Below are 230,686 nucleotides of genomic sequence, written 5' to 3' on the forward strand. Positions count from 1 at the left end.
TCGATGACGTTGCGCTCGACACGCGAGCCTGCCGCGCCGTGAACGTAGATGCCGAACAGGTTCCCTTCGAGGCGGTTGTTCTCGATGATCGCACGCTCCGCAGTCTTCTCGAGAAAGATCCCTGAATTCATGGCCTGGAGATCGCGACCGGATTCCCTAATGGTGAGGCCGCGGATGGTGACCCCCGGCGCGGTCACGGTAATGACATTGCCGGACCTGCCACCGCTGAGCACCGCGCCGGGCTCCCCGGCCAGGATAAGGCGCCGGTCAATCCTGACCCGCCCCTCGTAAACGCCGGGTCCCAGCTTGACGACGTCGCCTTCCTGTGCACGGTCCAGTACTGCTTGGAGCGGCTGATCCGCAAAGGCCCTCAGCTCCGCCGCGGTGGCGGAGCCAAAGGCCCCGGCGGCGCAGATCGCCGCCGGGATGAGTCGTGGCAAAACACGCACGTGCTGTTCTCGCTCAGACCATCTTCGGTTCGACGAACATGCGGCCCTTCATCTCCATATGCATGGCATGACAGAACCACGAGCAGTAATACCAGTAGACGCCGGGCTTATCCGCCGTGAACGACACCGAGGCGGTCGCCATTGGCGCAACCTCCATCTGGATGCCATAGTTCACGATGCAGAAACCGTGGGTCAGGTCCTCTACGGCGTCGATGTTCGTGACGTAGACGGTCACCTGATCGCCCTGCTTGACCTGGAATTGGTCGAGGCCGAACGCCGGCGCCGTCGACGTCATGTAGACGCGGACCGTGTTGCCGTCGCGGATGACCTTGGAGTCGGCTTCGAGATTGATCCCGTCGGCTTTCGCCTGCTTCACTGCGTCCGCGAACATCGGGTCGGCCCGGTCCCAGATCGAGATCGGGTTGATCTTGGAGCGATGGACGATGGTGGCGTCGTGCGGCTCGGCAAAGCTCGGACCGTCATGGATGAGAACCATCTTGTCGCCTGATATGTCGATCAACTGATCATTCTCCGGCTTCAGCGGACCGACATTGAGGAAGCGGTCCTTGGAGAACTTATTCAGGGAGATCAGCCACTTTCCGTCGGCCTCCTTGGTCTGGCCCATGGAAGAATGGTTGTGACCGGGCTGATAGTGAACGTCGAGCTTCTGGATGATGGGATCGACCTTTTCCCCCTTGAAGGCGCGTTTTGCGAGCTCGATGTTCCACTTGCAGACCTGGCTGTCGAGGAACAGTGTCGTATAGGCGTTGCCTTTGCCGTCGTAGGCGGTATGCAGCGGCCCGAGACCGAGTTCGGGTTCGGCTACGACCACGTCGCGCGGCTTGATCTTGTCGTCGAACAACTGGTCGAACAGCCTGACATCCATGACCGTGACGGTCGGCGACAGCTTCCCGGCCGCGACGATGTGGATTCCGTCGGGTGCGGTGTTCATGCCGTGCGGATTATTCGAGACCGGAACGTAGCGCGTGTAAGGCGAACCCTTCCGGCCGTCGATCACTGGCACGCCGTTCATTTCCTTGAAGTCGCCCTTTTTGACCGCCTCCTCGATCCGCTTAAGGTTGAAGATCACGACCCAATCCTGTTCGTTGGCGGTCATCTCGGCCAAGGTGACACCTTCCTCCGCGTTGTAGCAGGTAGAGAACGCGTATTTGCCCTGATAGTCGGCATCGACGTTGTCGAGATTGCCGTCGACGATCACCTGCCACGCAACCTTCATGGTGTCACTGTCCAGCGCCGTGAAGATCGCACGATAATCTTTCGGCTTGTCGAGCACCTTGCCGTCGTTCGGGAGCGGCACGCCATCCTCGCCGTTACAGAACACGTATCCGGTGCGGGGATATTTTTGCAGCCGCAGGCCATGGACCGTATGCTGGTTCGGCAGCTCGATGATCTTGTCGCACTTCATGACGTCGAGGCGCACGCGTGCGACCCGGGTGTTGGCCTTGTCGTTCATGAACGCGTATCGGCCGTCATAGGTACCGTCGGTGAACGTGATGTGCGGATGATGCAGATCGCCGTTCATGAACGTGCCGCCGCGGCTCTTGAGCAATTCGCGCGTCGCAGGCTGCAGCCCTTCGGTCAGCACCTTAAGGCTCTCGTTGGTCTGTCCCCATCCGGTGGCACTACAGCGGTTGAAGACGGGAACGCGCATCAGTTCGCGCATCGAGGGCAAACCGACGATGCGCATTTCGCCGGACTGGCCGCTGGAGAAGAACACGTAATATTCGTCGAGTTCGCCCGGAGCCACCTCGGCCTTCTGCACCGCCGGACGCGCCGCCGGCGCCTTTGGTGCCGACTTGGTCTGAGCGTCCGCCGCCGTGACGAGGCCGAGGCCGTCGCTCGACAGGCCAACTCCGCCCGCAATACCGACGCCAGCGGCCGCAGCCGTTGTCCCTAGCAAAGTGCGCCGGCTGACGGGTTTTCCATTTTCGTTGTCGCTCATGGTGGCCTCCTGGGCTTCAGTTTGGTGGTGGGGTAATGGCTTCTGCGCGCGGCAGCCCGACCGGCTTGCCGCCCGCAGTGATTATGGTTTGCGGTCCCTTGCCGCCGCTGCGCATCGACGACGACGACAGCGCTTCACGCTTCTCGCGCTTCAGCCGCACCTGAATCATGTGCGGGCAGCGGTGATCGTCGAAGTAGAGCTCCTGGCAATGCATGCAGTAGATGCATTCATTGACGTTGATGTGCCCCTCAGGATGGATCGCCTGCACCGGGCATTCGTTGGCGCAGCGCTGGCAGGGCGAGCCGCATTCCGGCCAGCGGCGCAGCCATTCGAACATGCGGATACGCCCCGGAATCGCCAGCGCAGCGCCAAGCGGGCACATGTAGCGACAGAAAAATCGCTCGACGAACAATCCGGCCGACAGAAGCGTCAGCGCATAGACGGCGAACGGCCATTCGCGCGCGAACTTCAGGACGATCGCCGTCTTGAAGGGCTCGACTTCCGCGAGCTGTTCGGCAAACGCGGTCGAGTACAGCGACATCCCGAACAGGCCCAGGAAGATGATGTATTTGAGTGGCCATAGCCGCTCGTGAAGACCCCATGGCAATCGATATTGCGGAATCTTGACCGCCTGCGCGACGTTGTTGAGCAGCTCCTGCAACGCACCGAACGGACAGAGCCAGCCGCAGAACGGACCGCGCCCCCAGAACAGAAGCCCGGCGGCGATCGAGCACCACAGCAGGAAGATCAGCGGCACGGACAGGAAGTATTCCCAGCTGAACCCGGTCAACAATGAATTGGCGAACGTCAGGACGTTGACGACCGAAAGCTGCGCATTCGCGTACCAGCCGAGCCACACGAGAATGAACGCCAGGTAGACCCGGCGTACCCAGGTATAGACTTTCGGGCGGCGCACCAGCTGATTCTGGAAGAAGAAGATGAGCGTGAGCGCACCAAGCGCGAAGGCCGCCATGGCGACCTTGACGATGTTGCCTCGCCAGATCTTCATCCACAGCGGCTCGTCTTCGGTTGAAGCTGGTCCTGCTGTCTCGCGCCGTTCGGTCGCCGATGCGGGCGTTCGGTCCGGCGAGGCGCCTTGGCCTTGCGCCGCCGGCTCGCGCTTCACGTAAGCATCAGGCAATGCATATCCCAGCTCGAAGGTCACCCATGCCTTGTCGCGTGCGCCCACGACGCGCTGCACGAGCAGTTGCAATATCCATTGTTCGGTCGGATCGAAACTGAACTCAGCCGGCACGACAAAAAGCGCGATCTCGGGAAAATCGGGCGCGCCCTCGGCCTCGAGGCTTCCCAGCCGGGTGTGGTCGCGATCGCGGAAACGGATGCTGTTGGTATCCTGGATCAATTCGATCCGGTCGAAGATCCCGCCGCGAACGTAAGCGGCGCCCTTGAAGGAATAACGGCCCGCCCCCGCGACGACGAGCGCCTGCTGGCCCGGCTTGAGCCTTCCGGTCAGGCGATTGTATCCGTCGTTCCCGAGCAGGCTGCGGCCGATGGTCGGCACCGCAACGTCGGCGACATAAAGATCGATGAACGTGTCGCTGGGGTCGCCTTCCTCCGGATGGGCCGCCGCGGCCGCGTTGCCGGACTTCTCGAAAGCCTGATTGATATCGGCAAGAGAGAGGGTCAGGCGGCGAACGGAGCCGTCACCGACCAGGCTCTGCCAATCGCGGATCTCGCTCTTGCCGGGATCAATCGCCCTGATGACTTGAGGCGCGGGGCCGGCCGGCGCAAGGCCCTGGGCACCGAGACGACCGCTCTTGATGATCTTCGTTGCGGATCGGAGGATGCTGTCCCCCATCACCAGAACGGTGACCGTCGCGCCACTGACGATGTCCACCTGCGGCGCGGTCGCCGCTCCGCGGACGACGGGCTCCATATCGGTACCGATCAATTTCTTGACCGCTTCCAGGATGCGTCTTTCCGGAATACCCACGAGAACGATGGGCTCCTTGTGCTCGACCAGCTTCAGGCCGGTGAGCACGCCCTTCGGGTTGATTCCGACCAGGATCTGGATCGGCTTGCCCGAATAGCCAGTTGCGTTGGCGAAATCCGAATTCAGGTAGACGAACCCAAGGAGCTGGTCGTCCTTGTAGGCTGGAGCAATCGCTGGATCGCCTTGCGGCACTCCGAGCCGGTTCGCACCGGGAATCAGTTCTCCCGGCTCCGCCTTCGGCAGGTAGTCATTCAATCTGCCAGTAGCATCGGCCGGACAGCCGAAGCCGATCCAGCCGAGAACGGCCAGGGCCAGCACCAGGAACAGTCTGATACCAAAGAGTTTTAGCAAGCGCGCCGCTTTCAGTTAGCAGAACGCCGTTGTTCTGAATCGCTCCTCTTGTAACAGCGCGAGCGGGTCCACCTTTGCGCTACCTCAAACAGACGCGGCGCGGACAAGGCCATGCTCCACGGTGTGATTGGAACCCAAGATGCGCAGTGAACCCCTGTTGGCAGCAGAGCCGCCCGCTTCTGTCCGGAACGTCGGCGAGCTCTATGCGATTGCGTTTACTCAGGCCGAAGAGGCTGCGCAGCGTTATGGCAAGCTTGCCGCAACCGGTGACGAGGGCTTCGAACCAGTCCGCTGCGTTTTCGAAGTCCTGAATCAAAGGGAGTTAGAACGCGCCGAAACAATCGAGAAAGCCTGCATCGCAGCCATCGGGCGCGGGCCTGCCAGGGCTGATCTCAGGTGGCCACCGATGGATTTGGTTCCCGCGGAAGAGCTGTCCGAGCTTGAGGGCTCGCTGCTCGCGACCGCTTATGGCGCATGGGCGCTCGCCGTCCGGCACCGCGAACGAGCCTTCATATTCTGGACATATATCGCAGCGCGCGCCGAAAGCGGGCTTGTGCGGGCAGCCGCTGAGAGTTTGGCGCGCGAGGCGCTGCGTGACGGCAATCTGCTTCGCCGCGAGCGCCGGCTGGCGTGGCGGGCCGGCCGAAGGCAGTCTCTTGCGGCACAGGAGACGGCAGTCACTGAGTTCTCATCGGCCGCGTTGCTCGAAAGCCTCCTTCTCAGGGGCATCTTTCGATGGTCCCAGGATGCGCCCGCGCCGCAGCGAAGGCGCCTGCTGTCCCTGATTGGAGACGGCTTACAGATTCCGATCGGGGACACCAACGATACTTTTCCGCATTCTGAAACGCTCGACGACATCAAGCGCCGTGTGCTGCGTCTCGCGGAACAATTGTCCTCGATCTATCTCGATGAAGCCGACAATGCCGTCGACCAGTCGCGATTGGAGCTGGCTCAGCAGCTCGCGGCCCGCTCCATCGCCCGGCTGGCAGATCTTCGCACCATTGCATCCCTTCCTGGATGATGGGTAACGAGCGCCTCCCTGGTTTGCGCAGCGACAAAGACAGATCCGGCATCCGGGGCGATGTTGGGTCCATGAAGCAGCAAATCACCGATCAGTTGACCGCCCCGGAGACGACGATCGACGTTCGAAGCATTCCGCGGACGATGCGCCATCCGTTGATCTTCGACACGTTTGATCAGTTGGCTCCCGGGCAGTTCTTCCATGTCGTGAGTGACCACGACCCGCGTCCGTTGCGCTACCTGTTCGACGTCAGGTATTTCAACATCTTCACTTGGGATTATGTCGAGACGGGTCCGGATATCTGGCGTGTCCGCGTCGGCCGCCCCGGCTGAATGACTCGCGGGGTTGACGGCGAGCATCAGGTCGATCTGGATTTCAGGCGCTTCTGAAAGAATGCAAGAATCTCGTCCCGGGCTGCGAGAGTGAACTGACCCGACTCATCGACAAGATGAACTGTGACGACGCTATGAGGCGTCTTGACGAACTGCTCGAAGAACGGTGGCTTGGGCCCAGTATTCGCGGCCGTGTCAGGCAAAACGCGACCAACGAAGCGATCGCCGAGCGCGGCCTGGTAGGCGGCAAACCGTTCGGCGCGGCAAAATGAATCGCCCGCAAACCGGTAAGCAAGGACGGTCAGATCTTCGCGTTCCAGCCTTGAACGGACTTGCGCCAGTTCGTCAGCGGAGCTCTCGATGCCGGCGGGATTGTCCAACGGGAGCGACGGCTGGGACAAGACAGGAGCCAGCAGTACCGGCTCCAGCATCATGTTCAGCGCGAAGTTGCCGGTAAAGCACATGCCGATAGCGCCGACGCCCGGCCCGCCGCTCTCGCCATGGGCCAGCCTCGCGAGCGCCCGCAACCAGTTGGATACAGGGCTCGATGATCCGCCCCCGAGCGCTCGAAATTCAGCGCTGACGCACGCGCGCCGAAAAACACCGGCTGCAGTTTCCGCGTCGGGAACATCGCCATCCTTTCCGAAAAGCGACGGCATGTAGACGCGAAAGCCGGCGTCGCGCACCCAGCGAGCGAAACGCGCGACGTGCGGGCTAATGCCTGGCATCTCGGTCATGACGATGACAGCGGGTCCCTGGCCCGCAACGTAGACCGGTTTTGCCGTGCCCTCCAACGCGAGGAGCCGCTGCTCGAAATCGGATAGATCGTCAGGCTTCAGCAGCGCATCGCTCATGTTGTCCTCCGGAAAAGGTTGCGCAAACGGTATTTCCCGGGCATTCATTTCGACAAGTGTCAAAAGTGACATTATTCGGGGCTATTTTGCCATGCCGCTCATTGACGTTCTGGTCCTGGAAGGAGCTTCTGCGGCCAGTGTCGCCATCACCACCGAATTGATCGATGTGGCCAACGGCATTCGTGCAAGGGCCGGACGACTGCCCTGCTTTGACGTCAGAATTTCCGGCTCCGGGGCAAGATGGACAACGCAGCTCGCAAGGCTGCCCGCGAAGGGCGGCGCCAATAGACCCGCAGACGTGGTGATCGTGCCTGGGCTGGCCTGGACGGATGAGCAACTCGTTCGCGAAGGATTGCAGCGACGGGATGCCGAAATGGCCAGGAAGGCTCTACATGCGGCCTTTCAATCCGGAGCTGAAATCGCCAGCTCCTGCTCGGCCGTATTTCTGGTTGCGAGCGCCGGGCTGCTGGATGCCCGCCGCGCAACCACGACCTGGTGGCTCGCACCCTTGTTTCGACAGCTGTTTCCAAGGGTGACTCTCGACACGGATGCGATGGTGTTGACCGACGGGCGCCTAACAACGGCCGGTGCGGCGATGGCTCAATTGGACCTGATGCTTTCGATCATTGCCCGCCATGCAGGACCTGACCTCGCGGACAGCTGCGCGCGGTTTCTCTTGCTGGACCGGAGGCAATCGCAATCCCGCTATATGGCGCTATCCTTCCTCACCGCCGCGGACGAACGCGTTTCACGCGCGGAGCGCTGGGCACGGGCGCGACTGCATCGGACCTTTTCAATCTCCGAACTTGCAAAGGCCGCGGGACTGGGTGCGCGCACCTTTGCGCGCCGATGCGAGCGCGCCACCGGGCTTTCGCCGGTGAAATTTGTCCAGAGGTTGCGCGTCGATAAGGCAATGGACCTGCTGGAAACCACTCGGCTCAGCCTCGATGACATCGCCGAGAAGGTTGGGTACGCCGACCCCTCTACGCTTCGCAAGCTTTTGCACCGGGAGAAGACACCCGGCGCGCGTGCCGCGCGCAAGCGGCACAATGGCGCTGCGCCCTCCAGGACGCGTGGAGCCCGACGACCTGACCGACCGGCGGCGCCCAAACGCAAGCGAGCGCTGGATGTATCATGATGACCGCCGCCGTCACGCTCTGCGCTGAGAGCCCCCGTTAGCGCGGCTTGAGGAGTTCGCGCGCGACGATCAGCTTCTGAACCTCGGTCGCCCCTTCGTAGATGCGAAGCGCGCGGACTTCGCGATACAGGCTCTCGACGATCTCGCCCTTGCGCACACCGCGACCGCCGAACATCTGCACCGCGCGGTCGACTACCCGTTGGGCGGTTTCGGTGGCGGCCAGTTTTGCCATTGCCGCTTCACGCGTGGTGGGAAGCTTCTGAACGTCGCGGCGCCACGCGGCGCGATAGGTCAGCAGCGCCGCGGCATCCGTTTCAGTGGCCATGTCGCCGAGTGCGGCCTGGGTCAGCTGCAGTTCCGACAGCGTCGTCCCGAACATGCGCCGTGTCTGCGCGTGCAGTCGTGCCTCCTCCAGCGCGCGTCTGGCAAAACCCAGCGCCGCTGCGGCAACCGAGGACCGGAAGATATCGAGGGTCTGCATCGCAATCTTGAATCCGCCGCCGGACGGCCCGATGCGTCGGCTGATCGGGATGCGGCAATTGTCCAGACGCAGCGTTGCGAGCGGATGCGGCGCGATGATGTCGATGCGCTCGGCCACGCTGAAGCCGGGATCATCGGGAAACACTGCGAAGGCGGAGATGCCGCGCGCGCCAGGCGCCTCCCCGGTTCGCGCGAACAGCGTGTAGACGTCGGCGATCCCGCCATTCGAGATCCAGGTCTTCTCGCCTTCCAGAACGTAGCTGTCGCCGTCCTCGCGCGCCGTGCACGTCATGGCCGCCACATCCGAGCCCGCCGCCTGCTCCGAAAGCGCAAAGGCAGCCAGCCATTCGCCGGAACGGACTTTCGGCAGCACGGCGTTTCGCAGCTCCGCCGAGCCGGCAAGCGCGATGGCGCCGGATCCGAGGCCTTGCATTGCAAAGGCGAAATCGGCGAGACCATCGGCATAGGCCAGCGTCTCGCGCGACAGGCAGATCGAGCGGGAATCGATGCTCGCCACGTCACCGTCCGGCGCCGCAACCGCGCAGTCGAGCAGTCCCGCCGCGCCGAGCGCGCGAACGAGCTTGCGGCAGGCGCCATCGACGTCGCTGTGGTCGGCCGCCTGAAGACCACCCTGCGTGACGAAGCGGTCGAGCGCCTCGCAAATTGCGCGATGACGCGGCTCGAAGAACGGCCAGTCCAGCCAGTCGCGGGAGATCGTCTTTGCCAATGAGCTCATCTGTCGCTCCACAAGGTCGATTGCCTGCCGGACGGCCGGCATGTTCTGAGGCGTGCTTGCGATCAAATCCGCCAATGCAGCCGGCGCCCTCGAATTGTTTTAAGCATAAACTATTTCCTTCCCTGAAGACGTTGTCAAGGCGCCGGTGCACAGACGATGTTCCGGCGCTTTGCCTAGCGGCGTCGACGGGAAACACGGACCAAATCCGCCCCGGATCAGGGGACGCCCTGCTCTTCCGGTCCCTGCCTTGAATTTAGTTTTGGCACGAACTATTCTGTTGCGCATCGAATGGAATTGCATTCGCCTTCAACGCGCCATGAGGCTCAGGAGATCGATTTGGCACTCGCAAAGGAGTCCTCGCCGGCGTCCAGCAGGAATGCGGCCGATGCGGAGGCCGAGTACAGGGCTCAGACGCGGCTCTGGCTCCGGCTGCTGGCCTGCACGACCCTGATCGAGGGGGAGTTGCGGCGCCGATTTCGCGAAGAATACGACTTTACGATGCCACGCTTCGACGTTCTCGCTCAACTCGATCGGGAGCCGAGCGGATTGGTGCTGGGGGAACTGCCCAAGCGCCTGATGGTTTCGGCCGGCAACCTGACGCCGATCGTCGATCGCCTGGTCGAGGATGGATATATCACGCGGACGCCGTCAAATCTGGACCGGCGCGTGCAGATCGTCTGCATGACGGTCGAGGGCCGAAAGACCTTCAGGCGGATGGCGAAGAGTCACGGCGCCTGGCTCGCCGAATTGCTGGCCGAATTCCCGATCGACCGTCTCGACGGGCTCGTCGGCGCGCTCGACGACGTGAAGAGCGCCGTGAGGGACGCTCTGCAGCATCGCGAGCGGACGTGATGCTCAGCGCCGGACTCGAATGCCGGCGGCTTCGCGGTCCCAGGTATCCGTCGTCACACCGGCCTGTTGCAGCGCGCCCTTCTTGATCTTGCCGTTCTCCGTCAGCGGCATCTCGCTCACGATGCGGACATAGCGCGGGATTGCGAAATAGGCGATCTGCCCCTCGCAATGCCTGATGATGTCGGCGGGCTCCAGCGACTGCCCCTGCTCCAGCAAGATCGCGGCCGCAACCTCATCCTCGCCCAGTTCGGACGGCAGCGGGTAGATCGCGCACGCAGCGACCGCCGGATGGGCAAGGATGATCTGCTCGACCTCCCAGGAGGACACGTTCTCGCCGCGCCGGCGGATCGAATCCTTCATGCGATCAACGAAGCGATAATGTCCATCCGCGTCGCGGACGACGCGATCGCCGGAATGAAACCAGAGATTTCGCCACGCTTCGACCGTCTTCTCCGGCATGCCGAAATATCCGGTGGCGAACGCAAACGGCTCCTTGGCGCGCAGGACGAGTTCCCCCGCCTGTCCGTCAGGCAGCTCTGAATCGTTTTCGTCGACGATGCGGGCCTCGAAGCCTCCGGCCAGATATCCCATGGTCCCCGGACGGTCGGAGGGGATGGCGCCAGCGAACACGAAATTCGTCTCCGTCGACCCATAGCCGTCAACCAGCGGCACGCCGAACCGCTCGAGAAACGGCCGATGGATCTGCGGCGGCACGCCCCCACCCAAGGCGACGCGAACGCGATGAGCAGTATCGTCCTCCCTCCGAGGCTGGGCCAGGAGCATGGACGCCATGGCACCGAGCAGGTAACCCACGCTCGCATTGTGGGCTCGCGCGGCGGCCCAGAAGCCTGAAGCGGAAAATTTCTGCTCGAGCACGTAAGTGCATCCGTTCAATACGGCCTGATAGAATGCATTGAGCGCGTTGGTGTGGAACAACGGCAAGGTCGTGAACAACACGTCGCCCTCGCGAATGCCGAGTGCCCGCGCCGAGCAGATGCCCCACCAGAACAGCTGAGCTTGTGGACAGCACACGCCCTTGGCCGGCCCCGTGGTGCCGGAGGTGTAGAGGATGGCAACGGTATCCCCCGGCCGCACGGCACCAGCCGGCGCCATGGATGCGGGCGCGGGCAACGGCACCGCTGCGATCCGTGGCGCCTCCGCGATCTGATCGATCGTCCATACGAGCGGCGGCAGATCGGCCTCGGTGCCAACGGTCTCGAGCGCGGCCAGAAACCCGGCCTCGGCGACGAGGAGCGCAGGATGCGAGTTGCGGAAGATATGGGCGAGCTGGCGCCCCCGCAGCGCCGTGTTGATCGGCACCGTGATAGCGCCGAGCCAGGCGCAGCCGAGATAGACTTGAAGAAACTGCGGTCGGTTCGAGCACATCAACGCGACCCGGTCTCCCGGTTCGATGCCGGCCTCGATCAACGTCTGCGCCGATGCAGCCGCTATCGCCGCGGTCTGCGCATAGGTCCAGCGCGTCTGCCCAGCAACCAGCAGAACGCGATCGCCATAGCGCTCCGCCTGCCGGGCGAGGATGGTCGCGAGCACGCGGTCGCAAGGTGGAAACAGCTCGACCGCACGCGCCCAGGCCGGCGCTTCCTGCTGCCGCCCGGCGTCATCCCGCATGCAATGCTCCGTCAAATCCCGGCTCGACCAGACCCGCCCGACGTCAAGGCAGGAGCTTGTACTTCCCGTCCTCGATCTGAACGAGGACGCGCGAACGTGCATCGACGCCGTGCCGATCCGCCGGCGTGAAATTGTAGATTGCCTGCGTGCCGACGACTTCCTTGGTGGTGAACAAGGCCTGGCGCAGCGCGCTGCGGAATTCCGGCGAGCCCGGCTTGGCACCGGTTGCCAATGCGCGCTTGGCAGCGTCGACGAAGACCATCCAGCCATCGAACGAGTAGGAGGAGAACCCGTCGGTCGGCTGCTCGCCGTTCGCCTTCTCGTAAGCCGCCCGGTAGGCCAAGGCGACCTTCTGAATCGGATTGCTCGACGGAAGCTGTTCGGCCGCGATCACCGGCCCGGTGGGGCAGATGATGCCGTTGGCGGTCTTGCCGGCGAGGCGAAGGAAATCGGCGCTAATCATCCCGTTGTTGCCGTAGAGCGGCCCCTTGTATCCGCGCTCGGACAAGGCGATGGCGGGCAGCGCACCCGGCGTTCCGGTGCCGCCGAGCATGATGGCGTCGGGGCGGGCCGCAAGCGCGCGCAGCACCTGCGCAGTCACCGACGAGTCGGATCTGGCGTAGCGTTCGTTGGCAATGACCTTGATCTCCGCCGCCTTGGCGCTCTGCGACAGCGAGTTCATACAGGAGATCGCCGAGCGCATCCGAAAACCCGATGAACGCGACTGTCTTCAAGCCGCGCGCCTTCATGTGATCAACGACGCCCTGGACCAGGAGCGGCATCGGCTGCGGGGTCTGCACGACCCAGGGGCCGCCCTCGCCAGCCGGAACCGATGCGATCGGAGAGACAGCGATCATCGGCACTTTCATCTCGATCGCGGCGGTCGCCATCGCCAACGTCTGCGGCGCCCCCGACGTCCCCATCAGGATGTCGACCTTCTCCTGCTCAACGAGCTTGCGCGCGTTGCGCGCCGAGGCGGTGGCATCGGAGGCGTCATCGAGCTGAATGAGGCGCACCTTCTCGCCGCCGACCTCGCCGACATACGTCTCTCCCGCGGCAATCCCCTTCGCGTTCGGAATGCCGATCGAGGATACCGGCCCGCTGAGACCGGTGACAAAGCCGACGAGGATGTCGGCTTGCACTCCTTGAGGGACAGCCAGAAGCAGCAGCGCGGAGCCGAGCAGTGATTTCATCGAGATCATGGCACCTGTCTTTCGTTTCGTGTGTATCGATGTCGGGCAGGCGCCATGCGCGCGTTTCACGTCGAGGAGACCAGCGCGATCACGCGCAGCGGACTGCCCGAACCGTTTTTGATCTTCAGCGGAGAGGCCACGATGATCGCCCCAGTGGCGGGGAGCTGATCCAGATTACACAGGCACTGCAGGCCGTAGCGGCCCGCGCCGTGGAGAAAGTGATGCGCGGGATAAGGGGGATCGAAATGTCCGGCCTGTCCTGCATCGGTGCCGATCGTCTCGGTGCCGAAACCGATAATGCCGCGCTCCTCCACCAGCCATTTCATCACGGCCGCGTTCGGGCCCGGCGTGTGAGCGCCGTCATCTCGGAGGTTGGAATAGTCGCGCCACCCCTTCTTCGACCAGTCGGTCCGCAGCAGCACCCAGTGCCGGTAAGGAATCCGTCCGTGCTGGGCCTCCCAGGCCTCGACGATCGGCACCGTGAGCACGAAGTCCGGATTCTGCGCCGCCTGCGCGGAGCAGTCGATGACGCAGGCGGGCGCGATCATATCTTTGGCCGGCATGGTATCGACCGCATTGTTGGCGAGATCCTTGCCGGTGAACCAGTGAATCGGCGCGTCGAAATGCGTGCCGGTATGCTCACCGAAGGTCACATTATTCCAGTACCAGGCCGGACCACGCGCGTCATAACGTGAAATCTCCTGGATGCGCACCGGCGCCGCCTGGCCGAATTCGGGCGGCAACACGATCACCGGAAAGTCGGGGCTGAGCGTGAAGCTCAGATCAATGACGCGCACCGCGTCCGAAGCGATCGCATCCGCCAGTTCCAGAAGAGCCCTGCCTTGCATCGTCGCGTCCTCCAGCTTGATCGAATTGGCCGTTCAGCGGTCGAGCTCGCGCTCGAGTGCTTTTGGATTGGCCGCAAGGCGCTGCCGGATCTCCTCGGCGACGTCTCCGACATACATCTCTTCAAGTCCGCCCCTGAGCCCGGCGACGACCGCCTGCGCGACGGCGCGCGGCGCCACCTTCGGTGGAGGCACGGTCTGAAACCACTCGGTGTCGACTGGCCCCGTGAAGACGTTCATCAACTTGATGCCGCCCGGCCGGAGTTCGGCGCGAAGACAATGCGAAAGCGACAGGCACGCGGCCTGCGAGGCGGAGTAAGCGCCGAAGGCGGGCCAGTTCGCCAACGCATGGACGGAGAGGATGTTGACCCAGGCGACGCTGTTGTTGATGCCGTCCGCGCCCCGCATCCGCATGACGGGCCCGAAGGCCTGCGCGAGATTGATGAAGCCGAGATAGGCCTGGTCGATCTCGTCACGTGCAATGCCGGTGCCCTTGCGGTCCAATAGGCCACCGGGCCTCACATACTCCGTCGTATTCACGAGGATGTCGACCTTGCCGCCGATGTCGGCGGCGAGATCGCCGGCTGACTTTTCATCGGCGGCGTCGAGGGTCACGAGCTCGATGCCGTCCTGCCCTCGCAACAGCTCTTCGCCGGCAAACGGCCGCCACGGCTCCGCGATGCCGACGAACACCGTCTTGGTCCCCGCGGCCTTCAACGCCAAGGCAGCTTCCCGGCCGATAGCGCTGCGGCCGTTGGTCACGAGCACGCGTCGAAACTTGGGATCGGCGGTCATTTCACGCCACTGCCTGTCATCAGCCATGTTGGGGGTCTCCCCTTCGGGTCGGGCAAAGGCCACCGCCTGACCACTCTTGTCGAGCTGGAACGACATGCGGACAGCGGCGCCTTCGATACAGTCGGCATGCAGATGCGCCACGATGGTCGGCCCGCAATCCATCTTGACGAGCCCGACGCGCCAGGGCGCCCGCTCGCGGAAATAGACGTCACTCGGCACGCGCGCCGTGGTCTCGGCAAGCAGCAAGCCGCGAGCCGGCGCGTCGACGAAAGCGAGCGCAGCCGACAGGCATGAGGGGCACGCCTCTCGCGCCGGATAGGTGAAGGTGCCGCAGCCCTGGCAGCGCTGCAGCATGAAGCGCCCTTCGGCGGCGGCGCGCGTGAAGCCGTGCGACGTCCTGCTGCGCGCGCGCGGCGGCGCGGTCGGCAGGCGCGTCCGCAGCAGCGGATTCTTGCGCCGTGGCGGTTCAATCGGATCGATCATCGCGAAGGCCCGGCAAAGATCGCGGCGCCGGAGGCAAGTCCGCGATCATAGTTGATCATACCGAAGCCCGAGGCCAGGCCGAGGCTTGCATCCCTGACCTGTGTCGGGCCCGCAACTCCCAGAACCTGCCGCAGCCCTTCGACGAGACCGAGATAGGCGCCGGCTGCTCCGGCCTGTCCGACCGAGAGTTGTCCGCCGGATGTGTTGTGCGGAAAGTCCCCGTCGATGGTGAGATCGTGCTGGCGCACGAACTCGGCTCCCTCGCCCTTCCCGCAGAAGCCGAGATCCTCGAACTGCATCATCGAGATGACGGGATAATCGTCGTAGGTCTGGACGATGTCCAGATCGTTGGGCCTGACGCCGGCCATCGCATAGAGCTCACTGACATCCATCGCCCAACCGCCACGAACCTGCATCGGATCGTCGGCGAAGGCATTGTGCCGCTCGATCGTCGACAGCAGCCTTGCCGCCGGCAGCCGCAGCGAGGCGGCCGTATCCTCCCGCATCACGAGGAAGGCCTCGGCGCCGGCGCAAGGCATCACGCAGTCGAACAGATGGATGGGATCGGAGATGGGGCGCGCCGCCAAATACTGCTCGATCGACAATGGCGTCTTCATCAGCGCGTGCGGATTGCGCAAGGCGTTGGCGCGTTGGGCGACCGCGATCCTGCCGACGTCCTCACGCGTGACTCCGAAACTCCGCATGTAGTTGCGCGCAATGAGACCGAAGCTCGAATTCGCGCCGCCCGCACCGTAAGGATAGACCGCGTCCTGATTGAAGCGTGAGAAATTCTCGAGCGTCAAGCGGAAGGAATCGACGTGGTTGGTATCGCCGGCAATGCACGCCACGATGTCGGCATCGCGCGCCTGAACCGCGCGCGCCGCCTTTCGCAGCGCGGCGATGGCGCTGGCGCCACCGAGCGGAATCGTATCCAACCATCGCACGCAGAGCCCGAAATGCTGGGTCAGGCCGATACCGCTGTCCGTACCCATGGTGAAACTGGAGACGCACAGACCATCGATATCGGCGACCTTGATGCCGGACTCGACGACGAGCGAGCGCAAGGCGCGACCTATCCACCACTGCGCGCTTTCGATGGAGTAGCGCACATAGGGTATCGTGACGGGAGCTACCATCACGATGCCGTCATAGGATACGCGCAGCGAATTCGTCACCGGCCGCCTGTCCTGTCCATCCGCCTCAGACCACCGTCAGCTTCACATCGATATTGCCGCGCGTCGCGTTCGAATAGGGGCAGCGTTCGTGGGCACCGGCAACAATGCCTTCCGCCACTGTCGTCTCGACACCGGGCAGCCTGACCTTCAGTTCGACGGCGAGCGCATAACCGACGGGCACGGGCCCCATCACAACCTTCGCGGTCACCGAAGGCTCCGCGACCGGCACGACCTTCCTGGTGCGCGCCACGAGCTTGACCGCTCCAAGAAAGCACGCGGCATAGCCGGCCGCAAAGAGCTGCTCCGGATTCGTGCCCTCGCCTCCGGGGCCACCCAGCGATTGCGGCAGCGACAGCGACACCGATAGCGATCCGTCGGAGCTCGCTGCCTTGCCGTCGCGGCCCCCCGTGGCCGTGACTTCGGTTTCGTATAGGATCTTCTCAGGCGTCATCATGTCGTCTTCTCCAAACGCTGCAACGGGCCCTAGCGTCGGTTGCGCGCGAGCATCGCGCGGAAATCGTCACGAGCAAGCACGCTGGCGCGCTTGAAGCTCGGCCCGCGGCTCGGCTCGGTACCATTGAGGCGCCTGAGCTGCACCCACATCTCGGCGCTCTTCAGCGCCACCGCGGCGCAGTTGACCACCGGAGCATGCCCAACCTTGAGACCATGCTCCCGGCCGATCAGCAGGCCCGGCAGCACGCCGGCGGGAATCACGACATCGGCACCGCGCTCGACGAGCGGCAGCGCGCAGGCGACGAAATCCTCAATCATGCGCCGGTGCGCGGCTTGATCGCCCGCGAAGGCATCTGCGAAATCCTCGGGCTTGCAGTCCAGGCCCGTCACGTGAACGACGCGATCGCCAAGGCCATAACGCTCGGCCTGCTCGTAGTGCCAGACCTCGAAGACGGTATCGAGCGTAACGAGGCCGAGCCGCCGACCAAGCTGCGAGGCGGCAAGCAGCGTCGCCTCACCGGTCCCGATCACGGGAATATCGAGCGTCGCGCGAAGCTCGTACAGACCGGGATCCTGGAAGTGACCCATGACGAATGCATCGAAGCCTTGCTCCTCCGCCGCGATACCATTGTCGATCGCCTGCACGGCGCAGCGCAGTTCAGCAAGACGTCCGAACTCCCGGTCCGGCGGCGAAATTCCCTCGACATGGACCGTCGTGCCCGGCGCAGCGATGTTGTTGAGATACTCGGACAGCAGCGCCATGTACGGCGCGTTCAGGCTCGCATCAACGAAGCTCTGCCAGAAGATGCGCATCGTCCTTCTCCTCGAACGGGTATGGGAGGATCGGTCGCGGGACTGTCGACGCGAATATTTCAACCATAAACTAATTGGCGCGTCAAATGTGTGCGGCGCATCGAAGATTATGGTCCGAGGCGCCACGGCCGCCGCGCCCATTTCGCGCGAACAGGAAGCGCGAGTTTTGGCTGCCGGTGCCGGAATTGTATGCAACAGCATTTTTTTGAAGACAGCCGCCCCATGCTGTTGACGCCTCCTCGGAATATACTTTAGGCTTTAAGTAATACTTCGCCGGCCGGCTCTGGCGGCGGGACAATGAGTTGCAGGGCACCGTTCTTGAGAGACTCGATTGTGTGGACAGTCTTCGAACTTGAACGACGCGCGACAGAGCGCGGCTGCGCTAACCTGCAGCGGCAAGCCCGGGCATGATTGCGCTGCCCGCAAGACAAGGTCTTTTCAGTCGCGCCGACATTCGGCGCTGCAGCATCGCTTTCGATCCATTCGTTCGAAGTTCGGGCTCAGGCCCGGCAGCATCCAGTCACTCACATTCCCATCGAAGCAGGAGAAGGCAATGCGCAAGACCGTGAGCTTACTTGCACTTGTGGCTGGAATCGTCGTCGCACCGGCCGCGCAGGCCGACATCACCATCGGCTTTGTCACCTCGCTGAGTGGCAACGGCTCCTCGATCGGGATCCCCTACGGGCGCGGCATCAACGCGGCCTACGAATACAGGAAGTCGGTCAATGGCGAGACCATTCGCCTGATCCAGCTCGACGACGGCTCCGATCCGTCGGCTGCGACGCGCAACGCCCGCAAGCTGGTGGAAGAAGAGAAGGTGGACCTGCTGATCGGCACCGCAACCGCGCCATCGACGATCGCCATGGCGGCAGTGGCGAGCGAATTGAAGGTGCCGATGATCGCGGTCTCGCCGATCGTCAAGCTGCCCGATACGCCGGAGCAGTGGGTGGTCTCGGTACCGCAGCCGGCTTCGCTGCTCGTCAAGATCATCGCCGATCGCATGAAGCGCGATGGCAAGAAGAATATCGGCTATATCGGCTTCTCGGATGCATGGGGCGACCTCGTCTACAACGGCGCCAAGGCGGCCGAGGCGACCGACGACCTCAAGATCCAGACCAACGAGCGCTATGCCCGCACCGACACTTCGGTCACCGCGCAGATCCTCAAGGTGATGGCCGCACGGCCCGACGCCGTGCTGATCGGAGGCTCCGGCACGCAAGGTGCGCTCCCCCTTCTCAGCCTTGCCGAGCGCGGCTTCAAGGGCAACACCTACGGCACGGTGGCGCTGGTCAATCCGGACTTCGTCAACGTGGGCGGCAAGGCGGCGGACGGAATTCAAGTCTCGGCCGGGCCCGTGATCGTCGCCGAACAGCTGCCCGACGAGCACTTCGCCAAGAAGATCGCGCTGGATTTTCGCAGCGTCTACCAGAAGACCCACAACATTCCGACCACGGACGGTTTCTCGGCCTATTCCTTCGACGCCTGGCTGATCTTCGCCAACGCGGCCGAGCGGGCGCTCAAGACCGCGAAACCCGGCACGGCCGAATTCCGCGCTGCCCTGCGCGATGCGATCCTCAGCACCAAAGAGCTTCCGGGCGTGCATGCCGTCTACAACTTCAAGCCGGGCGCTGTGACTGGTGTCGACGAGCGCTCCCTCGTCGTCGTTCGCCTCACCGGCGGCGCCTGGAAGTACGCGCCGTAAAGAAAGACCAAGGGGCGGCAATCAGAAGGGGGATAGCGTCTCAATGACGAGCGATATCGCAGCCATACTTGCGATCGACGGTATCGCCACCGGCGCGGTCTATGCGCTCGTGGCGATCGGGACCGTGCTCATATTCACCGTGACGCGGGTCATCTTCGTCCCCTTTGGCGACATCGCGGCGTTCACGGCGCTGACGCTGGCGGCGCTCGATGCGAAGCGCTTTCCGGGGACGGGCGCGCTGGTCGTGGTGCTGGCCTGCCTCGCAACCTTCATTGAGATCGTTTCGTTGACGCGCTCTGGCGAGCTTCGTCTCGCTCCGCGCGCCCTGCTCTTCTATCTCGTACTCCCCTTGGCTGTGGTCGGTAGCGCCTGGCTTGCCACGCGCCTCGACCCGCCCCTCGCCGTCAGGCTCGTGCTCGCGCTGATGCTGATCACGCCGATCTCGCCGCTGCTCGACCGCATCGTGTTCCGCCCGATCGCGGACGGCACGGTGCTGCTGCTGCTGACGGTGTCGGTGGCCCTGCATTTTGCGCTGGTGGGACTGGGCCTGTTGTTCTTCGGCCCCGAAGGTGTCCGCACCGAGCCGCTGACCTCGCTCTCGATGGAGCTCGCCGGCGTCCTGATCTCGGGCCAGACCATGCTGATCGTCATCGCGGCGCTCGTGTTCAGTGGCCTGCTCTATCTCTTCTTCGACTTCACACTGGTCGGCAAATCCCTCCGCGCCACCGCCGTGAACCGGACCGGCTCGCGACTGATGGGAATACGACCGGCGCGCGCCGGCACGATCGCCTATCTCCTCGGCTCTCTCATGGCCGGCGTATCGGGCATCCTGATCGCGCCCGTCAACACGGTGTTCTACGATTCCGGCTTCCTGATCGGCCTCAAGGCGTTCGTCGGCGCCATCATCGGCAGCATGACGAGCTATCCGGGCGCGGCGATCGGCGCCGTCGGCGTCGGCATCCTCGAAAGCTTCGCATCCTTCGAGAGCAGCGCACTGAAGGACGTCATCGTGTTCTCGCTGCTGATCCCGGTCCTGATCTGGCGATCCCTCGCATCGCTGCATTCCGAGGAGGAGATCGAGGAATGACGCGCCTTCACGTTCAGATCGCCGCTGGCGCCGCCGTCCTGTGCCTCGCTACGGCTCCCTTCGTCCTCGGCCCGTTCAGCATCACCTTAATGAACTACATCGGCATCTATTCGCTGGTCGCCATCGGGCTCGCGCTCCTCACCGGCGTCGGCGGCATTGTGTCGTTCGGACAAGCGGCCTTCGTCGGGGTCGCGGCCTATGCCACCGCCTGGGTCTCGGCATTGACTGGCCATTCGCCCTGGCTCGGCCTGCTGTTCGGCGTGGCCTTGACCTGCGGCGTTGCGACCATTCTCGGCCTCGTCACGCTGCGGCTTCAGGGTCACTTCCTTTCGCTCAGCACCATGGCCTGGGGTCTGGCGATCGGCTTCCTGTTCGGCAATGTCGAGGGGCTCGGCCGGTTCAACGGCATCTCGTCGATCCCGCCGATCAGCTTCGGATCGTTCGCCCTCGTCTCCAGCGCGCAGATCTATTTCCTGATCTGGGGCATCGTGACCGCCATCCTCTTCTTCGGCTACAACCTGCTGGACTCCCGGCTCGGCCGCGCCATGCGCGCCCTGCGCGGCGGCAACACGCTGGTCGAAAGCCTCGGCATCAACGCGTTCCGGATCAAGCTCGTGACTTTCGTGATCGCGGCCTTCCTGGCCTCGCTCTCGGGATGGCTGTACGCCCATATGAGCCGTTTCATCAGCCCGGGTCCGTTCGATGCCGGCATGGGCATCGAATACCTGATGATGTCGATGGTCGGAGGTGCCGGCAGCCTTCTCGGCGGCGTCGTCGGCGCCGCCATCGTGACGCTGCTGAAGAACAGCGTGCAGGACTATCTGCCCTTGATCGCCAAGGGCGCCTCCGGACAGCTCGAGATCGTCGCCTTCTCGGCGCTGTTCATCCTGTTCCTGCAGTGGGCGCGACAGGGCATCGTGCCGTTCATCGCGCGCTACCTGCCGAAACTGCAGCACGAACGGCCGCGGCCGGCATCGCCCCTGCCCCGCCGTTCGCAACCGAAGCCCGGTGAGCTGCTCTTGAAGGTGGACGGCGCCGAGCGCCGGTTCGGCGGCCTGGTCGCCGTCAACAATGTCAGCTTCGAAGTACGCTCGGGTGAAATCCTCGCCGTGATCGGTCCGAACGGAGCCGGCAAGAGCACAATGTTCAATTGCCTGACCGGCGCGCTGCGGGTCAACAAGGGCGAGATCGTCTTTGCCGGACGCCCGATCACACGTGACGAGCAGTCCCGTATCGCCAAGGCCGGAATCGCGCGCACGTTCCAGCACGTCAAGCTGCGGCCGCGCATGAGCCTTTTGGAGAACGTGATGCTTGGCACCTATGGCCGCACCGGCGCGGGGCTGTTCGCCGGAGCCTTCCGGCTCAATCGGCGTGAGGAAGCGAGCGCCCGTCATGAGGCGCTGACGCAGCTCGAACGCGTCGGTCTCGGCGAGAAGCCGTTCGAACTCGCCGGCAACCTGCCGCTCGGAAATCAGCGCATCCTGGAGATCGCGCGCGCGCTTGCCGCAGACCCGACCCTCTTGGTGCTGGACGAGCCCGCCGCGGGCCTGCGCCGCCAGGAGAAGCTCAGGCTGGCCGAGCTGCTGCGCTCGCTCCGGGCCGACCACCTGACCATCCTGATCGTCGAGCACGACATGGAGTTCGTGATGTCGCTGGTCGACCGCATCGTCGTGCTGGATTTCGGCTCGAAGCTCTGCGAGGGCGCGCCGGCTGCAATCCGCAGCGACGCACGAGTGCAAGAGGCATATCTCGGAGGCGTCGCGTGAGCTCGATGTTTTCCCTGTCGAACGTCACGGTCTGCTATGACAATGTCGAAGCGGTCCGCAACGTCTCGCTGTCGGTCGAGGAAGGGCAAATCGTCACCGTCATCGGCCCGAACGGCGCCGGCAAGACCACGCTGCTGATGGCCGCGATCGGACTGCTCTCCTCGAGGGGACGCATGGTCTTTCAGGGCAGCGACATCGGCAGGATGTCGGTCGAGGATCGCGTCGAACGCAGATTGTGCCTGGTACCGGAGAAGCGTGAGCTGTTCTCCGACATGTCGGTGGCCGACAATCTCCTGCTGGGATCCTACAGCCTGCGCGACCGCTCAGGCGTCCAGAAGACGCTCGACGAGGTTTATGACCGCTTTCCCCGGCTGAAGGAGCGGCAGCGCCAGGCCGCCGGCACGCTCTCCGGCGGCGAGCGCCAGATGCTCGCACTCGGACGCGCGCTGATGGCGAGGCCGAAGCTGCTCATGCTCGACGAGCCGAGCCTCGGCCTTGCGCCCCTGATCGTGCGCGAGATCTTCCGCACCATCGCATCGCTGCGCGATCTCGGCGTGTCGATCCTGCTGGTCGAGCAGAACGCCCGCGCCGCGCTTGAGACGGCCGATTACGGCTACGTTCTGGAGACCGGCGAGATCGTGCAGTCAGGACCCGCCAAGGATCTCATCCACGATCCCCGGCTGATCACGGCCTATTTCGGCGGACATTAGCGGCGGCCGCGATCAGGCGCGGCGGAGCTTCGGGGGGCCGCACAACAAAAAGTCGAAAAACAACCCCATGCACAGTAGCCGGTGATCACGATATCAATGGCTTAGCAGACCGACGCAGCAACTTCTGATTTTTCGAATACAAGGTTGACGCGTCGGGCAAAACAGTGGCATGATGTCATCGTTGCCGGGCCTAGCGAATAGTCTTCAATCGGCGCCATGGAACACTCTGGTTTGAGGCAACCGTTAAGCGGATGTGCCACGCCAATAGGCGACATCAAAATGAGATGCCGCCAACTGAGACGGCCTAAAAAGCTCCCCGCCCACCGTGGAATTGGAATGGACGGGGAGTGCGAGCGCGACGGGCGGCCGTCGCTATCTCATGCTAAGACTGGTGTGTGACAGTCATGCAAATGCACTCTCGTCACTCGCGGATCGCCTTAATGGAGGGTTGAATCGTAAGACGGTAGGCGACAAGCGCACTACCATCAAACCTCTCTAAAACCTCGCCGCAAGCAGGGCAACGATATTCCCCTTTTGTGCCAGGCGCGGTCGCTAACTCAAGACGCCGAAAACCCGCCCCGCACTCAGAGCACGTCACATCGCCCTTTTTCATAAACTCCCCCGTAAACCCCGGTGCGGCTTCATAACATGAGTCAAGGCAGAACTGAGGACGACTTACCCGCCAAGCAACAGCACGATCGCCGCCAAAACAATTGCTAATCCGATCGCTGGGACGATAATGGCTTGGCGCCTCATAGGGCCGGAACTTAGCAGCCATCGTGGTGCTTCGATAGCTAAGGATGCGAAGGCGTTCTGGACTCGTTCCGAGCATCAAATTCCTTGATCTGTCGCCCAAAAGGTCGCTTGCGGAAATTATTGGGACTCCGCGGGATTCACATTAGGACACAAGAGCTTGAATACGGGCACGAGCGGCAGTCGATTGGCGTACTATTCAAATCCAGCGTGTTACCGCCCTTCGCTCTGTCGGTCCTCCCAGTCCTCCCACTCGACGTCACTGTTGATCTCCAGATAGCTGGAAACGGCAGCGCCAATTGTCGGAAAGAAGTATTTCTCCCCCAGCTGCGCGTACAATCCAAATCTCTTCAGCTTGTCCTTTACGGGGTCCTTGAGCTCGGCAAAGCAAAGCTCGATGCCCTCGGCGTGCAAGGCCTCGTCGAGCTCGGCGACGGTATCGCCAGCGGTGACGTCCACGCTGGTGACCGGCTCGGCCGCAACGACCAGCCAGCGTACGGGCGTCGGCGATTTCGCCACGGCATCCAAAGCGCGCTCCTTGAAGAATTCAGCATTGGCAAAGAACAGAGGCGCATCCCACCGAAACAGAACCAGCCCGGGAATCCGACGTGCATCCGGATATCTCGTGATGTCGTGGTAACCCTTGACGCCGTGGGCGCGGCCAAGCACGGCGGAGTGCGGGCGCCAACCGTCCCATAAGAACTCGGCGATGGCGATGGCGATTGCGAGACCGATCCCCGGGATCACGCCAAGCACCGCCACACCGCCGAAGCAGACGATCGACAGCCAGAACTCCCACTGCTGAATGCGATAGATCCGTTTGAGGTCGGTGATCTCAATCAGACCGATTGCGGCGGCTATAACGACGGCGGCTAGGGCAGCGTTGGGCAAATGCTGAAGGAGGTTCGGCGCGGCCAACAGAAGGAAGGCGATGGCAAGCGCGCCGACGACGCCGGTGAGTTGGGTGCGGGCACCGGCGGCTTCTGCAACGGGAGTACGCGAACCGCTGCTGCTGATCGGAAAACCTTGGAAAAAGCCGGCTACGAGGTTGGCCGCGCCGAGCCCCACCAACTCCTGGTTGGGATCGACGTGAGTCCCCAATCTTGCGGCATAGGTCCGCGAAAGCACGCTGGTATCGGCAAACGCCACCAACGCGGTTGCGCACCCGCCGATCAGCACTGGGACGAGGTCGCTGTATCCGATCCAGGGAACGGCGAACCCCGGCAGACCTTCTGGAAGAGGTCCCAAGAGCTGCACCGCGTAGCGATCTCCAAGGTCAAGCACACCGACCGCGGCGGTCGCGCCGACGACCGCAATCAGAATGTTGGGAAGCCGCTTGTATTTCTGGAGCAACAGAATGGTCGCCAGCGTGCCGAGCCCAATGGCAAGTGCGACCCAGTTTGTCCGTCCCTCCACCACTGCGCTACCGATCGCCCATAGGCTCCGCAAGGGCCCTTCGCTCTCGATCGAGAAGCCGAAGAGCTTTGGCAGTTGGCTGATCAACACGGTCAACGCAATTCCGTTCATGTAGCCATAGCGTATCGGCTTGGAGAGGAGCTCGGTCACAAAACCCAGGCCCGCGATGCCAGCCAGAATGAATACGGCTCCCGAAACGAGTGCCATCATCCCGGCCAGGGTCACGGCGCGAAGAGGGTCACCGCCAGACAACGGAACGACGACGCCGAGAATGATGGCCGCTAAGGCCGAGTCTGGTCCCAGGACGAGAATGCGGCTCGGACCGAACAATGCATAGGCCAACAGCGGTGTGATCGTTGCGTAGAGACCGTAGACGCCGGGCAAGCCGGATGCCTCCGCGTAGGCAATTCCAGCCGGGGCCAGCATCGTCGCGAGCACAAGCCCAGCGAAGATATCGTGCGGAAGGTGGGCCGCCTTATATTGACGGAAGGTGTCCAGCCCTGGCAGCCAATGAATCCAATGCTTCATGTGGGCGGCCACTTTCGAACCGGATTGAGCGCGCGAGGCCTCATGCGCTGGCTCCCATTGGCCCAGCTCGAATTCAGTCTAGGCTGTTACGCCCCCGACCACCAGAGCAATGAGGCGACCTCATCGCTGGACCAACCTATCCGTCGTCGGCGCCGCAGCACGCCTGCTGTCTACAACGCCCTCAGCCGGCTCACCCTTTTCCGGGCTGCTCGCAAGAGCGGTCTTGCAGCCTGATCCTCCCGACCAACGAGGACGCCCGAGGCAAAAGCGCGAGCGCGTCGGTTGTGAGGCGGTGCATTGAGGGCCGCATCGAGCGCCATCTCTCGGTGCGCAAGATAGTCATTGACTGCTCCCAATGCGTCCTGGAGCCTCTTCGAATGTTTCTCGAGTTGCGCAAGCCGCTTGCGCTGACCCCTGGAATTGAACAAGCTTTCGAAGAACCTCGCCGCATATCTGACCTTCTTGATCCTGATGCGCAGCCTGTGCCGCGCGCGAGCCGATAAATCCTCAAGCTGCTTGCCATCCTTCTGTATCTTTTGAATGCGGCGAACAAGAAGTTTGGCGGCGAATTTGCGGATCGGGGTGTGGCCGCTGGAGCCATGATGCGCCATCTCCACCCATTCCAGTACGTCCAGCAACAACGTTCGAAAGCGCCTTGAGTTCGAGGGCACTTGATGCCTGCTCGAAGGCCTCGGCGCGTCGCCTCGTGAACTCCTGCTTGACAGCCGCGATGCCGCGCCGTGGAATGACGTCACGAGCCGCGGGACGAATTGTCTGGTTGAGAAAGACGTCGAGCTCGCGGGCCGCCGCAAGCTCGCCCGTCAGCCACTTCAGCTCGCGCTTGATGTTTGCTGTGCTCGATTTCGGCAAGAGCTTGGAGAAGAGCGAAATCGCTGCGCGCAAGCGCCGCAATCCAACTCTCATTTCGTGGACGCCTTCGGGATTGTGGTCCCGCACGGCATCGGCATTTCCCACGAAGTGCCGGATCGCGGAGCGAGCGACGATCCGGAAAGCGTCGCTTGCGTCCATGCGCTTGTCCAACTTGATCGGCGCGGCGAAACTGACAGGATTGACTTGTCCGTCAGCGAGGTCATAGCCCCGTTCGGCCTTTGATCGCAGATACAGCTCGGCTTCCGTCCTTCGCGCCAGCGCATCCGCTGTCTCAAAGAGATCCTGCGGCTTGCCGCGCCTGAGTTCAATCTCCACTTCGTCGATCGGCTCCGAACGATGCCCCACCATGATCTTGCCGCGGTCGATCGCGAGCTCGATCTGACTGCCTTTTCTCTCGATCGGCAGAGTGACGCGGTGCACGGAGGTCTTGAAGATCGGCTCGAGTTTCTGTCTCAGCTTTTTTGAGGAAAGCGCCTCAAGCGGGGAACCGTTGAGCTTTGTGAGATCGGGTGTACCGCTTTCAAGCAACGTTTCCCATTCTCCGCGGCCGAACTGCCCATCCGTTTCCGATTTTACGGTTTGGATGTACGTCTCCTTGTCCTGGCGGACGCGAAGAGAGAGACCATGCTTCTTTAGCTTGTGTCTTGGCGTATCAAAATATGTCGAAAGCAGGTCGGCTTCTGCCGGACATCCCCGCTTCGTGCCCGGAAGTCGTCCATGCTCCACTTGCTTCAAGCCACGATGTGGAACGTGAAATTTCAACTCGGCCTCGAGTTCCATGTGCCAGATCTCCGGCTTGCTCACGGAACCAGTAACGGATCGCGAAAGTCGACGAACAGATCGGCGACAAAGGCGCCTTTACTAATCCGGTTACGGACGCCTCTGTTCCATCCTTCCCAAGGCGCGGCATCCCTGTAAACAAAAAGGCCGCTCCTGACCGGGCGGCCTCAAGACTACTTCCTGCGCGGCAACGCGATCGGAATATGCGGCGCGGTGCTTATCACGATGAGCGGCTTATCATCGGACGCGTGGCTTCTCAGCGTCTCCAATACTAGAAAAAGAACTTTCCGCAAGCATGGCAGTCAACCTCGCTGACGAATGTATCTCCGCATCGCAACGAGTCGGATTGGCGAAAAGTCAACCACTCGCGCCGGCTCAGAACGCCGATTTTGACCCATAGCGTCCCCCGTCCCACATTTCAGAACACGTCGATAGTCGGGAACCGAGCATCCCCTGTGATGCAATCCCAAAGGTAGATTGCAAGACCGATGTCACCGGTCCAAAGCGAATACCGACCGCGGCCGGCAACCATCTGAGCGCCGCGATACTGGAAGATGGCAGTCATAGCGAACTGGCGCGCGCGATCCAGCCAAATGGGGGCATTCGTGCGTCGGTAGAGCTTGAGGAATGCGTAGCCATTTCCACCGGTACCGTGGCAAAGGTTCGATCCCTTTGGGATGCCCACCCAACCCGATGTCGGTTATTGAGCCTATAGCTGGCCTTTGCCGTCGGCACATCCCAGGCCGGCGAATGACCTGTTGCAGATCTTCGACACGCCGATCAAGATGATGGACTTTTTCAGCTTTAGCAGGGCGCTCGATGGCACTCGCAATCAATCTTCGGGCCGATAACGCTTCCGCTTTCGAAATCGAACGGCTGTGGGACCAAGTTGCTGCCTTTGAGGACAAGCCGTCGATGCGTACCTTGGCGTACCGACCACATCTGACATTCGCGATCTATGACTCACCTGAAATCGAAGAGAAGACGGCGTGGAATGCGATGCTGTCCGCGAGCGCAGGCGGAGTGCAATTGCCTATCGCATTCAGACGAATTAAATGGTTCGTAGGCCCACCACTTGTGTTGTGGGCCGAGCCCGAAGCAAACGAGATCATTGGAAGGTGGCACGCTTCAATCAGCGCCGCCATCGACCCGGCCCATTGTCGGCCACATTATCGGCCAGGCGCCTGGACCCCGCATTGTACACTCGGCACACGTATCGCCGATGCAAAGACCAAGGACGCCATTGCCTTCGCGAAGTCCTTCGACCGACGTATCGAAGTGATTTTCGATGTGGTGGATTGCGTCGTCTTCCCACCCGTACGGGTCATTGCGCAACGGGAGCTGCCGAAGGGTATTCCCTAAGTTCACGACTGCACCGTCAACCTGAGGGTCGGCGCTCAAAAATAATCTTGCAACGTGCCGCACCGCCGGATGTCGAGGGTGGCGCAATGGAAGGCTCCGCCAAATGCGGCATAGTGCAAGAACTCGCAGGGAATGGGCTCGAGTTCCCAATTCTCCAACGCACGCATCGTTGCGGTATGATGCGGATCAGCGATAACTCGCTTCTCGTCCAGCATCAGCACGTTCATGTTCAGCCATTTCCCACATAGCGAGGTAATCCTGAGCATAGGATCGGTTATCGGCTCGGGCTCCGGAGCCACGAGGATGTCCCATTTTTTCAAGATGGCCGGAAGTTGGTCGGCGTCAATGTATTCGGGATTGATCAGAATCTTGCCGGGCCCAAGCGGCAAAATGGTCGTGTCAATGTGCATCGGACTGGGACAGCGGCTCTTGATTTCATGAATGCGATAACCGTCGCCAAGATGCCGACGCAGCCATTCAATGCCGGACGCATTGGTTACGTTGCTGCGGGTCACGAACAGGTCGCGCCCGCAGCGAAAGAAATCGGCGGCGTCAAAGACCGGTTCAAATTCGGTGAGTATGTATGAAATCGGCTCGCCTTTCCCCGGCACGTGAAACTCTGGATCGAACAGCTCGTTCGTCAGCTGCGGCCTGGGCGCGGCGGTCCAGCGCGCGCCACGTCGGAAATATTGCTTCAGGATCGGACGATAGGAGTGCGTTTCGAAGTAGCGACATGGCCAAACCATCGGCGTCTCGATGATCTCCCCGCCAACCACAAGCATGCTGTCGCGCGGGCAGGAATTGCAGAAGCCCTGCGAGGACCATTCCGGCGTGCCGAAGCGCTTCTTGTGGTCGATCGCTTCCGGCCGCTTTACTACGATGCCCAGCGATCGTAGCAGAGCGACAAAATCGTCGAGTTCGCGCTGCGCGGGTTCAATCATGATCTTCGGGTAATGGAAGCCTGCGAACAGCGACTGGGCCCGCGCAGCCATGCCCGGAATGTTGCAGGTGACAACCGGGTGGTCGGAGGGGATTACCGCGCCCTCGAGCCTTCCGACTATCACTTCCTCCAGCGGGTCCCACTCGTTGTGTGAGTTCACCGGAGAAGCGCGGCTCGGTGGGTCGGCTTCCGCACTGTCAGCGCGCGTGACCATGTCCATGCATCAGGCCCTCGTGCGCTACAACAGCCGCTGGCCCCAGAGGTTCCGAAGTCGGGCCACCGTGTGCCGGTCAACGGCAAAATCCCGGGTGTCGGCTATGGCCCGCAGCTGACTTATTCCTTGCCTTTGAGCTAGGACCGCCTTTGGACCCCAAGCCGAACAACGCTGAAGCTATTGTGATGTCGGCTGTCGACGGTAAACGGGACGCGGGGCCGCGGTTACCTCGACAGCCGCTCGTGACACCACCGAGACTTCGGCGCGGAGCTTTTGTCCCGCATCTTGCGTTTAGGACCGCGGCGGCTCTTCGCTCGGCCCGGCTGCCTCGTCATGGATCGTGACACCTGCCGATCGCAAGCCGGTCAGCAGTACAGTTCTTACAAAGGCAGGATCGAATCCAATATCCTTGGCGTTTGGTGGATGCGCCTCGCTGCCCTTCAATCGGAGCGCCAAGTGCAATTGGTCGCAAAGGTGCTGAACGACGAGATTGACCTGATCCTCAGTCATGATCTGCTTTTCCCGCTACCATTTTGCTACCCAACTAGATAGCACACATGGAAGCGGTACGCGATTGGACCGTCCCAAGGATCAACCCCCATAAGACTGCCCATGGCCGGGCTCCAAAACCGTTCGCCGATCGGCGCAGACCGGAAGTGACTAGCGGGCAGCTAGAACGATGCTTTTGACCCAGAGCAGGCCTTTGACAGAGAGCCCACCTTCTGCGGGTTACGGCCCATGGCCCAGCTACGGCTCATGGCTCTCGATCCTGCAGTTATCTTCGGGATCGACGCCGCACTGCCCCCACACGTGGGAACTCTTGAACGTTTGCCGTTGGTTCTTTCCAACGCCTTTTGCACCCGAGCGCTAAGGGATCGAAGCTCTGCAAGCTGAGAATTGAGCGACCAGACACGTTGGTGCAGAATGACCATGCGGTCGCAGACCCGATCACGACTACTCATTTACGAGCCCCTAGAACTACAATTGCCAAAAAAATGCTGACGTTGGGCCGGAAATAAACGGGACTTTCAGGCCAACGGTAGCATCGTTTCACGTACAAGATGTGAAACGGTACACACACGGCAGAAAATGTATTCCACGCTCGGATACCGACCGATATGGCCCCTTTCTTCTGCCAAGTGTTCAATTCGCATGGGGGATGAGATGGATCGACATCCCACCGTCATAAATCCGTAATCCTTGAACAGCGCAGCGCACGCAGACGTCCGGCTACTTCTTTTTTGGTGTCAACCAATCCTCGTCTTCCAGGGACGGTGCTTGCTTCTGCTGCTCCAGGATTTTCCTGTACTCCTCGGGGATGACCTGACTGCGCGACGTCTCGTGCAGCGTCTGCGGGAACCAGGTCGCAATGCCGGGGAAAGCGATCATAAGCGCAACGCATAACACCTGCAGAATCATGAACTGGAACATGCCGGCATAAATCGTCGCGAGACTCCAGCCCTTGACCACCTGCTTGAGATAGTACGCCGACATGGCGACCGGCGGCGACAGAAAGGCGGTCTGCAGCACCACCGCAACCAACGCTCCGAACCATATGAGGTCGATGCCCATGCCCTTCACAACGGGATAGAAGATCGGCAGGAACACCAGGATGATGGCTGGCCACTCAAACGGCCAACCCAGCAAAAAAATGAGAAAGAGCACGACAATCAGCATGAAGCTCGGCGGCAACTGCAGGCCGAGCATCGTCTCGGTGATCCAGTTCGCCGAGCCGAGGCGAGCGAACACCGCACCGAAGATGTTCGATGTGACCGCCAGCAGCAGGACCATGCTCGACGTCGCCATCGTCGAGGTCAGCGCGCGCTGCAGTCCGGCGAACGAGAACCTGCCATATGCGATGGCCAGCACCAGAGCGCCGACGCTGCCGATGCCAGCGGCCTCCGTCGGCGTCGCAAGGCCCCCGATGATCGAGCCGAGCGTCGCCGTGATGAGCCCGAGCAGCGGCAGCGTGCCGACGATCACCTCGCGCGCGATGTAGCGAACGGAGTAGATCCGCTCATCCTTTGGCACCGGCGGCCCAAGTTTGGGGTTCAGGAAGGCGCGGCCCATCAGATAGACGATGTAGATGCCGGCCAGCAGGAAGCCCGGCCCGAAGGCTGCAGCATAGAGATCGGCGACCGATACCCCGAGCACCGGGCCCATCACGATCAGCATGACCGACGGGGGAATGAGAATGCCGAGCGTGCCGCCCGCCGTGATGGTGCCCGCTGAAAGCTTGGCGTCATAACCCGCCTTCGTCATGATCGGCGAGGCCATGATGCCAAGAACGGTGACGGCTGCGCCGACGATGCCTGTCGCCATCGCGAACACAGTCGAGGTCAGGATGACGACGAGGAAGAGTGCGCCGCGCACCGGCGCAAGCATCATGCGGAACGCCGTAAAAAGGCGTTCCATGAGTCCCGCCTGCTCGGTGATGAAGCCCATGAAGATGAACAGCGGCACGGCGGCGAGGAGTTCTTCCTTCATCATGCCGATAGTCTGGAAGTAGCCGAGCTCGAAGACCGTCGCTCCCATGCCCCAGTAGCCGAACGAAAAGGCGAGAAACAGCAACGTGAACGAGATCGGCACACCGATGAAGATCGCGCCGAGCAGCACCAGCAGCATGACGACGCCGATGAGCGCTTCTGCGGTCATATCTCGACCTTCTCCTTGTGCTCGAGCTCGACGCCGGTGCGCGCCATGTAGATGCTCTTGATCAGTTCGGACACGCCCTGGATCAGCAGCAGGAGGCAGGCGAACGGCACGATGAACTTGAACGGCCACAGCACGGGCCGCCACGGCGTCTGGTCCGAAGTCTCGTTGATCAGCCAGGCGTAGTGAAATTCGTTCCAGCTGATCAGGAACAGCATGATCAGGCTCGGGAAGAAGAAGACGACATAGGAGATCGTATCGATCCAGCCCCTCCTGCGGATCGAGAACTTCTCCCAGAAGAAGTCGGTGCGGATATGAGCGCCCTTGTGCAGCGCGTAGGCGGCGCCGAGCATGAATAGCGAGCCGTAGAGCATGTAGGTTGCGTCATAGACCCATATAGTCGGCGCGTTGAACAGGTAACGCGCCCCAACCTCGTAAGCGACGGCCAGGACCAGCGGCACCGACAGCCACGAGATGATCGTGCCGGTCCGGTCCGTGAAGCCGTCGATGATCCTGATTATGGCCAGCAGTGCCGGCGGCTGCCTGCCTGTTATCTCAGCCATCCCTCGCCCCTTCCCTTGACTGTCCGGGCGGCGCATTTGCGGCGCGACGCAGAGCGGGCGCATGAGCCGCATCAATGGGGGGCGGCCTGAGCGGCCGCCCTCGGAGGAAGTCCTATTTCTCGAGAGGGAAGTAGTAGTTCGCCATGAAGGAGTACGGCGGGAAATAGGACCGCTTGTACGGCACCACGGCGCTGGCATAGGCCTTCTGCGACTCGTGCACCTTCTTGAAGAACGGGTTCTTGGCGCTCTCGGCCGCCGCGATCTCGTCCCACTTCTTGATGAAGGCCAGCAGGATCTCCGTCGGCGTGCGCAGGATCTGCACGCCGTGCTTCTGCTGCATCTCGATCAGTGCATCGGCGTTCTGGCGCTGCCACTTGGTCCACCAGACCAGGAATGTCTCGTTGGCCGCCGACTTGATGATCTCCTGATGCTGCGGGCTGAGCTCCTTCCACACATCGCCGTTGATGACGATTTCGCCGATCGTCACGTTCTCATGCAAGCCGGGCGAATAATGGTACTTCCAGACGTTGTGGAAGCCGAGCTGCAGGTCCTCGATGCCGCCGACCCATTCTGCGCAATCAATCACGCCGCGTTGCGCAGAGGGAATGATTTCTCCGCCCGGCATGTTGACCACCGTGAAGCCGAGGGCCTGCCACACTTCGCCGGCTATGCCGGTCTGGCGGCATTTCATGCCCTTCATGTCCTCAACCGTCTGGATTGGCTTCTTGAACCAGCCGAACGCCTGCGGCCCCGCAGGCAGGATGGGGAACACGACGAGGTTGAGCTTGAGCTCCTTCTGATAGAACTCGTTGTATAGGTCGAGGCCGCCGCCGTGATAGAGCCAACCCATCACGTCCATGAAGTCCATGCCAAAGGTGCCGCCGGGACCGCCAGTGAACAGGATCGCGGTCTTGTTCTTGCCGGTCCAGTAGCCGGCCCACGCATGCGCTCCGTCGAGCACCCTCTTGTGGGTTGCGTCCAGCACCTCGAACGCCGGCACGACTTGGCCAGCGGGCATTGCCTCGATCTTCAGCGCTCCAGCCGACAGCTTGTTCACCCGGTCGGCGAAATAGGTGAAGTTGTCATAGAGCGTGAGCGACGCCGGCCATGTGGCCTGCATCTTCAACACTTTCGTCTGCGCCATGACTGCAGTGGTGGATACGACAGACGCCGAAGCGATCAGGGCAACGGCGACTAACCCCAGAAACATGCGTTTCATGAGCCATCTCCTCCCTTGGACGACGTGACCGGGGCGATCGCTTTTTCTTCGTTGTTCTTGGTCGCCTGAACTTCAAACCACGTCTGTCACCATTCTGCCACCATGGCCGCAAGTTGTCATCTTGCTTTCTAGCCGCAGCAAGCGTCAGGTTACCGCAGCGTGGCGCGTTCTTGCGTCGGCCGCGCGGACGGACGTACCGCTGCTTGTTGCACCGTGGCCGATATTCATGCCGACGAAGCCTTGGACGATTATCTCGGCCGCCTCTCGGGCGGAGCTGCCTGCTCCATTTGACGTTGTCCGCCGATGTCCCCTTTGCGGGCGCTCGCGGCTCTAAGATTTAGATGCAACCGTTCGCGTCAGCATCGGAAAATGCTTGTTGCCGCCTGCGAACGGCGGAAACTGAACGAAGTCCGCGCGCATGCGCTTGATCGCGTCGGAGCTTAGCGCGCGCGAGAGCGCAGCCGGGCTATCGAACACCAGCTTGTTTCGCTGCATGTGCTCGACCCGCCGCGACGGCAGCCGGTCGACCCAATCGATCCGGGTATAGATCTCGATCTGGCGGACGTCCGGGAAGGTCCGCATGATCGAGGGGTGATGCTCGAGATAGTGCAGATGCCAGGCGTTGATGTCGTCTGCCGGCCCGGGATAGTGCACGAGGTAGCTGCACGGGGTGGTCGTGCCGGGGGGATGCGCGGCGACATCGACCGGAAAGGAGCGTGTCAGCATCACCTGGTGGGTTACGTCCAATCCGGTGAGGCTAGATAATCCGCCGCCGGTTGCGAGGCTGTCGAGCGCTCCGTCGCGCTCCAGCGCAGCTTCACAAGCGAACAGATCCGGAAACCGCAATTGCAGCGCGAAGGCTGGCCCCGGACCGTCGGCCTTGTAGGGATGATCGACCGATTGCTCCAGCGGCGTGAACAGCAGGCCCTCGGTCATCTCCGTGACCGCCCCGACCAGCGCCGCGGCGGAGTCCAGTGCGTCCGATCCGACGCGCCGTCCGCCCGTCGGGTCGACGAATGTCATGAACAAGGAGATCATGATGGCGCTGCTTCAATTTCCTCATCGACATTCAGATGCGCGACAAGCACTGCGCGGACATCGTCGGGCCACGGAATGGCGTGGTGATCCACGAGCGAGGTTGCGGCAAGGATCTGACGGGCACGCCAGCGCAGGCCATCCGCGCCCGAGACGACATGAGCCAAATGCAGCGATGATCCACCCACCCGGCCGATGCGCAGCTTGAACGTCAAGAGGTCGCCGAACATCGACGGCCGGGAGAAATCGCAGGTCAAATGCACGGTGGGCGTGCCGATCTTCCGGAGCGTGATCAATCCGGGCCAGGGAAATCCGATCGCCTCCCAGAAGTCCTCGACGACTCCGTTGAGCATGTTCAGATAGGCCGGAAAGTAGGCGATTCCGGAGGGATCGCAGTCCGCGAACCGTAGCTTGCGGTCGAACGAGAACGCCGTCATCAGATCGCGACGACCGGGTGCCGGATGACACCGACGCCGTCGACCCCGGCTTCCACGACGTCGCCCGGCCACAGCCATTCCTGCGGAGTCATGCCCGCGCCCACCCCTTCCGGCGTTCCCGTCGCGATGATGTCGCCTGGCTCCAGCGTCATTCCGGACGAAATGTCGGCAATCAAGGCCGGAACGTCGAAGATCATGTACTTGGTGTTGGAATCCTGCTTCGTGACCCCGTTCTTCGTCAGCCACAGCCGCAGGTCATGTGGATCGGCAATCTCGTCCGCCGTCACGATGCAGGGACCGAACGGCGCATAAGTATCCATGCCCTTGGAAAAGATCCACTGGCCGGCGCGGCGGTTGTCGCGCGCGGAAATGTCGATCATCACCGAATAGCCGAACACGTGGTCCATCGCCTTCTCGGCCGTGATGCGGGTCGCGGTCCTGCCGATGATGACGGCAAGCTCGACCTCCCAGTCGAGCTGCTGCGTCATCTTCGCATTGTGCTGGATCGCCGCGCCCGGACCGATCACCGAGGTCGGCGGCTTGGAGAAGACGACCGGCTGTTTCGGCAGATCCTTGTCGGTGTCCAGGCTCTTGGCGGACTCCGCGACATGCGCGCGATAATTGAGCCCGATGCCGAAGATGTTCTTGCGCGGCCGCGGGATCGGCGCCTGGAGCCTCACGTCCTCGAGGGGAACGGCAGCGCCGGCCGGCAGGCGCCCATTGGCGCTTTCGAGGCCGTCCTTGAGCGCCGGCAACAGCGTCGCGTTGTTGTCGATGAACGACAGCATGTCGTTCGGCCATGCCAGACCGGACGATGCGCCGAGGCGCTCGACATCGACGACCAGCCCGTTGACGAGCACTCCAAGGCGGACACCGCCGGAGCCGAAGGTATAGGTCACGAGACGCATGGAAGCTTGATCCGACTCTTTCCGTTGAAATTCGCAGGGAGCAACGTGATGTCAGGCCGCCGGCTGATGGCCGGCATTGTCGCTATAGGCCTCTTCCCGATAGAGGCCGAGACCTTCGATCACAGGCAGGTCGTTGAAGCAGAACAGGCAGGCGTCCTCGCTCGTGGAGGCATTGCCGTGTTCGTGCCAGGCCCAGGACGGAACGCAGAAGATGTCGCGCTCCTGCCATTCGAAGCGCTTGCCTGCGATGACGGAATAGCCGCTGCCCTTGGCGACCTGGTAGATGAAGCTTCCGGTATGCCGGTGCGATGTCGTCTTCTCGCCCGGCCGCAGCATTTGCATGCTCGCGCCGATCGTCTGCATCACGTGCCCGCCGGTGATCGGATTGACATAGTTCATGAGGATGCCGTCGTAAGGCGAGCCGTCGGTCGCAGCCGCATATTTCTGCAAGGCTTCGTAGGTCGGCTCCCACTCATATTTGAACATCGGCGAATAGCCCTTCGACCACGGCGCGTTCACCGGGCGAAGCCCGGGGTTGCCCAGGTCTTGGTCATGTCGTCGACGGGATAGCCGGACTCTTCCTGCTGGATGTTGGGATGCACCACGAAGAAATTGGCTTCGAGCGCGTTGACGAGCGGGATGTCGAGCCCGTCCTGCCAGATGCACACCGAGCCGCCGGCGTCGACCCCATGCTCGTGCCAGGTGCCGTTTGGTGTGAGCACGAAATCGCGGGCCCCTAACGTCATCTTGTGGCCGTCGACGACGGTGTAGGCACCGGAGCCTTCCATGATGAAGCGCAGGGCCGAAGCCGAGTGCGCGTGGGCCGAGGCGACCTCGCCGGGATGCATGACCTGCAAGCCCGAATAGAGCCAGCCGACCGCTGCCGATACGTCGCGACGACCGGGATTGTTGAGATAGATCACCCGACGCCCGGCTTTTTCCGGAGAGACCAGCTCGACCGAGCGCAGCACATGTTCGCGCAGATCGCCGTAGCGCCAGAGCACGGGAACGGACGCCGATTGCGGCTGCCAAGGCTCGATCTTGTTGGCGACCGTCCACAAAGCACCGGCTTCGTATTTCTCGAGATCCTTGTAATAGGCCTTGAGCTCCGGAGTGTCCTCGACATTGGCCCGGCCGATCACGTTGTCGCGCATCTCATCCTCCAAGTCCTGTGCTCCAAGTCCTGCGTGGCGTCTTATGGCGTCGTTGGATCGAAGCGTGCCATCCATTGATGGCCAGGGATCGACCATCCAGTTCCAAACGGAGATGGCCGGGAACATCGTCGCGGCAGGCCAGCGAGACCTGCGCCGGCTTGTCGGCCATTGCGCTCGCGCTAAGATGCCGAGATGAAGCCTGCACGGCGGCAGCCTTGACGCGAGGCAGCTTGAGCATCGGCCCTACCCTGTCGCTTGGTCACGAGCGCTCCCGAACTGGGTTGGCAGCATGTCCGGACGTTGACTTACTTCATATGTAAAATTATGGTAATGCATACTTCTGGAGGACGCAATGGCTGAACGGTCTTTCGCTCGCGAGGTCGAAGATCTCCGGCTCGGCGCGGGCGACACCTTCCGCGGCGAAGGCATCCTCGCCATCACCAAGGCGCTGCTGCAATCCGGTGTGGCCTATGTCGGCGGCTACCAGGGCTCGCCGATCTCGCATCTGATGGACGTGCTGGCCGACGCCAAGGACGTGCTCGACGATCTCGGCGTCGTGTTCCAGAGCTCGGCCAACGAAGCGGCCGCCGCGGCGATGCTCTCGGCATCGGTGATGTATCCGCTGCGGGGCGCGGTGGCCTGGAAGTCCACGGTCGGCACCAATGTCGCCTCCGACGCGCTCGCCAATCTCGCCTCCGGCGGCGTCACCGGCGGCACCATGATCATCGTCGGCGAAGATTACGGCGAAGGCTCCTCCATCATGCAGGAGCGCACCCACGCCTTCGCCATGAAATCGCAGATGTGGCTGCTCGATCCACGGCCCGACCACGACTGCATCGTCAACCTGATCGAGAAGGGTTTCGAGCTATCGGAATGCTCGAACACGCCCGTGATGCTGGAAGTTCGCGTTCGCGCCTGCCACATGCATGGGAGTTTCGCCTGCAAGGACAATGTCAGGCCGGCGCACACGATCAAGGACGCGCTCAATAATCCCAAGCGCGACGTCGGCCGCATCGTACTGCCGCCGGCGGCCTATGAGCATGAGCAGGAGAAGATCAAGACGCGCATGCCAGCGGCGATCGGCTTCATCCGCGACAACAAATTGAACGAATGGATGGGACCGAAGCGCGGCAAGGTCGGCATCATCATGCAGGGCGGCATGTACAACAATGTCATCCGCGCGCTGCAATATCTCGGGCTCTCGGATGCCTACGGCAATACGCAGATCCCGCTTTACGTCATGAACGTCACCTACCCCGTGATCGACACGGAAGTTGCGGAGTTCTGCCTCGACAAGGACGCCGTCCTGATCGTCGAGGAAGGCCAGCCGGAATATCTGGAGCAGGCGATCAATACCGTGCTGCGGCGCAAGGACATCCAGGCGCGCGTCCACGGCAAGGACGTGCTGCCGATGGGCGGCGACTACACCGCGCAGGTCCTGCTCGGCGGTGTCAGGGAATTCCTCGAGAAGACGGAGCCGAGATTGCTCGGCAACAGGCCGCCGGCACCGGATGCTGTTCCCGTGCTCAATCATCCGGCGGTCGAGAAGCTCAAGCAGGTCGTGCCGGCCCGGCCGCCGGGCCTGTGCACCGGCTGCCCGGAACGGCCGATCTTCGCCGCGATGAAGCTGGTGGAAGAAGAACTCGGCGAGCACCACGTCTCGGCCGACATCGGCTGCCATCTGTTCTCGATCCTGCCGCCCTTCAACATCGGTGCGACGACGATGGGCTTCGGCCTCGGTCCGGCCTCGACCTCCGCATTCAACGTCAAGGCCGACAAGCGCTCGATCGCGGTCATGGGCGACGGCGGTTTCTGGCACAACGGGCTGACCAGCGGCATCGGCAACGCCGTCTTCAACAAGCATGACGGCGTATTCGTCATCGTCGACAATTTTTACACCTCGGCAACCGGCGGCCAGGACATCCTGTCGTCCCGCGCGGTCAACAAGCGGCGCAAGACCAACAATTCGATCGTGCAGGCCGTGAAAGGCATCGGTGCCCAGTGGGTGCGGCAGATCGACCGCACCTATGACGTCGGCAGGATGCGCGATACGCTGAAGGAGGCGCTGACGACGAAGGATGAGGGTCCCAAGGTCATCGTCGCCTCGTCCGAATGCATGCTGAACAAACAGCGCCGCGTGAAGCCGCAGACGAGCAAGGCGATCAAGGACGGGCTGCGCATTGTCAAAGAGCGCTTCGGTGTCGATGAAGACGTCTGCACCGGCGACCACGCCTGCATCCGCCTGTCGGGCTGCCCGTCCCTCTCGGTGAAACAGCTCGACGATCCCCTGCGCGACGATCCGGTCGCAGCGATCGACAATTCCTGTGTCGGCTGCGGTAATTGCGGCGAAGTCGCCGAGGCCGCCGTGCTGTGCCCCTCGTTCTACCGCGCCGACGTCATTCACAATCCGACCCGCTGGGACAGGTTCAAGTCGAACGTCGCGATGACGGTGATCGGCTGGCTGCAACAGCGGCGCGAGCGCCGCCGACCGGCGCTCGAGGCCCTGACATGAGAGACGAGACGGTTCGACTTGCGCTTCCCGCGGCCGGCGAAGCGACCGAGCGCCCGATCTCGATCGCGATCCTCGCCATGGGCGGCCAGGGTGGCGGCGTGCTGACCGACTGGATCGTCCAGCTCGCGGAGAATCACGGCTGGGTCGCGCAGTCGACCTCGGTACCCGGCGTCGCGCAGCGGACCGGCGCCACGATCTATTACATCGAGGCGATGCCGCCGCTCGATGGACGCAAGCCGATCCTGTCACTGATGCCGACCCCCGGCGATGTCGACGTCGTGATGGCGGCCGAATTCATGGAAGCTGGACGCTCGATCCTGCGCGGGCTGGTGACGCCGGACCGCACCACCCTGATCGCCTCCAATCACCGGTCCTTTGCCATCGGCGAGAAGATCGCGCCGGGCGACGGCATCGCCGACGACGGCGCCGTGCGAGGGGCGATCGGTGTTGCCGCCAAGAGCGAAATCATCTTCGACATGAACGCCCTGGCCATCGCACATGGCAGCGTCATTTCCGCTGCGATGTTCGGCGCGCTCGCGGCCACCGGCGTGCTGCCGTTCGACCGCGACAGCTATCTCGCGGTAATTCGCGCCGGCGAGAAAGGGGCCAAGGCGAGCGTTGACACCTTCCAAGCCGCTTTTGAACGTGTCCACATCGGGGCGCCCGATGTCGCCGCAGCCCCCCGGCCGGAGAAAAACAAGCGAAGCCCCTCGCCTGCGCCCTTCGATCCCCGGCTGGCCAAACTGCTCGAACGGCTCAAACACGAGCTGCCGCAACCCGCACGCGACCTGGCCCATGCCGGCCTGAAAAAGGTGGTCGACTTCCAGGACATCGCTTACGGCGCCGAATATCTCGACATTCTCGGCGTGGTGCACGCCGCCGATCGCAGCGCCGGTGGCGCGGACAGAGGCTTTGCCTTCACACGGATGGCTGCAAAGTACCTCGCCAATGCCATGACCTATGACGATGTCATTCGCGTTGCCGACCTGAAGACACGCGCGGCGCGCCGCGCGCGGATCGAGGGCGAGCTGGAGCTGGCGCAAGGTCAGGTGCTGCAGACCACCGAATTCATGCATCCCCGCATGGAGGAGGTCATGGGGGTGCTGCCCGCGGGCTTTGGTCGCTGGCTCGAGACCAAGCCGCGCCTCATGGGCTGGCTCGATCGCCGCATCAACAGGGGACGTCGGGTGCGGACCTATTCGCTGCCCTGGTTTCTCACGCTCTATGTCGTGGGCGGGCTCCGGGGCCTGCGCCGCCGCTCACGGCGTCACGCCATCGAGACGGCGCATCGCGACGAATGGCTCAAGGCCGCCACCGCGGCGGTCCGCACCAATTACCAGCTCGGCGTCGAGATCCTGCAATGCCGCCGGCTGGTCAAGGGCTATTCCGATACCCACAGCCGCGGCCTGTCGAAGTTCGACAGGACGCTGGCTGCGATCACGCTGGTTGCGCAGCGCGAGGATGCCGCCGACTGGGCGCGCCGCCTGCGGGAGGCGGCGCTGAAGGACGGCCCGGGCAAGCAGCTCGACGGCGTGATCCAGACCATCAAGAGCTTCGCCTCATGAGATTGACCTTAGCGCCGGATTGCCGTTCAAGCTGACGCGGGTCAAAATCGGGCTGCTTGACTGCGATTCCCGGTGCGCTAATCGGGGCCGACGACCTTCGGAATACCTCCGCCAGACGAACCCGGACCCCTGGTCACGCAATGCCGGCAGCACTGAAAGAGAACACCGTTCCCCTCGGGCAGATCGAGACCCGGCTCTGGCTGCAGCTGCTGTCGCTGCACGGTGACATCTTCGCGTCGCTGAACGCGCTCCTGAACTCGGAGTTCGGCTTGTCGCTGGCGAAGTTCGACGTGCTGGCTCAACTCGACCGCGACAGGAACGGCCTCGCGCTCGGGCAGTTGTCGCAGAACCTGAAGGTTTCCGGCGGCAACGTCTCGGGTTTGGTGCAGCGTCTCCTGGCCGACGATCTCATCAGCAAGGAGATGTCCAGCGAGGATCGCCGGTCCTTCATCGTCCGCCTCACGCCGAAGGGCGAAGCCCTGTTCCGGAAGGCCGCCGACATGCACAAGAGGCATCTCAGCCAAAGGCTCGAGACCATTTCGGCCGGCGAACTGGATAATGCGCTGTCGGTGCTGCGGTCTCTTTCGGCAAAAATTCGTACCCAGAGCAAGAAGCAAAGTCGCAAGAAATAATGGCGAAAGACTCCAAGAGCAAGTGGAAATCCGGACCGCCGCGGTCAAGAGAACAGCTGCAAGCCTACATCCCCTATCTGTTCAATCGGCTGGCAAATCGCTGGAACCTCGACCAGAACCGCGATCTCAGCGAGCACGGCATCAACAACGTCGTGTTCCGGACACTGTCGATCCTGTTCATCTACAAGACTCTCACCGTCAACGAGGTCGCGGTTCTCGCCGTGACTGAGCAGTCGACCGCCAGCAGGATGGTGGAGTCGATGGTGTCCTCGGGTTTCGTCAAGCGCGAGATCGCCGAGGACGACCAGCGCCGCCGGGTGGTGGCGTTGACGCCGGACGGCGAGGCGCTGTTGCGCAAGATCTGGCCCATCATGGAAAAGAACTATGAGCGGCTGACCGCCGGCATCGATCCCGACGAGATCGAGATCTGCGCACGGGTGCTCGCCAGGATGGTCGAAAACATCAAGCAGAACCAGATCTGATCCATCAGGGGCCGAGGCCGACCAGGCTGGTGCCGCCGCAGACATACAGCACCTGCCCCGTCACGAAATCCGAGCGCTCGTCGAGGAAGAATTCGACCGCGTGCGCCACGTCCTCGCGCGCACCGAGCCGGCCGACCGGGACGTTGCGCGCCATTCGCTCCTGCCGCTCGGAATCCTTGGGGATGATGCCCAGAAATTGTCGGTCAGGATCGGGCCCGGCGCGACGACGTTCACCGTGATGCCGCTGGACGCCAGCTCCAGCGCCCATGTCCGCGCCATGCCGTGCACGCCGGCCTTGGTGGCGGAATAGGCCGAGCGGGTCACGGCGCCCATCGCCGCGCGCGAGCTGACGAACACGATGCGGCCGAAACGGCGCGAGATCATGCCATCCAGAGCGGCCTGGGTCAGAAGCATCGGTGCGCCGAGATGCAGCTGCGCAAGCGCCAGGATGTCCTCGGGCTTTGCATCCGGCAACAGGTTCGGCAGGATGATGCCGGCATTGTGCACGAGGCAATCAATCGCGTGGTTGGCGCCAATCTCCTGCGCGATGGCCCGCGCCTCCTCAAGGCTGGTCAGGTCCGCGCAATAGGCCGCGAGCAGATCGTGCGTCCAGCCCGGCTTCTCCAGCCCCACCGAGACCACGCGCTGTCCCTTGTCGACCAGCCTCCTCGCCAGCGCTTCGCCGATCCCGGAATTTCCCCCGGTAATGAGTGTGGTGCGTATCTGGCTCATGATCGGTGTCCTGCGGGCTTTCCGGGTCAGACCTGCCGCCGCTTCATCTCGCGGAGATCGAAGAACGCGCCGTCCTGCATCAGCCTGGCGACGAGATCCTTCAAGCCGCCGCGCTGGATCTTCTCGGTTGCGGTGAGCGGCAGCCGCTCGACGAAGCAGATCCAGCCGGGCGCCTTGTAATAGGCCATCTGCTCCAGGCTCCAGCGCACGATGGTCTCGGCAAGCGCGCGGTCGGCGCCGGCCTTCTCGGCGATGATGACGGCCGCGACCTCGTCGCCGCGCAGCTGATCCGGGGTCGCCGCAATTGCGGCCTGCCGGATCGCGGGATGACGATTGAGGACGGATTCGACCTCGACCGCGGCGATGTTCTCGCCGGAGCGGCGGATGACGTTTTTCTTGCGGTCGACGAAATGCAGGTCGCCATCCGCATCGCGCGCGACGATATCGCCGGTGTGCAGCCAGCCTCCGGCCCAGGCCTCCGCCGTGGCCTCGGGGTTCTTGAGGTATTCCCGGAAGAAGCCATAGCGCGGGTCCGCGCCGGCCCGCCGCACCAGCAGCTCGCCCGGCGTTTGCCCTAGCGTATCGACGCCTCGATCATCGACGATGCGAGTCTCGATCTCCTGTGCCGGACGCCCGAAGCAGCTGGTGCCGACTTTGCGCGGCTCGGCATTGGCGGCGATCACGCCGCCACTGCCGGTCTCGGTCATCGCCCAGGCCTCGATCAGCGGGAAGCCGAAGCGCGCCTCGAAGGGGGCATGAAGCAGCTTGTCGACGCCGGCGCCGAACCCGAAGCGCACATCGTGCTGCCGGTCCTGTTCCGACGGCACGGCGCTCATCAGCATGGACGGCATGACGCCGAGATAGTGCAGGCACGTGGCGCGGCTCTCCCTCACCGAGGCCCACCAGCTGCGCGGGTGAAATCGATCGAGCATGGTCAGGCTGCCACCGACCGAGACCATCGCCATCAGCGAGACCGCCATGGCGTTCATGTGGAACAGCGGCAGCGGCGTGATCATGCGCTCGCCATCTGGCTTCAGGTCGATCAGCCCGCCGGCGTCGCGATACCAGTTTCCGCTGTGCAGGAAATATTCATTGGCTGAGGACGCAGCCTTTCGGCTGCCCGGTTGTGCCGGAGGTGTAAAGCAGCGCGCATTCCGTTGCGCCGCCCGCCGGCCGCAACGGCCGCGCACCGTCGTATGGCGCGGGAACGTCGCCGTCGTCGGTGACGACTGGGATCGGCCGGCAGGCCTGGCGCGCCGCCGTCGCCACCTCGGCGCAGCGCTCGGCGAGAACGAAGGCGGCATTCATCTCGGAATGGGAGATGATGTATTCGAGCTCGCTCATGCGCAGATCGGGGTTAATCGGCACCACGGAAACGCCAAGCGCGTTCAGCGCAAACCACAGCTCGATGAACACCGGCCGGTTCTGGAGCAGAAGCCCGACCCTGTGTCCTTCGCCATATCCGCGGTCCGCGAACGCCTGCCGCCGGGCCTCGATCCGCGCGAACATCGCGCGGTAGGAGATCTCGCCGGCTGCGATGCCGTAGATGCCGGCGGTCTCCGGCAACACGTCGAGGAAGCCGGCCTCGCCGCGGCGTAGCGCGGTGTCGCGAAAGCGGGCGTAGACTGTGGTCGCAGCGGTCAAGATACACTCACATGAAAAGCTGAATATTGCCGAACGGCGCGTCGAAATTGACGAGATCGACGCGCTTGAGCTTGATCTTCAGGCCGTTGCCGACCTGCACGAGATCGTGTGATGCCCATCCCGAATACCGCTCCAGCAAGTTGCCGCGCGTCTCGGTGTAGATGTAGGATGTGCGCGCCCTGAACACGCCGGCCGCAGCATCGCAGGCGATGATACGTGGCGCCTGAAGCAGATGGTGGCACCGGCTCTTCGGCTTCTGACTGAAGGTGCGTTCCCCGGCGAGGCGTTCGACCCGCACCTTGAGCAGCAGCAGATCCTCGTACATCAGGGACGGCTGGAGCACCGGGTCCTGCTGCTGCCATTCGAGCGGCATCCAATAGCGCCCTTCGGGATGAAACAGATCGAGCCAGCTCTGCCACTGCATGGTGTCGAGCAGCTCGGCCTCCCGATAGATGAAATCCGTGACGGCTTTCTCGTCGATCATTCCGCGGCCTCGGGATGCTTGTCCATGTCCATGGTCATGAATTTGGCCCAGGCGTGAAACTGGTTGCGCATCTGCCGCTCGGACGTCCCGTTGATGACGGCGGTGACATCAGGCTGTTCGTCGGGCTCGTAGAGGCGGCGCAGATTGATCCACTGATTGCCGTTGGACTTGAGGCCTTCCTGCGCCCGCTCGTACATTTCGAGGTCGTCGTGCCCGACGATCGAGGTCGGCGCGTTGATGAAGCGGTTATACATCAGGGCACGCTCGTAGAGCTTGTCGGGCGCGCCGACCAGGCGATAGACCCAGCTCTCGACCAGCGTCCTGTCGACCGCGACCGGGATGAAATTGCGGAGGATCTGGACGGCGCCTTTGACCATGACGTTCGGGAAATAGACGGTGTTGTGCCTGACCTCGCCGAGGATCTCGTGAGCCCGCGTCTCGCCATAGGCCGCGACCATCTGTTCGAGATAGCCGTCGACGTCGGAATAATTGGAATGGATCGAATTGGCGACGCCGGTGTGGCCATGGCCGTTGGGCCAGATCCTGATGCCGCTCTGCTCGTAGAATTCGTACGGGCTCATGAACGGGCCGTAGAGCTGCACCGCCATCGGCGTCTCCGTGGAATCGCCCTGCTCGCGTTTCCAGACCTTGACCGCGGTACCCGCCGAGCTCTCGTGCGCGACCATGGGATGACAGGTGTCGGTCTGGTTCTCGACCAGCATCTTCCAATTGCAGGTGTGCATGTAGCGGATCGGCGCGGCCACGACCTCGAGCTTGCCCTGTGGCGAGCGGTCGACCATGTTGTCGATGGTCGAAAGACTCAGACCGAAATAGTCCTCGAAGGACACGCCGGTCTCGCTCAGCCGCGCGAAGATGAAGTCGCGATGGATCGCGACGTTCTTGATTCTCGACAGGCCTTCATTCGCCTGGGTGTCGCCGAAACCGGTGCTCTCATAGCCCTTCTTCAAGGGGATCGCGAGCAGCGAGCCGTCGGTCCTAAACGACCATGCGTGATAGGGACAACGAAAGAACTTTCCGGCATTGCCGCAAGGCTCCGAGGCGATCTTGACGCCCTTATGCGGACAACGGTTGTAGAAGACATGAATGGAGCCGTCAGTATGGCGGCTGGCCATCACCGGCTGCCGGCCGATATTGGCGGTGATGAAATCGCCGGGCTTCGCCAACTGGCTCGCGTGGCCGACATAGACCCAGCTGTTGGGAAACAGATGCGCCATCTCGAGCTCGAAGATCTCAGGATCGACGTAGACGTCGCGATGCACCTCCGCCTCGCGCACCAGCGCTGCGATCGACCGCGCATTTCCACCGTATCCACCCATGACGTTCCTGTCCTCGTCCTAGAGATCCAGCACCAGCCGTTCCGATTTTGCGCGCGATACACAGATCTGCATGACCTTGTTGGACGCCTTCTCGGCGTCGCTCAGGATGACATCGCGATGATCGGGAACGCCTGCGACCACGCCGCACTGGCAGATGCCGCAATCGCCGCGCCGGCAGTCGAAGAGAACCTCGTGCCCCGCCGCTTCCAGCGCCTCGATGATGCTGCGATCGGCCGCGACCGGGATGACCTCGCCCGTCGATCTGAGCTCCACCTCGAACTGGCGGTTCGGCGCACCGGGCGGCTCCGCCTTGAAGAGCTCGTCGTGGATGCGATCGGCGGCAATGCCGCTGGCGAGAGCTGCGGCCTTCACCGCTTCGATCATGCCTGCGGGACCGCAGACATAGACATGGGCGTTCGCAGGCGAGCAGTGCAGCGCCGCTGCGATGTCCAGGCACGAAGCGTCGTTGTCGTAATGGACGGACAGGGTGCTCGCGCACACCGTTTCCAGTTGCGGCAGGAACGCCAGCAGACCCGGCGCCCGTCCGGCGTAGTGAAGATGGTGGGCAACGCCCCTCGCCTTCAGCTCGGCCGCCATGGACAGGATCGGCGTGATGCCGATGCCGCCGGCGAACAGCAGCGCAGGCGCATCGTCCTCATGCAGCGGGAAATTGTTGACGGGCGCCGAAGCCGTCACGACATCGCCGATCTCGAGCGCATGCATGAAGGCCGAGCCGCCGGTCGACGTCAGCTCGCGCAGAACGCCGAGCGCAAGGACTCCCTCGGGCAGGCCCGGCAGGGCCATCAGCGAGTAAGGCCGGTCTCCCCCGCTTGGCAGCGACACGCGGATATGCGCACCCGCCTGCCATCGCGGAACCGCACCGCCCTCCACGCCGAACAGAAGGCCTCGGATCGTCGGCGTCTCCGCCGTGACCGACTGCACCTTGAGCCTCAGCGGATGCGTGTCCATTGGCCGGGTCTTGCAATATATGAATTTGCATATTTTTAGACATATAATAATTTGGATGTCAATCGCTCGCTCGGGTCGACAGGCGTTGGGCCCAACCCGAGGCCTGGCGCCGGCCGCCCCATTCGATCGGTGCCGGCCGCACCAGCTGGAAGAGCTCGCGAGGCCTCGCATACCAACCCGAGCCGTGCATGCGGGCAATGAGGTCGAGGTTGACCGTATCGATATGGCCTCGGCGCGCGTCGATCACGAACTGCTCGGCCACGTGAGCGCAGACGATCTCGCCGATCACGGCGATTTGCCGGGGTCCGGTCTCATGGACCGAGAGGGAGCGACATTCGAACGCAACCGGGCATCCCTTGATGAGCGGAGGCGAAATCATCTGCGCGGGGAGCGTCTCCAGCCCCGCAATCTCAATCTCGTCGATCTCGGAGGGAGCATCGACCGCGGTCGCGTTCATCGCTTCTGCCATCTGGTGCGGCACCAGGTGGACGGCGAACTCACCCATCTCGACGATATTCTGCGCCGTGTCCTTCAAGCCTCGCTGCGGATGACGCAGCAAGCCGAGCACCACCGTCGGCGGCTCATGCCCGAGAACGTTGAAGAAGCTGAAGGGCGCCGCATTGGCGATCCCATCCCGCGACCTCGTCGTCACCCACGCGATGGGTCGCGGCGTAACGGTCGCGGTAAGGATCTTGTAGCGGATATCCGCCGGAAGCTGACCCATATCGAAGAGCATCGGTCCCCCAATTGCGCGCGCGAACGGAGCTGACGGCTGAGAAGTTAGGCCCCGCAGCCAAATGCGAGACGTTTTATTTGGTCATAGACATATGACGAGGTCAAATAAGCGCGCAACGGCATCAGCCGCTGTCGTGATGCCCTGCTGCCGAACTTCACCGCCCTGTCCGCACCGATCTTCGACCAAGCCGGATTCATGATCGCGGCCATCACGATACGAGTTCTTATCTAAATGGTGCGATGATGCTCGATAGATGACAGATCAGGCATTATTCCGAGCCCCGGGTCTTGGTCCAATTCAACGGTGCCTTCCCTCACATTGAGGACCGGGCCGCAAAACAGATCGCGCAATGGATTGTCGTTGGCATCGACTTCCAGCCAGCCATCACCTCCGATAGCGGCGAGGAGATGCGCGGATGCAAGCAAGCCGAGGCCTCCACCGAGATAGTGCGGGCAAAACGTCTTGCCCACCTTCAGAATGTCGCGCGCCAGTGGGGCGCAGACACTGAGGCCGCCCCATTTTGCAATATCGGGCTGAACCACGCCGAGCACGCCTTCGGCCAGAACCTCCTTGAAGCCTTCGGCGCTCGAAATGTTTTCGCCGGCGGCAATCGGCATCTTCGCTGCGGCGCGCAGTCTGCGCCATTCCTCGCGCGGTCGATCGGCGCGAATCGGCTCTTCCAGCCAGCGCAGATCGAACTCGGCAAGCCGCGGCAGCATCTCCATCGCCTGCGTGACTGACCAGCCCTGATTGGCATCGGTGGCAAGCATGCCGGCGCCGACGATCTGACGCAGCGTGGCCAAATTGGCGAGATCGGTCTCGGCGCCGAAGCCAACCTTCAGCTTCAGCGCGCGATGGCCGCGCTTGAGCGCGGCCTCCGCCGTCTGCGCGGCTCCGCCGGGATTGATGCCGCTGGCATAGACCTTGATCTTGCGCGACTGACCGCCGAGAAGCCGCCACAACGGCAAGCGCCGGCGGCGCGCCGAGAGGTCCCACAGCGCGAGATCGATGCCCGAAATCGCCTGCGCGAACGGACCGGGTTCACCGCATTGAAGCGCCAGAACTTCGGTGCCCTTGGTCAGCGCCTCGAAGGCCTGGCCAGGACCGTCGAACTTGCGTCCGACGAGGCCGGGGGCGAGCACCTCGTTGACGAGCCGGGCGCGATGCTCCGCGCCCGGAGCTGGAAAATTGGACCAGGCCTCACCCCATCCCTCGACGCCGTCTTCGTCGACGGCGCGAACGAAAACGGCGGGACGGTTGAGCATCTTGCCGAACGACGTCACCACCGGCGTCGCCAACGGATAGCGATAGCAGAATGCCTCGATCGAGCGGATGGTGAAGCTGTCAGTCATGTTTGCGGATCCTGCGATCGGGATGAACCACGCAGAGCCACTATCTCAATAGGCGCGCGCAAAGTCACCTTCCTGCTTGATGTCAGTGAATACCGGAAAGCGCGCCTTCCACGGCGTGCCCTTGGCCGTGGTCAGCTGGTTGAGCCGCTCCAGCACGCCGAGGCCGTCCTTGCGCAGGCTGGCCGACACCGCTGCACGATCCGGAAAATTCTTCAGGACGGCATCGAGCCAGATGGTGCGGCCCGCGAGGAAGCCGCCCGCTCCCGCCGCATAGGCGAAGTCGAGGACGCGCTCGAACTTTTCCGGTGCAGCGCCGCCCGACAGCAGCACCCAGGGGATGCTGCGCTCACGGCAGATATCGCCGATCGCATCGAACTGCTTCTGTGCGGCCTTCGCTTCCGCGCTGCCGTCGCGGGCCGGCAGGCTGCCCGCCGCAAGCGGGCTCTCCAGCTTGAGGAGATCGACGCCGTATTCGGGCTTGGCAAACTCGCGCACGCTGTCGATGACGAGGCCCGGGAGCTTGCCCGGCGATTCCACGTAGTCGGCGGTGTGATTGGCGCTGCCGAGGAACGGGTAAACCAGCAGCTCGAGGACATAGGGAATGTCGTGACGGGCGCAGTCCTCGCCGATCTCGCGCACGAAACGCTTCTGGTGCTCGTTCACCGCAGCGTCGGCATCCGGCCGGTACCAGGCCAGCACCTTGACGGCGTCGCCGCCCATGGCGCGGATCTTCTCCACGCTCCAATTGGTTATCGCGCGCGACTTGCGGCCGCCCGCGGTTTCCTCGACGCGGTGCTCCTCGAGCGTCATGATCAGGCCGCAGCGCGGCGGCAACAGATCGATCGCGGCGGGCACGGCAAAGTTCGGGTCGAACAGCATCGAGCTGCAATGCGGCGCGAGGTTCTCGACGAGAAGACGCTTGGCCGCCGTGACATCGGAATATTCGACCTGATCCCGCGTGATGCCCTTTGCCTTGGCGATGGCGTCGAACAGTGGCGGCCGCTGGTCCAGCGCGACCATGCGAAAGTGGCCATCCGCGTCAGCCAGCCGTGCCAGGCCGCGGTTCTTTCCAATCGTTCTCATGGCTTCGTCCTCATGAATGCAAGACACTCGTTGATATCGGGGATTCCGTTGCGGCCACCGGCATGGCGGCATTTCATAGCGGCTGTCGCCGCCGAAAACGCCATGGCGGCGCGCACATCGAGGCCGCCGCCGATCGCAAGCGCATAGGCGCCGTGAAAGACGTCGCCGGCGCCCGTGGTGTCGACGACCTCGACGGCATAGGCCGCCTGCCGATGCGACTGGCCGTTCTCGTACCAGCTCACGCCTCCCTCGCCGCGCGTGACGGCGATGACCCGGCAGCCGAAGCGCGCGAGCGCCGCGAGAGAGTCATCCTTGGCCGAGCCGGCAAAAGATGTGAGCGCAGGCTCGGAGAAGATCGCGTGGTCGGTCAGCGGCAGCAGCCGCTCGAACACCTCGGCGTCGGCCATGTCGCCGTCGAGCACAGTCGGAATGCCGCGCGCGCGGGCTTCGCGGAACAGCGTCGCTGCGCCCTCGACCCAGCGCGGATCGGCCAGCACGGAGGATGCGCGCGCGACGGCTTCGAGCGGAAGCCAATCCGCGGCTTCCGGAAAGAGCCCGCGGAAATTGACGATCTGCCGCTCACCGGAACTGTCGACGATGATCCCGGAAACGGACGAGCGGCCGTCGGGAAACAGCCGAAAATTCTCGACATCGATGCCTTCGGCCGTGAAGGCCGATTTCATCTCGTGGCCGGCGGCGTCATTTCCTGCCCGCCCCCAGAACGCGACGGACGCGCCGAGCCTTGCGATCGCGACCGAAGCGTTGGCAGCCATGCCGCCGCCAAGCGTGCCGTAACCGACAGCCTTGACCTTCTCGCTTTGACCCGCGAACAGGCGATCGACGCGCCAGACCTGGTCGAGCGCCGACAGACCCAGGCAGATCACGTGTACGGACCTGGCCTTTGACGCCACGTCCGCCAGCACCGAGAGATCACCGATGTGCGTAGATGCACTCACCGCAGGACCTGTCCGTTGGCCGCATCGAACAAATGCGTCTTGCCTGCTAGCGGACGAAGGCTGAGACGATCGCCAACCTTCGGCCGCAGCGATGGATCGACCCGCGCGATCGCGGAGGCGCCGGCGAGATCGAAATGGATCAGCGTATCCGAGCCGAGCGGTTCGACCAGCTTGACGTTGATGGCAAGTCCGTCGACGGCATCCGCGGCCACGGCGAAATGTTCAGGGCGGACGCCGAGCACGGCGTTGCCGGCCTGACGCAGGCGGCCTGCGGCCTCGCCGTCCAGCGGCACTGCCGTTCCGCCTTGCGAAAGGATCGCGCGCTCTTGCCGCCACTCGACCGGGAAGAAATTCATGGCGGGCGAACCGATGAAGCCGGCGACGAACTGATTGGCGGGACGCTCGTAGACCGTCTCCGGCGTGTCGTATTGCTGGATCGTGCCGCTCTGGAGCACCACGATCCGGTCGGCCATGGTCATGGCTTCGATCTGGTCGTGCGTGACGAAGACCATGGTGGTCTTCAGCTCCTGCGACAGCGCCTTGATCTCGGCCCGCACCTGTCCGCGCAGCTTTGCGTCGAGATTGGACAGCGGCTCGTCGAACAGGAACGCCTTGGGATTGCGCACGATGGCGCGGCCCATGGCGACGCGCTGACGCTGGCCACCCGACAGCTCCTTCGGCTTGCGGTCGAGATAAGGCTCGATGTGCAACAACGCCGCGGCACGCTTGACGCGCGCGTCGATCTCCGCCTTCGGCACGCCACGCAACTCCAGCGCAAACGACATGTTGTCGTAGACCTTCATGTGCGGATAGAGCGCGTAATCTTGGAACACCATCGCGATGTCGCGCTGCGCGGCCTGCACGCCGTTGACGCGCTTGTCGCCGATATAGAGGTCTCCCGACGAAATCGGCTCGAGCCCGGCGATGATGCGCAGCAAGGTCGACTTGCCGCAGCCCGACGGGCCGACGAAGACGACGAATTCATGGTCCGCGATCTCCAGGTTGAGATCGGGGATCACGGTGAAATTGCCGTAGCGCTTGACGAGATTGCGGATCGATATCGAGGCCATGATCGCTCAGTCCAGCGCCAGAACCGGCTTGATCAGCTCACCCTTGGCGAAGCGGGCGAAATTCTCGGGCAGAGCCGACAGGCCGAACTCGCCATCGACGAGGACGCGGTATTCGTCCTTGTACTTGCGCAGCAACTCGACATTCGGCTCGAAATCCGAGACCGGGAAGTAGAAGGTGCGGATCATGTAGAAATCCTTGCGGCGGAATACCTTGCCTTCCTCGATGGTCCAAGGCGCGGCGTTCTCGCCGACCAGCACCACGGCGCCGCGCGGCAGCACCAGCTCGATGCCGAGGTTGCGCGCCGCATGCGCGCCGGAGCATTCCATGATGAGGGCAAAGCGCCTGGAGGTATCGCCGACGGGGTGCGCCTTTGCGCCGAAGGATTGCGCGATCTTGAGCCGCGCGGCATTGGGATCAGCGACATAGACGTTGTCGTAGCCGAGTGCGCGGAGCGCCAGCACGACGCCGAGGCCGACGGGCCCTGCCCCCATCACCAGAACCGGGCCGGCTTCGGCCGGCGGCACGACGCGGCCGACGAAGCGCACGGCGTGGCCGGACGTGCCGATGGTGTCGAGCAGCAACGGCGCAAGGCTGTCCTCGATATCATCGGGCACCGGCAGCAGGCAGTTTTCCGGCACCGGCACATATTCGGCATAGCCGCCCGGCCTGTTCCAGCCGATCAGGCTGGAGACTTCCAGGCACATCTGGGTATCGCCGCGCATGCAGGCCGCGCAGTGATCGCAGTGCAAGGGGATATAGACGGCGCAGCGCCGGCCGTGCAGGCGATGACCGGGCTGCTCGACGACGCCAAAAATCTCGTGGCCCGCGGTGAACTCGGCGCCCTTGTGCCAGAGCTTGAAGTCGGAGCCGCACAGCGCGGTGCGCGAGACGCGCACGAGCACCTCGCCTGTGCCGACATCGGGCATCGCCACACGCTCGATGGTGATGCGGTCGTTGCCGTGAAAGACCGCGGCCTGCATGATCGAATTCGGACGAGGTGACATATTCATCAGATAACTAACCTTTCACCGCACCGAGCGTCAGCCCGGAGACCAGCCAGCGCTGGACGAGGGCTGCCAGCACCAGCGGCGGCAATGCGATCAACGTCGCCGCGGCCATTAGCGCGCCCCATTGCGTCGAGCCTTCGCCGATGAAGTTGAAGGCCGCCGCGATCAGCGTCTTGGTGTCGCCGTTGGAGAGCACCAGCGCAAACAGGAAGTAGTTCCACGAGAACACGAAAGCGAGGATCGCCGCGACGGCGACGCCGGATGCCACCAGTGGCAGCGCGATGCGCCAGAGGATGCGCGTGGCGCTGCATCCATCGACCTGCGCCGCCTCGAACACGCTGCGCGGGATGCCGTCGAACGACGGCAGCAGGACCCAGATCACGATCGGCAGCGTGATCACCGCGTGGCTGAGGATCAGCGCGGTGTAGGAGCCGATCATGCCGACCTGCCGGAACATGACATACCATGGCAGCAGAAACAGCGTGCCGGGTGCCATGCGGGCGGCCAGCGTCAGGATCGCCGGCCACGAAATCCGGGTCCAGGAGACCGCGAAGGCGGCGGGGATTCCGAACAGCAGCCCAAGCGCGGTCGAGCCGACGGTGACGATGAGGCTGTTGAGCGCATAGCTCAGGAACGGCGTGGTCTTGGTCAGCTCGACATAGTTGTCCAAGGTCGGCGTGAAGATCAGCGTCGGCGGATAGGCAGTGACCTCGAAGGACGGCTTGAACGAGGACAGCACCATCCAGACCGTCGGCGCCATGATGATGATCCCGGCAAGCACGAGCTGCACCAGGTTGAGCCAGCGGATCCAGCGGTCGGTGTTGGCAGCGTCGGTCATGATGTCACCAGGCGACTGCGCCGCGCAGGCGGTTGAAGGCGAGCACCGCGCCGAACACGATCGCCGTCAGCGTCAGCATCAAGGCGCTGGCATAGCCGATGTTGAAGAATTCGAAGCCGACCCGGAAGCCGTAGATATTGAGCGTATTCGACGCGTTGCCCGGGCCGCCCTGGGTGGTGATGTAGATGATGTCGAAAAAGCGCAGGAGATCGACGCTGCGCAGGATCGCCGCGGTGACGATGGTGGGCAGCAGCAGCGGCAGCGTGATGCGCTGGAAGGTCCTGAACGGGGATGCACCGTCGATCTGCGCGGCCTCATAGACGCTCGGCGGGAGAGATTGCAGGCCGCCCAGCACGATCAAGGCGACGTAAGGCGTCCACTGCCAGCTGTCGATCAGAGCAACCGTCGGAATGACCAGCGATGGCGAGGCCAGCCACTCCGACGGCGGCAGGCCGAACGCTTGCAGGATGTAGTTGGCCGCCCCCAGCGAGGGATCGAGGATCACCAGCCACATCATGCCCGCCACCACCGGCGGCATCATGAACGGCGAGATGAACAGTGAGCGCACGATCCCCGGCAGGCGCTTGGCGTGAAACAACACCAGTGCGAGCCAGACGCCGAAGACGAGCTGCAGTACCAGCGACAGCACATAGAGCGCGATCGTGACCCACAGCCCGTGCCAGAACTCGTAGTCGGAGACGAGCCTGGAATAATTGGCGAGGCCCGCGAAGGACTGCTTGCCGGTCGAGGAGAAATTCTGGAAGCCGAGCCAGACCGTATAGACGACGGGAAACGCGATCATCGCGACCGTGAAGATCACGGCCGGCGCCGAAAGCGCCGACATTTCCAGCTTCTGCCGGTCCTGCGTGAGTGTCGCAGCCGCATCAGACATGCGTGCGTTTCCTTGAGAATGAGGAGGCGCCGGCTGGCAGCAAGCCAGCCGGCACCGAGCGTTACTTCTGCGCGATCAGCGCATCCAGCGCCTTGTCGGCATCTGCGCAGGCCTGGTCGATCGGCTTCTGCTTCAGGATCAGATCCTGCACCGCCTGGCCGATGAACTCGCGCGATTCCGGGTTCGCCACGATGGGATAGCCGACCTCGGACGAGCCCTTGGTGGCGAGCACGTCGAGCGCGGCCTGCCATTCCTTGCGGACCGGCTCCTCGTCGATCCACTTGCGATAGTCGGGATCCTTGGCGACCGACGGACGCGGCGGGGCAATGCCCTGGAGCGCCATCTTCTTCTGCACCTCGGGGCTGGTCGCCCATTGCACGAAGTACCAGGCCGCCTCTGGCTGCTTGCTGTGCGAGGACACCGCCATGCCCCAGCCGATCGTGGTCGGCACCTGGCCGGCCTCGCCCGCCGGGAACGGCAACAGGCCGGTGTCCTTCAACCGCGCCCCGCCTTCCATCACCGTGCGCAATTCATTTGAGGATTCGAACGCCATCGCGGCGCGCCCGCCGCGATAGAGCGCGGAAATCTGCTGGAAGCTGTAGTTGACGACGCCGGGCGGTCCGAAGTCGCGCAGCAGCCGGCTATAGGTGTCGAGCGCCTCCTTGCCCTTGGCCGAGCACAGGTTCGACTTGCCGCCGGCAATGTAACTGCCGCCGATATTGTGCAGCATGTTGCTGAAGGTGTAGGCGACCGCGGGCTTGAGACCGCGCGAGACGAACGGCGTCACCGCACTGTCGCAGGTCTTGATCTTCGCGGCGGCTGCTTCGACATCCTTGATGGTCTTGGGCGCCTCGAGGCCGCACTTCTTGAAGATGTCGGTGCGGTAATACAAGATCGGACCCTCGATGTTCATCGGCATGCTGGTCAGCTTGCCGCCGAATGTCGCGGCCTTCAGCAGCGCCTGGCTCAGCCCTGCCGGATCGTATTCCTTGGCCACCTCGTTCTTGGCCATCGCGGAGAGATCGCCGTACCAGCCGGCGGCGGCGAACTGCTCGCCCTCGCGCGAGGGTAGCGTCATGAACGTGTCGACCTCGTCGCTGTTCGCGTTCATGACGGTGACCAGGCGCTGGCGCATCTGCTGCTCCTGATAGCCGTCGACCTTCAGGGTCATGCCGGTCAGCTTCTCGAAATCGGCCTTGTAGGTCAGCAGCGCCTGCGCGACCGGATTGTTGTTGGCGAGAAAGGTGACGGTCTTGCCCTTGAACTTCATCCAGTCGAAATCGGCCGCGTGCGCCTGCGCACTGGCCGCCGCAATCGCGAGAACGGGCAACGCGACATGGGTCGCGAGCATCCTAGCCTTCATCGAACTCTCCTCCCGGCTGGCCGCCTTAAGCTGGCGGACCTTTTTGAACACGTTTGAGCACCACTTGAAAACGGTTACAATCTAGACCTCACATCCACGGTGTCAAGCGATGGACAGGCGTCACATTCTGCGGCAGATTTGCATCATCTTTCGTGACTTCACGGCTCACCACGCAGGATGTAACGTTACATTCATGAGACTGACCAACGCCAAGTCCGTGAAACAGGGCATCCGCGCCGTGGCGGCCCGCGCCGGCGTGTCGACGGCGTCGGTCTCGCGCGCTCTCAACAATCCCGATGCGGTGAGCCCATCCCTGCGTGCGCGCATCGAACAGGCCATCGACGCGCTCGGTTACATCCCGCATGCGCCAGCGCGCATCCTGTCGTCGCGGCGCTCGCGCACCCTTGGCGCGATCGTGCCGACGATCGACAACACGATGTTCGCGCGCGGCATCGCCTCGCTCCAGCAGTATCTCTCCTCGGTCGGGTACATGCTGTTTCTCACCACGAGCGGATATGATCTCGATGTCGAATTGCAGCAGGCGCGCAACCTGATCAGCCGCGGCGTCGACGGCCTCGTGCTGCGCGGCGATTGCCATCACGACGGATTGCGCAAGCTGCTGGCCGACAACGCAGTGCCGTTCATCAATGTCGGCATCTATCAGCCTGATCGGCCCTACCCCTGCGTCGGCACGGACAATGAGGCAGCCGCCCATCGCGCCGCCGCGCATGTCATCGAGCTCGGCCATCGCCGCATCGGGATCGTCTCGGCACTCCAGCGCAACAACGACCGCGCCAGCGCCCGCGTCGCCGGCTTTCGCCGTGCGCTGGCCGAGAACGGGCTCGAGCTTCCGTCGCAATGGCATAATGGCATGTCGAGGTGCCCTATACGCTGGACGACGCACGCGAGGCGGCGCGCTATCTCCTCAACCTCAAAGACCGTCCAACGGCCGTGGTGTGCGGCAACGACGTCATCGCCTATGGCGTGTTGCTCGAGGCGGAGCGCGACGGGTTTTCTGTGCCGCGCGATCTGTCGGTGGTCGGCTTCGACGACCTCGACTGGAGCCGCCATTTGCGGCCGAGCCTGACCACGATCCACGTCCCGACCGCAGAAACCTGGCAGCGCGCCGGAGAATATCTGGTGCGCAGCCTCGCCGGCGAGCAGACCATCATGCATCGCGAGATCGACTTCTCGCTGGTGGTCCGCGAATCGACGGCTCCGCCTCCGAAATCCCTGAAGTGAGACACTCCCGATGAATTCGAATTTCTCTCTCGCAGCCGGCTTTCATGCCGTCGTGATCGGCGGCGCCGGCGACATTGGCGCGGCGATCAGCAACCAGTTTTGCGATCTCGGCGCGACAGTGACTGCAACCGGCGCGAACGAGGCCGATCTTGCCCGCACCCTGCTCAAGCCACGCACCGGGCTCACGCTCGCAACGCTGGATGTCACCGATGATGCTGCCGTCACGTCCTTCGCGCGGCAGCACACGCGCGTCGACGCGCTGGTCAACTGCGCCGGCATTCTCGCGCGCGACAAGGAGTTCGAGATCGAGACCTTCATGAAGGTGCTGGACGTCAATCTCACCGGTACGTTCCGGACCTGCATGGCGTTCCACCCGCGGCTCGCGGAGACGAAGGGCTCGATCGTCAACATCGCCTCGATGAACGCGACGCTGGCGCTGCCGCGGATTCCCGCCTATTGCGCCAGCAAAGGCGGCGTCGTGATGCTGACCAAGGCGCTGGCTTTGAAGTGGGCCGAGGAAGGCATCCGCGTCAATGCGGTGGCGCCCGGCTATATCGAAACGGCGATCAATGCCGCCGGCCGCACCGACCGCGCCCATTATCAGCGCATCGCCGACCGGACCGCGTTCAAGCGCTGGGGACAGCCGGAGGACATCGCCGGAGCCGTCGCCTTCCTATGCATGCCGGCTTCGCAATATGCGACCGGCACCGTGGTCGCGGTGGACGGAGGATTCCTCGCGGGATGAACCCGCATCCGCGACCTGTTGCACCGCGAAACCATTTGCGCCGCAACATCCAAAATGAGACTGCCCGTCAAGCCGAACGAGGCGTCCACGCATGCACCGCATGCGACTTCGGCTAGCCTCCCCGTCGAATCCGCGAGCCCTTCGAGCAGCGGGCGCAGCGCCGGTCCGGCGTGGCGACAAATCGACGACACAGGGAGGAGCACAATGTCGAAATGCAGTGTGGGGCTGCTGGCGCTGAGCAGCCTGTTTCTTTCAGGCGCCGCGATCGCGCAGGAAAAGATCAAGGTGGGGGTGACCGCAACGCTCGAAGGCACGTACACGGTGCTCGGCGAGGACGGCATGCGCGGCCATCAGACCGCCCTCAACGTGCTCGGCAAGAAGGTCGGCGACAAGGAACTCGAATTCATCGTCGCCTCGACCGACGCAACGCCAAACTCCGCCGTGCGCGCCGTGCGCAAGCTGATCGAGCAGGACAAGGTGCAGATCCTGCTGTCGCCGCTCTCCGGTGACGAGGGCATCGCGGTGAAGAATTTTGCGAAGACCCACCCTGAGCTGACCTTCATCAATGCGGCCTCCGGCGCTCAGGAAACGACTTACGTCGATCCGGCCCCGAACTTCTTCCGCTACAACATGGACGGCGCGCAGTGGCAGGTCGGCCTCGGCAAATACGCCTATGAGGAAAAGAAATATCGCAAGATCGCAACTGTCGGCGAGGACTACTCCTTCATCTACACCCAGGTGTTCGGGCTGGTGCTCGAGTTCTGCGGCATGGGCGGACAGGTGACCAACCGGCAATGGGTGCCGCTCGGAACGAAGGATTTCGCCTCCGTCATCGCCGCCCTGCCCGACGACGTCGACGCCATCTATCTCGGGCTTGGCGGCGCGGATGCCGTCAACTTCCTCAACCAGTATCAGCAGGCCGGCGGCAAGGCGCATCTGATGGGCGGTTCCATCATGATCGATCAGACCATCCTGTCGTCGAAGGGAAACGCCAAGAATGCGCTGATCGGCACCATCGCCGCGAGCGGCCAGGCCGATACCTGGGAGGATCCGGGCTGGCAGAAGTTCGTGAAGGCCTATCAGGACGCCTTCCCGCCCAACAAGCGCTTCCCAAGCCCATCGCTGCTCGCGACAAACTATTATGGCTCAACCATGGCGCTGATCCTCGCGCTGCGTCAGGTCAACGGCGACCTCTCCAACAACCAGGCGAAGTTCAAGGAAGCACTGGCGAAGATCGAGCTCGATGCGCCGAACGGCAAGATCAAGCTCGAACTCCAACCGCCAGGCGATCGGCACCAACTTCGTCACCGAAGTCGTCGATGACGGCAAGGGCGCGCTGTTCAGCAAGGTCGTGAAGGTGATCCCGAACGTGAACCAGACGCTCGGTTATGATCCGGCCGTGTTCTCCAAGATCGGGTTGCCGGGCCGCACCGTACCGGAATGTAAAAAGTACTGACGCATCACGCCTGCGCAGGCGGAGAGCGACTTGCTGACGCGGTTGCTCTCCGCTCTTGCAATCTCGGCTCTTGCAATCTCGTCGGCGTTGTTGAACGCTGGCCGAAAAGACAAAAACATTCGGGAGGGGAAGGCATGAGCCGTGCGCTCGCCGTCTTCCACGGCCGGTTCGGCCGGGCGACGGTTTATCAGTTGAACCGCCCTTTCAATATTCACGCCCATCGTGAAGGTCATCTGATCTTCCATGTCGGCGGCATGCCGGCATGCATCGATGTCTCCAACGGGCATTACGATCTCACCGAATCCTCCGTGGTCGCCGTCAATCCATGGGAGCCGCATAACTTCCTGCCGGCCGATCTCGACGGCGGCGCGATCTTCTTCGTGCTGTACGTCAATGCCGAATGGTTTGCGCCTGATGCATCCGGCTCCGATCGGCTGCGTTTCGGCCGCACCCAATTCAGGCGCACGCCTGCACTCGACAAGCACATCAGGCGGACCGCCGCGCTCGTTTGCGGCGCACCATCGCTCTCCAGTCTGGATTCCGAGCTGCGGCGGCTGATCGACATCTGCTACGACGAAAGCTGGCAGCAGGCGGAGATCGCGCGCGATGCGCGCGCCAGTGGCGCCGTGACCGACTTCCGTGTGCGCAAATGCATCAGGCTGATGTCGGAGAGTCCCGGGGCCGAGATGGAGCTCGATACGATCGCGCGGGAATCCGGTCTGTCTCGGCCGCATTTCTACCGGCTGTTCCGGGTCCAGACGGGCGTCACGCCGAACCTCTATCTCAACACGCTGATCATGGAACAGGCGCTCGAAGCGCTGGTGGCGAGCGAGGCGCCGATTGCCGATATCGGCTTCGATCTCGGCTTCTCCTCGCAAAGCGGCTTCACCCGCTTCTTCGCCGCCAATGTCGGGATGGCTCCGACCGATTATCGTCGCGCGGCCAAGGTTTTGCGCGCCTGACCTCTGCGCGAAAAGATACTCACGATCAAATGTCCTCCTCGCAGCCCGGCTAGGATGTGGGCAACACGATCCGGCTAGAGGATTGCGAGTCCAGGGAGGACGTTCGCCCATGGCGAGGTACGCAGCCGCTGCGAGGCTGTCTGACCCACACCCGATGAGCCTTCGGCGTGCCGCCTGGGCGAACGGACGGCGCACATGAGCCGCTTTGTCGAACGCCATCCCGCCTGGGCGCTGATCGCAATCATTGCCATTGCCGTCGGGCTCTGGCTGATCTTCGCGGTCTGGCCGCCGGGCCTCGAAGAGGCCATCGGCCGCAAGCGTGTCTTCCTCAACGCCGTCTTCAACGGCATCACGCTCGGAGGGCTCTACTTCCTCGTCGCCAGCGGGTTCACGCTGATCTTCGGCCTGATGCGCAACGTCAACCTCGCGCACGGTTCGCTCTATCTGTTCGGCGGCTATGTCGGCTACGCCATCAGCGCCTCGACCGGCTCCTGGATCCTCAGCTTCATCGTCGCCTTCATCCTGACTGCCCTGGTCGGCGTCCTGCTCCAGGTGATCGTGTTCCGCCGGATGGAGGGACAGGATCTCAGGCAGACCATGGTGACGATCGGCCTTTCGATCGTGTTCGCCGATCTGATGCTATGGGCCTGCGGCGGCGACTTCTATCAGATCCAGACGCCGAACTGGCTGATCGGCCCGGTGGAGCTGCCGCTGATCACTGCGATCAAATCCTCGGGCGAGCCGGTCTATCTCAGATATCCGCTGGTGCGGCTCGTGATCTTCGCCGCTTCCGTGATCATCGGCGTAGCGATGTGGCTCGCGCTCAACCGCACCCGGATCGGCATGATCATCCGCGCCGGTGTCGATGATCGCGATATCCTTGCCGCGACCGGCGTGCGCATCCAACTCGTCTTCGTGCTGGTGTTCGCGTTCGGCGCGGGTCTTGCCGGCATCGCCGGCGTCGTCGGCGGCACCTTCCAGTCATTGTCGCCCGGCGAGGACATCCGCTTCCTGCTGGCTTCCCTCGTCGTCGTGATCGTCGGCGGCATGGGTTCGATCCCCGGCGCCGCGCTCGGCGCACTGATCATCGGCCTCGCCGAACAGCTCGGCTCGGTCTACATCCCGACCTACGCCATCGTCGTGACCTTCCTGATCATGGTGCTGGTGCTGGCCATCCGGCCGCAAGGCCTATTGGCGAGGCGTTGAGATGTCGCTCGCCCACGATGCCCGCGTTGCCGTACGCCCCGCCACGATGGCGCAGCGCCCGTCGCGGACATGGCCGGAGGTCAACAATCCCGCGGCCTGGATCGTCGCGGTCATTCTCCTGATCATGCCGCTGATCGCCAACGGCTTCTTCCTGATCGAGATCTTCGCCTCCAGTTTGATCCTCGGCACCATGGCGCTGAGCCTGATGTTCCTCGCCGGCTATGGCGGCATGGTCAGCCTGATGCAGCTCACCATCGCAGGCTTCGCGGCCTACATGGTCGCCGTGTTCGGCGTCAGCGGCAACGCCAATATCAGCCTGGGCTGGCCGTGGTGGCTCGCGGTCCCGATGGCGCTGGCGCTGGCGACCGCCTTCGGCACGCTCGGCGGCGCGCTCGCGGTCCGCACCGAGGGCATCTACACCATCATGATCACGCTCGCGATCGGCGCTGCCTTCTACTATTTCACCAACCAGAACTGGGCGATCTTCAACGGCCATACCGGCATCAATACCGTGGCCACCCCGCACTTCTGGGGCGTGAACTGGCGCGCCGACATTCCCTTCTATTACGTCGTGCTCGCGGTCGCCGCGCTCTGCTATTTCGCGGTCGAATATCTCTCCCGCGCTCCCTTCGGCCTTGCCCTTCAGGGGGTGCGTGACAACCCGCGGCGCATGGCTGCGCTCGGCTTCAACGTCAATGCGCACCGCGTTGCCGCCTACGCCTTCGCCTCCTTCGTGGCCGCGCTGACCGGCGTGCTCCAGGTCTGGAACTACCGGCAGATCTCGCCGGGCTCGGTCAGCGTCGGGGCGTGCATCGACGTACTGATCATCGCCGTCGTCGGCGGCATCACGCGCCCGATCGGGCCCTTCATCGGCGCGCTGATCTTCGTGCTGCTACGCACCTTCGCACTCGACTTCCTGGTCCGGCTTGGGCTCGATGGCAACCGCTTCCGCCTGCTGATCGGGCTCGGCTTCCTCGCCATCGTGTTTTGGTCCTCGGACGGCGTCATTGGCCTATGGCAGCGCTGGCGCAACCGTCAGCGCCGCAGCGCCGACCGTTCCGGTGGAGGCCGCCGCCATGGATAGCGTCGCCCAGCGCCTCTCCGCCGTCGGTGCCGGCGCTGCGCTGGAGCTGCGCGGCGTGACGCGCCTGTTCGGCGCGCTGGCAGCGCTGACCGACGTCACCATCACCGTGCGCCCTGGCGAGCGGCGCGCGGTGCTCGGTTCGAACGGCGCCGGCAAGACCACGCTGTTCAATTGCATCACCGGTGACTTCCCGCCCTCCTCCGGCACCATCCGCTTCTTCGGCGAGGACGTCACGCACTTCCCACCCTATGAGCGCATCCGGCGCGGGTTGCGGCGGACCTATCAGATCTCGGCGCTGTTCCCGGCCTCACCGTGCAGGACAACGTCTATCTCGCTTGTCGCGGCGTCTCGCGCGGGCGCTTCTCGTTCCTGCGTCCGGGACAGAACGATGCCCTGATGCATGCGGCGGACAATCTCGTACAGGCCGTGCATCTTTCCGCCGTAAAGGACCAGCGCGTAGCCGAGCTCGCGCACGGCCAGCAGCGCCAGCTCGAGATCGCACTCGCGCTCGCTGGCGCGCCGCGCTTCGTCCTGTTCGACGAGCCGGCGGCGGGCCTGTCGCCGACCGAACGGGCCGAGCTGATCGAGATCCTGACCTCGTTGCCGGCGCATATCGGCTACATCATCATCGAGCACGACATGGATGTGGCGCTGCGCGTCGTCGAGAGCGTCACGATGATGCACAACGGCCGCATCTTCAAGGAAGGCCTGCCACAGGAGATCCAGTCCGATCCCGAGGTGCAGGAGCTCTATCTCGGAGGCGGCCATGAATGAGGTCCGCCGCAGCAAGGCCGCGCTCGAGGTCCGCGGCCTCGATGTCGACTATGGCCACTCGCATGCCCTGCAAGGCGTCGACCTCACCCTGGAGAGCGGCGTGTTCTCCGTCGTCGGCCGCAATGGCATGGGCAAGACCACGCTGTGCAAGGCGATCATGGGTCTCGTCGGCGTGAGCGGCGGCTCGATCCGCGTTCGCGGCGAGGACATCACGCGGCGGGCACCGGCGCAGATCGCCCGGCTCGGCGTCGGCTATGTGCCGCAAGGACGCCGTCTCTGGCGCTCGCTCAGCGTCGACGAGCATTTGCGGCTTGCCGGCGGATTGCGGCCCGGCGCCTGGACTGTCGATCGCATCTACGAGACCTTCCCGCGGCTCGCCGAACGCAAGGATCACGGCGGCGGCCAGCTCTCCGGCGGCGAGCAGCAGATGCTGGCCATCTCGCGCGCGCTGCTCACCAACCCGCATCTCCTCATCATGGACGAGCCGACCGAAGGCCTCGCGCCCGTCATCGTGGCGCAGGTCGAGGAGATGCTGCTGCGGTTAGGAGAGGACGGCGACATGTCCGTGCTCGTGATCGAGCAGAATATCGGCGTTGCCACCGCGATCTCGCGCAACGTCGCGATCATGGTCAACGGCCGCATCAACCGCATCATCGACTCCGCCCGCCTCGCCGCCGACCGCGAGCTCCAGCAGCGCCTGCTCGGCGTCGGGCTCCATGCCGAGCTCGAGCCTGATATCGACGTCGCCGCATCCGCTGACGATCCCAAGCCGGCACCGCCGCCACGCCGCGACGGACCAATCCGCATCTACATCTCCAACCCGACGCTCCCGACCCGATGGTCGCAACCGGTGCCGATCGCCCGCATCGAGGCCGCAGCGCGTACGCTCTCGACGCAAGTCGCGCGGCTCGACGAGACGGCACGGCGCAAGCGCGAGCCGGTATCGGCGCAGACGGCAGGGCCACCCGTCGTGCTGGTCGTCGGCACGCTCGACACCAAGGGCCAGGAGCTGCGCTTCATCCGCGACATCATCGCGGGACCCGGACTGCGCACGCGGCTGATCGACGTCTCGACCAGCGGCCGGCATTCCAGTTGCGATATCTCCGCGCAGGAGATTGCCCTGAACCACGGCCGCGGCGGCGCGGCGGTGTTCGGTCCCGATCGCGGGGCCGCCGTGACCGCGATGGCTGATGCCTTCGCCAACTGGCTGCGCCGCCAAGGCAATATCGCAGGTGTAATTTCGGCGGGCGGCTCCGGCGCGGCCTCGCTGGTCGCGCCGGGCATGCGTGCGCTTCCCGTCGGCGTGCCCAAGCTGATCATCTCCTCTATCGCCTCGGGCGATGTCGGGCCCTATGTCGGCCCCGCCGACATCACGATGATGTACTCGGTCACTGATGTGCAGGGGCTGAACTCGATTTCGCGGGCGGTGCTGGCCAACGGTGCCAATGCGCTCGTCGGCATGGTCAAGGCACGACTCGATACGCGCGCCGCAACGGCGCGCGAGGCTGGCGGCCTGCCCTCGGTCGGCATCACCATGTTCGGCGTCACTACGCCCGCGGTGCAGAGGATCGCAGCCGAGCTGCGCGACGATTTCGAATGTCTCGTCTTCCATGCCACCGGAGTCGGCGGACGCTCGATGGAGAAGCTCGTCGACTCCGGGCAGCTCGCCGGCGTCATCGACCTCACAACCACCGAGATCTGCGATCTGCTCATGGGCGGCGTGTTTCCCGCGACGGAAGACCGCTTTGGCGCGATCATCCGCAGCCGGCTGCCCTATGTCGGCTCGGTCGGCGCGCTCGACATGGTCAATTTCGGCGCGCCCGAGACCATTCCCGAACGTTACCGCGGCCGCAAGTTTCACGTCCATAATCCGCAAGTGACGTTGATGCGGACCACTGCCGAAGAGAATGAGCGCATGGGCCGCTGGATCGGCGAGCGGCTCAACCAGATGGACGGTCCTGTACGCTTCTTCCTGCCCGAGGGCGGCGTGTCCGCACTCGATGCGCGCGGCCAGCCATTCTGGGATCCGGACGCCGACGCCGCGCTGTTCCGCACGCTGGAGCGCACGGTGCGGCAGACCGGCAACCGCCAGCTCATTCGCGTGGCCAAGAACATCAACGATCCCGAGTTCGCCGCCATCATAGTCGGTGCGTTCCGGACCCTGTTCGGCCGCGCCGGGGCGCGCCGAAGAGTAGCGAGGTGACCGATGGCGAGGTTTGAACGCGCAGCGCTCCTGAAGACGTTTCGCGACATGGCAAGGCGCGGTGAACCGATCGTCGGCGGCGGCGCCGGCACCGGTCTGTCAGCCAAGTGCGAGGAGGCCGGCGGCGTCGACCTCATCGTCATCTACAATTCCGGCCGCTACCGGATGGCCGGCCGCGGCTCGCTCGCGGGTCTGATGGCTTACGGCGATGCCAACGCCATCGTGCTGGAAATGGCGAACGAAGTGCTGCCCGTGGTCGCCAGGACACCGGTGCTGGCGGGCGTCAACGGCACCGATCCATTCCGCGACATGGACGTGTTTCTCGACCAGTTGAAAGCGCTCGGGTTTGCCGGCGTCCAGAACTTTCCGACCGTCGGCCTGATCGACGGCACGTTCCGCGCCAATCTCGAGGAGACCGGCATGTCCTATGCGCTGGAGATCGACATGATCGCCAAGGCGCACGACAAGGACATGCTGACCACTCCCTATGTGTTCAGCGAGAAGGAGGCCGCCGCGATGGCGATCGCCGGCGCCGACATCATCGTCTGTCACATGGGTCTGACGACCGGCGGCACCATCGGTGCGCAGACCGCGCTGAGGCTCAGGGACTGCCCCGCGCAGATCGACACCTGGGCGTCCGCTGCGCTCAGCGTCAATCCGGACATCCTGGTGCTGGCTCATGGCGGCCCGATCGCAGATCCCGCCGACGTCGATTTCATTATGAAGAACACCCGCCATTGCCACGGCTTCTACGGCGCCTCCTCGATGGAGCGACTGCCCGTGGAACGGGCGCTGACGGAGCAGGTGCGTCAATTCAAGGCGATCGGCGCGCGGTAACGCCGGAGGTACGAGGGAGGGAAAGATGTCGGGGATATTGGTCGGTGAATTGATCCTCTGGCTAATCGTCGCGATCGTCGTGATCGTGGTTGGCGTCTACATCGTGAACTGGCTTTACCATCGCTCCTCCAAGGAGATTTCGTTCGTCCGCACCGGCTTCCTCGGCGAACGCGTGGTGATCAATGGCGGCGCCTTCGTGCTGCCGTTCATCCACGACTACACGCCCGTCAACATGAACGTGCTGCCGATGGGCATCGTCCGCTCCAGGCAGGACGCCGTGATCACCCGCGACCGTATGCGCATCGACATCGAGGCCGACTTCTACGTCCGGGTGCAGCCGACCCGCGAAGCGGTCTCGATTGCGGCTGCGACGCTCGGCCGCCGCACCATGGAGCCCGAGCAGCTCCATGCGCTGCTGGCCGGCAAGTTCATCTCCGCGATCCGCTCGGTCGCCTCCGAAATGACCATGGAGGAGATGCACGAGCGGCGCGGCGACTATGTCGCACGGGTCAAGACCAATGCCGCCGAAGCGCTCGCCCAGAACGGCCTCGAGCTTGAATCGGTCGCGATCACCGATCTCGATCAGACCGACCTGGAGTTCTTCAATCCCTCGAACCGGTTCGACGCCGAAGGCCTGACCCGCCTGATGGAGGATATCGAGGCGAAACGAAAGCTACGCAACGACATCGAGCAGGACTCGATGATCAAGATCCGCTCCCGCAATCTGGAAGCCGAGCGGCAGGCGCTCGAGATCGAGCGCGAGAGCGAGACCGCACGCCTGGAGCAGGAACGCGACATCGAGATGCGCCGCGCACTCCAGCGCACCGAAGTTGCCCGCGAACGCGCGCTGCGCGAGACCGAGGCGGAACAGGCGCAGATTTCCGCCCGCGAGGCCATCGAGCGCGCCCGCATCGCCAATGACCAGGCGATCGCCGAGGCCCGCATCGCCTCCGAGCGCGAGACCCGGCAGAAGGAGATCGAGCGGACCCGCACCATCGAGGAGAAGGAGCTGCTGGCACGCGAAGAGATCGAGAAGACCCGGATCGCCAACCAGCGCTCGATCGACACCAGCCGCATCGCTTCGGAGCGCGAAGTCCGCCAGCGCGAGATCGAGCGGATGCGCACGGTCGAGGAAGCCGAGATCGCCGCGCGTGAAGCGATCGAGAAGGCGCGGATCCAGCAGGACCGCGTCGTCACCGATGCCCGCATCGCCAACGAGGAAGAGACGAGGCGCCGCGAAATCGAGCGCACGCGTGCCGTGGACGAGGCCGAGATCGCCGCGCGCGAGGCGACGGAAAAGGCCCGCATCGCCCAGACCATGACGGTCAATGTCGAGCGCATCTCCTCGGACGAACGCACCCGCGCGCTCGAGATCCAGCAGGTGCGCACCATCCAGGAGGCCGAGATCGAAGCCCAACGCGCTGTCGAGGCCGCCCGCATCGCCCGCGAGCGGACGCTCGCCGCCGAGCGCATCGCCGCCGAACAGAATACGCGACAACTCGAAATCGAGCGCAACCAGGCGCTGGACGTCGCCGGCATCGCCGCCCGCGAGACCACGGAAGCGACGCGGATCGCGCAGGAGGAGCGTGTGCGCTCGCTGGAGATCGCCCGCAACCGCGCCGTCGAGGAAGCCGATATCGCCTCGCGCGAGGCGATCGAGGCGGCCCGCATCGCCCAGGAGAAGGCGGTCGCGGCCGAACGCATCCAGGCCGAGCGCGACACCCGCGCGCTCGAGATCGAACGAACCGGCGTCTCTGGAAGCGGCCGAGCTGAACCGGCGCGACGCCGTCGAACGCCAACGCATCACGGTCGATCTGGCGCTCGAGGCCGAACGCATCAATTCCTCCAAGAAGCGCGAGGTGCTCAATATCGAACAGAAGAAGGCGATCGAGATCGCCGATGAGGACCGCGTCATCGCGCTGTCGACCAAGAAGTCCGAGCGGATCGACGCTGACCGCCAGGTCCGTCAGGCCGAGATCGTCGCGCGCAAGGAGGTCGAGACCACCGACGTCGCGCGCGAGCAGGCGCTGGAAGCCGCCCGCATCGAGCGGCGGCGCGCCATCGAGCAGCTCGAGGTCGCTCGCGTGCAATCCTTGCAGGAAGCCGAAATCGCCTCCCGCGAGGAAGTGGAGCGCGCCCGCATCGCGTCGGATCGCGGCCTCGACGAAGCCCGCATCGGCCGCGAGCGCGAGCTGCGCAAGCTCGAAGTCAATCGCGAAAAGGACGTCGAGACGGTGCTGATGGAGAAGGCCATCGCCATCCATCAGAAGTCGCTGGAGGAGTCGGCGGCACGCGCTGCCGCCGAGGAAGCGCGCATGCGGGCGACTGAAGCCGCCGAGCGCGTGGTCACCGCACGTGAGAGCGAGATCGCAAAACGCCGCAAGACCGTCGAAGTGCTGCTCGCCGAGAAGCAGGCCGAGGAGACGCGGATCGCCGCGGAAGCCGAGCGCGTGCGCGCCGCGGTCGAGGCCGAGGCGCAGCGCATGCTCAACGAGGCCGAGAACGTGCTCACCGACCAAGCGCGCTACTCGCTGTTCCGCCGCAAGCTGCTCGACCGCATCGAGGGCATCGTGCGTGAGAGCGTCAAGCCGATGGAGAAGATCGAGGGCATCCGCATCCTCCAGGTCGACGGCCTCAATGGCAACGGACACGGAAATGGCAATGGCGGCCGCAGCGCCACCGACGAGGTGATCGATTCGGCGCTGCGCTACCGCGTCCAGGCGCCGCTGATCGACTCGATCTTGTCGGACATCGGCGTCGAGGGCGGCAGTCTTGCAAAGATGCCGGGCCTGATCCGCGAGGCCCGCGACATGCAGGGCATCAAGGATTCCGCGCGCAAGAGCGGTGGCGGCGACAAGCCGGCGACCGCCCCGCCTGCGGCCGAAGGCGGTGAGCCGCCGGCCGAGCGCGGGCCGAGAAAGAAGAGCTGAGGTCTGACCCATGGCCCGCGTCTACGTCTCAACCGTCGTCAACGCCCGCAACGACCGCGTCTGGGCGCGGGTGCGCGATTTCAACGGTCTGCCGAACTGGCATCCGGCCATTGCCGAAAGCCGGATCGAGGGCGGCGAGCCCGCCGACAAGATCGGCTGCGTCAGGGATTTCCGCCTGCGCAATGGCGACCGCATCCGCGAGAAGCTCTTGGGCCTCTCCGACTACGACATGTTCTGCACCTACTCGATCCTGGAATCCCCAATGGGTGTGGAGAACTACGTCGCGACCCTGCGGCTGACGCCCGTCACCGACGGCGACCAGACCTTCATGGAATGGACCGCCGAGTTCGACTGCGCGCCGGAGCGCGAGACCGAGCTCGTCAGCAACATCGGCGGCGGCGTGTTCCAGGGCGGCTTCGATGCCCTGAAGCGCGTGTTCGGAGGTTAGCCGTGCCGCATATCGTCAAAAGCACGATCCTGAGCGCACCGACCGATGCGGTGTGGAACGTGCTGCGCGATTTCAACGGGCATGACCGCTGGCATCCGGCGGTTGCGACCTCCTCGATCGAACGCGCTCAGACTTCCGACAAGATCGGCTGCGTCAGGCGATTCAAGCTGAAGGATGGCTCCGAGCTGCGCGAACAGTTGCTGGCTCTGTCAGACCTTGAACAGACCTTCAGCTATTGCCTGCTCGATACCCCGATCCCGATGTTCAATTACGTCGCCCATGTCCGACTGCTGCCGGTGACCGATGGCGACCGCACTTTCTGGCATTGGGAATCGCGCTTCACCACGAAGCCGGAGGACCAGGACCGCATCACCCACATGGTCGCGGAGGATATCTATCAGGCCGGATTCGAGGCGATCCGCCGCCATCTGAAGGAGGGCGCCTAGCCATGGCTGTGACCGTAAAGACCTTTGCCAGCGCCGGCGAAGCGGCCGGGGCAATATCCTCGGATCGCAGCGCGCGCTATCTCGGCGGCGGCACGCTGGTGATGCGGGCGCTCAACGAGGGCGACGTCTCGATTTCGACCATCGTTCGCGCCAGCGACCAGACGCTGACCCGGATCGATGCGTCGGGCCCGCGGATCACGCTGGGCGCCGGCGTCACGTTCGCGAGAATTCTCGGCGAGCGCGACCTCGCTTTCCTGCACGCGCCCGCCCGTTCGATCGGAGGCCCTGCCGTGCGCAACATGGGCACCGTCGGCGGCAATCTGTTCGCGCCCAACCCTTACGGCGATTTCACCGTGGCGCTGCTGGCGCTCGACGCCACCGTCGCCGTGCAAGGCGGCTTCGGCGCCCGCGACATCGCGATCGAGGAGTTCCTGCAATCGCGCGAGCGGCAATCCGGCGCCTTAGTGCTCTCGATCTCCTGCACCCGGCCGGCCAGCGCTGAGGCCTTTCGCTACCGCAAGGTTGCCCGCATCAAGCCGAAAGGCGGCTCGGTCATCACGCTGGCCGCACATCTGCCGGTCAGCGGCGGGCGCATTGCCGGTGCTCGCATTGCGCTGGGTTCGATGGCGCCGACCCAGATCCGCGCCAAGGCTGCGGAGCGTGCCCTCGAAGGACGCACGCTCGATGCCGCGAACATCAATGCAGCCGCCTCTGCCGCAGTCGAAGGAACATCGCCCGCCGACAATGCGCTCGGCAGCGCCTGGTATCGCCGCGAGATCGTCGGCGTCCATCTCCGCCGTTTGCTGTCCGGCCAGGAATAGACTGGGATCACCATGTCCAAGACGCCTCTGCAATTCCGTCACAACGGCCGCGACGTCGCTATCTTCGTCGATGGCGGCACCAACCTGCTGGTCGCCCTACGCGAGCTGGTCGGCGACATGACCCCGAAATTCGGCTGCGGCCAAGGCGGCTGCGGCACCTGCAGCGTGCTGATCGACGGAGAACTCCACCTCTCCTGTCTGACGCTTGCCGAGACCGTCGCCGGCCGCTCCGTCGAGACGCTCGACGGCCTCAAGCAGGGCCCGAACCTGCACCCGCTCCAGCGCGCCTTTGCCGACAATTTTGCCGCTCAATGCGGCTATTGCACGCCGGGCATGCTGATGGCCGCAAAGGCGCTGCTCGACCGCAATCCCTCCCCGAGCCGGGCCGACGTGATCGAGGCGATCTCCGGCAACATCTGCCGCTGCACCGGCTACGAGCCGATCATCAATGCAATCCTCGCCGCCGCAGGCGGCCGGGCCAGCGCCTGAGGTCAGACCATGCTGGAACTACGCAAGGACATCTTCGCCGACGAGCGCGACGACAATCTCAAGGAGATCGGCAAGGGCACGCAGCGCCAGGACATGCTCGGTCACATCACGGGCACGTCGAGCTATTTTGGCGATCATAAGCTCCAGGGCATGCTGAACCTGAAGGTCGTGCGCTCGACCCAGGCCCATGCAAGGCTGCGCCGCATCGATACCACGGACGCAGAACGCTCGGCCGGCGTGCGCCGGATCATTCGCGGCGCAGACGTGCCGGTCAATCTCAACACGCTGCTGAGCCTGATCAATTTCGGCAAGGATGACGAGCCGTCGCTGGCCGTCGACAAGGTCCGCTACAAGGGCGAGCCGATCCTCGCCATCGTCGCCGACAGCGAGCGGGAGGCTTTCGAGGCCATCGCAAAGGTCAGGATCGACTACGAGCCGCTGCCGACCGTGTTCGACGTCGAGGATGCGCTGAAACCGGGCGCGCCCGTCGTCAACGAGACCTATCCGAAGAACGCCTTCATCTATCACGACGTCTACGATCACCAGCGCCTGCGGTTCGGCGATGCCGATGCGGCGCTCGCGAGCGCCGACCACGTGCTCGAACAGCGCTACCAGATGTCGCCGATCGAGCACGCGCCGACCGAGACCAATGGCGCGATTGCGGCGCCCGACACCAACGGCCGCTACGTCGTCTACACCTCGACCCAGGCGCTGTTCTTCTCGGTCGACACCTGCGCCAAGATTTTGGACGTGCCGTCCAACACCTTCCACTTCATCGGCGGCACCGTCGGCGGCGGCTTCGGCGGCAAGGTGGATACCTTGACCGAGCCGCTCGCCATTCTCGGCGCCATGTTGACCGGGCGTCCCGTGCGCTACGTGTTCGGTCGCGAGGAAGAGATGCAATACGGCCCGCCCCGCGGCGCCGAGCGCATCTACATCAAGGACGGCGTCATGCGCGACGGCCGCATCGTCGCGCGCAAGATCCGTGCCTATTTCGACAGCGGCGCCTATACGCGCCTCTCCAGCTACGCCGCGGTGAAGTGCGCCGCGCATCTGCCGGGTCCCTACACCATCCCGAACGTTTATGGCGACGTCTACTGCGTCTTCACCAACCGCACGCCGGCGACTGCCATGCGCGGCTTCGGCGTCACGGCAATGGACTTTGCCATTGAGTGCCAGATGGACAAGCTCGCAAACCTCGTCGGCATGGACCCGATGGAGTTCCGGATTCTGAACGCCTATCGCGACGGCGACATGAAGGCACATCGGCGCGAGGCCAAAAACGCGGCGCTGATCGAATGCGTTCAGGTCGTCGCCGAAAAGGCCAAGTGGCCGATCCGTGACGAGTTCAGGCGCGCCTCCTCCCGCAAGGATGGCGGCGGCAGCCGCGCCGCGATCCCGCCGACGCCGACGGAGCCGCGCGCGCGGCCCGCCGCGCCCGCCCAGCAGCGCACGACCTATGACCGCGCGCCCGTGACCGCGACAAGAGAGCCGCCGCGCGAACCACCTCCGCCAGCACCGCCACCTCCTCCGCCGCGCCCGGCCGCGCCATCGCACGGCGCCACGCGCTTCTCCTCCGTCTTCGGCACCAGGAGGCGCTAATGACCAGGCATCGCGGGCGCGGCATGGCATCGATCAACTATCCCATCGGCATGAACCTCGGCGGCGATCCCAGCCAGGCGCTGGTTCATTCCAATCCCAGCGGAAAGTTCACGGTGGCCCTGTCGTCGATCGATCTCGGTCAGGGCATGAAGTCGGTGACGCGCCAGATCTGCGCCGAGACGCTCGGTGTGCCCGTCGAGGACGTCTATGTCGACACGGCGGACTCCGACACCGGCCCGCATTGCATGGGCTCGTTCGCCTCGCGCGGCACGCATCGCGTCGGCAACGCCGTGATGGCCGCCGCCCGCGAAGCGCGCGGCGTGATGATGGAGGCTGCAGCCGAGGAGTTGGAAGTCAATGCGGCCGACCTCGAGACTGACGGACGCGGCAACATCCACGTCAAAGGCGCGCCGCATCGCTCGATCTCGACCAAGGATGTCGCGATCGCCGCGCAGTTCAAGCAGGGCAAGACCATTTCGGGTCGCGGCATCTTCCTGGTCCCGCTGTCCGACGTCGACCCCGAAACCGGAGAGATGTCACCGGCAACGTGTTATGCCCATGCCTGCCTCGTCGCCGAAGTCGAGGTCGACGACGAGACCGGCGAGGTCGCGATGATCAGGATGGACTCCGCCTATGAGCTCGGCCGCGCGCTCAACCCGCGGCTCGTCGAGCAGCAGCTGGTCGGCGGCGCCTGGATGGGCGTCAGCCACGCGCTCTACGAGACGCCAGAGCCTTACTATCCCGACCCCACTCACGGCCCGCGCGACTTTGTCGAATATCTGATGCCAGGCCCCGGCGATATCTGCCCGCACGATATCGCGGTGCTGGAACGCCCTGCTCCCGATGGTCCCTTCGGCGCCAAGGGCCCCGGCGAGATGTGCGCCAACCCGGTGCTGCCGGCCGTGGCGAATGCGATCTTCAATGCCGTCGGCGTGCGCATCGACGATCTGCCGATCACGCCCGAGAAGGTGCTGCGCGCGATCAAGGCCCAGGGCGGCGCACGGCCGCAGGCGCGGCGCTAGAGGTATCGTCGTGGCGGTTCGCAGCAACATCGTCGGCATCGACAGCCCCGAGGCGCTGGAGAAAGCGCTGCGCGCGGCCTATTACCTCGCCGACGAGGGGCTGGCGACCGCCGCCTATCTTGGCCTCGCCCTTGGCAAGCCGCTTTTGCTGGAAGGAGCGCCGGGCGTCGGCAAGACGGAGGCCGCAAAGGCCATCGCTGCCGTGCTCGGCCGCCGCCTCATCCGCCTGCAATGCTACGAGGGCATCGACGCCTCTGCCGCGCTCTATGAGTGGAACTACCCGCGCCAGATGCTGGCGATCCGCCAGGCCGGCGACGAGAGCATCGACATCTACGGCGAGACGTTCCTGATCGAGCGGCCGATGCTGGCGGCGCTCCGCGCGCCCGATTCCACCGTGCTGCTGATCGACGAAATCGACCGCGCCGATCAGGAGTTCGAGGCCTTCCTGCTCGAATTCCTCTCCGACTTCCAGATCTCGATTCCCGAGCGCGGCACGGTGCGCGCGGCGGAGCGCCCCGTGGTCGTGCTGACATCGAACCGGACCCGCGACCTGCACGAAGCCCTGCGCCGCCGCTGCGTCTATCACTGGATCGACTATCCGACCGCGGAGCGCGAAGCGCGCATCATCATGATGCGCGCCTCCAGCGTTGCCGAGGCCACGGCACGCGCCGTCGTCGCAGCCGTCGAAAGGCTGCGGCGCGAGCCGCTGAGCAAGGCCCCCGGGATCGCCGAAGCCGTGGACTGGGCCGAGGCCGCGACGCTACTTCACAAGGGCGGCGCGCGCTGGCCCGATGCGTTCAAGCGCTCGATCGGCGTCGCGCTGAAGGACGAAGAAGACCTGCATTTCATCTCGCCACGGCTCGACGCCATGCTCGCGGAGGCGACGGTATGAGCACCGATCTGCAGCTTCCGCGCGCCGCACGCGTCTTCGTCGCCTTCGTCCCGCTACTGCGCGCGAACGGCTTTGCCGTGGCACCGGAGCAGACCACGACGTTCCTGGCGGCTATCAAGCTGCTCGGCCCTGATAGCATCGAGGATATCCGACAAGCTGCACTGGCGACGCTGGCTCCGCCGCCCGAACGTCGTGCCACCTTCGACCGGCTGTTCGATCTGCACTTCCGCGGCAGCGAGACGATTGCGCGCGATGACGAGGGCGAGAACGATGAGACGGTCCGGCTCCAGGAAGAGGGCCGCGGCGACGAGGAGCCCCTGCTCTCCGACGAGGCGAGCGAGTCCGGCCTCACCGCGACCCGGACCGAGGCCCTGGTCGAGCGCCGTTTTGGGGCGAGTTCGACCATGGACGCGCTGCGCCGCCTGGCGCGCGAAGCACCGCGACGTCTGCCGCGACGACGTGGTCACCGGCGCATGCGCACTCGCCGCGGACCGTTTGCCGACCTTCGCCGCACGTTGCGCGATACTGTCCGTAGCGACGGCGAGATCTTGCGGCTCGGTCACCTCAAGCGGCGGCAGCGCCCACGCAAAATATTGCTGCTGATCGACGTGTCCGGCTCGATGAAGAGTTCGCACCGAAGAGAACATGAAGCTCGCACATGCGCTGGTGCAGGCGGCGCCCAATGTCGAGGTCTTCACCTTCGGCACGCGGCTGACGCGCGTCACCCGTCCGTTGCGGCTGAAGCGTCGCGAGCAGGCGTTGAACGCGGCCGCTCACCTCGTCAGCGATTGGGACGGCGGCACCCGCATCGGCGACGCACTGCAAGCCTTCCTCGCCGTGCCACGGTTCGGCGGCTATGCGCGCGGCGCCGCCGTCGTGATCGTCTCCGACGGGCTCGAGCGCGGTGACCCCGATGCACTTCGCGACGCCGTCGCAAAATTGTCGCGGCGGGCCTGGCGCTTGAGTTGGCTGACGCCGCTTGCCACGAGCCCGGCCTTTCGCCCGCAGACGGAAGCGCTCATGGCCATCGAGCGCTTCGTCGATGACCTCGTCGATGGCGGTTCGAGCGCGTCGATCGTCGCGCACATTCTGGCATTGGGACGAAGGAGAGCGGCGTGACCGAAATTATCGACGGCCATCATCACATCTGGCGGCAGGCCGACCTGCCCTGGCTGATCGGCCCCATGCAGCCGCGCATCTTCGGCCCCTATGAACCGATCCGGCGCGACTATCCGATCCAGGAATATCTCGACGACCTCAAGGGCAGCGGCGTCACCCGCTCGGTCTATGTTCAGACCAACTGGGCCAACGACCGCTTCGAGGACGAGGCCGCCTGGGTGCAGCAGACCGCCGACGAACACGGCTGGCCACACGCGATCGTCGCCTACGCCAACTTCGCCGTCGAGGACGTCCGTCCCCAGCTCGATCGCCTCAAGCGCTATCCGCTCGTGCGCGGCGTGCGCATGCAGCTGCACTGGCACGAGAACCCCCTTTACCGCTTTGCGGCCCGCGCCGATCTCTGCGCCGATCCAGTGGTCCGCCGCAACGTCGCGCACCTCGCCGACTATGGCTGGAGCTTTGATTTGCAGGTGTTCACGCCCCAGATGCCGGAGGCAGCGGAGCTAGCCAAAGCTTGTCCGGAGGTGACCTTCATCCTTCAGCATGCCGGCATGTTGGAGGATCTCTCGCCGGCAGGCCGCGCCGCCTGGCGCGCCGGCATGGCGCGGCTCGCGACCTGCCCGAACGTGGTCTCAAAGCTCTCCGGCCTCGGCACCTTCATCCATCGCAACGATCCCGCGCACATCGCCGCCGTGCTCGCCGATACCGTTGCGATCTTCGGTGCCGAGCGCTGCCTGTTCGGCTCCAATTTCCCGATCGAGAAGTTGTGGACCAGCTATCGCGAGCTCGTCGATGCGTTTCGCGCGGCGGCCGCGCCGTTGAGACCGGCGCAGCAAGACGCGATCTTCAGGACCACCGCGGCGCGCGTCTATCAGCTTTGACAGACAAGAAACAGATGAGGGAGGGCAACGAATGGCGCTGGAGATCAAGATCCTGGACTATGGCGACATCGAGCTGGAATCGAGCTTCCTGGTGCTCGGCCGCGACTGCGGCCGCACGCGCCGCGTCCTCACCCTGGGCTTTTTGATCCTCGGCGGCAAATATCCGGTCGTGGTCGACACCGGCTATCGCTCCAACCAGATCATGGAGACGCTGGGCATGCGCGGCCTGCAATACCACGAGAACATGATCGAGAACCAGCTCGCGCGCCACGGCGTCCGCATGGGCGACGTCCGCTTCGTCTGCCACACCCATCTGCACATCGATCATGCCGGCAAGGACGATCTGTTCCCGATGAACACGACCGTCGTCCTCAACCGCAAGGAGCTCGAATATTCCGTCTCCGGCCTGATGCATCCGCAATATCCGGCGCCCGACATCAAGCACCTGATCGACCGCCTGCACACCAAGAACGCGCTGCGCTTTCTGGATCTCGAAGTCACCGGCCCGATCGAGTTGATGCCTGGCGTCTATTGCGATGCCGCCAACGCCCATACCGAGGGCTCGATGAACATCATCGTTCACACCGCCGACGGCATCGCCACCATTTGTGGCGACGTGATCTACGACTTCAACGACCAGATCGTCACGCCCTTCAACGAGATCCACGATTGGGAGCCGCGCACCACCGGCAACCACGGCACCAGTAAGCGTGCGGAGAAGGCGGCGATCAAGAAGCTGCTCAGCAATTCGCGCTATCTGCTGCCCGTGCACGATCGCCCCGCCAGGATCGAAGGCGGCAATGTGGTCGGGCGGCTGCACGACCAGGTCCCCGGCCCGATCGTGCAGTCCTTGCCAGCACGCAACTGGTTCCCGGCTTGACGTGACCTGAGGATATCGACCGATGACGCACGTCACCTTGCGCTCCGAATTCGAGAACTCTGATCGACCCGTACGCGCCCGTCGCGCAAGTTGGCACCGGCTTCGACTTCACGGAAGGACCGGTCTGGCATCCGATCGATCATTACCTGCTGTTCTCCGATATGCCGGGCGACGTGCGACGGCGCTGGGATGCGCGGCGCGGTGTCGTGGAGGTCAAGCGTCCCGCGAACAAATGCAACGGCATGACCTATGATGCCGAGCTCAATTTGATCGTCTGCGAGCACGCGACATCGTCGCTGGTTCGCGAGCGGCCGGACGGGTGGCGGGAGGTGCTGGCTTCGCACTTTGGGGGACAGGAGCTCAATAGCCCGAACGACGTCTGCGTCCACTCCTCCGGCGCGATCTATTTCTCCGATCCGTGGTATGGCCGCATGCCGGTCTATGGCGTCGAGCGGCCACGCCAGCTCGGCTTTCAGGGCGTCTATCGCGTCGTGCCCGGCGGCGAGCCGAAGCTCGTCGTCGACCGTAACCTGTTCGATCAGCCGAACGGACTGTGCTTCTCGCCGGACGAGAAGCTGCTCTATGTCAACGACACCGTTCAGGCGCTGATCCGCGTCTTTGATGTCGACAGTGACGGTTCACTGTCGAACGCGCGCGTGTTCGCGAGCGGCATCCGCTCCGAGCTCGAGCCGGGCGTGCCCGACGGCATGAAATGCGACCAGCACGGCAATGTCTGGGTCACCGCGCCCGGCGGCGTCTGGGTCTATTCGTCGCGCGGCGAGCTGCTCGGCAAGATCCGCGTGCCCGAGCTCGTCGCCAACCTCGCTTGGGGCGGTCCAGACTTCCGCACGCTGTATCTGACCTCGACCCATTCGGTCTATGCGATCCCGACCAAGGTCGGCCCGCGGCATGAGCCCTATATGAGCGGCCGGCGAAGCGGCGGCGGCGCGGCGCCAAGCTCCGCGCCAGCGGTACCCATCCTCGCCGAGGGCGAGATGCGGCTCGATCCGCAGCGTTGCGCGATGATCATCCAGGACCTCCAGAACGACGTCATTATGGACGGCGGCGCCTTCGCCGAGTCCGGCGCCCCAGGGCATGCGCGCCAGCAGCACGTGGTGGACAACGTCCGCCGCCTCGCCGAGGCCGCGCGTGCCCGCGGCGTCGCCATCATCCACGTCTGGTTCATCGTCGAACCCGGCGCGCCCGGCGTCACGCTGAATGCGCCATTGTTCGAAGGCCTCGTCGACAGCAAGGCGATGGTGCGCGGAAGCTGGGGGGCGGCGCCAGTGTCCGGCCTCGAGCCGCGGCCCGGCGACTTCGTCGTCGAGAAGATGCGCATGAGCGCGTGGGAGGGCACGCGGCTGGAGACGATCCTGAAAGCGACGGGGCGCGACATGATCATCAATACCGGTGCCTGGACCAACATGTCGGTCGAACACACCGCGCGCACCGGCGCCGACAAGGGTTATTTCATGATCGTGCCCGAGGATTGCTGCTCGACCATGAACGCCGACTGGCACAACGCCTCGATCAACTTTGCCATGCAGAACGTCGCGGTCGTGACCAGGGCGGATACGATCATCAGGGCGCTGGAATGACGCGCGGTGCCGAAGCTCCTGCACCTCTCCTGCTCGCCCCGCCCCGACTCGGAATCGAGTGCCGGCGCGCTGGTCTTCATTGAGCACTTTCGTCAGGCCCATCCCGATTGGGACATCGACGTCATGGATCTCTGGCGCGAGCGGATGCCTGAGTTCGCTGGCCCCATCCTCGAAGCCAAATACGCGCGCATGAACGGCCATCGCTTCAGCGATCCTCAACGCGCCGGCTTTGCCGAGGCCGAGCGCTTGGCGCTGCGCTTTTCACTCGCCGATCGCGTGTTGATCTCGACGCCGATGTGGAACTTCGGCATCCCCTACAGGCTGAAGCAGTTCATCGACATCATCGTCCAGCCCGGGCTCACCTTTCGTTTCGATCCGTCGCAGGGATATGTCCCGCTGCTGAGGGACCGGCCGACACTGGTGATCCTCGCCAGCGGCAGCGATTTTTCCACCGGCATGAACCGCGGCCGCATCGATATGGCGACGCCCTATTTGCGGGAAATCCTGCGCTTCATTGGCATCAACGATGTCCGTTTCGTTGCGATCGGGCCGACCATCGGGCCGCGGCAATCGATTGAAGCAGCCCGAGAACGGGCGTTTAAACGCCTCGGCGCCCTGGCTGCGCATTTCTGACGCTGATGCATGACGCGGGGAACCGTTGCCGCCGCTTCAATGCGGCGGCGGGATCAGGGCGCGCAGGATGCCCGGCTTCCAGGCCTGACGCGCGCTATCGAAGGCCGCAAAATCATGGTCGAATTGCCAATAGGCCCATGACCAGCCAAGCCTGTCGGCGCTTCTCGCCATGAAGGAGAGGTATCGCAAACGACTGTCGGACGGAGCGCGCTCGTACACCCCGAATTCGCCGAGATAGATGGGGCGCTTCTCTGTCCGCCCAGAGACTCATCTTCCTGAAATCGGTGGCGGCTTTCGCCTCGTCATCCGGAGTGCCCGAATCCAGGGGACCGATTTTCGAGAAAGTTGCAGACCATGGTGCCCCTTGGTGCGTGAACCGTATGGGCGCGTAGTAGTGAAACGTGACAATGAGGTTCCTGTCCTCGGCCGGCAGAACCAGCTCGTCGACAGGGATCTCATCCGTGTTGAGAACGGCGGCAATGACCGGCCGCTCTGGGTTGGTGCGGCGGATGATGCCGAGACACTCGTTGAGCAGTGAATTCCAGCTGGCGGACGTCATGTGCCCACCAGGCTCATTCAGGACCTCGAAGACGAGCGTGGGGTACTTCCCGACATAGCGCTCGGATATCTGCCGCCAGAACGACTTGAGCTTCTCAGTGCATCCGGCAACGTCGCTTTGACAAATGTGCGTGTCGTGCTCGTCGACGACAGGAATGAGGCCCCTCGCGAGGACCTCCTCGATGACGGCATCAAGCCGCCTCAGGACGATCTCATCCATGACGTTCTCCGGGCTCATGAACTTGAAGCCGAAGAAATTGATCCTGACGTGCGAGAACCCGGCCTTCTTGATAGCCGTTAAATTGTTCAGGCGAAACGGCGCGTTCTGGCCGCCTTCCCAGATTCCATCGTAGCCGAGAATATTGATACCGCGCCCAGTCTCGGCACGTCGCGGGAATTAGCCCGCTCGGCTCCGTGAACGTCGGAGAAGAGTGATGCAACGAAGAGCGCCGTTGCTGCCAGCATGACGCTCCCCGGCAGCCGAGCGCGCATGACGGTCATCTTGCGTCCATTTGCAAGGACTGGAAGTCGACCTTTGGCATCGGCCTGCAGGTCGCAAAGAAGAATGAGACGAGCAGCACCGACGTGAACATTGTCGAACGGAGGAATGTCGTCTCCGTAAAATTGGTCTGAAAGCTGAGCACGACAAATCCGATGATGAGAGCGCAGTGCGAACGATCGATGGATCTGGTCGAAATCAGATCGAGAATCTTGCTCGAGAACAGAACAACGCTCGCAGCGAAAAGCATGTATCCCAAAAACCCAGTTTCCATCAGGATCGCGATGTAGCCGCTGTGATAATTGTCCAGCACCCAGCCGTGGTTCTGTTCGAAATAATCGTAGATCGATGGGACCGTCCAAAAACCGTTGATCCCGAAGCCGAGCAGCGGCGCATCGTCGAAATGGCTGATGGCGTAGTGCCAGATAAACGTTCGCTCGGTGAAATCGATGGTCGCATCGCCGACATGGATGGCGTCATAGCCCGTGACGTAAAAATAGAGAAACAGGATCCCGGCCAGGATGCACATGACGAAAGGCAGGACTGCATAGACCCTCATGCAGCCCACCGACCACATCGAGGTCACGAGCAATGCACAGGCCGCCAGGGCAACAGCACCGGCACCGCGCGATTCCGACGCAAGGACACAGGTTGAGGCCAGCAGGAACACGACGAGGAACGTCGGCCACCCCTGCCCCTTCATCTTAAGATAACAGGCAAAAAACATCAGATACGCGCCGACGAAGCCGAGCGTCTGCTTCGATTCATAGACGCCCTGCCATTGACCGCTGTGCATCCAGGTTTGGTCTATCCCGATATCGGGCACAGCAAGCGCACAGAAGGCCGATGCTGCGACCAATATGAACAGGCCAAGGGCCGTGGCCTTCACGATCTCGTCCATCTCGAGGCGCGTGACGAGACAGAATGCGCCGAAGGTCGTCATGGCAAGCGCCGCACTCTTCATGAGCGCTGCCGCGCTCAGGCTCGACCAGAACACCGAAATGACTGCGAAGGTGTAGAATGCGAGCAGCGCGATCAAATCGGGATTGAACTGCAAGCGCAGGCGCGGGCGCACGAATGCACTTGCGTAGATGAGGACGCCCCACATCAGGAGCGCCACAGCCTGTTGCACAAAGCTCAGCTCCGGCGGCAGGAGCGCGGCGTTGAAGATGCCCATCGACGCGACCACATTGATGGTGATCGAGCAGCTGATTGCAATTCTGGCAATCTTCTCAACGCCAATACTGCGCGTCTCCCAGAACGCGCTCTCGAGTGCCCCGGAATCCACCTCGGTCTGCAGGCTGGCCATGTACCGACCTTCCTTAAGCGCGGTTAATAATTTGCTAGCGCGGGTCGGCCTCCGGCGCTCCCAGCCCACACGATTCCGGCGTTTAATAGTTTGGTAACGATAAGAGACCCGGCACGGCACATTAATGCAAATCTCACCCCGCCGGTGTCTCGCCCGTAACGACCCTGCTATAAAGCGCGGATCGAGCTCGATCGAATTTCACGAATTATCTGGTTTCCTTGGTTGCGCATGAACAGATCCAGCAGCACGTTCGATATCGCCATCGAGCAGGCGTTCGACTTTCTCTCTCCGGAATACGCAGAACTGTTCGATAATTCCGCCGCCACCGCGTTCCAGCACCCACTCTGGCTGCACAGCCTCTACACCAGGCTGGCGTCACATGCGGGGGCAACCCCTCTGATTGTCGTGGTCCGTCACCGCACGACGCGTGCCCTTGCGATGGTGCTGCCCCTGCTGCGGATCCGGCGTGGTCCGATACGGACAGTGGAATTCGCCGACCTCCGCGTCTCCGACTATTTGGCGCCGGTTTGCAGCCCGACAATATTCTCCCAACTGCTCGCGGACGAGAGCGCATGCGCGGAGCTTCCAGGTCTCCTCCACCCGTTCGACCTGCTCCGCATGACCAAGCTTCCCGACGGACGGCTTCCGATCGAGAACCTGCTGGCTGCACCCCGCCGCGTCTCGATGGACACCAATGCCTACGCGACCGTCCTCATCGCGCCGTTCGAGCAGTGGCGGGCCAGTGCGATGGATCGCTCTTATCAGAAGGAGCTCGCGAAGAAATATCGTCAGCTGCAGAAGAAGGGCGTATTGAGCTTCTCGTGCTGCAACGACACCGCCTCCACCATCAACGCGCTGGAGGTGATGCGGAAATTTCGCGGCCCGCGGTTTCAGTCACAAGGCGACGGCGACCTGCTCCAGCGCCCCGAATATTTCGGCTTCTATTCCGAGGTAGCGCTCCGCGGGCTCGGCTCCTTTGTGCGGCTTTATGCCATGAAGATGGACGGCGACGTGATCGCCGCCGTGCTCGGGTTGTGCCACCGCGACACCTTCCACGTCATCATGAGCGCGTTCGACATTGCCGGATACAAGAGCCAATCCCTGGGGGCGCTGATGTTCGAGCAAGTGGCGAGAGATTGCATCGAGCGCGGGGACCAGATGCTCGACTTCACCATAGGTGACGAGCCGTACAAGAAACTGTTCGGCGGGCAGCCATCGCCGATGTGGGCGGTCACGCAGGCCGGCAGCACCGCAGGCGCCGTCGCGTTGTTCGCGCTGAAGCAGGCTCCCTGGCTCAAACTGGCCGCCAAGCGTATGTCGGAGTTCAGGCTCCTGCCGACCCGCACCTCAACGCCAACACGCTGACGAGCGCGAGGCGCCGACGGCCGCAGCACTCACGCACGAAGTGCGCTGCGGACATGCGCGAGCCAGCCTGGCCGCATTTGATCGACCCGATGGGTGATACTGCGCCGCAGGAAGTGCAGCCGCCGCCGCAGATCCCAGCCGATATCGTCACGCGAAGTCAGGGCCTGGCGGAATCGCGCCATCTTCAGTGACTGCTGGTCTGCCGCGATCTTGTCGCGATCGGCGTAGAATTCGGAGATCTTCTCCCAGTCCATGCCGGGAGTCATGAGCCACCGCGGCGCATATTCGGTGCAAAGACGCTCAACGTCCATCAGCAGGCGCGCGACGCCGGTTCCGGCGGCAGGACAGTTGGTCTGGAACGCATCACCGATGAGCACGACACCGGGCTGAAGGTGCCCCTCGACAACGGAGAGGTCCATCACCCAGTTCCGTATCCGGTCGACCACGCGAAAATCGCCGAGATAGGTCTGCAATCCCGGCAGCAGGCGCAGAACCGTCGCTTCCGTCTCGCGACGCAGATCGCGCATGATCGGATCGGCCGGGTCGCGGAACATGAAGAGATTCGCTCTCATACCCGCACGCACCGGAAACAGGCTGAGGTAGTCGACGCCGTCCGCTGTGCGTTCGCCGTAACAGGTCAGCGCCTTGAAATCGAACGGCGCGCCATCACGGCGGGCGATCGTGAAGCCGAACGAGACCGAGTGACCCGCGGCCAGCACGCGCCGCCTGATACCGAGTTTGTAGCCGAGAACTCCTGCCATGCCCGTGGCCAGAACGACGAGGCGCGCAGTGACGCGCCGTCCGGAGGCAAGCTCGAGATGCTGGACGTCGTCGCTACAGCTGATCGCAGTGACCTCGTCGACGATCAGACTGGATGGATCAGGTAGCTGGCCGCGCGCCATGGCGACGAGATCGGCGTAGGGAAGCCCATAAGCCTGACCTACGCTGACATCGACCACCTTGCCTTCCCTGATGTTGAGCACGCGATCGTATGGACAGGCGGCGCTCTCGAGACCACGGATGAAGCCCAGTCTGCGGAACGCCTCCAGCTGGTGGCCTCCGATTTTTTCGACCCGGAATTCGTCCGGATAGACCGCGCGCTTATCCACCAGAACAACGCGATGCCCTGTCCGCGCAAGAACGGCTGCCGCCAGCGATCCAGCAAGGCCGCCGCCGACGATCGCAATGTCCGTCGCGATCGTCACGCCCCCGGCAGCGGCGATCGGCTCGCTCACGGTTCTGTCCGTCGTCATATCCAGGCTCCCACGGTTAACGTGGCTCCATCTGCAATTTTCTCGCCTGATGTCGCATCGCAGGGCCAAACGCGATCATTTCCGCAGATCGAGGTTAATGAAGGGAGGACCGATCTGGAGCTACGATGTCCCGGCACGAGCTTTGCTCAGGAGACTCTGCAAAGTCCGCGTTTTGGGCAGATCGGCGGCCATTCCGGCGAGCCATTCCGCATTCAAACGGCTGATCGTGCTGTCTTCGGCCGTCGATGCGGCCCTATGCCGCCATTCGGCCGAGCCGGGCTTTGCTCTATGTGGGACAATGGAGACGGCGATGTACCACCGTGAAGCAACTGACCTGGCCGCGACGTCGTCGTGGCCGGCAAGATCCTCGAAGCCGCTCATTAACACTCGCGGTTTTTCGGCATGCTAGGCTGGCGCCGGTATCGGCACGTAGCTCTTCCGGGGAGAGTTGCTCCTTAACGTTCATGATCGAATCCATCATCCAGTTCATGCGGCGCGACGTCACGCGCGGTGTCGTCGGAACCATCCTTCTCAAGGTTGGTAGCGGCGCACTTGCGTTTGCATTGTTCTCGCTTGCGGCACGAACGATGTCGCCCGATGGCTTCGGCATCTTTGCGACCTGGCTTTCAGTCGCCCAGATCGCATCGGTCGTGGGCCTGGTCGGCCAGGAATCGCTCCTCGTACGCTTCCTGAACGAGTATCAGGTGGGAAATCGGCCCGACCTCACCAAGGGCGTGCTGCTGTCGAGCCTGAAGCTTTCCTCCGTCGCGATGCTTGTTGTGATCGGTGCAATCGCGATCGCGGCGAACGTGAAGGGCGACTGGTGGCTGCTGATCCTCGCCGTGTCCGCCTACACCGCCGTGAATGCAGGTGTGATGCTCGGCAGCCAGGTTGCGCGCTCGCTGGTCAGCATCCTCATGGGGGAGGGAAACAGAGAGTTCTTCTGGCGGGTCGGCGTCGTCCTGTTTCTGCTCGCAATCATGTTCGGCCATCGCCAGCTCGACCCCGCCGAATTGTTCGCCGTAATGACGATCGCCATGTCGGTTGGCCTGACCGCGCAGGTCGTTTCGATCGCGCGAGCTCTGCCGGATCTCCGCAGCACGGCCGCACGGTCCGAAACGGGCCGCTGGAGATCGAGCGCGCTTCATTTCTGGATCGCGTCCGTCCTCGAAGCCGCAAACCAGTATTTCGACGTCATTCTGGTTTACTGGATGCTGGATCCCGCGACCGCCGGCATCTACTTCGCCGCCTCGCGCCTTGCCAACATCTTCGCCATGCTGTCGGCCGCGCTGTACAGTTTCGGTGCGCGCCGGCTTCCTTCGCTGCACTTCAGCAAGAACCTACAGGAATTCGAGCGGACGTTGCAGCTGATGGCGGAAGTGACCGCGCTTTGCGTGGTCAGCGGGCTCTTCCTGATCTGGATTGGCGGCCCCCATCTTCTCAACCTATTCGGACCCCACTTCGCCGCGCAACACTCGGTCCTGATCGTGCTCGCGATCGGAACGGCGTTTCAGGCAGCGGGCGGTCCCTCTGCGGCGATATTGCAGCTCACCGGTCATGAGCGCATCTATGTCCCCGTCGTCGCGGCGAACGTGGCGTTGCGGCTGGTCGGATTTCTCGTGCTGATTCCCTGGCTCGGCGTGCTTGGCGCAGCGATCTCGGCCACCGTGTCGCTGGCGCTTGCGACCATCGCGCTCAACGTTCTCTGTCGCAGGCGAACCGGGGTTGATCCTTCAATTCTCGTGCTCTTGCGCTTCGGTGGATCGAAACGCGGCACCTATGCAGTCCGCGGCGCCGACGCGGGCGACTAGGCTCCGTTGCGGAACGACCGTCAACCAGCCAGGCCGAGCGCTTCACCCCGACGTTGAGCCGACGACGGGTCTGCCGGCACACGATTGACGACGATCCCAGTCGGCACGCCGCCAAAGCGAGAGAGCGCGGCCGTCACCCTGCGCATTGCTGCTGAATCGATTGCTTCTTCGCGGGCAACCAGGATGACGAGATCAGCATGGGCGGCCAGCGCCGCCGCCTCCGGCTGCAAGGCCAGAGAGGTGGCATGGACGACGATCAGATCGAACTCTGAACGAATATCGTCTACAGGCGACGACTGAGGCCCCTTGCTGACGTTCAGAAGCTCGTCGATGCTGCGAAAATCCGCCGTGGTCGCGCCATCCGCCGGCCACCTTGGCGAGGCTGGCCCCGGCACCACCGAGATCCGGCTCGACCCGGATCAGGACGCTCAGCTTTCCACTCTTCAGCGCCCACCAATTCAGCGACCGTGCGACGGTGTTGCCGCCGGCCCGTTTCCCCACCGACATCACGAGCGCGACCTTGCCCCGGCCTCCGGCAATTTCTCCAGCATGTCGAGCAGCGGACGCAGATGCGGACCGAGATCGATCTCGCTCGTTGCAGACACCGGGCCTTGCCAGATGTTTCTCGGGACCTCGCCAGGGGTCAGGTCGGGAACGCGGACCCACACGGGCGGACGTGACCACGCCCCGGGCTGGCGCGGAGCCGGATCGGCGGCGCGAACGTCCGGAACGGATTTGTCCGATCTGCGTCCCGTTGCGGCAACGACCGCCGTCGATGTCAGCAGCGAACCGATCGCGAGCGCAGCGAGCAGCAAAGACAGCGGCGGAAGGGTCGAGCGAAGCGGCGGAATGGCGGGCGAGGCGACCTTGGTCTGAGAACTCTGCAACAGGCGCTGTTCATTCGTCGTCTTGGACCGCGAAAGGAACTGCTCGTAGATGTTTCTGTTGGCCTCAGCGTCGCGCTGCAACTCCTGGAGCCGGACCAGGGCCTGCCCGTCGACCAGAAGCTGCAATTCAGCCGCCTTCATCTGGCCTTCCAGAGCCTTCTGCTGATCGCGCTGGGCCTCATATTCCGACTTCGCGGTGTCAATGCCCTTGGTCCGCTCAATCTCGATCTGCCTGTTCAGATCGTTCAGCTGGCCGTACGACATCACGAGGTCGGGATGGCGATCGCCGAGCACCGTCCGCTTCTGCGCGATTTGATCATTGAGGGCCGACCGCTGGGCTCGCAACGCGCTTAGGAGATCCTGCTTTACGGGGCCCTCGATCTTCGCCTTCACGTCGCGCTGCGCCTGCTCGTAACGGGCTTTGGCCTCCTCGGTCCGCGCGCGCGCAGCAGCCACCTGCTGCGACAGCTCGGTCACCCGCAATTGCTGGGTCGTGGCATCCTTGCCGGCGTTGACGATCCTGTGCTCGAGCTTGAATGTGGCAACGGCGTCCTCCGACGCCTTCAACCGGTCGCTCAATGTCTTGAGCCGGCTGCCGAGCCAGTCGGCAGCCTCGTCGGTCGCCTCGGTGCGGATGCGGCTCTGTCTGGCGACGAACGCCTCGGCGATGGCATTGGCATAATAGGCGGCCCGCTCCGGCCGGTTCGAGGTGAAGCGGATGGCGATGACATAGGTCAGCCCGCGACGGGAAATGTCGAGACGGTTGCGGAAGCGCTCGAGCAGGCGCGCGGGGGCGGTGTAGCCGCCGGAAATGTCTTCGTCATCGCGGACCTTGAGCTGCTCGATCAGCGGCTCGAGAAAGCCGTCGGACTTCGCCACTTCGACCAGGCTTTGCAGCGCGGCGCTATCCTGCCCTATGCCCGGCAGAACGTCCTGCTCCGTGGTGACGCGCTGCTCGCGGGGATCGACGACGACCAATGCGGTCGCTGCGAACCGGACCGGAAGCACCAGGAGAACGACGGCGCCAAGCGCGAAGATCGCGAGCGCGAGCGTCAAGATCCGCCGAGCGTTTTCGCGAAGGAAGGAGAGCGCACCGGCGGCAGTGAACACACCGCCAAAGCGTGCAGCGGCACCGGCAGCCTCAGCGCTCGACGAATTCCGGCTCCAAGACGCGGCAATGCCGGTCGATCCGGAACTTGTCGGGTCTGCGCGGCGACCGAACGTCATGGACTCTACTCGGATTCAACTGGCGAACACTGTTCAGTGGCCCGCTCCACCGTAAATATCTATGGTTAATCCGCGGTTACCCGACTCTCGCGCGACCATGACCAATTGGTTAACGCGGTCGCTTCACTTCCTTTGGAAACTGCCAGAATTCTCTCGCGAAGGATGCCCGTTCCGGCAGGCTGCGCATTAACTCCGTTTATTGCTAGTCGGTGTCCGCGCGATGCTCGCATGGTAGGTACGGGGTCAAGAAGGTGAAAACTTCGTTTCTTCAGTGGGTCGGGATCCGTGCTCCATTACCAGCCAAACAAGGAGTTGGGCGAGACGACTGCGACAGCACTCACGCCGTCCAACGGCAACGGACGGAAGCTGCACGTCCTTCTCGTCCAGACCCAGGCCGAAAACGCCGGCGCGCAGGAGATCTCCAGACTGCTCGGTGCCGGCCTTACCGCGCGCGGCTATCGCGTCACCAATCTGTTCTTCTTCCGCAAGTCGGATTCGTTCGACGAGCCGCCCGATACGTTCTACTGCGCCTCGAGCCGGCCGAGCAATCCGCTGGCACTGCTGCGAATGCTGCGGACGCTCGGCCGCCATATCAAGACCAGCAAGCCCGACGCCGTTCTGACCTTTCAGCATTTTGGCAACGTGATCGGCGCCGGCGTGTCGCGCCTCGTCTGCCGCGCGCCTGTCATCGCCAACCAGGTTTCGTCAGCGCTGTCGATGGGCTGGCCCGTTCGCACGGCCGACATCGTCATGGGCAGCCTCGGCTTCTTCGACCGCATCACGCTCAATTCGAAGGACATGCAGCGCGAATATTCGCGCTACCCCGCGGCGTATCGGTCACGCATGGTGCATGTCCCACACGGCTTCGACGACAAGGCCCTCACCTTGTCGAAGGACGCGGCGCGAGCGACATTCAACCTGCCGCCGGATCGCATCCTGCTCGGCTGCGCGGCGAGGCTGCACCCGCACAAGCGGCTTGATGCGGCGATACGCTTGTTGCCGGATCAACCATCCTGGCACCTTGCACTGGCTGGACAGGGAGCTGATGAGGCCCGGCTGAGGCAGCTGGCCGACGAATTGAAGGTATCGGACAGGCTGTATCTGCTCGGCGAAATCCCCCCGCGCCGGATGGCGGACTTCCTCGCCTGTCTGGACGTGTTCGTATTCCCGACACAGGCCGAAACCTTCGGTCTGGCTGCGGTCGAGGCCGCCAACGCCGGTGTTCCCTCCGTCGTCACCGATCTTCCCGTGTTGCGCGAGGTGTTGTCCTTCGAGGGAAAACCGACCGCACTCTTCGTCGACGCCTCCGATCATGCGAAGCTGTCGGCGGCCGTTTCGACAATGCTGACGAATCAAACCCTGAGCGACGAACTGCGACAAAACGCCAAAGGTCTGCGGCTGCGTTATTCGGTAGATGCCATGGTGGAGGAATACGTTCGGCTTCTCAGCCAAGTCATTTGACGGGGCACGCTGGAATAGATGGGCTCGACATGATCATCGAGTTTCGCTGTGAACGTGAGCATGCGCGGCGGTGGATGGACCGCGAGACGCTGTCGATCGACGGCCGGGACGTGCCGCTTCAAATCGCCTGGACGGCAACGACGGAGTCGCGCCCCACGGGCCTCGACGCGCTATTCGAACTCGAACGCATGGTGTTGCACAGGGGCCAACACAGCGGCGCCGGCAAGCTGAAGATCATCCCGGAACGGACGCAGGCTCGCGCCGGCACGGCCGACGTGATCGTCGATTTTACGGTCGCTGCGCGCGACCCCAACTGCGCTGCCCGGCTGTATCTGCGCCCTCTCTTCAATGGCGCCGCAGGCGAAAATGCGGCGCTCGCCGCCATTCTCGCCGGCGACCTGCCGGTGATCGAGATCGTCAACGAGGTCGACAATACAGTGCTCGATCGCGGCCACCCCTCCGGAGAGATCGCCGCCGGCCTGAGTGGCGCGCTCGAAACGGTGATGGCGCGAACCCTGACCATGGTGGCGGCAATCCTGTCGGAACGCCCGCGCATCGTGCCGCAGCTGGCACGCCCCGCCGGAGACCGCATCGGCCGGCAGCCGGCGGCGTACGTTGTGCGCGGCCTCGCCGTATCGATCGCCAAGGAGATCTATCGGCTCTGCTGCTATGCCCCGCATTGGCATATCGGATGGCGCTTCAATGACGGTGCAGGCGTCTGGCAGACCGGAAATCTATCCGGACCAGGCTGGAATGTCCTCGACGATCCGGGCCATCGCTTCTACGCCGATCCGTTTCCCATCACGTGGCAGGGACGGACATTCGTCTTCTTCGAAGATCTCGATCACCGGATTGGAAAGGGGATCATTTCCGCGATCGAGTTCAACGATGCGGGCCCGGTGGGAGACGTCGTGCCGGTGCTAGAGGAGCCCTGGCACCTCTCCTACCCGTTTCTGATCGAGAACGACGGCGCGTTGTGGATGATCCCGGAGAGCTCGGTCCACGGCGACGTTGCGCTCTACAAATGCGTTCGTTTTCCGGACAAATGGGAGCGGCACGCGACGCTGCTTTCCGGCCTCGAACTCGCCGATGTCACGATCACGCAGCACAACGGCTTGCACTATCTGTTTGGGGCCTGGCGCGACGGAACGGGCGGCTATTCGGATTCGCTGGCCATCTATTACGCCGAGCGGCTCTTGGGCCCGTGGTTGCCCCATGCCAGCAATCCGGTCCTGATCGATCGTGCGAGCACGCGACCGGCGGGGAATTTCGTCACCATCGATGACAAATTGTGGCGCCCGATCCAGGATTGTGCCGACGGTTACGGCGCAGCGCTCGCGCTAGCGGAAGTCGTCGAACTGTCGCCGACGACATTCAAGCAGATCGTCCGCCATTCGCTCAAGCCCGGGCCGGCATGGCCCGGCCGGAAGTTGCACACGCTGAACCGCTGCGGCCGGCTCGAGGTAATCGACGGATCGCGCGTTCAACCCAAGACACGTGCCTTCGCAAGCAAATTTCCATCGACCGCTTTGGCTCCGCGAACCAATCCCTCCGCCGCCTGCTAGCGCGGATGATTGAACAGGTCCGTCGTGGCGTCGTCGACTGCGATCTCGACCAGCGCGGGTCCGCTCGACGCCAACGCTTCCGCCAAGATGCGGTCGACATCGCCGGCATCTGTCACGCGCCACCCCACGCAACCCATTCCCTTGGCGAGCGCGACGAAGTCGAGCCCGGGCAAGTCGATTCCGGGAGGGCGATGCGCCTGCATGAGCCGGCTGAAGGCGCGCATCGCGCCATAGCCTGAATTGTTCATGATCACGAAGGCGATCGGCAGTCCGCGCTGGGCAGCAGTCCAGATCGCCTGGACGCAGTACATCGCCGATCCGTCACCGATCAGCGCGACGATGCGGCGGCCGGGCCGCGCCAGTGCCACGCCGATGGAGGCGGGCAGGCTGTAACCGAGTCCACCGCTCGCCATCGTGTAGAAACTGTCCGCGCCGTGCATGGGCAGGAATTGCTGGATCGCGGGACGATGCGACGGCGCCTCCTCCACCACGATCGCATCGCGCGGCATCAGCGCCGACAACCGGCTCAGCGCATAGGCCGGAGGAATTGGATTCTGCGCTGCAGGCGCGGCGGGCCGCGGCCGCGCCGCCGGCAATTCGCGCTCCGCGATGTCGGGCAGCGCCGCCCGAAGCGCAGCGAGCGCCTTGGGGAGCGTGCTGATGATGGTGTCGCCGACGGCCGCCGACGCCGCTTCGGTCGGATCGTCGGTGATCTGCCAGACCGGCGTTCCATCATCGAGCAAATCGCATTGTCCCTCGACATGGAAGGTGAACACGGGCGCACCGACCACGACGATCAGATCGGCGCCGCGCAAAGCGCGGGCGAGCCCTCCCGGCGCGGCCGGAAGAAAGCCTGCGAATTGCGGATGCAATTCCGGAAAGCTCGAACGGCTGGACATCGGGCTCGCCCAAACGGCCGCCCTTGCCTGCTCGGCCACCGCGACCATCGCTTCGACACAGCCGCTGCGATCGATGTCGGGGCCGACAACGAAGGCAGGCCTTTTCGCGGCTCCAATAGCGGCGCCGAGCCGGACGATCGCCGCTGGGTCGGGCGCAAATTCTGTGGCGATGTGGCGGACCGGCGGAGCGACTGCGGGCCGGGCCCAATCATCCGACGGCACGGACACGAAGGTCGGGCCGCGCGGATGCTGCATGGCCGTGAGAAAGGCCTGCGCAATCGCCGCGGGAACATCCTCAGGCCGCGCGGGCTCCGCGCTCCATTTCACGTAAGGCTTTGGAAACTGCTCGGCATCCTCGGCGAACAGATAGGGTCGCATCCTGAGCAGGCTGCGCGCCTGCTGCCCCGATGTCACGACCATCGGCGTCTTGTTGCGAAACGCCGTGAAGAGATTGCCGAGCGCGTGACCGAGGCCGGCCGCCGAATGCAGATTGACGAAGGCCGGCCGTCCCGTGGCCTGCGCATAGCCATCAGCCATGCCGACCACGCAGCCTTCCTGCAAGCCCAGCACGTAGTCGATGTCGTCGGGCCAGTCGCCCAGGAAAGCAAGCTCGGTCGAGCCGGGATTGCCGAAGACGCGATCGACGCCAAAGGAGCGAAGCACACCAAGGGTCGCTTCCCGAACCGTCAGGACTTTTGAGTTCATAGGCAGATTTCCTTGGGGTGCTTCGCTTCTCGAGCCATCAGAACGGATAATGCTGCGGCTGCGTCTCGATGGTGATCCAGCGCAGGTCGGTGAACTCGGCGATGCCGGCCTGGCCGCCGAAGCGGCCGTAGCCCGATCCCTTCACCCCGCCGAACGGCATCTGCGCCTCGTCATGCACGGTCGGGCCGTTGACATGGCAGATGCCGCTTTCGATGCGCTGCGCCACGGTCAGCGCACGTGCGACGTCGCGGCCGAACACCGCGGCCGAGAGGCCGTACTCGGTGTCGTTGGCAAGCCGGACGGCGTCATCCACGCCGCGCGCGCGGATCACCGAGACGACGGGGCCAAAGCTCTCTTCGGTGTAGATGCGCATGCCGGGCACGACACGGTCGAGCACCGTCGCCGGAACGACCGTGCCGGCGCGCTCGCTGCCCGCGAGCTTGACGGCGCCCTTGCCGATGGCGTCGTCGATCAGCGCCATGACGTGCTTGGCCGGCGCTTCGTCGATCATCGAGCCGACGACAACCAGGCCGAAGCGCGGATCGCCGGCCGGAAGCGAACTCGCCTTCTTTGCGAGCTTCTCGACAAAGGACGCGGCCACCGCCTCATCGACGATCACGCGCTCGGTCGACATGCAGACCTGGCCCTGGTTGATGAAGGCACCGAACGCCACGGCGGCGACGGCGGCATCGAGATCGGCATCGTCCAGCACGACCAAAGGCGCCTTGCCGCCAAGCTCGAGCAGCACCGGCTTGAGATGCCTGCCGGCGAGTTCGGCGATGACGCGGCCGACGCGGGTCGAGCCGGTGAAGTTGATCCGCCGCACGGCAGGATTGGCGATGAGACGTTCGACCACGGCTGGCGCATCGGCCGGAGCATTGGTCACGACGTTCACGACACCGGGCGGGAAGCCTGCGTCCCTGAACACCTCGCCCACCAGCCGGTGCGTTCCCGGGCAGATCTCGGACGCCTTGAGGACGACCGTGTTGCCGCACGCCAGCGGCGTCGCCACGGCTCGGACGCCGAGAATGATCGGCGCATTCCACGGCGCGATGCCGAGGCACACGCCGGCCGGCTGGCGAACCGACATGGCGATGCATCCCGGCTTGTCGGACGGAATCACCTCGCCCGCGATCTGCGTGGTCAGCGATGCCGCTTCACGCAGCATGCCGCTCGCGAGCTTGACGTTGAAGGCCGACCAGACCTCCGTCGTGCCGATCTCGGCCATCATGATCTTGATGAAGGCGTCGCGCTTGGCATCGAGCGCATCGGCGGCCTTCAGCAGCAGAGCCCGCCTCGCGTTGGGGCCGAGCGCCGACCATGCGGCCAGTGCGGCGGAGGCCGACGCCACCGCGGCATCGGCGTCAGATACCGTCGCGGCGGCGGCGCGGCTTGCGACCTCCTGCGACAGCGGATCGCGCCGCTCGAACACCTTGCCGTTCGAAGCGGCATGATCCTGCCCATTGATGAGAAGACTGACGTCCATGAGAACCTCCCTGATGTCTTGCTGATGTCGTGCTGATGTCTTGGCCAAGCTCAGCCGAGCAGCCGCGATTTGCTGGTTTCGTGCGCGAAGCCGAGCGCGATCATCGCCGCGAGCGCAAGCGCGACGTAATAGCCGGTGATGGCGTAGATGGAGCCCGTCTGCGCAAACAGGCTGGTGGCAACGAGCGGTGCGATGCCGCCGCCGAGCACCGTGCCGAGCTGTTTGCCGATCGAAACGCCAGTGAAGCGGATGCCGGTCGGAAACAGCTCCGGGAAATAGCTCCCTTCGGTGCTGAACATCAGCGGATGGATCACGCCCGCCGCAAGGATCACCGCACCCGTCACGAGCAGCGTGTCACGGCTCGCGACCACACTGTAGAACGCGAACATCGAGGCAGCCGCGAGCACAACGCCCGCCAGGAATAGACGCTTGCGTCCGATCCGGTCGGACCAGGCGCCGATCAGCGGCATGGCAACGAGCCCGACGAGATTGGCGAGCAGCACGGCCTGCGTGATCACGTCTTTCTGGACGCCGAGCTGGCGCGTCGCGAACGAGATGGTGAAGATGGCCGTCAGGTAGAAATAGGACGTCTGCGCCATCTCGGCGAAGAACACGATGAGGATCGGCCGCCAGTGCTCCCTCACCGCCTCGACCGCCGGCACGGCGTCCCTTTCCCCGGCCTCGCGGAACGTCGCGCTCTCCTCGATGCGCCAGCGCATGTAGACGCCGAGCGCGACCAGCACCGCGCTGATCAGGAACGGAACGCGCCAGCCCCATGACAGCAGGTCCGCTTCCGCTAGCCGCGAGATCGCGAGCGCCGCAAACGAGGCGAGCACGACGCCGACGGGGCCTGCGGCCTGGATCACCGCGGCCGAGAAGCCGCGTCGGTGACCGGGTGCCGTCTCGATTGCCATGAGGATGGCCGCGGTGGAACTCGCCGCCGAGCGCAAAGCCCTGGAGGAAGCGCAGCACGACGAGCGCGATGGTCGCGACCACGCCGGCATTGGCGTAAGTCGGCAACAGCCCGATCGACATGGTTGCAAGCCCCATTAGGAGCAGCGTGCATAAGAGGACTGATTTGCGCCCCAAGCGATCACCGAAATGGCCGAACACGATCCCGCCGAGCGGACGCGCGAGAAATCCGACGGCAAACGTCGCGAACACCGCAATGCTCGCCGTGAGCTGGTCGAACTTCGGAAAGAACAGCTGGTCGAACACGAGCGGTGCGATCAGGCCGTAGATGAAGAAGTCGTACCATTCGATCGCGGTGCCGATGGTGCCGGCGATCAGGATGCGCCGGCGGCTGCTTGCGGTCTGGTCGGCGCCGACCGCGTTGGTGGCGTGATCGTCGAAGTCCTCGAGTGCTCGTGTTGTCACGGGTTTCCTCCTCCGGTGTTGTCGTCGTCTTGTTGTTATTGGCCGTACTGGCGCAGATTGAATGCAGCGGCAGGAATTACTCAGCTTGCCAACCGCGCGCCGTCGCTTGCGCCACGCCCGAGTGCGCGGACAAGGACGCGTCCGATCGTCCCAGCCTGCGATGCGGCACCGCGCCAGGCCACGATCTGATCGGGACGTATCAGGGCAAGGTCCGCCTCGTAGAGATCGCGCAAGGATTTTGGCAGCGTGACGAGCTTCACATCGGCCCCGATCGCGCGGATGGCATCAGTGAATGACGCATGAGAGGACATGACCTCGCCGAACTGAAGCAGCGTCCATTCGAATCCGAACAGATCGTACAAGGACACCCCGTCTTCCAGCCACGCATGCGGCGCGCGGCCGCCGGGACAGGCGCTCGGAACGTAGACGTTCGCAGCGTCGGGGGGCGGCTCGCTGCCATCGGAAATGATAATCGGCGAGCCATCGTAACGTCCTCCGAACGTCACGCCGGGAATGTTGAATTCGGCACGGGCGTGCTGTTCGAGATAGATGCCCGCAATCCGTCGCACCTCGCGACCTTCATCCGTGGCGTCCTCGATCTCCGGTGCGGGCGCGAACAGGCCTAGGGAGTTGGCGAAGCGCCGCGCATAATCGGTGTTGCGAAGCGCGACCGGACGCCGCTCGATCTCATAACTATCAAGCAGCGTCATCGGGCTCACGCCCTTGACGACGCTCGCGAGCTTCCAGCCGAGATTGACCGCATCCTCGATCGCGGTGTTGTAGCCGAGCCCGCCGGTCGGCGTGAACAGGTGCGCTGCATCGCCGCCGAGAAAGACCCTGCCCCGCTGCATTCCATCGGCGACCAGCGCGTGACCCGCGGTCCAGGTCAGGAACGACAACACCTCGCAATCGATCGGTGCGCCACAGGCGCGCTGGAACGCGGCCTTGGCCTCGTTGATCGTGATCGCACTTTCGTCTTCGCCCGGCCGGAGCTGTGTGTGAAACGCAAATTCGTCGCGTCCGTTCACGGAGGCCATGAAGGCGCGGCGGTCGCCGTTGAAGCAATTGTACATCCACGCCTTGGCATGCGGGATGTTCGCGTAGAAATCGGGCGCGCGGAGATAGACCGCCAGCATCCGCCCGCCCATGAAATCGCGCTGCGTCCCGGTCTCGCCGCCATAGACGATCCCGAGCGATTGCCGGACCATTGAGCGCGGCCCGTCGGCGCCGACGAGGAAGTCGGCCCGAACCTGAAAGCGGCTGCCATCATCGAGACATTCTATGTCGCCAACGATGCCGCTATCGCCTTCGACGTAGCCGATGAGCCTGTGGCCATAGTTCAGCTTTATGCCGGCAAGCCGTTCGGCATGGCGGCGCAGCACCGCCTCGACATATTTCTGCGAGACCCGATGCGGCAGCTCCGCGGCGCTCCAGGAGCCCGACATGCCCTTGATAAGCTCACCTGCCCGCGACGATGACGGCAACGCGAACCGCGCCAGCTCGTAACCGGTATAGCGCGTGAAATACGCAACGTCGGTCGGGTAGTCCGCAGGCAGTCCTTCGTGCCTGATCTCGTCGGCGAAACCCAGCCGCCGATAATGCTCCATTGAGCGCGCCTGCGTCGCATTGGCCTGCGGATTGAATGCCGTGCCCGGCTTCTCATCGACCAGGATTGCGGACACGCCGCGCCGGCCGAGCTCGTTGGCCAGCATCAGCCCGCAGGGCCCCCCGCCCACGATGAGCACCTCGGCCGTCAGACGTGTTTCCAAGACGCTTCTCCCTACCAGCAATATCTTGCATGGTAAGGTTGCCTGACGATATCGTCAAGTAGCCTGACTAATCGGCGTCGAGCGTGTCGAACTCCGTGCCGTAGACCGCGAGCCCCTTCCGGATCGCGTCCATCGTGGCCTTGCCCAGCTCGGCGCGCATCTCCTGCTCAGCGATGTCGACGGCATCGCGGAATGCATCCAGCCATTTGCGCCCGGCCGGGGTGAACATGACGATGCGCGCACGCCGGTCGGTCGGATCGGCAACGCGGTCGACGAGGCCGAGCTCGGCGCATTGATCGACCAGCTCGCCCATCGCCTGCTTGCTCATGGATGCGCGGCGGGCGAGCTCGGTGAGCCTCGTCCCCTCGACGTCGAGATTGCGCGTGAGGCCGACATGCGCAATGCGTGTCTCGTTGTGCCCCCACTCGCTCATCAGTTCGAGCACGCGGCCCTCGAAACGCCGCACCGCGTTGTTGAGCAAGCGACCTATGTTGGCATGCCGCCACGCGGTGCCGGATGTCCTGGCTTTCACGAGTTCTGCTTCCGAATCGAGCGATCGAGATTGGGCGAAGCTAACACAAGAGGCAGCCCGCGCGCTCGTACAGCAGATCAACACGTGTATTGGCGACTATGGCGCTACGGGCGGCGTGGTTTCAAAACGCCACCCGTCATTTTCGGTTTATAGAGCGCACCCGGGCAGGGACGGCGTTCTACTGAGAACGATCCGAGGTCCAGCCCTTGTACTCGGCGACATTGTCTCTGGTCACGAGCTTCGAAGGCAACAGCTCGACGGTCGAGGCCGGCTTCTGGCCCTTGAGAATGCCGACACCGACCTGCACGGCCCGCCGCGCCATGAAGAACGGGTCCTGCGAAGCCGACGCCTGGACCTGCGGCGACTGCGGATCCTTCAGCGCGGCCTCGATATCGGGTGCGCCGTCGACCGCCGTGATGACAATGCCGCTGCGGTTCTGCTGGCGCGCGGCCAGATCAGTGCCGATCGCCTGCGGATCGTTGATGGCGAAGATGGCGTCGATCTTGGGGAAACGGGTCAGATAGCCCTGCGCGACGGTGAGCCCACCCTCGCGCGAGCCCTTGCCGTCCTGGTCGCTGGATAACACCTTGATGCCGGCATTCTTTGAGAGGACGTTCTTGCAGCCGACGACACGGTCGATCACGGCGGAGACCTGCGGCCCGTTCTCGATGATGACGTCGCCCTTGCCGCCCAATTTGTCGACGATGTACTGGCAGGAGATCTCGCCGGCCTGCACGTTGTTCGTGGTCACGGTGGCGTCGGCGCCCTCCGCCGCGGTGTCGACCGCAACGACGACGATGCCGGCCGCCTGCGCCTTCTTGATCGCCGGCCCAATCGCCTTGGGATCGCCGGGGTTCGACAGAATCAGGTCGACGCCGGCGGCAATGAAATTGTCGATCTGCGTGACCTGCTTGCCGAGGTCGTATTCGAAGCCGACCGTCGTGATCTTCACATTGGGATTGGTCTTCTTCGCCTCGAACTCGGCGCCCTTCGACAGCGCGACGAAGAACGGGTTACCCATCGATCCCAGCGAGACGCCGATCGACTTGAGCTCCTTGGCAAAGGATGGCGCGGTGCTTAAGGCAAGCGCCATCGCGGCGCCGGCGAGCATGATCGTCTTCAACATGGCTTCCTCCCTGGTCTGTCTTCGTCCCCGGCACGGCAGACCAGTTGCCGCAACGGAACCTCTCATCAAGCCATGCGCACTCCAGGTGCGCGCCGAGCCCTTCAAGTTCTGGCAGAACCCTGCAGCCGGTAACGATCCAGCGCCACGGCGCCGATGATCACCAGGCCCTTGATCACATATTGCCAGATGTCGGAGACACCGATGAGGATGAGGCCATTCGACAAGACGGCGATGATCAGCGCGCCAACCAGCGTGCCCCAGATCGAGCCGATGCCGCCGACGAACGAGGTGCCGCCGAGGATCACGGCGGTGATCGCATCGAGTTCATAGGACTGCCCGAGCTGCAGGCCATTGGCGGCGTAGAGCCGCGCCGCTTGCATGGCGCCGCCGAGCCCGGCGAAAAGTCCGGAGACACCGTAGACGAAGATCAGCACGGCCCAGACCTTGATGCCGGCAAGCCGCGCCGCGCTTTCATTGCCACCCACCGCATAGATGTGCACGCCGAGCACGGTCCGGCGCAGCACCAGCCAGGAGACGAGGATGACGAGCAAGGCGATCACCGAGAGCCACGGGATCGAGGCGACGCCGGGAACGAGCGTCAGCGAGCCATTGCCGATGAAGGCATAGGGAATGGAAGGATTGAAGACGGTGGTATCGGCCCCGAGCAGTCGCGCCAGGCCGCGTACGGCAGTGAGAGAACCGAGCGTGACGATGAAGGGCGGCAGGCGCAGGAGCGCAATCAGCGCGCCATTGATGACGCCGAAGCCAAGACCGGTGAGCAGCGCGGCCGGCAGCCACAGCATCCCGAGCTCCGGCAGCTTGGAGAGCGTCAACCCGGCCATCGCGGAGGCCGCCAAAATCGAGCCGACCGAGAGGTCGATGCCGCCGGTGAGGATGACGAAGGTCATGCCCGCGGCGAGCACGGTATTCACTGCGGCCTGCTGCAACACGATGCCGAGATTTTGTCCGGTGAAGAAGCGCCCCTCGGACAGAAAATGGAAACCGACGCACAGGATCAACAGCACTGGCAGCATGCCGAGCGCGCTGATCAGCACCCTTATGCGTTGACGCTTCGTCTCTTGCGCAGCCGCAAGGACGGCAGCTGTGGCAGTGTCCGCCTTCGGAGAGCCGTCATGCATCGAGTTGCTCCATCCCGGTGGCGAGTGTCATGATGTCTTCCTGGTTCAGGGGAGCCGCAGCTTCGCGCCTGATCTCACCGGCGATGTGTCCGGCGCGCATCACGATGACGCGGTCACAGATGCCGATGATCTCGGGCAGATCGGACGAGATGACGAGGATCGCGGTGCCGGCCTTGGCCAGATTGTCGATGATCGAATAGATCTCGGACTTGGCGCCGACGTCGACGCCACGCGTCGGCTCGTCGAGGATCAGGACCTTCGGCGCAATGGCGAGAAGCCGTGACAGCAGCACCTTCTGCTGGTTGCCGCCGGACAGGCCGCCGGCGGGGACGGCGACATCGGCGGCGCGGATGCTGAGCCCCGCGAAGGCCCGGTCGGCGCGCTCGCGCGCCTTGTCGCGATCCAGAAACCAGCCGAGCTTGGCATCCCGCGCGAGCACCGCGAGATTGATGTTGTCCAGACATGACATGTCGAGAAACAGGCCGAGCGCCTTCCTGTCCTCGGTCAGATAGGCGATGCCGGCCTCGAGTGCCGCGCCGGGGCTACGGATGTCGATCGGACGTCCCTCGAGTTCGAGACGGCCCGATGTTCTCGGTATGGCGCCGATGATGAGATGCGCAAGCTCGGTGCGACCGGCACCGATCAGGCCGGCAAGCCCCACGACCTCACCTGCATGCACAGTCAGTGAGCAACCCTTGACGCGCTGGCCATCGGCCATGTCGATCGCTGCAAGCACGGGATGCCCCCGCCCCGCCTCCGGATCGTGATCCTTCTTGTAAAACGAGGAGACGTCACGCCCGACCATCAGCCGGACGATGGTGTCGGCGCGGATCTCAGGCTTGTCGAGCGACCCGACCAGCCTGCCGTCGCGGAGCACGGTGACGCGGTCGCCGAGGGCGTAGACCTCGTCCATGCGATGCGAGATGTAGATGATGGCAAGCCCCTCGGAGCGAAGCTGGCGGATCAGCGCGAACAGCCGCTCGCTCTCGGCGGCCGACAACGAGGTGGTCGGCTCATCCATGATCAGGATCTTTGATCTGGCGTGCAGCGCACGCGCGATCTCGACCAGTTGCCGCTGGCCCATCGAGAGATGCGCCACCAGCGTCGACGGCAGGAAGTCAGCGCCCAGTCGTTTCAGGATCGGGCCGACACCCTCGCGCATGGCGCCGCGCGCCAGCAAACCTGATCGCGATATCTCCCGCCCCAAATAGATATTCTCGGCAACACTGAGATTGGGAGCGAGCGACAGTTCCTGATAGATGATGGAGATGCCCGCCGTGCGGCCGCCCAGCGGGCCTTCGATCCGCACTGACCGGCCCTCAATGCGGATCTCGCCGCCCGGATCCGGCCGGTAGGCGCCGGACAGGATCTTCATCAGCGTCGACTTGCCGGCGCCGTTCTCGCCCATCAGGGCATGAATTTCGCCGGCATAGACGGTGAGATCGACGGCCCGCAGCGCCTTGATGCCAAAGAAGGATTTTGAGACCCCGCGCATCTCGAGGATCGGATCGTTCATCGTGCCTCCCGCGCACAATGCGTTTCCCACCCGCGTCTCGTTTCTTGCCCAGCGCGGTTTGGTCATTAAACAAAAGCGGGTGACGCAGGGCAATACCGAAGGCGAGTATACCGAGGTATGGGAATCCAGATTGGGCAGGCTAGTGGCGCGGCCGATACAGTTCGCGCCATGCGGGAAGCCGCCCGGCATAGGTATCGACAAGTTCAGCGTCGGGCTCGAACGTCTCGATGCGCTCTGGCCGCGTGCATACGGCAGCGATTGCCTCACCGGTGACAGCAAGCCGCCCAATCTCGCCGCACCGAACGCGGCGCCGGTCTCACCTCCAACGAAGCGATGGACCGGAACATTCAGCACGTTTGCCAGTACCGAGAGCCAGAATGGGGACCGCGAACCACCACCAATGACATCGGCTTCCGCAATCGCAATGCCGGCATCCGCGAGCGCGTCGCGACAATCGGCAAGCGCGAAGGCGACGCCCTCGAGCACCGCCTGCACGATCGTCCCGCGGTCGGTGCCATGGCTCAGACCATCCAGCATGCCGCGCACGGCGGCATCGTCGTGCGGCGTCCGCTCGCCTGCGAGATAAGGCAGGAAGCTCACAGGCGACGGCGCCTGCGGACGCACTCCAAGCGGCGCCAGCAGCTCGGCCTCGCCAACGCCGAACAGGCGCGCGAGCCAAGCGAGGCAAGAGGCGGCCGAGAGGATCGCGCCGGCCTGAATCCACATGGCGGGAATGGCATGGCAGAATGTATGCACCGCGCGGTCGGGGTTAGCGGCGATTCTGCTGGTTGGTGCCATGAGGGCACCGGAGGTTCCCAGCGATATGAACGCGGTTCCCGGCCCGATCGCGCCGATGCCGACGGCGCCGGCCGGATTGTCGCCGGCTCCGCCCGCGATCACCGGCTGCCGGGTCATACCCCAGCGCCGCGCGAGCTCGACGCGCAGGGTCGTTGCGGGCGCGCATCCCTCGACCAGCCGCGGCATGTGATTGCGCGACAGGCCGGTCGCTGCCAATGCTGCATCCGACCAGTCCCGGCGCGCGGCGTCGAGCCACAGCGATCCCGATGCATCGGAGACATCCTCGATGGCCTCGCCGCTCAGCACCAGGCGCAAATAGGCCTTTGGAAGCAGAACGAGCTTGGTCGCCGCAAAGATGTCAGGCTCGTGCGTCGCGATCCAGACCAGCTTCGGCGCGGTGAATCCCGGCATCGCTTTGTTGCCCGACGTCGCACGCAAGGCGGGCCAACGCTGCTCCAGGATAAGGCATTCGGCGGCCGAGCGCCCGTCATTCCAGAGGATGCAGGGCCGCAGGGGCCTTAAGCTCGCATCGAGCAGCGTGGCACCGTGCATCTGGCCGGATAGTCCAATGCCTTCGACCGCCGCCAGCTCGCCGGCATGCGATGCCTTCAGAGCATCCAGCGTGGCAAAGGTCGCATCGATCCACTGCGCGGGATCTTGCTCGTAATAGCCTGATTGCGGCGAGACGGTTGCGAGCGGCCGGCTCTCGCTCGCAATCACCCGCTGCGCACCGTCGACGAGAACGGTCTTGACTGCGGAGGTGCCGAGATCGATGCCGAGATACATGGATGCTCCCGCTCACTTCGCCGCGTCGATCCAGATCCCCGGCTCCGAATGCTCGCGGATGTGGCTGACCAGGAAGTCCGAGAACACCCGGATCTTGGCCGGCAGCCCGGCGCGGTTCTGATAGGCGATGTTCATGGTGAGCAGTGGCAGCTCCCAATCCATCAGCACCGGGACGAGCCGGCCCGCGGCGATATCGCTTTGGACGATGTAGAGCGGCTGGATGAGGATGCCGAGACCTGCCAGTGCGGCGCCGCGGATGACCTGGCCGTCATTGCTGTCGAGCGTCGGCGTGATGCGGACGGTCTGCGCGCCATGGCCCTTGCGCAGGCGCAGCGAATACGGATCGTTGGCGAGATTGTAGATCAGCATGTTGTGACGCGCGAGATCGGCCGGCTGTTCCGGCGCGCCGCAGCTTGCGAGATAGGAGGGTGCGGCCGCGAGCACGCGACGCATCTGGCCGATGCGGCGGACGATGATGTTCGAATCCGGCTCCTGCTCGCGCGTGCGGATCGCCACGTCGATGCCGGCCTCGATGAAATCCGGGTAGCGGTTGGCGGTGGTGATCTGCATGTTGAGCTTCGGATAGCGCGCGCGGAAGGCCGGCAGCATCGGCGCCAGATAGATCACCGCAAAGGATAGCGAGCTCGTGACCCGCAGGGTGCCCTGCGGCGACAGCGCGCGATCGCTGACGATGTCCTCGGCCTCGGCCAGTTCGTTCAAGACCCGGCTGGAACGCTCCAGCAGCTCCTGCCCCGCCTCCGTCAGCCACAGGCGGCGGGTGTTGCGCTCGATCAGCCGGACGGCGAGCCGCTCCTCGAGCGCGCTGAGATGGCGGCTCGCGGCCGCGTTCGACATGCGCAGCGCTTCGGCGGCCTTGGACAGGCTGCCGAGCTCGGCCGTCTTGGAAAAGACCTCCAATTGCGCCAGGCGATCCATTTTTCCACTTTTAGGAAAAGAGAGTTACGATTATTGGCCTTTATTTCCGCCTCCCGCAAGTCAAAATAGCCTCAACACAAGCAAGATAGCAGGCGAGGAAACAGGGAAATGTCGGGCCCGATCAGGCACATCGTGATGTGGCGGCTGCGCGGGGAGACCCCGGCGGAGCGATCCGCCGCCCGGATCAAGGTCAAGACCCTGTTCGAAGGCCTGCGCGGCCGGATCGACGGCCTCACCCATATCGAGGTCGGCATGGATGTCAGCGCGGTCGATTACGCCTGCGACGTCGTCCTGTTCTCCGAGTTCACCAACGAGGCCGCGCTCAGCGCCTACGCCAATCACCCCGAACATTTGCGCGTTCGCGAGGCGCTGGGCGACTTGCGGATCGGACGCTTCCAGGTCGATTATCCCATCAAAGAGACCGGCGCATGATCGGTTCGTTCACCTTTGAAAACCTACCCTGCCGTGTTGTGTTCGGCAGCGGAACGCTTGCCTCCGCCAAGGCTGAAGTCGAGCGGCTCGGCGGCAAGCGCGCGCTGGTGCTGACGACGCCGCAGCAGGAGACGCAGGGCAAGAGTCTCGGTGCGTCGCTCGGGCCGCTCTATGCGGGCCTGTTTTCCGGCGCCATCATGCATACCCCGGTCGAGGTCACGGAGCGCGCGCTCGCCGCCATGAAGGCATGCGAGGCCGACTGCGTCGTCTCGCTCGGCGGCGGATCGACCACCGGCCTTGGCAAGGCGCTCGCCTTGCGCACCGGCGTCAACCAGCTCTGCATCCCCACCACCTATGCCGGCTCGGAGATGACACCGATCGTCGGCCAGACCGAGAACGGCCTGAAGACCACGGTGCGCGATGCCGCCGTGCTGCCGGAGACCGTGATCTACGATGTCGACCTGACCCTGACGCTGCCGGCGAGCTTAGCTGCGACCTCCGGCATCAACGCGATCGCACATGCGGTGGAAGCGCTCTACGCGCGCGACGCCAATCCCGTGACATCGCTGATGGCGGAAGAAGGCATCCGCGCGCTGGCCCGCGCCCTGCCCGCCATCGCCGCGAGGAGCGACGATCGCGACGCGCGCACCGAGGCGCTCTATGGCGCCTGGTTATGCGGCGTCTGCCTCGGCACCGTCGGCATGGCACTGCATCACAAGCTCTGTCACACGCTCGGCGGCACTTTTGATCTGCCGCATGCCGAAACGCACACCATCGTGCTGCCGCATGCGCTGGCCTACAATGCACCGGCGGTGCCAGATGCGATGGCGCGCATCGCGCGCGCGATTGGCGCGGCCGATGCCTCCCAAGGGCTGTACGACCTTGCGAAGCGGCTGGATGCAAAGCTTGCGCTGCGCGACGTCGGCATGCCCGAGAGCGGCATCGACAAGGCGGCCGATCTCGCCGTCACCAACGCCTACTGGAATCCGCGTCCGCTCGAGCGGAGCGCCATCCGCGACCTGATCGCGCGCGCCTGGGCCGGCGAGCCGCCGGGCGCTATCAAACCGGCGGCGTGAAGCGATGCGGCGCACGCTGATCAAATCAGCCACCGTCATCAGCATGGATGACGCGATCGGCGACCTCTCGACCGGCGACGTGCTGGTCGAGGGCAGCCGAATCGCCGATGTGCGGCCATCGATCGACGTCGCGGCCGACACGGAGGTTGTCGACGGCAAGGGACGGATCGTCATCCCGGGCCTGATCAACGCGCATATGCACACCTGGCAGACGGGTTTGCGCGGCTATGCCGCGAACTGGACGCTGCTGGAATATTTCCGCCGCATGCATGCCGGCCTTGCGACCGTGTTCCGACCCGAGGACATCCATATCGCGACGCTGGTCGGCGCGCTGAACCAGATCAATTGCGGCACGACGACACTCGTCGACTGGTGCCACAACAATCCGACGCCAGATCACACCGACGCTGCGGTTCGCGGCCTGATCGAGAGCGGCATCCGCGCCGCCTTCTTTCATGGCTCGCCGAAACCCGAGCCGAAGCCCGGCGAGCCGCATTTCTCGGAAATCCCGCATCCGTGCCGCGAGGTGGAGCGGTTGCTGGCGGGCCCTCTCGCCGACCGCGACGGCCTCGTTACGCTCGGGCTCGCCATTCTCGGCCCGCATTACTCGACGCTCGACGTCGCCATGCATGATTTCCGCCTGGCATGGGAGCTCAAACTGATCGCATCGATGCATCAGGGCGGCGGCCCCGCCAAGACGCCGGGTGGCTGGGAAAGCTGATCGAGGCCGGCCTCGTCGGCGCCGGCGTCAACATCGTTCATGGCAACGATCTGCCCGACGATCTGCTCGACCGGATGATCGATCTCGGCGTGTCCTTTTCGGTCACGCCCGAGAACGAGATGATCCAGGGCCATGGCTTTCCGATCACCGGACGGTTGCTGAAGCGCGGCGTGCGCCCGACCATTGGCATCGATCTGGAATCCGTACTGGCCGGCGATCTCTTCTCCGCCGCCCGCGTCGCACTGTCGATGCAGCGGGCGCTCGACAATGCGGAGACGCGCAAGGCCAGCGGCACCATCCCGGCAACGACCACGGTTCCGGTGCGCGAGGCGCTGCGCTGGATCACGACCGAAGGTGCCCGCATGCTTGGCCGCGAGAACCAGATCGGCTCGCTGACGCCGGGCAAGCTCGCCGACCTCGTCATCATCAACGCCTCCGATCTCAACCTCTTCCCGGTGCACGATCCCGTCGCGACGGTGGTGATGCAGACGAGCCTCGCCAATATCGAAGCTGTCATGATCGGCGGCGCCTGGAAGAAGCGAAACGGCCGGCTGCTGGTCGAAGCGCTCGAGAGCAAAAAAGAGCTGCTGGCGCAATCCGGCCGGCGGCTGGTGCAGGACATCGAACGACAGGGACGCGCCGCCTGAAGGCGCCAATGGACAAGAACAATGAGTGATGCTTCAAGGAATGTCGCTTTCATCGGGATCGGCAAGATGGGCCTGCCGATGTCGGTGCTCGTCGCCAAGGCCGGTTACGCCGTCACCGCGTTCGATCAAAGCGCGGCGCGGATCAACGAGGCACGCGCGCAAGGCACTGCGATTGCCGCTACGCCAGCCGAGGCCGTGAGCGGCAAGACGGCCGTCGTCACATCCCTGCCCGACGATGCCGCCTTGCGCGGCGCGCTGCTCGGTCCTGCCGGCCTCATCGCCGCGATGGCGTCCGGAGCTGTTCTCATCGAGACCAGTACCGTGAGCGTCGAGGCTTCTACCGAGGTTGCAGCCGCCGCGCAGGCGCGCGGCATTGCCTACCTTCGCTCGCCGGTCTCCGGCAATGCCAGCATCGTGCATACGGGCGCGCTGACCTGCTTCGTTTCGGGGCCGAAGGATGCCTTTGACAACGCAAAGCCGCTGTTCGCGGCCTTCACCCGTGCGCAGACCTATCTCGGGCCGGCCGAGGAAGCACGCTACGCAAAACTCTCGGTCAATTTGATGATCGCGGTGTCGGCGGCGATGATGGCGGAGAGCCTGGCGCTGGCGCGCAAGGGCGGCATCGCCTGGCAAGACATCTTGAAGGTGCTCGACGACAGCGCCGTGGCTTCGCCGATGGTGAAGTACAAGACCGCGCCGCTGCGCCACCGCGATTTCGAGTCCACTTTCTCCTGCAAGCAGATGGCCAAGGATCTCGATCTCATCCTCGGCGCCGGCCACGCCGTCGGCGTGCCGCTGCAGCTCGCGGCGCAAGTGCGCGAGACCTATGGCTCGCTGGTCGCGCAAGGCGACGGCGAGACCGACTTCATTGCGACCGTCAAGCATCTCGAACGGTTGTCCGGCCTCGGCGAGCCGAAGCTGTGATCAACGGAGGCACACATGCGTAACTTCAACGAGAACACGATCACGGACGCGGTGCTGGAGCGGATCGCGGGGGCGACCGATCCGCGCATCAAGCAAATCAGCGAGGCGCTGGTCCGTCACCTTCATGCCTTCGTCCGCGAGGTGCGGCCGACCCAGAAGGAATGGGAATACGGCATCGACTTCCTGACCCGCACCGGGCACATGTGCGACGACAAGCGCCAGGAGTTCATCCTGCTGTCGGACACGCTCGGGGTCTCCATGCTGGTCGACGCCATCAACCATCCGGTGCCGGAGGGCGCAACCGAAACCACGGTGCTCGGGCCGTTCTTCGTCCAGGCCGCGCCGGAGAAGGAGAGCGGCGCCGATATCTCGGGTCCGATGGAAGGCGATCCGATGCTGGTCACCGGTTCGGTCTCGACCGTGGACGGAAAGCCGCTGGCGGGCGCCGTGGTCGACGTCTGGCATTCCGACGACGACGGCTATTATGACGTGCAGCAGCTCGACGCCATCGGCGATCTCGCGATGCGTGCCCGCTTCCACACCGACCAGAACGGCCGCTTCCATTTCTGGTCGATCAAGCCGGCCGCCTATCCGATCCCGCATGACGGCCCGGTCGGCGACATGCTGGAGGTCCAGGGCCGCCATCCCTGGCGTCCCGCCCATGTGCATTTCATGATCTCGTCGCCCGGCTTCGAGCAGCTCGTGACGCACGTGTTCGTCGCCGGCGACCAGTATCTCGACAGCGACGTGGTGTTCGGCGTCAAGGATAGCCTGATCCGCGAGTTCGTCCGACATCCCGCCGGCCGTGCGCCGGATGGTCGCATGGTGGACAGCGCGTATTTTCATCTCAACTATGATTTCGGCCTGAAGCAGGTTGCGAGCAACGCGCAAGCCGCCTAATCCGAACGACAACGCAGCGGACCGACAAAGAGTCCGCCACCGGGGCAGAGAGGGAGCAAGGATGGGACCGCGGGTCAGCACGGCAGCATTGGCCGATCGCCTCAATGGCATGATCGGCCCGCGCGCCAGCGTCGCGCGCGGCGTGCTCGATCAGCATGGGCAGAGCGAGTTGCATTACCGCAATCTGCCGCCCGACATCGTCGTCTTCCCTGAAACAACGCAGGAGGTCGCCGAGATCGTGAAACTCTGCGCGAGCGCGGGGATGCCGATCGTCCCGTTCGGCGCCGGCACCTCACTCGAAGGCAACGCGGCCGCCGTCGCCGGTGGCGTCTGCTTCGACTTCGCGCGCATGAACAAGGTGCTTGCCGTGCACGACAGCGACATGGATGTCGTGGTGCAGCCCGGCATCACCCGCAAGCAGCTCAATGCGGAGCTGCGCAACACAGGCCTGTTCTTTCCGATCGACCCCGGCGCGGACGCCTCGATCGGCGGCATGACCTCCACGCGCGCCTCCGGCACCATGGCGGTGCGCTACGGCACCATGAAGGACAATGTCATGGCGCTGGAGGTGGTGCTCGCGGATGGGCGCGTGATCCGCACCGCCAAGCGCGCGCGCAAATCGGCCGCCGGTTATGATCTGACGCGCATGTTCGTTGGCGCCGAAGGCACGCTCGGCGTGATCACCGAGATCACGCTGAAAGTACATCCCGTGCCGCAGGCGATCTCGGCCGCGGTGTGCAGCTTCGATAGCCTGCACAACGCCGTCGACACCGCGATCTCCGTGATCCAGTCGGCAATCCCCGTTGCGCGCATCGAGCTGCTCGACGACGTCATGATGCGCGGCATCAATGCCTACGCAAAGCTCGGCTATCGCGAGGCTCCGACCCTGTTCTTCGAATTCCACGGCTCCGAGGCCTCCGTCGCCGAGCAGGCCGAGGCCGCGCAGGCCATCGCCGCCGACCATGGCGGCCACGGGTTTGCCTGGGCCAAGGCGCCGGAAGACCGCAGCCGGCTCTGGCACGCCCGCGACAACACGCTCTATGCGGGCCTCGGCCTACGACCCGGAGCACGCGCGGTGATCACCGATGTCTGCGTGCCGATCTCGCGGCTGGCCGAATGCCTGACCGAGACGCGGCGCGATGCGGACGAGCATGGGTTTACAGCCCCGATCGTCGGCCATGTCGGCGACGGCAATTTCCACATGCTGATCCTGATCGATCCGGCAAAGTCCGAAGAGACCGAAGGCGCCAAGGCGCTCCAGGCCCGCATGGTCGCGCGCGCCATCGCCATGGACGGCACCTGCACCGGCGAGCACGGCATCGGGCTCGGCAAGATCGATTATCTCACCGACGAGCTCGGCGAGGCCGTCGATGTGATGCGGCAAGTCAAGACTGCACTCGACCCGAATGGTCTCTTGAATCCCGGAAAGATCTTTGCCAGCGGAGCGCAGGCATGAGCAGCGCAGCATTGGCCGTTGAGCCGTCCTCGCCCACACCGCTCTTGGAGCTGCGCGGCATCAGCAAGGAATTTCCAGGCGTCAAGGCGCTGGATGACGTGTCCTTCGCTGTCTATCCCGGCGAAGTCCATATGCTGCTGGGCGAGAACGGCGCCGGCAAGTCGAGCCTGATGAAAGTACTGTGCGGCGCCTACCGCGCCGATGCCGGCGAATTCTTCTACAAGGGCGAGAAGGTCGAGATCAGCTCGACCGCGGATGCGCAGAAGCTCGGCATTGCCGTCATCTTCCAGGAATTCTCGCTGGTCCCCTATCTCGATATCGCCCAGAACATCTTCCTCGGTCGCGAGCCGAAAGGCCGCATTCCCGGAAGCATCGACCGCCGCAAGATCCTGGCTGACGCGCGTCGTGTCCTCAGCACCATCGGTTTCGACATCGATCCTTCCACCACCGTCGACAAGTTAGGGGTGGCACAGCAGCAGATGGTCGAGATCGCCAAGGCGATCAGCCAGAACGCCCGCATCCTCGTGATGGACGAGCCGACGGCCGCGCTGTCCGACCGCGAGACCGAGCTACTGTTCGCGTTGATCGCGCGGCTGAAGGCCGACGGCGTCTCGATCGTCTACATCTCGCACCGCATGGCCGAGGTGTTCGCGCTCGGCGACCGCATCACCGTGCTGCGCGACGGCCGCCGCATCGACGGCGTCCGCCCCGCCGACGTGACGCCGGACCAGTTGGTCCGCATGATGGTCGGCCGCAACGTCGACATGACCTATCCGCGCAACTTTGCCGATAAGCCCGGCGAGATGCTGCTCGAGGTCAAGGGCCTGACCGCGCCGACCGGCATCTCCGACATCAACATCGAGGTGCGCCGGGGCGAGATCGTCGGCCTGTGCGGCCTCGTCGGCTCCGGCCGCAGCGAGGTTGCCCGCGCCATTTTCGGCGCCGATCCCATGACATCGGGCGAGATCGTCTTCGACGGCAAGACCATCTCCGGCGAGCCTGACCTTGCCGCCCGCCGCGGCATCGCGCTGATCCCGGAGAGCCGCAAGAGCGAGGGCCTCGCGCTGCTACGATCAGTCAGCGATAATCTGGTGGTATCGGCGCTGCGAAAGCTGTTCCCGAGCGGCCTGTTCGACCAGCGCAGTGCGCAGCGCACCTCCGACGGCCTGATCCGGCAATTGAGGATCGCGACACCGAGTGCGCGCCAGACCGTTGGCCTGCTCTCGGGCGGCAACCAGCAGAAGGTCGTGATCGGCAAGTGGCTGGCGGCCGGCTCGAAGCTGTTCATCTTCGACGAACCGACGCGCGGCATCGACATCGGCGCCAAGTCGGAGATCTTTGCCCTGATCGACCGACTGGTGGCCGAAGGCGCAGCGGCCCTCATGATCTCGTCCGAACAGGTCGAGATCTGCCATGTCTGCGACCGCGCCTATGTGATGCGCGAGGGGCGCATCGCTGGGCACCTGACACGCAACGAGCTGACCGAGGAGAACATCGTGCGACTGGGGATGCATCATGCGTGAAGCCGCGGTCGTCTCGCAACCCAATCCGCTGCAACGCATTCCCGGCGTTGCCATGGTGCTGGTGCTGCTGATCGCCCTGTTCAGCGCGATCGCGCCCGGCTTCCTGTCGGTCGCCAACCTCTCCAACGTGCTGGTGCAGTCGACCATCCTGACCATGCTCGCGCTGCCGATGACACTGATCATCATGACCGAGGGGCTGGACCTGTCGATGGGCGCGGTGCTGACGCTGACCTCGCTCTGCGTCGCGATCGTGTCGCTCGCGACGAAATCAATGTTGCTGGGCCTCGGCGCCGGCCTGCTGGTCGGCGCCGGGTTCGGCATCGTCAACGGCTGGCTGGTCGCGATCCTGGGCATTCCGCCTTTTGTCGCGACGCTGGGCACGCTCGGCATGGCGCAGGGCCTGTCGCTGATCGTCAGCGACGGCCAGAGCGTGGTCGGCATTCCCCACAGCGTGCGCGACATCTACTCGGCAACACTTCTCGGCATTCCCGTGCCGATCGTGATGGCGCTGGTGACCTATGCGGCCTTTCACGGCCTGCTCTATCACACCCGCTTCGGCACCTATATCTTCGCGCTGGGCGGCAATCGCGAGGCGCTGCGCTATGCCGGACTCTCGCCGAACAAGCTGCTGATCGCAGTCTATGCCATCGGCGGCGCCATGGCGGGAATCGCGGGGCTGTTGATGACCGCTCGGATGAATTCCGGCCATCCCACCGCCGGGCTCGGTCTCGAATTCGACGCCATCGCGGCCGTTGCCGTCGGCGGCACGTCGTTCGAGCGCGGCAATGGCTGGCTGCTCGGCACCGTACTGGGCGTGATTGCGGTCGGCGTGTTGCGCAATGGGCTGAACCTGATCTCGCTGCCGTCCTCGGTGCAGGTCGCAAGCGTCGGCGTGCTCGTCATCGTCGCGCTGTTCCTCGACGGCCTCAGGAGCCGCGCATGACCGACATCACCAAAGATGCCATCGCGCCGCCCCGCTCCTTCCTATCGCAGGACGCGATCCAGCTGTTCTATCGCCTGCTCGCGGCACTGCTGATCTGCGCGGTGCTGGCCGTGCTCAGCGATTCCTTCCTGAGCCTCGGCAACATCCTCAACGTGCTGAGGCAGGCGAGCCTGACCTTCTTCATCGCCTCCGGCCTGACCCTGGTGGTCTTGACCGCCGGCCTCGACCTCTCTGTCGGCGCCAATGTCGCGCTGTCGGCCTGTATCGCCGGCACGGTGATCCACAAGACCGGCTCGCCGGCGCTCGGCATCCTCACCGGGCTTGCCTGCGGCGGCATCGTTGGCCTCCTCAACGGCGTCATGGTCACCGCGCTCCGCATCCCCTCCTTCATCGCCACCTATGGCATGCTATGGGTGCTGAACGGCCTCACTTATTGGTATATGGCGGGCGAGACCCTGCATGGCTTCCCGGCCGGCTTCCGCCAGATCGGCAGCGGCTATCTGTTCGGCCTTCCGATCCCGGTCTGATCTGCTGCTGGTGTTCCTCGGCATCGGGACGCTGTTCGCGCAACGGACGATCTGGGGCCAGGAGATCTATGCGATCGGCGCCAATCCGGTCGCCGCCCGGCTCTCCGGCATCCCCGTCGCGCGCCGCCTGCTGCTGGTCTATGCCGTCTCCGGCACCATGGCGGGACTCGCTTCGATCATCTTCCTGTCGCGCCTGAATTCGGCCGAGGCCGATATCGGCGAAAGCCTGACGTTGCCGGCGATTGCGGCGGTGCTGATCGGCGGCACCTCGTTGTTCGGCGGCGTCGGCACCGTGTTCGGCACCTTCATCGGCGCACTGATCCTAACCTTGGTGCTGAACGGCATGAACCTGCTCTCGGTCAGCGCCAACTGGCAGCCGCTGGTGACAGGCATCATCGTCATTCTCGCGGTCTGGCTCGACATGAAGACCCGCCGCCGCGCGCAATGAGCTTTTAGAAATCCAACAAGCAAAATGAGGGATGGAGGCTACATGAAACTGAAACTTGGCTATCTGACGCTACCGCTGCTGATGGCGGCTGCGTTCACTACGGGGGCGCGCGCCGACGGCGAGACCATCGCCGTCTTCACCAAGAACCAGACCAACCCGTTCTTCCAGACGGTGCGGGTCGGCGCCGACAACATGGCGAAGACGCTGAACGCGAAGACGCTGCAGTACATCCCGACCAAACCCGACAGCATCCCCGAGCAGCTCAGCCAGATCGAGGACGTCGTGGTGAAGAAGCCGAGCGCGATCGTCTTCACGCCGGTCGACTACAAGGCGATGGTGCCCGGCGTCGAGAAGATCAACGAAGCAAAAATCCCCGTCGTCAACATCACCGACCGCTCCGCCGGCGGCAAGTTCCTCTCATTCGTCGGTGCCGACGATTACAGCCTTGGGCTCGAGACCGCGCGCTACCTGCTCAAGACGCTGGGCGGCAAGGGCAACATCGTCATCATCGAGGGCGTCAAGGGCTCGCTGACCAATGTCGACCGCGTCCGCGGCTTCAACGCTGCGCTGAAGGAGGCTCCGGGCGCCAAGCTGCTGGCCTCGCAGCCCGGCAATTACCAGCGGCTGCAGGCGCTTCAAGTGATGGAGAACCTGATGCAGTCGAATTCGCAGATCGACGGCGTGCTCGCCGCCAACGATGCCATGGCGGTCGGCGCGATCGAGGCGCTCGACGGCGCCAACCGCAAAGCCCAGGTGATCGGCATCAACGGCACCAAGGAAGCGATCGACGCGATCAAATCAGGCAAGCTGCTCGCGAGCGGCGACTATAACGGATTTGCTCAAGGGTGCCTCGGCACCATGATGGCGATCCGCTCCTTGCGCAACCAGCCGGTCATCAGCGAGATCGTGCTGAAGCCGACCGTCATCACCAAGGACAATTTTGGGCCGTTCGACGTGCCGCTGGAGCAGCGGACCTGCCCGACCTTCGAGGAAGCGGGCAAGCTCGGCGCCAAGTAGACTAACCGATCACGTCAAGTCTGGACGGCCGCCACTCGCGGCCGTCCCAGGAACTGAAGTAAGAAACGGAGACATCATGCTGTTCGCCATTCACGCCGTCGACCGCGCCGGCGCGCTGCCGACCCGGCTTGCCAATTACGACGCCCACAAGGCTTTCCTGAGCGACACATCGCGCTTCGGCGTCAAGATCGTGATGTCGGGGCCGCTCGTTTCCGACGACGGCGCGACCATGATCGGCAGCTTGTTCCTGATCGAGGCGTCCGGCCGTGGCGAAGTCGAGGCCTTCAACCGCGCTGATCCCTTTGCTGCCGCCGGCATCTGGGAAAAGGTCACGATCACGGGCTTCCTGCGCCGGCAGGGTTGAGGCCGGCCAAATCAAAACGCAAAAACAACCCCATGCACAGTAGAACGGGGCTGTTCTTGCATACAAATTTCCGTCGCGTCGAGCGCGCTTTAGGTCGTCGATCGCAAAGCGCAATGGCTTCAGGTTGAATCGATTCCGGGGCGGCTCGTTCACCTCTCCCGCTCGCGGGAGAGGTCGGCGCGCAGCGCCGGGTGAGGGCTTTCTCCTCTAGGGGCTGTCCCATTGCGGGGAGACACCCTCTCCCCAACCCTCTCCCGCAAGCGGGAGAGGGAGCGCACCTTCGGTGCAGCAAACAAGCCTGATCTCATCACGCTTTAGGCGCTCGTCGCGGCAACGCCCTCTTCGAGATGACAGGCCACCCACTGCTCGGCTCCAATCGCGCGAAGCACCGGCTCCTCGGTCCGGCAGCGGTCGAAGACGAAGGGGCAGCGGGTGTGGAAGCGGCATCCGCGCGGCGGATTGATCGGGCTCGGCACGTCGCCCCTAAGAATGATCGGATTGCGCTGGGCGCCGGGCTCGGGCAGCGGCACCGCGGAGAGCAGCGCCTTGGTGTAGGGATGTCTCGGTGCCGCAAAGATCTCGCGGCGCGGGGCGACCTCGACGATCTTGCCGAGATACATCACCGCGACACGGTGCGTCATGTGCTCGACGATCGCGAGATCATGGCTGATGAACAAGAGCGCGAGGCCGAACTCGCGCTGGAGATCCTGGAGCAGGTTGACGATCTGCGCCTTGACCGAGACGTCGAGCGCGGAGACTGCTTCGTCGCAGACGATCAGCTCGGGCTCGGCCGCCAGCGCCCGCGCGATGCCGATACGCTGGCGCTGGCCGCCGGAGAACTCGTGCGGCCGGCGGTTCAACGCCTCGCGCGGCAGGCGGACGGTATCCATCAGCGCAGTGACGCGCACCTCGAGGTCTTCCGCGGATTTGGCCAGACCGAAATTGCGGATCGGCTCGGCCAGGATGTCGCGCACGCGCATGCGCGGATTGAGGCTCGAGAACGGATCCTGGAACACGACCTGCACGCGGCGGCGCATCTGACGCATCGTGCTCGGCGCAGCGTCGTCGATCCGCTGGCCGTCGAGGATGACCTGTCCCGCAGTGATGTCGAACAGCCGCAGGATGGCGCGGCCGACCGTCGACTTGCCGCAGCCGGACTCGCCGACCAGCGACAGTGTCTCGCCGCGCGCGATCTCGAACGACACGCCGTCGACTGCATAGACGAATTCGGACTTGCGGCCGAACAGGCCGGTCTTGACCGGAAAGTGCTTCTTGAGGTCGTTGACCTGGAGCAGCGGAGGACTCATGCCGCGACAGCTCCCTTGGCCGCATAGTGGCAGGCGGCGATGTGACGGGGTCCCTTCTCTTCGAGCCCCGGCGCATATTGCCGGCAGAGATCGGTCGCAAGCGCACAGCGCCCGGCAAAGACGCAGCCGGTGATGGGCTTGCGGAGATCAGGTACCTGCCCCGGGATCTCGGCGAGCCGCGTTGCCGTCCCGGCGAGCGAGGAGCCAAGCTTCGGCACCGCGCCGAGCAGGCCCTGCGTATAGGGATGGCGCGGCGAGCGAAACAGCTCGGCGACCGGCGCTTCCTCGACCTTGCGGCCGGCATACATCACCATCACACGCTCGGCGATTTCGGCGACGACGCCGAGATCGTGGGTGATCAGGATGATGGCCGCGCCAACGCGGCGCTTGAGGTCCAGCATCAGCTTGAGGATCTGTGCCTGGATGGTCACGTCGAGGGCGGTGGTCGGCTCGTCCGCAATGAGAAGCTTCGGATTGCAGGCGAGCGCGATGGCGATCATGACGCGCTGGCGCATGCCGCCGGAGAGCTGGTGCGGATATTCGCGCACGCGCCGCTTCGGCTCGGGAATGCCGACCAGCGTCAGCATCTCGATCGCGTGCGCCTCGGCAGCCTGTTTGTCCAGGCCCTGATGGATCATCAAGGTCTCGCGGATCTGGCGGCCGACGGTGAGGACCGGGTTCAAGCTCGTCATCGGCTCCTGGAAGATCATCGAGATGTCGTTGCCGCGGATGGCGCGCATCTCGCGATCGGACAGTTGCAGCAGGTCCCTGCCCGCAAAGCGGATGGCGCCGGCAATCCTGCCCGGCGGCTCCGGGACGAGCCGCATCAGCGACATCGAGGTCACCGACTTGCCGCAGCCGGACTCGCCGACGATGGCGAGCGTCTCGCCTTCGTTGACATGGAAGGACACGCCGTCGACGGCGCGGTTGATGCCGCCGGGGGTGCGGAAATGGGTCTGGAGGTTCTCGACTTCGAGCAGCGCCATCGCGATCAGCCTCGATACATCAGAGGCTCTTGGCCATGCGCGGATCGAGCGCATCGCGAAGGCCGTCGCCGAGCAGGTTCACGGCGAGAACGGTGACGGACAGGAATGCCGCCGGGAAGAACACGATGTAGGGCTTGACCTGCCACAGCGCGCGGCCCTCGGCCATGATGTTGCCCCAGGACGGAATGGTCGGCGGCGTCCCGGCGCCAATGAAGGACAGGATCGCCTCCGTGATCATGGCGCTGGCGCAGATATAGGTCGCCTGCACCAGCATCGGTGCCACCGTGTTGGGCAGGATGTGGCGCAAAATGATCATCGGCGTGCGCGTGCCGCAGGCGACGGCTGCGTCCACATAAGGCTGCTCGCGCAGCGATAGCACCACGCTGCGCACGAGGCGTGAGACGCGCGGGATTTCCGCAATGGTGATGGCCAGGATGACGTTGCCGACGCTGCCGCGCGTCAGCGCCATCAGCGCGATGGCGAGCAGGATCGGCGGGATCGACATCAAGCCGTCCATGAAGCGCATCAAAATGCCGTCAGCCCAGCGGATGAAGCCGGAGACCATGCCGATGGCGAGGCCCGCCGCGGACGCGAAGATCGCAACCGATAGCCCGACCGTGAGCGAGACCCGCGCGCCGAACAGCACGCGCGAATAGATGTCGCGGCCGAGCACGTCGGTGCCGAACCAGAAATCGGCCGACGGCGCCCGGGTGCGCTTGGCCGGCGCCAGCGCGGTCGGGTCGACCGTTCCGAGATGGGCTGCGAAAATCGCGATCAGGACCAGCGTCAGCAGCAGCGCGCCACCAATCGCGACGGTGGGATGGCCGCGCAAGAGCCCGATGAAGCCGCGCCGGATCGTGACCGGCCGCAGGATCTCGGGCAGTTGCGGCGCGACGACGAGGCCGGCGGGAAGCGATTGCGAATTGACGGTCGTATCGGTCAATAGCGGATCCTCGGGTCAACGAGCGTATAGATGACGTCGATCATCAGATTGACGAGGACGTAGACGAAGCTGAACAGCAGCACGATGCCCTGGATGACGGGATAATCGCGGCGCAGGATCGCATCGATCGTGAGCCGGCCGAGGCCGGGGATCGCGAACACGCTCTCCGTGACCACCGCGCCGCCGATCAGGAGCGCGATGCCGATCCCAATCACCGTGACGATCGGCACCGCCGCATTCTTCAGCGCGTGAATGAACAGGATGCCGCCCTGCCCGAGGCCCTTGGCGCGCGCGGTGCGGATATAGTCCTGCTGCAACACTTCGAGCATGGCCGCGCGGGTGATGCGCGCGACCAGCGCGATATAGACGCAGCCGAGCGCGATTGCCGGCAGAATCAGGTTCTCGAGCCATGGCCAGAAGCCTGCCGTGAGCGGCGTATAGCCCTGCACCGGAAGCCATTCCAATTCGAGCGCGAAGACGTAGGCGAGCATGTAGCCGACCACGAACACCGGCAGCGAAAAGCCGAACACGGCAAAGCCCATGATGGCGCGGTCGATCAGGCTGCCGGCCTTCCAAGCCGCCACTACACCGAGCGGCACCGCGACCACGATCGTGAGCAGGAGCGTGACGATCATCAGCGACAGCGTCGGTCCGAGACGCTGGCCGATCATCGCCGACACCGGCAGATTGGTGAAGATCGAGGTGCCGAGATCGCCGTGCAGGATGCGCCAGACCCAGCTTCCGAACTGGACCAGGAAGGGACGGTCGAGGCCGAGGCTCTGGCGGATGCGCTCCACATCCTCCGGGCTCGCCTGGTCGCCCGCGATCACCACGGCCGGATCACCCGGCGCGATGTAGAGCAGGCTGAACACGAACAGCGCGACGATCGCCATCACAGGCAAAGTCGCGACGATGCGACGGAGGATGTAAGAGAGCATCTGGCTTCAGCGCACGATCATGCGGACTTCGATACGCCCCAGAAGAACGGCAGCGGCCCCTTGGTGACGCCGGAGACGTTCTTGCGCCACGCCGTATAGGTCAAGAAGAAGCCTGTCGGCGCATAGACAACATCCTCGAGCGCCGCCTTATTGACCCGCCCGATCGCTGCCTTTTCTTCCTCGAGATTCTTGGCCTCGAACCAGGCCGTGATTTCCTTCTCGGTATTCGGGCTATTGGGCCAGCCGAACCAGGCCTTGTCGCCATTGGCGCGAATGGCGGTGTAGGCGGCGGGCGTGATGCAGTCGGCGCCGGCATGCCAGCTGTGGAACATGTTCCAGCCGCCCTGCCCGGGCGGCGTCTTCTGCGCCCGGCGAGAGCCAACCGTGCCCCAATCGGTCGCGACGAAGTCGACATTCATGCCAAGCCGTTTCAGGAGGTCCGCGGTGACGTCGCCTTGCGCCTTCGTGATCGGCTGGTCCTGCGCCACCAAACACGTCACCGGCTGGCCGGAATAGCCGCTCTCGGCGAGCAACTTCTTGGCGCCATCGAAGTCGCGTTTGCCCTTCAGAATTTCGCCGCCCAGTTCGCTGTAGAGCGGCGTGTCTGGCGTGAAGAAGCCCGGCAGCGGCTTCCACAGCGCGGTGTCGTCGCCGACGATGGCGCGCATATAGTCTTCCTGGCTAAGCGCCATCAGCACCGCGCGCCGCGCTCGCACATCGTTGAAGGGCGCGAACAAATGGTTCATGCGGAACGAGCCGATATTGCCAAGGGGATCGCCGATGTCGACGCTGATGTTCTTGTTCTTCTTCAGCACGGGCACGAGATCGGCGATCGGGTTCTCCCACCAGTCGACCTCGCCGTTCTGCAACGCGGCCGCTGCGGTCGCCGGGTCCGGCATCACCACCCATTCCACGCGATCAATCAGGATCTGCTTGCCGCCGGCAAGCCAGGATGCCTTCTCCTGCCGCGGGACGTAGTCGGTGAACTTCTCGAACACGGCCTTGGCGCCCGGCACCCATTCGCCCTTGGCGAATTTCATCGGCCCGGAGCCGACATATTCCGTGATCTGCTTGAAAGGATCGGTCTTCGCGATACGCTCGGGCATGATGAAGGAGCACGGCGCGTTATTCTTGGCCAGCGCATAGAGCATTTTCGGGAAGGGCTGCTTCAAAACCCATTTGAACGTGCGGTCGTCGACAGCGGTCAATTCCTGCTGGATCGCAATGATCATCAACCCCATCGGATCGCGCGCGGCCCAGCGCGACAGGCTCGCAACGACGTCCTTAGCCAACACCGGCTCGCCGTCATGGAACTTGAGGCCAGGCCTTAAGCGGAATGTCCAGATCTTGCCATCGTCGGAGGTCTCCTCGGACTCGACCATCTGCCGCTGGGGCTGGAGCGAGGAATCGATGCCGTAGAGCGTGTCCCAGACCATCGCGGCAGCATTGCGCACGACATATTGAGTGCCCCAGATCGGATCGAAATTGGCGAGATTCGCTTGCGGCACGAAGCGCAACGTGCGCGCCGCCGCGCCTTGCGACAGCGCAGGGGCCGAGAGGCCACCCGTCAACGCCAGGCTGCCCGCGCCAGCCAGTCCCTTCAATACGGTCCTGCGATCCATGAAGTCCTCCCACTATTGCCGTGATGCCGGCCATCATTGGCCAAGGGCAGGTGAAACCTGCCCGTTGGCGTGCAAATGGTATGCCACTAACTGCGCCTTCGCCAGCGGCGATTTGGGGGACTTCGCGCCTCCTTGCAGACGCTGCCGCGATCAAGCGCGGCGCATCGCTGCCACGGCATGTTTTGCCGTAGCTTTTCGTTTCCTTAAGCGCTCGCCAGAAGGATGCAGGCAACGCTGTATGCATCCGCGAAGGGACTTGCGGTGGTGGCGATCACGGCCACCGGCCGCGCGGATGTGCCTTGTCGCTGTCCGCGCGGGCAAAGGATCGCAGCCAGGGCAATCGCGTATGGTATTTTGAGCGGCCTGAGCGCGCGCCTCGTCCTTCGAGACGCCCGCGTTAGGCGGGCTCCTCAGGATGAGGCTAAGCGGCATCGGCGCCTGTTGAATCTGCTGCCGCACACTCCGCCCTCATCCTGAGGAGCCCGCCTCAAACGGGCGTCTCGAAGGATCGCCGCAGGGAAGTCGCCTTCAAATGCGATTGCCTTGGGATCGCAGGGGTTAGCCTTTGCAGACTGCGCCTCGCACAGTCGCAAGGCTAACCCTTACACTATCCTTACGCGCTCGCCTGGGTGACGAACTTCGTATTGAGGTAACCCTCGATCGCCTCGAGGCCGCCTTCGGAGCCGTAACCGGAATCCTTGATGCCGCCGAACGGCACTTCCGGCAGCGCGAGGCCATGGTGGTTGATCGACACCATGCCGCTCTCGATGTCGGAGCCGATCGCCTGCATCGTCTTGGTCGAAGTGGTGTAGGCATAGGCTGCAAGGCCGTAAGGCAGACGGTTCGCTTCCGCCACCACCTCGTCATAACTGCGGAAGGACGTGATGGGCGCGAGCGGTCCGAACGGCTCCTCGTTCATGATGCGCGCATCGCGCGGCACGTCGGTCAGCACGGTCGGCTCGAAGAAGAAGCCTTCATTGCCGATACGCTTGCCGCCGGCCTGCACCTTGGCGCCGCGCTGGACCGCGTCGGAGACCAAGCTCTCCATGGCGTCGACGCGGCGCGGGTTCGCCAGCGGCCCCATGCGGGTGTCCTTGTCGAGACCGTTGCCGACCTTGAGGCTCTTGGCCGCCGCCACGAACTTGTCGACGAAGGGCTGGTAGACGCTTTCATGCACGAGGAAACGCGTCGGCGAGACGCAGACCTGGCCGGCATTACGGAATTTGTTGGCCGACAGGATTTTTGCAGCGTTGTCGAGATCAGCGTCGGCGAACACGATCGCCGGCGCATGGCCACCGAGCTCCATGGTGACGCGCTTCATGTGCAGGCCGGCGAGCGCAGCCAGATGCTTGCCGACCGCAGTCGAGCCGGTGAAGCTGATCTTGCGGATGATCGGATGCGGAATGAGATATTCCGACACTTCCGCCGGCACGCCGAACACCAGTTGGACGACACCGGGGGGAATGCCCGCGTCAGCATAGGCGCGCACCAGCTCCATGCAACTCGCCGGCGTCTCTTCCGGTCCCTTGACGATGATCGAGCAGCCGGCGGCGAGCGCGGCCGAGATCTTGCGCACTGCCTGGTTGATCGGGAAATTCCAGGGCGTGAACGCGGCGACCGGGCCGACCGGCTCCTTGGTCACGAGCTGGGAGACGTTGCCCATCCGCGGCGGCACGATACGGCCATAGGCGCGGCGGGCCTCCTCTGAGAACCAGTCGATGAGGTCGCCGGCCAGCATGGTCTCGCCCTGGGCTTCGACCACCGGCTTGCCCTGCTCCATGGTCATCACCGGCGCGATCTCGGCGGCGCGCGAGCGGATGATGTCGGCCGCTTTCCGCATCAGCTTGTAGCGGTCGAACGGCGAGGTCTTGCGCCAGACCTCGAAGCCGGCCCTGGCCGCCTCCAGCGCGCGGTCGAGGTCCGCACGCGAGGCGTGCGGGGTCTTGCCGATCGGCTGGCCGGTGGCGGGATTGAGGATGTCCTCCGACTTGCCGGACGTGCCGTCGGTCCACTCGCCGGCGATGAACATCTGAACTTTCGGGTACATCCTTGCTGCCTCCTGCATGATTTTCGGTCTTCGACGGGTTGCTGCCGCCGCTTCGAGCGAGCGCAGAGCTACACCGAAAGGCGGCCGGCGAAAAGGCGTCAATGACGATAGGGCAAGGCATTGCTGATCTGCCGACCCGACCGTATCGAGCCGCAGTTGCGCCTTAATTCAGGCTGCCAGCGACGACCGCAAGCGCCGCCAGCCGATGACGATGCCGGTGATGGAGAAGGTCAGCCCGAGCGTGCAGAGGCTGACGATCACCACATCACGCAGCCGCGGGTGGGCCAGCAAGACCGGGAAGTCGAGCGTGTGCAACGCGCTGTAAAGCCAGCGGTAGGCGCGCCGCGACGGATCCAGTCTTTGCAGCACGCCGCCGTCGCCGCCATCGATGTCGAACCAGAGGTCGCCGTCACAGCGCGAGCGGTAGACCGGTGCACCCGGCGTTGTGGATGGCGCGGGGTAGTCGTCGCTATCAGGAAGGACGGACGGTAGGCCGCAGCCGACTGCAAAGCGCCCCGTCAGAGCCTGAATCTCGTGCACATCAAGGAATCCCGCCAGTCCATCGCGCGGCGCATCCCCTCTCCTGCTCAAGGTCTGACGGCCGAGGGCGACCCGATCGCGCCGATAGACTTTGCCGTTGAAGGCGAACCATTCGGCCTCGCGCGCCGCGGGAGATATCGGTTGCCGATCGAGCGATGGGGCCTCCCGCCAATCCGGCGCGGCGTTCATCAGGCCGGCCTCTGCCGGCGTCAACTGGCCGCGCGAGAACAGCCGGCCGTGATCCATCGAGAGCCAGCCGCTGAAGATCCAGGTCAGCACGAAGACCGTCGCTGCGAGGCCAATGAGGTGATGCAGCGCATGCCAGCCACGGTAAGGTGTGGAGATTTGCCTCTTGGAAATCCTGATCCGCGCGATCCCGAGCACGGCGCCCAGCACAGCCGCGATCAGGGCCAGCAGCACCAAGGTCCAGACCACGCGGTCCCACAGGGACCAATTGCTGCGCAGGATGGTCGGATAGATCCAGTGCAGCACGCTGCCGACAAGATTCCAGCCGCGCTCGCTGCGCGTCGTATCAAGCACGATCTCGCCGGTCGGCGACGAGACATAGACCTCCGTCCCGGCGGCATCGCCGAGGGCAACGCGAAACAGCGGTCGATGACGATCGAAGCCGTTCGGCACGCTCCACTGATCGTAATCCGCACGGCCGACAATCGTCGCATGCGAGGCATCGATCTCGCGCTGGCGCGCATGAGCCTGCGCAATAGCCAGTGCGACGTCAGCGGATTTCATCGACGCGTCGTTCCCGTCGGCCGCACGGATCGCGCGCTGACGCGATGGACCCGAGACGATGTAGACCGCGCCGTCACTCCGCTGGATCAGCCGAACGCGCGTGGCATCCGCGATCCCGCTCGTAGCGACCGCATCCGCAACCGTAATCTTCACCTCTCCGCGATTCACCGGCGCGAGTCCGGCAAATCGCTCCGCTTCTGTGAGCGACGGAAACGGAACGAAGTGCATCACGATTCCGCTCGCGAACCACATCGCGAACAGCAGGCAGAACGCGATCCCGAGCCAGCGGTGCAACAGGACGATCGCGCCAATCATGCGGTCACCGCCCTACCATTTGAACGCGGCCGAGATTTCATAGGTCCGCGGTGCGCCGAGCAGGATCTGGTCGGGATAGAACGGGTCGCCCCAGATCGCATAGCGCTTGTCGGTGAAGTTGCGCACCCGAAAGGTCAAGCGAGCCTGGTCGACGGCATTGAAGACCGTCTTGGGGATGTCGACGAAGGCATAGACGTCGGCGACGGTATAGGCCTTCATCGTCACCACGTTGGCATCGGTGTTGTAACGGTCGCCGACATGACGGCCGGTGATGCCGAGCTCCACCGGCCAGGGCGTGAAGAAGCGCCAGGATGCGCCGGCATTGGCCACGATGCGCGGCACGTTCGGCGGCGTATTGCCGGAGAACGAGCCACCGACAAAATTGTAGTCGGCATAGTGCGCATCGACATAGGCGATGTTGCCCCAGAGACGCAGGGGCTCGATCGGGCGAACGGCCGCCGCGAGCTCCACGCCCTTCGACTCCTGCCGCCCGGCGATGTTGAGCTGCATGCCGCCGGCTGCGGCATAGACGTTCTTGCGCACGATGTCGTAGGCGGAAAACGACCACTCCGCCCGGTTGTCCCAGAACAGGTGCTTGAGGCCGGTCTCATAGGTGCGCGCGGTGGTCAGGTCGAGCGGCTGGGTCGGCCCGAGCAGGAAGATGTTGTTGGCGGAGATGTCTGCGCCGGTGGCGTACTGGCTGAAGAAGGTCAGGCCGGGCACGGCCTCCCAAGTGTAGCCGATGCGCCCCGTCACCGGCGCCCAGTCTTTCGTGAACGGGAAGCCGGCTTTCACAAGCCCGGCGGGGTCGGTCGAATTGCGGTCGAGCCCGATGTGCTCGACGCGCAGGCCACCGATTAGCGCGAAAGTCTGCGTCAGCTTCAGCCGGTCCTCGAACGACAGCGCCTCGTTGTCGATGCGCGCGGTCTGCTGCTGGATCGTGAGCGGGCCGTAAAAGCCGCGGTTGGGATCGACGAGCGAAACGGAATCGCCGGGGAAGTTTGCCGCGCCCGGCCTGACGAAGTCGAGATAGCTTGACGAGAGCGTCGTGACCAGCCGGTTGTCGAAGCCTGCGATGTTCGCGTCCCAGATCAGGTCGGTGACGTTGCCCACCAGCCGCTGGCTGTGCGCGACATAGAAGCGTTCACGATCGACCATGTTCGTTGTGGAATTGAACGCCTCGATCTCGTTGTTGAACCAGGTCCGTTCTGCACCATAGCCATAGGCCTGACTCTTCAGCGTCAGGTCAGGCGCCAGCTTGAGCTCGAAGCCGCCGCGCAGCCAGACCTCCTGGGCGACGTTGCGGTTGTCGAGGACGTTGTAATTGGTGTTGAAGGTACGATCATCGATGGTGACGGCACCGAGATTGGTTCCGTTGTAGTTCGAGACGTAATTGCCGGAGACGATGCCGCTCGTCGCATGCGAGCCGCTGAAGGCGATCGGCACCAGCGGCGCGCCCCAATAGGCCTTCGAGCGATCCTCCCGATATTCGATCGCGCCCCAGACCTTGAGGCTGTCGGAGATGCGGTAGTTGAGCTGGCCGGACGTGCCGAACATCTTGACATTGGTATCGTCGGCAAAGCCGTTGAGCGTGGAACGGCTGATGTCAAAGCGATAGTCCAGCCCCTGCACGTTGGTGCTGCCGCCGGAGCCGTAATGGGCGCGGAACGAGTTCAGGGAATCCCAGGAGAAGTCAGCTTCATTCCGGATCGGTCCGGTATGCGGCTGCTTGGTGACGAAGTTGATGGCGCCGCCGGCGGCGCCCTCGCCCGAGATCAGCGAAGCCGGACCCTTCAGGAATTCCACCGCCTCGAGATTGGCGGTATCCGCGATCCGCGAGGTCATGTTCTGCGGACCGATCTTGATGCCGTTGTAGAGCGTGTTGATCTGGCTGTTGGTGAAGCCGCGCATGGAGAAGGCCGAAGGTTCAGCCGGATTGTCGCCGGAGGTGACACCGACTGCGCCCTGCGCCACCTCCGATACGGTGCGATAGCCCTGCTCGCGCATCGTCGCGGCCGAGATCACCTCGACGGTCGCCGGCGTCTCGCGCACGGTGAGGCCGAGTCGCGAGGCGCTTTCGGCCACGGCATTGCTGTTGAGCGGCGTTGGTGCCGCGGCGGTCGGCACGACGGGCTTGGGCGCTGCAGATGCGGCCGCCGGTCTGCGTGCAGCTGCACGGCGAGCGCTCTGCGCCTCCCGGCCCGCCGGCTTGGCCTGCTTGCGGGATTGCGCCGGCGACACCTCGACCGGCGGCAGGGGTTCGCCGGCCTGCTGCGCTAGCGCGGCAGATACATCGGCGGCGGCTAGTGACGTAAGAGCTGCGGAGGCAAGCAGGAAGCGGCGCGGTCGTACAATGCGGGTGGAAGACACAGTTCGAAACCTCGGTATGACGTCAGTGGCACGTCACAGCGAACGAGGTCTCACCCTGGGCCTGTCAGCCGTCCGATGAAGCCGAATGTCTGTACTCCCCGACCGACATCTTCGCGTGTGACCACGGCTGACGGCAGGTCTCCTGGCTCGCGGGTCGTGACCGCTTCGTCGCCTTCCCGGGACCGAGGACCCAGTGGCTTCTGACGAAGGATTCACCGCTTACAGTTGCGGGGGCAGCCGCGGCATTGGGGACAAATTCCCCGCACCGCATTCCCTTTTCATCCCCTCTCGGGGAAACCGTCGAAGCCATCTAGGATTACGATCAAGACAGAGTCAATGTGCAAGCTGCGGCGTTATTGCCACAGCAACCAACTTCCTCGGAGATGAGCATGGAAGGCGAGACCTTCCTCTGGCTGATACGGCATGCGCCAGTCGACGGCGTCGCGGGGACGATCCATGCGGCTGACGCGCCGGCTGATCTCGGCGATCGCGCGCAATTGCAGGTACTGCGGCAGTGCTTGCCGCCAGACGCTGCGAGCTATGCCAGCCCGTCGCGGCGCACGGTCGAGACCGCGCAGGCGCTGGGACTCGCGCCCAAGTTGATGCCTGAATTCAGTGAACAGGATTTTGGCGCATGGACCGGCCGTCGGCATGACGACATCGGCGCGGCTGGCGACGAGGCCTATGCGCAATTCTGGAGCGATCCGGCGCGCGGACGTCCGCCGGGCGGCGAGAGCTTTGAGGATCAGGTCGCGCGCGTCCGGCTGGGGCTCTCGCGGATCGGCGCGGGCTCCGCAGCGCTCGTCGTGCATTCCGGCACGATCCGCGCTGCGCTCTGCATCGCGCTGGATCTGACACCGCAAGCCGCCTTGCGCTTCGTGATCGATCCGCTGTCGCTGACCCGGATCGACCGGCTCGCCACCGGGTGGCGCGTCGTTTCCGTCAATCAGCGGTTGGCCTGAGCCGGATCAGCTAGGGCGATCCGGTACATTGGCCTGCGCAAACGTCGCCATGCCGTTGTGGAGCGCGCAGGCCGACCGCACCAGCGGCAGCGCGATCGCGGCGCCCGATCCCTCCCCAAGCCGGAGATCGAGGCTGATCAGCGGCTGCACGTTCAGCGCACGCAGCACCAGCCGATGCCCCTGCTCTGCCGATTGATGCGACGGCAGCAGGAACGGCCGGCACGACGGGTTGATCCGCACCGCCGCCAGCGCCGCCACCGACACGATGAAGCCGTCGATCAATACAGGGATGCGGCGTTGCGCAGCCGCGATGATCGCGCCTGAGATCGCCGCGATCTCGAGACCGCCGACGGCACACAGGATGTTTTCGGGCGAAGCCCCCGCAATGCCATGGCGCGCAATCGCGGCATCGATCACCCGCGCCTTGTGGGCGCGGCCGGCCGCGTCGACGCCGGTGCCGCTGCCGGCGATCTCCTCGGCACTGATGCCGAGCAGGCTCGCCGCAATCGCCGCCGAGGTCGTGGTATTGCCGATGCCCATCTCGCCGAAAATCAGCAGATCGGGCTGATTGGCTGCTGCGCGCGCAACCGCGCGCTGACCGGCCTCAAACGCGAATGCCAGTTCCGCAGGTTCAAGCGCAGCTTCCACGCTGAAGTCGCGCGTGCCAGAGCGCGGCTTGTCGGTGACGATTCCCGCCATCTCCTCCTGCGCCAACGTGCCGGTGTCGACCACCTCCAGGCTGGAGCCAAGCTCACGCGCCAGCACCGAGATCGCGGCGCCGCCGGAGGCAAAATTCGCCATCATCGCGATCGTCACGGCTTGCGGATAGGCCGACACGCCCTGCGCGACGATGCCGTGATCACCGGCGAAGACGATGATCGGCACGCGCGCGGCACGAGGAGATTCCGTCGCTTGCAGGCCCGCAAGCTCTATCGCCAGTTGCTCGAGCCGGCCGAGCGCGCCGGTCGGCTTTGTCAGTTGCGTCTGCCGCGCGATGGCTGCCTCGCGATGATGCGCGGAGATCTCGGGGCACTCTTGGTAGACCCATTCGGGGAGCATGCTGCCTCGCTTAACGCGTGCGCTTGAGAATGTAGCTGTCCATGATCCAGCCATGCCGCTCGCGCGCCTCTTGCCGCATTGCGACAATACGCGAGCCCACTTCGGCCAGCGCGCCGGACATGACGATCTGATCGGGCATGCCGAGATAGGCGCCCCACCAGATCTGAAGCCCGGCGGGATCGAGCGATTGGAACGCCGTGCCGCCGTCGAGCATCACCGCTACGGTATCGACGCCTTGCGGCCAGCCGCCTTCGCGCAAGCGCCGCCCCGTCGTGACCAGGAACGGCTCGCCGATGTCGTTGAGCGGCAGCGCATGCGCTGCGCACAGCGCCTGAATCGAGGTGATGCCGGGCACGACCTCGATATCAGGCAACGGATTCAATCGCCGCGCAATTCGCAGCGAGGAGTCATAGAGCGAAGGATCGCCCCAGATCAGCAGCGCAACCTTGCCCTCGCCGGCGAGATGATTTGCGATCGTTTGCGACCAGATCGCGGCCACGGCATCGTGCCAATCGTCCACGCCCTTGCGGTAGTCCGCCTCAGCCGCGTCACGCATTGGCAAGTCGAACTCGGCGATGCGGGTGCTCGCGCTGGTGAGCACGTTCGCGCAGATCGTCCGCCGCAGATCCGCAAGATCGGATTTCGCCGTCCCCTTGCGCGGGATCAGGACGAGATCGGCGGCGTTGATGGCTTGGATCGCGGCGCGCGTGAGCTGCCCGGGATCGCCGCAACCGATGCCTATCAGGGAGAGCGTGAGCATCGCGAGTGCGAAGGGCGGCCGCGCCGGCCGCCCTTCGCTCGTCTCTTAAGCGGCGTTATGCAGGCGCGGCGTGACGAGGCCGGGCGCTGTGACGCCACGCAGCGACTTCGCCAGCGCCAGCACGGCGAGATCGGCGAGCGGCTCGATCACGATGACCAGCGCATAGGATGCCGCAAACGTCGCGATGTTGGCGAGATTGGTCGCGCCGAAGCCGGAGCCATACAGCGCCCAGAACGCCACCCAGGCGACGATGCCGGACTGATAGGCGGTCGAGAGCGCCAGCGCCTGGCGGTATTGCAGATCGACGTAAGCCGTGTTGCGCGGAATGATCCGCGTCGCCAGCGCCTGGATCGCGAACAGCGGCACCAGAAGCGTGGTGACGTTCATGCCGTATTGCGGCAGGTCGGTTGGCACGAAGAAGACGCCCTGGAGCAGCAGACCGAACGCAAGGCCGAAGGCGGCGGGCGCAGCACCGAACAGCAGAAACAAGGTCGAGCCCAGGATAAAGTGCACCTCGGAGACGCCGACCGGGAAGTGCGGCAGCACCTGGAAGAAGGTGAAGACGAGGCCGGTGGTGGCGAGCGTGCGCGTCGCGAACGAGCCAATGCCCTGCTCGCGTACGGTCTCGACCGCGAGTTTCAAGGCAACGCCGCCTGCGGCGATGCCGGTTGCGTAACTCAGCACGAGCTTGGCGCCCGTCACGATCCCTGGTTCGATATGCATGGTTCAGATCCTTCCTGCCGTCACACCCGACGGCCTTGGCCTCAAAACGTGCAGGGCCGGTCTCCTGGCTCGCGGTTCACTGGGGTTCTCCGGCCTTCCCGAGCCTTGCGGCCCAGTGGCTGATCGGAGCCCCTCACCGCTTACAGTCGCGGGGGCGGCTGGGGTTTTGAGCGCCGCAATTGGGTCCGCCCATCCCCATTCCCGATTATGCTCCGGCGCTTTGCGCCGCGTCGAGCACCATGCCTCTCCTGTGTGCCCCTTTCGCGAGCCGGGCGTCAAGTGGCGAAGGGCGACGGCGGCCATCATGACGGATCGTCTCCCGCCAGGGCCCCGAACAGGATGACGGCGGCCGTCGAGGCGGCGCCGCCCCGCGCAAGCTGCTCGGCGAGCTCGGCAATCGTGGTGCGGACCAGCCGCTCGTCGGAACGGCCGAGTGATTCCGCAAACAGCGCCGGCGTATCTGCGGCGAGGCCATGGTCGATCAATTTTGCGGCAAGCGCCGGAAAGGTGCGCCGACCCATATAGACCACGGTGGTTGCCTCGGGATCTGCGAGCGCTGCCCAATTCAGGTTTGGCGGCAGTTCGCCTGTGACGTCGGCACCGGTCACGAACTGCACCCGCCGCGAGGTGTGGCGCCGGGTCAGGGGGATGCCGGCTTGCGCGGCAGCAACGCAGGCGGAGGTGACGCCGGGAATGATCTCGTAGCCGATGCCGGCCTCGCGCAGCGTCTCCAGCTCCTCCTCGAGCCGGCCGAAAATGCCGGCGTCGCCCGACTTCAGCCGCACCACCCGCGCGCCGGTTGCGGCATAATCGACGAGCAGGCGATTGACATGGTGCTGCTTGGTCGAGGGCCGCCCTGCCCGTTTCCCCACCGCGACGAGATTGGCGCCGGGACGAGCGAGATCGAGGATCGCGCCGGAGGCAAGATCATCATAGAGCACGACGTCGGCCTCGCGCAGCCGCGCAGTCCCCTTCACCGTGAGGAGTTCTGGATCGCCGGGGCCGGCGGAGACGAAAGAAACAAAACCGCTCACCGGTCCTCCGCGATCAGATGGAAGAACGTGCCGGTAGCTTGGCCGCGCCGCGAGCCGGTCTCGGCAATGACCGTGCCGGTTGCATCGTGAACCACGGCCAGCGGCGTGTCGGGCTGGGCGATGATCGTCGAATAATGGAACTCGTGGCCGCGCAGGCGTGCGCCGACCTGATGCCCCGGCATCGGTGCGGCCAGTTCGGCGAGACGATAGCCGAGATGCATGCGGCGCTTGGCAAAGCTGGTCTCCAGGCCGAGCAACCCCGCCATCTCATGGCGCACGCCGTCGGCGTCGGTCAAAGCGATTCCCAACACCATATAGCCTCCGCATTCGCCGTGCACCGGGCGCGTTTCGGCAAAGGTGCGCAAGCCGCTGCGAAAGCGTGCACTAGCCGCAATCTTGCCGGCATGAAGCTCGGGATAGCCGCCGGGCAGCCAGCAGACATCGGCGCTTGCGTCAGGCGCTTCATCGGCCAACGGCGAGAATGTCGAGATCTCGGCGCCGGCCGCGCGCCAAGCTTCCAGCATATGCGGATAGACGAAAGAGAACGCCGCATCGCGGGCCAGCGCGATGCGTTGGCCAGGCGGCGTCACGTTCAGGCCGCTCGCCGCGGGTTGCGGCGACCAGCTGGCTGCCGCTCGCAGCACCCCCTCGAGATCAACATGCTCGGCAACGAAGCGCGCGGCCTCGTCGATCAGCTTGCCGATCTCGGCCTGCTCCTCGGCCTGCACCAGGCCGAGATGGCGCTTCGGCAGGCTGATCTCGGCATGGCGCGGCAGCGCGCCGAACACGGCGATGCCGGCATCGTTCAGCGCGCGCCGCACGAGATCTTCGTGGCGCGGGCTGGCGACACGATTGAGCACGACGCCGGCAAGATGCACCCCGGCGCGATAGTCACGAAGACCCGCGGCGATCGCCGCCGCGGTCTGCGCTTGGCCAGAGGGATCGATCACCAGCAGCACCGGCCAGCCCAGCATCTCCGCGATGTCGGCGGTCGCACCGGTGCCGGAGGCGCCGCGTGCGGCAACACCATCGAACAGGCCCATCGAACCCTCGGCGAGCACGACATCGGCATTCGCGCCGCGGCTGACGAGATGCGCGATTGCTGCGCTGTCCATCGCCCAGCTATCGATATTGACGGAGGCGCGTCCCGTGGCGGCGGCGTGGAAGGCGGGATCGATGTAGTCGGGCCCGCTCTTGAAGCACTGCACGTTCAATCCGCGATTGCGCCAGGCGCGCGCGAGCGCCAGCGTCAGCGTGGTCTTGCCGACGCCGGAGGCAGGTGCGGAGATGACGAGGCTTGCCGCCATCACGACGCCTCCGGAAAGCGCGGCTCGGCGCCGACCGGCCGATAGCGGCGGTCGTAATCGGCGGCATAGAGGCGGCTCTCGTCAAAATCCGCGGCGCCAAGCGTCCTGCCGACCAGGATCAGCGCGGTCCGCTCCATCTCGCTGCCCACAGCCGCATCGAGCGTGCCGAGCGTCGCGCGCACGATGCGCTGGTCCGGCCAGCTCGCGCGCCAGACGATGGCGACCGGACAGTCCGCGCCGTAATGGGGCGACAGCTCGGCAACGACCTTGTCGAGCAGATGGATCGACAGGTGGATCGCGAGCACCGCGCCGGTCGCGGCGAACGCCGCAAGCTTCTCGCCCTCAGGCATCGCGCTGGCCCGGCCCGGGGTGCGCGTCAGCACCACGGTCTGGGCGACACCAGGTAGCGTCAACTCGGTCTCCAATGCGGCAGCAGCAGCCGAGAAGGACGGAACGCCCGGCGTCACCGAATAGGGAATGCCGAGCGCGCGCAGGCGGCGGAGCTGCTCGCCCATCGCCGACCAGATCGAGAGATCGCCGGAATGCAGCCGCGCGACATCCTTGCCGTCCGCATGCGCGGCGGCGATCTCCGCGATGATCTCGTCAAGCGACAGCGGCGCGGTGTTGACGATGTGCGCGCCAGGCGGGCAATGCGCCAGCACGCCCGCAGGGACAAGGGAACCGGCATAGAGGCAGACCGGACAGGCCGCGATCAGATCGCGTCCACGCAACGTCAGGAGGTCGGCAGCGCCAGGGCCTGCGCCGATGAAATGCACCGTCATGCGCCGTCTCCTTCAGCGATCGCCGCGGTCGCGGTGCGATCCTGCGAGACCGCCCGCGTCGCAATCAGCCGCGCGCGAGGGCCGGCCGCTGCGAGCGCCGCCGCTTCAGCGATCGATCCCGTCGCGAACTTTTCCGCAATAAGCTTCGACTGCGTCGGGGTGTCGATGCCGGCCAGCGATTCGGCCGGGACGGCTCTGATCGGCACACCGCATTCGCGCGCGAGCTGCTTCAGTGCTTCGGCCTCGGCCTTATCGCTGACGGTCGCCACGGCAGAAAGGCCTTCAAAACCGCCGGCCGCCAGCAGCGCCTCACGCAGCGAAGCCAGCGTAGCGTCGCGCTTGAATCCGAGCCCGGCAACTTTCATCGGACCACACTCCACTGCACCACCGGACGTGTCGCCTCCCAGGACCGGTAGCGGCCGAGCGGGCCGGCATGCGCGATCTCGACGCGCATCAGCTCGCCGCCGTGGTGCTGCTGCAACTCGCCGAGCAGCGCCTCCGTCTCCAGCGTGACTGAATGTGCAACCAGGCGCACACCCGAAGCTAGTCGGGACCAGATCACATCGAACATCGCGCTATCGAGACCACCGCCGATGAAGACCGCATCGGGCGCTTCCAGCGCAGCCAGAGCTTCGGGCGCATTCCCCGTGACGACGGTGACCCGATGCGCCAGCCCGAACGCCGTCGCATTGCTGCGGATGTTCGCAGCGCGATCCTCGCGCGCTTCGATCGCGATCGCCGTCCCGCCACACAGCGCCCACTCGACCGAGATCGAACCTGAGCCGGCGCCGACATCCCACAGCCGCTCACCGGGACGCGGCGCCAAGGCCGACAGCGCCAGCGCGCGCACCGGCCGCTTGGTGATCTGGCCGTCATGGACAAAGAGATCGTCCGACAAGCCCGAACTGCGGGGCGTGCCCTGCGTCCCCCTCGCCAGCACCGCCACCGCAACCAGATTTCCAGCAATATCATCAGCAAAGAGATCGGCGCGATGCTGGTCAATGTATTCCCGTGGGCCGCCAAGCGCAGCAAGAGTCCACAGGATTGAAGCGCCCCATCCGCGTTCCGTCAGCCATTTCGCGAGATCATCTGCCGCCTTCCCGTTGCGCACGAGGCAAATGATGCGCGCATCTCGTGCCAGATGCGGCACCAGACGCTCGAATGGTGCGGCATGAAGCCCAAGACACACAACCGACTCGAGCCGCCAGCCGAGCCGTGCGGCGGCGAGCGAGAAGGTCGATGGCGCGGGGTGCGCGATCCACTCGTCGCTACCGAGCTTCTCGACCAGGCCCGCCCCGGCGCCATGCCAGAACGGATCACCGGAGGCGAGCACCGCGGTCGGCCGGTCGCGGCAACTCAGCACGATGTCCGCATCGAACGGCACCGGCCACGGACGGCCGCGGCTGCCAACTTCCGCGAGCGCAAGATGACGCTCGCCGCCGAAGACGGTTTCTGCCTTGGCAAGCGCCTTTCGGCTTGCCTCCGACAGGCCGGCAAGGCCATCTTCGCCGATACCGATGATGGTCAGCCAGGGATCAGCCATGACACGCGCGCTCCTTCTGGGCGGAACGAGCGACGCCAGCCTGCTCGCCGCGGCGGTCGCGCGCGCCGGCATCCAGGCCATCTATTCCTATGGCGGCCGCACCCGCGCGCCCGCCGATCAGCCGCTGCCGACCCGCATCGGCGGATTCGGCGGGGTGAGCGGGCTTGCCGACTACATTCGTCGTGAGGCCATCACGCATGTGATCGACGCGACGCATCCCTTCGCCGCCGAGATGAGCCGCAACGCGGTCGAAGCGTGCGCGGAGACCGGCGCACCGTTGATTGCGCTGGAGCGCGCGCCCTGGAGCAAAGCGCCTGGCGACGACTGGATCGAGGTCGTCGACGTCAATGCCGCCGTCGCCGCGCTGCCCGAGGCTCCGGCAAAAGTGTTCCTCGCCATCGGCCGCCAGCACATCGCGCCATTCGTGATGAAGCCGCAGCACACCTACACGCTGCGCTTCGTCGATCCACCCGAAACGACCCTGCCCTTTCCGGCCGACGTGATCGTGTCGCGCGGGCCGTTCACCCTCGACAGCGAGCTGGAGATGATGCGCACGCGCGGCATCATGTGCATTGTCGCCCGCAATTCCGGCGGCGATGGTGCGCGCGCCAAGATCGACGCGGCGCGCATGCTCGACCTGCCCGTGATCATAATCTCGCGGCCGCAACTGCCCGAGCGGTTGCGAGTGGAGAGCATCGCTGAAGTGATGCAGTGGCTCAGTCATCGCACCTGCCTCGGCGCATAGACCCAGCGGCCGACGCGCCGCGTCTGCGAATTGCCGACGATTACCAGCGTGCGCATGTCGGCCATCTCGGGCGCCACTTCGTTCAGCGTGACGGTTTCGATCTTTTCATCGGGCGTACTGATCGCGCGTGCGAAGATCACGAGCCGCTCGCCGCAGCCTGCTTCCTTCAACACTGAAAGCGCGCGGCCAAATCCTTCCGGCCGGCTGACTGAGCGCGGATTGTACATCGCAATGGCAAAATCGGCTTCCGCGGCAAGCCGCAGGCGCTTCTCGATCACCGCCCAGGGCTTCAGATTGTCGGAGAGATTGATCGCGCAGAAATCATGGCCGAGCGGCGCGCCGGCGCGGGCAGCCGCCGCCAGCATCGCGGTGATGCCGGGCAGCACGCGGATCGACAGGTCCCGCCATTGCGGTGCCTGCTCGAGCGCCTCGAACACGGCAGAGGCCATCGCAAACACGCCGGGATCACCGGAGGAGACGACGACAACCTGGCCGCCTTCGGCGGCAAGCCGCAGGGCTTCGCTCGCGCGCTGCAACTCTTCGCGATTATCGGAGGGATGAAGGGTGAGCCCCGGTCGCGGCGACACGCGGGCGACATAGGGCGCATAGCCGAGAATGTCGGTCGCAGACGCAAGCGCGGCCGAGACCTCCGGCGTCACCAGCGCGTCGCTACCAGGGCCAAGGCCTGCGATGGTCAGCGTGCCCGTCATTCGGCGGCGTCCAGGTGCCGGCCCTTGCCGTGCACCAGCACGATCGCGAAATAGGGACACTCAGCAGCATCGATCTCGGCGAGCCGCGCAACGCGCTCGCCCGGCATGGTGCCGCGCTCGACCAGCCAGGCATCATCCAGCCGGCCGGCGGACGCGAGCGCGCGGCGCACTTTGGCGAGATTGCGGCCGGTCTTCATGACGACGAGCGCATCGGAATCGCGCATGCGCCGTTCGAGCTCGTCTTCGGGAAGCGTCCCCATCAGCACCGTCGTGACGTCGTCACCGAGCGCGATCGGCTGGCCGACGCCGTTCCAGCAGCCGACCATGCCGGGAATGCCGGCGATCACCTCGATCTCGACGCGGCCTTGCAGGCGCGTGTGCAGATGCATGAACGAGCCGTAGAAGTAGGGATCGCCCTCGCACAGCACGACGACGTCGACCGCGCGCGAAAGCCGCGCCAGGCGCTCGGCCCATTCGTCGTAGAAGCCGGCGAGCAACTGCACGTATTCGGGGCTGTCGAAGGCGATCTCAGTCGTGACCGGATATTCCATGGGATATTCGGTGACGTCCGCGGCCAGCATGCCCTCGACGATGCGGCGTGCCTGGCCCGGCCTGCCCTTCTTGCGGAAATAGGCGACATGCTGCGCCCCGCGCACCGTGCGGTCGGCGCGCACGCTCATCAAATCGGGATCACCGGGGCCGAGACCGCAGCAGATGATGCGTCCCATGATTATTCGCTCCGGCTCGCCAGCGCGTTGACGGCGGCGACCGTGATCGCGGAGCCGCCGAGGCGGCCCTCAACCGTCAGTGCCGGCACTGGCGGATCGGCCATCAGCGCGGCCTTGGATTCGGCCGCACCGACGAAGCCGACCGGGCAGCCGATGATCGCCGCGGGCCGCGGGCAGTCGCGGTCCTCCAGCATATTGAGCAGATGAAACAGCGCGGTCGGCGCATTGCCGATCGCGACGATCGCGCCGCCCAGATGCGGCCGCCACAGCTCCAGCGCTGCCGCCGAGCGGGTGTTGCGCATGGATTGCGCGAGTGCGGGAACGGCGGCATCGCCGAGCGTGCAGATCACGGCGTTGGCCGCGGGCAGTCTCGCGCGCGTAATGCCTTCGGAGACCATGCGCGCGTCGCACAGGATCGGCGCTCCCTTCTGCAAAGCGGCCCGCGCAGCGGCCGCCATGCCGGGCGTGAAGCGGATATGCGCCTCCAGGCCGACCATGCCGGCGGCATGGATCATCCGCACCACGACCTGCTCCTCGTCGGGCGTGAAGCGCGCAAGATCCGCCTCAGCGCGGATGGTCGCAAAGGACTGCCGGTAGATCGCCGCACCGTCGGTCTCGTAAGTGTAGGGCATCAGTGCCCTCCGACCAGGATGGAGGGATCGTTGACGATGTCATCACCGTTCAGGCCGCGCAGAGCGGGCTCATCGCGGGTCGATCCACCGCGGACGAGATCGAATCCGGCGCGGGTCGCAACAAGCGTCACAGCGGCGGCGCCGGAATGCGCGCAGCCCTTGGCGCAGCCGGAGACGTGAAGCCGCGTATCGGGTGCAATGCGCGGCGCGAGCGCGGCGGCGAGCGCGCGGGTATCGGCATGCGCCTCGCGGCAGCGCGGGGCGCCGCTACAGGCGATGACGCGTAGCGCGGGATCGTACGGCTCCGTGATGAGACCCGCTCCCTTCGGCATCGCACGCTTGCCCTCGCTCAGGACCATCCGCCATGGCGTCATGCGCAGGGCATGTCCGCAAGCCGCGAATTGATGCAGCGTTGAATGCAGCATCTGCCCGAACGCCACTCCGACCATGGCGCCCTGCGGATAATGTCCGGGCCGCAGCGTAGCCATCACCGGGGCCGGTTCGGTCTCGCCGCGCAAGGTCCCCGGCAATGCCGCACCGGAAGCGATGTGGGCCGCCATGCGCCCTCGCCCGCCGCTGATGCCGCCGGAGGCGATGAACCAGTTTGCGATCGCCAGTGCCGTGCTCACGGCGCCTCCGCGCCCGACCGAGCGGCCGAGCCTCGCACCATCGGCCCGCACCAGAAGCCGGCCGCTGCGATCGCGCTCAATGCGCACGTCGGCGGAATCGCCGGCCAGCACGCGCGAGGTCCCGTCATCGATCGCGAAGCCGAACTTTGTGGGCAATTTGAGCGCGCTGTCGGCAAGCGCCTCCTCGAGCTCGGCGGCGAGCGCCTGCGTGTCGTCGCCCTCGTTCCAGAACGGCGTCACCAGGATGTTGCGCCGGGATTCGATATCGACGTCGGGATCGAGCAGCGCCAGTCGCGCAAGGCCATCGAGCAGCGGGCCGTGGCTTTCGTCGCTGACACCTCTGATCTGGAGATTGGCGCGGCTCGTCACGTCGATGAGACCATTGCCGAAGCGTTCGGCCAGCTCGGCAAGGCCGGAAATCTGTGCCGCGTCAAGGCGTCCACCGAAAGGACGCACGCGCACCACGAGGCCGTCGCCCGATCGCATCGGCCTCAGCGCGCCGGGACACCAGCCCTTGATCGCGGAAGCGCTCATGACGCCTCCTTCAGCGCAGCGGCGATCGAATTGCGGCGTGTCCGCCAGAGCGAGGCCTCATGCAACCGCGTGAAGCACGTCTCCATTGCGACGAGCGCCGTCGGATTCTCGCGTGCCATGAACGCGCGGACATCATCGTTGCCGAGCGTCGCATCGTAGTAGAGATCGAATAGATGCGGCGGCACGGCGCCGGCAAGATGCGCGAAGGCGGCCATGTGCTCGAGCGTCGCGGTGATCTCGGCCGCGCCGCGAAAGCCGTGGCGCATCATGCCGGCGATCCAGGCCGGGTTCGCCGCGCGGGCCCGGACGACGCGCGAGATCTCTTCCGTCAGCGTGCGCGCATGCGGCTCCTCGGGGCGCGTTGTGTCGATGTGATAGAGCGATGGTCCTGCCGCGCCGAGATGTGCCGCAGCTGCGGCGACGCCGGCTTCATGCGCGGCATAGTCGGCAGCGAGCAGAAGATCGGTCTCCGGCAGATCCTGGACGTGAACGAAAGCATCCGCCGACGCGAGCCGCGCCTCGATGCCGGCACGATCGGGCTTGATCGCGCCATCCGCCGAGAACGCCCAGGACGATGCCGACAGCCAGGCTTCCCCGGCGGCATCACGCGTCTCGGGCGTGAAGGCATCAGGGATCGCCGACAGGCCAACGCCGTATTGTCCGGGCCGCGGCGCAAATACACGTGACGCGCGGTGGCGATAGGGATTCTCCTCGTCCTCCTCGTCGCGGCCTGCGAGTGCCTCGGACGCGGCCTCGAACAATTGCGCCAGCCCCGAAAAGACATCGCGGAACAAGCCGGACACGCGCAGTGTTACGTCGATGCGGGGACGGCCGAGCTCGGCCGGCGCGATGATGTCGTAACCGGTGACGCGGCCGGAGGCGTGGTCCCAGCGCGGCGCGAGGCCTGCCAGATGCAGGGCCATCGCGAACTCCTCGCCTGCGGTGCGCATCGTCGCCGAACCCCAGAGATCGACCACGAGCCCCTTCGGCCAGTCGCCATGATCCTGCAAGTGACGGCGCAGCAGCTCTTCGGCGAGCTTGATGCCTTGCGCATGGGCCGACGGCGTCGGCACCGCGCGTGGATCGACGGCGAAGAGATTGCGCCCGGTGGGCAGCACGTCCTGGCGCCCACGATAGGGTGAGCCCGACGGCCCCGGCGCAACGCGCTTGCCTGCAAGCGCCGCCTGCAGCGCCTCGCGCTCCGCTTCGCCGCAGGCGCCGCGCCCGAACACGTGCAGGCCGTCGCCGAACTGGCTTTCCTTGAGATCGCAGACGAAGCGATCGATCCGCGGAATGGCTTCGGCTGGTGCGGCCGATGCATCGAGGCCGAGATCGTCTTCGAGACCCGCCGCGCGTGCCTCGTCGCGGATCGCTGAGATCAGACGCTGGCGGCGCGCGGGATCGAGACCATCGGCAGTCGAGTATTCATCGAGCAGACGTTCGAGCCGGCGCAGGCCTTCCGGCACCGCGGATGCCGCCAGCGGTGGCGGCAGGTGGCCGATCGTGACGGCAGCGATGCGCCGCTTGGCCTGCGCGGCCTCGCCGGGATCATTGACGATGAAGGGATAGATGACGGGGAGATCGCCGATCAGAGCCTCGGGCCAGCATGCCTGCGACAGCGCCACGGATTTGCCGGGCAGCCATTCCAGCGTGCCATGTGCGCCCATGTGCACGACGGCGTCACAGCCCTGCTCCCGAAGCCAGAGATAGAATGCGACATAGGCATGGCGCGGCGTGCGGGCAAGATCGTGATAGTCGGCATCGCGCGTCGTTGCATCGCCGCGCTCGGGCTGGACCGCGATGATCGACGCGCCGCAAGCGATCGCGGCAAAATGAAACGCGCCGTCGCGACAGCTCGGATCATCCTCCGGCGCGCCCCAGGCTTGCGCGAGATCATCCCGCAGTGCTTGCGGCAGGCGCGAGAGCGCCGCGCGGTAATCGGCAACACTCCAGGTCAGTTGCTGCCTCAGCAGCGTCTCGCCGAGCGCATCGACCGGCGCAACATCGAAGCCGACCTCCGCAAGATCAGACAGCAATGCCTCGACTGAGGACAGCGCATCGAGACCGACCGCATGCGCGACCTGGTGCGGGCGTCCCGGATAGTTCGAGAGCACGATCGCCAGCTGCTTCTCGCCAGCCGGCGTCTCCGCGAGCCGCCGCCAGGCGGCAACGCGTGCGGCGACGACCTGCACCCGCTCCTCATCCGCGTGATGGGCGAGATGCGAGAATTGCAGATCGGGATCGCGCATCCCAGCGGATTTGAAGCTCACCACGCCCGCGAACAGGCGGCCGTCGACCTCGGGCAGCACCACATGCATCGCGAGATCGCCGGGCGACAGGCCGCGCAGCGATTCCGCCCAGTCCTCACGCCGCGCCGTCGAGAGCGCAACCTGGAACACCGGGCATGATGCAGCATCGAACGGCGTCGTGCCGTCATCGCTCATTGCCGAGAACGCCGTCGCATTGACGATCGCGACCGGAGGATCCTGCGCGAGATGCGCGCGCAGCCAATCGGCAACGCCCGCGGCCTTCAGCGAGGTGACGAAGACACCATAGGCATCAAAGCCCTTTTCGCGCAGCGCGGCGATCAAGGCATCGACCGGGCCGGCGTCCGCAGCGGTGAGATAGGAGCGATAGAACGTCACCAGCGCGCGGGACTTCCCCTCGCCGCCCACCGGCGCAGCAATGACGCCACGCGCGGGATCGTAGAACCCCATCTCAGGCACGGTCATCTCGCCGGCGACTGGCCCGGCATAGAGGCCCGAGGCCAGCGCGAGCTGCGCGATCGCAGCTTGCGCGGCGACCGGGCCGCCGGTGTCGCAGAGCACCTTGAGCCGGCGCAGCGTCGAGACCGGCAAGGTCGAATACGCGTCCAGCCGCGTATCGTCGCGGCCATCGGCCGGCAGCACGGCCAGCACGATGTTACGGTCCTTGGCAAGTTGCCGGAGCGCCGCGAGACCATACGGCCAGTAGGACTCACCGCCAATCAACCGCACCAGGATGCCGCGCGCATAGGAGAGCGTGCGCTCGATATAGGTGTCGACCGAAAGCGGATGACGCAGCTCCGCAAGATTGGCGAGCCGCAGCGACGGCAGGCTGTCGCGGCCGCGCCGCCAACCGGCCGCGAACGCGGCAAGATCGGAATCCGAATACGAGAGCACCACGAGATCGGCCGGGTCCTGGCCGATGTCCCTTGGCGTCGCGGTCTCCTCGAGACCGCGGCTCTCGCGGAAGACGACGTGCATCAGATGCCAGATCCTGAAAGACCAAGTCCTGACCTGATCGCGGCCTCGTCGATATCACCGTGCTCGCCGATCACGACGAGCTTTGATTGCCGTACGCCGGCAGCCCAGGGCTTGTCGAACTGGTGGCGCACGCGCTCGCCGACCGCTTGCAGCAACAGGCGCATCGGCTTGCCCGCGACCGCGATATAGCCTTTCGCACGCAGCACGTTCTGCTCGCGCGCCAGGCGCTGGACGGAGGCGACCAGCGCTTCGACATTAGACACTTCCGGAAGATCGATCACGACGGAGGCAAAATCGTCATGCTCGTGCTCGTCCTCGCCATCGTGATGCGACGGACGCGCAGCAAGATCGTTCTCCGCGGCAGCGCCGAGGCCGAGGATGACGCGCGCATCGATCGCGCCGTCGGTGACGGGGAGCATCGGCACGCGGCGCGGCATCTCGGCCGTGATCGCCGCCTTGGCGGCTTCGATACCCGCGGCGCCCGCAAGATCGGCCTTGGTCAACAGCACGATGTCGGCACAGGCGATCTGGTCCTCGAACACTTCCGACAGCGGCGTCTCGTGATCGAGATTGTCGTCCGCCGCGCGCTGCGCTTCGACCGCAGCCGGATCCGGCGCGAAGCGGCCGGCAGCGACGGCTTCGGCATCGGCCAGCGCGATCACACCGTCGACCGTGATGCGCGAACGGATCTCCGGCCAATCGAATGCCTTCAACAGCGGCTTTGGCAGCGCCAGGCCCGAGGTCTCGATCAGGATGTGATCGGGCCGCACTGGGCGCGCCAAGAGCTGCTCCATGGTCGGAATGAAATCGTCGGCGACAGTGCAGCAGATGCAGCCATTGGCGAGCTCGACGATGTTTTCCTCCGGGCAGTTGGCATCGGCGCACGACTTCAGGATCTCGCCATCGACGCCCTCGCTGCCGAACTCGTTGACGAGCACGGCGAGCTTCTTGCCGCCGGCATTGGCGAGCAGATGCTGGATCAATGTCGTCTTGCCGGAGCCGAGAAAACCCGTGACCACCGTAACAGGGACTTTTGCGAGCGAATTCATTCGGCGGCCTCCGGCACGACGGCAATGGGGGGAATGCGGGCAAGCGATTGCTTGCGGAAGATTTCGGGACGGCTGCGCCAGGGCACGAGGCCATCAGGCGCGGCCGCATAGGCCGCAGCGCCCGCGATCACGTCGCGCGCATTGGCATCCGACAGGCGGCCATAGACATAGGACCAGCGGCCGGGCGCGCTGAGCGCGACCGAGCAGCCCTGGCTGCAGGCCGACAGGCATTCGACGGGAACTACGCTCACGCCGTCGGGCACGCCGGCGTCCAGGATCGCACCGTGCAACCGCTTGCCGGGCGTCGTCTCGCCCTCGCCAAGCGTCTCGCCGGCACGGCAGGTAATGCAGACGTGAAGTGTGACCGTCATCGCCTCTTCCAGAATAAACAGCGGGAGGCGAAGAGGCGCACGAACCACTTTCCAGGGGCCCGTTTCCCCGTCGCGGAACACCCCGTCCGCCGGTCCAAAATCGTCCGCGCTGGCAGGTCTCCCGGCTTGCGGAGCAGGGTCTTGCCCTTCGATCCCCGCCTTCCCGATCCCGTTAGGGATCAGTGGCTTCGGGCATCTCTCCGGTCACGGTCGCGGGGGCGGCTGCATTTTGGACCCAAATCTTGCCGATTCGGACCCTATCGCATTCCCTCTTCGCCTGTCATAGGACAGGAACCAACGCGGGCCCACCATTTGCCGCTGGCCGCCACTTGTCAAGCCGAAGGACTGGTACGATGACGCCTGAACCGGAGACCCAAACGGGCGAGGAAACCGACGCCCGCCACGCTGCGAAAATGGCGAAGAAGAAGGCCGCCCGCGACAAGATCATGGCGACCAAGAGCGGCGAAAAAGGCCTCATCATCGTCCACACCGGCGCCGGCAAGGGCAAGTCGTCCTCCGCCTTCGGCATGATCGTCCGCTGCGTCGCCCATGGCTTCCCCTGCGCGGTCGTGCAGTTCATCAAGGGCGCCTGGGATACCGGCGAGCGGCGCCTGCTCACCGGCCATTTCGGCGATCTCTGCCAGTTCCACGCAATGGGCGAAGGTTTTACCTGGGAAACGCAGGACCGCGCCCGCGACATCGCCGCCGCGCGCGCCGGCTGGGAGAAGGCCAAGGAGCTGATATCAGATCCCAACCTGCGCATGGTCGTGCTCGACGAGATCAACATTGCGCTGCGCTACGACTATCTCGATATCGCCGAGGTCGTCGAATTCCTCACCACGCAGAAGCCGCCGATGACGCATGTCGTCCTCACCGGGCGAAACGCCAAGGACGAACTGATCGAGATCGCCGACCTCGTCACCGAGATGACGCTGGTCAAACATCCCTTCCGCTCCGGCATCAAAGCGCAAGCCGGCGTCGAATTCTGAGACCATCTCGCTATGGCGCGCGCGCTGATGATCCAAGGGGCCGGCTCGGACGTGGGCAAGTCGCTCATCGTTGCCGGCCTGGCGCGCGCCTTCACGCGACGTGGCCTGCGCGTGCTCCCGTTCAAGCCGCAGAACATGTCGAACAATGCGGCCGTCACCGTTGACGGCGGCGAGATCGGCCGCGCCCAGGCGCTGCAGGCGCTCGCCGCCGGCGTCGAGCCGCACACCGACATGAACCCGGTGCTGCTCAAGCCCGAGACCGATGTCGGCGCGCAGGTCATCGTCCACGGCAAGCGCATCGCAACCGCCCGTGCACGTGACTATGCGGCGATGAAACCTTCGCTGATGGGCGCCGTGCTGGAGAGCTTTGAGCGGCTGAAGGCACGCGCCGATCTCGTGCTGGTCGAGGGCGCGGGCAGCCCGGCCGAAGTGAACCTGCGCAAGGCCGACATCGCCAATATGGGTTTTGCGCGCAAGGCAGACGTGCCCGTCGTGCTCGTCGGCGACATCGACCGCGGCGGCGTCATCGCCCAGCTCGTCGGCATCAAGGCGGTGATCGATCCCGATGATGCCGCGATGATCCAGGGTTTTGTCATCAACAAGTTCCGCGGCGATCCCACGCTGTTCGACGACGGCTACAGGCTGATCGAAGCGAGGACTGCGTGGCGCGGCCTCGGCGTGCTGCCCTGGTTCGCGCGCGCCGGCGAGCTGCCGGCCGAGGACGCGCTGGGCCTGCGCGATGCGCGAAAGCCGGGCCAATGCAAGATCGCCTGTCTCGCGTTATCGCGGATCGCCAATTTCGACGATCTCGATCCGCTCAAGCTCGAACCGGGCGTCGATCTCGTCATGGTGCGTCCGGGCGAAGCAATTCCTGGCGATGTCAGGCTCGTCATCATCCCCGGCTCAAAATCCACCCGCGGCGATCTCGCCTTTTTGCGGGCGCAGGGCTGGGACATCGATCTGCTCGCACATCACCGCCGGGGCGGCCATGTGCTCGGCCTCTGCGGTGGCTATCAGATGCTCGGACATGAAGTCGCTGATCCCGATGGCATCGAGGGCCCTGCGGGCGACACGCCGGGCCTCGGGCTGCTGGACGTGACAACGGTGATGAGCCCGCAGAAGACGTTGACGCGGGTCGCGGCCGTGCATGCCGCCACGGATCAGCCGATCGAGGCCTACGAGATCCACATCGGCCGCACCGATGGGCCCGACCGTGCGCGGCCGTTTGCGAAACTGAACGGCGAGCCGGAAGGCGCGATCTCGCGCGATGGCCGCGTGCAGGGCAGCTATTTGCACGGCCTGTTCACGTCGGATGATTTCCGCAAGGCGTTCTTGGCAAAACTCGATATTCCCGCAGGCGACGAGCCCTATCACGCCAGGGTCGAGAACGCGCTCGATGCCCTCGCCGATCACATCGAAAAGCATCTCGATGTCGAAGGATTGCTCGCGCTAGCGCGTTAGCACCTCGGCAAGGCGCATCCATTCGGATTCGCTGCCGGGAAGTCCGAGGCGCAGCCATGCCGGCTCTCTCGCAAAGACGCGCGACCAGATTTGGCGACGCGCGAGTTTTTCCTGCGCGGCGCGCGCGTCAGGCGTTCCATAAAGACGAAACAAGGGCGTGCCGCCGACAAGCGTCCAGCCTTGCGACTGCGCCATGGCGTCGAGGCGAGCACAGTCGCGTGCGAGCCGCGCTGACGTAGCCTCGGCCCAGGCATCATCGCGCAAGGCGCGGCAGCCAATCGCGATCGCTGCCCCCGAGACCGGCCATGGACCCGACATCGATGCAAGCTTGCCAATATCGGCCGCATTGCCGAGCGCGAACCCAAGCCGCAGCCCGGCAAGGCCATAGAACTTTCCGAAAGAGCGCAGCACCAACAGTCCCGGCCGATCTGCCTGCGAAGCAAGCGACAGCTGCGGAACGGCGTCGGCAAAGCTCTCGTCGATCACGAGACGGCCGACGCGCGGCAGCAATGCCAGCAAGTCCTTCGGCGTATGGCGGCGGCCATCGGGATTGTTGGGATTGACGATGATCGCGAGGTCTGCGCCGGCCAGCGCGTCGAGCCCCGAGACCTCCTGGACATCCCAGCCCGCAGCCGACAGGACCCCGGCATATTCATTGTAGGTCGGCGCGAGGATGCGCGCGCGACCGGCTGGCGCCAGTTGCGGCAGCAATTGAATGGCGGCCTGTGCACCGCCCATCGCTGTAACAGGTGCGCTCGTGCGATAGGCGTGCTGCGCGGCTTGAAGCAAGGCATCGACCTCGGCGCGCGAGGGCAACGCGCTCCAGGCGCGCGGGCTTACCTCGCCCATGGGATAAGGCAGGCGGTTGATCCCTGTCGAGAGGTCGATCCAATCCTCAGCGCGTCCGCCAAAACGCTGCTGGGCCTGATCGAGATTTCCACCGTGCTCGCGCATGCCCCGTTGTTTCACGCGAAGGCCAGGATCGCAAGCACCCCCGCGAGAAGCAGCATGGACCTGCGATAGACCGCCAATCCGTGATTGATGTCCGCAGCGAGCGGATCGCGCGCGTCTTCGTTGAGCCAGGGCTCGTTCGTGATGCTGCCGTGATAGATGCGCGGACCGCTGAGGCGCACGCCGAGCGCCCCGCCATGGCCGCTTCCGGCCAGCCGGCGTTCGGCGAGCGATGGCGGCCCGCATCGCGGCTCATGCACGCCAGCGCCTCCGATCGCCAAGGCGCCAGCAACACGAATAGAAATCCGGTCAGGCGCGCCGGAATGAAGTTGGCGATATCGTCGATGCGCGCCGCGGCCCAGCCGAAAGTTTCGTGTCGCTCGCTGCGATGGCCGATCATGGAGTCGAGCGTGTTGATGGCCTTGTAGCCGAGGATGCCGGGCAAGCCGAACAGCGCGCCCCAAAACACGGGCGCCACGATGCCGTCGGAGGCGTTCTCGGCAAGGCTCTCGATCGCCGCGCGCGCGATGCCGGGCTCATCGAGCGCCGCGGGATCACGGCCGACGATACGCGAGACCGCGTCGCGCGCAGCGGTGATGTCGCCGGCCTGCAAGGGATTTGCGACCGCCGCGACATGATCGTGCAGCGAGCGCAGCGCGACCAGCGGCCAGGCCAGGACGCCGACCAACACGATCTGGATCCAGCCCGAGGGAAGCAAGGACTGAAGCATCCAGCCGACCGCAACGGAGAGCGCGATCACCACGAGCGCGCCGGCAATGCCCGCGCCGCGGCGAAGCGCCGGCGGATCAGACGCGCGATTCCAGGCGGCATCGATGGCGCCGATCAGCCGCCCCAGCCAGGTCACGGGGTGGCCGATCCGCGCGAACAGCCACGACGGCCAGCCCAAGAGAGCATCCACCGCCATCGCCACCACCATCGCGCCCGCAAAGCCCACGCCTGCCTCCTGTCCCGCCCCTGTTGCGCAAAGCGAAGGCAGAGCGCAAGCCCCTACAGGCCTGATTTCGGCTTTGTCTTTGGCCGTGTTTGGTGATTAGTCAGGGCTGATAGGAGACCTTCATGGCCGTCATCTTGATCACGGGCGGAGCGCGATCGGGCAAGAGCACGCGTGCGGAAACACGCGCGAAGGCCTTTTCCGGCCGGCCCGTCTATATCGCGACGGCCGAGGCGCTCGATGCCGAAATGGAGGCGCGCATCGCCAGGCATCGCGCTCGCCGCGGAACCGACTGGCTCGAACGCGAAGTGCCGCTTGATCTCGTGCAGGTGCTGGTCGCAAGCGATGGCGGCGGCGCACGGCTGGTGGACTGCCTGACACTCTGGCTCTCCAACCTGATGCATGCGGAGCGCGACTGGGAGAGCGAGGTAAAGGAGCTTGCCGCCACCCTGCTTCATCTCAAGAGCCCGGTCGTGCTCGTCACCAACGAGGTCGGTCTCGGCATCGTACCTGACAACGCCCTGGCACGCAGCTTTCGCGACGCCGCCGGAATCATGAATCAGATCATTGCTGGTGTCGCGGACGAGGTCGAGTTCGTCGTCGCCGGCCTGCCGATGAAATTGAAATGATGCCGCGCGCCGAACTTTTGAAAGACGTCGTCGCCGATCTCAGGATGGCGGCATCGTTCGTCACGATCCTCCCGGTAGCATCGTCGAAGCCCGCAGGCGACGGCGCCATCGCGCGTGCAACCTGGGCCCTGCCCGTCGCGGGACTGCTGGTCGGCCTTGCCGGCGCGTTGGTCTATAAGATCGCCAGCCGGTTCGGACTGACACCAAACCTTGCCGCCCTGCTCGCGCTGGCCGCGACCGCCCTCATCACCGGCGCGCTGCACGAGGACGGACTTGCCGATACCGCCGATGGGCTGGGCGGCGGCCGGACGCGCGAGCGCAAGCTCGAGATCATGCGCGACAGCCGGATCGGGACGTACGGCGTCTGCGCGCTGATCCTGTCGTTCGGCCTGCGCTGGAGTGCGCTCGCCACGATCGCCAATCCGTGGGCGGTCACGTTGGCGCTGTGCGCGGCGCACATCGCTGCCCGCGCCGGCGTGCCGGCCTTCATGTCGCTGGTCCCTCCGGCGCGGCCGGATGGGCTTTCGGCGAGCGCGGGGCCACCGCCGGGCCGCAGTGTCGCCATCGCCTTCGCACTTGGGACGCTCGCTCTCGCCCTCGCGCTCGGGCCGGGCAAGGCGCTGGTCGGCCTGATCCTGCTGTCGCTCGCCGGGTTCATGCTGGCGCGACTTGCCATCCGCCAGATCGGCGGGCAGACCGGCGACATCCTCGGCGCGTTCGAGCAGCTCGGTGAGATCCTGATCCTGCTGGTCGCAGCAGCCTTCCAGATGGGACGCTGACCTCATGGTCGAGTTCGACGATACCTTCCGTCAGCATTTACGCGAGCTGTTTGTGTGGCGCCGCGACGTGCGCCGCTTCCGCAGCGATCCGCTGCCGGAGGGGGCCATCACGCGACTGATCGAGACCGCCTGCCTGTCGCCGTCGGTTGGGCTCAGCCAGCCCTGGCGTTTCGTCACCGTCGACGATGCCGCACGGCGCCGTGCCGTAATCGACGATTTCAGGACATGCAATGCCGATGCGCTCAATTGCTACTCCGGAGAGCGCGCGGCGCGCTATGCGACGCTGAAACTGTCGGGCCTCGAACAGGCGCCTGGCCATCTCGCGGTGTTCGCGGACAAGGCCAGCGATATCGGCCACGGCCTCGGCCGCGCCACCATGCCGGAAACGACGGAATATTCCGTGGTCGCTGCGATCACCGCGATGTGGCTCTCAGCGCGTGCCGAGGGCATCGGTATCGGCTGGGTTTCGATCCTGACCCCCGCGCGCATTCACGCCGCTCTCGACGTGCCAAATTCCTGGAAGTTCATCGCCTATCTCTGCATCGGCTATCCGGAGGCCGAATGCGACCAGCCGGAGCTTGAGCAGGCGAAATGGGAGCACCGGCGCAGTGCGGACGAGTTCACGCTGCGGCGCTAGTAGCGACCAGCGCATCGAAACGCGCGATGCTTGAAGGTGAAGGTCAGGTCCGAAATCGCGACTCGTTGCGGCGTATGATTGCGATGCTAGCCCTCCGAAGCTTGCGAATGACCGTTCACATGCGCTTTTCATCAATTGTGGGCACCGGGCTTTCGCGCTAAGCATCAAGCTCGGGACAAAGCCATCGTGCAACGAATTCCATGACCGAGCGGTCTTTCGTTTCAGTGGAGGTCGACCGCCGCGGCTTCATTCGCCTTGCCGGCGCGACCGCCGCGGGATGGCTCGCGCTCGGCGCGACGTCGGATCGCATGCGAATTGTCGCCTCGCTGACCGCATTGCCGCTCGACGAAGAGCTGACCAGACGGAGTATGATCGACGCCGCGACATCCCGCCTGGGCGGCCTCATCGTCGGCTTGAGACAGCGAGGCTGGGTCGAAGGCGTCAACTTCCGCCTCGAGGTCCGCTCGACCTTCGGCGCACCGGACAGACTGGAGACGGCGGTTCAGGAGCTGCTCGACCTCAAGCCGGACGTGATCCTGACCGGCTCGACGATCGAAACCGCGGCCGTCTTTGCAGCCACCAAGACCATTCCGATCGTTTTCGCCACCGCCAACGATCCCGTCGGCAACGGCTTCGTCGAAAGCCTCGCGCACCCCGGCGGCAACGTCACCGGCTTTACCAACAGCACCGCCGAGATGGGCGGCAAATGGCTTCAGCTGATCCGCGAGGCCGTGCCTGATGTCGCGCGTGTCGGCATCCTGTTCAACCCGGCGACCACCCCGCGCGGCGGGCGTTTCTTCCTCGAATCGATCGAGCAGGAAGCCGCGGCGTCCGGCGTATCCGCGATCCCCGCGCCCGTCAACGCACCGGCGGAGATCGATGACACCATCAGGCGTTTTTCCGACCCGCCCAAGGCGGCGATGGTTGCGCTCGTTGACAGCTTTCTCGTGGTGAACCGGAAAGCGGTCGTCACGGCGGCGGCGAACCATCGCGTGCCCACGATCTATCCGTTCCATTATTTCATGGATGCGGGCGGGCTGATGAGCTACGGGCCGACACTCGAAGTGCGCTCGGCCGATTATGTCGATCTCATCCTGCGCGGCACCAAGGCCGGCGATCTGCCGGTGCAATCGCCGCGGAAATACGAGCTGCTGATCAACCGCACGGTCGCCCGCACACTGGGACTGACGATACCATTCACGCTGCTCGCCCGCGCCGACGAGATCCGCGAGTGAACGAGGCGGTCGACCAGGGACAGTTGCGGACGCCTCCCGGCCGGCTGTTCAGAAAATATCTCTACTCGATCGTCGCCCTCGCCTTTGCCGCGCTTGCCATCAACACCGGCTTCGACGTCTGGTTCTCCTATCGCGAGCAGAAGCAGCTGCTGGCGGCAACCCAGCGCGAGCAGGCGGCATCCGCGGCCATTCAGATCGGCCAGTTCATCGGCCAGATCGAGAGCCAGATCAGATGGCTCTCGCGCCTGCCCCCGGAGCTGTCGACCAACGAGGACGAGCGGCTGAACGCCATCCGTCTCCTGCGTCTCTCGCCTGCGATCGCGGAAATCGCCGAGCTCGATCTCGCAGGGCCGCGAGCAGGTGCGCGTATCGCGCCGCGTCGCCGACAGGATCGGCAGCAAGGACGACCTCTCCGCTTCGCCCGCCTTCCGCGGCGCCATTGAAAGCCGGGCCTATTACGGACCCGTCTACTTCTTCGGCGATACCGAGCCGTTCATGACGCTCGCGACGCGCGGCACCGGCCGCGCTCCCGACGTGATCGTTGCCGAGGTCAATCTGCGCTTCATCTGGGATCTCGTCGCCGGGATCAGGGTCGGCAACACCGGCAAAGCCTATGTGGTCGACCGCATGGGTGTGTTGATCGCGCATCCTGACCTGTGGCGGGCGCTGCAGCGCAGTGATCTCTCCGGCCACGCCGATGTCCGTGCTGCGCTCGACGGCGTCGGCCCACCCTCGGGCGGCCTGGTCAAGGAGGATCTGTCCGGCCAACGCGTGCTGTCGACCTATGCGACGGTACCCTCGCTCGGCTGGCTGGTGTTCGTCGAGCTGCCGCTCACCGAAGCCTACGCGCCGATCTACGCTTCGATCGGCCGCTCGACGTTTCTCCTGGTCATCCTGCTGGCCTTCGCAGTCCTCGTGTCGCTGTGGCTCAGCCGGCGCATGAGCGTGCCGATCCAGATCCTGACGCAGGGCGCGCGGCGGATCGGCAGCGGCGATCTCGGCCAGCGGCTCGCGATCAAGACCGGTGACGAGCTCGAAGCGCTCGGCGACCAGTTCAACCGTATGGCCGCGCACTTGCGCGAATCCTACGCGACGCTCGAGCGCAAGGTGATCGAGCGCACCTCCGAGCTCGAAAAGGCACGCGACCATGCTCTTGCCGAGCACGATGCCGCCGAACGCGCGCGCAGCGCGGCGGTGGCGGCCAACGAGACCAAGTCGCGCTTCCTTGCCGTCGTCAGCCACGAGCTGCGCACGCCGCTGAACGGCGTCATGGGCGTGCTGCAATTGCTGGACGACGGCAGCCTCAGCGAGGTGCAATGCCGCCACCTCGCCACTGCGGCGGCGTCAGGCGAAACGCTGATCGCGCTGGTCGACGCCGTGCTGGAATATGCCCGCCTGGAGGCCGCTACCGAAATGCTGGAGACGCGCGACTTCCGTCTCGACCAGCTCATCGAGGCCGCCGCCGACCTGATGCGTCCGCAGGCCTTCGACAAGGGGCTGACCTTCGACCTCGCCTGCCATGCGACGGTCAACACGTCCGTGCACGGCGATCCTGTCAGGCTCAATCGCATCCTGCTCAATCTGATCGGCAACGCGATCAAGTTCACGGCAAGCGGCGGGATCGGCTTGAGCGCGGCGGCCGAGCGGCGCGACGATCATGTCCTGCTGCGTATTGCCGTTCGCGACACCGGCATCGGCATCGCGCGCGGCCTGCACGAGCGGATTTTTGAGGATTTCGTCCAGGCCGACGACAGCATCGCGCGGCGGTTCGGCGGCACCGGCCTCGGCCTTGCGATCGCGCGGCGCCTCACCCGCCTGATGCGCGGCGAGCTGACGGTTGAGAGCGCGCCGGGCGCGGGCAGCACTTTCACGCTTGAAGTGCCGATTGGCCTCGCCGGAAACGGCGGCGCGCCGGGCGCACTGCCGCCGCCGTCGCACCAGCTCCGCGTGCTGCTGGTCGACGACGATCCCGTCAATTGCGAGGTCGGCGAAGCCATGCTGAACCGGCTCGGCCATAGCCCCATGATCGCCACGAACGGCGCCTCGGCCGTCGCACTCGCCCGCGATCAGGCGTTCGACGTCATCCTGATGGACCTGCACATGCCCGACATGGACGGCGTGGAGGCGGCGTCGCGGATCGGCAAGCTCGGTCTGCCGAAGATGCCGCGCATCATCGCCGTGACCGCCGACGTGTCCAGCAGCGCCCGCGAACGGCTCGCCGGCGCCGACATCGCCAAGGTCGTCAGCAAGCCGATCCTGATCAACGCGCTGCGCGAGGCGATCGAGGATGATCCGGCGCTGGAGACGACCGCAACACAGCTTGCGGCCGGCGCGTTGATCGATCGGCATTTCTCGACGACCAGAAAGAACTTTTGGGCCCGGCGCAAATCGAAAAGCTCCACCACTTGCTGGAAACGACGAGCGCAAAGCTGATCGAGGACATAGACAGAGCAGCGACGGCCGGCGATTCCAAGCGGCTGGCGCGATCCGCGCATCAACTCGGCAGTGCCGCCGGCGCGCTCGGACTCGTTCGCCTGTTCGAGCACTGCCGCGACGTCGAGCTGGCGGCGCCCTCAATGTCCCTGCCCGAGTGCGAGGACGCTGCCCGCGAACTCGCCGCGCTTCGAGAGGCGTCGATGCGCGCGCTGAACGATCTGCTCCGGCCGGCCGAGCAGCATTCGGGGAGCTAGCCGACCCCCGGGTCGACTGATCCCGAGTCATCAATCTGACCCTACCTCAGTATGGTCACGTCATACCCGCGCACAATGGCGACAACCAACTACGTCGTGCTAGCTATGAACGCAGAGTGAAAAGCAACGGAACCGGCCCCGCGAGCCGGCAGTTGCAGGACAAGTCCGGCGGCGTAACGCCCGCCGGCCTTTCTCCTGATCGAACGGCGCGATGCCGCTCCAGTACTTGATGTCTACTGTCACAGTTGGCTGCAGAGAGTACGCCATGAGAAACATCGCCGATCTCCTCGTGCGGTTTTGGCAAGGGAGCCAGCCCGCTTCCGATACTCAGGTTGCGGCTGTGGCCGAAAATCGAGATCGATCCAGCATGGCCGATTTTGTCCGCATCCTGCAGGCCTACGATCAGGATCAGTGGGGCGACCGCATCCGTTGACCACGACAGCTGAATTGCACATTGACCTCTGCGAGTCCCGGGCGCGCACCGCTGACGATGGTACGGTCAGCTGGCCAAGCTAGATCAATCTTACGATTCCAGTTGGTCCTTCAGCAGGTTGCCCGGCCGGCAAGGTGCCGCCGGCCGGGCCAACACGCCGCACAAGGGATCAACATCCTTCGTGTGGGGCCTGTGAACATTGCGCTGTCATGAGCCGGGCGTTTTAACGACGAGCTTTATGTTGAGCAGGTTGACGCCTTTGAATGGGTTCGGCGCGCTTTCGATTGTTCCCGTACCCGTGGCGTTCGCATAAGCACCTGTGCCCGACAGGATCGTGTACTCGCCCGTTGATTTGCCGTCTTTGGCCGAGCCGGTGTAGCGCGCGGTAATCGAGCCTTCCTCGAACGTGTAAGTGCTATAGCCGAAGAAGGGGCCCGACCCTTTGAGCAAATCCGAAGTGTTGACGAACTCCTTCACGCCGATACGGCCATCGCTGAAGACGGCGACTCCAAAGAATTTACCGGACACAACCGTCTGTCCTTCGACGTTTGCGGCCTCTATGACCTTGAGGTCGATCGGCTTTGTGACCAGCTTGAACTCGAGCACCCGCTCGCCGGCTACGGCGGTTGACGCCGCGACGGTCAATGCCACGCCAGAAAGGAAAAAGGTGAGAGACTTCCGCATGGGCTCCTCCTGCGCTTGTTGAAATCAAGTCGAGAAGGCCGGCGAGCTACACATCATGCCGCCGCTATTCGCAGCGGCACGAAGAGAGCCCTCGGCGACGCCCCGGCAGCGGCTGACGCTCTCTGGTCCTAAGCGCGAAGTCGGGACGCAAGTATGAGTCCCCAGCGATCGGAAGAAAGTTCAGCTTTCCGTCACGGTATAATGGTATCCGGTCACCTAGCCTCCGCACGTCTGCGTCCGCCGGCTTCGTTCTCGTCGCGGCCAAAACGTTCGACCAGAAAATCGATGAACAGCCGCACCTTCACCGACAAATGCCGCGTCGGCGGATAGACCGCATAGAGCGCGAGTGGCGGCGCGAAATAATTGTCCAGCACCGTCTGCAGCTCCCCCTTCCGCAAGGCATCGACGGCGACGAACTCGGGCAGCAGCGCGAGCCCCCTGCCCTTGATCGCAACGTCGCGCAGCACCTCGGCGTTGTTGACGCAGAGCGACCAGGCCGGCTGGATCCAGTGATCGCCGTCCGCGCCGGTCAGCTTCCACTGATTGCCGGTGAGCAGGAAACCGTAGGTCAGCGAGGCGTGCTCGCGCAGATCCTGCGGATGCTTTGGCGTGCCGTGACGCGCAAGATAATCCGGCGAAGCGCAGATCATGCGCGCGATCGGCATGATCTTGCGCGCGATCAGGCTGGAGGATTCCAGCTCCGCGATCCGCAAAGTGACATCGAAGCCGTCCTGGACGGGATCGAGCAGATCGTCGCTGAGCACGATCTGGAGCTGAAGCTCGGGATAGCGCGCCATGAAATCGGCAAGCACGGGACCTAACCGCATGGTGCCGAACGACATCGGCGCGTTGACGCGGAGCAGCCCCCGCGGAGCCGATTGAGCCTGCGTCACCGCCTGGTCGGCAGCCTCGATCTCCGAGAGGATCACGACCGCGCGCTCGAAATAGCGCTGGCCATTCTCGGTCGGGCTCGCGTGCCGCGTGGTCCGGTTCAGAAGCTGGACGCCGAGGCTCTCCTCGAGGTCGGCGATGTATTTGCTGATCGCCGAGCGCGACAGCCGCAACTGCCGGCCGGCTTCGGCAAAGCTGCCGCTCTCGACCACTTTTACGAAGGCCCGGAGGCTGCCGAGCTTATCCAAGAGCCGGCCCCAGCGATTGTTTCCAAATCATAGACATAGCCGTCATATTTGCATGGATTGTCCCCAATCCAAAGCGGAACGATATTTCCGGCCAGAGCAAGACCGCTCCCCGAATTTTGGAGGACGACAATGTCTGGACTGCACCATGTCACCGCGATCGCCGGCGACCCCATCCGCAATTTTGGCTTTTACACCCGGGACCTCGGCCTGCGCTTCGTCAAGAAGACGGTCAATTTCGACGATCCCGGCACCTACCACTTCTATTATGGCGACGAGACCGGCCGGCCCGGAACCATCCTGACCTTCTTCCCATGGGCGGGCGTTCGGCAGGCCGTCGCGGCGTCGGCGAAACCCATCAGACCGCCTTCCGGGTGCCGCAGCGCTCGCTTGGGTATTGGACGCAGCGCTTTACCGAGAAGGGCATTCGTTACGAGGCGCTGGAGAAGCGGTTTGGCGAGTCCGTGCTGCCGTTCACCGACCCTGATGGCATGGCGCTCGCGCTGGTTGGCATCCCCGGTGCCGAGAACGAACCCGGCTGGAGCAATGGCGAGGTGCCGGCCGAGCATGCGATCCGCGGCTTCCACGGCGTGACGCTGCTGCTCGACAGCGCGGCGAAGACAGCCGCGGTTCTCACCGACGTGCTCGGCTTCAAGGAGACCGGACGCGAGGGCTCGGTGATCCGCTTCAAGGCGCCGGGCGATGCCGAAGGCAGCGTCGTCGACATCTACGAAGCCAAGGGCTTTTTGCGCGGGCATCAGGGCGGCGGCTCTGTCCATCACATCGCCTTCCGTGCAGCCGACGACGCCGAGCAGGGCAAGATGGCCGAGAGGCTCGTGAACAATCACGGCCTGCACCCGACCGAGCAGAGGGACCGCAACTACTTCCGCTCGATCTACTTCCGCGAACCCGGCGGCGTGCTGTTCGAGATCGCGACCGACATCCCCGGCTTTGCCGTCGACGAACCCGTCGCGACCTTGGGACGCGACCTGAAGCTGCCGAGCTTCCTCGAACAACACCGCAAGCAGATCGAGGGCGTGCTGCCGAACCTGGAAGAGACCGTGTCATGACCGAAAGTGCATTCATCCATCGCTTTGAGCCCGCGGCCAACGCGGGCTCCCCTCCTCTGCTGCTGCTGCACGGCACCGGCGGCGACGAGAACGACCTGCTCGGCCTCGGCCGCATGATCTCGCCCGGCTCCGCCCTGCTCTCGCCGCGCGGCCGCGTGCTCGAACACGGCATGCCGCGCTTCTTCCGCCGCCTCGCCGAGGGCGTGTTCGACGAGGACGATTTGCGCCGCCGCGCGAACGAACTCGGCGACTTCGTCACGGAGGCGCGGCAACGTTACAGCATCGCGGCGCCCGTCGCGGTCGGCTTCTCCAACGGTGCCAACATCGCCGCAGCGCTGTTGCTGCTGAAGCCGGAGGTGCTGGCAGGCGCGATCCTGTTGCGCGCCATGGTGCCACTGTCGGATCCTCCCAAGGCCGCGCTTGGCGGCAAGCCCGTTCTGCTCCTCTCGGGACAGGCCGATCCGATCGTGCCGGCGAGCAATTCAGCCCATCTCGCGGCTCTGCTCTCGCAAGCAGGTGCGAGCGTGACGCACAAGGTCCTGCCGGCAGGCCATCGATTGTCGCAAGCCGACGTGACGCTGGCCCGCGACTGGATCGGCAACATCGACGCCAAGGCAGCATGATCAAACAACGGCGCATCGTTTTCAAACGGTGCGCCGCCGCTTCAATCGAACCAGCCGCGCCGCTTGAACCAGATCAGCGGCAGCACGCCACTGGCAATGATCGCGAGCCAGGCCAGCGGATAGCCGAAGATCCAGTCCAGCTCGGGTATGTGCCTGAAGTTCATGCCCCAGATGCCGACCAGGATGGTCGGCGGCACGCCGACGACGGACACGATCGTCAGGATCTTGAACAGCTCGTTCTGCTGGATGTTGACGAAGCCGAGCACCGCATCGAGCAGCAGCTGGATCTTGTCGGACAGTCGCGTCTCGTAGTCACTGAGCGAAACGACGTCCTTCGACACCGCCTCGAGGCGCTTCTTCGACGCGGCCTTGATCCATTCGCTGCCGACATCGCCGGCAAACGAGGCGATGCGGCCGACGCCGAGCAGGACGTCGCGCGCCTTGGCCAGCCGATCGGCCAGCTCGCCGATGTTTTCCAGGGCCTCGCGCATCCTCCGGCTGGAGCGCACCGGCCGTTGGGTGCGAATCAGCCCGCCCTTGAAGACGCCCCGCGAGAGCCTGTCGACCTTGCCGCCGAGATGCTCGAGAACATCGGCGCCACGCTCGATCATGGCTTCGAGCAGGCTGGTGAACACGCACATGCCGTTCTCCAGGCTGTCGTCGGAGCCGATGCGCTTGCCGACGTCATCGAAGATCGGCAGCTCGGCGAAGCGCACCGTCACCAGCACGCGCGGGCCGATGACGAAATCCCACCGGCGTGATCTCCGCCTCGTTGTCCTCGGAGAGCCGGACCGCCGGCGAGCTGAGATAGAGGGTACCGTGGTCGAGGATCAGCCGGCTCGACGCCTCGATCGCGCTGAGGGACTCCTTGGACGGAATACATATCCTGAGCAGCCGTTCGACGAACTGCTTTTCCTCTTCAGTCGCGTTCAAGAGATCAGCCCAGATGACCTCCGAGGGCATTTCCGCGCCGATGCTCTGCCAATCGTCGGATGGCCATCTGTACAGCTTGAGCAAGAACCGAACTCCGTGGCCGCATCGTCATGCCGGATGCCGCATCCGGCCGTCATCCGCCCGGCTAACGCATGAGGGTTCCAAACGTTCAATGTCCTTGCGGCGGCAGCGCCCTCCTCATTGGCCTGGACAGTCCGGCTTTTCGGTTTACTTCTTCATTTTGCCACACACGCTTTGGTAGTATCGAGAAAAGTTATCCTTCCAAATAACTCGACAAAGGGGGGCGGACATCCGGCTGGTCCGGACTTAGTCAGCATGAAAAAATGTCCGTACCTCCTGCTCGGTCCGAAGCGGGCCGGCTTTACTCATCGACGGCGAGGCGAAGCCCTTCGACCCTTCCGCCTTTCGTGCCTGCCTCGCCGCCGCGCCCGGCTACTCGATGGGATTTGACGCGGCGATTCGCGACAAATCGATCGCTGATACGGCTTCCTTCCTGCAACGAAGCGTGCGGCCGTAGAAAGAGCGGCGTATTTGTTGCACTTCCGACAGGGCGTAACACGATGCTCGCATCGGGTCCGAGGGACGAAAGGCGCCGGATTCATGTTCTACGCTTTGCTGAGGCTCGGTCGATCGCATCGAAATCGGCCTCACTCAAGCGCCAACCGAGTGCATCGAGATTGGCCCTGGCGTGATGAGGCTTGGTCGCGCCGGGGATGGGAATCACGTGACTGTCGCGCGCCAACAGCCAGTTCAGGGCGACCTGGCTGATGCTGGCGTCGTGCGCGCCGGCAATATCGGCGAGACACGTCTGCAGCGCTTTCGTGTCCATGCTGTCCGACGGCTGCGTGAGGCGGCCGGACGCAAGCGGAAAATATGCTACGAGTGCCACATCGAGCTCACGGCAAGCTTCGAGCACGCCATTTGTTTCCGCTGCTCGTCGGAGCAGGCTGTAGCTGACCTGATTGGCGGCGAGCGGAACGCCTGCCCTTGCGAGGTGATCGGCGATGCGTCGCATCTGGTCCGCATTGAAATTTGCCACGCCGACCGCGCGTGCCTTGCCGGACTTCACCGCTTCGACCAAACCTTCGGCGAACACTCCCACGTCGATCAAGGGCAGCGGATAGTGAACATAGTAGAGATCGATTGTCTCGAGGCCCAGGCGCGCGAGTGAACCGTCAAGCGCGCTCATCAGGCGGCGCGGAGAGGTTCGGCCCGGAAAGGGAAGGAATTTCGATGCTATCACCGCGCGGGTGGGACCGGCGCGCAAGCAGTCCCCCACAACGCGCTCCGAGAAATAGATCTCAGCCGTGTCGATCATGCACGGGCCGGCATCATGAATGGTCCTGTATGTTTCCAACACGGCCCCACGATCGGCACGCTGCCATTTGTTCGTGCCGATGCCCAAGGGCAGCACATCGATGCCGGTTCGACCCAAAGGGCGCGTACCATGGCGCGTATCATGATCTGCCGGCATCGCTGGACCTCTCACAGAGCGACAGCGCCGTTGGCTGGCTATAGTGTGATGACGCGGGCGTTTCAAGGTACGCCGTCGACTACGGCCGCATCATCTTCCGCGGCTACGTCCGTATCAGGACGACGCAAGCCGGATCAGGCTGGTCTGCCACTATCAACGGAACAGCTTGACCGAGCATTTCTTTCAACAGGTTACATGGAAGAGTCCGATTCTCTTTGCGCGTGAGCGGTTGAACATCCGGATTGCCTCGGGTGTCGGCTTCAACACGACCTCGCAGCCCTTTCTTTCGAAATAGGCTTCAGCTTCCGGTGATAGGTGTACGTTGCCCATCTGACCCGAGCCGATGACGACCTGGTCGCACCCCTTCTCGAAGAGAAATTTTGCCTCATCTTTTGAAAGCACGTGCGAGGTACCATACAGCTTCTTTGATAGCTTCTTTTTCCGCTTCACAATTTCGCCGGAAAGGCGAACGACGACGTCGTGCTCATAAGTCTTTCCATCAATCGTGATCGCGCCAAATATGGTGTTGTCAATCTTCATCGTGGCCTCCTGATCAGAATCCTGCTCCAACACGCAGTATTGAGGCGCCTCGACGCCGGCATCATCCTCACTCAAGAACGTTCCAGTCTGCCGATCCGGATCGGGACGCGCCGCTGCCCCCAGCTGCCGGGGCGTGCCTCGAACAAGCCGGGGATTGCGGTGGAGCAAACACCGCAGCGGCCGTCGCCTGTGAGCCGCCAAGTCGTGATGTCATACCAATCTCGACCGATGATCCGCTCACCACAGCTCGGACAGTACGTGCTTTGGCCTCTCTCGTCATGGACATTCCCGGTGTAGACGAAATGCAGTCCCACCTTGCGCGCGATATCGCGAGCGGTCGTCAGCGTGAAGGCCGGCGTCTGGGGTAGATCCAGCATCTTGTAGTCAGGGTGGAAGGCGGTGAAATGTAAGGGCACGTCAGGTCCCAGCCTTGTCATCACCCATTCGCTCAGCTTTTTCACCTCGTCCGGGCTGTCATTGTGACCCGGGATCAGCAGCGTTGTGATTTCGAACCAGACATTCGTCCCGTACTTCAGATACTCGAGCGTCTCGAGGACGGCGCCGAGATGGCCGGTGCACAGCCGTTTGTAGAATGCCTCGGTGAACGCCTTGAGGTCGACATTGGCGGCGTCCATGAAAGTGTAGAGCTCCTCCCGCGCCGCCGCGTCAATGTAGCCCGCTGTGACCGCCACGTTCTTGATCCCGCGCCGGCGCGCCTCCCTTGCAACGTCCACGGCATATTCGAGGAAGACGACGGGGTCGTTATAGGTGTAGGCGATGGAGCGTGAGCCCGTGGCAATCGCGGCCTCGACAATATCTTCCGGCGAGGCTGCGTCCTGGAGCCGGTCGAGCGCTCGCGCTTTGGAGATGTCCCAGTTCTGGCAGAATTTGCACGTCAGGTTGCACCCGGCAGTACCAAACGACAGCACGGGAGTTCCGGGCAGATAGTGGTTCAGTGGCTTCTTCTCTATTGGATCGACACAGAAACCCGAGGAGCGGCCGTAGGTCGTGAGCACGATCCGGTCATCCTGCCGGCCACGCACGAAGCACAGGCCGCGCTGGCCTTCGTTGAGCCTGCAATAGCGCGGGCAGATGTCGCACTGGATGCGCCCGTCTTCGAGCCGGTGCCAGTAGCGGCCAGGAACGCCTTCCAAACGCTCGGGTTCGGTCACAGCATTCGTCCTGTGGATCGCTGAGCAAACCTCAGATCTTTGCCAACGGGCGTCCGAGCTGCCACGATGTCTGGCCAGGCACGAACGCTCGCGGACGTCGGCTCATTTTATGCCTGATGGGCGGAGATGGTAAGCCGAACCGTTGCGGCGCGCCAAAATACGGCGCCGATGTCGCAGTTGGGTCAATCGCGTCGCTTTTGGCCAGTTTACCGGATGTCTGCTTCTCCCCTGACAGCGGCGGAATAGCGGACATCCCCTAACCGCTGCTTGGGGCCAACATCAGACGTTAATGCCCGCTTTGGTGTGCAGCAGGTTAGTATCGGCAACGCTAAGGGTGCCGCTCAAGCGACGCGGCCTGTTGCATTCTCTCTCTGCCGATGAGTATCGGCAGAAAGACGAGAGCCCGGCTGTTGGGCCGGGCTCCTCGTTTGGTTGGCTGAGCCGCGGGGTGTTCTAGGCACCCTGGCCTCAAAGGGGGCCTCGGTTTATCCGTATTATTTGATCTCCCATGAGGTGTTGTGCGGGATGTCCATCGCAAAATAATCGCCCGGGCCGGCCAGCGCAGGCATCGCGATGCAAGCAAATGGCTCGCTCCCGGAAATCCCCTTATATTTCCCGGTACCGCCGGTGATGATATGGGTGCCGCAATCCATCTTTGGCTGAGACTTGTCGAGGTCGCGGGTATCGAACGTCGAAAAAATCCTGTCCCCATCGACGTCGGTCAGCACGCAGGCGCCATCAATATATTTCTTCTCGCCGGATGCGACGTTGAGCGCCACGCAACGTGCCGACATCTTGTCCAGCATCTTCTCTCCCTTCATATTTTGCGTGGTCCCGACCGCCTCCAGCGTAGTGGCCTTACCAAGTTCGCCGGTGTCGACGCTCATCAATGGCCGAAAAATGAAATGCGTCACGTAGGGAGTAGTCCCCTTCTTTTCAATCGGCTCTCCCGCAACTGCGGCGGGGGCAAAGGACATGAACGCCGCAGCAAAAACTGCTATTTGGGCTAGTCTTAATGCTGCGGTAGATGCGGGGACGATGCTCAGGTTGGTGCAGTTCATTGGTTCCTCCTTAGGTCCAGCGGACGCTTCAGGCTTCTGCCGTAAAGCTGCCGTGAGTTGGGGATGACCTGCGTACGCCTTCTCCTGCAAATATCGAGTTCTGCGTGGGCTCACCGCCAACGCATTCCCGCTCTAATGATCCGAGAAATTCGAATGCTAGCATGAAACGTGGCGGGCGTCAGCATCATGTCTGGAAACGCAGCGTCAACCGTCCTGACCGATTGCGCTCAGTGGAATCCGAGCTCTCGCGTGGCCTTTCGATTGCAACATGGGGGCAAGCAATCGACGCAACCAATTTTCGCAGCCGCCCAAGTCCGAGTTGGGTCACAAGATGACCTTCCGCGGGCGGGACCGCGTGTCCAACAGCCGACATCGACTACGTAGCTAGAGACCGCCCGAGGGCGGTCTCGCATTTGGGCGAAGGCGCTCCGTCAAAGATCGACTTGGACGGCAACATTGGAGCGCACCCAATCCGATTGCCCGGCCTTCAGCCGCTTGGCTTGAAATTCAACGAAGGCCGGATCGGCGCCCAGTGACGCCAGGGTACGCCCATAAGCTTCGACACTATCGAAGCGAGCGACGAAGGCATAGTTCCCGATCTCGCCACCGATCACGGACCAATAGCTGACATCGGCCCCGTGTTTCCTCCAAAGTGACGCGCCGTCCTTTGCCAGCTGTAAGACGGTTGCAAGATCACTACCGGGTCTTGGATGCGAAACGAACTGCATAATGACTGCAGGCATTTTCCCCTCCGATGAGCAATGATGGCGCCAAACAACCGGGTTGGTCATTTGGCTAGAGGAGAATTCCAAAGAGTGCAGCCTCAAGCTTGATCTGGATCAATTCCATTGCTGCGGTCTGGCGGCAGCCTGACCGTTCTGCGCTGAAGGTCGGCATCCAAGGAGATCGGTCATGATGGAGCAGCGCAACCGAGTTGTTCAGGTCAGCCGCTTCGGTGATCCCGAGAGATTGGAGGTGGTGGACGCTCCCCTGCCGACCGCCGGTCCGGGCGAGGTGCGCGTTCGCGTACTCGCGTCGAGCCTCAACTACACCGAGGTGTTGATCAGGCGCCATCTATATCCGCAAACGATGCGCCTCCGGCCGCCGTTCGTAATGGGCTACGACGTGGTGGGGGCAATCGATCAGCTCGGCCAAGGCGTGCACGACTTTCAGATTGGCGATCGCGTGGCCGACATGACGGTAGTCGGGTCAAACGCCGACTATCGCACGCTTCGGGCGAGCAACGTGGCCCGCGTGCCGGTGGATGTGGACGCGGCTGAAGCGGCTGCGCTGATCCTGAGCTGGACGACTGCGCACCAGCTTCTGCACCGCGCGGCCAAGGTCCAGCGGGGCCAACGTGTGCTCGTGCACGGGGCTGCCGGCGCGGTCGGCCAGGCGCTGCTCGTGCTTGGGAGACTGGCCGGCCTCGAGCTGTGGGGCACTGTACGCCGCGAGCACATGACGCTCGTCCACGACCTCGGGGCAACGCCGATCGATTACCAGCATGAGGACTTCACGCTGGTTGTGCCGGGTGGGTTCGACGTCATCGTCGACGGCGTTGGCGAAGACGGCTATCGCCGCTCATACGCGGCGCTCAAACCGGGTGGCCTGCTCTGTGCCATCGGCTTTTCGGCGAGCGTGCAGGCACAGCGTCGAATGCTGCCTATCTTGATGGAGATCGCGCGCCTCTACCTGTGGAGACTGTTGCCCGGCGGCAAGCGAGCCCGCTTTTACTCGGTAAATGCCATGCGGGCGCGACATCCCGCTTGGTTCAAGGAGGACTTGGAGCAACTGTTCGAGCTTCTGGCAACTGGCGCCATCCGGCCGCGCATCGCCGAGCGGATCTCGTTCGAGGAGGTCGCCGATGCTCACCGTCGCCTCGAGGCAGGCGGTCTTGAAGGCAAGCTCGTTCTTTGCCCGGATCTCTCCTCGCGACGCAGCCAGCGCGCTGCCTGAGGCGGCGCGCCGGCACGTTACATCCGCATCTGCGCTCATGAGACACGAAAGAAGGCCGCAGCGGTGCAAGGTCGATTTGCAGCCCTCTGGCTGCCGCAAATATTTCCGCTTCGGGTCGATTCCGTTGAAAAAGGCCGGCAGTATTTCGTTGTAATAGCTCCGTCGCGACGTGGCCGGAACTGCTCTTACTGACCCTATGCGAGCGTCGGGGTGGGCATCGGGATCAGCTTGGCCATCTTTCGAAGGTTTTGGGCGGTGGCTGCGAGGATGAACTCGTCGCGCGCGCCGTTTGGACCTCGTAAACGCAAACGGTCGAGCTTGAGAATGCGCTTGAGGTGCGCGAACAACATCTCGATTTTCTTGCGGAGCCGGCGCGAGGTGCCTCCCTCCCACGATCTCGCGATCTGGCGCGCCATGTCGCGAGCGCCCTCGTAGATCGAGCGGGGCACTCTCCGTGAAGCCTGCTTGGGGCAGCATCGGGGCTTCAATGCGCATCGATCACAATCGCGCTTGCTGGCGAGGTAAAGCATGGTAGCACCATCATTCACCAACGTTCCGGTCGTGGTAAGAATGTTGCCACCAGGGCAACGATAGATGTCCCCAGCATGGTCATAGGTGAAGTCGTCGCGCGAGAAGATCCCGTCTGTGCGGGCCGACTTGTCGAAGACTGTAACGTGCGGCTCGATCCCGTGCTCATAGACCAGCCAGGCGAGCATCTCGGCCGAGCCATAGCCGCTGTCACCGAGCAGCCGGCTCGGATAGAGATCAAACCGCTCCAGCGAGCGCTCAATCATGCGCTTGGCGGCCAATACCTCCGCCTGCCGGATTGCCGTCGTTGCCTCAACATCGACGATGATCGCGTTCTCGATGTCGACCAGATAGTTCGTCGAATAGGCGAAAAACGCTTGGCCGCCGTGCGCCCCCGTCCAGCGCGCCGCCGGATCGGAAGGCGATACGAACTTCGGGGTAACCTCGGTCGCGGCTCCGAAAGCGGCATCATCAAGGCCGGCCAGATACTCATCGATTGCTCGGCTGGCAGCCTCCGGCGGAAGTCCCTTATCGCCTTCGATCCCCTTCTGCCGATTGGCATCGGCCTTGATTAGGCTCGCATCGACTGCAAATCCCTCACCGCCGACCAGTCGTTCCTCGATGCAGCGGCGCAGCACGCTCTCGAACACGCGACGGAAGAGGTCGCTCTGCCGGAAGCGGCCGTGCCTGTTCTTGGAGAATGTCGAATGATCCGGCACCGTCCCGTCCAGACCGAGCCGGCAAAACCACCGGTAGGCCAAATTGAGGTGAACCTCATCGCACAGGCGCCGCTCCGATCGGATGCCGAAGCAGTAACCGATCAGGAGCATCCGGATCATCAACTCGGGATCGATCGAAGGCCGACCGATGCTGCTGTAGAAAGGCGCCAGGTCCCGCCGGACCTGTTCAAGATCGACAAACCTGTCAATCAACCGCAGCAAGTGATCAGTCGGGATATGTCTTTCGAGCGAGAACTCATAGAACAACGCGGTCTGTTCGACTTGCCGATGCCCCATCATGATCTTCAGTCCTGCCAATTAGACAGACTGAATCACTGATATCTCTGCGTCGCAACAGCCGTCTTTTTCAACAGAATTGGTCACGAGCGGAGATTTGGGCCCGTGCCGATCACGTCGGGATCACCTCTGACAGCCGACATCGAGCAAGTTTCGTGGGCGGTCGAGAAGAGCCATAAGCGGACATCAGCGAACTTCCCGAAAGCGGACGCGTTGTCGATTGCGGGGACGTCAATCTGGCTTTGCCAAACGGAGATAGCGCCCCGACAGTTGGTGTCACGGTTGCGCGCAGACGCATTCAATCTTGCCGGAAGGAGGATTGCGAGATGACAGAACGAATTTCGTTGGAGGGAAAGGTCGCGGTTGTGACTGGCGCAGGTCGCGGGCTTGGGCGGGCCTACGTCGAACTTCTCGCCGAACGCGGCGCCCGGGTCGTTGTAAACGACCTGGGGACCGATGTATCGGGGTTCGGGAAGGATTCCACGATCGCGGAACAGGTGGCCGATTGCATTCGATCCCGTGGAGGCGAGGCAATCGCGAATGACAGCAATGTTTCCACCCCTGAAGGTGGCAGTGACCTGATCGCGACGACCATCGAGCATTTCGGGAGAATAGACCTCCTCGTGAACAACGCAGGTATCTGCGGAAGCCAGCTATTCGAGGACGCCACCCTTGACGATTTCGATCACTATTGGCGGGTGCACCTCGGCGGGCCGGTTAATACGGTGAAGGCTGCCTGGCCGTATATGGTCGCACAGCGCTACGGGAAGATCATCTTCACGACGTCAGTCAGCGGCCTGTTTGGATTACGTGGCCAAGCCACCTACGCTGCGGCCAAGTGCGCGGTAGTTGGATTGATGCGCATTCTTGCAATTGAAGGTGCTGAGCATGGGATTCTCGTGAACACCATTTCGCCAGCCGGGTACACGAGGATGCACCCAGCGGCGGTTGCGGATCCCGCTTGGCTGAAGCAGAGCGAAGCCACAATGCCGGTTGCGGCTGTTGCGCCAGCGATGGTCTGGCTGGCAAGCGATAGTTGTTCGGAGACGAACAGGATCTACAACGTGGAAGCCGGAGTAATCCAACGTATCGCTATCGTCATGGGACCTGGCTTCTACGATCCACATCTGACACCCGAGAGCATCGCCGAGAACTACGCAAAGGTCGAATCGATCGAGGGCTTTTTCGAGCCGGGTCCGTTCGAGCCCGGTCAGATACCCGCAACAGCGAAGTCTTGAGGAACGAGGTTACGCCATGGCGACGTTCGACTGTGGCAGACAGCGTTACTCTATGAACCAGTGCGCAAGTCATCAGCGGCCGCGCCGCGGCGGAGCTACACTGGCCGCCGAAAAGCAGACCTGCTGAAGGTCAGCTAAGGGTCAATGGACTAAACCGCTCGCGCGGTAGGGCATGGTAGCTGGCAGCGCAGCTGAGAGGATAGCGCGACGAGGCGTCCTGTCTTGAGATGAGGGGTTCGCAACCTTCACCCAAGACAGGAGCCCCCCATGACCGACGAGGCAGTAAGCCCACTGCGCCGGCGCATGATCGAAGACATGACGATCCGGAAGTTCGCAGCCAAGACCCAACATGACTACGTTCAACGGGTCAAGCATTTCGCCGCGTTTCTCGGGCAATCACCCGATCTTGCGACCTTCGAGGACGTGCGTCGCTATCAGCTGCATCTGGCGACGGGCGGCGCCGGCGTGCCGACCATCAACCAGGCTGTCTCGACGTTGCGGTTCTTTTTCAAAGTCACCTTGAAGCGCCACGATATCATCGAGCACACTCAATTCATTCACGAGGCACGCAAGCTGCCGGTGGTACTGAGCGTGGAGGAAGTGGCACGGCTGCTCGATGCCGCACCGGGGCTCAAATACAAGGCGGCTCTCAGCGTGGCCTACGGTGCCGGGCTGCGTGCCAACGAGGTCGTCTCGCTCAAGGTCTCCGATATCGACAGCAAGCGGATGATCATCCGCGTCGAGCAGGGCAAGGGCGGCAAGGACCGCAATGTCATGCTGTCGCCCAGCCTGCTCGCGCTGCTACGGGCCTGGTGGAAGATGGCTCGGCCGCAAGGCTGGCTGTTCCCGGGCCGCGATCCGGCGCAGCAGATGACGACGCGCCAGCTCAATCGTGCCTGTCATGCCGCCGTGCAGATGGCGGAGATCAAAAAGCGCGTGTCGCTGCACACATTGCGCCACAGCTTCGCTACTCACCTCCTGGAGCAGAACGTCGACGTCCGCGTCATCCAGGTGCTGCTCGGCCACGCCAAGCTCGATACCACCGCGCTCTACACCCGCGTCGCCACCAAGACCATCAGCGAGGTCATGAGCCCGTTGGAGCACATCGCTCTCAAGCTCAAGGAGGCGCGGCCGCCCGGCTGACGCTGGGCACCTATGTCTCGCCCGGCTCTGGAGGTTGCGGATATCTTCCGCAGCCATGGCCCGGCATGGCGTCACGCCCATGCCGGCCATGTCAGCCTCGACCAGTTGAAGGTGATGTCGGCGATCGAGAGTTGCCGCACGGCAGCTCTCGGCGGCCATGTCGCGCGCTGCGAGGACTGTGCCTACACGTCCATCGCCTACAATTCCTGCCGCAATCGGCACTGCCCGAAGTGCCAGGGCGCCGCGGCGAAGCAGTGGCTCGCCGACCGTGAGGCCGAACTGCTGCCGGTGCCGTATTATCACGTTGTGTTCACGGTGCCGGCCCGGATCGCCGACATCGCCTATCACAACAGGGCCACCATCTACGATCTGCTGTTCAAGGTCTCGGCCGAGACCATGCTGACGATCGCCGCCGACCCGAAGCATCTCGGCGCCAGGATCGGCATTACGTCCGTGCTGCACACCTGGGGCTCGGCCATGACCCACCACCCGCACGTCCACATGATTGTGCCGGGCGGCGGCATCTCGCCCGACGGCCAGCGCTGGGTGGCCTGCCGGCCAGGGTTCTTCCTGCCGGTGCGTGTGCTCTCACGCCTGTTTCGGCGGCTGTTCCTCGAGCGCCTTGCCGCCCTCCACCAGGCCGGGCGCCTGAGCTTCTTCGGCAACGACGCTCATCTCGCCGGAGCACAATCATTCGCCGCGTTGCTCACAGCGTCGCGCAAGACGGAATGGGTCGTTTATGCCAAGCGTCCGTTTGGCGGTCCCGAGGCCGTGCTGGCCTATCTGTCGCGCTATACCCACCGCGTCGCTATCGCCAACAGCCGCCTGATCGCCCTCGGCCGGCACGGCGTCACCTTCAGCTGGAAGGATTACCGGGTCGAAGGCTACGACCGTCAAAAGCGGATGACGATCGCTGCAGACGAGTTCATCCGCCGCTTCCTCATCCACGTGCTGCCAAAGGGCTTCCACCGCATCCGCCACTACGGTCTGCTCGCGCGGAGCGCCTGCGCCGACAACGTTGCACGCGCGCGCGAACTGCTCGTCGTCAAGGATCGTAAGGATGAGCCGACCGAGACTGTCGTCGACAGCGGCAGGCCGCCGTGTCCATGCTGCGGCGGCCGCATGATCGTCATCGAGGTCTTCGAACAAGGCACAACGCCTCGCCATCAAGCGACCCCGCCAACCAGCGCCATCAGGATCGATACCTCATGAGCGCGCAACCGTCGCTCTGCAAAGCAGTTCGCCATGCCCGCCGCTCATCGACCGGCCACAACGGCATACGCCCCAACGGTCAGCTGTCGTCGCCAATCCGCCGACGATTGATCACGTTCGAAGCCATCTACCCATCATTCACCAGCCCCGCTACCCTCGCGCAGCTCGCTGCATTGCTTCGAACTCCATCGGCCAGTTCGCCCGCAGAGCTCAAATCCCCATAGAGCCCGCCGCACCCTTCCTGCCCACCATGCGCGGTTTCCTCCCTTGGAGGCTTTCGGACGCCGGCCGCCGAATGTGCCGCGCCATCAGTCATGCGGCCGGCATCCGAAACCCTTCACAGAGGCAGCCCTCGGCAGCTTACAAGAGCTTGGTCGGCTCACCTCCCGAAAGCGGCCGTCGCGGCGCTCTGAGCCAAGGTCAGTCCCGGGCCAGAGCAGACATGCGCGCAGCGAAAGAGGCGCCCGAGTTGGCTGCTCTCATGGCTTTCTACTGAGGCAGCGTAGATCGTGCGCAACAGGCGGAGCCTACTAGCGGGCGCGCCGCGATGCAGGCCGCGAAGATCGGCATTGGCGATGAAGCGCAACTTGGTTCCGGTCGAGATTCTCGTTTTGCGCCGGCTCGAGCCGGCGCTGATGGTCGGCCTCCACCTTGCCCATCAGCCGCGCACTGTGTTAATCTATGATAGAAAGGTGCCTCTATGCACGCAGATGTAGTATCAACTCTTTGGACCGACTATCGTTCTCGCGAAATCATCCGAGACCTTCATCCAAACGATCATATGTTCAACGCCGCGGTTCAAGGCTGGACTGATTACATGGGCGTTGGCGTTAGCGCGGTCCAGATCATTTGCTCCGCGCTTCTGACCGGCCCCGCCTACCACCTCGAAAAAGTGCTAGATTTTGGGTGCGGTCATGGCCGAGTAGCCCGTCATTTGCGCGCCTTCCTTCCAAAGGCGGAACTGTATTTTGCAGATATAGACGAAACCGGTTCACGCTTCTGCGCCGATACTTTCGCCGGCAATTACGTTCAATCCCATCACGACTTCGATCAACTCGATCTTCCGAAGGATCTGGACTTGATTTGGGTCGGATCAGTGTTCACGCATCTCGACTATGGCCGCATGAACAAACTGTTCAATGCCCTGATTGGGGCACTCCGGCCGCGCGGCACGTTGATAGCGACCTTCCGCGGAGAATCTCAATATCGCAGAGCGTTACAGGAAACAGACCCTAATCAAAGGCGAAAATGGAAGTCCCTGATTGATCAATACGAGGCCGGTGGAATCGGTTTTGGTTCCTATGGCATCGCCGATGATCCGGAATGGGGACTATCTTTATCTTCCATCAATAGCGTCATCGGTATGGGAAAGCGTCTGCCGAATGTCCGCCTGGTGTCCTACTCCGAAATCGGATGGGCCGCAGCGCATGACGTGGCAGCTTGGTCAATCTCTCCGGTCTAGCTATCCTTTTCGCAAAGCTCCAGTCAGCGCCTGCTTGGCTTCCTGCTGGCAGCGCCTTTGCCATGTTCCGTAATCCGTCCCGGTTGGTTCCTGCCGGCTCGTACTGGATGTTCTGATGGTAGAAATCGACCCGGTCGGCCATAGCGCCGGGCGGCGCCACCTCGAGCTCCAGGTCATCGATGATGGCGCGATAGCCCTCGCGCAGCGCCTGCGTCGGAGAGCCCAGCAACAGTTCATTGTAAGCGGCGCGCGCGACATAGACCGGCCGCGAACCGGAGTCGGAAACATCGGACTTGCGGTATCAACGAGGGCCGCGATTGCTGACGCAGCTCGGCGCGCCGGGCATCGGCCAAGCTTCAAGGCGCGCGCATTGTCGGCTCCCGGATATCGCGCTGTCCGTCCGTCGGCCCTGGGCTTGTCCGATTGTGACCGGATGCACGGACAAGACAAACGTCCGCTCCGGGTCCAGGCCGTGTGAAAATCCGGCAACTTGGGGCGCACCGGCGCATTGCGGCCGCCGAGCTTCTAATTCGGTGGAATTGACCTCCTGTCATCTCGGTGCAACCAGGAGCTTCGTGCAGGCGCTGATTTGGTCGTGCAGAGGCCGGCCTCACGCCTGCATCGCCTCCAGCAATCCGCCTACGCCCACGAGCATCATCACGCGCTTCATGTTGTAGGCGAGCACGTTGAGCGCCATCTCGGTGGCCACCTTTGGCAGCTTTTTCGTGAGAAAGTGCGTTGCTCCCATCCAACACTTCATCGTGCCGAACGGATGCTCCGCTGTCTGACGGCGGACACCCATTGCATTGGGGTTGTGGTCGAGCCGATCCTGAACTTTTTCCAGAACGGCCTCATGCTCCCAGCGTGAGATGCGGCGCTCGGGACCTGTCGTGCACTGAGCTCTTAGCGCGCAGGTCTTGCAGGTGCTTGTCCAATATCGGCGCAGTGTCTTTTCGTCCTCTACGTTCGTATAGTGATAAGTTAGCCGCTCGCCGGCGGGACAGCGATAAACATCATTGGCGGCGACATAGACGAAGTCCTGTTTGCCGAAGCGGCCAGCAGCCTTGGCGCCCGAAGTCATCGGCTTCGGCAACGTCACCGTGATGTCGGCTTCCTCGCAGGCCCTGATCTCCTCGCCATCGTAATAGCCGCGATCTGCCACGACTTCGAGAGTCTCGACAGCCATCTCGTCGCGAGCCTGCCTGGCCATGTTGGCGAGTTGGTGTCGATCGCTGCCCACGTTGGTCACCTCGTGAGCCACAATGAGATGATGCTGCGTATCAACTGCAATCTGCACGTTGTAGCCAACGATCCCGGTGTCCTTGCCACTTGTCGCCATCGAGCGCGCGTCAGGATCGGAGAGCGATATCTGCTTGTCCTCACTCTTTATCATCTCCGCGTTGATCGTGTTGAGCCGGATGGTCTCCTCCTTGAGCTTCTCGATCTTGCCCTTTAGCCGCTCAACCTTCGCCTCCGGCACCGCGTCGCCATGTCGATCGGCGGTCTCAAGCTGAGAGAAATAGCGGGCGATGCTCTCATCGATCCGCTCAAGACGTTTCTTCATCTTGGCCTCGGTGAAGTTCTTGTCCCGCGCATTGACAGCCTTGAACTTTGATCCATCAATGGCGACGCTTGCTGCACTGAACAGATCAAGCTTGCGGCACAGCGCGACGAACTCGCGACAGACCTCACGAATGGCCTTGCCATTGTCCTTGCGGAAGTCCGCGATGGTCTTGAAGTCCGGCGCCAGCTGCCCGGTCAACCAGATCATCTCGATATTGCGCTGGCATTCCCGCTCCAGCCGTCAGCTCGACGGAATCCGATTGAGATAGCCGTAGATGTACAGCTTGAGCATAGTGCTGGGATGGTAACTCGGTCGGCCAGTGTCGAGTGGCTGGACACCGACGAACCCCAGCTTGCCGAGATCGAGACCGTCGACGAACACGTCGACCGCTCGGACCGGATTATCCTCGCTCACATAGTCATCGAGCGACGACGGAAACAGTGTGCTCTGCCCCCGATCCAACCCTTCAACAAAGCGCTTCATCAGATGCCCCGCCAGATCGCCGGGAATCTTATCGCGCGAATCACTACAAACAGAGCATTTTCACACAGCTTGGGCCAATAGGAGACATACCCCTTGAAGTTTCCACCCAATTTGATCTCTACTTACGGGAATCTTTGGGGGACGTCGTGTCGGCGCCGCAATATTCCCGTCGCAAGGCTGTGTCATCGCTGGCCGCTACAGTCGCTTGTGCGTTTGCTGGTCCCGTTCCCGCAACCGCAGAACCAGTTTCCCCCGGCGCGACGCAAGACTGCGCCGGTCCGATTTTCTCCACAACAGGTCCAAACGCCGAGCTTTACGGCGCCAAAGATGGTTATCCTCTTCCCGACATTGCGGAGGCGCGGAGGCAAGGCGACCCTTGGGAGCCAAAATATCGTGTCGGCGCATTCACCCATATCGATCACATCTATCCAACGCGGCTCATCAGGCGAGCTGTGACACCCTGGAAGTTCAAGTGCTCACGGGCAGACGTTTACTACAATTTTCAGGGAAGCAAGTTTTCGCCCCTCGACTACATGTCGCGCAATCCGGCCACTGGCCTGCTGATCGCCAAGGACGACCAGATTATCTTCGAAGGCTATCAGTACGCGCGAACTGATCAAGATCGGTTCGTATCCCAATCGATGGTCAAGACGATAACCGGACTGTTGATCGGGATCGCCATCTCGGAGGGGGCGATTAAGTCGGTCGATGATATCCCCGAAAGTTATGTACCGGGTTTTATTGGCAGCGAGTACGGCAGGACGCCAATTCGCGATCTGCTGCACATGTCCTCAGGGGTCGATTTCGGTGAAACAAGAGACGGAGGACGTGACCTCAATCGCCTGTGGAACGGCATGGGGATCGCGTTCCCGGACTCCAAGTTGGGCACGGTTAAGAGCATTGTGCAATTCAATCAGCGTGTTGCCCCAGCGGGAACGAGATTTTACTACGCGAGCATAGAAGCCGACGTGCTCGGCATGGTGCTTCACGGTGCGGTCAACAAGTCAGCGTCTGACTATCTGCGCGAGAAAGTATGGGAACCGATCGGCGCGGAAGCGGATGCCAATTGGCTGGTAGACGCAGAAGGATTCGAACTGGGGCACTTTGGCTTCAATGCCGTTCTGCGCGATTACGCCCGGCGAGGACGTTTGCTGGCGCATGATGGCGCATGGGATGGCAAGCAGATCGTTCCGACGCAATGGATGATCGATGCGACTACCGTTCGAGCTTTGGATGACTATCTGCGACCGGTCGTGGCGACGAAGAGATTTGGCTACGGTTATCTCTTGTGGCTGTTTCCCGGTGAGAGGCGGCAGTTCGCGTTGTTAGGATTCAAGGGCCAGTATATTTGCGTTGATCCGACCTCTAAGGTCGTCATGGTGCACACTGCAATTGAGGACCCGGTACATCGAGGCGAACCATGGGCTCTATGGTCGGCACTGGTCGATCAGCTAGGCTGATACTAGCTCGGGACAAGCTCGACATCGACCGCTTCGGGTCACAAGATGACCTTCCGCGGGCGGGACCGCGTGTCCGCATTGTCTGCAAAAGCAGACATCCGATTTTGTCAGTGCATGCCGTCCGGAGCACCTGCGCGCTAACAAGCGCGCAAGGTATGAAGTCTAAAGCGCACTCAACCCTGGCGGCGGCTTGCGCATGTTGGAGGCCTGCTCATAGGCGTAGGCCAGACGCAGCAGCTTGTGCTCGCTCCAGGCACGGCCTGCGAAGGTGACGCCGAGCGGATAGTCCGGCGTGTCCTTGCCGTCGGTCGTCCCCGAGATGAAGCCTCCGGGCACCATGACGCTGGGATAGCCTGCCCTGGCGGCGATCGCGGCGCCTCCGCTGCCGGGGAACAGCACAGCATCGAGTTTGTGCTGGTTCATGTAGGCATCCATGCCGCGGGTCCTGGCGCTGAGCAGGTCCATGGCAAGTGCCGACTTGTACTCGCGTTCGCGTAAGTCGCCTCTGGTGAGGTCGGCGGCGAGGAACAGGTCCTGGCCGAAATGCAGCGCCTTGCCTGCATTCGCCTCGTTGAAGGCCACGATGTCGGTGATAGTCTTGATGGCGGTATTGGTCGCCCAGTCCCTCAGGTAGAGGTTGAGATCTCGCTTCAGTTCGTAGAGGAAGACGATCCGCTGCGTGACTGGATTGCCCTTGTTAGCGCTCAGCGGATTGCGGTTGAGCACGGCCATGATCGTACCTGGTCCGCTCATCCAGCCGGCCGTCGGCATGCTGGCGCGCACGATCACGGCGCCGAGATCCTCCAGCACCTTGATCGCCTTCGCCATCACCTTCGCCCCTTTGGGTGGCAGCTTGCCGTAGAAGGGATCGTTCAGCGGGTCGGCGGGGTCGCTCGGCACGCCGATGCGCGCGCCCTTCATCGCATCCTGCGTCAGGCCGGCGATGTAATCGGCTGGCCGCCGCTGGAGCTCTGTCGCCGTATCGCGCGGGTCCTTCGCCGCCAGCACGTTAAGGAGCAGCGCCGCATCGCGCACGTTGCGCGTCATCGGCCCTGCGGTGTCCAGGCTATGCGCGATCGGCACGATGCCGGCACGGCTGATCAGCCCGACCGTCGGCTTCACGGTGACGAGGCCATTCTGGCTGGCGGGAAACAGCAGCGAGCCCGAGGTCTCGGTGCCGATCGAAGCCGCACACAGCCCGGCCGCCACCGCGACCGCCGAACCCGAGCTCGAGCCGCCCGGGGACACGACCGGGATGCCGCGATCGTCCACCAGCGCAGGCGCGTAAGGATTCTTCACCTGCCCGCCTAGCGAAGAGTAGCCCGCGGGCATGTCGATCGCGAGCATGTTGGAAAACTCGGTCAGGTTCGCCTTGCCCAGGATCACCGCGCCCGCGTCCCGCAGCAGCTTGACGATTGTGGCATCGTCCCGGGCACGTGCGCCTTCCAGCGCCAGCGAGCCCGCCGTCGTCGGCTGTTCGTCGCCGGTCGCAATGTTGTCCTTCACCAGGATTGGAATGCCCGCCAGCGGCCGCTTGGCCGATGGCTTGGTGCCGTCGAGCTTGCCCGCGATCGCGAGCGCATCGGGATTGAGCGCGCGCACGGCGTTGAGTGCGGGCCCGTTGCGGTCGTAGGCCTCGATGCGCGCGAGGTAAGCTTTGGTCAGTGCCGTCGCAGTGACCTGTCCACTGGCCAAGGCCTGAGCGATATCGCTCAGCGATGCATCGACGAGCTTCAGAGGGGTCGGCGCCTCGGCGCCAGGGGCCGCCGCGGCGATGCCAGCATCGCGGCAGGATGGCTTGTTCATGGCGTGCCTCGCCTGACGGCGCGTCCCGAACCATGAGGCCGCGATGATGGCATAATGCCGGTGTTTTGCCCGACGGGTCAATGTCTCAGCGCATAGCGTCGACCTTTGAGCCGCGCAAGGCGTAAACCATTGAGTAAACCATTGAAATGACTACCCCCGGCTACTGTGCATGGGGTTGTTTTTCAGGTTTTTGTTTTGGACCTGCCAAACGATTGGCCTCTCCACGATGGGGAGAGGCCAAAAATTGAAGCGACAGGCTCGACTTGATCGAGCGATCCTACTCCCAGGCCCAGGTCGAGAAATCGTTCTCGTATTGTGGCACGTCCTTCCAGACACCCTTCAGCTTCTTGTTGGTGATGGTGATCAGCTGGGGCTGGTAGAGGTAGGCGGAGACAGCGTCGGTGGCCAGCATGCGCTGGGCGTCGCCGAGCAGTTTTGCGCGGCCAGCCTCGTCGGGTGTCGCGACGATCTGCTTGTAGAGCGCGTTGAACTTCTCGTTGTTGTAGCCGAGGTAGTAGTCCGGCTCGGTGATCTTGACGAGGTCGAACGGCTCGACATGGCTGACGATGGTGAGGTCGAAATTATGCGGACCGTTACCGGCGAACACCTGCGACAGCCACTGCGCCCATTCGACGTTCTCGATCTTGGCGACGATGCCGACCTTGGCGAGCTGGGCTGCGACGATCTCGCCGCCCTGCCGCGCATAGGATGGCGGCGGCAGCTTGAGCGACAATTCGAGCGGCGTGGTGACGCCGGCCTCGCTGAGCAGCTTCTTGGCCTTCTCGGGGTCGTAGGGGTTGATACCGGTGGTGTCGACATAGCCGAGCGCGCCCGGCACGTAGAAGCTGCCGATCGGCGTGCCGAAGCCATCGATGGCGCCGTCGATCATCGCCTTGCGATCGATCGCAGCGAGGATGGCGCGGCGAACGCGGACGTCATCGAGCGGCTTCTTGCGGTGGTTGATCGCGACGATGGTCTTGGCCCTGGAGCCGCCGACCAGCACCGTGAAACGCGGGTCGGCCTTGAACTGGGCGATGGTGCGCTGGGCCGAGACGCGCGGGAACGCATCGACGTCGCCCGAGAGCAGCGCGGCGGTCTGCGCCGCCGGATCGGAGATGAAGCGGATCGTCACCTTCGACAGCTTGACCGCAGCGGCGTTGCGGTAGTCGGCCCATTTGGTCAGGGTGATCGAGGAGCCCTTGGCCCAGGCCCCTAACTGATAGGGCCCGGTGCCGACCGGCTGCGTGACATTGGTGGCTGCGCTCTTCGGCTCGACGATCGAGCCGCTCGCCTGCCCCAGCAGGAATGGCAGGTTCGGCTCCGAATTCTTCAAGGTGATCACGACCGTCTCGGCGTCGGGCGCGGCAACGGACTCGAAGCTCTGGTACAGGCTCTTGTCCTTGTTGGTGCTGGTAGGCACCGCGTTGCGCTCGAACGAGAACTTCACCGCGGCGGAATTGAACGGCTCGCCATTGTGGAATTTGACGCCCTTGCGCAGCTTGAACGTATAGGTCTTCAGGTCGGGCGAAGCGGTCCAGCTCTCGGCCAGCAGGGGCGAGGTGGTGCCATCCTCGTTGATCTTGGTCAGGGTCTCGTAGATGTTGTAGAGCGTGACCTCGGCGATCGCAGCGGCGGCGGCATTGGTGGGATCGAGCCCCGGCGGCTCCAGCGCCATCGCCATGACGACGCTGTCCTTCTTGCTCTGCGCCAGCACCGGCAGCGGCGCCGCGACGAGCGCGGCGGCAAAGGCGACGATCGATAGTTTCCTCAACATGCGTAACTCCCCGGCCATCTCTGTTTCCAGCCTACGCCAATCCTGCCCCGGACACTAACCTTCCATGGCCGCCCGCGGCAACGCCATCACGGCTTCGGCCTTGTGGCAGGCGGCAAGGTGCCCCTCGCCCACCTTGCGTAGCTCAGGCGCCACCTCGCGGCAATGCTGGTCGGCAAGCGGGCAGCGCGCCACATAGGGGCATCCGGCCGCGGCCGCCGCTTGCGAGGCGATCGCCTGGGCTCCGCGCCGCCGCCGGCCGCCGCCGGCGCGCGCCCGCGGCACGGCATCGAGCAGCGCCCGCGTGTAGGGATGGGCGCAGCGCTCGAACAGATCCTCCGGCCGCCCCTGCTCGACGATCCGGCCGAGATACATCACCGCGACCTCGTCGCAGAGATAGTCGACGACGGCGAGGTCATGGCTGATCAGAATGTAGCTGAGGCCGAACTGCTCCTGGAGGTCCTGCATCAGGTTCAGCACCTGCGCCTGCACGGAGACGTCGAGCGCGGAGACGGGCTCGTCCGCCACGATGAGCTTGGGCTGCGTAATCAAGGCACGCGCAATCGCGATGCGCTGGCGCTGGCCGCCTGAGAACTCATGTGGATACTTGTCCATGTCCGCATCGCGCAAGCCGACCTGGCGCAGCACCGCGGCGACGCGTTCGCGGAATTTGGTGCGATCGGCCTCCTCCAGCACGGTGAGCGGCTCGGCGACGATGCGGGCAATTGTCTGGCGCGGATCGAGCGAGCCGTAAGGGTCCTGGAACACCATCTGGAAATCGCGCCTGGCACGGCGCAGCTCGTCGGCAGAAATGCGGTTGAGATCGCGGCCGAGCAGCGCGACCTGGCCCGAGGTGGGCCGCTCCAACGCCATCACCAGTCGCGCGAAGGTCGACTTGCCCGATCCGGACTCGCCGACCACGCCGAGGCTCTTGCCGGCGGCGACCCGCACGTTCACGCCATTGAGCGCGCGCACCTGCCCTGGCGGCCGGAACAGGCTTTCACGCGGCAGCGTGTAACGCTGCACCAGATCCTTCACGTCGAGAAGCGGCTCGGCTGCGGTGATCATGCGGTCAGCGCTCCGACGCGTTCAGCCATCGACACGTCCGTCCTGATGCAGCGCACGAAATGGCCGGGTCCGACGTCCACCATCGGCGGCAGCGCGGCGCGGCACCGATCGATCACCAGCGGGCACCGGTCGGAGAAGGTGCAGCCGGACGGCAGATCGGCGAGCTCCGGCACTGTGCCCGAGATCGTCTTCAGCCGCGTCCCCTTGCGCGCACCGAGCTTCGGCCGGGCGCGGAACAGGCCCTGCGTATAGGGATGCCCCATGCGCCGGAACACCTCGTCGGTCGGCCCGCTCTCGACGACGGTGCCGCCATACATCACCATCATCCGCTGCACGTTCTCGGCGATGACACCGAGGTCGTGCGAGATCAGGATCATCGACATGCCGCGCTCCTCGACGAGATCGGCGATGAGGTCGAGGATCTGGCCCTGGATGGTGACGTCGAGCGCGGTGGTCGGCTCATCCGCGATCAACAGGTCCGGCTCGCAGGCGAGTGCCATGGCGATGGTGATGCGCTGGCGCTGGCCGCCGGAGAACTGGTGCGGATAGGCATCAACGCGCCGTGCGGGATCCGGCAGCCCGACGCGGTCGAGCAAGGCGATCGTCTCGCGCCGCGCCTGCGACGCCGAGTATCTCTTGTGACGCCGCAGCGGCTCGGCGACCTGATGGCCGATCGTGTGCATCGGATTGAGCGCGGTCATCGGCTCCTGGAAGATCATGCTGATGCGGTTGCCGCGCAGGCGGCAATAATCGGCATCCGAAAGCCCGACGAGCTCGTTGCCATCCAGCTTGATGCTGCCGCTGACGACCGCGCTGTCCGGCAGCAGCCCCATCAGGGAGAGTGCCGTGACCGACTTGCCGCAGCCAGAACTCGCCGACGAGCCCGAGCGTTTCGCCGCGATTGAGGGCAAAGCTGACGCCACGCACGGCCTGCGCCGGCCCGCGGCTGGTGTTGAGGCGCACGCCGAGATTGGCGACCTCGATCAGTGGCATGGTTGCGGGATCAGCCATTGTCACCGCTCCCGCGCCAGTCTGGGATCGAGCAGGTCGCGCAGTCCGTCACCAAGCAGGTTGAGACCGAGCACCGCGATGGCGATCGCAGCGCCCGGATAGACCGCGAGCATCGGCGACTGGAACAGCAGCGTCTGCGCATCGTTCAGCATGCGGCCCCATGACGGCTGCGGCGGCTGCGTGCCGAGGCCGAGATAGGATAAAGCGGCTTCGGCGAGAATGGCGAGCGCGAACTGGATGGTGACCTGCACGATCAGGATCGACAAGATGTTGGGCAGGACGTGCTCGATGGTGATGCGGAAGCGCCCCTTGCCCGCGGCGCGCGCGGCCAGCACGAATTCGCGCGCCCAGATCGCGTTGGCCGAACCGCGGGTCAGCCGCGTCAGTGTCGGAATCTGGAAGATTCCGATCGCGACGATCGAAGTCACCATGCCCGGCCCGACCACCGCGGCGAGCATGATCGCAGAGAGCACGGCCGGAAAGGCGAAGCTGAAATCGGCGAAGCGCATGATGATCTCCTCGGTCCAGCCGCGCCTGGCCGAGGCGATCAGGCCGAGGCAGACGCCGAAGCTGAGACCGATGCTCACCGCGATGATGCCGACCATGATGGTCGAACGCGCGCCGGCAAGCAGCAGCGAGACGATATCGCGACCGAAGGAATCGGTGCCGAGCCAGTGCGATGCCGACGGCGGCCGGAGTTTCGAGGCTATGTCGATCTCATAGGGCGACCACGGCGTCCACACCAGCGACAGCAGCGCGGACGCGAGCACCAGCAGGCTCAGTGCGCCGCCGAGCACGAAGCTGCGATGACGCAGTGCGCGGCGCCAGAACGTCCGGGCAGGCAGCGGCCGCATTGCAACCGGCGCGTCAATGGTCAGGGGCGCGCTCACAGGTCGTGGACCTTGATACGGGGATCGATGAAGGCATAGAGCACATCGACCACGAAATTGACGATGACGACCATGGCAGCGAGCAGCATCACGCAGTTGCGCACCACGATCAGGTCGCGGTTGGCGATCGATTGGAAGATCAAGCGGCCGAGGCCCGGCAGGTAGAACACGTTCTCGATCACGATGGTGCCGGCGAGCAGATTGGCGAATTGCAGCCCCATCACGGTCATCACGGGGATCATGGCGTTGCGCAGCACGTGGCGCCACAGCACCTCGCGCTTGCCGAGCCCTTTCGCACGTGCCGTGCGGACGAAGTCCTCACGCAGCACCTCGAGCACGGCCGAGCGGGTGACCCGCGCGAGGATCGCGGCCTGTACCACCGCAAGCGAGATGGCCGGCAGCAGCAGCGACTTGATGCCGGGCCAGACGCCATCGTCCCAGCCGGCAAAGCCGCCCGCCGAGAGCCATTGCAGCCGCACCGAGAACAACAGCACCAGAAGGATTGCGAACCAGAAGTTCGGCAGCGCGATGCCCACCTGCGTCAGCGACATCACGCCGACGTCGCCGAGCTTGTTGTGGTTGGCGGCGGTAAAGATGCCGGCGGAGAGCGCCAGCGTCACCGTGACCGTCATGGCCATGATCGCGAGCGGAATGGTCAGCACCAACCGCTCCGCGATCAGGCTCGCGACCGACGTGCCGTAGACATAGGAGCTGCCGAGATCGCCGACGAGGAGGCCTTTGATCCATTGCAGATAGCGAACCGCCAGCGGCTGATCGAGCCCGAGCTTGATAGTGAGCGCGCGGACGGCGTCCGGCGAGGCATCGGCGCCCATCAGCATCTGCGCGGCGTTGCCGGGCAGCGCGTCGAGCACCAGGAAGATGATCAGCGAGGCGCCGACCAGCGTCGCCAGCAAGGTCAACAGACGTCGGAGGACAAAGACGCTCATGCGTGCTCGGCTTCAGGGCTCACCCGCGGCACGATCAACATGTCTGGCCGCCGGAGGCAAGCTCTTTGCTGCATGCCCATCTCCTCAGGCCGGCCAGCGGGACAGAAGGTCGCTTGAAGCCTCGAACAGCGCGCTCACGCGCAGCAATTCGGCGTCGCCGCGGAAGCGGCCGACGAGCTGAAGCCCGATCGGCAGGCCGTCGCGGCCGAAACCGCAGGGCAGGCTGACGGCGGGATGCCCGGTCATGTTGAAGGGCATGGTCCAGGGGAACCAATGCGGCCGGACGCTGTCGAAATGCGCCCCGTCGATCTCGATGGTGCCGAACAGGTCCTGGTCGATCGGCAGCGCGGTGCGCGTCAGTGTCGGCATCGCCAGCAGGTGCCCGCGCGCAAGCAACGATTGCACCCGGCGGAACAGCGCGGTGCGCGCGAACATCGCCTCCTGATAGTCTACGCCGCTGACCTCGGTTGCGAGCGCAAGCTGCTTGAGAAAGGCCTCGCTCAGCTCGTCCTTGTGCTCGGCCGCGAGCTTTGCAAAGCGCGTGCGCCAGACCGTATGGTTGATGGCGCGCCAGATCGGCTCGATGTCGAAACCGTCGCCGGAGAATTCTTCGAGCTCGGCACCCGAGCTCCGCCAGCCTGTCGAGGCTCGCCTTGAAGCCGGCCGCGACGTCCGATGACACCGGGCGCCCGGGCGGGGAAGCACAGAACAGGATCTTCTGCCCGCGCAGGTCGCCGCGCGGGGCGGCGCTGCCGATGAAATCAGGTACCGGGACGCCGATCGACCAGGGGTCGCAGAAATCCTCACCGGCCATCGCTTGCATCATCAACGCGGTGTCGGCGACGGTACGGGTGGTCGGCGTGACATAGGTCTGGTTGCCGAACACGTCCAGCGCCTGGCTGTGCGGGACGACGCCGTTGCTCTGCTTCAGCCCGACCACGCCATTGCAGGCTGCCGGAATCCGCGTCGAGCCGCCGCCGTCGGTCGCGATTGCAAGTGGCGCGATGCCGCTCGCCACCGCCACCGCCGCGCCGCCGCTGGAGCCGCCGGAGGAACGCTCCGCACTCCACGCATTACGGGTGCGGCCGAACAACGGCAAATCCGTCAGGCACTTGCTACCGAATTCCGGCGTCGTGGTCTTGCCGATCAGGATCGCGCCCTCGCTGCGCAGCCGCGCAACGGCGACGGCATCCTCGGTCGGCACGTTGTCCTTGTAGGGAACGGCGCCGAAGGTGGTCTTCACGCCTTTGGTGTTGACGATGTCCTTGACGCTGACGGGGATGCCGTGCAGTAGGCCGAGGGGCTCGCCGGCCATCACCTTGCGCTCGGCTTCGCGCGCAGCTGCGATCGCCTCGTCACCGCACAGCGTGATGAAGCAGTTCAATGCGGGCTGAAGCGCCTCGGCGCGCGCAAGAACCGCGCGGACGATCTCGACCGGCGAAATCCGCTTTCCGGCGACGAGGCCGCGCAGCTCGGTTGCGGACAAGAGACAAGGATCGCCGTTCATCGTCAAATCGCTCCGAAGCGTGGGCCGCCGTTGGCCCAAAGACATTGACAGCGAGAATGACAGTTTTGTTAACTCGCCGTCCAATACGATTTTTGTCGTCAAGCCATACGCTTTCGGTATGCCAATGGATCTTCGCCGGCTCCGCTATTTCGTCGCCGTCGCCGAGGCGCGCAGCATCGGCAAGGCGGCTGAGCGGCTCCGGATGGCGCAGCCGCCGCTCTCGGTCCAGATCCGCAAGCTCGAGGCCGAGATCGGCGCGCCGCTGTTCCGCCGCGGCACCCGCGGCATGGACCTGACCGAGGCGGGTCAGGCGCTGCTGGCGCGCGCCAGCGAAGCGCTCGCCCTTGCGGCCGACGGGGCCGAAGCCGCGCGCGCGGTTGCTTCGGGACGGCGCGGGCGGCTGTCGGTGGGCTACATGTTCGTGTTGGCGAATGCGATGCTGCCGCGGCTCATCCCCGAGCTCCGCCGCGCAGTTCCCGGCGTCGACCTCGGCTTCGCCGAGCTCAGCGCCTCGACGCGTGAGGCCCGCGTGCTCGACCGCAGCGTCACGGTGGCGCTGTGCATGCCGGCAATCAATCATCCTGAGATCCAGGTGGCACGGATCGGTGCGCAGCCCTTCATGCTGGCCATGCCGATCCGCTCGCCACTCGCCCGTCTGAGCTCCGTGCCAATGGCCCGCCTGCAGGGCCGTCCGCTGATCGCGCTCCCGCATCCGGACCATGGGCCCGCCTCCTCCGCCGTCGTGCCCCTGTTGCGTCGGCACCAAGTCGTGATGCCGATCGCCAGCCGGGTGGAGACGGTGCATTCGGCGATGAGCCTGGTTCTGGCCGGCGAAGGTCTCGCTATCCTGCCGGCCTGCGCGCAGCTCGGCGCGCCACGCGGCATCGTGTTCAGACGACTGCGTGACGTCACCGACTCCCTCGACATCGCAGTCTGTTGGCGGCGGGATTCCCAGAGTCCGCTGATCGGAACCTTCCTCAAATGTGCCGAGAAGGCCGTCGCGCGGATGTGAGGCCGCGCTACAAGCTCCAACTCACCTCAAAGCTCCAGGGCGGATCGGCGCCCGGGCGGGTGCAGGTCAGGCCGGCGCAATTGGCGGCGAAGGACAGCGCGCGGCGGAGCTCGTCGGCCCTGATGTCCTTTAGGGTTTGCCGGGCAATGCGACCCTGCTTGTGCAAGGCGAACAGCAGCGCGGCCTGAAAGCTGTCGCCGGCCCCGATGGTGTCGGCCACCTCGATCTTTGGCGCGGCGACCTCAATCTGCCCTGCGCCCGCGTGCCAAGCGACCGCGCCGTCGTTGCCGCGGGTGATGACGACGAGGCTCGTACCCTGCCCCAGCAGCGCGCTCGCGCGTTGTTGATATGGCTCGTCTCCGAAGAGATAGGCAAAGTCAACGTCCGACATCTTGATGAGATCGGCGCTGGCAGCGAAGCCGGCCATGCGCGCGAGATAGGCTGGCTTGTCCTTGACCAGATTGGGGCGGCAGTTCGGATCGAAGGAGATGGTCGACGACGCCCGCGCGTCCGCGATCAGGGCCTTCGTCTCGGCCGCGCCCTGGTCGTTGACCAGCGTGGTCGAACCGACATGAAGGGCTTCGACCTTATCGAACGGAATCGATCCGCGCCGATAGCTCCAGTTCCGCGTCGCAGTCTCGGCATCATAGAACGCATAATGCGACTCGCCCGCGACGATGCGGACGAAAGCGAGCGTGGTCTGGTGATCGCTGCGGGTGGCGAAGCTGAGCTCCACATGCGAGGCCGCGGCATGATCGGCAATCATCCGCCCGAACAGATCGGTCGAGACGCCGCCGACGAAGCCGGTCGGTGCGCCCAGCCGGGCCATGCCGATTGCGACGTTGAGACAGGAGCCGCCGACCGCCGGCATCACTGCCTCGCGGCCGTCGGCATTTTGCGTCGGCACGAAATCGATCAGCGCATCGCCGCAGGCAATCAGCATCCGTTTCAACCTCTCGCGATGTCGCGCATCGCCGTGCGGCTGCCGCGATCGACCTCGCGCAGCAGCTTGTAGACCTCGCGCTTGCGGGCGTGAAACGCCGCCATGTCGGGCGCGGTCGGCTCGCTCTTGCGTCCCAGCGCCGACATCTTTGCCATGGTCTCGCCGATCGAGACATAGGCGCCGCCGGCCACCGCGCCGAGCATCGCGGCGCCCAGCAGCACCGGCTCTTTCGTCTGCGGCAGCGCAACCGTGAGGCCGGTCGTATCGGCCATGATCTGCCGCACTAGCGGGCTGCGGCTGGCGCCGCCGCCCATGATCATGATGCTGGAGCGCACGCCGTGCGCGGCAAAGGCCTCGATCACCTCGGCCAGCCCATAGGCGAGCCCGCAGAGACCGGCGACGAACAGCCGCTCCATCGAAGCGATATCGGTGTCGAGATCGAGGCCGGCGATCACGGCGCGCGTATCAGGGTCGGCGTAGGGCGAGCGGTTGCCGATGAATTCGGGCAGCACATGGACGTCGCGGGCGAGCAGCGCGGCGCGGCTGGCATCGCCTGCGCGCGCGATGATGCGGCGCTCGAGGAAGTCGATGAGGTCGAGGCCCTCGTTGCGCGCAGCCGCGCTGGCCTTACCAAACCCCGGATGCGATTTGAGGAGGTGATCGATCGCCGCGCCCGCGGCCGACTGGCCGCCCTCGTTGAGCCAGAAGTCCGGCACCATGCCGGAGTAATAAGGCCCCCACACGCCGGGCACGAAGCACGGTTCCTTGGTGGTCGCCATGATACAGGCCGAAGTCCCCATGATGTAGGCGAGGCGATCGCACGCGTCGGTCGCCCCGCCCGAGCCGTCGCGGCCGCCGATTGCGCCGATGCCGCCGGCATGCGCATCGATCAGCGACGCGCCGACCGGTATGCCCGGCGACAGGCCGAGATCAGCCGCAGCAGTCGGGGTGAGACCTGCACCGAGCCGCGTGCCGGGGCAACGATCTCGGTGCCGATGCGGGCATATGTCTCGGCCACGAAATCCGACAGCCCGATGCGCTTGAAGAACGGCGCGCTCCAGCCGCCGTCATGCGCGAGGTAGTTCCACTTGCAGGTGACGGTGCAAGTCGAGCGCTGGAGCGAGCCGGTCGCGCGCCAGGTCAGGTAATCCGCCAGATCGAAGAAGTGACCAGCAGCGTCGAAACTCGCGCGAAGATGCCGCTTCAGCCACAGCAGCTTAGGCATCTCCATCTCGGGCGAGATCGAACCGCCGACATAGCGCAGCACGGCATCCTCGGTCTCGTTGATTAGCCGCGCCTCAGCGGTGGCGCGATGGTCCATCCAGACGATGACGTTGCGCTGCTTGTCGCCGGAGCCGCTGACCGTGAGTGCCTCGCCTTGCCTATCGAGGACGACCAGCGAACAGGTGGCATCAAAACCGATACCGCCGACGCTGTTGGGCGTGATACCAGCTTCCGTCACCGCTGCGCGTACCGATATCGCGCAGGCGTCCCAGATGTCCTGGGACGACTGCTCGACGATATCGCCGGCCTCGTGCCAGATCCGGATCGGGTGCCGCGCCATCGCGAGCAGCGTGCCCGCCTCGTCAAACACCCCTGCCCGCGTGCTCGTGGTCCCTACATCAACGCCGATATACGCTCGCGGCATTGTCGCTCCCGGTCGCTTCGTCAGTCTTGACGCAAGCCTACCAGCAAGTGTAGCCGCCATCTACCAGCACGATGCTGCCGGTCATCAGGCTTGCGGCCTCGGACGAGAGGAACAGCACGACGGAGGCGATCTCTTCGACCTGCCCCATCCGGGCCATCGGGGTTCCACCGATCCAGGCGTCGTACATTTTCGGGTTGCTCTTCACGAAGGCGTTCAGCGGCGTCTCGATATAGGTCGGCGCCACCGCGTTGACCCGGATGCCGCGCGCGCCCCATTCGGCGGCGAGCGACTTGGTGAGATGGTGCACACCGGCCTTGGAGGCGTTGTAGAAGCATTGCTCCTGCGGCTTGTTGACGATGAAGCCGGACATCGAGCCGACATTGACGATGGCACCGCTCTTGGCCTTCAGCATATGCTTGCCGAACTCGCGGCAGCACCAGAAGGTGCCGTTGAGATTGACGTCGATGACGTTGAGCCAGTGCTCGTCGGTCACGGTCTCCGCCGGGGTCTCGCTGCGCGCGATGCCGGCATTGTTGACGAGGATGTCGACCTTGCCGTGGCGGGCGACGAGGTCGTTTGCGACCTCCGCCACACGCTTGGTATCGGTGACGTCCATGATCGCGGTCTCGATGTCGTAGCCCTTAGCCTTGAGGCTGGCCTTTGCGCTGTCGGCGACCTTGCTGTCGCGATCGCCGATGACGACCCTAGCGCCGGCCTCGGCCAGCGCTTCGGCGCAGGCGAGCCCAATGCCCTGCCCGCCACCGGTGATGAACGCGGTCTTGCCGTTCAGCTTGAATTTTTCCAGGTACATGGTGATCTTCCGTTTTTTTGCCGTTTCTTCTCAGCCTCGAAGCGCGTTGCCGCCCTGGTCGAAGCGATGGATGCGCGCAGGGTCCGGCACCAGCGACACGCGATCGCCGGCGTGCAGGCTCAATTCGCCGATGTAGCGCGCCGTCAGCATGCCGAGCGGGCCGGCATCGACATAAAGAAAAGTGTCGCTACCGAGATGCTCGGCCACCGCGATCGTGCCCTGCCAGCCGCCGGCACCGTCGCGCTCGATCTTGAGGTGCTCCGGCCGCACACCGATCGTCACGGCCCCCTTCTGCAAGGCCGGCTCACCGGTGACGAAATTCATCTTGGGCGAGCCGATGAAGCCGGCGACGAAGAGATTGGCCGGCCGCTCGTAGAGATCCAGTGGCGAGCCATATTGCTCGATCTTGCCGCCGTTGAGCACGACGATCTTGTCGGCCATGGTCATGGCCTCGACCTGGTCGTGGGTGACGTAGATCGCGGTGGTGCCGAGCTGCTTCTGCAGCCGCGTCACCTCGATGCGCATCTGCACGCGCAGCGCCGCATCGAGGTTGGAGAGCGGCTCGTCGAACAGGAACGCCTTGGGCTCGCGCACGATGGCCCGCCCGATCGCGACGCGCTGGCGCTGGCCGCCGGAGAGTTCGCGCGGCTTGCGATCGAGATACGGCGTGAGATTCAGCGTCGCGGCCGCCGCCTCCACCTTGCGGTTGATCTCGTCCTTGGCAAGGCCGGCCATCTTCAGGCCGAAGCCGATATTGCCGCGCACGCTCATATGCGGATAGAGCGCGTAGGACTGGAACACCATCGACAGCCCGCGCTTGGCCGGCGGCGTGTCGACGACGTTCTTGCCGTCGATCAGGATCTTACCGCCGGAGACGTCCTCGAGCCCGGCGATCAGCCGCAGCAGCGTGGTCTTGCCGCAGCCGGAGGGACCGACGAACACCACGAAGGAGCCGTCGGCGATGTCCAAATCGGCGCCTTTGATGATGTGCACGGGGCCGAAGGATTTCTGCACGTCCTGAAGTGTGATCTGACCCATGATCCGGCAGCCCCTCTACTTCACCGCGCCGAAAGTGAGCCCGCGCACGAGCTGCTTCTGGCTGAACCAACCGAGGACGAGAATGGGCGCGATCGCCAGCGTCGAGGCCGCCGACAGCTTTGCCCAGAACAGCCCTTCCGGGCTCGAATAGGAAGCGATGAACGTGGTGAGCGGCGCGGCGTTCGAGGTCGACAGGTTGAGCGTCCAGAACGCCTCGTTCCAGGCCAGGATCAGGTTGAGCAGCAAAGTCGAGGCGAGCCCCGGGATCGCCATCGGCGTCAGCACGTAGACGAGCTCGCGGCCTATTGTTGCGCCGTCCATGCGCGCGGCCTCCAGGATATCGCGCGGGATCTCCTTGAAATAGGTGAACAGCATCCAGATCACGATCGGCAAATTGCCGAGGCACAGGATGAAGACGAGGCCGATGCGGGAATCGAGCAGGCCGAAGAACTTGTAGATCAGGTAGATCGGCACCAACACACCGACCGGCGGCATCATCTTGGTCGAGAGCATCCAGAGCAGGATGTCCTTGGTGCGCTTGGTCGGCGAGAACGCCATCGACCAGGCCGCGGGAATGGCGATCAGGAGCGCAATCAGCGTCGAGCCGCCGGCGATGATGATCGAGTTCATCGCGTGGTGGAAATAGTCGCTGCGCTCCTGCACCGTCGCGTAGTTTTCCGTGGTCCAATGGAAGAACAGGAAGGATGGCGGGACGGCGAAGGCCTCGAGCTCGGTCTTGAAGCTCGCCAGCACCATCCACAGGATCGGGAAGAAGATCAGAAATCCGAACAGCCAGGCCGCTGCCGTCGATATCGCCACCCGCCGCGTCGTCGCCATCCGTGCCATGTCAGGCCTCCAGGTTGCGGCCAACGATGCGGACCAGGAAGAAGGCGACGACATTGGCGATCACCACCGCAACGAGGCCGCCCGCGGAGGCGCTGCCGACGTCGAACTGGATCAGCGCCTGCGAATAAATCAGGAAGGCGATGTTGGTGGTCTGCAAGCCCGGCCCGCCGCCAGTGGTGACAAAGATCTCGGCGAACACGGTGAGCAGGAAGATGGTCTCGATCAGGATCACCACCGTGATGGGGCGCGCGAGGTGCGGCAGGGTGATGTAGATGAAGGTCGAGACGGCGCTGGCGCCATCCATCTCGGCGGCCTCCTTCTGCTCCTCATCGAGTGATTGCAGTGCAGTAAGCAGGATCAGCATCGCGAACGGCAGCCATTGCCACGTCACGATCAGGATCACCGCAAACAGCGGCATATCGTTGAACCAGTCGATCGGTGTCAGGCCGAAGAGCGAAGCGAGCCAGGCGAACAATCCCGACACCGGGTGCATCAACAGGTTCTTCCAGACCAGCGCGCTCACCGTCGGCATCACGAAGAACGGCGCAATCACCATCAGCCGGACGAAATTGCGCCCGACATCCAGATGAACAGCAGCCCGACGGCCGGCGTCAGGAGCGAACGCGCAAGAAACTGCGTCTGCCGGGTTGCCATCCCTGGCTTCTCCTTTCGGGGAAGAAGGCGGCCATCCATCCGTACGGCGGATGGCCGCCAGTTTGAGCTCAGGAGGGAGAGCTCGGGTTCACTTGATGTAGCCGGCGCGTTTCATCTCGCGCTCGGTGGAGGATTGCGCCGCGGTCAGCGCGGCATCGACCGTCATTGATCCCGCAAGGGCAGCCGAGAACTGCTGGCCCACCTGCGTGCCGATGCCCTGGAATTCGGGGATCGCGGCGTATTGTACGCCGACGTAAGGCACCGGCTTCACCGTCGGCTTGTTCGGATCGGCGGCATCGATCGAGGCCAGCGTCAGCTTGGCGAAGGGAGCGACCTTCAGATAGTCCTGGTTCTGGTAGAGCGAGGTCCGCGTACCCGGCGGCACGTTGGCCCAGCCCTCCTTCGACGCGACGAGCTTGGTGTAGTCCTTGCTCGTGGCCCAGGCGATGAACTTCTCGGCCGCTTCCGTCTTCTTGGAGCCGGCGGGGATCGCGAGATTCCAGGCCCACAGCCAGTTGGCGTTCTTGCCGAGCCCGGTGTTGGGTGCGAGCGCGAAGCCGACCTTGTCGGCGACCTTGGAATCCTTCGGGTTGGTGACGAAGGACGCGGCGACCGTAGCGTCGATCCACATCGCGCACTTGCCGGCGTTGAACAGCGCCAGATTCTCGTTGAAGCCGTTGGAGCTCGCGCCGGGAGGACCGGCTTCCTTCATGAGATTGACGTAGGTGGTCAGCGTCGCCTTCCATTCCGGCGTATTGAACTGCGGCTCCCACTTCTCGTCGAACCAGCGCGCGCCGTAGGAATTGGCCATGGCCGAGAGGAACGCCATGTTCTCGCCCCAGCCGGCCTTGCCGCGCAGGCAAATGCCGTAGACGCCGGCGCTCTTGTCGGTGAGCTTCTTGGCGGCGTCGATGACGAAATCCCAGGTCGGTTTCTCCGGCATCTTCAGGCCGGCCTTCTCGAACAAATCGGTGCGGTACATCACCATCGAGCTCTCGCCATAGAACGGCGCGGCGTAGAGCTTGCCGTCGACGGAGACCGCATCCTTGATCTTCGGCAAGAGGTCGGCGACGTCGTAATCGGCGCCGAGATTGGCAAGCGGCACCAGCCAGCCCTTCTTGGCCCAGATCGGCACCTCATAGGTGCCAATGGTCAGCACGTCGAATTGGCCGCCCTTGGTGGCGATGTCGGTGGTGACGCGCTGGCGCAGCACGTTCTCCTCCAGCGTCACCCATTTCACGGTGATATCGGGGTTCTTCTTGGTGAACTCACCCGTCAGCCCCTGCATGCGGATCATGTCGCCATTGTTGACGGTGGCGATGGTCAGGGTCGTTTCGGCCATCGCGGGGATGGCCAACAGCAGGCAAGACGCGCCGCAGACGGCGCCCAGGACGTGTTTCACGGTGACCTCCCTAGAATCGCGTTTTGAGCATATGCCCACGCGTTGGGCGTATGTTCAGCTCAAGGAAGACGGTTGTCAAGCAGGCGCGCGAGCATTCAGGCAACTTATGAGTGCTGCGGTGCGGGAGGGGGTGCGAGGTGTCGCTTCACTCACAGCTGTCATGCCCCGCGAAGGCGGGGCATCCAGTACTCCGTGTCGTCCATTGGTTTGCCCAAAGCGGGGCCGCGGCGTACTGGATCGTCCGCCTGCGCGGACGATGACAGTGGTGTGGGCGGAGAGAGCGCCCACTTCGCTGACGCGGGAGGAGCGACCTCGCCCTACCGCTCCAAGATCGCCCTTGCCGTCGCCTCGTCCGTGATCAGGCCATTGATCAACCGTCCGTTCAATGCCGCCGCGATCGCCGGCACCTCGGCGGCGCCGACTGCGGCGCCGATCGTCGTGGTGTTGGCCGGGACTTCCGGCGGGATGCTGGTGAGGCGCTTGTTGGTGCCGGATTTGAGCAGGCGGCCCCTGGAATCATAGGCCCAGCCGGTGATCTCGCCGATGGCACCTAACCGCATCATCTCGAACAGTTCGTCGCGCGTGACGAAGCCATCGACATGCACCTGTGCCTTCTGGTCCATCTGGCCGATGCCGACGAGGCGAAGGTCCGCCTTGGCCGCGACCGCCTTCACCTTGGCGATCGGCTCGATGCGGACCATCTTGTTGCGCTCGTCCTCCGACGACATCAGGAACGGCAAGGGCATCGGATAGTGCCGCGCGCCGGTGCGGTCGGCGAGCCGGCCGACGGTGTCGTAGAAGCTCGCCGAGCCATCGGCGGAGATGTTGCCGACCAGCGAGACGATCTGGTGGTTGGGCCGATCGATCGGCGTGACGCGCTCGACCGCGGCGCGTACCGCGCGGCCCGTACCGAGCGCGACGATGACCGGCGTCTCCGAGCGCAGCGTGGAATCGAGCAGGTTGGCGCAACGCTCGGCAATGCCCGCGGTGGCCTGCGGCGCGGCAGGGTCGGCAGGCACCACCTCGCAATGAACGAGATCAAAGCGCTGCTTCAGCCGCGCCGCCAGTTCCATGCAGGCGGCGATGGGATGCTCGAGTCGAAAGGTGATCAGCCGCTCGGCGAGGCACAGCGAAACCAGCCGCTGCGCCGACGCGCGCGAGACCTGGAGCATCTTTGCGATCTCGTCCTGGGTATGACCGGCAATGAAATAGAGCCAGCCCGCGCGCGCGGCGTCGTCGAGCCTTGATTTCTCGTTCTCGGCGGCCATGCGGGCCTTACGCCCCCTTCCAGAAATCGCTCATGCGCCCGAAGACCCGATCGGCCCCGGCGCCCGACAATATAGCGTGCCCGTCCCGGCTGCTGTAATGGCCTCCACCGACAAATCCCCAGACGGTCATGCCGGCCGCCTTGCCGGCCTGCACGCCGCTGACGCTGTCCTCGATCACGAGTGTGCGCGCGGGCGGTATGCGCATCTTCTCGGCCGCGTGGAGGAAAAGGTCGGGCGCCGGCTTGCCGTGCCTGACCATCTGCGCCGTGTAGATGCGGCCGTCGAATAGCGGCTTGAGGCCGGTGACCTCGAGCGAGAGCGATACGCGGTCGATATCGCTCGACGAGGCCACGCAGAACGGCACCGTCAAGTCCGACACCACCGCCCCCACCCCGGGGATCGGTTCCAGCGAAGCGGCAAATGTCTCGAGCACGCGCGACTTCAAGCGCGGCAGGAAGCCGTCCGGCACGATTTGCCCGAGATCGCGATAATGCTGCTCGATCGCCTTGGCGCTGCGCCCGAGAAAGAGCTCGAGCGCCTGCCCCTCACTGAGCGCGAAGCCGAATTCGGCCAGCACTTCGGACAGGCAGCGGCAGCTCAACAGCTCACTGTCGACGAGCACGCCGTCGCAGTCGAAGATGATCAGATCGGGTTTTGGCCGGTCCAGGTCCATCCGGCCATTCGATCATATACCCATCGTATGAGCAATAGCTCAGCCGGAGCAAGCCCTCGGGGGCACTTCCTGTACCTCAATGCGCCACCTGCCGGTAGATCGCCGGCAGCGCCGCCGGCAAACGCTTGATGTTGCCGACGATGGCGTAGCCGCCGCGGCCGAACAGGGTCGGGAAATAGGATTGCGCGGTCGCGTCCACGGTCACGCCGAATGCGGCGATGCCGAGCCGGCGCGCCTCCTGCACGGATTTCCGGGTGTCCTCGACCGCGAGCCGGCCTTCGTAGTGATCGACGTCGTTCGGCTTGCCGTCGGTAAGGACGAGCAGCAGCTTCTTGCGCTGCGGCTGGCGCGCGAGTTCGGCCGCGGCGTGGCGCACCGCGGCGCCGATCCGCGTGTAATAGCCGGGCTTGAGCGCGCCGATGCGGCGCTCCACCGCCCCGCTCATCGGCTCGCCGAAGGCCTTGACTGTCTCGAGCCGCACCCATGAGCGCCGGCGCGAGGTGAAGGTCAGGATGCTGTGGTGGTCGCCGCAAGCCGATAGCCCGTGCGCAAGCACAAGCAGCGCCTCCTTTTCGACATCGAGCACGCGATGACCGTCGACCCAGGCGTCGGTGGAGAGCGAGACGTCGACGAGCAGCGTGACAGCGAGATCGTGCCCCTGCGGGCGCATTGCGACATGGATGCGATCGAGACCACTGCTGCTGCCGGCGCGAAGGTCGCAGCGCGCGCGCACGAGCGCGTCGAGATCGAGGTCGTGGCCGTTGGCCTGGGCGCGCATCAATTCGTGACGCGGACGCAAGACTTCGAAGCGGCGACGCACCTGGCGGATGTGGCGGCGCATGATGTCATCCGCCGTCCAGCTCTCACCTTGTTCGGACGCCGCAGCCGCAAGCACACGGCAATGATCCGGCAGATAGGAGCCGCTGCGATAGTCCCATTCGGGATAGCTCAGGTCCGCGTTCAGGCGCGACGTATCGAGGGCTTCCGGCGGCAGGTCGAGATCGAATTTGAGCCGGCTCGCGGGCTTGCCGCTGCGGCGGCTGAGCGTGATCTCCTCGAGATCGTCGGCCGCCTTCTGCGCATCCTCGTCCTCGCTGTCATCGGCAGGACGATCGACATTGACCATCTCGGCCATGGCGAGGATCTTTTCGAATCGATTGAGCACGAAGGGATCGCGACGATTGGCACCGTCCTCGCGCTCGCGCACCGCAAACCGTCTGCGATCGTCCGACGGCGCAGGTGCCGCGCCCGGCGCGCACTCGTCCTCGCCGGCATGCGCGGGCGAGAGCTCGCGGGTCCAGCAATCGCCCCAGAGTGGGCACGGCAGGATCGAATGATAGCCCGGCGGCGCCTTGTCCGGGAGCGGGCCCGTCCCCATCATCGCTGGCCACAGCTGGCCTGCGGGCGCCTTTCCGGTTCCGAGCAAGGCCAGGACGATCTGTTCCACCTCCCGCTCGACGCGCGGCAGAGGGCGCTGAGGCCGGGCCTCGGCGGTGGCCACAGTGAGCTGCGCGTAATCGGCGACAAGCCCCGGGAATTGCGTGAGCACCCAGACCGCCGTCTCGCTGGCGCGACGCAGCATTAAGAGATCGCGCCTGAGCGGATCCGCCTCCGCGATCGCTTCGACCGGCGCAGCCGCGAACCATGCCGCAAGCCAGCGATAGAGCGATGCATTCAGCGCACGATCGGAAAAGATCGCGATGCGGTCGGGAAGGAAGATGGTCGCAGCGTCGCGGCCCGGCTGCTCGAGGCGCTCGTCGCCGAGGCCGATGCGCTGTCGCCAGCCGAGCCGGTGAGCGGACTTTCGGGCCCCTGCGCTCGCGATCTGCACGCCGGTCTCGCCGCCGAGCGCGCGGAACATCACCGCGAGCCGGCTTTTCATCTCCGTCAGCGTGACAGCCTGATCCTCGTGAACCGGATAGCTCGCGGTGCCGCCAACCATTCTGTGCCAGGCGCGGCCGACCGTCTCCTCCAGTTCGAGGAAATCGAGCATGGCGGTGGCCTCACCCGATCACGGCGCGCGCGACGTCGAGCAGCGCCGCCTTGACGTCGGCATCGTCGGTGAGCGGCTCGATCATGCCGGCGAGCACCGCATCAGCAGTCGGCGTGCCTGCGGCAATCAGCGTCGCGCAATAGACAACGAGCCGGGTCGAGACGCCCTCCTCCAGGTCGTGGCCCCTAAGCGCGCGCAGCCGACCAGCCAGCCCGACAAGCGGCCGCACGCGCTCCGGCGACAGTCCGCTTTCGGCGGACACGACGGCAATCTCCTGCTCGGGCGGCAGGAAGCCGAATTCGATGGCAATGAAGCGCTGCCGCGTCGACGGCTTCAACGCCTTCAGCAGCGTCTGGTATCCGGGATTGTAGGAGACGACGAGCATGAAGCTGTTGGGCGCCGCGATCTCCTCGCCGGTGCGCTCCAGCGGCAGGATACGGCGGTCGTCGGTGAGCGGATGCAGCACGACGGTAACGTCCTTGCGCGCTTCCACGACCTCGTCGAGATAGCAGATGCCGCCCTCGCGCACCGCGCGGGTCAGCGGACCGTCAGTCCACACGGTGTCGCCGCCCCTCAACAGATACCGACCGGTGAGATCTGCGGCGGTGAGATCGTCATGGCAGGCGACGGTGTGCAGCGGCAATCCGAGCCGCGCCGCCATGTGCGCGACGAAGCGCGTCTTGCCGCAGCCGGTCGGTCCCTTCAGCAGCACCGGAAGCTGATGCCGCCAGGCGTGCTCGAACAGCGCGCATTCGTTGGCGCTTGCGACATAGGCCGGCAGCGCGGGCGCCGAGGTCACGGTGTGAAGAGCGGGTTTCATGATGTCTCTCCGGACTTTCCAGGAAGCAGGCGGCCGCGGCGAACCGCGGCCGCCATTTGCATTTACTCGGCAGGCTGCAGCGCGCCGGGGATGACCGGTTGCCTGGCGCGGCCCGGCACCAGCACGGCCCACACGAACATCAGCGCGGAGATCGCCACGAATACGCCGGAGCCGAGCCGGACCCAGTAGAACATCGCGAGCTGGTCCTGCACGTCCATGTAGCCCTGGCCGAGCACGCGCTGGAGATGGACCTGGACCACGCCGGCAAAAGTCAGCGCGAAGGTCATCACCATCATAGCGGTGCACATGATCCAGAAGCTCGCCATGGAGAGCCACTGGTTGTAGGGCGCACGTCCCCTGATCTGCGGGATGGCGTAGGCCATCACCGAAAGGTTCAGCATCACATAGGCGCCGAAGAAGGCGAGATGGCCGTGTGCGGCGGTGACCTGGGTGCCGTGGGTGTAGTAGTTCACCGAGGACAGCGTGTGCAGGAAGCCCCAGACGCCGGCTCCGAGGAACGCCATCACCGAGCAGCCGACCGACCACAGCAGAGCTGCGCGGTTCGGATGCTTGCGACCGGCCTTCCAGGTCATCTGCACCGTGAAGATCACCATGGTGAAGAAGGGGGCGACCTCCAGCGTGGAGAACAGCGAGCCAATCCACTGCCAATAGCCGGGCGCGCCGATCCAGTAGAAGTGGTGGCCGGTGCCGAGGATGCCGGAGAACAGCGCCAGCCCAATGATGACGTAGAGCCACTTCTCGACCACCTCGCGGTCGATGCCGTTGAGCTTGATCATCAGATAGGCCAGCACGGAGGCCATGATGAGCTCCCAGACGCCTTCGACCCAGAGATGCACGACGTACCACCAGTACATCTTGTCGACCGCCAGATTGATTGGATTGTAGAAGGCGAACAGGAAGAAGATCGCAACGCCCCACAGGCCGAACAAGAGGATGTTCGTGACCGTGGTCTTGCGGCCCTTGAGCGCCGTCATCGTCACGTTGAACAGGAACATCAGACAGACGACGACGATGCCGACCTTGATGATGAAGGGCTGCTCGAGGAACTCGCGGCCCTCGTGGTAGTGGAAGAGATAGCCGACCACGGCCACACCTGCCGCGCCAAAAAACATCCAGAACTGGATTTTTGCCAGCAGCGGGCTGTAGAGCTCGGTCTCGGTCTCTTCCGGAAGCAGGAAGTAGGTCGCGCCCATGAAGCCGATCAACGACCACACGATCAGCGCGTTGGTGTGGATCATCCTGACGATGTTGAACGGCAGGAGGGTCGACAGCGTGTTGGGCAGGACGTAGATCGTCCCCGCGAGGAGGCCGAACAGGACCTGCGCGAGGAACAGAGTCAGCGCGCCGTAGAAATACAGCATCGCGACTTTCTGGGTCTGATATTTCATCTCAGGCTCTCTGTGTTTCAGGGATTCACGAGGCGATACGCTCAGCCGGCCTTGTTCGGCGGCCATTCCTGGCGCTTGATCGTAGAGGTCCATTGCAGGAAGTCGGCGAGATCGTTGAGCTCCTGGTCCGTGAGGTTGAACTGCGGCATCTGGCGCCGGCCCGGCGCGCCCGAAGGCTGCGCCTGCATCCAGGCCTTCAGCGTCTCGCGCGCACCCGCCGGGTCCTCGTTGCCGCCCCAGCGATCCCAGACGTTGCCGACTTCGGGAGCGAAATAGGCGCCCTCGCCGAGCAGGGTGTGGCAGTTGATGCAGGAGTTCTTCTCCCAGACATGCTTGCCGCGGGCGACCGACGACGTCAGTGTCGTCGCATCGGTCGAGGTCGTGGCCATGTAGTAATGGCTGTGCGCCGTCAGCCCTATGAAGATGGCGAAGAAAAAGGCCGAGCCGCCGTAGAAGACGTTTCGAGCGGCCGACTTGGTCAGGCGTTCAGCCATTGCCAATCCTTTCCGTTTGATTCCTGCGAAGAAGCGATGCGGTGATTTATTGCCGAACGGCACGGATCACTCTTTGACGAAGCGCAAGGAGCGCGACGATCCGCGAGGCGCCGCGTCAGATCAGGGTGACGACAGCGGATGCGAGCCAGGCGAACAGCACCACGACGAGGACCCAGGCGCTCACGAGGCCGCGCCAGAGCGCCGGCGCGGCCCGAAGATCGAGGAAATCGAGCACGATACGGCGGCCCTTGACGGCCGCGAACGCCAGCAGCAGGGCATTTCCGAGCAGCGGATGCGCCACAAATGATGGGACCAGAATGGTCGCGAGCGCGAGACCGATCAGCGCGATCCAGGTGATGTCGAGACGATCCGGAATCACTGCCGCACCAGATAGATGATCGGGAACATGACGATCCACAGCAGATCGACCATGTGCCAGAAGGCGGTTCCCGTCTCGACCCCCGAGGCTTCGGCACTCCGGGAAACTACGGCCAGGATCACGATGCCAAGGCCGACATGCAGGAGATGAAAGCCGGTGAGGAGAAAGTAGAGGGTGAAGAACGGGCTGGTCTCCAGACCGTTGCCCTGACCGATCTCGCCGGCATATTCGAACAGCTTGATCGCGATGAAGAGAGCGCCAAGCGCCATGGCGCCGAAGAGCCAGCCGCGCGCGGCCGGCCTGCGGCCCGCACGGGCGGCAGCCGTCCCGCGCGCTGCGGCCCATCCGCTGGTCACCAGAACGACGGTGTTGATCCCGGCGAGATGCGCATCGAGGGTGGCCTGACCGGCCGCGAAGATCGCGGGATGAATTGCACGGGCGACGATGAAGGCGCCGAGGAACAGGCCGAAGGCGGCAAGCTCGCTGAAGATCAGCACCCAGATCATGGGATCGCCGGGGAGATCTTCGAGGATTCCCCAGCCAGTTTCTTGTTGCTCGCAGTCCGTCGCCGACATCTGATTTCCAAACCAAAACGTCCAGCCACTACCTCGACGGCGCTGTTCCGACTTTGACGCCGGACAAAGAAGCGGCAGGCCATAGGGTGTTTGCGCTACCGCAACATCCTGGCGGCCCTTCCGCCATAGGGTGGATCAACCCGGCGGTTCCACAAGACGGCAAACGACCAGATGAGCGATGCACAAATCGGCCTGATGACCGCGACCCCCATTATCATCGCGTTTGCCATCGCGCTCCGGCGAATGGGCGTGCTGTCGACCGTGGCGACCGTGTCAGCGGTAAGCCTCTCCGTCGCGATCGCGGCGGTGCTGTTCACGACGCAGTAGTGGCAGGCGCCTCAGCGCGCCGTTGCGGCACTGCACAGCAAGGGCGCCTGCTGCAGGTGGGTCCCGGGCAGTTTCGATTCCTCCGTCTTGGCTTCCTTGCGTCGTGCGCTAATATTGCGCTCCACACGACTGGATGAGTTCGCCATGCCTGAGATCATCAACCTTGGCGCGCTGCAGCTGACGTTCCTACAGAGCAAGGATGACACCGCCGGCGGCCTCGATCTGTTCGAGATGACGCTACAGCCGAACGCGCGCATGCCGATTCCCCATTATCACGATGGCTGGGACGAAACGATCTACGGACTAAGCGGCATCTCGACCTGGCGGATCGACGCAAAGGACATCGACGTGGCGCCGGGCGAAAGCCTCTTCATTAAGCGCGGCGTGGTGCACGGTTTCATCAACCGTTCGCCCCGACCGGCGACCTGCCTGTGCATCCTCAGCCCCGGTGTACTCGGCCCACAATACTTCAAGGAGATGGCGGCCCTGCTATTGGCCGGCAAGCCTGATCCGGCCAAAATGAAGGAAACGATGCTGCGCTACGGGCTGGTTCCGGTGATGCAATCCTGAGGATGAGTGCAGCGCGAGCGGTCGAGTCAGGTGGCCAAAGCGTTCGCTATAGCTCAAAGGGCGATGGCGAAGGCGCGCTCAGCGCCTTCGTCGTAGTCGTTGAAAAGGGTGGGCACCTCGCAAGAGCGCTTCTGCCCACCTTACGAAAATCAGCGAAACTATCGCCGCTGATTATACACGTCGATGCAGACCGCACCGAGCAGCACCAGGCCCTTGATGACCTGCTGGTAGTCGATACCGATGCCGAGGATCGACATGCCGTTGTTCATCACGCCCATGATCATGGCGCCGACCACGGCACCGCCGACGCGCCCCACCCCGCCATAGGCCGAAGCGCCGCCGATGAAGCAGGCGGCGATGACGTCGAGCTCGAAGCCGAGACCGGCCTTCGGGGTCGCGGTGTTGAGGCGCGCGGCGAAGACGAGGCCGGCGAGCGCGGCGAGCACGCCCATGTTGACGAAGGTAAGGAAGGTCAGCCGCTCGGTCTTGATGCCCGATAGGCTTGCCGCCTTGGCGTTGCCGCCGACGGCATAGATCTGCCGGCCGATCACGGTGCGCCGGGTGACGAAGCCGTAGAGCGCGATCAGCGCCGTCATGATGACCAGCACGTTCGGCAGGCCGCGATGCGAGGCGATCAGATAGGTGAAATAGAGCACGGCGCAGGCCAAGAGAACGCTCTTGCCCAGGAAGAACGCATAAGGCTCGACCTCGATGCCGTGCAATTGCTCGCGCGAGCGGCCCTTGGCGCTGGCATAGACCAGGCCGAGCGCGAGCACGGCACCGATCAGCATGGAGGTCGGATGCAGCGTGCCGGCCTCGGGCAGCAGTTCAGGAATGAACCCGGACGACAATTTCTGGAAGGTCGCCGGGAACGGCCCGAGCGACTGGCCCTGCAACACCGCGAGTGCGAGGCCCTTGAACACCAGCATGCCGGCCAGCGTCACGATGAAGGACGGGATCTTGAAATAGGCCACCCAATAGCCTTGCGCGGCGCCGATGGCGGCGCCGACCAAGAGGCAGGCGATGAACGCGAGTGTGAAGTCGATCTTGTAGGTCACCATGAGCACGGCGGCCACCGCGCCGATGAAGCCCGCGACCGAACCGACCGAAAGATCGATATGACCGGTGACGATCACCAGCAGCATGCCCAGCGCCATGACGACGATGTAGCTGTTCTGCAGCACCAGATTGGTCAGGTTGAGCGGCTGCAGCAGCGTGCCGCCAGTGACGACCTGGAAGAACAGCATGATCGCGACCAACGACATCAACATGCCGTAATTGCGCAAATTGTTCTTGATGAAGCTGCCGTGCCGGCGCTCCTCGGGCAGCGACACCGTCTTGTCGGTCATGGCTGCGTTCCTCCCATCTCGACGGCCGCGGGCGCGGCGTTCCCAATTTTTCTTTCGTTGCGCATGATGGCGCGCATGATCTTTTCCTGCGTCGCCTCGGATCCCCTGAACTCCCCGACAAAGGCGCCGTCATTCATCACACAGATGCGGTCGCAGATGCCGAGCAGTTCGGGCATTTCCGAGGAGATCACCACGACGCCACGGCCGGCTTCCGCCAGCTCGTTGATGATACAGTAAATCTCGTACTTGGCACCGACGTCGATGCCCCGCGTCGGCTCGTCCAGGATCAGCACCTTCGGATCTGTCATCAGCCATTTCGACAGCACCACTTTCTGCTGGTTGCCGCCGGAGAGCTGGCCGGTCTCCTGGTAGACGTCGGAGCAGCGGATCCGCATCCGATTGCGGTAGTCGCTGGCGACCTTCAGCTCGGCAATGTCGTCGATCACACGGCCGGGCGCGACCTGGTCGAGGCTCGCCAGCGTGATGTTCTTGCGGACGTCGTCGGCGAGAATGAGGCCGAGCTGCTTGCGATCCTCGGTGACATAGGCAAGGCCGGCGTCGATCGCGGCCGCGACGCTCGGCAGCATCATCTCCCTGCCCTCGAGCCGGAGGCTGCCGCTGATCGTGGTGCCCCAGGAGCGGCCGAACAGACTCATGGCGAATTCAGTGCGGCCGGCCCCCATCAGGCCGGCGATGCCCACGACCTCGCCGCGCTTGACACTGAAATTGACGTTCTTGATCACCTGCCGTTCGGGATGAATGGGGTGATAGACCGACCAGTTCTCGACGGTGAGCACGGGTTCGCCGATCTTCGCGCTGCGCTCCGGGAAGCGGTGAGCAAGATCGCGGTTGACCATGCTGCGGATGATGCGGTCCTCCTGGATCGGCTCGGCATGGCAATCGATGCTGTCGACCGTGCGGCCGTCGCGCAGCACGGTGATGTGGTCGGCGACCTTTGCGACCTCGTTCAGCTTGTGCGAGATCAGGATCGAGCCGATGCCCTGCTCGCGGAACGCCATGAGGCGTTCGAGCAGCGCGGCGCTGTCGGCCTCATTGAGGCTCGCGGTCGGCTCGTCCAGGATCAGCATCCGCACCCGCTTGGAGAGCGCCTTCGCGATCTCGACCAGCTGCTGCTTGCCGACGCCGAGATCGGTGATCAGCGTATCCGGCGATTCTCTCAAGCCGACCTGCGCGAGCAGGTCCCGCGTGCGCCGGTAGACCTCGTCGCGATCGATCACCCCCAACTTCGACGGCGGATGCGACAGGAAGATGTTCTCGGCGATCGACATCAGCGGGATCAGCGCCAGCTCCTGATGGATGATGATGATGCCGAGTGCCTCGGAATCGTTGATGTCGCGGAAGCGCCGCTCCTCGCCTTCGAAGACGATGGTGCCCTCGTAGCTGCCGTGCGGATAGACCCCGCTCAGCACTTTCATCAGCGTCGACTTGCCGGCGCCGTTCTCGCCGACGAGCGCGTGGATCTGCCCGGCGTGAACCGAGAAATTGACATCGCGCAGCGCCTGCACACCGGCAAAGCTCTTGCTGACGTTGCGCATCTCCAGCATGGCGGTCATGGCTTTGGTGTCCCTTGCGTTACTTCGCCTCTCCCCGCGTGCGGGGAGAGGCCGGAATTCGAGTGCAGCTTGAATTCCGGGTGAGGGGAAGTCTCCGCGAGGGCAACTCTCACCGCCCCCGTGGAGAGCCCCCTAACCCTCTCCCCGCACGCGGGGAGAGGGGAAAGAGAGAGTCCTTACTGGAACTGCGACTTCTTGTAGTAGCCGCTGTCGACCAGCACCTTCTCCCAATTGTCCTTGTAGACCACCACCGGCTTGAGCAGATAGGACGGCACGGTCTTGACGCCGTTCTCGTAGGTCTTGGTGTCGTTGACGGTGACCTGCTTGCCGGCGAGCGCCGCGTCGACCATGTCGGCCGTGACCTTGGCGAGGTCGCGGGTGTCCTTGAAGATGGTCGAGTACTGGTCGCCGCGCAGCATCGCCTTGATCGAGGGCACCTCGGCGTCCTGGCCGGAGATGATCGGCATCGGCTGATCGGCGCTGCCGTAGCCGACACCCTTCAGCGAGGAGATGATGCCGATCGAGATGCCGTCATAGGGCGACAGCACGGCATTGATCTTCTTGTTGCCGTAATAGGCGCTGAGCAGGTTGTCCATGCGGGCCTGCGCGGTGGCGCCATCCCAGCGCAGCGTTGCCACCTTGTCCATGCCCATCTGGCCGGAGACGACGACGAGCTTGCCGCTGTCGATGTACGGCTTCAGCACGCTCATCGCGCCGTTGTAGAAGAAGTAGGCGTTGTTGTCGTCGGGCGAGCCGCCGAACAGCTCGATGTTGAAGGGTCCCTTGCCTTCCTTGAGGCCGAGCCCCTGCTCGATCGACTGCGCCTGGAGCACGCCGACCTGGAAATTGTCGAACGTCGCGTAGTAGTCGACGTTCGGCGTGCCGCGGATCAGGCGGTCATAGGCGATCACGGTGATGCCCTTGGCCTTGGCCTGCTTGAGTACGTCGGACAGCGTGGTGCCGTCGATCGCGGCGATCACCAGCGCCTTCGCGCCCTTGGTCACCATGTTCTCGACCTGCGAGAGCTGGTTCGGAATGTCGTCCTCGGCATATTGCAGATCGGTGTTGTAGCCGCGCTCCTTCAGCACCTTGACCATGTTGTTGCCGTCGTCGATCCAGCGCGCCGAGGATTTGGTCGGCATGGCGATGCCGACTGTCGCCTTCTGCGCGGAGGCGGTGACGCCTGTGGCCATCGTGGCAGCGCCGGCCAGCGCCAGTGCGAGGAACGTCGTCTTCAATTTCAGCATATTTCACTCCCTTTGGGTGTCAGACTGTTTCTTCGTGTCGTCGAGAACGTGGGTGGGCTGCTTCGGATCTCCTATGCGAGCTTGACATCGGGCTCCGCACGACCGCGCGCGGATGCATCCAACAGAAAGGTCTGGCCTGCTTGCGGATCGGCGGCGCGCGCAGCCGCGTCCATGTCCTGCCAGGCGGAGGTGACGAGGAGACGCGACAGATCGGGGCCAACGAAAGCCGGGCAGCTCGCCTGCTTCGCAGGAACGCTCAATGAGCGCAGGCGCTCGCCCTGCGGGGAGTAGACATCGATGCGGCCCGTGCCCCAGCAGGCGTTCCAGATCTGCCCGTCGGCGTCGCACACCGAGCCGTCGAAACCGCCGATGCCGGTGTGGCGAAGCAGCACCTCCGGCTCGCCGCGCGGCAGGCCAGTCGCCGGATTGAGCAGCACCGTGTAGAGCACGGCGCGCACACTATCGGCGAAATAGCCGATCGCGCCGTCCGGCGAGAAGCAGATCGAGTTGGGAATACTGATGCGGGGGAACAGCAGCGAGATCTTGCCGCGATGAAACGCGTAGATGGCGCCCGCCCCTGTTTCCGCGTTGCGTCCCATGGTGCCGATCCAGAACGTGCCGGACTGATGCACGCGCGCGTCGTTGGAACGCGTGGCGGGATTGTCGGCTTCGAGCGGGCAGAGCAGCGTCATCGCGCCGTCGGCAAGCTTGCGGATGTAAAGGCCATCTTCCGCGACGATCAACTGACGCTCGGCATCGATGCGTCCGAGCGCGCTCGCCATCCGGCCGAGCGCGTGGATGCGCACCTCACCGCCGCCGAGCTGCGCCTCGAACAGCAGCCCTTCGCGGATGTCGAACCACCAGGCGGTGTCGGTGGTCGCGTCATAGGTCGGTCCCTCGCCGAGATGGCAAGGGTGGTCCGAGAGCACAGACGTCGGTACTTCTTCCATCATGGCGTCCTCACCGAAAAGCGATAGACCGTGTGATGGCGATAGACCTCGCCGGGTGAAAGCCGCGGGCTCGGGAAATCCGGCCGGTTCGGCGCGTCGGGCCAGATGTGGGGTTCCAGGCACATCGCATCCGACTGCCGGATGAGCTTGCCGCCCTTCCCGGAGATCGTGCCATCGAGATAATTGCCGGAATAGACCTGAAGTCCGGGTTGATCGGTGAACAGCTCCATGATGCGCCCCGAGCGCGGCGCCTCCAGCCGGGCCGCGAAAGCAAGCTTGCCATCACGCGCGAGGCAGTAGGTGTGATCGTAGCCCCTGCCGCTCTGCAATTGCTGATCGCTCTCGCGGATGCGCGCACCGACCGCCCATGCTTCGCGGAAGTCGAACGGCGTACCGGAAACGCTGCGCGGCGGCTCCGGCAGCGGAATGGCGGTGGGATCGATCGCGAGAAAATGCTCGGCGGCGACCGTCAGTCTATGATCAAGGATGGTGGTACCCGACGTCGCACCTTCCAGATTGAAGAAGCTATGGTTGGTGAGGTTGACGATCGTCGGCCGGTCCGTGCGGGCTTCCATGGTGAGCGACAGCTCAGTCGGTCCCGTGATGCGATAGGTCAGACGCACATCGAGCCGGCCGGGATAGTTTTCTTCGCCATGCGGGCTGACATAGGTGAGCATCACGGCGGGCTCGGCGCCCTCGTCGATCTCCGCAATGTCCCAGAGTTTGCGATCGAAGCCATCGAGGCCGCCGTGCAGCGCATTCGGACCGTTGTTGACGGGAAGCTGCACCGTCTCGCCGTCGAGCGAAAACTGTCCCTTGGCGATGCGGTTGGCATAACGGCCGACGGTGGCGCCGAAGAACTTTCGCTCGGCGAGATAGCCCGCGAACGCATCGTGGCCGAGCGCGACATCGTCGTAGCCGCCCTTCGCGTCCGGCGCGATCAGCGCCTGGATCACCGCACCATGGGTGATGATCCGCGCTTCGAAGCCGCCCGCTCCGCGCAGTACGATGCGTTCGACCGCGCGGCCGTCCGGCAGCGTTCCGAAAACGTCTCGTATCATTTTCGAGCCAGCCATTGTCAGTCCACAAATGCTTCGACGATCGTCCGCTTGCCGAGCAGGAAAGCATCGGCGACGAGACGCAATGGCGCCAGATCGACGTCGCTCGCGCAGGTCGCAGCGAGATCGACGAAGCGCCGGTAGAGCTCCCGATATTCCTCATCGGGCGCCTCGGCAACGGTCTTGCCGTCGATCGCCATGCGCCTGCCGCCACCGGACAGAGTCAGCTGGCCCTGATCGGTTTCCACGAGGATATCCCAGCTCTGCGGTCCGGTCTGGCGGAAATCGAACTCGGCGGTGACAGGCAGGCCGCCGATGTCCGTCAGCGTCAGCTTCGCGGCGATCGGCGCCTGGCAGTTGGCGGGAAAGGCCAGCTCGGCCGCCGTGACGAACACCGACTGCGGCAGGACTTTGGTCAGGATCGACAGCGCGTTGATGCCGGGATCGAATACGCCAAGCCCGCCCGGTTCCCAGATCCAGCCTTGCCCGGGATGCCAGACGCGGACGTCTTCCTTCCAGCTGATGTGCACGGAGGTGATGCGGCGTTCGGCGAGCCATTGCCGCGCCGGCTCGACCGCCGGTGCGTAGCGCGAATGCCAGGTCGCAAACAGCGTCCGCTTCGCATCCGCCGCCATCGCGATCAGCGGATCGAGCTCGGCAACGCCGGTGCCGGGCGGCTTCTCCAGCATGACATGCTTGCCGGCGGCGAGCGCCGCGGCCGCCTGGGCACGGCGCACCTGCGGCGGCGTGCAGAGCGACACCGCGTCGATCGGCGGCCCCTTCTCAAGCAACTCCTCGATAGTGGCGAAATGCGGCAGCCCCGGCAGCGAAGCGTTGCGACTGGCGACAGCCGCGAGCGTCGCACCCGGTGTCGCCGCGATCGCACTAAGGTGCTGGTCGCGCGCGATCTTGCCGAAGCCGACGATGGCGATGCGAAGTTCAGTCACGATCTCTCTCCGGATTTCGCAGATGACAACGGCTCGGCCGGCGCGGTTTCGATCACCGCATCCTCGTGGCGGCGCATGCCGTTGTGAATGACGTAGACCATCGCCTCCGACGCGGCGTCGACATCGCCCGCCGCAATGGCATCGACGATCTTCTGATGCCAGAGCAGCACGGTGTCGCGGTCCTCCGACTCGACCGGAGCGCTCAGCAGGAACGAGGCGCGGAGCGCAGCCTCGATGACATGCCCAATCGAGCGCATGAACAGATTGCCGGAGGCACGCGCCACCCCAACATGGAGCGCGAGGTCGGCATCGGCAAAGCCGACGGAGTCGGACGCTTCAAGCCGCATGCGATCCATGCAGCGACGGAGCTCAGCGACGTCCTCGTCGGACCGGTGCATAGCTGCGAGAGCGGCGGCGCGCGGCTCGACGGCCAGACGGATCTCAGCGAGGTCGTTGAGGAAACGCTTGTCGATGCCGGCGTCCAGATGCCAGGCCAGCACGTTGGCGTCGAACATGTTCCAGGCGCCGCGCTCGCGTACGACGGTACCGACCCGCGCCTTGGTGGTGAGCAGGCCCTTGGCGACCAGGGTCTTGACGCTTTCGCGCAGCACCGGCCGCGATACGCCGAACATCGCGATCATCTCGGCATCACCGGGCAGCCGCGTCCCCTCCGCATAGCGGCCGGCGATGATGTCGACGCCGATCGAGCGGGCCACCTCCGCATGGTTGGAGTGGGCCCGCCGCGTCGGGATGACGACGATGCGCGAGGTCATGAGATTGCTCCTGCACTCTTCCTCACCGGTCGTCGTGCAAGCGCGACCAGTCCCTGCTGCAAGGCGATGAAGGCGAACAGCAGCACGCCGGTCGCGATCTTAGTCCACCAGCTCGACAGCGTGCCATCGAAATTGATGTAGGTCTGGATCAAGCCCTGGATCAGCACGCCGAGGAAGGTGCCGATCACCGATCCCTGTCCGCCGGTGAGCAGCGTGCCGCCGATCACGACGGCCGCGATGGTGTCGAGCTCGACGCCGACCGCGGAGAGCGAATAGCCCGCGCTGGTGTAGAAGGAGAAGACAATGCCGGCGGTGCCCGCCAGCAGGCTCGACAGCATGTAGATCTTCACCGTCATCTTGCCGACTGCAACGCCCATCAGGCTCGCGGTCGCCCGGCTGCCGCCGAGCGCATAGACATTGGCGCCGAACCGGGTGATATGCAGCAGCAGGGCGCCGCCGATCACGATCACCAGCATGATGATCGCGATCGCCGTCAGCCGTCCGCCGCCGGGCATCCGCAGCGCGAAGTCCGACACGGTGGAGTAGACCGGCGCGGTGATCGGCACCGATTCCGTCGAGAGCAGGAAGCTCGCACCGCGTGCCAAGAACATGCCGGCCAGCGTGACGATGAAGGGCGGCAGGTCGAAGACATGGATCACGGCGCCCATTGTAGCCCCGAACCCAGCCGAGAGCACCAGGATGGCGGCGAAAGCGACCAGCGGCGGCACGCCCCAGCGCTCGATGGCCAGCGCCACGAACACAGTGGTGAAACCGATCACCGAGCCGACCGAGAGATCGATGCCGCCGGAGATGATGACGAAGGTCATGCCGATCGCGACGATGCCGAGGAAAGCGTTGTCGGTGAGGAGATTGCCGACCACGCGGGTCGAGGCAATGTTGGGGAATTGCATCGCGCAGAGCGCAAAGCCGGCGACCAGCACGATGGCCGTGATGAGGACGGGCGGCAGGCCTTTCATGCTTTGGACCTCCGCAGCCGCGCGGCGATTCCGGCAATGCCGGCGAATTTCGGCGATTGCAGCAACAGCACCGCGAGCACCACCACCGCCTTGACCAGCAAATTGAACTCCGGCGGATAGCCGGACAAGAGGATCCCGGTGTTCATGGTCTGGATGATCAGCGCGCCGAGCACGGCGAGTAACAGGCTGAAGCGGCCGCCGAACAGCGAGGTGCCGCCGATCACCACCGCAAGGATGGCGTCGAGCTCGAGCCAGAGGCCGGCATTGTTGGCATCCGCGCCCATGATGTCGGCGGCTGCGATCACACCGGCGAGCGCGGCGCAGACGCCGCACCAGACATAGACCGACAGGATCATGGCGCGCGTGCTGACGCCGGCGAGCTCGCTTGCCCGCGCATTGCCGCCGGTCGCCTCGATGAGCAGCCCCAGCGCCGAGCCGCGCACCACCGCGCCGGTGAGGATCAGCATGCCCAAGGCGATCGCGACCGGCACCGGCAGGCCGAGCACAGCGCCATTGCCGAGCCAGACCAGATCCGGCGAAGAGAAGGTCACGATGCGCCCCTCGGTGATCAGCTGGGCAATGCCGCGTCCCGCCACCATCAGGATCAGCGTCGCCACGATCGGCTGCATGCCGAGCACGGCGACGAGGAAGCCGTTCCAGAGCCCACAGACGAGCCCGGCACCGAGCGCAGCCCCCAGCACGATCGGCAGACCGTGGCTGTCGGCGAGGCTCGCCGCGATCGCGCCCGAGATCGCCATGACGGCGCCGACCGACAGGTCGATGCCGCGCGTCGCGATTACCAGCACCATGCCGAGCGAGAGCAGCGCCACCGGCGTGCCACGGTTGAGCACGTCGATCAGGCTGCCAAACAGCCGGCCGTCCTGGAGACGCAGGTCGAAGAATTGCGGCGACACCACGCGATCGACCGCCAGGATGACGACCAGCGCAAGGATCTGGGCAAGGCCGCGGCGCGGCAACAGCGCTGTCATGCCCGGCCCTCATGCGCAACGCTGGCGCCGTCGGCGGCGATGGCCGCGAGGATGTTGCCGACATCGATCGCCTCGCCCGCGAGTTCCTCGACATGGGCGCGGTCGCGCAACACGACGACGCGATCGGAATAGGTCACGATCTCATCCAGCTCGGAGGAGATCACGAGCAGTGCGAGGCCGTCGTCGCAGAGCTCGCGGATCAGACGGATGATCTCGGCATGCGCGCCGACATCGATGCCGCGGGTCGGCTCGTCCAACACCAGCAGGCGCGGCGATGTCGCGAGCCAGCGCGCCAGCAGCACTTTCTGCTGGTTGCCGCCGGACAACAGGCCGACCGGACGTTCGGGATCTGCCGGCCGGATGTCGAGCATCTTGACGTAGCGGCGCGCGATCTCGTCCTGCTCGCGGCGCGACAGCGGCCGATGCAGCCCGCGCTTGGCCTGGAGCGCGAGCACGATGTTCTCACGCACGCTGAGCTCGGCGACGATGCCGTCGGTCTTGCGCTCCTCGGGACAATAGCCAAAGCCGTGGCGGACGCCGTCGCGCGGCGATTGGAGCCGCACGGGGGCGCCTTCCACCCTCGCCTGCCCGCGATCGGCGCGTTCGGCGCCGAACACCAGCCGCGCCGTCTCGGTCCGGCCCGAGCCGAGCAGGCCGGCCAGACCGACGACCTCGCCATGGCGCAGCTCGAGATTGAACGGCGCGACATAGCCGGCCTTGCCGTAACCCTCGAAGCTCGCGCAGATCTCGCGCGCCTTGTGTTCGGTGGCAGAAGCCCGCGCGCTGGTGGTCTCGGCCAGCTCGCGGCCAAGCATCATCCGGATCAATTCCAGCCGCGGCAGCGAAGCCGTCTCGCGCTCCCCGACCAGGCGGCCGTTGCGCAAGACCGTGATGCGGTCGGAGATCTCGTAGACCTGGTCCAGGAAGTGACTGACGAAGACGATGCCGATGCCACGCTTTGCGAGCTGGCGCATGATGCCGAAGAGGATCTCGACTTCGTGACGGTCTAGGCTCGCGGTCGGCTCGTCCAGGATCAGCACCCGTGCGGAGAGATCGACGGCCCGCGCGATCGCGGTGACGTGCTGCACGGCGACAGAATAGCTGCCGAGCGGCGCGGCGACATCGATGTCGAGGCCGAAGTCCGCGAGCAAGGCCTTGGCGCGGCAACGCATCTCGCCTTCGCGGACGATGCCGAAACGCATCGGCTGGCGGTCGAGAAACAGGTTCTGTGCCACCGAGAGGTTCGGCAGCAGATTGACTTCCTGGTAGACGGTGGCAATGCCGGTCTGAAGCGCGGCCTTGGCCGAGCGCGGCGCGATTGCCTCGCCACTGATCCTGACGATTCCGGCATCGCGCGGGAACACGCCGGTGACCGCCTTGATCAGCGTGGACTTGCCGGCGCCGTTCTCGCCGAGCAGCGCATGGATCTCGCCGGCGCGAAGCGTGAAGTCGACCTCCTGCAACGCACGCACAGCACCGAAGCTTTTGCTGATCCCGCGCACCTCCAGAAGGGCCGGAGCAGGATCGGGGCTGTTCTCCATGACAACGTCACTCCCGCCAGTGCCCGCTGATGATGCGGTCACCCAGCCTATTCGTTCGCACAGCGATTTCGAAGGGGGTATCACCGGACCACCGAAACATGGCGGTCCGGCGCAGCGCCCGCCTCAGTAACCGAGGCCCTTCTTGCTGTCGTAGATCTTCTGCGGATCGTCGGCAGCGGTATAGAGCTTGGACTCGGTCTGGATCCACTTCGGCGGAACCGTACCCTTGCCCTTGAATGCCGCAATCGCATCGAGCGCCGGACCGGCCATGTTCGGCGTCAGCTCGACGGTCGCATTGGCTTCGCCGGCGGCCATCGCCTTGAAGATATCGGGGACTGCATCGATGGAGACGGTGAGGATCTCCTTGCCTGGCTTGAGGCCGGCTTCCTTCATCGCCTGGATCGCGCCGACCATCATGTCGTCGTTGTGGGCGTAGACCGCGCAGATCGACTTGCCGCCGCCTTCGGCCTTGATGAAGCTCTCCATCACCTCCTTGCCCTTGGCGCGGGTGAAGTCGCCGGTCTGGCTGCGCACCACCTTCAGGTTCGCATGCTTGGCGATGGCGGTGTCGAAACCCTTCTTGCGGTTGGCCGCCACGCTGGCGCCGACCGTGCCCTGCAATTCGACGATGTTGCAGGCCTTAGCCCCGACGGTCTTGGCCAGCCAGTCGCCGGCGACCTCGCCTTCGTGCACGCTGTCGGAGGTGACAGCGGTGAGATAGAGCTCCTTGCCGGAGGGATCGATGTCGCGGTCGAGCAGTACGACCGGGATCTTGGCCTCCTTGGCTTCCTTCAGCACCGAATCCCAGCCGGTCGAGACGACTGGCGCAAGGAAGATCGCATCGACATTCTGCGCGATGAAGGAGCGGATCGCCTTGATCTGGTTCTCCTGCTTCTGCTGCGCGTCGGCGATCTTGAGATTGACCTTTCGCTTGGTGGCTTCCTGCTTGGAGACCGAGGTCTCGGCCGCGCGCCAGCCGGATTCCGATCCGATCTGCGAGAAGCCGATGGTGAGCTCGGCGGCATTCGCCGGCAGGGCGAGCAGCAACGCGGCCGTGGCGCTGGCCGCAAAGAGGGCTTTGAAGGTCATCAGGCGTGTCTCCCAAGATGTTTATCCGGGGCGCCGATGGTAGCATGGCACCCGCAGGCCGGCCTTCGAGGCGGCGGAAGGCACTATTTCACGGAAGAATGGTTCCGTATAGTCATATTATTTGACTATTTGGTGGAAAGCGCGGCGGAACCGGCTGGCCGCATAGATGACACGCACAGCGTGATTTTGTTCCGGGGATACAACGCGGAGATGAAGGAGAAATTGTGGGCAGCGGCAGTGCGCTCCCTTGCCCCGCTTGCGGGGCCGCGATGAGCTTCGCTCGCGCTGAGAGGGTTGGGGTGAGGGGTGTCTCTGCGAAAACTAATGAGAGACGGACTCACAACCTCTCCCCGTCATTGCGAGCGCAGCGAAGCAATCCAGAATCTATCCGTGCAAGGACTCTGGATTGCTTCGCTGCGCTCGCAATGACGTGGATAGAGCTCTGCGTATGTCGACCTAATCAACTCGTGGAGAGTCCCCCTCACCCGGAATTTGCTTTCGCAAATTCCGGCCTCTCCCGCAAGCGGGGAGAGGCGAAGAGCTAGGTCAGCTTCCGCTGCGCGAGATTCTTCATCAGTGCGCCGATGCCGAAGGTCCACGGCTCGCACTCGTCGCTGGTGCGCATGCGGTTGACGAGCTTGCCGAGCTGGGGCGCGGCGATCGTGACGATGTCGTCGCGCTTGTGGGTGAACCCCTGCCCCGGCGCATCGCGGTCCTCGACGGGCGCGAACATCGTGCCGAGGAACAGCACGAAACCATCGGGATATTGATGCACCTTGCCGATGGTCTGCGCAACGAGGTCGGTCGGGTCGCGGCTGATCTTGCTGATCGAGGAATGGCCGTTGAGAACGAAACCGTCTGCGCCCTTCACGTTGAGGCTGATGTCGAGCCTGCGCGCATCATCCAGCGAGAACGTATCGTCGAACAGGCGCAGCAGCGGCCCGATGGAGGACGACGCGTTGTTGTCCTTGGCCTTCGACAGCAGCAGCGCCGAGCGGCCCTCGAAGTCGCGCAGATTCACGTCGTTGCCGAGCGCGCCGCCGACGATCTTGCCGCGGCTCGAGACGAACAGCACGAGTTCTGGCTCGGGATTGTTCCAGGTCGATTTCGGATGCAGGCCGGCATCCATGCCCGTGCCGACCGACGACAATGTCGGCGCCTTGGTGAAGACCTCGGCATCGGGACCGATGCCGACCTCGAGATATTGGCTCCAGGCGTTCTGGTCGATCAGCACCTGCTTTAGATGCATCGCCTGGTCCGAACCGGGCTTGAGCTTCGACAGATCGTCGCCGATCAGCCGCGTCACTTCTTTGCGGATCGCTTCAGCCGAGGCAGGGTTGCCCTTGGCGCGCTCCTCGATCACGCGCTCCAGCATCGAGATCGCGAAGGTGACGCCGGCGGCCTTCAGCGTCTGGAGATCGACGGGTGCAAGCAGCCACGGCTTCTGACGATCGCGCCCATCGGGTGCCGTGTTGGCGACGATGGCCTCGAGATCGCCGATGCGCTCGCCCTTGGTCGAGCTAAGCGCCTTGGCTGGATCGTCCTCTTCGCAGAGCGCGCTGATGGTGGGGAATTTCGCCGTGACGTCGAAGACGCCGTCACCCCGCACGGCGACGACGGCGGGCCCATTCACCTGCGGCAGCCAGACGCGGCCGGCTAGCGTTCCCCGCGTGCCGTCCTCGGGGAGAAGGTCTTTAACCGTCAATGTCGTCATGGCCGCGTCCTCGCTGTTTTTCGGATCGGTCGCGTCATTCGGCGGCCGGTCCCCTTGGCGAAGACCAATAAACGTCTGGCGAGGGAAGTCCAGAGCGGTGGCTATGCCCCCGCCCGCGCCTTTCCCACCGCAATCTGCTGAAGCGCCCAGCGTGCGTTCTTGCGAACATCGGGATCGGGATCATCGGCGATCACGGCCAAGAAGGCTTCGCCGTCGGGATGGGCGATCTCGCCGAGCGCCGCGGCGGCCTCCTTGCGCAAATTGGCCTGGTCGTGATTGACGCAATTGCCGATCGGGCGCACCGCGCGTTCGATCTTCATCTTGCCGAGGCTGCGGATCGCCTTCAGCCGCACCTGCCAGAACTCGTCGGCAAGGCAGGCGACGAGCTGATCGGCCGCGAGCGAACCGTTGACGTTGAGGCCCAGCGTTTCCGCAGCCATCTCCCGCACCATCCAGTCCGAGTCCTTCAACGCACGCGTGATCGTCTCCGCTGCAGGCTTCATCTGCGAGAATGCAAGCGCGCTCACGGCGGCGCGGCGCACATGGGCGTCGGGATCGTTGATCAGCGCCGTCAGCGCGGGGATCGGATTCTTCCAGCTTCAGGAAGCCGATCACGCCGATCGCCTGCACGCGCACGGCGGCATCGGAATCCTGGAGTGCTTCCAGCGCCGGCTTCAGTGTGTCCTTGCGACGCAGCTCCTTGAGCGCGCGCAGTGCGCCCATGCGGACGAAGGCGTGGGGATGCCTCACTAGCGGCAGGATGACATCGGCGCAAGCGGGATCCTTGAATTCGGCCATGCTGTCGGCCGCGGCGGCCGCGACGATTCTCTCGGGGTCGACCAGCAGGTTCACCAGCGCGCTCGCGGCTTCCGGCCCGTCGAACTCGCCGAGCGCCATCGCGACCTGCTGGCGCACGCCTGCGTCGGGATCGGCCACCATGTTGGCGAGATGAGCGACCGCGGCGGGATCGCCGGAATGGCCGAGTGCGATGATGGCGACGCGGCGCTCGGCGGGATCGGCCGCCTGGAGCCGCTCATCAGCGTCGTCGAGATCGTCGTAGGACTCGAACGGGCTCGACATGGTCACCTCAACAAATATGGAATGTTGACGGTAACGGCGCCGGTCGGGCAATCCGCCTCGCAGGGCATGCAGTACCAACACTCGTCATAGGCCATGTAGGCTTTGTTGGTCATGTCGCTGATGCGCAGCACGTCGAGTGGGCAGACGTCGACGCACACGGTGCAGCCCTTGTCGGCGATGCATTTGGCGTCGTCGACGACCACCGGAACCGATGTCTGATAGGAAGCGAGAGGCATCGTTATCTCCTGTTGCTTGCTGTGATGAGAGCTCAGGCTGTGGCCCGGATGCGCTGCTTGTCGTAAAGGTCCTTCTCGTCGTCCGCGATCGGCACGACATAGGGTTCCACCGCCCGCTTCTCGCTGGTCATCCTGCCGTCCCGCTTGGACAGCAGCGTATGGCAGAACCAGTTCTCGTTGTCCTTCTCCGGGAAATCGGTGCGCCAGTGATAGAGGCCCCAGCGGCTCTCCTCGCGGTAGAGCGAGGCGTGCGCGGCCATGTCGGCGCAGTCCATGATCGATTGCACCTCGAGCGCGCGGAGCAGCTCGTGCGCGTTGCGCGCGATCATGCGTTGCTGCATATCCTCGCGTGCCTCGGCCAGGCGGCGCATGCCGAGCTCGTATTTGCGGCTGACCTTTGGCGGCTGGAGATAATCGTTGACCAGGCGGCGCGTCTTGTACTCGATCTGGTTCGGCGGAATCCCGTCCTCGCGCTTCGTCGGCGCCATCACACGGTCGCGTTCCCTGGCGACATCCGCAGCATCGAACTCCGCAAAGTCGTGGCTGTCGGCGAATTCCATGGCATCGATGCCGGCGACCGAGCCGTTGGTGAAGGCGCCCAGCATGTAGTTGTGCGGAACGCTCGCCATGTCGCCGGCGGCGTAGAGGCCAGGCACGGTGGTACGGGCATTGTCGTCTACGAACACGCCTGAAGCGCTGTGACCGGAGCAGAAGCCGATCTCGGAAATGTGCATCTCGATCGACTCGCTGCGATAGTCGACCCCGCGCCCCTGCTGGAACAGGCCGCGCGTCGGGCGCTCGACCTTGTGCAGCGTCGACTCGATCTCGGAAATGGTATCGGGGTGGAGGTGCTTGAGCTGGAGGAACACCGGCCCCTTGCCGGACAAGAGTTCGTTGTAGAATTCCAGCATCATCTGGCCGGACCAATAGTCGCATTCGATGAAGCGCGCGCCTTCGTTATTCGCGGTGTAAGCGCCGAAGGGGCCCGCGACATAGGCACAGGCCGGACCGTTGTAGTCCTTGATCAACGGGTTGATCTGGAAGCATTCGAGGTTCGCGAGCGCGGCGCCGGCGTGATAGGCCATGGCATAGCCGTCGCCGGAATTGGCGGCGTTCTCGTAAGTGCCAAACATGTAACCGGAGGTCGGCAGGCCAAGGCGACCGGCAGCACCCATGCACAGGATCACCGCCTTGGCCTTGATCACCAGCATCTCGGCAGTGCGGGTATTGACGCTGACCGCACCGGCGATGCGGCCGTCGGCGGATTTCAAGAGCCGCGTCGCCATGTAGCGGTTGGAGATCAGGATGCGGGCGCGGCGGAGCTGGCGGTACAGCGCCTTCTTCACGGTCTCGCCGTTCGGCATCGGCAGCACATAGGTGCCGATGTGGTGCACCTTCTTGACGGCGTAATCGCCGTTCTCGTTCTTCAGAAAGCGGATGCCGAAACTGTCGAGCTCTTCGATGATCTTGTAGCAGCTCTGCGCGTATTTATAGACCGCCTTCTGGTCGACAATGCCGTCATTGGCGATGGTGATTTCCTTGGTGTACTGCTCCGGCGTCGCGTAACCGGGGATGACGGCATTGTTCAGGCCGTCCATGCCCATCGAGATCGCGCCGGAGCGCTTGACGTTGGCCTTTTCGAGCAGGACGACGTTGGCCTTCGGGTTTTTCAGCTTCGCCTTCAGCGCCGCCATCGGGCCGGCCGTGCCGCCGCCGATCACCAGCACATCGCAGGAAACCTCCGAAAGTCCGTCGACGATCTGATCTAGTGCCATCGCTTGCTCCTGGTTCGCCGATGGTCGGCGCCTTTGCGTCAGATTTGTTCAGGTGACGTCCCGGCGATAGCAATTAGTTGTCGACGGGGTGCGATTTGCGCTTCAGCGCTCGACAAAGGCCTTTTCGATCACGAAATGGCCGGGCTGGCTGTGATTGCCCTCGACGAAGCCGCGCGCCGAGAACATCGCGTGGAGTTCCTCCAGCATCGCCGGGCTGCCGCAGAGCATGATGCGGTCGGTCTGGATATCGAGGCCTGGTAGCCCGATGTCGTCGAACAGTTGGTTCGATGCGATCAGGTCGGTGATGCGGCCGCGATTCCTGAACGGCTCGCGGGTCACGGTCGGGTAATAGACGAGCTTGTCGCCGATCAGCGGTCCGAAAAATTCGTGATTGCGCAGGCCTTCGACGACGTGCTCGCCATAGGCAAGTTCCGAAACCTGGCGGCAGCCATGGGCGAGCACGATGGTCTCGTAGTTCTCGTAGACGTCGGGATCCTTGATAAGGCTTGCGAACGGCGCGAGCCCCGTGCCGGTCGAGAGCAGCAAGAGGCGTTTTCCCGGAATGAGGTTGCCGGTGATCAGCGTGCCCGTCGCCTTGCGACCGACCAGAATGATGTCGCCTTCCCTGATCTTCTGGAGACGCGAGGTCAGCGGGCCGTCGTGCACCTTGATCGAGAAGAATTCGAGCGCCTCCTCGTGATTGGCGCTCGCCATGCTGTAGGCCCGCATCAACGGCTTGCCCTCGACCTCGAGGCCGATCATCGCGAATTGGCCGTTCTGAAAGCGGAAGCCTGGATCGCGCGTCGCAGTAAAGCTGAACAGAGACTCGGTCCAGTGCCTGACTGACAAAACCGTTTCCTTTTGAAATGCGCTCATCCGCCGTCTCTCCTTGGCTCGACTGCGCACAAGGATTCCGAGAGAGAGGGGAATACGGCAACGCGGAAGTGAAATTCCCGGTCGATTAGTTTCACATTTCACGGGTGATGCTTGAATGCAGGCATCGAAGATCGGCGGCCCACGTCTGCGCCGGCAATTAGTTGCTATCGCAGCGGCGCTGCGAAACGTAGAGCAAGGTCGGAGATACGTCATGACCATGACCTTGGTGGCACCGACCGTGGCCGACTATGAAGCAAGCGCCGATCTCGCCTCGCTCCTCGTCCGCACCACGCAGGATGAGGCGATCAGCCTGCCCGCGGAAACTCTCCGCCTCTCCTGCAAATGCGCCCACTGCACCCGCGCCCGGTTCGACGGCCGCTTCCCTAAAACATTTCCGGGCATTGCGATCACCGAGATCGGCGATCTCGGCTACGGGCTGAATATCTCGTTTTCGGATGGACATAACCGGGGGATCTACCCGAAGCCTTATTTGCTGAGCTTGGCGGGGCGTTAAGCCGACGCAGTCTGGAGATAGGCGGGACAGCGGCCACAAACTCCGCTGTCATTCCCCGCGAAGGCGCAGGGCTGTCCGGGGAATGATTCACTGTGTCGCGGAGCATGCCCGGGTTTTCCCGGCTTGAAGCAGGTACTTTCTGGTTGTCGAGACTTAGAAAGGGGCCGGGCATGCGGTTTAGCGATAGCATTTTTGGAAGGCTGCTTGAACCGATCAATCGGCGGCAGTTTCAGACGACTGTGGATCGTTTGGATGGCGATGCCTACGACAAGACGTTCGACAGCTGGGATCATCTTGTCGCATTGATATTCTCCCAGCTCAGTGGCGTCGACAGCTTGCGTGCCCTTGAGGCGATCTGGAACGCCAATTCGCATCATCACTACCATCTTGGTGTCGGCAAATTGGCGCGCTCGACGCTTGCGGATGCCAATGCCCGACGGCCGGTCAGTATCTTCGCAGAAGTCTTTGAGCGATTGTCTGGGCATGCCGACCGAGCGCTGAAGCGGGAGGGTGCCGAGATGCTGCGGCTGATCGATGCGACGCCGGTGCCGCTGGATCAACTCAGCACCTGGGCCGGTTGGAACGGACGTACCCGTGGTCTCAAGCTTCACGTGGTTTACGATCCCGGCTCGGATCATCCGCGCCGTCTGGCGATCACGCCGTCGACGGTCAATGACGTCACACCAGCCCAGCAATTCCCGATCGAGGCCGGCGCCACCTATGTGTTCGACAAGGCCTATTGCAGTTATGCCTGGTGGACACGGCTTCACGACGCGGGCGCCTGCTTCGTCACCCGCCAGAAGAAGAATTTGCGCTTCAGAGCTACACGCTGGCGGAAGCTGCGGAAACAAAAGGGGAAGGGCTTTAAAATCATCGACGATGCTGAGGTAAAGCTCCTCAGCAGCTCCAAACTTGCTGTTCCGATGCGCCGCATACGCCTCAAACGCGATGACGGTACAAAACTGACCCTCATCACCAACGATCTGAAGCGTTCGGCCATCGAAATCGCTGCGCTTTACAAAACACGCTGGCAGATCGAGCTGTTGTTCCGCTGGATCAAGCAGCACCTCAAGCTTCGCAAATTTCTCGGCCGCTCCGAGAACGCGGTCCGTCTGCAAATCCTCGCCGCCATGATCGCCTATCTGCTGCTGCGGATCGCCGCACGCGAAAGTCGTCTAATCATGCCGGCTATCCGCTTCGCAGGTCTTGTCGCCGCGTCGCTGTTCGCACGAAAACCAATCGCCGACATCGACCGACCTCCCAAGGTGAACCCATCCGCTGCCCGCGACAGAAGCTCCCCCGACCAGATCAGCTTCTGTTATGCATAGAATTCCCGGACAGCCCTGCGCGAAGGCGGGGAATCCAGTACGCCGCGGTCTCTCCGTAACTCATTGCTGTCTCTGGAATACTGGGTCGCCCGGTCAAGCCGGGCGACGACAGCCGAGTAAATCTGGCACGGACATTGCTCCTCTTTAGAACGATTTGAACGTTCCGGAGGCAGATGATGTTGCAGGCGGCCAATGCGGTTCGGGGGGCTGTTCCCCCGGCAGTCCGGCCTGCCGGCAGCTCCTCGCTGCTGCTCACCGAGAACCAGCAATGGATCGGCGGCCCGCCGCCGCTGATGGACAAGCTGTCGCCGCGCGAGCGTGAGCTGGTCTTGAAACAAGGCCGCCGAAAAGTGCTCAACCGCGGCCAGACGCTGTTCAGCCAGGGCGGCAAGCATGACGGCATCTGGCTGATCGAGAGCGGCCGCATTCGCGTGTTCTACACCTCCCCGCTCGGGCGCGAGATCACGCTGGCCTACTGGCATGTCGGCAATTTCGTCGGCGGCCCCGAAGTGTTCGAGGGCACCGTTCACCAATGGTCCGGGGTCGCATCCAGCAATTGCAGCGTGGTGCACCTGCCCGGAAAGGAGCTGCGGTCGCTTGCCGTGGAGATCCCCAACCTCGCGATCGGCCTGATCGAGGGCCTGACCTTCAAGGGCAAATGCTATTCGGCATTGGCCCAGATGCTGGGAACGCGCTCGATCACGCAGCGGCTCGCACACCTGCTGCTGCATCTCGTCGAGCTCTATGGCGTCGAGGATGCCGATGGCCGGGTGATTGCGGCCGCCTTCACTCATGCCGACATCGCGCACATGGTCGGCGCCACAAGGCAATGGGTCACGATCAGCCTGAAGCGGATGCAGGAAAAGGGAATCGTGCTGACCAAGCGCTCGCAGATCGTGGTCTGCCGGCCCGACGTGTTGGAGGAAATGCGCGGACACGCGTCCGACTGAATGAGCTTGCGACCAGAGCCGGTGCACACGCAAGCGGCTTTATAGTGCAGGACTGCCCAAGGAGTATGCAATCAGTTTTTCCCGGCAACTAATCGACTGCGGGTGTCATTCCGGATTTGCCCTGTCCGGGCCCTCACCCAATCATGGCAACCACAGCACATCCAACCGAATGAGGATGAGAATGGTCCGCCATCTTCCCACGCTCTCGATCGCGATGTCGATGACGTCGCTGGCGCTTTTGCTCGCGCAGCCGGCCTCGGCGGAAACCGTCACGCTCGGCATCGGAACGCAGGATACCACGACCAATACGGTGACCGCCGGCGTCGTCATCCGGCAGCTGCATCTCCTCGAAAAATACCTGCCGAAGGACGGCAAGTACGCCAACATCAAATTCGAGCTGGAGTGGCAGAATTTCACGTCCGGCCCACCTGTCACGAACGCGATGATGGCGAACAAGCTCCAGATCGGCATGATGGGCGATTATCCGCTGATCGTGAACGGCTTCACCTTCGAGAGCAATCCGGAGAGCAAGAGCCGACTGATCGGCATCGCCGCCTACAGCCTGTCAGGCTCCGGCAACGGCATCGTCGTTCACAAGGACTCGCCTTACTACGATCTCGCCGATCTCAAGGGCAAGCTCGTCAGCGTTCCCTTCGGCTCGGCCGCGCACGGCATGGTGCTGAAGGCGATGCAGGACCGTGGCTATCCCGCTGACTTCTTCCAGCTGGTCAGCCAGAGCCCCGAAGTCGGCTCGACCAACCTCCAGGAGAAGAAGATCGACGCGCATGCCGACTTCGTTCCGTTCGCCGAGCTGCTGCCCTTCCGCGGCTTCGCGCGAAAGATTTTTGACGGCGTCGAGACCAATCTGCCGACCTTCCACGGCATTGTCGTCCGCACCGATTTCGCGGAGAAATATCCGGAAGTCGTCGTCGCCTACTTCAAGGCGGTGATCGCCGCCAACCAGTGGCTGCGCGACGATCCCAAGCTCGCCGCCGAAAAGATCCAGGAATGGACCGGCATCAGCAAGGAAGTCGTCTACATCTTCCTCGGCCCGAGCGGCAACATGACCACCGATCCAACGATCAAGCCGGCGCTGATCGATGCCGCCACCGCCGACGTCAAGGTACTGCAAAACCTCGGTCGCATGAAGGAATTCGATCCGAAGAAGTGGGTCGACGACAGCTACATCCGCAAGGCCTACGCCGAGATGAAGCTCGACTATGACGCGCAGCTTGCGAGCACCAAGAACTACGAGATTTCCGGCGACGATTCTTTCTGCAAGAAGTCGATCGCCGATCCGCGCAAGGCCGGCGAGGTCTGGGTGGATGATGCCGGCATCATGCCCTTCTCGTCCGCAGCCTGCACCCTCGGCGCCTATGCCGACTACAAGGCCAAGGGCAAGAAGATCAATGTCGCCTATGTCTTCGACACCACGCGCGGCATCAAGCTGTTCGCCGACCAGGCTTTCTTCGCGGTCGGCAATGGCGACGTGGCGCCGTTCCTGCTCAAGAAGGATGCCGAGGCCTACGCCGCCAAGATCAGCGGCAAGGTGCTCGGCTTCGATGACGCGGTGAAGGCGGCGGTCGGCGGAGGCAAGACGTGAGCAGTCCCGCCCTCCGCAGACATTCCGAGGACAGCATGCCGGCAACAGCCATTGCAGAGGCGGCTCCCGTGTCCGCCGTCACTCCGCCCGCAACACCCCCTTCGTTCGGCACGCTCGCGCGGCGCTGGTACCGGCTGAATCAGGGCCGGCTTCGCGCAACCGCGATCGGCGTGATTTCGCTGCTCGCCTTCCTGCTGGTCTGGCACCTGCTCACGACCTATCGCGTGGTGTTCTTCGTACGTTTCACCAACGTGCCATCGCCGCTCGCGGTCTATGCGAGCTTCACCAAGGCGATCCACGATCCCAAATTCCTGCTGCACATCCTGCTCAGTTGCCGGCGCATCTTCATCGGCTTCTCGCTCGCGGCGATCGTGGGCGTGCCGCTCGGTCTGATCATGGGTCGTTTCAAGCTGGTGCATGAGGTGATCTTCCCGGTCGCCGAAGTGCTGCGCCCGATACCGGCGATCGCCTGGGTGCCGATGGCAATCATGCTGTGGCCGACCAACGAGCAGAGCATCGTCTACATCACCTTCCTCGGCTCGTTCTTCCCGATCCTCGTCAATACGCTGCACGGCATGTCGCTGGTCGATCCCGTGCTGGTGCGCGCCGCGCAATGTCTCGGTGCACGCGAGCGCTCGATCTTCCGCGAAGTGTATTTTCCGGCTTCGCTGCCGCACATCTTCACCGGCCTCACCGTCGGCATGGGTGTCGCCTGGGTGTCGCTGATCGCTGCCGAGATGATCTCGGGCAATACGGCATCGGCTACTTCACCTGGGAGGCCTATTCGCTGGTCCAGTATGCCGACATCGCGCTCGGCATGATCGCGATCGGCGTTCTCGGCCTTGGATCGAGCCTGCTCATCAGAGGCGCGGGGCAATTGGTGATGCCGTGGAGGTCGACATGAGCGAGGTGCTTGCGAGCGCGCCGAAGGGCCATATCGAGGTCAAGAACTTCTCCCTCGCCTACGAGACCATCGAGGGAGCGGTGCAGGCCGTGACCGACACGCAGATCCATGTGAAGCCCGGCGAGTTCGTCTCGATCGTCGGGCCCTCCGGATGCGGAAAGTCGACCCTGCTCAATGCGGTCGCCGGCTTCCTCAAGCCGACCACCGGAATCGTCACCGTCGACGGCGAGCCCGTGAACGGCCCCAGCGCCGAGCGCGGCATGGTGTTCCAGCAATATTCGCTGTTTCCCTGGAAGACGGTGCGGGAAAATGTCGAGTTCGGCCTGAAGATGCGCGGCATGCCGCGCTCGCAGCGCGAGCGTGCGGCACGTACGCTGCTCGGACTCGCGGGGTTGGAGGCGTTCGAGAAGCACTATCCGGAAAAGCTGTCCGGCGGCATGAAGCAGCGCGTCGGCATCGTCCGCGCGCTCGCCACGGGGCCGAAAGCGCTGCTGCTTGACGAGCCCTTCGGCGCGCTTGATGCGCAGACGCGCGTCATCATGCAGCAGATCCTCACCAACATGTGGCAGCGGCTGAAGATCTCGGTGCTGTTCGTCACTCACGATATAGACGAGGCGATCTTCCTCTCCGACCGCGTCTACTGCATGACAGCGCGCCCCGGCTCGATCAAGGCGGAGATTCCGATCCCGCTGGAGCGGCCGCGGCAGCAATCGATGATGATGTCGTCGGAGTTTCTGGCTCTGCGCCGCGGGCTGATGTCGCTGATCCGCGAGGAAAGCCTCAAGGCAATGGGCGGCGAGATCAACGACATGGGCATGCAGGGCTTGAACATCGAGCTGCACGGCCACTCGCTGGCGGATGTGATTTAGGCGCAGCGAGCGCTCTCAGTCTCGTAGCAACCATTAGAATGGCTCGTCTGCGCCTGCCATGATGACGCCGTGCTCGCGTCCGTCAAGGCGTGGCCTGGCAACAGACCATGTGAGGTTCGAGCGAGCGACGGCCATCCTTGACGGACGCTGCGCGCGACGTCATGAGGGGCCGTAGGTCGGGACGAAGAAGCGCGTCCCGGTCGAACTAAGAAGCAGAAAGTGATCCTACCGGCGGTTCGCCGCACCACGGCGGTACCGCGGGCCACCACCGTGTTGGCGAAGATCAGCATCTTCCTGGCGCAGGCAACGAGCGCGCGCTTGTGTTCCTTTCCGGCTGCGGTCAGCCTCTGGTAGAGCTGGATCAGCTGCGGGTTCCATCGAAACGATGCAGCCAGTGAAGCCGTATAAAGGGCGCGACGCAGCCGCTTGCGTCCGCCCTCGATATGCCGCACCCCGACCTGGTCGCCGCTGTCGTCGTCATAGGGCGCCAGCCCGGCGAGAGCGACAGCTTGCTCCCGCGTGATCCGGCCGATCTCTGGCAGACGCACCAGGATGGCAACGGCGGTCGGCAGCCCGATGCCGTCGACGCTGTTGATCAGCGCAAGCCTCTTGGCAAGGTCGGGATGCTCGCGGAGCGAGGCGACCAGAGCCTTGAGTGCGGCCCTCTCACGTTGCTCCAGACGAGTGATATCTTTGCGCCAGAGCTGGTTAATCGCCACATTACGGCAGCTCTCGATCCTGTTCTTGAGGCGCGCAATATCCTCGCCGATCTGATCGATCATGGTCAGTTGCTCGGCGAATGGCAGCAACCGAGGATCGGGAGCGGCATGGATCTTCCGCACCGCTGCGGTGCAAGCTGCGATAAGGGCGGCATCGATCTTATCGTTCTTGGCTCGCTGCAAGTGGAATTTGGCATAGCCCCGGACCTGAGCCGGCTGAAACACCACAACCACAAACCCCTTGCGTCGCAGTTCGGCGACGACAGGCTGTTCGTAACCGCCACTCGCCTCGATGCCGATGCGTTTGACGCGATGCTGTCGCAGCCACGTCAGCAAAGCCTCATGGCCTTCCGCCGTGTTCTTCACCTGCAACTGCTCGCCGCGGCCCTCGATCGCCACATCGAGCTTCCGTTTGCCGGTATCGATCCCGGCACAGATCGTGCTATGCTTGGCCATCTTCGTCGATCCCTCCCTTGTTATGCGAACCTTAAGTTCGTTCAACCATTCGGGTCCCGATGAAGTGCCGATCGCGATCTCGCTACGTCAGACAGCCCTCAAGGCTTCGGTGGGTACCGATCCGATCGAACGGCGACCCAGCTCGGGCGGCTACCCGGGCTGGGCCATTCCTCACGGAACGGTTCAATATAACCGATCAGGCTAATACAAGGGTGGGCAAAGCGACTTGTCCGCCGTAGCTCGTAGAGCGAAGGCGGAAGCGTGCCCACCATCTTACTTAGTTGCACGCCGAACCGAGTGGTGGGCACGGCGCTTTCGCGCCTTTGCCCACCCTACGGCAGTTTTTCTCTAATTATTTAAACCAATGCACCAACGCGATGCTGATGCCGAGCAGCAGCATCAAGGACAGCGTCACGGCGGCCGTCACGCGACCGCCGACATTGGCGAGCACGCGCACGTCGACGCCGAGGCCGAGGGCGGCCATGGAGACCACGGTGAGAAAGGCGGTGATCTTCGTCACTGGCCCGACCACCGTGGCCGGCACGATCTCCAGGGAGCGCAGGGTCGCCAGCGCGAGGAAGCCGAGGATGAACCACGGCACCAGGCGAAAGAAGCCGACATTGGTCTTCTTGGCATCGCTGTGCCAGCGCGAGGCAACCAGCGAGAGGCCGACGACGACCGGTCCGAGCATCAATACGCGCATCAATTTCACGAGCGTGCCGATCTGCGTGGAGACGAGTCCGGCCGGCACCGTCGCCGCCAGCACCTGGGGCACCGCATAGACCGTCAGGCCGGCGAGAATGCCGTATTGCGTCGCCGACAACTGCAACAGTGGAATCAACAGCGGCAGGCCCAGCACCATCATCACGCCGAGGATCGCGGTGAAGGAGATCGAGGATGCGATCTCGTCGTTGTTGGCGCCGATGATCGGCGCCACGGCCGCAATCGCCGAATTGCCGCAGATCGAGTTGCCGCAGGCGATCAGGATCGACAAACGCGTCGACAGACCGAGCATGCGGCTGAGGCCGAAGGAGACGCAGAGCGCGATCACGACGACGGCCGCGATCGACGCGAGCAGCGCGATGCCCGAGGCGGCAATGGCGGCGAAACTGATGGAGGCCCCCAACAGCATGACCGCGACTTCGAGGAGCTGTTTGGCGCTGAAAGCGATGCCGGCCTGCCAGCGCGGCGCGGGCTTCCAGAAGCTGCGCAAGGCCATCCCGAGCAGGATCGCCATCACCAGCGCCTCGACATAGGGATGCTCGAACACGCCGAGTTCCGCCCGCTCGAGCAGAGCCGAGACACCGGCGACTAGAACGCAGAGGAGAATGCCGGGGATCAGCGCCGCAATACGGCTCGCGGCGGAGGCCGGCTTGGTCTCGGCCGGGCTGGATGCTTGATTCTGCGACACAAATCTCTCCCAGAGGAGAAAGATTTATACGCAGTGCGCTTCCGTAGGGAAATAAGTTTTCGACATATCAGGCCCGAAGGAAGTTCTATCCTCAGCCCGGAATAATCGGCCTTAGAAGATCAGGCTCTTGGCCAGCGAAGCGACGCGGCTGAAGCCATCATAGATGCCGGGCTCGAAGAAGGCGGCACGGGC

184 protein-coding genes, 26 pseudogenes and 3 riboswitches (2 of these 213 only partly in view) are annotated in these 230,686 nt (G+C 64.2%); of the genes and pseudogenes, 79 read left to right on the forward strand and 131 right to left on the reverse strand.

Annotated elements, in window-relative coordinates; translation table 11 throughout:
* The 3 genes in view from ACSKB8_RS37445 to ACSKB8_RS37455 are tightly spaced (at most 16 nt apart) and all read right to left on the reverse strand, a layout consistent with a single transcriptional unit that may run on beyond the window.
* Positions 1-449, reverse strand: partial view of a nitrous oxide reductase family maturation protein NosD gene (locus ACSKB8_RS37445; RefSeq protein WP_370988546.1) — the start only. It extends 910 nt beyond the left edge of the window; 449 of the gene's 1,359 nt are visible here — the first part of the coding sequence; it begins with the start codon at positions 447-449; its stop codon lies off the left edge, out of view.
* 13 nt (positions 450-462) lie between these two features.
* Positions 463-2,412: a TAT-dependent nitrous-oxide reductase gene (gene nosZ, locus ACSKB8_RS37450; protein WP_438109506.1), complete on the reverse strand. Its 1,950-nt coding sequence runs from the start codon at positions 2,410-2,412 to the stop codon at positions 463-465.
* A 16-nt stretch (positions 2,413-2,428) separates the two neighbouring features.
* The gene (locus ACSKB8_RS37455; protein WP_438110834.1) at positions 2,429-4,684 is read right to left on the reverse strand and encodes a 4Fe-4S binding protein; all 2,256 of its coding nucleotides are present in this window, start codon (positions 4,682-4,684) and stop codon (positions 2,429-2,431) included.
* A gap of 160 nt (positions 4,685-4,844) precedes the next feature.
* On the opposite strand from ACSKB8_RS37455, the gene ACSKB8_RS37460 reads away from it, so the two are divergent.
* Positions 4,845-5,738, forward strand: coding sequence for a hypothetical protein (locus ACSKB8_RS37460; RefSeq protein WP_438109507.1), 894 nt, complete (start codon positions 4,845-4,847; stop codon positions 5,736-5,738).
* A complete protein-coding gene (locus tag ACSKB8_RS37465; protein ID WP_438109508.1) occupies positions 5,735-6,070 on the forward strand; it encodes a DUF2249 domain-containing protein in 336 nt (111 codons plus the stop codon). Before ACSKB8_RS37460 ends, ACSKB8_RS37465 begins: the two co-directional genes overlap by 4 nt.
* Positions 6,071-6,096: 26 nt before the next feature.
* On the opposite strand, the gene ACSKB8_RS37470 is transcribed toward ACSKB8_RS37465, so the two are convergent.
* Entirely contained in the window at positions 6,097-6,924 is an 828-nt protein-coding gene (locus ACSKB8_RS37470; protein WP_438109509.1) for a dienelactone hydrolase family protein, read from the reverse strand.
* Between ACSKB8_RS37470 and ACSKB8_RS37475 the strand changes: the two genes are divergently transcribed.
* On the forward strand, positions 6,923-8,062 hold the full coding sequence (locus tag ACSKB8_RS37475; RefSeq protein WP_438109510.1) for a GlxA family transcriptional regulator: 1,140 nt from the start codon (positions 6,923-6,925) through the stop codon (positions 8,060-8,062). The two genes, ACSKB8_RS37470 and ACSKB8_RS37475, sit on opposite strands and share 2 nt — an antisense overlap.
* Positions 8,063-8,099: 37 nt before the next feature.
* Here the strand turns inward: ACSKB8_RS37475 and ACSKB8_RS37480 are convergent, their stop codons facing one another.
* The gene (locus ACSKB8_RS37480; RefSeq protein WP_438109511.1) at positions 8,100-9,278 is read right to left on the reverse strand and encodes an acyl-CoA dehydrogenase family protein; all 1,179 of its coding nucleotides are present in this window, start codon (positions 9,276-9,278) and stop codon (positions 8,100-8,102) included.
* 336 nt (positions 9,279-9,614) lie between these two features.
* Here ACSKB8_RS37480 and ACSKB8_RS37485 point away from each other — a divergent pair, with 336 nt between their 5' ends.
* On the forward strand, positions 9,615-10,130 hold the full coding sequence (locus ACSKB8_RS37485) for a MarR family winged helix-turn-helix transcriptional regulator (protein ID WP_130214154.1): 516 nt from the start codon (positions 9,615-9,617) through the stop codon (positions 10,128-10,130).
* Positions 10,131-10,133: 3 nt separating this feature from the next.
* On the opposite strand, the gene ACSKB8_RS37490 is transcribed toward ACSKB8_RS37485, so the two are convergent.
* From ACSKB8_RS37490 to ACSKB8_RS37520, 7 genes and pseudogenes are all read right to left on the reverse strand, one after another.
* The gene (locus ACSKB8_RS37490; RefSeq protein WP_438109512.1) at positions 10,134-11,759 is read right to left on the reverse strand and encodes an ATP-dependent acyl-CoA ligase; all 1,626 of its coding nucleotides are present in this window, start codon (positions 11,757-11,759) and stop codon (positions 10,134-10,136) included.
* A gap of 43 nt (positions 11,760-11,802) precedes the next feature.
* Positions 11,803-12,961, reverse strand: a pseudogene (locus ACSKB8_RS37495) (ABC transporter substrate-binding protein).
* Positions 12,962-13,017: 56 nt separating this feature from the next.
* Entirely contained in the window at positions 13,018-13,800 is a 783-nt protein-coding gene (locus ACSKB8_RS37500; protein ID WP_438109513.1) for a cyclase family protein, read from the reverse strand.
* Positions 13,801-13,833: 33 nt separating this feature from the next.
* The gene (locus tag ACSKB8_RS37505) at positions 13,834-15,075 is read right to left on the reverse strand and encodes an SDR family NAD(P)-dependent oxidoreductase (protein WP_438109514.1); all 1,242 of its coding nucleotides are present in this window, start codon (positions 15,073-15,075) and stop codon (positions 13,834-13,836) included.
* Complete coding sequence (locus ACSKB8_RS37510) at positions 15,072-16,250, reverse strand: thiolase family protein (protein ID WP_438109515.1); 1,179 nt, start codon at positions 16,248-16,250, stop codon at positions 15,072-15,074. Before ACSKB8_RS37510 ends, ACSKB8_RS37505 begins: the two co-directional genes overlap by 4 nt.
* Positions 16,251-16,275: 25 nt before the next feature.
* Complete coding sequence (locus tag ACSKB8_RS37515) at positions 16,276-16,704, reverse strand: organic hydroperoxide resistance protein (protein ID WP_438109516.1); 429 nt, start codon at positions 16,702-16,704, stop codon at positions 16,276-16,278.
* 29 nt (positions 16,705-16,733) lie between these two features.
* On the reverse strand, positions 16,734-17,516 hold the full coding sequence (locus ACSKB8_RS37520; protein WP_438109517.1) for an aspartate/glutamate racemase family protein: 783 nt from the start codon (positions 17,514-17,516) through the stop codon (positions 16,734-16,736).
* Positions 17,517-18,069: 553 nt separating this feature from the next.
* Between ACSKB8_RS37520 and ACSKB8_RS37525 the strand changes: the two genes are divergently transcribed.
* From ACSKB8_RS37525 to ACSKB8_RS37540, 4 genes are read left to right on the forward strand one after another with little or no spacing between them, the layout of a single operon-like run.
* Complete coding sequence (locus tag ACSKB8_RS37525; protein ID WP_438109518.1) at positions 18,070-19,218, forward strand: ABC transporter substrate-binding protein; 1,149 nt, start codon at positions 18,070-18,072, stop codon at positions 19,216-19,218.
* 43 nt (positions 19,219-19,261) lie between these two features.
* Positions 19,262-20,305: a branched-chain amino acid ABC transporter permease gene (locus ACSKB8_RS37530; RefSeq protein ID WP_438109519.1), complete on the forward strand. Its 1,044-nt coding sequence runs from the start codon at positions 19,262-19,264 to the stop codon at positions 20,303-20,305.
* A complete protein-coding gene (locus ACSKB8_RS37535) occupies positions 20,302-22,071 on the forward strand; it encodes a branched-chain amino acid ABC transporter ATP-binding protein/permease (RefSeq protein ID WP_438109520.1) in 1,770 nt (589 codons plus the stop codon). Before ACSKB8_RS37530 ends, ACSKB8_RS37535 begins: the two co-directional genes overlap by 4 nt.
* 5 nt (positions 22,072-22,076) lie before the next feature.
* On the forward strand, positions 22,077-22,781 hold the full coding sequence (locus tag ACSKB8_RS37540; RefSeq protein WP_438110835.1) for an ABC transporter ATP-binding protein: 705 nt from the start codon (positions 22,077-22,079) through the stop codon (positions 22,779-22,781).
* A 966-nt stretch (positions 22,782-23,747) separates the two neighbouring features.
* Here ACSKB8_RS37540 and ACSKB8_RS37545 read toward each other — a convergent pair.
* From ACSKB8_RS37545 to ACSKB8_RS37560, 4 genes are all read right to left on the reverse strand, one after another.
* Positions 23,748-25,478 (reverse strand): SulP family inorganic anion transporter, encoded by a 1,731-nt coding sequence (locus ACSKB8_RS37545; protein WP_438109521.1) that lies wholly within the window; start codon positions 25,476-25,478, stop codon positions 23,748-23,750.
* Positions 25,479-25,648: 170 nt separating this feature from the next.
* Positions 25,649-26,089: a CHAD domain-containing protein gene (locus ACSKB8_RS37550; RefSeq protein WP_438109522.1), complete on the reverse strand. Its 441-nt coding sequence runs from the start codon at positions 26,087-26,089 to the stop codon at positions 25,649-25,651.
* A complete protein-coding gene (locus ACSKB8_RS37555; RefSeq protein ID WP_438109523.1) occupies positions 25,986-27,149 on the reverse strand; it encodes a CYTH and CHAD domain-containing protein in 1,164 nt (387 codons plus the stop codon). Before ACSKB8_RS37555 ends, ACSKB8_RS37550 begins: the two co-directional genes overlap by 104 nt.
* Before the next feature lie 418 nt (positions 27,150-27,567).
* The gene (locus tag ACSKB8_RS37560; RefSeq protein ID WP_438109524.1) at positions 27,568-27,834 is read right to left on the reverse strand and encodes a lanthionine synthetase LanC family protein; all 267 of its coding nucleotides are present in this window, start codon (positions 27,832-27,834) and stop codon (positions 27,568-27,570) included.
* 134 nt (positions 27,835-27,968) lie between these two features.
* On the opposite strand from ACSKB8_RS37560, the gene ACSKB8_RS37565 reads away from it, so the two are divergent.
* Positions 27,969-28,511 (forward strand): 2'-5' RNA ligase family protein, encoded by a 543-nt coding sequence (locus ACSKB8_RS37565; protein WP_438109525.1) that lies wholly within the window; start codon positions 27,969-27,971, stop codon positions 28,509-28,511.
* A gap of 35 nt (positions 28,512-28,546) precedes the next feature.
* Here ACSKB8_RS37565 and ACSKB8_RS37570 read toward each other — a convergent pair whose 3' ends face one another.
* On the reverse strand, positions 28,547-29,671 hold the full coding sequence (locus ACSKB8_RS37570) for an amidinotransferase (protein WP_438109526.1): 1,125 nt from the start codon (positions 29,669-29,671) through the stop codon (positions 28,547-28,549).
* Positions 29,672-29,998: 327 nt separating this feature from the next.
* On the opposite strand from ACSKB8_RS37570, the gene ACSKB8_RS37575 reads away from it, so the two are divergent.
* The gene (locus tag ACSKB8_RS37575) at positions 29,999-30,217 is read left to right on the forward strand and encodes a hypothetical protein (protein ID WP_438109527.1); all 219 of its coding nucleotides are present in this window, start codon (positions 29,999-30,001) and stop codon (positions 30,215-30,217) included.
* A 678-nt stretch (positions 30,218-30,895) separates the two neighbouring features.
* On the opposite strand, the gene ACSKB8_RS37580 is transcribed toward ACSKB8_RS37575, so the two are convergent.
* The 7 genes and pseudogenes from ACSKB8_RS37580 to ACSKB8_RS37610 all read right to left on the reverse strand — a co-directional run bounded on the left by ACSKB8_RS37580 (position 30,896) and on the right by ACSKB8_RS37610 (position 37,633).
* Entirely contained in the window at positions 30,896-32,320 is a 1,425-nt protein-coding gene (locus ACSKB8_RS37580; protein ID WP_438109528.1) for a TRAP transporter large permease, read from the reverse strand.
* Positions 32,317-32,880, reverse strand: a complete 564-nt coding sequence (locus ACSKB8_RS37585) for a TRAP transporter small permease subunit (protein WP_370988573.1) — start codon at positions 32,878-32,880, stop codon at positions 32,317-32,319. The genes ACSKB8_RS37580 and ACSKB8_RS37585 overlap by 4 nt, the downstream gene beginning before the upstream one ends.
* Before the next feature lie 112 nt (positions 32,881-32,992).
* Positions 32,993-34,099, reverse strand: a complete 1,107-nt coding sequence (locus ACSKB8_RS37590; RefSeq protein ID WP_438109529.1) for a TRAP transporter substrate-binding protein — start codon at positions 34,097-34,099, stop codon at positions 32,993-32,995.
* A gap of 330 nt (positions 34,100-34,429) precedes the next feature.
* A complete protein-coding gene (locus tag ACSKB8_RS37595; protein WP_438109530.1) occupies positions 34,430-35,137 on the reverse strand; it encodes a hypothetical protein in 708 nt (235 codons plus the stop codon).
* Positions 35,134-35,571, reverse strand: a complete 438-nt coding sequence (locus tag ACSKB8_RS37600) for an acyl-CoA thioesterase (RefSeq protein ID WP_438109531.1) — start codon at positions 35,569-35,571, stop codon at positions 35,134-35,136. The genes ACSKB8_RS37595 and ACSKB8_RS37600 overlap by 4 nt, the downstream gene beginning before the upstream one ends.
* Positions 35,571-36,479 (reverse strand): fumarylacetoacetate hydrolase family protein, encoded by a 909-nt coding sequence (locus ACSKB8_RS37605; protein ID WP_438109532.1) that lies wholly within the window; start codon positions 36,477-36,479, stop codon positions 35,571-35,573. Before ACSKB8_RS37605 ends, ACSKB8_RS37600 begins: the two co-directional genes overlap by 1 nt.
* 51 nt (positions 36,480-36,530) lie before the next feature.
* Positions 36,531-37,633 (reverse strand): annotated as a pseudogene (locus tag ACSKB8_RS37610) (cupin domain-containing protein).
* Between the two features lie 352 nt (positions 37,634-37,985).
* Here ACSKB8_RS37610 and ACSKB8_RS37615 point away from each other — a divergent pair.
* From ACSKB8_RS37615 to ACSKB8_RS37630, 4 genes are all read left to right on the forward strand, one after another.
* Positions 37,986-40,145 (forward strand): thiamine pyrophosphate-dependent enzyme, encoded by a 2,160-nt coding sequence (locus tag ACSKB8_RS37615; protein WP_438109533.1) that lies wholly within the window; start codon positions 37,986-37,988, stop codon positions 40,143-40,145.
* The gene (locus tag ACSKB8_RS37620; protein ID WP_438109534.1) at positions 40,142-41,710 is read left to right on the forward strand and encodes an indolepyruvate oxidoreductase subunit beta family protein; all 1,569 of its coding nucleotides are present in this window, start codon (positions 40,142-40,144) and stop codon (positions 41,708-41,710) included. Before ACSKB8_RS37615 ends, ACSKB8_RS37620 begins: the two co-directional genes overlap by 4 nt.
* Before the next feature lie 140 nt (positions 41,711-41,850).
* Entirely contained in the window at positions 41,851-42,342 is a 492-nt protein-coding gene (locus tag ACSKB8_RS37625; protein ID WP_438109535.1) for a MarR family winged helix-turn-helix transcriptional regulator, read from the forward strand.
* Positions 42,342-42,824, forward strand: a complete 483-nt coding sequence (locus ACSKB8_RS37630) for a MarR family winged helix-turn-helix transcriptional regulator (protein ID WP_438109536.1) — start codon at positions 42,342-42,344, stop codon at positions 42,822-42,824. Before ACSKB8_RS37625 ends, ACSKB8_RS37630 begins: the two co-directional genes overlap by 1 nt.
* Positions 42,825-42,912: 88 nt before the next feature.
* On the opposite strand, the pseudogene ACSKB8_RS37635 reads toward ACSKB8_RS37630, so the two are convergent.
* The 14 genes and pseudogenes from ACSKB8_RS37635 to ACSKB8_RS37700 all read right to left on the reverse strand — a co-directional run.
* A pseudogene (locus ACSKB8_RS37635) lies at positions 42,913-43,556 on the reverse strand (SDR family NAD(P)-dependent oxidoreductase); the annotation flags it as partial.
* A gap of 26 nt (positions 43,557-43,582) precedes the next feature.
* Positions 43,583-45,200: pseudogene (locus ACSKB8_RS37640) on the reverse strand (ATP-dependent acyl-CoA ligase).
* Between the two features lie 7 nt (positions 45,201-45,207).
* Positions 45,208-45,684, reverse strand: a complete 477-nt coding sequence (locus tag ACSKB8_RS37645; protein ID WP_438109537.1) for an aromatic-ring-hydroxylating dioxygenase subunit beta — start codon at positions 45,682-45,684, stop codon at positions 45,208-45,210.
* Positions 45,681-47,021: an aromatic ring-hydroxylating dioxygenase subunit alpha gene (locus tag ACSKB8_RS37650; RefSeq protein WP_438109538.1), complete on the reverse strand. Its 1,341-nt coding sequence runs from the start codon at positions 47,019-47,021 to the stop codon at positions 45,681-45,683. Before ACSKB8_RS37650 ends, ACSKB8_RS37645 begins: the two co-directional genes overlap by 4 nt.
* A gap of 18 nt (positions 47,022-47,039) precedes the next feature.
* Positions 47,040-47,990, reverse strand: a complete 951-nt coding sequence (locus ACSKB8_RS37655) for a PDR/VanB family oxidoreductase (protein ID WP_438109539.1) — start codon at positions 47,988-47,990, stop codon at positions 47,040-47,042.
* A gap of 58 nt (positions 47,991-48,048) precedes the next feature.
* Positions 48,049-48,726, reverse strand: coding sequence for a flavin reductase family protein (locus ACSKB8_RS37660; RefSeq protein WP_438109540.1), 678 nt, complete (start codon positions 48,724-48,726; stop codon positions 48,049-48,051).
* 227 nt (positions 48,727-48,953) lie between these two features.
* A complete protein-coding gene (locus ACSKB8_RS37665) occupies positions 48,954-50,078 on the reverse strand; it encodes a mandelate racemase/muconate lactonizing enzyme family protein (RefSeq protein ID WP_438109541.1) in 1,125 nt (374 codons plus the stop codon).
* Positions 50,079-50,123: 45 nt separating this feature from the next.
* A complete protein-coding gene (locus ACSKB8_RS37670; RefSeq protein ID WP_438109542.1) occupies positions 50,124-51,161 on the reverse strand; it encodes a tagatose 1,6-diphosphate aldolase in 1,038 nt (345 codons plus the stop codon).
* The gene (locus tag ACSKB8_RS37675; protein WP_438109543.1) at positions 51,158-52,117 is read right to left on the reverse strand and encodes a sugar kinase; all 960 of its coding nucleotides are present in this window, start codon (positions 52,115-52,117) and stop codon (positions 51,158-51,160) included. The genes ACSKB8_RS37670 and ACSKB8_RS37675 overlap by 4 nt, the downstream gene beginning before the upstream one ends.
* Positions 52,114-53,187, reverse strand: coding sequence for an ABC transporter ATP-binding protein (locus tag ACSKB8_RS37680; protein WP_438109544.1), 1,074 nt, complete (start codon positions 53,185-53,187; stop codon positions 52,114-52,116). Before ACSKB8_RS37680 ends, ACSKB8_RS37675 begins: the two co-directional genes overlap by 4 nt.
* A 6-nt stretch (positions 53,188-53,193) precedes the next feature.
* A complete protein-coding gene (locus ACSKB8_RS37685) occupies positions 53,194-54,198 on the reverse strand; it encodes a zinc-dependent alcohol dehydrogenase family protein (protein WP_438109545.1) in 1,005 nt (334 codons plus the stop codon).
* 7 nt (positions 54,199-54,205) lie between these two features.
* On the reverse strand, positions 54,206-55,033 hold the full coding sequence (locus ACSKB8_RS37690) for a carbohydrate ABC transporter permease (protein ID WP_438109546.1): 828 nt from the start codon (positions 55,031-55,033) through the stop codon (positions 54,206-54,208).
* A 4-nt stretch (positions 55,034-55,037) separates the two neighbouring features.
* Entirely contained in the window at positions 55,038-55,925 is an 888-nt protein-coding gene (locus ACSKB8_RS37695) for a carbohydrate ABC transporter permease (protein WP_438109547.1), read from the reverse strand.
* Between the two features lie 61 nt (positions 55,926-55,986).
* Positions 55,987-57,288, reverse strand: a complete 1,302-nt coding sequence (locus ACSKB8_RS37700) for an ABC transporter substrate-binding protein (protein ID WP_438109548.1) — start codon at positions 57,286-57,288, stop codon at positions 55,987-55,989.
* Positions 57,289-57,481: 193 nt separating this feature from the next.
* On the opposite strand from ACSKB8_RS37700, the pseudogene ACSKB8_RS37705 reads away from it, so the two are divergent.
* The 23 genes and pseudogenes from ACSKB8_RS37705 to ACSKB8_RS37815 all read left to right on the forward strand — a co-directional run.
* Positions 57,482-58,090 (forward strand): annotated as a pseudogene (locus ACSKB8_RS37705) (LacI family DNA-binding transcriptional regulator); the annotation flags it as partial.
* Between the two features lie 77 nt (positions 58,091-58,167).
* Positions 58,168-58,530, forward strand: a complete 363-nt coding sequence (locus tag ACSKB8_RS37710; protein ID WP_438109549.1) for a substrate-binding domain-containing protein — start codon at positions 58,168-58,170, stop codon at positions 58,528-58,530.
* A 10-nt stretch (positions 58,531-58,540) separates the two neighbouring features.
* A complete protein-coding gene (locus tag ACSKB8_RS37715) occupies positions 58,541-59,275 on the forward strand; it encodes an SDR family NAD(P)-dependent oxidoreductase (protein ID WP_438109550.1) in 735 nt (244 codons plus the stop codon).
* A 204-nt stretch (positions 59,276-59,479) separates the two neighbouring features.
* Positions 59,480-60,731: pseudogene (locus ACSKB8_RS37720) on the forward strand (ABC transporter substrate-binding protein).
* A gap of 134 nt (positions 60,732-60,865) precedes the next feature.
* Complete coding sequence (locus ACSKB8_RS37725) at positions 60,866-61,693, forward strand: helix-turn-helix domain-containing protein (RefSeq protein WP_438109551.1); 828 nt, start codon at positions 60,866-60,868, stop codon at positions 61,691-61,693.
* A 195-nt stretch (positions 61,694-61,888) separates the two neighbouring features.
* Positions 61,889-62,899 carry a branched-chain amino acid ABC transporter permease gene (locus ACSKB8_RS37730; RefSeq protein WP_438109552.1) on the forward strand — a complete coding sequence of 337 codons (1,011 nt, stop codon included), beginning with the start codon at positions 61,889-61,891 and terminating at the stop codon, positions 62,897-62,899.
* A 1-nt stretch (position 62,900) separates the two neighbouring features.
* Positions 62,901-63,983 (forward strand): branched-chain amino acid ABC transporter permease, encoded by a 1,083-nt coding sequence (locus ACSKB8_RS37735; RefSeq protein WP_438109553.1) that lies wholly within the window; start codon positions 62,901-62,903, stop codon positions 63,981-63,983.
* A pseudogene (locus tag ACSKB8_RS37740) lies at positions 63,976-64,757 on the forward strand (ABC transporter ATP-binding protein). The gene ACSKB8_RS37735 and the pseudogene ACSKB8_RS37740 overlap by 8 nt, the downstream one beginning before the upstream one ends.
* A complete protein-coding gene (locus ACSKB8_RS37745) occupies positions 64,750-66,960 on the forward strand; it encodes an ABC transporter permease (RefSeq protein ID WP_438109554.1) in 2,211 nt (736 codons plus the stop codon). The pseudogene ACSKB8_RS37740 and the gene ACSKB8_RS37745 overlap by 8 nt, the downstream one beginning before the upstream one ends.
* Positions 66,961-66,963: 3 nt before the next feature.
* Positions 66,964-67,797, forward strand: coding sequence for a phosphoenolpyruvate hydrolase family protein (locus ACSKB8_RS37750; RefSeq protein ID WP_438109555.1), 834 nt, complete (start codon positions 66,964-66,966; stop codon positions 67,795-67,797).
* A 25-nt stretch (positions 67,798-67,822) separates the two neighbouring features.
* Positions 67,823-70,727: pseudogene (locus ACSKB8_RS37755) on the forward strand (flotillin domain-containing protein).
* Between the two features lie 10 nt (positions 70,728-70,737).
* On the forward strand, positions 70,738-71,175 hold the full coding sequence (locus ACSKB8_RS37760) for an SRPBCC family protein (protein WP_018318067.1): 438 nt from the start codon (positions 70,738-70,740) through the stop codon (positions 71,173-71,175).
* A gap of 2 nt (positions 71,176-71,177) precedes the next feature.
* On the forward strand, positions 71,178-71,621 hold the full coding sequence (locus tag ACSKB8_RS37765; protein WP_438109556.1) for an SRPBCC family protein: 444 nt from the start codon (positions 71,178-71,180) through the stop codon (positions 71,619-71,621).
* A 2-nt stretch (positions 71,622-71,623) separates the two neighbouring features.
* Positions 71,624-72,442: an FAD binding domain-containing protein gene (locus ACSKB8_RS37770; protein ID WP_438109557.1), complete on the forward strand. Its 819-nt coding sequence runs from the start codon at positions 71,624-71,626 to the stop codon at positions 72,440-72,442.
* 12 nt (positions 72,443-72,454) lie between these two features.
* On the forward strand, positions 72,455-72,931 hold the full coding sequence (locus tag ACSKB8_RS37775) for a (2Fe-2S)-binding protein (RefSeq protein WP_438109558.1): 477 nt from the start codon (positions 72,455-72,457) through the stop codon (positions 72,929-72,931).
* A 9-nt stretch (positions 72,932-72,940) separates the two neighbouring features.
* The gene (locus tag ACSKB8_RS37780) at positions 72,941-74,533 is read left to right on the forward strand and encodes a xanthine dehydrogenase family protein molybdopterin-binding subunit (protein WP_438109559.1); all 1,593 of its coding nucleotides are present in this window, start codon (positions 72,941-72,943) and stop codon (positions 74,531-74,533) included.
* Positions 74,533-75,555, forward strand: coding sequence for a xanthine dehydrogenase family protein molybdopterin-binding subunit (locus tag ACSKB8_RS37785; protein ID WP_370988607.1), 1,023 nt, complete (start codon positions 74,533-74,535; stop codon positions 75,553-75,555). The genes ACSKB8_RS37780 and ACSKB8_RS37785 overlap by 1 nt, the downstream gene beginning before the upstream one ends.
* Before the next feature lie 10 nt (positions 75,556-75,565).
* Complete coding sequence (locus ACSKB8_RS37790) at positions 75,566-76,447, forward strand: AAA family ATPase (RefSeq protein WP_128956247.1); 882 nt, start codon at positions 75,566-75,568, stop codon at positions 76,445-76,447.
* Positions 76,444-77,566: pseudogene (locus ACSKB8_RS37795) on the forward strand (vWA domain-containing protein). Before ACSKB8_RS37790 ends, ACSKB8_RS37795 begins: the two are co-directional and overlap by 4 nt.
* Positions 77,563-78,447, forward strand: a complete 885-nt coding sequence (locus tag ACSKB8_RS37800; RefSeq protein WP_438109560.1) for an amidohydrolase family protein — start codon at positions 77,563-77,565, stop codon at positions 78,445-78,447. Before ACSKB8_RS37795 ends, ACSKB8_RS37800 begins: the two are co-directional and overlap by 4 nt.
* Before the next feature lie 31 nt (positions 78,448-78,478).
* On the forward strand, positions 78,479-79,327 hold the full coding sequence (locus ACSKB8_RS37805) for an MBL fold metallo-hydrolase (protein WP_438109561.1): 849 nt from the start codon (positions 78,479-78,481) through the stop codon (positions 79,325-79,327).
* Between the two features lie 22 nt (positions 79,328-79,349).
* Positions 79,350-80,925 (forward strand): annotated as a pseudogene (locus tag ACSKB8_RS37810) (isochorismatase family protein).
* A gap of 6 nt (positions 80,926-80,931) precedes the next feature.
* A complete protein-coding gene (locus tag ACSKB8_RS37815; protein ID WP_438109562.1) occupies positions 80,932-81,558 on the forward strand; it encodes an FMN-dependent NADH-azoreductase in 627 nt (208 codons plus the stop codon).
* A 36-nt stretch (positions 81,559-81,594) separates the two neighbouring features.
* On the opposite strand, the pseudogene ACSKB8_RS37820 reads toward ACSKB8_RS37815, so the two are convergent.
* Together ACSKB8_RS37820 and ACSKB8_RS37825 are read right to left on the reverse strand one after the other, a co-directional pair.
* A pseudogene (locus ACSKB8_RS37820) lies at positions 81,595-82,617 on the reverse strand (glycoside hydrolase family 5 protein).
* The gene (locus tag ACSKB8_RS37825) at positions 82,614-83,924 is read right to left on the reverse strand and encodes an O-antigen ligase family protein (protein ID WP_438110837.1); all 1,311 of its coding nucleotides are present in this window, start codon (positions 83,922-83,924) and stop codon (positions 82,614-82,616) included. The pseudogene ACSKB8_RS37820 and the gene ACSKB8_RS37825 overlap by 4 nt, the downstream one beginning before the upstream one ends.
* A 228-nt stretch (positions 83,925-84,152) precedes the next feature.
* Between ACSKB8_RS37825 and ACSKB8_RS37830 the strand changes: the two genes are divergently transcribed.
* Positions 84,153-85,289 (forward strand): GNAT family N-acetyltransferase, encoded by a 1,137-nt coding sequence (locus ACSKB8_RS37830; RefSeq protein ID WP_438109563.1) that lies wholly within the window; start codon positions 84,153-84,155, stop codon positions 85,287-85,289.
* A gap of 29 nt (positions 85,290-85,318) precedes the next feature.
* Here ACSKB8_RS37830 and ACSKB8_RS37835 read toward each other — a convergent pair whose 3' ends face one another.
* Together ACSKB8_RS37835 and ACSKB8_RS37840 are read right to left on the reverse strand one after the other, a co-directional pair.
* The gene (locus tag ACSKB8_RS37835) at positions 85,319-86,542 is read right to left on the reverse strand and encodes an FAD-dependent oxidoreductase (protein WP_438109564.1); all 1,224 of its coding nucleotides are present in this window, start codon (positions 86,540-86,542) and stop codon (positions 85,319-85,321) included.
* A 120-nt stretch (positions 86,543-86,662) separates the two neighbouring features.
* Positions 86,663-86,923, reverse strand: coding sequence for a hypothetical protein (locus ACSKB8_RS37840; protein ID WP_438109565.1), 261 nt, complete (start codon positions 86,921-86,923; stop codon positions 86,663-86,665).
* An 83-nt stretch (positions 86,924-87,006) separates the two neighbouring features.
* On the opposite strand from ACSKB8_RS37840, the gene ACSKB8_RS37845 reads away from it, so the two are divergent.
* A complete protein-coding gene (locus tag ACSKB8_RS37845) occupies positions 87,007-88,353 on the forward strand; it encodes a lipopolysaccharide biosynthesis protein (RefSeq protein ID WP_438109566.1) in 1,347 nt (448 codons plus the stop codon).
* Positions 88,354-88,373: 20 nt separating this feature from the next.
* Here the strand turns inward: ACSKB8_RS37845 and ACSKB8_RS37850 are convergent, their stop codons facing one another.
* Positions 88,374-88,748: a hypothetical protein gene (locus ACSKB8_RS37850; RefSeq protein ID WP_438109567.1), complete on the reverse strand. Its 375-nt coding sequence runs from the start codon at positions 88,746-88,748 to the stop codon at positions 88,374-88,376.
* Between the two features lie 111 nt (positions 88,749-88,859).
* A complete protein-coding gene (locus ACSKB8_RS37855) occupies positions 88,860-90,467 on the reverse strand; it encodes a GumC family protein (RefSeq protein ID WP_438109568.1) in 1,608 nt (535 codons plus the stop codon).
* 285 nt (positions 90,468-90,752) lie between these two features.
* On the opposite strand from ACSKB8_RS37855, the gene ACSKB8_RS37860 reads away from it, so the two are divergent.
* The gene (locus tag ACSKB8_RS37860) at positions 90,753-91,928 is read left to right on the forward strand and encodes a glycosyltransferase family 4 protein (protein ID WP_438109569.1); all 1,176 of its coding nucleotides are present in this window, start codon (positions 90,753-90,755) and stop codon (positions 91,926-91,928) included.
* Between the two features lie 29 nt (positions 91,929-91,957).
* Positions 91,958-93,493, forward strand: coding sequence for a glucosamine inositolphosphorylceramide transferase family protein (locus ACSKB8_RS37865; RefSeq protein ID WP_438109570.1), 1,536 nt, complete (start codon positions 91,958-91,960; stop codon positions 93,491-93,493).
* On the opposite strand, the gene mdlC is transcribed toward ACSKB8_RS37865, so the two are convergent.
* The 11 genes and pseudogenes from mdlC to ACSKB8_RS37920 form a co-directional block, all read right to left on the reverse strand.
* Positions 93,490-95,097 carry a benzoylformate decarboxylase gene (mdlC, locus tag ACSKB8_RS37870; protein WP_438109571.1) on the reverse strand — a complete coding sequence of 536 codons (1,608 nt, stop codon included), beginning with the start codon at positions 95,095-95,097 and terminating at the stop codon, positions 93,490-93,492. The two genes, ACSKB8_RS37865 and mdlC, sit on opposite strands and share 4 nt — an antisense overlap.
* A 37-nt stretch (positions 95,098-95,134) precedes the next feature.
* Positions 95,135-96,583 carry an aldehyde dehydrogenase gene (locus tag ACSKB8_RS37875; RefSeq protein WP_438109572.1) on the reverse strand — a complete coding sequence of 483 codons (1,449 nt, stop codon included), beginning with the start codon at positions 96,581-96,583 and terminating at the stop codon, positions 95,135-95,137.
* A 50-nt stretch (positions 96,584-96,633) separates the two neighbouring features.
* The gene (locus tag ACSKB8_RS37880; protein WP_438109573.1) at positions 96,634-97,497 is read right to left on the reverse strand and encodes an MFS transporter; all 864 of its coding nucleotides are present in this window, start codon (positions 97,495-97,497) and stop codon (positions 96,634-96,636) included.
* A 79-nt stretch (positions 97,498-97,576) separates the two neighbouring features.
* Positions 97,577-97,801: pseudogene (locus tag ACSKB8_RS37885) on the reverse strand (MFS transporter); the annotation flags it as partial.
* Between the two features lie 239 nt (positions 97,802-98,040).
* Entirely contained in the window at positions 98,041-99,729 is a 1,689-nt protein-coding gene (locus tag ACSKB8_RS37890; protein ID WP_438109574.1) for an FAD-dependent oxidoreductase, read from the reverse strand.
* Positions 99,730-99,796: 67 nt separating this feature from the next.
* On the reverse strand, positions 99,797-100,261 hold the full coding sequence (locus tag ACSKB8_RS37895; RefSeq protein ID WP_438109575.1) for a MarR family winged helix-turn-helix transcriptional regulator: 465 nt from the start codon (positions 100,259-100,261) through the stop codon (positions 99,797-99,799).
* Positions 100,262-100,439: 178 nt separating this feature from the next.
* Positions 100,440-101,387: an ABC transporter substrate-binding protein gene (locus tag ACSKB8_RS37900; protein ID WP_438109576.1), complete on the reverse strand. Its 948-nt coding sequence runs from the start codon at positions 101,385-101,387 to the stop codon at positions 100,440-100,442.
* 101 nt (positions 101,388-101,488) lie between these two features.
* Positions 101,489-102,526 carry an ABC transporter permease subunit gene (locus ACSKB8_RS37905; RefSeq protein ID WP_438109577.1) on the reverse strand — a complete coding sequence of 346 codons (1,038 nt, stop codon included), beginning with the start codon at positions 102,524-102,526 and terminating at the stop codon, positions 101,489-101,491.
* A complete protein-coding gene (locus ACSKB8_RS37910) occupies positions 102,519-104,042 on the reverse strand; it encodes a sugar ABC transporter ATP-binding protein (RefSeq protein ID WP_438109578.1) in 1,524 nt (507 codons plus the stop codon). The genes ACSKB8_RS37905 and ACSKB8_RS37910 overlap by 8 nt, the downstream gene beginning before the upstream one ends.
* A gap of 139 nt (positions 104,043-104,181) precedes the next feature.
* Positions 104,182-105,626: pseudogene (gene xylB, locus ACSKB8_RS37915) on the reverse strand (xylulokinase).
* 12 nt (positions 105,627-105,638) lie between these two features.
* Complete coding sequence (locus tag ACSKB8_RS37920; protein ID WP_438109579.1) at positions 105,639-106,562, reverse strand: LysR substrate-binding domain-containing protein; 924 nt, start codon at positions 106,560-106,562, stop codon at positions 105,639-105,641.
* A 108-nt stretch (positions 106,563-106,670) separates the two neighbouring features.
* Here ACSKB8_RS37920 and ACSKB8_RS37925 point away from each other — a divergent pair, with 108 nt between their 5' ends.
* The 11 genes and pseudogenes from ACSKB8_RS37925 to ACSKB8_RS37975 all read left to right on the forward strand — a co-directional run bounded on the left by ACSKB8_RS37925 (position 106,671) and on the right by ACSKB8_RS37975 (position 117,540).
* Positions 106,671-106,994, forward strand: a complete 324-nt coding sequence (locus ACSKB8_RS37925; RefSeq protein ID WP_091887674.1) for a Dabb family protein — start codon at positions 106,671-106,673, stop codon at positions 106,992-106,994.
* The gene (locus ACSKB8_RS37930; RefSeq protein ID WP_370988637.1) at positions 106,991-108,070 is read left to right on the forward strand and encodes a maleylacetate reductase; all 1,080 of its coding nucleotides are present in this window, start codon (positions 106,991-106,993) and stop codon (positions 108,068-108,070) included. Before ACSKB8_RS37925 ends, ACSKB8_RS37930 begins: the two co-directional genes overlap by 4 nt.
* Positions 108,071-108,074: 4 nt before the next feature.
* Positions 108,075-109,438 (forward strand): annotated as a pseudogene (locus ACSKB8_RS37935) (amidohydrolase family protein).
* Between the two features lie 21 nt (positions 109,439-109,459).
* A complete protein-coding gene (locus ACSKB8_RS37940) occupies positions 109,460-110,362 on the forward strand; it encodes an NAD(P)-dependent oxidoreductase (protein ID WP_438109580.1) in 903 nt (300 codons plus the stop codon).
* A gap of 15 nt (positions 110,363-110,377) precedes the next feature.
* Positions 110,378-111,262: an intradiol ring-cleavage dioxygenase gene (locus ACSKB8_RS37945; protein ID WP_438109581.1), complete on the forward strand. Its 885-nt coding sequence runs from the start codon at positions 110,378-110,380 to the stop codon at positions 111,260-111,262.
* A gap of 61 nt (positions 111,263-111,323) precedes the next feature.
* Positions 111,324-112,718, forward strand: coding sequence for an FAD-linked oxidase C-terminal domain-containing protein (locus ACSKB8_RS37950; RefSeq protein WP_438109582.1), 1,395 nt, complete (start codon positions 111,324-111,326; stop codon positions 112,716-112,718).
* On the forward strand, positions 112,715-114,241 hold the full coding sequence (locus ACSKB8_RS37955) for a sugar ABC transporter ATP-binding protein (protein WP_438109583.1): 1,527 nt from the start codon (positions 112,715-112,717) through the stop codon (positions 114,239-114,241). Before ACSKB8_RS37950 ends, ACSKB8_RS37955 begins: the two co-directional genes overlap by 4 nt.
* Positions 114,234-115,184 (forward strand): ABC transporter permease, encoded by a 951-nt coding sequence (locus ACSKB8_RS37960; RefSeq protein ID WP_091887688.1) that lies wholly within the window; start codon positions 114,234-114,236, stop codon positions 115,182-115,184. The genes ACSKB8_RS37955 and ACSKB8_RS37960 overlap by 8 nt, the downstream gene beginning before the upstream one ends.
* Positions 115,181-116,159 (forward strand): annotated as a pseudogene (locus tag ACSKB8_RS37965) (ABC transporter permease). Before ACSKB8_RS37960 ends, ACSKB8_RS37965 begins: the two are co-directional and overlap by 4 nt.
* A 42-nt stretch (positions 116,160-116,201) precedes the next feature.
* Positions 116,202-117,176 (forward strand): sugar ABC transporter substrate-binding protein, encoded by a 975-nt coding sequence (locus tag ACSKB8_RS37970; protein WP_164934569.1) that lies wholly within the window; start codon positions 116,202-116,204, stop codon positions 117,174-117,176.
* Positions 117,177-117,252: 76 nt separating this feature from the next.
* The gene (locus tag ACSKB8_RS37975; RefSeq protein WP_438109584.1) at positions 117,253-117,540 is read left to right on the forward strand and encodes a YciI family protein; all 288 of its coding nucleotides are present in this window, start codon (positions 117,253-117,255) and stop codon (positions 117,538-117,540) included.
* A 314-nt stretch (positions 117,541-117,854) separates the two neighbouring features.
* On the opposite strand, the gene ACSKB8_RS37980 is transcribed toward ACSKB8_RS37975, so the two are convergent.
* From ACSKB8_RS37980 to ACSKB8_RS38015, 8 genes are all read right to left on the reverse strand, one after another.
* Positions 117,855-118,847 carry an ABC transporter ATP-binding protein gene (locus tag ACSKB8_RS37980; RefSeq protein WP_091887697.1) on the reverse strand — a complete coding sequence of 331 codons (993 nt, stop codon included), beginning with the start codon at positions 118,845-118,847 and terminating at the stop codon, positions 117,855-117,857.
* On the reverse strand, positions 118,844-119,833 hold the full coding sequence (locus ACSKB8_RS37985) for an ABC transporter ATP-binding protein (RefSeq protein WP_165406062.1): 990 nt from the start codon (positions 119,831-119,833) through the stop codon (positions 118,844-118,846). Before ACSKB8_RS37985 ends, ACSKB8_RS37980 begins: the two co-directional genes overlap by 4 nt.
* A 19-nt stretch (positions 119,834-119,852) precedes the next feature.
* The gene (locus ACSKB8_RS37990; protein ID WP_438109585.1) at positions 119,853-120,776 is read right to left on the reverse strand and encodes an ABC transporter permease; all 924 of its coding nucleotides are present in this window, start codon (positions 120,774-120,776) and stop codon (positions 119,853-119,855) included.
* The gene (locus tag ACSKB8_RS37995) at positions 120,773-121,714 is read right to left on the reverse strand and encodes an ABC transporter permease (RefSeq protein WP_128934789.1); all 942 of its coding nucleotides are present in this window, start codon (positions 121,712-121,714) and stop codon (positions 120,773-120,775) included. Before ACSKB8_RS37995 ends, ACSKB8_RS37990 begins: the two co-directional genes overlap by 4 nt.
* A 17-nt stretch (positions 121,715-121,731) precedes the next feature.
* Complete coding sequence (locus ACSKB8_RS38000; protein WP_438109586.1) at positions 121,732-123,336, reverse strand: ABC transporter substrate-binding protein; 1,605 nt, start codon at positions 123,334-123,336, stop codon at positions 121,732-121,734.
* 613 nt (positions 123,337-123,949) lie between these two features.
* Positions 123,950-125,383 (reverse strand): NAD-dependent succinate-semialdehyde dehydrogenase, encoded by a 1,434-nt coding sequence (locus ACSKB8_RS38005; RefSeq protein ID WP_438109587.1) that lies wholly within the window; start codon positions 125,381-125,383, stop codon positions 123,950-123,952.
* 168 nt (positions 125,384-125,551) lie between these two features.
* Positions 125,552-126,988 (reverse strand): PepSY domain-containing protein, encoded by a 1,437-nt coding sequence (locus ACSKB8_RS38010; RefSeq protein WP_438109588.1) that lies wholly within the window; start codon positions 126,986-126,988, stop codon positions 125,552-125,554.
* A 12-nt stretch (positions 126,989-127,000) separates the two neighbouring features.
* Positions 127,001-129,358, reverse strand: coding sequence for a TonB-dependent receptor (locus tag ACSKB8_RS38015; RefSeq protein ID WP_438109589.1), 2,358 nt, complete (start codon positions 129,356-129,358; stop codon positions 127,001-127,003).
* Positions 129,359-129,473: 115 nt separating this feature from the next.
* Positions 129,474-129,675, reverse strand: a riboswitch (cobalamin riboswitch).
* A 72-nt stretch (positions 129,676-129,747) separates the two neighbouring features.
* On the opposite strand from ACSKB8_RS38015, the gene ACSKB8_RS38020 reads away from it, so the two are divergent.
* Positions 129,748-130,320: a histidine phosphatase family protein gene (locus tag ACSKB8_RS38020; RefSeq protein WP_438109590.1), complete on the forward strand. Its 573-nt coding sequence runs from the start codon at positions 129,748-129,750 to the stop codon at positions 130,318-130,320.
* A 6-nt stretch (positions 130,321-130,326) separates the two neighbouring features.
* On the opposite strand, the gene cobT is transcribed toward ACSKB8_RS38020, so the two are convergent.
* The 8 genes from cobT to cbiE form a co-directional block, all read right to left on the reverse strand.
* A complete protein-coding gene (gene cobT, locus ACSKB8_RS38025; protein WP_438109591.1) occupies positions 130,327-131,379 on the reverse strand; it encodes a nicotinate-nucleotide--dimethylbenzimidazole phosphoribosyltransferase in 1,053 nt (350 codons plus the stop codon).
* A 10-nt stretch (positions 131,380-131,389) separates the two neighbouring features.
* Positions 131,390-132,139 (reverse strand): precorrin-6A synthase (deacetylating), encoded by a 750-nt coding sequence (cobF, locus tag ACSKB8_RS38030; protein WP_438109592.1) that lies wholly within the window; start codon positions 132,137-132,139, stop codon positions 131,390-131,392.
* 45 nt (positions 132,140-132,184) lie between these two features.
* A complete protein-coding gene (locus tag ACSKB8_RS38035) occupies positions 132,185-132,862 on the reverse strand; it encodes an energy-coupling factor ABC transporter permease (protein WP_091887717.1) in 678 nt (225 codons plus the stop codon).
* Positions 132,863-132,899: 37 nt separating this feature from the next.
* A riboswitch (cobalamin riboswitch) is annotated at positions 132,900-133,119 on the reverse strand.
* A 45-nt stretch (positions 133,120-133,164) separates the two neighbouring features.
* Positions 133,165-133,896 (reverse strand): uroporphyrinogen-III C-methyltransferase, encoded by a 732-nt coding sequence (cobA, locus tag ACSKB8_RS38040; protein WP_091887719.1) that lies wholly within the window; start codon positions 133,894-133,896, stop codon positions 133,165-133,167.
* The gene (locus ACSKB8_RS38045; protein ID WP_370988660.1) at positions 133,893-135,203 is read right to left on the reverse strand and encodes a cobyrinate a,c-diamide synthase; all 1,311 of its coding nucleotides are present in this window, start codon (positions 135,201-135,203) and stop codon (positions 133,893-133,895) included. The genes cobA and ACSKB8_RS38045 overlap by 4 nt, the downstream gene beginning before the upstream one ends.
* Positions 135,203-135,985, reverse strand: a complete 783-nt coding sequence (gene cobM, locus ACSKB8_RS38050; RefSeq protein ID WP_438109593.1) for a precorrin-4 C(11)-methyltransferase — start codon at positions 135,983-135,985, stop codon at positions 135,203-135,205. The genes ACSKB8_RS38045 and cobM overlap by 1 nt, the downstream gene beginning before the upstream one ends.
* The gene (locus ACSKB8_RS38055) at positions 135,982-136,350 is read right to left on the reverse strand and encodes a cobalamin biosynthesis protein (RefSeq protein WP_370988662.1); all 369 of its coding nucleotides are present in this window, start codon (positions 136,348-136,350) and stop codon (positions 135,982-135,984) included. Before ACSKB8_RS38055 ends, cobM begins: the two co-directional genes overlap by 4 nt.
* On the reverse strand, positions 136,347-137,528 hold the full coding sequence (gene cbiE, locus ACSKB8_RS38060) for a precorrin-6y C5,15-methyltransferase (decarboxylating) subunit CbiE (RefSeq protein WP_438109594.1): 1,182 nt from the start codon (positions 137,526-137,528) through the stop codon (positions 136,347-136,349). Before cbiE ends, ACSKB8_RS38055 begins: the two co-directional genes overlap by 4 nt.
* Here cbiE and ACSKB8_RS38065 point away from each other — a divergent pair.
* Positions 137,527-138,273: a cobalt-precorrin-6A reductase gene (locus tag ACSKB8_RS38065; RefSeq protein ID WP_438109595.1), complete on the forward strand. Its 747-nt coding sequence runs from the start codon at positions 137,527-137,529 to the stop codon at positions 138,271-138,273. The two genes, cbiE and ACSKB8_RS38065, sit on opposite strands and share 2 nt — an antisense overlap.
* Here ACSKB8_RS38065 and cobJ read toward each other — a convergent pair.
* Genes cobJ through ACSKB8_RS38100 form a run of 7 tightly spaced genes read right to left on the reverse strand, consistent with a single transcriptional unit; the run spans position 138,249 to position 146,171 of the window.
* Entirely contained in the window at positions 138,249-138,983 is a 735-nt protein-coding gene (cobJ, locus tag ACSKB8_RS38070; RefSeq protein ID WP_438109596.1) for a precorrin-3B C(17)-methyltransferase, read from the reverse strand. The two genes, ACSKB8_RS38065 and cobJ, sit on opposite strands and share 25 nt — an antisense overlap.
* The gene (locus tag ACSKB8_RS38075) at positions 138,980-139,711 is read right to left on the reverse strand and encodes a precorrin-2 C(20)-methyltransferase (protein ID WP_438109597.1); all 732 of its coding nucleotides are present in this window, start codon (positions 139,709-139,711) and stop codon (positions 138,980-138,982) included. Before ACSKB8_RS38075 ends, cobJ begins: the two co-directional genes overlap by 4 nt.
* Before the next feature lie 2 nt (positions 139,712-139,713).
* Positions 139,714-140,343 carry a precorrin-8X methylmutase gene (locus ACSKB8_RS38080; RefSeq protein ID WP_091887734.1) on the reverse strand — a complete coding sequence of 210 codons (630 nt, stop codon included), beginning with the start codon at positions 140,341-140,343 and terminating at the stop codon, positions 139,714-139,716.
* Positions 140,343-141,506: a precorrin-3B synthase gene (gene cobG / locus ACSKB8_RS38085; protein WP_438109598.1), complete on the reverse strand. Its 1,164-nt coding sequence runs from the start codon at positions 141,504-141,506 to the stop codon at positions 140,343-140,345. Before cobG ends, ACSKB8_RS38080 begins: the two co-directional genes overlap by 1 nt.
* Positions 141,503-144,751: a cobaltochelatase subunit CobN gene (cobN, locus tag ACSKB8_RS38090; RefSeq protein WP_438109599.1), complete on the reverse strand. Its 3,249-nt coding sequence runs from the start codon at positions 144,749-144,751 to the stop codon at positions 141,503-141,505. The genes cobG and cobN overlap by 4 nt, the downstream gene beginning before the upstream one ends.
* The gene (gene cobW / locus ACSKB8_RS38095; protein ID WP_438109600.1) at positions 144,751-145,800 is read right to left on the reverse strand and encodes a cobalamin biosynthesis protein CobW; all 1,050 of its coding nucleotides are present in this window, start codon (positions 145,798-145,800) and stop codon (positions 144,751-144,753) included. The genes cobN and cobW overlap by 1 nt, the downstream gene beginning before the upstream one ends.
* A complete protein-coding gene (locus ACSKB8_RS38100; RefSeq protein WP_438109601.1) occupies positions 145,797-146,171 on the reverse strand; it encodes a DUF1636 family protein in 375 nt (124 codons plus the stop codon). The genes cobW and ACSKB8_RS38100 overlap by 4 nt, the downstream gene beginning before the upstream one ends.
* A gap of 94 nt (positions 146,172-146,265) precedes the next feature.
* Positions 146,266-146,485, reverse strand: a riboswitch (cobalamin riboswitch).
* A gap of 39 nt (positions 146,486-146,524) precedes the next feature.
* Between ACSKB8_RS38100 and cobO the strand changes: the two genes are divergently transcribed.
* A complete protein-coding gene (cobO, locus tag ACSKB8_RS38105) occupies positions 146,525-147,160 on the forward strand; it encodes a cob(I)yrinic acid a,c-diamide adenosyltransferase (RefSeq protein ID WP_438109602.1) in 636 nt (211 codons plus the stop codon).
* A 12-nt stretch (positions 147,161-147,172) separates the two neighbouring features.
* On the forward strand, positions 147,173-148,621 hold the full coding sequence (locus ACSKB8_RS38110) for a cobyric acid synthase (protein ID WP_438109603.1): 1,449 nt from the start codon (positions 147,173-147,175) through the stop codon (positions 148,619-148,621).
* Here the strand turns inward: ACSKB8_RS38110 and cobD are convergent.
* Both cobD and cbiB read right to left on the reverse strand, forming a co-directional pair.
* Positions 148,610-149,575, reverse strand: a complete 966-nt coding sequence (cobD, locus tag ACSKB8_RS38115; protein ID WP_370988674.1) for a threonine-phosphate decarboxylase CobD — start codon at positions 149,573-149,575, stop codon at positions 148,610-148,612. The genes ACSKB8_RS38110 and cobD overlap by 12 nt on opposite strands.
* Positions 149,576-149,586: 11 nt before the next feature.
* A pseudogene (gene cbiB, locus ACSKB8_RS38120) lies at positions 149,587-150,509 on the reverse strand (adenosylcobinamide-phosphate synthase CbiB).
* A 140-nt stretch (positions 150,510-150,649) separates the two neighbouring features.
* Here cbiB and cobU point away from each other — a divergent pair.
* From cobU to ACSKB8_RS38150, 6 genes and pseudogenes are all read left to right on the forward strand, one after another.
* Positions 150,650-151,153, forward strand: a complete 504-nt coding sequence (cobU, locus tag ACSKB8_RS38125; RefSeq protein ID WP_370988676.1) for a bifunctional adenosylcobinamide kinase/adenosylcobinamide-phosphate guanylyltransferase — start codon at positions 150,650-150,652, stop codon at positions 151,151-151,153.
* The gene (cobS, locus tag ACSKB8_RS38130; RefSeq protein ID WP_370988677.1) at positions 151,150-151,932 is read left to right on the forward strand and encodes an adenosylcobinamide-GDP ribazoletransferase; all 783 of its coding nucleotides are present in this window, start codon (positions 151,150-151,152) and stop codon (positions 151,930-151,932) included. Before cobU ends, cobS begins: the two co-directional genes overlap by 4 nt.
* A 4-nt stretch (positions 151,933-151,936) precedes the next feature.
* Positions 151,937-152,569: a 5,6-dimethylbenzimidazole synthase gene (gene bluB, locus ACSKB8_RS38135; RefSeq protein WP_438109604.1), complete on the forward strand. Its 633-nt coding sequence runs from the start codon at positions 151,937-151,939 to the stop codon at positions 152,567-152,569.
* Positions 152,570-152,769: 200 nt separating this feature from the next.
* On the forward strand, positions 152,770-153,804 hold the full coding sequence (locus ACSKB8_RS38140) for an ABC transporter substrate-binding protein (RefSeq protein WP_438109605.1): 1,035 nt from the start codon (positions 152,770-152,772) through the stop codon (positions 153,802-153,804).
* Positions 153,801-156,494 (forward strand): annotated as a pseudogene (locus tag ACSKB8_RS38145) (ATP-binding protein). Before ACSKB8_RS38140 ends, ACSKB8_RS38145 begins: the two are co-directional and overlap by 4 nt.
* Positions 156,495-156,759: 265 nt before the next feature.
* Positions 156,760-156,927 (forward strand): hypothetical protein, encoded by a 168-nt coding sequence (locus tag ACSKB8_RS38150; protein WP_438109606.1) that lies wholly within the window; start codon positions 156,760-156,762, stop codon positions 156,925-156,927.
* Between the two features lie 207 nt (positions 156,928-157,134).
* Here the strand turns inward: ACSKB8_RS38150 and ACSKB8_RS38155 are convergent, their stop codons facing one another.
* Positions 157,135-157,611, reverse strand: coding sequence for a hypothetical protein (locus tag ACSKB8_RS38155; RefSeq protein ID WP_370988683.1), 477 nt, complete (start codon positions 157,609-157,611; stop codon positions 157,135-157,137).
* A gap of 212 nt (positions 157,612-157,823) precedes the next feature.
* Positions 157,824-158,750 (reverse strand): LysR substrate-binding domain-containing protein, encoded by a 927-nt coding sequence (locus tag ACSKB8_RS38160; RefSeq protein ID WP_438109607.1) that lies wholly within the window; start codon positions 158,748-158,750, stop codon positions 157,824-157,826.
* A gap of 129 nt (positions 158,751-158,879) precedes the next feature.
* Here ACSKB8_RS38160 and ACSKB8_RS38165 point away from each other — a divergent pair.
* Both ACSKB8_RS38165 and ACSKB8_RS38170 read left to right on the forward strand, forming a co-directional pair.
* Positions 158,880-159,817: pseudogene (locus tag ACSKB8_RS38165) on the forward strand (ring-cleaving dioxygenase).
* Complete coding sequence (locus tag ACSKB8_RS38170) at positions 159,814-160,440, forward strand: alpha/beta hydrolase (RefSeq protein ID WP_438109608.1); 627 nt, start codon at positions 159,814-159,816, stop codon at positions 160,438-160,440. Before ACSKB8_RS38165 ends, ACSKB8_RS38170 begins: the two are co-directional and overlap by 4 nt.
* 41 nt (positions 160,441-160,481) lie before the next feature.
* Here the strand turns inward: ACSKB8_RS38170 and ACSKB8_RS38175 are convergent.
* The 6 genes and pseudogenes from ACSKB8_RS38175 to ACSKB8_RS38200 all read right to left on the reverse strand — a co-directional run bounded on the left by ACSKB8_RS38175 (position 160,482) and on the right by ACSKB8_RS38200 (position 166,384).
* Positions 160,482-161,457: pseudogene (locus tag ACSKB8_RS38175) on the reverse strand (magnesium transporter CorA family protein).
* 535 nt (positions 161,458-161,992) lie between these two features.
* Positions 161,993-162,868, reverse strand: a complete 876-nt coding sequence (locus tag ACSKB8_RS38180; RefSeq protein WP_438109609.1) for an aldo/keto reductase — start codon at positions 162,866-162,868, stop codon at positions 161,993-161,995.
* Positions 162,869-163,051: 183 nt separating this feature from the next.
* On the reverse strand, positions 163,052-163,483 hold the full coding sequence (locus ACSKB8_RS38185; RefSeq protein WP_438109610.1) for an Mth938-like domain-containing protein: 432 nt from the start codon (positions 163,481-163,483) through the stop codon (positions 163,052-163,054).
* Positions 163,480-164,580 carry an AmmeMemoRadiSam system radical SAM enzyme gene (gene amrS, locus ACSKB8_RS38190; protein WP_438109611.1) on the reverse strand — a complete coding sequence of 367 codons (1,101 nt, stop codon included), beginning with the start codon at positions 164,578-164,580 and terminating at the stop codon, positions 163,480-163,482. Before amrS ends, ACSKB8_RS38185 begins: the two co-directional genes overlap by 4 nt.
* Before the next feature lie 494 nt (positions 164,581-165,074).
* Positions 165,075-165,641: a hypothetical protein gene (locus tag ACSKB8_RS38195; protein WP_370988691.1), complete on the reverse strand. Its 567-nt coding sequence runs from the start codon at positions 165,639-165,641 to the stop codon at positions 165,075-165,077.
* A 431-nt stretch (positions 165,642-166,072) separates the two neighbouring features.
* On the reverse strand, positions 166,073-166,384 hold the full coding sequence (locus ACSKB8_RS38200) for a hypothetical protein (protein WP_245473470.1): 312 nt from the start codon (positions 166,382-166,384) through the stop codon (positions 166,073-166,075).
* A gap of 169 nt (positions 166,385-166,553) precedes the next feature.
* On the opposite strand from ACSKB8_RS38200, the gene ACSKB8_RS38205 reads away from it, so the two are divergent.
* Positions 166,554-167,597 carry a medium chain dehydrogenase/reductase family protein gene (locus ACSKB8_RS38205; RefSeq protein ID WP_438109612.1) on the forward strand — a complete coding sequence of 348 codons (1,044 nt, stop codon included), beginning with the start codon at positions 166,554-166,556 and terminating at the stop codon, positions 167,595-167,597.
* A 194-nt stretch (positions 167,598-167,791) separates the two neighbouring features.
* Here ACSKB8_RS38205 and ACSKB8_RS38210 read toward each other — a convergent pair whose 3' ends face one another.
* Positions 167,792-169,144, reverse strand: a complete 1,353-nt coding sequence (locus tag ACSKB8_RS38210) for a transposase (RefSeq protein WP_091880269.1) — start codon at positions 169,142-169,144, stop codon at positions 167,792-167,794.
* Positions 169,145-169,467: 323 nt separating this feature from the next.
* Between ACSKB8_RS38210 and ACSKB8_RS38215 the strand changes: the two genes are divergently transcribed.
* The 4 genes from ACSKB8_RS38215 (at position 169,468) to ACSKB8_RS38230 (ending at position 174,196) form a co-directional block, all read left to right on the forward strand.
* Positions 169,468-170,379, forward strand: coding sequence for an SDR family NAD(P)-dependent oxidoreductase (locus tag ACSKB8_RS38215; RefSeq protein WP_438109613.1), 912 nt, complete (start codon positions 169,468-169,470; stop codon positions 170,377-170,379).
* A gap of 267 nt (positions 170,380-170,646) precedes the next feature.
* Positions 170,647-171,522 carry a tyrosine-type recombinase/integrase gene (locus tag ACSKB8_RS38220; RefSeq protein WP_438104197.1) on the forward strand — a complete coding sequence of 292 codons (876 nt, stop codon included), beginning with the start codon at positions 170,647-170,649 and terminating at the stop codon, positions 171,520-171,522.
* 12 nt (positions 171,523-171,534) lie between these two features.
* Positions 171,535-172,734, forward strand: a complete 1,200-nt coding sequence (locus tag ACSKB8_RS38225; protein ID WP_438104195.1) for an IS91 family transposase — start codon at positions 171,535-171,537, stop codon at positions 172,732-172,734.
* A 700-nt stretch (positions 172,735-173,434) separates the two neighbouring features.
* Complete coding sequence (locus ACSKB8_RS38230; RefSeq protein WP_438109614.1) at positions 173,435-174,196, forward strand: class I SAM-dependent methyltransferase; 762 nt, start codon at positions 173,435-173,437, stop codon at positions 174,194-174,196.
* Between the two features lie 610 nt (positions 174,197-174,806).
* Here ACSKB8_RS38230 and ACSKB8_RS38235 read toward each other — a convergent pair.
* Positions 174,807-176,243: pseudogene (locus tag ACSKB8_RS38235) on the reverse strand (IS1182 family transposase).
* A gap of 146 nt (positions 176,244-176,389) precedes the next feature.
* Here ACSKB8_RS38235 and ACSKB8_RS38240 point away from each other — a divergent pair.
* Entirely contained in the window at positions 176,390-177,703 is a 1,314-nt protein-coding gene (locus tag ACSKB8_RS38240; RefSeq protein ID WP_438109615.1) for a serine hydrolase domain-containing protein, read from the forward strand.
* A 162-nt stretch (positions 177,704-177,865) separates the two neighbouring features.
* Here the strand turns inward: ACSKB8_RS38240 and ACSKB8_RS38245 are convergent, their stop codons facing one another.
* The 7 genes and pseudogenes from ACSKB8_RS38245 to ACSKB8_RS38275 form a co-directional block, all read right to left on the reverse strand.
* Entirely contained in the window at positions 177,866-179,509 is a 1,644-nt protein-coding gene (locus tag ACSKB8_RS38245; protein WP_438109616.1) for an amidase family protein, read from the reverse strand.
* A gap of 277 nt (positions 179,510-179,786) precedes the next feature.
* A complete protein-coding gene (locus tag ACSKB8_RS38250; protein WP_438109617.1) occupies positions 179,787-181,283 on the reverse strand; it encodes an ABC transporter substrate-binding protein in 1,497 nt (498 codons plus the stop codon).
* 54 nt (positions 181,284-181,337) lie between these two features.
* Positions 181,338-182,348 (reverse strand): ABC transporter ATP-binding protein, encoded by a 1,011-nt coding sequence (locus ACSKB8_RS38255; RefSeq protein ID WP_438109618.1) that lies wholly within the window; start codon positions 182,346-182,348, stop codon positions 181,338-181,340.
* Positions 182,345-183,359 (reverse strand): annotated as a pseudogene (locus ACSKB8_RS38260) (ABC transporter ATP-binding protein). The gene ACSKB8_RS38255 and the pseudogene ACSKB8_RS38260 overlap by 4 nt, the downstream one beginning before the upstream one ends.
* A 2-nt stretch (positions 183,360-183,361) precedes the next feature.
* Positions 183,362-184,249, reverse strand: coding sequence for an ABC transporter permease (locus ACSKB8_RS38265; protein ID WP_438109619.1), 888 nt, complete (start codon positions 184,247-184,249; stop codon positions 183,362-183,364).
* A complete protein-coding gene (locus ACSKB8_RS38270; protein WP_438109620.1) occupies positions 184,246-185,196 on the reverse strand; it encodes an ABC transporter permease in 951 nt (316 codons plus the stop codon). Before ACSKB8_RS38270 ends, ACSKB8_RS38265 begins: the two co-directional genes overlap by 4 nt.
* An 84-nt stretch (positions 185,197-185,280) precedes the next feature.
* A pseudogene (locus ACSKB8_RS38275) lies at positions 185,281-186,703 on the reverse strand (amidase).
* A gap of 124 nt (positions 186,704-186,827) precedes the next feature.
* Here ACSKB8_RS38275 and ACSKB8_RS38280 point away from each other — a divergent pair.
* Positions 186,828-187,715 (forward strand): LysR family transcriptional regulator, encoded by an 888-nt coding sequence (locus ACSKB8_RS38280; RefSeq protein WP_438109621.1) that lies wholly within the window; start codon positions 186,828-186,830, stop codon positions 187,713-187,715.
* 7 nt (positions 187,716-187,722) lie between these two features.
* Here the strand turns inward: ACSKB8_RS38280 and ACSKB8_RS38285 are convergent, their stop codons facing one another.
* From ACSKB8_RS38285 to ACSKB8_RS38355, 15 genes and pseudogenes are all read right to left on the reverse strand, one after another.
* On the reverse strand, positions 187,723-188,658 hold the full coding sequence (locus ACSKB8_RS38285; protein WP_438109622.1) for a carbohydrate kinase family protein: 936 nt from the start codon (positions 188,656-188,658) through the stop codon (positions 187,723-187,725).
* Between the two features lie 5 nt (positions 188,659-188,663).
* A pseudogene (locus ACSKB8_RS38290) lies at positions 188,664-190,306 on the reverse strand (FGGY-family carbohydrate kinase).
* A 37-nt stretch (positions 190,307-190,343) separates the two neighbouring features.
* Entirely contained in the window at positions 190,344-191,117 is a 774-nt protein-coding gene (locus ACSKB8_RS38295) for an SDR family NAD(P)-dependent oxidoreductase (RefSeq protein WP_438109623.1), read from the reverse strand.
* Between the two features lie 30 nt (positions 191,118-191,147).
* Positions 191,148-192,155, reverse strand: a complete 1,008-nt coding sequence (locus tag ACSKB8_RS38300; protein ID WP_091892392.1) for an ABC transporter ATP-binding protein — start codon at positions 192,153-192,155, stop codon at positions 191,148-191,150.
* A 15-nt stretch (positions 192,156-192,170) separates the two neighbouring features.
* The gene (locus ACSKB8_RS38305) at positions 192,171-193,001 is read right to left on the reverse strand and encodes a carbohydrate ABC transporter permease (RefSeq protein WP_128934841.1); all 831 of its coding nucleotides are present in this window, start codon (positions 192,999-193,001) and stop codon (positions 192,171-192,173) included.
* Position 193,002: 1 nt separating this feature from the next.
* A pseudogene (locus tag ACSKB8_RS38310) lies at positions 193,003-193,655 on the reverse strand (carbohydrate ABC transporter permease).
* Between the two features lie 88 nt (positions 193,656-193,743).
* Entirely contained in the window at positions 193,744-195,057 is a 1,314-nt protein-coding gene (locus ACSKB8_RS38315) for an ABC transporter substrate-binding protein (protein WP_091892386.1), read from the reverse strand.
* 317 nt (positions 195,058-195,374) lie between these two features.
* Entirely contained in the window at positions 195,375-196,325 is a 951-nt protein-coding gene (locus tag ACSKB8_RS38320) for a sugar-binding transcriptional regulator (RefSeq protein WP_438109624.1), read from the reverse strand.
* A gap of 7 nt (positions 196,326-196,332) precedes the next feature.
* Positions 196,333-196,998, reverse strand: a complete 666-nt coding sequence (locus tag ACSKB8_RS38325; RefSeq protein WP_438109625.1) for an HAD family hydrolase — start codon at positions 196,996-196,998, stop codon at positions 196,333-196,335.
* Between the two features lie 76 nt (positions 196,999-197,074).
* On the reverse strand, positions 197,075-198,991 hold the full coding sequence (locus ACSKB8_RS38330; RefSeq protein ID WP_438109626.1) for a nitric oxide reductase activation protein NorD: 1,917 nt from the start codon (positions 198,989-198,991) through the stop codon (positions 197,075-197,077).
* Between the two features lie 10 nt (positions 198,992-199,001).
* A complete protein-coding gene (locus ACSKB8_RS38335) occupies positions 199,002-199,811 on the reverse strand; it encodes a CbbQ/NirQ/NorQ/GpvN family protein (protein WP_438109627.1) in 810 nt (269 codons plus the stop codon).
* A 62-nt stretch (positions 199,812-199,873) separates the two neighbouring features.
* A complete protein-coding gene (locus ACSKB8_RS38340) occupies positions 199,874-201,220 on the reverse strand; it encodes a cbb3-type cytochrome c oxidase subunit I (RefSeq protein ID WP_128947426.1) in 1,347 nt (448 codons plus the stop codon).
* A 41-nt stretch (positions 201,221-201,261) separates the two neighbouring features.
* The gene (locus tag ACSKB8_RS38345; protein WP_091892374.1) at positions 201,262-201,714 is read right to left on the reverse strand and encodes a c-type cytochrome; all 453 of its coding nucleotides are present in this window, start codon (positions 201,712-201,714) and stop codon (positions 201,262-201,264) included.
* A 115-nt stretch (positions 201,715-201,829) separates the two neighbouring features.
* Entirely contained in the window at positions 201,830-202,090 is a 261-nt protein-coding gene (locus ACSKB8_RS38350) for a cytochrome C oxidase subunit IV family protein (RefSeq protein ID WP_438110839.1), read from the reverse strand.
* Positions 202,090-202,668: a cytochrome c oxidase subunit 3 family protein gene (locus ACSKB8_RS38355; protein ID WP_438109628.1), complete on the reverse strand. Its 579-nt coding sequence runs from the start codon at positions 202,666-202,668 to the stop codon at positions 202,090-202,092. Before ACSKB8_RS38355 ends, ACSKB8_RS38350 begins: the two co-directional genes overlap by 1 nt.
* Positions 202,669-202,839: 171 nt before the next feature.
* Here ACSKB8_RS38355 and ACSKB8_RS38360 point away from each other — a divergent pair, with 171 nt between their 5' ends.
* Together ACSKB8_RS38360 and ACSKB8_RS38365 are read left to right on the forward strand one after the other, a co-directional pair.
* Complete coding sequence (locus ACSKB8_RS38360) at positions 202,840-202,995, forward strand: hypothetical protein (RefSeq protein WP_091892367.1); 156 nt, start codon at positions 202,840-202,842, stop codon at positions 202,993-202,995.
* Between the two features lie 144 nt (positions 202,996-203,139).
* Positions 203,140-203,565, forward strand: a complete 426-nt coding sequence (locus ACSKB8_RS38365; RefSeq protein ID WP_091892363.1) for a cupin domain-containing protein — start codon at positions 203,140-203,142, stop codon at positions 203,563-203,565.
* Between the two features lie 158 nt (positions 203,566-203,723).
* On the opposite strand, the gene mmsB is transcribed toward ACSKB8_RS38365, so the two are convergent.
* The 16 genes and pseudogenes from mmsB to ACSKB8_RS38445 all read right to left on the reverse strand — a co-directional run bounded on the left by mmsB (position 203,724) and on the right by ACSKB8_RS38445 (position 221,740).
* A complete protein-coding gene (gene mmsB, locus ACSKB8_RS38370; protein ID WP_091892361.1) occupies positions 203,724-204,914 on the reverse strand; it encodes a multiple monosaccharide ABC transporter permease in 1,191 nt (396 codons plus the stop codon).
* A complete protein-coding gene (gene mmsA / locus ACSKB8_RS38375; RefSeq protein WP_438109629.1) occupies positions 204,911-206,488 on the reverse strand; it encodes a multiple monosaccharide ABC transporter ATP-binding protein in 1,578 nt (525 codons plus the stop codon). The genes mmsB and mmsA overlap by 4 nt, the downstream gene beginning before the upstream one ends.
* Positions 206,489-206,664: 176 nt before the next feature.
* The gene (gene chvE / locus ACSKB8_RS38380; protein WP_091892357.1) at positions 206,665-207,735 is read right to left on the reverse strand and encodes a multiple monosaccharide ABC transporter substrate-binding protein; all 1,071 of its coding nucleotides are present in this window, start codon (positions 207,733-207,735) and stop codon (positions 206,665-206,667) included.
* A gap of 71 nt (positions 207,736-207,806) precedes the next feature.
* Positions 207,807-208,685, reverse strand: coding sequence for an SMP-30/gluconolactonase/LRE family protein (locus ACSKB8_RS38385; protein WP_438110841.1), 879 nt, complete (start codon positions 208,683-208,685; stop codon positions 207,807-207,809).
* Positions 208,685-209,761, reverse strand: a complete 1,077-nt coding sequence (locus tag ACSKB8_RS38390; RefSeq protein ID WP_438109630.1) for an aldose epimerase family protein — start codon at positions 209,759-209,761, stop codon at positions 208,685-208,687. The genes ACSKB8_RS38385 and ACSKB8_RS38390 overlap by 1 nt, the downstream gene beginning before the upstream one ends.
* 2 nt (positions 209,762-209,763) lie before the next feature.
* Positions 209,764-210,690 carry a Gfo/Idh/MocA family protein gene (locus tag ACSKB8_RS38395; RefSeq protein WP_438109631.1) on the reverse strand — a complete coding sequence of 309 codons (927 nt, stop codon included), beginning with the start codon at positions 210,688-210,690 and terminating at the stop codon, positions 209,764-209,766.
* The gene (locus ACSKB8_RS38400; RefSeq protein WP_438109632.1) at positions 210,687-211,463 is read right to left on the reverse strand and encodes a FadR/GntR family transcriptional regulator; all 777 of its coding nucleotides are present in this window, start codon (positions 211,461-211,463) and stop codon (positions 210,687-210,689) included. Before ACSKB8_RS38400 ends, ACSKB8_RS38395 begins: the two co-directional genes overlap by 4 nt.
* Complete coding sequence (gene yjfF, locus ACSKB8_RS38405) at positions 211,460-212,440, reverse strand: galactofuranose ABC transporter, permease protein YjfF (RefSeq protein ID WP_438109633.1); 981 nt, start codon at positions 212,438-212,440, stop codon at positions 211,460-211,462. Before yjfF ends, ACSKB8_RS38400 begins: the two co-directional genes overlap by 4 nt.
* A complete protein-coding gene (locus ACSKB8_RS38410; protein WP_438109634.1) occupies positions 212,437-213,429 on the reverse strand; it encodes an ABC transporter permease in 993 nt (330 codons plus the stop codon). The genes yjfF and ACSKB8_RS38410 overlap by 4 nt, the downstream gene beginning before the upstream one ends.
* On the reverse strand, positions 213,426-214,970 hold the full coding sequence (locus tag ACSKB8_RS38415; protein ID WP_438109635.1) for a sugar ABC transporter ATP-binding protein: 1,545 nt from the start codon (positions 214,968-214,970) through the stop codon (positions 213,426-213,428). The genes ACSKB8_RS38410 and ACSKB8_RS38415 overlap by 4 nt, the downstream gene beginning before the upstream one ends.
* Before the next feature lie 123 nt (positions 214,971-215,093).
* Complete coding sequence (gene ytfQ, locus ACSKB8_RS38420; protein WP_091892341.1) at positions 215,094-216,059, reverse strand: galactofuranose ABC transporter, galactofuranose-binding protein YtfQ; 966 nt, start codon at positions 216,057-216,059, stop codon at positions 215,094-215,096.
* A gap of 541 nt (positions 216,060-216,600) precedes the next feature.
* Positions 216,601-217,773, reverse strand: coding sequence for a fumarylacetoacetate hydrolase family protein (locus tag ACSKB8_RS38425; protein ID WP_438109636.1), 1,173 nt, complete (start codon positions 217,771-217,773; stop codon positions 216,601-216,603).
* 101 nt (positions 217,774-217,874) lie between these two features.
* Positions 217,875-218,853, reverse strand: a pseudogene (locus ACSKB8_RS38430) (HEAT repeat domain-containing protein).
* Positions 218,854-218,855: 2 nt separating this feature from the next.
* Positions 218,856-219,089: a 4Fe-4S dicluster domain-containing protein gene (locus ACSKB8_RS38435; protein WP_007593252.1), complete on the reverse strand. Its 234-nt coding sequence runs from the start codon at positions 219,087-219,089 to the stop codon at positions 218,856-218,858.
* Positions 219,090-219,121: 32 nt separating this feature from the next.
* Entirely contained in the window at positions 219,122-220,864 is a 1,743-nt protein-coding gene (locus ACSKB8_RS38440) for a fumarate reductase/succinate dehydrogenase flavoprotein subunit (protein ID WP_438109637.1), read from the reverse strand.
* A gap of 102 nt (positions 220,865-220,966) precedes the next feature.
* Complete coding sequence (locus ACSKB8_RS38445) at positions 220,967-221,740, reverse strand: ferredoxin--NADP reductase (RefSeq protein ID WP_438109638.1); 774 nt, start codon at positions 221,738-221,740, stop codon at positions 220,967-220,969.
* Positions 221,741-221,957: 217 nt separating this feature from the next.
* Between ACSKB8_RS38445 and ACSKB8_RS38450 the strand changes: the two genes are divergently transcribed.
* The 6 genes and pseudogenes from ACSKB8_RS38450 to ACSKB8_RS38475 all read left to right on the forward strand — a co-directional run bounded on the left by ACSKB8_RS38450 (position 221,958) and on the right by ACSKB8_RS38475 (position 227,908).
* Complete coding sequence (locus tag ACSKB8_RS38450) at positions 221,958-222,254, forward strand: gamma-butyrobetaine hydroxylase-like domain-containing protein (protein WP_176945803.1); 297 nt, start codon at positions 221,958-221,960, stop codon at positions 222,252-222,254.
* A 170-nt stretch (positions 222,255-222,424) separates the two neighbouring features.
* Positions 222,425-223,582 (forward strand): IS4 family transposase, encoded by a 1,158-nt coding sequence (locus tag ACSKB8_RS38455; RefSeq protein ID WP_438103250.1) that lies wholly within the window; start codon positions 222,425-222,427, stop codon positions 223,580-223,582.
* 173 nt (positions 223,583-223,755) lie between these two features.
* Complete coding sequence (locus tag ACSKB8_RS38460; protein WP_438109640.1) at positions 223,756-224,532, forward strand: Crp/Fnr family transcriptional regulator; 777 nt, start codon at positions 223,756-223,758, stop codon at positions 224,530-224,532.
* A gap of 181 nt (positions 224,533-224,713) precedes the next feature.
* The gene (locus ACSKB8_RS38465; protein ID WP_438109642.1) at positions 224,714-226,135 is read left to right on the forward strand and encodes an ABC transporter substrate-binding protein; all 1,422 of its coding nucleotides are present in this window, start codon (positions 224,714-224,716) and stop codon (positions 226,133-226,135) included.
* Positions 226,132-227,039: pseudogene (locus ACSKB8_RS38470) on the forward strand (ABC transporter permease). Before ACSKB8_RS38465 ends, ACSKB8_RS38470 begins: the two are co-directional and overlap by 4 nt.
* A complete protein-coding gene (locus ACSKB8_RS38475; RefSeq protein ID WP_438109644.1) occupies positions 227,036-227,908 on the forward strand; it encodes an ABC transporter ATP-binding protein in 873 nt (290 codons plus the stop codon). The pseudogene ACSKB8_RS38470 and the gene ACSKB8_RS38475 overlap by 4 nt, the downstream one beginning before the upstream one ends.
* Here the strand turns inward: ACSKB8_RS38475 and ACSKB8_RS38480 are convergent.
* The 3 genes from ACSKB8_RS38480 to ACSKB8_RS38490 form a co-directional block, all read right to left on the reverse strand.
* Positions 227,905-229,083, reverse strand: a complete 1,179-nt coding sequence (locus tag ACSKB8_RS38480) for an IS110 family transposase (protein ID WP_438109646.1) — start codon at positions 229,081-229,083, stop codon at positions 227,905-227,907. The genes ACSKB8_RS38475 and ACSKB8_RS38480 overlap by 4 nt on opposite strands.
* A gap of 352 nt (positions 229,084-229,435) precedes the next feature.
* Complete coding sequence (locus ACSKB8_RS38485; RefSeq protein WP_438109648.1) at positions 229,436-230,494, reverse strand: YeiH family protein; 1,059 nt, start codon at positions 230,492-230,494, stop codon at positions 229,436-229,438.
* A gap of 111 nt (positions 230,495-230,605) precedes the next feature.
* A protein-coding gene (locus ACSKB8_RS38490; RefSeq protein ID WP_091892324.1) for a hypothetical protein crosses the window boundary here: on the reverse strand, positions 230,606-230,686 show its end. 138 nt of this gene lie beyond the right edge of the window; only the last 81 of its 219 coding nucleotides appear in the window; its start codon lies beyond the right edge, outside the window — the gene reads right to left on this strand; the stop codon is at positions 230,606-230,608.

This window comes from Bradyrhizobium sp. BR 1432 (assembly GCF_051547705.1).
GTDB lineage: Bacteria > Pseudomonadota > Alphaproteobacteria > Rhizobiales > Xanthobacteraceae > Bradyrhizobium > Bradyrhizobium zhanjiangense.

Excerpts from the sequence above, each read along its gene's own strand:
- nosZ (WP_438109506.1), bottom strand. The coding sequence starts at position 2,412 with ATGAGCGACAACGAAAATGGAAAACCCGTCAGCCGGCGCACTTTGCTA.
- ACSKB8_RS37465 (WP_438109508.1), top strand. The coding sequence starts at position 5,735 with ATGATGGGTAACGAGCGCCTCCCTGGTTTGCGCAGCGACAAAGACAGA.
- ACSKB8_RS37475 (WP_438109510.1), top strand. The coding sequence starts at position 6,923 with ATGTTGTCCTCCGGAAAAGGTTGCGCAAACGGTATTTCCCGGGCATTC.
- ACSKB8_RS37470 (WP_438109509.1), bottom strand. The coding sequence starts at position 6,924 with ATGAGCGATGCGCTGCTGAAGCCTGACGATCTATCCGATTTCGAGCAG.
- ACSKB8_RS37480 (WP_438109511.1), bottom strand. The coding sequence starts at position 9,278 with ATGAGCTCATTGGCAAAGACGATCTCCCGCGACTGGCTGGACTGGCCG.
- ACSKB8_RS37490 (WP_438109512.1), bottom strand. The coding sequence starts at position 11,759 with ATGCGGGATGACGCCGGGCGGCAGCAGGAAGCGCCGGCCTGGGCGCGT.
- ACSKB8_RS37500 (WP_438109513.1), bottom strand. The coding sequence starts at position 13,800 with ATGCAAGGCAGGGCTCTTCTGGAACTGGCGGATGCGATCGCTTCGGAC.
- ACSKB8_RS37505 (WP_438109514.1), bottom strand. The coding sequence starts at position 15,075 with ATGATCGATCCGATTGAACCGCCACGGCGCAAGAATCCGCTGCTGCGG.
- ACSKB8_RS37515 (WP_438109516.1), bottom strand. The coding sequence starts at position 16,704 with ATGATGACGCCTGAGAAGATCCTATACGAAACCGAAGTCACGGCCACG.
- ACSKB8_RS37520 (WP_438109517.1), bottom strand. The coding sequence starts at position 17,516 with ATGCGCATCTTCTGGCAGAGCTTCGTTGATGCGAGCCTGAACGCGCCG.
- ACSKB8_RS37525 (WP_438109518.1), top strand. The coding sequence starts at position 18,070 with ATGCGCAAGACCGTGAGCTTACTTGCACTTGTGGCTGGAATCGTCGTC.
- ACSKB8_RS37530 (WP_438109519.1), top strand. The coding sequence starts at position 19,262 with ATGACGAGCGATATCGCAGCCATACTTGCGATCGACGGTATCGCCACC.
- ACSKB8_RS37535 (WP_438109520.1), top strand. The coding sequence starts at position 20,302 with ATGACGCGCCTTCACGTTCAGATCGCCGCTGGCGCCGCCGTCCTGTGC.
- ACSKB8_RS37540 (WP_438110835.1), top strand. The coding sequence starts at position 22,077 with ATGTTTTCCCTGTCGAACGTCACGGTCTGCTATGACAATGTCGAAGCG.
- ACSKB8_RS37545 (WP_438109521.1), bottom strand. The coding sequence starts at position 25,478 with ATGAAGCATTGGATTCATTGGCTGCCAGGGCTGGACACCTTCCGTCAA.
- ACSKB8_RS37550 (WP_438109522.1), bottom strand. The coding sequence starts at position 26,089 with ATGGCGCATCATGGCTCCAGCGGCCACACCCCGATCCGCAAATTCGCC.
- ACSKB8_RS37555 (WP_438109523.1), bottom strand. The coding sequence starts at position 27,149 with ATGGAACTCGAGGCCGAGTTGAAATTTCACGTTCCACATCGTGGCTTG.
- ACSKB8_RS37565 (WP_438109525.1), top strand. The coding sequence starts at position 27,969 with ATGGCACTCGCAATCAATCTTCGGGCCGATAACGCTTCCGCTTTCGAA.
- ACSKB8_RS37570 (WP_438109526.1), bottom strand. The coding sequence starts at position 29,671 with ATGGACATGGTCACGCGCGCTGACAGTGCGGAAGCCGACCCACCGAGC.
- ACSKB8_RS37575 (WP_438109527.1), top strand. The coding sequence starts at position 29,999 with ATGGATCGTGACACCTGCCGATCGCAAGCCGGTCAGCAGTACAGTTCT.
- ACSKB8_RS37580 (WP_438109528.1), bottom strand. The coding sequence starts at position 32,320 with ATGACCGCAGAAGCGCTCATCGGCGTCGTCATGCTGCTGGTGCTGCTC.
- ACSKB8_RS37585 (WP_370988573.1), bottom strand. The coding sequence starts at position 32,880 with ATGGCTGAGATAACAGGCAGGCAGCCGCCGGCACTGCTGGCCATAATC.
- ACSKB8_RS37590 (WP_438109529.1), bottom strand. The coding sequence starts at position 34,099 with ATGAAACGCATGTTTCTGGGGTTAGTCGCCGTTGCCCTGATCGCTTCG.
- ACSKB8_RS37595 (WP_438109530.1), bottom strand. The coding sequence starts at position 35,137 with ATGATCTCCTTGTTCATGACATTCGTCGACCCGACGGGCGGACGGCGC.
- ACSKB8_RS37600 (WP_438109531.1), bottom strand. The coding sequence starts at position 35,571 with ATGACGGCGTTCTCGTTCGACCGCAAGCTACGGTTCGCGGACTGCGAT.
- ACSKB8_RS37605 (WP_438109532.1), bottom strand. The coding sequence starts at position 36,479 with ATGCGTCTCGTGACCTATACCTTCGGCTCCGGCGGTGTCCGCCTTGGA.
- ACSKB8_RS37615 (WP_438109533.1), top strand. The coding sequence starts at position 37,986 with ATGGCTGAACGGTCTTTCGCTCGCGAGGTCGAAGATCTCCGGCTCGGC.
- ACSKB8_RS37620 (WP_438109534.1), top strand. The coding sequence starts at position 40,142 with ATGAGAGACGAGACGGTTCGACTTGCGCTTCCCGCGGCCGGCGAAGCG.
- ACSKB8_RS37625 (WP_438109535.1), top strand. The coding sequence starts at position 41,851 with ATGCCGGCAGCACTGAAAGAGAACACCGTTCCCCTCGGGCAGATCGAG.
- ACSKB8_RS37630 (WP_438109536.1), top strand. The coding sequence starts at position 42,342 with ATGGCGAAAGACTCCAAGAGCAAGTGGAAATCCGGACCGCCGCGGTCA.
- ACSKB8_RS37645 (WP_438109537.1), bottom strand. The coding sequence starts at position 45,684 with ATGATCGACGAGAAAGCCGTCACGGATTTCATCTATCGGGAGGCCGAG.
- ACSKB8_RS37650 (WP_438109538.1), bottom strand. The coding sequence starts at position 47,021 with ATGGGTGGATACGGTGGAAATGCGCGGTCGATCGCAGCGCTGGTGCGC.
- ACSKB8_RS37655 (WP_438109539.1), bottom strand. The coding sequence starts at position 47,990 with ATGGACACGCATCCGCTGAGGCTCAAGGTGCAGTCGGTCACGGCGGAG.
- ACSKB8_RS37660 (WP_438109540.1), bottom strand. The coding sequence starts at position 48,726 with ATGCTCTTCGATATGGGTCAGCTTCCGGCGGATATCCGCTACAAGATC.
- ACSKB8_RS37665 (WP_438109541.1), bottom strand. The coding sequence starts at position 50,078 with ATGACTGACAGCTTCACCATCCGCTCGATCGAGGCATTCTGCTATCGC.
- ACSKB8_RS37670 (WP_438109542.1), bottom strand. The coding sequence starts at position 51,161 with ATGAGAACGATTGGAAAGAACCGCGGCCTGGCACGGCTGGCTGACGCG.
- ACSKB8_RS37680 (WP_438109544.1), bottom strand. The coding sequence starts at position 53,187 with ATGGCCTCGATATCGATCCGCAATCTCGTCAAGCGCTACGGCAATTTC.
- ACSKB8_RS37685 (WP_438109545.1), bottom strand. The coding sequence starts at position 54,198 with ATGAATATGTCACCTCGTCCGAATTCGATCATGCAGGCCGCGGTCTTT.
- ACSKB8_RS37690 (WP_438109546.1), bottom strand. The coding sequence starts at position 55,033 with ATGACCGACGCTGCCAACACCGACCGCTGGATCCGCTGGCTCAACCTG.
- ACSKB8_RS37695 (WP_438109547.1), bottom strand. The coding sequence starts at position 55,925 with ATGTCTGATGCGGCTGCGACACTCACGCAGGACCGGCAGAAGCTGGAA.
- ACSKB8_RS37700 (WP_438109548.1), bottom strand. The coding sequence starts at position 57,288 with ATGAAGGCTAGGATGCTCGCGACCCATGTCGCGTTGCCCGTTCTCGCG.
- ACSKB8_RS37715 (WP_438109550.1), top strand. The coding sequence starts at position 58,541 with ATGAATTCGAATTTCTCTCTCGCAGCCGGCTTTCATGCCGTCGTGATC.
- ACSKB8_RS37725 (WP_438109551.1), top strand. The coding sequence starts at position 60,866 with ATGAGCCGTGCGCTCGCCGTCTTCCACGGCCGGTTCGGCCGGGCGACG.
- ACSKB8_RS37730 (WP_438109552.1), top strand. The coding sequence starts at position 61,889 with ATGAGCCGCTTTGTCGAACGCCATCCCGCCTGGGCGCTGATCGCAATC.
- ACSKB8_RS37735 (WP_438109553.1), top strand. The coding sequence starts at position 62,901 with ATGTCGCTCGCCCACGATGCCCGCGTTGCCGTACGCCCCGCCACGATG.
- ACSKB8_RS37745 (WP_438109554.1), top strand. The coding sequence starts at position 64,750 with ATGAATGAGGTCCGCCGCAGCAAGGCCGCGCTCGAGGTCCGCGGCCTC.
- ACSKB8_RS37750 (WP_438109555.1), top strand. The coding sequence starts at position 66,964 with ATGGCGAGGTTTGAACGCGCAGCGCTCCTGAAGACGTTTCGCGACATG.
- ACSKB8_RS37760 (WP_018318067.1), top strand. The coding sequence starts at position 70,738 with ATGGCCCGCGTCTACGTCTCAACCGTCGTCAACGCCCGCAACGACCGC.
- ACSKB8_RS37770 (WP_438109557.1), top strand. The coding sequence starts at position 71,624 with ATGGCTGTGACCGTAAAGACCTTTGCCAGCGCCGGCGAAGCGGCCGGG.
- ACSKB8_RS37775 (WP_438109558.1), top strand. The coding sequence starts at position 72,455 with ATGTCCAAGACGCCTCTGCAATTCCGTCACAACGGCCGCGACGTCGCT.
- ACSKB8_RS37780 (WP_438109559.1), top strand. The coding sequence starts at position 72,941 with ATGCTGGAACTACGCAAGGACATCTTCGCCGACGAGCGCGACGACAAT.
- ACSKB8_RS37785 (WP_370988607.1), top strand. The coding sequence starts at position 74,533 with ATGACCAGGCATCGCGGGCGCGGCATGGCATCGATCAACTATCCCATC.
- ACSKB8_RS37805 (WP_438109561.1), top strand. The coding sequence starts at position 78,479 with ATGGCGCTGGAGATCAAGATCCTGGACTATGGCGACATCGAGCTGGAA.
- ACSKB8_RS37825 (WP_438110837.1), bottom strand. The coding sequence starts at position 83,924 with ATGGCCAGCCTGCAGACCGAGGTGGATTCCGGGGCACTCGAGAGCGCG.
- ACSKB8_RS37830 (WP_438109563.1), top strand. The coding sequence starts at position 84,153 with ATGAACAGATCCAGCAGCACGTTCGATATCGCCATCGAGCAGGCGTTC.
- ACSKB8_RS37835 (WP_438109564.1), bottom strand. The coding sequence starts at position 86,542 with ATGACGACGGACAGAACCGTGAGCGAGCCGATCGCCGCTGCCGGGGGC.
- ACSKB8_RS37840 (WP_438109565.1), bottom strand. The coding sequence starts at position 86,923 with ATGAGCGGCTTCGAGGATCTTGCCGGCCACGACGACGTCGCGGCCAGG.
- ACSKB8_RS37845 (WP_438109566.1), top strand. The coding sequence starts at position 87,007 with ATGATCGAATCCATCATCCAGTTCATGCGGCGCGACGTCACGCGCGGT.
- ACSKB8_RS37855 (WP_438109568.1), bottom strand. The coding sequence starts at position 90,467 with ATGACGTTCGGTCGCCGCGCAGACCCGACAAGTTCCGGATCGACCGGC.
- ACSKB8_RS37865 (WP_438109570.1), top strand. The coding sequence starts at position 91,958 with ATGATCATCGAGTTTCGCTGTGAACGTGAGCATGCGCGGCGGTGGATG.
- mdlC (WP_438109571.1), bottom strand. The coding sequence starts at position 95,097 with ATGAACTCAAAAGTCCTGACGGTTCGGGAAGCGACCCTTGGTGTGCTT.
- ACSKB8_RS37875 (WP_438109572.1), bottom strand. The coding sequence starts at position 96,583 with ATGGACGTCAGTCTTCTCATCAATGGGCAGGATCATGCCGCTTCGAAC.
- ACSKB8_RS37880 (WP_438109573.1), bottom strand. The coding sequence starts at position 97,497 with ATGGCAATCGAGACGGCACCCGGTCACCGACGCGGCTTCTCGGCCGCG.
- ACSKB8_RS37900 (WP_438109576.1), bottom strand. The coding sequence starts at position 101,387 with ATGTTGAAGACGATCATGCTCGCCGGCGCCGCGATGGCGCTTGCCTTA.
- ACSKB8_RS37905 (WP_438109577.1), bottom strand. The coding sequence starts at position 102,526 with ATGCATGACGGCTCTCCGAAGGCGGACACTGCCACAGCTGCCGTCCTT.
- ACSKB8_RS37910 (WP_438109578.1), bottom strand. The coding sequence starts at position 104,042 with ATGAACGATCCGATCCTCGAGATGCGCGGGGTCTCAAAATCCTTCTTT.
- ACSKB8_RS37920 (WP_438109579.1), bottom strand. The coding sequence starts at position 106,562 with ATGGATCGCCTGGCGCAATTGGAGGTCTTTTCCAAGACGGCCGAGCTC.
- ACSKB8_RS37925 (WP_091887674.1), top strand. The coding sequence starts at position 106,671 with ATGTCGGGCCCGATCAGGCACATCGTGATGTGGCGGCTGCGCGGGGAG.
- ACSKB8_RS37930 (WP_370988637.1), top strand. The coding sequence starts at position 106,991 with ATGATCGGTTCGTTCACCTTTGAAAACCTACCCTGCCGTGTTGTGTTC.
- ACSKB8_RS37940 (WP_438109580.1), top strand. The coding sequence starts at position 109,460 with ATGAGTGATGCTTCAAGGAATGTCGCTTTCATCGGGATCGGCAAGATG.
- ACSKB8_RS37945 (WP_438109581.1), top strand. The coding sequence starts at position 110,378 with ATGCGTAACTTCAACGAGAACACGATCACGGACGCGGTGCTGGAGCGG.
- ACSKB8_RS37950 (WP_438109582.1), top strand. The coding sequence starts at position 111,324 with ATGGGACCGCGGGTCAGCACGGCAGCATTGGCCGATCGCCTCAATGGC.
- ACSKB8_RS37955 (WP_438109583.1), top strand. The coding sequence starts at position 112,715 with ATGAGCAGCGCAGCATTGGCCGTTGAGCCGTCCTCGCCCACACCGCTC.
- ACSKB8_RS37960 (WP_091887688.1), top strand. The coding sequence starts at position 114,234 with ATGCGTGAAGCCGCGGTCGTCTCGCAACCCAATCCGCTGCAACGCATT.
- ACSKB8_RS37970 (WP_164934569.1), top strand. The coding sequence starts at position 116,202 with ATGAAACTGAAACTTGGCTATCTGACGCTACCGCTGCTGATGGCGGCT.
- ACSKB8_RS37975 (WP_438109584.1), top strand. The coding sequence starts at position 117,253 with ATGCTGTTCGCCATTCACGCCGTCGACCGCGCCGGCGCGCTGCCGACC.
- ACSKB8_RS37980 (WP_091887697.1), bottom strand. The coding sequence starts at position 118,847 with ATGAGTCCTCCGCTGCTCCAGGTCAACGACCTCAAGAAGCACTTTCCG.
- ACSKB8_RS37985 (WP_165406062.1), bottom strand. The coding sequence starts at position 119,833 with ATGGCGCTGCTCGAAGTCGAGAACCTCCAGACCCATTTCCGCACCCCC.
- ACSKB8_RS37995 (WP_128934789.1), bottom strand. The coding sequence starts at position 121,714 with ATGCTCTCTTACATCCTCCGTCGCATCGTCGCGACTTTGCCTGTGATG.
- ACSKB8_RS38000 (WP_438109586.1), bottom strand. The coding sequence starts at position 123,336 with ATGGATCGCAGGACCGTATTGAAGGGACTGGCTGGCGCGGGCAGCCTG.
- ACSKB8_RS38005 (WP_438109587.1), bottom strand. The coding sequence starts at position 125,383 with ATGTACCCGAAAGTTCAGATGTTCATCGCCGGCGAGTGGACCGACGGC.
- ACSKB8_RS38010 (WP_438109588.1), bottom strand. The coding sequence starts at position 126,988 with ATGATTGGCGCGATCGTCCTGTTGCACCGCTGGCTCGGGATCGCGTTC.
- ACSKB8_RS38020 (WP_438109590.1), top strand. The coding sequence starts at position 129,748 with ATGGAAGGCGAGACCTTCCTCTGGCTGATACGGCATGCGCCAGTCGAC.
- cobT (WP_438109591.1), bottom strand. The coding sequence starts at position 131,379 with ATGCTCCCCGAATGGGTCTACCAAGAGTGCCCCGAGATCTCCGCGCAT.
- cobF (WP_438109592.1), bottom strand. The coding sequence starts at position 132,139 with ATGCTCACGCTCTCCCTGATAGGCATCGGTTGCGGCGATCCCGGGCAG.
- ACSKB8_RS38035 (WP_091887717.1), bottom strand. The coding sequence starts at position 132,862 with ATGCATATCGAACCAGGGATCGTGACGGGCGCCAAGCTCGTGCTGAGT.
- ACSKB8_RS38045 (WP_370988660.1), bottom strand. The coding sequence starts at position 135,203 with ATGGCGGCAAGCCTCGTCATCTCCGCACCTGCCTCCGGCGTCGGCAAG.
- cobM (WP_438109593.1), bottom strand. The coding sequence starts at position 135,985 with ATGACGGTGCATTTCATCGGCGCAGGCCCTGGCGCTGCCGACCTCCTG.
- ACSKB8_RS38055 (WP_370988662.1), bottom strand. The coding sequence starts at position 136,350 with ATGAAAGTTGCCGGGCTCGGATTCAAGCGCGACGCTACGCTGGCTTCG.
- ACSKB8_RS38065 (WP_438109595.1), top strand. The coding sequence starts at position 137,527 with ATGACACGCGCGCTCCTTCTGGGCGGAACGAGCGACGCCAGCCTGCTC.
- cbiE (WP_438109594.1), bottom strand. The coding sequence starts at position 137,528 with ATGGCTGATCCCTGGCTGACCATCATCGGTATCGGCGAAGATGGCCTT.
- cobJ (WP_438109596.1), bottom strand. The coding sequence starts at position 138,983 with ATGACGGGCACGCTGACCATCGCAGGCCTTGGCCCTGGTAGCGACGCG.
- ACSKB8_RS38075 (WP_438109597.1), bottom strand. The coding sequence starts at position 139,711 with ATGGGACGCATCATCTGCTGCGGTCTCGGCCCCGGTGATCCCGATTTG.
- ACSKB8_RS38080 (WP_091887734.1), bottom strand. The coding sequence starts at position 140,343 with ATGCCCTACACTTACGAGACCGACGGTGCGGCGATCTACCGGCAGTCC.
- cobG (WP_438109598.1), bottom strand. The coding sequence starts at position 141,506 with ATGAGCGCTTCCGCGATCAAGGGCTGGTGTCCCGGCGCGCTGAGGCCG.
- cobN (WP_438109599.1), bottom strand. The coding sequence starts at position 144,751 with ATGCACGTCGTCTTCCGCGAGAGCCGCGGTCTCGAGGAGACCGCGACG.
- cobW (WP_438109600.1), bottom strand. The coding sequence starts at position 145,800 with ATGAATTCGCTCGCAAAAGTCCCTGTTACGGTGGTCACGGGTTTTCTC.
- ACSKB8_RS38100 (WP_438109601.1), bottom strand. The coding sequence starts at position 146,171 with ATGACGGTCACACTTCACGTCTGCATTACCTGCCGTGCCGGCGAGACG.
- cobO (WP_438109602.1), top strand. The coding sequence starts at position 146,525 with ATGACGCCTGAACCGGAGACCCAAACGGGCGAGGAAACCGACGCCCGC.
- ACSKB8_RS38110 (WP_438109603.1), top strand. The coding sequence starts at position 147,173 with ATGGCGCGCGCGCTGATGATCCAAGGGGCCGGCTCGGACGTGGGCAAG.
- cobD (WP_370988674.1), bottom strand. The coding sequence starts at position 149,575 with ATGCGCGAGCACGGTGGAAATCTCGATCAGGCCCAGCAGCGTTTTGGC.
- cobU (WP_370988676.1), top strand. The coding sequence starts at position 150,650 with ATGGCCGTCATCTTGATCACGGGCGGAGCGCGATCGGGCAAGAGCACG.
- cobS (WP_370988677.1), top strand. The coding sequence starts at position 151,150 with ATGATGCCGCGCGCCGAACTTTTGAAAGACGTCGTCGCCGATCTCAGG.
- bluB (WP_438109604.1), top strand. The coding sequence starts at position 151,937 with ATGGTCGAGTTCGACGATACCTTCCGTCAGCATTTACGCGAGCTGTTT.
- ACSKB8_RS38140 (WP_438109605.1), top strand. The coding sequence starts at position 152,770 with ATGACCGAGCGGTCTTTCGTTTCAGTGGAGGTCGACCGCCGCGGCTTC.
- ACSKB8_RS38150 (WP_438109606.1), top strand. The coding sequence starts at position 156,760 with ATGAGAAACATCGCCGATCTCCTCGTGCGGTTTTGGCAAGGGAGCCAG.
- ACSKB8_RS38155 (WP_370988683.1), bottom strand. The coding sequence starts at position 157,611 with ATGCGGAAGTCTCTCACCTTTTTCCTTTCTGGCGTGGCATTGACCGTC.
- ACSKB8_RS38170 (WP_438109608.1), top strand. The coding sequence starts at position 159,814 with ATGACCGAAAGTGCATTCATCCATCGCTTTGAGCCCGCGGCCAACGCG.
- ACSKB8_RS38180 (WP_438109609.1), bottom strand. The coding sequence starts at position 162,868 with ATGCCGGCAGATCATGATACGCGCCATGGTACGCGCCCTTTGGGTCGA.
- ACSKB8_RS38195 (WP_370988691.1), bottom strand. The coding sequence starts at position 165,641 with ATGAACTGCACCAACCTGAGCATCGTCCCCGCATCTACCGCAGCATTA.
- ACSKB8_RS38200 (WP_245473470.1), bottom strand. The coding sequence starts at position 166,384 with ATGCCTGCAGTCATTATGCAGTTCGTTTCGCATCCAAGACCCGGTAGT.
- ACSKB8_RS38205 (WP_438109612.1), top strand. The coding sequence starts at position 166,554 with ATGATGGAGCAGCGCAACCGAGTTGTTCAGGTCAGCCGCTTCGGTGAT.
- ACSKB8_RS38210 (WP_091880269.1), bottom strand. The coding sequence starts at position 169,144 with ATGATGGGGCATCGGCAAGTCGAACAGACCGCGTTGTTCTATGAGTTC.
- ACSKB8_RS38215 (WP_438109613.1), top strand. The coding sequence starts at position 169,468 with ATGACAGAACGAATTTCGTTGGAGGGAAAGGTCGCGGTTGTGACTGGC.
- ACSKB8_RS38220 (WP_438104197.1), top strand. The coding sequence starts at position 170,647 with ATGACCGACGAGGCAGTAAGCCCACTGCGCCGGCGCATGATCGAAGAC.
- ACSKB8_RS38225 (WP_438104195.1), top strand. The coding sequence starts at position 171,535 with ATGTCTCGCCCGGCTCTGGAGGTTGCGGATATCTTCCGCAGCCATGGC.
- ACSKB8_RS38230 (WP_438109614.1), top strand. The coding sequence starts at position 173,435 with ATGCACGCAGATGTAGTATCAACTCTTTGGACCGACTATCGTTCTCGC.
- ACSKB8_RS38245 (WP_438109616.1), bottom strand. The coding sequence starts at position 179,509 with ATGAACAAGCCATCCTGCCGCGATGCTGGCATCGCCGCGGCGGCCCCT.
- ACSKB8_RS38250 (WP_438109617.1), bottom strand. The coding sequence starts at position 181,283 with ATGTTGAGGAAACTATCGATCGTCGCCTTTGCCGCCGCGCTCGTCGCG.
- ACSKB8_RS38255 (WP_438109618.1), bottom strand. The coding sequence starts at position 182,348 with ATGATCACCGCAGCCGAGCCGCTTCTCGACGTGAAGGATCTGGTGCAG.
- ACSKB8_RS38270 (WP_438109620.1), bottom strand. The coding sequence starts at position 185,196 with ATGAGCGTCTTTGTCCTCCGACGTCTGTTGACCTTGCTGGCGACGCTG.
- ACSKB8_RS38280 (WP_438109621.1), top strand. The coding sequence starts at position 186,828 with ATGGATCTTCGCCGGCTCCGCTATTTCGTCGCCGTCGCCGAGGCGCGC.
- ACSKB8_RS38285 (WP_438109622.1), bottom strand. The coding sequence starts at position 188,658 with ATGCTGATTGCCTGCGGCGATGCGCTGATCGATTTCGTGCCGACGCAA.
- ACSKB8_RS38295 (WP_438109623.1), bottom strand. The coding sequence starts at position 191,117 with ATGTACCTGGAAAAATTCAAGCTGAACGGCAAGACCGCGTTCATCACC.
- ACSKB8_RS38300 (WP_091892392.1), bottom strand. The coding sequence starts at position 192,155 with ATGGGTCAGATCACACTTCAGGACGTGCAGAAATCCTTCGGCCCCGTG.
- ACSKB8_RS38305 (WP_128934841.1), bottom strand. The coding sequence starts at position 193,001 with ATGGCACGGATGGCGACGACGCGGCGGGTGGCGATATCGACGGCAGCG.
- ACSKB8_RS38320 (WP_438109624.1), bottom strand. The coding sequence starts at position 196,325 with ATGGCCGCCGAGAACGAGAAATCAAGGCTCGACGACGCCGCGCGCGCG.
- ACSKB8_RS38325 (WP_438109625.1), bottom strand. The coding sequence starts at position 196,998 with ATGGACCTGGACCGGCCAAAACCCGATCTGATCATCTTCGACTGCGAC.
- ACSKB8_RS38330 (WP_438109626.1), bottom strand. The coding sequence starts at position 198,991 with ATGCTCGATTTCCTCGAACTGGAGGAGACGGTCGGCCGCGCCTGGCAC.
- ACSKB8_RS38335 (WP_438109627.1), bottom strand. The coding sequence starts at position 199,811 with ATGAAACCCGCTCTTCACACCGTGACCTCGGCGCCCGCGCTGCCGGCC.
- ACSKB8_RS38340 (WP_128947426.1), bottom strand. The coding sequence starts at position 201,220 with ATGAAATATCAGACCCAGAAAGTCGCGATGCTGTATTTCTACGGCGCG.
- ACSKB8_RS38345 (WP_091892374.1), bottom strand. The coding sequence starts at position 201,714 with ATGGCTGAACGCCTGACCAAGTCGGCCGCTCGAAACGTCTTCTACGGC.
- ACSKB8_RS38355 (WP_438109628.1), bottom strand. The coding sequence starts at position 202,668 with ATGTCGGCGACGGACTGCGAGCAACAAGAAACTGGCTGGGGAATCCTC.
- ACSKB8_RS38360 (WP_091892367.1), top strand. The coding sequence starts at position 202,840 with ATGAGCGATGCACAAATCGGCCTGATGACCGCGACCCCCATTATCATC.
- ACSKB8_RS38365 (WP_091892363.1), top strand. The coding sequence starts at position 203,140 with ATGCCTGAGATCATCAACCTTGGCGCGCTGCAGCTGACGTTCCTACAG.
- mmsB (WP_091892361.1), bottom strand. The coding sequence starts at position 204,914 with ATGACCGACAAGACGGTGTCGCTGCCCGAGGAGCGCCGGCACGGCAGC.
- mmsA (WP_438109629.1), bottom strand. The coding sequence starts at position 206,488 with ATGACCGCCATGCTGGAGATGCGCAACGTCAGCAAGAGCTTTGCCGGT.
- chvE (WP_091892357.1), bottom strand. The coding sequence starts at position 207,735 with ATGCTGAAATTGAAGACGACGTTCCTCGCACTGGCGCTGGCCGGCGCT.
- ACSKB8_RS38385 (WP_438110841.1), bottom strand. The coding sequence starts at position 208,685 with ATGGAAGAAGTACCGACGTCTGTGCTCTCGGACCACCCTTGCCATCTC.
- ACSKB8_RS38390 (WP_438109630.1), bottom strand. The coding sequence starts at position 209,761 with ATGGCTGGCTCGAAAATGATACGAGACGTTTTCGGAACGCTGCCGGAC.
- ACSKB8_RS38400 (WP_438109632.1), bottom strand. The coding sequence starts at position 211,463 with ATGACCTCGCGCATCGTCGTCATCCCGACGCGGCGGGCCCACTCCAAC.
- yjfF (WP_438109633.1), bottom strand. The coding sequence starts at position 212,440 with ATGAAAGGCCTGCCGCCCGTCCTCATCACGGCCATCGTGCTGGTCGCC.
- ACSKB8_RS38410 (WP_438109634.1), bottom strand. The coding sequence starts at position 213,429 with ATGACAGCGCTGTTGCCGCGCCGCGGCCTTGCCCAGATCCTTGCGCTG.
- ACSKB8_RS38415 (WP_438109635.1), bottom strand. The coding sequence starts at position 214,970 with ATGGAGAACAGCCCCGATCCTGCTCCGGCCCTTCTGGAGGTGCGCGGG.
- ytfQ (WP_091892341.1), bottom strand. The coding sequence starts at position 216,059 with ATGACCTTCAAAGCCCTCTTTGCGGCCAGCGCCACGGCCGCGTTGCTG.
- ACSKB8_RS38425 (WP_438109636.1), bottom strand. The coding sequence starts at position 217,773 with ATGACGACATTGACGGTTAAAGACCTTCTCCCCGAGGACGGCACGCGG.
- ACSKB8_RS38435 (WP_007593252.1), bottom strand. The coding sequence starts at position 219,089 with ATGCCTCTCGCTTCCTATCAGACATCGGTTCCGGTGGTCGTCGACGAC.
- ACSKB8_RS38440 (WP_438109637.1), bottom strand. The coding sequence starts at position 220,864 with ATGGCACTAGATCAGATCGTCGACGGACTTTCGGAGGTTTCCTGCGAT.
- ACSKB8_RS38445 (WP_438109638.1), bottom strand. The coding sequence starts at position 221,740 with ATGAGCGCATTTCAAAAGGAAACGGTTTTGTCAGTCAGGCACTGGACC.
- ACSKB8_RS38450 (WP_176945803.1), top strand. The coding sequence starts at position 221,958 with ATGACCTTGGTGGCACCGACCGTGGCCGACTATGAAGCAAGCGCCGAT.
- ACSKB8_RS38455 (WP_438103250.1), top strand. The coding sequence starts at position 222,425 with ATGCGGTTTAGCGATAGCATTTTTGGAAGGCTGCTTGAACCGATCAAT.
- ACSKB8_RS38460 (WP_438109640.1), top strand. The coding sequence starts at position 223,756 with ATGATGTTGCAGGCGGCCAATGCGGTTCGGGGGGCTGTTCCCCCGGCA.
- ACSKB8_RS38465 (WP_438109642.1), top strand. The coding sequence starts at position 224,714 with ATGGTCCGCCATCTTCCCACGCTCTCGATCGCGATGTCGATGACGTCG.
- ACSKB8_RS38475 (WP_438109644.1), top strand. The coding sequence starts at position 227,036 with ATGAGCGAGGTGCTTGCGAGCGCGCCGAAGGGCCATATCGAGGTCAAG.
- ACSKB8_RS38480 (WP_438109646.1), bottom strand. The coding sequence starts at position 229,083 with ATGGCCAAGCATAGCACGATCTGTGCCGGGATCGATACCGGCAAACGG.